This window comes from Aestuariivirga litoralis, assembly GCF_003234965.1.
GTDB lineage: Bacteria > Pseudomonadota > Alphaproteobacteria > Rhizobiales > Aestuariivirgaceae > Aestuariivirga > Aestuariivirga litoralis.
In genome coordinates, this window is record NZ_QKVK01000008.1 from 1 (window position 1) to 216430 (window position 216430).

Genomic DNA, 216430 nt, shown 5'->3' on the forward strand with positions numbered 1-216430 from the left:
GTAAATCGCCCCAGCGCCAATGGTACTTCGTCTTAAGACGCGGAAGAGTAGGTCGCTGCCAGGCCTGCAAAGGACAGAACGGATAACAAACCCTTCATCCACAATCGCAATACTCAAAACCCCGCCAAGCAGAAATGCAAGGCGGGGTTTTGCGTTGCTGGCAACAGACGACCAACACCACCACATCCCATCCCTCCAGACAGCCTGATGCAAAGCGGGAGCCCGGCCTGCGCCGGGATCACCGAAGAAGGGGGAAGGGGCGGGAAGTGGCCATCGCCCGAAGCTGGATCCCGGCCTTCGCCGGGATGACGGGCTGAGGAGGCAGAGGACCGGAGCGGGCCGGAAGTCGACTGGCCAGCTAAAATTTGACCATTTGAACAAATCCTGTCATCCTCCCCCAAAACGAGAACACTCAAGCTTCTTGGAGGGAGCGACCATGGCGGATATGAAGCCCGGGATTTCGGGCGGGCGGCTGTCCCATTCCGATTACGCCGTCAATTTCGGCGACATTCACCCACCTCTCGATGCGCATGAGGCATTGGTCGAGTCGGACCGCTGCTATTTCTGCCATGATGCGCCCTGCCAGGTGGCCTGCCCGACCTCGATCGACATCCCCATGTTCATCCGCCAGATCCAGGCTGGCCATGCCAAGTCGGCGGCCAAGACCATCTTCGACCAGAACATCTTCGGCGGGATGTGCGCCCGTGTCTGCCCCACGGAAACGCTGTGCGAGGAAGCCTGCGTGCGCATGGAGGCGGAGGGAAAGCCGGTGAAGATCGGCCTCCTCCAGCGCCATGCCACCGATGCCTTCATGGCCGATGGCGTGCAGCCCTATGAGCGCGCCAAGCCCAGCGGCAAGGTGGTGGCCGTGGTCGGGGCAGGCCCTGCGGGGCTCGCCTGCGCGCATCGCCTCGCCATGCATGGCCATGAGGTGACGGTGTTCGAGGCCAGGCCGAAGTCCGGCGGCCTCAATGAATATGGCATTGCCGCCTACAAGAGCACGGATGACTTCGCGCAGAAGGAAGTGGACTTCATCCTCGGCATTGGCGGCATCACGGTGGTGCATGGCAAGACGCTGGGCAAGGACCTCGACCTGGCACAGCTGCAGAAAGATCATGATGCCGTGTTCCTCGGCCTTGGCCTGCAGGGCGTGAATGCCCTCGGCGCCGCGAATGATGATGCGGCGGGCGTGGAAGACGCGGTCGACTACATTGCCGCGCTGCGGCAGGCGAGCGATCTCTCGAAGCTGCCGGTCGGCCGCCGCGTCGTCGTCATCGGCGGCGGCATGACGGCAGTCGATGCGGCCGTGCAGTCGAAGCTTTTGGGGGCGGAGGATGTGACCATCGTCTATCGCCGCGGGCCAGCCCAGATGAAGGCCAGCGCCTATGAGCAGGAGCTCGCCCAGACGCGCGGCGTGAGGATCAAGCACTGGGCCATGCCGAAAGCCGTGATCGTGAAGGACGGCAAGGCCGTGGGCCTCACCTGCGAATACACCACGGAAGCCAATGGCAGGCTCACCGGCACGGGCGAGACCTTCGAGCTTCCCGCCGACATGATCTTCCGCGCCATCGGCCAGACCTATGTGGACGCCGCCGGCAGCCAACTGGCGCTCGAGGGCGGGCGCATCAAGGTCGATGCCGAGAAGCGCACCAGCGTCAAGGGCATCTGGGCCGGCGGCGACTGCGTGGCGGGCGGGCAGGACCTGACGGTCGCCTCCGTCGATGACGGCCGCCGCGCGGCGGAATCGATCAACAACTTCCTCAAGGCGTAAAGGACGAAGCCATGGCTGACCTTCGCTCGAACTTCATCGGCATCAAGTCTCCCAATCCCTTCTGGCTCGCGTCCGCTCCGCCGACCGACAAGGAATACAACGTGGTGCGCGCCTTCAAGGCGGGCTGGGGTGGTGTGGTGTGGAAGACGCTGGGCGAGGAAGGCCCGCCGATCGTCAACGTCAATGGCCCGCGCTATGGCGCGATCCATGGCGCCGACCGCAGGCTCCTCGGCCTCAACAACATCGAGCTCATCACCGACCGGCCGCTGGAGGTGAACCTCCAGGAGATCAAGAAGGTGAAGCGCGAATGGCCGGACCGCGCGATGATCGTGTCGATCATGGTGCCCTGCAACGAGGACTCGTGGAAGGCCATCCTGCCGCGCGTCGAGGAGACGGGCTGCGACGGCATCGAGCTGAACTTCGGCTGCCCGCATGGCATGAGCGAGCGCGGCATGGGGGCCGCCGTCGGCCAGGTGCCGGAATACATCGAGATGGTCACCCGCTGGTGCAAGCAGTATTCGCGCATGCCGGTGATCGTGAAGCTGACGCCCAACATCACCGACATCCGCTACCCCGCGCGTGCGGCCAAGAAGGGCGGGGCGGACGCGGTGTCGCTCATCAACACCATCTCTTCCATCGTCTCCGTCGACCTCGACAATTTCGCGCCCATGCCGACGATCGACGGCAAGGGCAGCCATGGCGGCTATTGCGGCCCGGCGGTGAAGCCCATCGCGCTCAACATGGTGGCCGAGATCGCGCGCGACCCCGAGACGCGCGGACTGCCGATTTCCGCCATCGGCGGGGTGACCACCTGGCGCGATGCGGCGGAGTTCATCGCCATGTCGGCCGGCACGGTGCAGGTGTGCACGGCGGCCATGACCTATGGCTTCCGCATCGTCGAGGAAATGAAGACGGGTCTTGCCCGCTGGATGGATGAGAAGGGCTTCTCGACCATCGAGGACTTCCGCGGCCGCGCGGTGCCAAATGTCACCGACTGGCAGTACCTCAACCTGAACTATGTGACCAAGGCCCATATCGACCAGGACCTCTGCATCAAGTGCGGCCGCTGCTATGCCGCCTGCGAGGACACCTCGCACCAGGCCATCTTCAAGGAAAAGGACGGCAAGCGGCACTTCGAGGTGAATGACGCCGAATGCGTGGCCTGCAATCTCTGCGTGGAAGTCTGCCCGGTGGACAACTGCATCACCATGGTGCGGCAGACCGAGGGCGTGGATCCGCGCACCGGGCGCAAGATCAACCCCGACTATGCGAACTGGACGACGCATCCCAACAACCCGATGGCGCTGAAGGCCGCCGAATAGCCATGAGCGGCGGGCATCGTTGCATGCGCCAGGCGGACAACCCCCGCAGGGCGCTTGCCGATCCCTCAATGTCAGGTTAGATTTACAGGATGCACGGGACCCCGCCCAGCATCATTCCGGACGTGTTGCAGCGCTGCGACCACTGCGCCGTGCGTCATCAGGCCGTCTGCGGTGCCATGGACGATGTGCAGGTCAAGAAGCTCGCCCAGATCGCGCACCGCAAGAAGGTGCCTGCGGGCCAGACCATCATCTCGGACGAGGAGCCGGTCGATTTCTTCGCCAATGTCATCTCGGGCGCCATCAAGCTGACCAAGACCCTGCCCGACGGCCGGCAGCAGATCGTCGGCCTGCTCTTCGCGCCGGACTTCCTCGGCCGCGCCTATTCCAAGCACAATCCCTACACGGCGGAAGCGGCGACAGACGTCGAGATCTGCACCTTCCCCAATGCCGCCTTCGAGCGCCTCGTCGGCGAATATCCCGGGCTGCAGCAGCGCCTGTTCCAGCACACGCTGGACGAACTCGACGCGGCGCGCGACTGGATGCTTCTCCTCGGCCGCAAGACGGCGGAGGAGAAGGTTGCAAGCTTCCTCCACATGCTCGCCCGCCGCAGCCTGCTGACCGGCTGCGTGCACAAGGCAAGCCCGGGTTCGGCGGCCTTCGAGCTTCCGCTCACCCGCTCCGACATGGCGGACTACCTGGGCCTCACCATCGAGACGGTGAGCCGCCAGCTCACCCGCCTCAAGACTTCCAATGTCGTCAGGCTCAGCACCAACCGCCTGATCATGGTGCCCGATCTCGACCGTCTTGCGCAGGCTGCCGGACAGGACAATCATCGTCATTGATCCGGGTCAAGGACCCCTCGGCCTGCCCTGCCCATAACTCATGACGGAACCCCGGAGGAGGAAGCGATGAGTTACAAGACGATCCTGGTCTCCCTCAACGAAGTGGGCCGCCTCTCGGAGCTGGTGGCCGCCGCCGTGAGCATCGCGCGGGCGACGGGCGGGCATGTCTCGGGCCTCTACGTGGTGCCGGCGGTGCAGGTCTATCCCTCTGTCGGATTCGAGGCCGCACCCCAGGTGTTCGAGGGCAACCGCAGCTTTTTCAAGGACAATGCCCAGCGCGTGAAGCAGGCCTTCGAGGCAGCGATGCAGGCCGAGGGGCTGTCGCATGATTTCCACCAGGTCGATGCGAGGACACCGGTGATTGCCGACGAGGTGGTGGCGGCGGGCCGCGTCGCCGACCTCGTCATCGTGTCCGCCACCAACCCGGAAGAGATCACCGGGGTGGAGCGTGACTTCGTCGAGCAGACGGTGATGGCGCTTGGCCGCCCGGTCATCGTGCTGCCGGCCAAGGCGCGCTCGGCGATCTCGCTCGACGAGGTGGTGATCGGCTGGGATGGCGGCCGCGAAGCGGCCCGCGCCAGCTTCGATGCGCTGCCGCTGCTGAAGAAGGCGGGCAAGGTGCGCGTCGTCCGAATCGACCCGCAGAAGGACCCGAGCCTGCGCGGCAGTGTTGCCGGCGCCGACCTGGCCGAAGCCCTGGCGCGCCATGGCGTGAAGGCCGAGGCGCAGGGCTATCCCACCGACGGCCAGGACGAGGGCCAGGCGCTGATGCGCTGCGCCGAGGATGCCGGTGCCGGCTTGATCGTGATGGGCGCCTATGGACACAGCCGGCTGGCCGAGTTCATTTTCGGCGGCGCCACGCGCTTCGTGCTGAACCGCCTCGTCTGCCCCGTGCTGATGTCTCACTGAGGAGAATTGAATGCTGACCAAGATCCGTCTCGAACTGGCCCGCGACCATGACCACCCCGAGGGCTCCCATGCCATCGGCTATGAGTTCGCGGCGCCGCTCGACGGCAATGGCAAGATCGACCCCGACGAATGGCACAAGCGGCGCGACAACTGCCGTGTCGTGCGCTTCCGGCCGGGCGAGGCGGACGACATCGGCCACCTGATCCGCAAGGGCGGGGGCAGCTGGGCCTTCCACTATGACATCGACTCCGACGAGGAGGACGACGAGGCCGGCTACCGCTTCGGCGACCATGCCTTCAAGGTCGGCGAATATGTCTCGATCCGCGAGGACGAGGGCCTGAGGACCTTCCGCGTGGTGCGGGTGCAGCCGGTGGCGTGAGGGTTTCACCCTTCCCACAAGGGGAAGGGGAGCATTGCAGGGCAGTCATCCTCACGGCGGACTTGCCACCACCTTCCTAAGCCGCTACCCATCGCCCCGATTTCTCACAATCGGGGCGTTTTTCATGGCGAGCTACAATCTGTTCCTGCTTCCGGGCGACGGCATCGGTCCGGAGGTGATGAAGGAAGTCGAGGCGATCATCGCCTGGTTCAATGCTGAAGGAATTGCCAGGTTCGAGGTCGACCGCGGCCTCGTCGGCGGCTCCGCCTATGATGCCCATGGCCAGGCCATCTCGGAAGCCGACATGGCCAAGGCCATGGCCTCCGACGCCGTACTCTTCGGCGCGGTTGGCGGTCCGAAGTGGGACAAGGTGCCCTATGACGTGCGCCCCGAGGCGGGCCTGCTGCGGCTGCGCAAGGATCTCGGCCTCTTCGCCAACCTGCGCCCGGCGATCTGCTATCCCGCCCTTGCCGATGCGTCCTCGCTGAAGCGCGAGGTGGTCGAGGGCCTCGACATCCTGATCGTGCGCGAGCTGACGGGTGGCGTCTATTTCGGCGAGCCCAAGACCATCACCGACCTCGGCAACGGCCAGAAGCGCGGCATCGACACGCAGGTCTACGAGACCTACGAGATCGAGCGCATCGCGCGCGTCGCCTTCGACCTCGCCAAGACGCGGCGCAACAAGGTGTCCTCCGCCGAGAAGCGCAACGTGATGAAGACGGGCGTCCTCTGGAACGAGATCGTCACGCGCATCCACGCCGCGGAATATCCGGGCGTGCAGCTCGAGCACGTGCTGGCCGACAACTGCGCCATGCAGCTCGTGCGCTGGCCGAAGCAGTATGACGTGATCGTCACCGACAATCTCTTCGGCGACGTGCTGTCCGACGTGGCGGCGATGCTGACGGGTTCGCTCGGCATGCTGCCCTCGGCCTCGCTCGGTGCACCCGATGCGAAGACGGGCCGCCGCAAGTCGCTCTACGAGCCGGTGCATGGCTCTGCCCCTGACATCGCCGGCACAGGTGCGGCCAACCCGATTGCCATGATCGCCAGCTTCGGCATGGCGCTGCGCTATTCGCTGGGGCTCGGCGACTGGGCCGACAAGCTGGACCAGGCCATCGCCGCGGTGCTGGCGCAGGGCATCCGCACCAAGGACATCGCCGGCAGCCAGCCCGCCAATGCGACGACCACGCAGATGGGTGCGGCGATCTTGGGTGAGTTGAAGAAGCTGGCCTGAGGCTTTCACGTCCCAACAGTCCATCATGGCCGGGCTCGTCCCGGCCATCTTTTTTGGTGGTGCCGAGAAGGATCGCCGGGACAAGCCCGGCGATGATGAACGTAGGGGGTGGTGTGACGGCACGGAGTGAGGTTACTCTCCCCAAAAACAGCGAGGGGCCCCATGATCGATCTGCTGGTGAAAAACGCGGTGCTGCCGGATGGGCGCAAGGTGGATATTGCTTGCGTGGGTGGCAAAATCGCCGAGGTGTCTCCCTCGCTTGATGCCGCGGCGCGCGAGACGATCGATGCGAAGGGCTATCTCGTCTCGCCGCCCTTCATCGACGCGCATTTCCACATGGATGCGACGCTGTCACTCGGCATGCCGCGCTATAACCAGTCAGGGACCTTGCTCGAGGGCATAAGGCTGTGGGGCGAGTTGAAGCCGCTCTTGACGCATGAGGCGGTGATCGAGCGGGCGATGCGCTATTGCGACCTTGCGGTGTCCCAGGGCCTGCTTGCCATCCGCACCCATGTGGACGTGTGCGATGACCGGCTCCTGTGCGTCGAGGCGCTGCTGGAGGTGAAGAAGCGCATCAAGCCCTATATCGACCTGCAGCTCGTCGCCTTTCCGCAGGATGGCTTCTACCGCGACCCCCATGCGAAGAAGAACCTGCTGCGCGCCCTCGACCTCGGCGTCGACGTCGTCGGCGGCATCCCGCATGGCGAGCGGACGATGGCCGATGGCGCGCGGAGCATGACGGAGCTGTGCGAGATCGCGGCGGAACGCGGGCTGCTCGTCGACATCCATTGCGACGAGAGCGATGATCCCTGGTCGCGCCATGTCGAAGCGCTCGTTTATGAAACCCAGCGGCTGGGGCTTCAGGGCCGCGTGGTGGGCTCGCACCTCACTTCGATGCATTCGATGGACAACTACTATGCCTCGAAGCTGATCGGGCTGATGGTGGAGGCCGATCTGCACGCAACGCCCAACCCGCTCATCAACATCACGCTGCAGGGCCGGCACGACAGCTACCCCAAGCGCCGCGGCATGACGCGCGTGCCGGAGCTGCGCGCGGCGGGGATCAACGTGTCCTTCGGCCATGATTGCGTGATGGACCCGTGGTATCCGCTGGGTCAGGGCGACATGCTGGAGGCGGCCTCGATGGGTATTCATGTGGGTCTGATGACGAGCCCCGAACAGATGCGCTGGGCCTTCGATGCGGTGACGGTGAACCCGGCCAGGGCGCTGCACCTCGAAGGCTATGGACTGGAGAAGGGCTGCAATGCTGATTTCGTGGTGCTGCAGGCAAAGAACCCGGTGGAGGCGCTGCGGCTGAAGGCCAACCGGCTGAAGGTGGTGAAGCGCGGCAAGGTGATCGCCGAGACGCCGGAACGCGTGGCGGCGCTGCATCTGGAAGGACGGCCGCAGACGGTGAACGGGGCGGATTACGCGCCCTCACGTTAACCGTCACCCCGGCGAAAGCCGGGGCCCAGCTTTCCACTTTGTTTTCGCCCAAAGCGGGGTCCCGGCTTTCGCCGGGATGACGGTCATTGGGAGCGCGGCTTCAGCCCTTCGACGAAGAGCCGCGTCAGCGTTTCCTCGGCCTTCGTCATCACCTCCGGGCCGCCGCCGACCACGGCCTGCACCTGGGGTTCGAAATCGGCATAGTGCTGGGTGGTGGCCCAGATGGCGAAAATCAAATGGTGGGGGTCGACCGCGTTGAGCCTGCCTTCCGCGATCCAGCCCCGGATGATGGCGGCCTTCTCGTCCACCAGGTCCTTCAGCGGGCCCTTGAGATAGGTGCCGATGGCGGTGGCGCCGTGCAGGATCTCGTTGGCGAAGAGGCGCGACGCCTTGGGGTTGTCGCGCGACAGGCGGATCTTGGTGCGGATGTAGCGGGTGATTTCCTCGATCGGCTCGCCGGCGGGGTCGAGGCTGCGCAGGGGCTCCAGCCAGTCGTGCAGGGTGTGCTCCAGCACCGCGACGTAGATGTCTTCCTTGCGGCGGAAATAATAGAGCAGGTTGGGCTTGGACAACCCGCAGTTCGTGGCGATCTGGTCCACCGTGGCGCCGCGGAAGCCATAGGCGGAGAACACCTCCAGGGCGGCCTTGAGGATCAGCTCCTCGTTCTGGGCCTGGATGCGGGTTTTCCGGGGGATTGCGGTGGTTTCGCCCATGCCGTCACCTTGTTAATTCTTGATCGCTTGGTCAAGAGCGGATAGCCTTCGCACAAGCAACAAGAGCAACAGGGGAGGAGCCGAGTTGGCGGGCCCGGTCATTTCGGCACGCGAGCTGAGCCTCGTATTCCAGACGGCGGACGCGCCCGTCTATGCGCTGTCCAAGGTCAACCTGGAGGTCGAGGACGGCGATTTCGTTTCCTTCATCGGGCCCTCGGGCTGCGGCAAGACCACGCTGCTGCGCGTCATCGCCGACCTGGAGCAGGCGACCTCCGGCGCCATCACCGTCAATGGCATGACCCCGCAGGAGGCCCGCCTCAAGCGCGCCTATGGCTATGTGTTCCAGGCGCCCGCGCTTTACCCGTGGCGCACCGTCGAACGCAATGTCGGGCTGCCGCTGGAAATCATGGGCCTCGACCATGCGCCGGAACGGATTGAGCGCAACCTCGAACTCGTCAACCTCAAGGGCTTCGAGAAGAAATATCCCTGGCAGCTGTCGGGCGGCATGCAGCAGCGCGTGTCGATTGCCCGCGCGCTGGCCTTCGACCCCAAGCTGCTGCTGATGGACGAGCCCTTCGGCGCGCTGGACGAAATCGTGCGCGACAAGCTGAACCAGCAGTTGCTGGAATTGTGGGACCGCACGAAAAAGACCGTTGTCTTCGTCACGCACTCGATTCCGGAAGCCGTGTTCCTGTCCACCAAGATCGTGGTGATGAGCCCCAGGCCAGGCCGCATCATCGACGTGATCGAGACCAACCTGCCGAAGAACCGCACGCTGGACATTCGCGAGACGCCGGAATTCCTGGCGATTGCGCACCGCGTGCGCGAAGGCCTGAAGGCCGGGCACAGCTATGAGGACTGAGTGAGCGCCGCACCCGCCATCGCCGCGAAGCCTGCCGCCCGTGAGCCGGGCAATGCCTTCCCCGTGGCTGTCGTGTGTCTTGCCATCCTGCTCGTCTGGTATGTCGCCGCCATCCCGATGAACTGGGTGGTGACGGGGCCAAAGATCGAAGGGGCCGGCGGCGGGCTTTCCAACACGCTTGCCTTCTCGTGGAACGAGGCGCGCCCCGTGCTGCCGGCGCCGCACCAGATTGCGCAGGAACTGTGGAAAAGCGTGTTCACGGTGGCGCCGTGGAGCGTGAAGTCGCTGCTCTACCACGGCTGGGTGACGCTCTCCTCCACGCTCGTCGGCTTCATCCTGGGTTCATTGCTGGGCATCGCGCTGGCCATTGCCATCGTGCATGTGAAATTCCTGGCGAAGAGCCTGATGCCGTGGATCATCGCCTCGCAGACCATTCCCATCCTCGCCATCGCGCCCATGGTGATCGTGGTGCTGGGCTCATTGGGCTTCACCGGGCTGGTACCGAAGTCGCTGATCTCGATGTATCTCTGCTTCTTCCCCGTCACCATCGGCATGGTGAAGGGCCTGACCTCGCCCGAGGTGATGCAGCTCGACCTGATGCGCACCTATAATGCCTCGACCTCTCAGGTGCTGTGGAAGCTGCGTTTTCCCGCGTCCGTGCCGTTCCTGTTCACGTCGCTCAAGGTGGCGGTGGCGATCGCGCTCACCGGTGCCATCGTCGGCGAGTTGCCGACGGGGGCCATCGCCGGCATCGGGGCGCGATTGCTGCAGGGCTCCTACTACGGCCAGACGGTGCAGATCTGGGCGGCGCTGTTCATGGGGAGTTTCCTCGCCGCCGCCCTCGTCTGGCTGGTCGGTGTCGCCGAGCGCTTCACGCTGCGCCGCATGGGGGTGAAGCCGTGAGCGGTTCGCGCCTTACCGACATTCTCTACCCAGCCGTCTTCGGCATCGGCGTGCTGATCCTGTGGGAACTGATCGTCAAGAGTTTCGGCGTGCCCGCCGTGCTGCTGCCGGCGCCCTCGGCGATCTGGGCCAAGCTCATCGCCTCGCTGCCCACGCTTGGCGTCGATTTCGTGCAGACCGTGCTGCGCGCGGTGATCCCCGGCTGGATCATCGGCTCGCTGTCGGGATTCCTGGCGGCCCTGCTGTGCGACCGCATCCCCTTCCTGCGGCGCGGGCTGCTGCCGCTCGGCAACCTGGTGGCGGCACTCCCCATCGTCGGCGTCGCCCCCATCCTCGTCATGTGGTTCGGCTTCGACTGGCCGTCCAAGGCGGCGATGGTCGTCGTCATGACCTTCTTCCCCATGCTGGTGAATGCCGTGGCGGGGCTGCAGGCGTCAGGACACCTCGAGCGCGACCTGATGCGGAGCTATGGCGCCTCCTGGTGGCAGACGCTGGTGAAGCTCAGGCTTCCGGCCGCCATGCCCTTCATCTTCAATGCGCTGAAAATCAACTCCACCCTTGCCATGATCGGCGCCATCGTTGCCGAATTCTTCGGCACGCCCATTGTCGGCATGGGCTTCCGCATCTCGACGGAAGTTGGCAGACTGGGGCTGGACATGGTCTGGGCCGAGATCGCGGTGGCTGCCATCACGGGTTCGGCTTTCTACGGTCTCCTGGTGTTCCTCGAACGCCGGGTGACCTTCTGGCATCCGTCCTACAGAAAGTAGGCGGCAACTCAAAACTGGAGGAGACAGGGACAATGAAGAAATTTCTGATGGCCGCAGCCGCCGCGGGCGCGCTGCTGGTGAGCGGCTCGGCCGCCATGGCGGAAGCCGTGAAGCTGCAGCTGAAGTGGGTGACGCAGGCGCAGTTCGCCGGTTACTACGCCGCAGCTGCCAAGGGCTTCTACAAGGACGCCGGCCTCGACGTGACGATCCTCCCCGGCGGCCCCGACATCAACCCGCAGCAGGTGCTGGCCGGCGGCGGCGCCGACGTGGTGGTCGACTGGATGCCGTCTGCGCTGGCCACGCGCGAGAAGGGCTCGCCCGTCGTCAACATCGCGCAGCCCTTCGCCAAGTCGGGCATGATGCTCACCTGCCGCGTCGACACCGGCATCAAGACCCCGGCCGACTTCAAGGGCAAGACGCTGGGCGTGTGGTTCTTCGGCAACGAGTATCCCTTCCTGTCGTGGATGAGCCAGCTGGGCCTGCCCACCACCGGCGGCCCGGATGGCGTGACCGTCATCAAGCAGGGCTTCAACGTCGACCCGCTCCTGCAGAAGCAGGCCGACTGCATCTCGACCATGACCTACAACGAGTACTGGCAGCTGATCGAGGCCGGCATGAAGCCGGAGGAACTCATCACCTTCAAGTATGAGGACCAGGGTGTCGCGACGCTGGAAGACGGCCTCTACGTGCTCGAGGACAAGCTGAAGGATCCGGCCTTCGTCGAGACCATGGCGAAGTTCGTCAAGGCCTCGCAGAAGGGCTGGGACTATGCCCGCGCCAATGGCGATGAAGTGGCCCAGATCGTCATCGACAATGACGCCTCGGGTGCCCAGACGCTGGATCACCAGAAGCGCATGATGTCGGAAGTGAACAAGCTCACCGAAGGCTCCGACGGCACGCTGGACGTGGCCGCCGCCGAGCGCACGGTCGAGACCCTGATGAAGGGCGGCTCCGACCCGGTCATCACCAAGAAGCCGGAAGGTGCCTGGACCTCGGTCGTGACCGACAAGGCCAAGACCCTGCAGTAATGAGCGGGGCCTCCTCCATCATGGAGGAGGCCCTTTTTCTTTGCGTTCGTTGAAGGAGAGAGCAGCCATGAGCACACTCATTCGCGGCGGCACCGTCGTGAACCATGACCTTTCGCAGCGCGCCGACGTGCTGATCGACGGCGGCCGGATCGTCGCCGTGGGCGAGAAGCTCGAGGCGCCGGCCGGCGCCGAGATCGTCGATGCGGGCGGCTGCTATGTCATGCCGGGCGGCATCGACCCGCACACCCACATGGAACTGATGTTCATGGGCAAGGTCTCGGCGGACGATTTCGAGTGGGGCACCAAGGCGGGGCTTTCCGGCGGCACGACGATGATCGTCGACTTCTGCATTCCCGCCCCGGGCGAATCGATGCTCGCCGCCTACCAGGCCTGGCGCCACAAGGCCGAGAAGGCCTGTGCGGATTACTCCTTCCACATGGCGGTGACACAGTGGTCGCCGCAGATCCACGACGAGATGGAAACCGTCGTGAAGACCTATGGCATCAACACCTTCAAGCACTTCATGGCCTACAAGGGGGCCTTGATGGTGAATGACGATGAGCTCTACAATTCCTTCCGCCGCTGCGCGCAGCTGGGTGCGCTTCCGCTGGTGCATGCCGAGAATGGCGATGTCGTCGCGCGCATGCAGGCCGATCTCCTGGCGCGCGGCGTCACCGGGCCCGAGGGCCACAGCTATTCACGCCCGCCGGAAGTCGAGGGCGAAGCGGCGAACCGCGCCATCATGATCGCCGACATGGCAGGCTGCCCGCTCTACATCGTGCATGTCTCCTGCGAGCAGACGCATGATGCGATCAGGCGCGCCAAGCAGGCCGGCCAGCGCGTCTTCGGCGAGCCGCTGGTGCAGTATCTCGTGCTCGATGACTCGGAATACCAGAACAAGGACTGGGACTATGCTGCGGGCCGCGTGATGAGCCCGCCCTTCCGCAACAAGAAGCACCAGGATTCGCTGTGGGCCGGCCTCCAGTCCGGCACCCTCTCGGTCGTGGCCACCGACCATTGCTCCTTTACCATCGAACAGAAGCGCAATGGCGTGGGCGACTTCACCAAGATCCCCAACGGCACGGGCGGCCTCGAGGATCGCCTGCCGGTCCTGTGGAATGCGGGCGTCAACACGGGCCGCCTCACCAAGGAGGAGTTCGTCGCCGCCACCTCCACCAACATCGCGCGCATCCTCAACATGTATCCGAAGAAAGGTGCGGTGCGGGTGGGGTCCGATGCCGACCTCGTGATCTGGGACCCGAAGGCCACCAAGACGATCACCGCCAAGAAACAGGTCTCGCGCATCGAATACAATGTCTTCGAGGGCTATACCTGCACCGGCGTGCCGCGCACGGTGTTCTCGCGCGGGCGCATCGCCTGGCACGAGGGCGACATGCGGGCGAAGCCCGGCGACGGCGAATTCGTGCGCCGCGAGCCCAATGCGCCGGTGAACGTCGCCAACGCCATCTGGAAGGGTCTGACGCAACCCAAGCCCGTGGCCCGCCCCGATATCGTGCCGTGACAGCCTGAGGCTGTGATGGCACTGTTCCTGACCGAATCGAACCGGGGAGCCTGACATGCGGCGGATCGTGCTTTGTCTTTTCCTGATGCTGGGCCTGGCAGCACCTGCCTTGGCCGCCTCCTGCGGCAAGACGGGGGCGGGCTTCGATGCGTGGAAAAAGGCCTATGCGGCGGAGGCTCAGGCCCAGGGCATCGGCCCCAGGGGACTCGCGGCACTGGCGGGCACGCGCTATGCCACCGCCACCATCAAGGCCGACCGCAGCATGCATTCCTTCAAGCTCGGGCTCGACGCCTTCATGGAGAAGCGCGGGGCCGCCACCATCATCGCGCAGGGCAAGAAGAAGAAGGCGCAGAACGCCGCGCTGTTCAAGAAGATCGAGAAGAAGTACGGCGTGCCGGCAGGCCCGCTCATCGCCATCTGGGGCATGGAGACGGCGTTCGGAAGCTTCATGGGCCACCAGAACACCATCTCGGCCGTGGCGACGCTGGCCTATGACTGCCGGAGGCCGGATTACTTCCGCGAGCAGCTGATCGCGGCGCTGCAGCTCATCGACAATGGCACATTGTCGGCGACCTCCACCGGCGCCATGCATGGCGAGGTGGGGCAGACGCAGTTCCTGCCCAAGAACGTGCTGCTCTACGGTGCCTCGATCAATGGCGGCGGCATCGACCTCAACGAGAAGGCCGATGCGCTGGCCTCCACCGCCAACTTCCTCAAGGGCCATGGCTGGCGCCCGGGCCTCGGCTATCGCCCGGGCGAGCCAAACTATGCAGCGCTGCAGGGCTGGAACGCGGCCAGCGTCTATCAGCAGGCCCTCGCCATCATGGGCAACGAGATCGACGGCAACTGATGTTCAAGAACGAGCAGAAGCACCCGTTCTACAAGCCGCTGTGGGTGCGCGTGGCGCTGGTGGTGTCGATTGCCCTGTGGCTCGGCTTCGAGATCTGGCAGGCCAGTGCCGGCGGCGGCTCCGGCCTGTGGCTGGCGCTCGCCGCAGGCATGCTCGGATATGCGGTCTACACCTTCTTCCTCACATGGCCCAAGGATGGTCCGGGGGATGACGGAGCCCCACGCGCCTGATAGCGTGCCGGGCCTCCAGACGAGGGTTCAGACATGGAATACCGCCAGCTCGGCCGCTCCGGCCTCAAGGTTTCGCTGCATGCGCTCGGCACGATGAATTTCGCCGGCACCGGCATGTTCGAGAAGGTGGGGAGCCTCGACAATGCTGAGGCCAGCCGCCTCGTCGACGTGGCGCTGGAGCATGGCGTCAACCTCATCGACACGTCGAACGTCTATTCCACCGGCCGCTCCGAAACGGCCGTGGGCGAGATCCTGAAGGGCCGTTCCAGCCAGATCCTCGTCGGCACCAAGGTGCGCTTCACCATGGGGCCGGGGCCGAACGAAGTGGGCCTCTCTCGCTTCCACATCATCGAGCAATGCGAGGCGAGCCTCAGGCGCCTGCAGCGCGACCGCATCGACATCTACTACCTCCACCAGTGGGATGGCTCGACCCCCGTCGAGGAGACGATGGAGGCGCTGGACACGCTGGTGAAGCAGGGCAAGGTCCGCTACGTCGCCTGCTCCAACTTCTCCGCCTGGCACATCATGAAATGCCTGATGGCATCCGAGCGCCACAACCTGCAGCGCTTCGTCTGCCAGCAGATCCACTACACGGTCGAGGCGCGCGAGGCGGAATACGAACTGATCCCGCTGGCGCTCGACCAGGGCGTGGCGGTGCAGGTGTGGAGCCCGATCGCGGGAGGACTGCTCTCCGGAAAGTTCCGCCGCAACGCGCCGCCGCCGGACATGTCGCGCCACCTCAACGCCTGGAACGAGCCGCCGATCCGCGACGAGAACCGTCTCTACGACATCATCGACGCCCTGGTGACGATCGGCGAGGCGCGCGGCGTCTCCGCGGCGCAGGTGGCGCTCGCCTGGCTCGCCGGCCGCGCGGGTGTCGCCAACATCATCGTCGGGGCGCGGACCGAGGCGCAGCTGAAGGACAATCTCACCGCCGCCGCGCTGAAGCTGACGGCGGAGGAACGCGCACGGATCGACGCGGTCAGCCTGCTGCCGCTCATCTATCCCTACTGGCACCAGAACAGCACGGCGGCCTCGCGTCTGGGCGCGGCGGACCTGTCGCTGCACGCACCGCACCTTGCCCGCGCCAAGCCGCGCATGTGATTTCACGGAGTTCACCATGACATCGAAGACCAACCTCACCATCAACCCGCAGCGCCTGTGGGACAGTCTGATGGAGACCGCGCGGTTCGGCGGCACGCCCAAGGGCGGCATCAAGCGATTGACTGTCTCGGATGAGGATAAAAAAGTCCGCGACTGGTTCAAGGCCGAATGCGAGAAGCTGGGCTGCACGGTGGAGGTGGACGAGGTTGGCAACATGTTCGCCACGCGCCCCGGCAGGCGCAAGGACGTGGCCCCCATCGCCATGGGCTCGCACCTGGACACGCAGCCGACGGGCGGCAAGTTCGATGGCGTGCTGGGCGTGCTGGGGGCACTGGAGGCCATGCGCACGCTGGTCGACATGGGCTACGAGACCAATGCGCCCATCATGATCGTCAACTGGACCAACGAGGAAGGTTCGCGCTTCGCGCCCGCCATGCTGTGCTCCGGCGTCTATGCCGGTGTCTTCACCACCGACTTTGCCTACTCGCGCGAGGACCGGCAGGGCATCAGGCTGGGCGATGAGCTGGAGCGCATCGGCTACAAGGGCAAGCACAAGGCGGGGGACATCAAGTTCCAGGCCATGTTCGAACTCCACATCGAGCAGGGGCCGATCCTCGAGGCCGAGAACAAGATGATCGGCGTCGTCACCGGCGTGCAGGGCATGCGCTGGTACGAGGTGACGGTGCGCGGCCAGGAATCGCACACCGGCGCCACGCCCATGGGCCTGCGCAAGAATGCGCTGCTGGGTGCCGCCCGCATGATCGAGGCGATCCACCAGGTGGGCATGAACAACCTGCCGGGTGTGGCCTCCGTCGGCTTGATCGAGAACCGCCCCAACAGCCGCAACGTGGTGCCGGGCGAGGTGTTCTTCACCGTCGACCTGCGCCACCCGGACGAGAAGGTGCTGGACAGGATGGAAGCCGAATACCAGGCGGCCCTGCCGAGGATCGCCGCCGAAACCGGCGTCGAGGTGGAGGAGAAGCGCATCTGGATCTCGCCCGCGGTGAAGTTCGCAGCCCCCCTGATCGACTGCGTGCGCGAGGGCGCGAGCCAAGCCGGCTACACGATGCGCGAAATGGCGTCTGGTGCCGGCCATGACGCCGCCTATATCGCGCGCGTCACCCCCACCACCATGATCTTCGTGCCCTGTCTTGGCGGCATTTCGCACAACGAGGCGGAATCGACGACGCTGGAGGAATGCGGGGCCGGCAGCCAGGTGCTGCTCAACTCGGTTCTCGCCTATGACCGGACGCTGGCGTGAGGAACGACATTTCGGCGCGGGCGCGCGAGATCGCGCTCACGCTCACCTCCTGGCCTTCCGTCACGGGCTCCGCTGACGAGGCGGCCATTGCCCCGAAGCTGGCGCGTTACCTGTCGCACTTCGACACGGTGTGGACCTCGCCCATCCCCAAGGACGCGCGCAGCAATGTCTTCGCGCTGAAGCGCGGGCGCAGCAGGCGCACCATCGTGCTCACCGGCCATTTCGACGTGGTGCCGGTCGATGACTATGGCGCGCTGGAACCCCTGGCCTTCAATGCCGAACGCCTGCTGCCGGAGATCGTGGCGCGATTGCGCAAGACGGGCGAGAATGCGCTGGCACTGGCCGATTTCGAGTCGGGCGAATTCCTGCCGGGGCGCGGGTTGCTCGACATGAAGGCGGGGCTTGCCGCGGGCATCGCCGCGATGGAAGCCTATACGGGCGATGCGAGCCTGCTGTTCCTTGGTGTGTCCGACGAGGAGGAACGTTCGGCGGGGGCGCGCGCCGCAGCACCCATGCTGTCGCAGATCGCTTCGGAACATGACCTCGACATCGCACTGGTCATCAACCTCGATGCGATCTCGGACCAGGGCGATGGCGCACTGGGCCGCACGGTGGCGCTGGGCTCCGTCGGCAAGCAGCTGGTCACGGCCCTCGTCACCGGCAAGGAGGCGCATGCCTGCTATCCGCAGGATGGCGCGAATGCCGCCTATCTCGCGGCGGAGCTCCTGACCGAATTCGAACTCGCGCCGGAACTGGCGGAGACCAGTGGAGCGGAGATCGCGGCACCGCCCACCGCCCTCCACGCCAAGGACCTGAAGTCCGGCTACAACGTCACCACGCCCGCGCAGAGCTGGCTCTACTGGAATACGCTGCAGCACCGCCGCTCGGCCGAGGAGGTGTTCGACATCTCGCTGATGCTCGCCCGCCGCGCCATGGCGCGCGCGGCGCGGAAACTGGCGCGCGACATTCCGGTGATGAGTTATGCGGAACTCGCCGCCCGTGTGCCGCACCATGATGTGCAGCGCATCGCGGAAGAGGTGGCGGCCATCGAGGGCCTCGACCTGCCGGAGCGCGCCAAGCGGGTGACGGCGGCGGTGTGGAAGGCCTCGGGGCTGACGGGTCCCGCGGTGGTGATGGGCTTCGGCTCCATTCCCTATCCGGCGGTGTCGCTGTCGGATGCGGCACTGGAGGATGCGATCGCCATGGCCTGTGCTGCGCATGGGGTGGGAAGCCTGCGCTACTTCCCCGGCATTTCGGACATGAGCTTCTTGGGCGAGGCTTCGGGCGACCTGTCGGCCTGTGCCGCCAATACGCCGATCTGGGGGAGCAGTTTCACCATGCCCGACTCCGCCGGCTATCCCTGCATCAACATCGGCCCCTGGGGGCGGGATTACCATCACTGGCTCGAGCGGCTGCATGCCCCCTATGCCTTCGACACGCTTCCCCGCGTGCTGCTGGCCGTGATTGAAGCGGTGGCCAAAGGTCGCTAAACACCACCCGTTCCAAAGGAGAATGAGACTATGGCACTGAAGCGTATCGAACCCGGCAAGCGCATGAGCTCCGCCGTTATCCATGGCAACAAGGTCTATCTCGCCGGCTTCACGCCCGACAAGGCGCTGGGCAAGTCGGTGGCAGAGCAGACCAAGGACGTGCTCACCCAGATCGACGCGACGCTGAAGGAAGCGGGCACCGACAAGACCAAGATCATCAAGGCCAATATCTGGCTCACCAACATTTCGACCTTCGCCGAGATGAACTCGGTGTGGGATGCCTGGGTCGTCCCCGGCCAGACGCCTGCCCGTGCCACGGTCGAAGCCAAGCTCGCCGCCCCCGGCATCGACGTCGAGATCATGGTCGAGGCGGCTCTCGACTAACTACCGAGAATCTTCCCAGCCGTACCAGACATAGGCCCCCTTCAAGTAGAGGGGCCGGAAGGCGGGCAGGGGGAAGCGCGACAGGCGGCGCGTGAGCACGGGCGAAAGCTCCTCGCGCGCCGTCTTCTTTGTGAGAAGGCGTGCCACCGCGCGGCCACTCCATGAGCCCATGGCGACGCCATTGCCGTGATAGGCGATGGCGGTCCACACCGTCTTCCTCTCGTCCAGCGGGCCGACATAGGGCACGAGGTCATTGCTCAGGCAGACGAAGCCGCGCCAGTAATGCGTGATCTCCACATTGCGCCAGGCTGGAAAGAGTTCGTTGAAGGCTTTCGTCAGCATCGGGCGATAGGCGGCATCGCCATGGTCGGACGCATCGGTGCCGCCGCGGCCGCCGAACAGGAAGCGGCCATTGGGCAGCAGGCGGAAATAATGCAGCAGCTTGCGCGAGTCATAGGATGGGACGTCCGACGTCCAGCCCTGGGCGCGGCGCTCCTCCTCGGTCAGCGGGCGCGTGACGATGATGCTGGAGAGTGCCGGCATGATGCGGCCCGCATGGCGCGTCGACACGTCCTCCGGCGTATAGCCATTGGTGGCGACGATGACCTGCCTCGCCTTCAGCACGCCGTCTCGCGTGTGCAGGCGATGGCCGTCGGATAGCTCCTCCCAGCGGATGAGCTGCGAGCGGCCATGGATCTTCGCACCCGCTTTTGCCGCGGCGCGGGCGAGGCCGCGCACGTAGTTCAGCGGATGCACGCCGAAGCCCACCTTGCCCTTGAGACCTGCGTGGAAGCCCGGCCCGTCAAGGCCCTGTTCCTTGAGGTCTCCCTTCGACAGGAACTCCGTCTCGTCGCCAAAGGTCTGCTTCAGGTAGGCCTGTTCGTCGCGCAGCTCCTGGACGCGGCTCGGCAGGTGGGCGAGTGTCACCTCGCCATCCGCCGTGGCCCAGGCATCGATGCCGTAATGCTGGATGTTGTCGCGCACCAGCGCCACGGACTGGCGCATGGTCTCGTAGAATCGCTGGCTGGCCGCGAGCCCGTAGCGGCGGATCATGGTGGGATAGGAAAGCTTGTGCGAGCCCATGCAGGCGAAGCCGCCATTGCGGCCCGAGGCGCCCCAGCCGACATGGCCGGCCTCCAGCACGCGCACGTCAACGCCCTGCCCGGCCAGTTCCAGCGCGGCGGACAGCCCGGTGAAGCCTGCACCGATGACCGCGACCTCGCAGCTTTCCTCGCCCTTCAGCGGTGGAGTCTCGATGCCCAGCGGATCGGCCGAGGCCTCCCAGTAACTGTCAACGGCGCGCTCGAAATGGAAGGCATGCGGATGGGTTGTGGAAGCCATGGTGAAGCCTTGCTAGCATTGCCCAAACAGAAGATCAAAAGGGTGGGAACATGAAGGCGCTGGTGCTGGGGGCGGGGATCGTGGGCATCACCACGGCCTATGAGCTGAACCGCGATGGCCACGAGGTGACGGTGATCGACCGGGAGCCGGAGCCCGCCAATTTCACCTCCTTCTCCAATGCCGGGCTCTTTGCGCCGGGCCATGCTTACGCGTGGTCATCACCCGCCGCGCCGAAGATCCTGCTGCGCTCGCTCTGGCGGGGCGACCAGGCGCTGCGCTTCAAGTTCTCGACCGACCCGCGCTTCTGGAAGTGGATGTGGCGCTTCTGGGGGGAATGCACGGCCGAGCGCGCGGCGCTCAACACCACGCGCAAGGTGAAGCTCTGCAATTACTCGCTCGATGTCTTCCACGACACGGTGACGCGGACGGGCGTGGACTATGACGGGCGTACCGGCGGGCTCATCTATCTCTACCGCTCGGAAGCGGCCTTGAAGGCGGCCTCCGCCAAGTCCTGCATCCTTTCCGACAATGGCTGCCGCATCGAGACGCTGGACCGCGACGGCGTTGCGGCGCGTGACCCGGCCCTTGCCCCGGTGAAGGACAAGTTCGCAGGCGCGCTTTATGCACCCGACGACGAGAGCGGCGACTGCCGCAAGTTTTCCCAGAACATGGCGGCCTGGCTGAAGGGGCAGGGCGTCACCTTCAAGTACAACACCACCATCACCGGCTTCGAGAAGCAGGGCGACCGCATCTCGGCCGTCATGACCGACAGGGGGCAGGAGACGGCGGACGTGATCGTGCTCTGCCTCGGCGTCTATTCACCCCACCTGGCGCGCGAGCTGGGGCATGACCTCGCCGTCTATCCGGTGAAGGGCTATGCCATCACCGCCCCCATGGCCGGGCGCAACAACCCGCCCACCATCGGCGGCGTGGATGAAGAGACGCTCGTCGCCTATGCGCCGCTGGGCGACCGGGTGCGGGTGACGGCGACGGCGGAATTCTCGGGCTATGGGCGGTCCCACAGGCCGCAGGACTTCGAGACCATGCTGGCGACCATGAAGACCCTGTTCCCCGACGGCGCGGACTGGAGCAAGGCCAGCTTCTGGGCGGGGCTCAGGCCCATGACGCCGGAGGGCACCCCCATCCTCGGCCCCTCGCGCATGAAGAACCTGTGGTTCAACACCGGCCAGGGCCACATGGGCTGGACCATGAGCCATGGTGCCGCCCGCATCACCGCCGACCTTGTGGCGGGCAAGCGCCCGGCAATCGCGCTGGATGGCATGCTTGCCGTAACGTAAACCACTGACACATTCTCGCCCTGATTCGGCCTATGGTGCCCCGCCAACGTAACAATCAAGGCGTGCAGGGGAATGAAGCAGATGCGTTTGGCCGCAATCGCGGCATTTGCCATCCTCTGCGGGACCATCTCCCAGGCCGACGCCGCCGCCCAGACCGGCAAGGCCTCCTACTACAAGCATGGCAAGCGCACGGCCAGCGGTGAACGCTTCAACGCCGCCGACTATACAGCGGCCCACCGCACCCTGCCCTTCGGCACGCGGGTTCTGGTGACGAATCTCAAGACCGGCAAGTCGGTCATCGTCCGGGTCAATGACCGGGGCCCCTTCATCAAGAGCCGCATCATCGACGTGAGCTATGGCGCGGCCAAGGTTCTCGGCATCACGGCAACCGGTGTTGCCACGGTGAAGATCGTGCCGCTGCAGAAGGCAGCTGCCGCCGCGCCTGCCGCCGCTCCAGTGCCGGCCGCTCCGGTCGAAGCCGTGGCCGAAAATGCCGGCGAGGTCTTCTCGCTGCGCTAGGGTGTCGCTGGATTGCGATTTCCGATCCTCCAACCTGCGATAATCTATTTCCCGGTTGGGTAAGGCGCTGGCATTGTCCGGCGCTGGTTTGCAGTGGAGGTGCCCCTGATGGACAATGGCTCGAACCCGGTTGGCGGCGCGAGGCTGCGCGACCCGCGCTACGACATCCTGTTCGAGCCGGTGAAGATCGGGCCCGTCACCGCCAGGAACCGCTTCTACCAGGTGCCGCATTGCAATGGCGGCGGCTACCGCGACCCCTCCGCCGCCGCCGAGATGCGGCGCATCAAGTCGGAGGGTGGCTGGGGTGTCATCTTCACCGAGCAGGTGGAAATCCACCATACGTCCGAAATCACGCCCTTCATCGAGCTCCGCATCTGGGACGAGGACGACATGCCGGGGCTGGCGAAGATGGCCGATGCCATCCACTCGAACGGCGCGCTGGCGGGGATCGAGCTCGCCTATTCCGGCGCCAATGGCCCCAACCTCTATACGCGCGAGGTGCCGCTGGCGCCGTCCCACACGCCGATCCTGACCTTCACCTCGGACCCCGTGCAGGCCCGCGCCATGGACAAGGAGGATATCAGGAACCTTCGCCACTGGCACAAGCTGGCCTACCGGCGGGCGAAGCGTGCGGGCTATGACATTCTCTGCCTCTATGGCGCGCATGGCTTCGGCGTCATCCAGCATTTCCTGTCGCCGCGCACCAATCAGCGAACCGATGAATATGGCGGCTCGCTGGAGAACCGCTCGCGGCTCCTCAAGGAACTCATTTCGGACGCGCGCGACGAGGTGGGCGACACCTGCGCCATCGCGGTGCGGCTGTCGCTCGACGAGCTCGCCGGCGAGCAGGGCTTCTCCAATGCGCAGCTCAGGGACATGGTGGCGATGCATGCCGAGCTCCCCGACCTGTGGGACTTCGCCCATGGCACCTGGGAGGCCTGTTCCGGCACCTCGCGCTTCAAGCCCGAGGGCGCGCAGGAAGACCTGATCCGCGGCTTGAAGCAGCTCACCCCCAGGCCCGTCGTCGGCGTCGGCCGCTTCACCTCGGCCGACATGATGGTGCGGCAGGTGCGCCAGGGCCTCATGGACTTCATCGGCGCGGCCCGGCCCTCGATCGCGGACCCGTTCCTGCCGAAGAAGATCGACGAAGGCCGCATCGAGGACATCCGCGAATGCATCGGCTGCAACATCTGCGTCACGGGTGACATGACCATGTCGCTCTCCCGCTGCACGCAGAACTCCTCCTTCATGGAGGAGTGGCGCAAGGGCTGGCACCCGGAGACGATCAGGCCGAAGCAGTCGGACGCCAAGGTTCTGGTGGTGGGTGCGGGGCCTGCGGGCCTTTCCGCCGCGCACAAGGTGGGCCTGCGCGGCTATGAGGTGGCGCTGGCGGAAGCTACCGCCGAACTCGGCGGCCGCGTGACGCGTGAAAGCAGGCTCCCCGGCCTCAGCGCCTGGGCCCGCGTGCGCGACTATCGCCATGGCCAGATCGCCAAGATGACCAATGTGAATGTCTATCGCGACTCCGCGCTGACGGCGGATGACGTTCTGGGCTTCGGTTTCGAGAACATCGCCATCGCCACCGGCGCGCGCTGGCGGCGCGACGGCATCGCCCGCTACAACCTGCTGCCGATCCCGCTGGCGGGGTCCATGCCGGTCTTCACGCCGGATGACCTGATGGCGGGATCGCTGCCCACGGGCCATGTCGTGGTCTATGATGACGATCATTATTACATGGGCAGCGTGCTGGCCGAGCTTCTGGTGCAGAAGGGTTGCAAGGTCACCTTCGTCACGCCAGCAACCAAGGTTGCCGAGTGGAGCTTCAACACGCTGGAGCAGGGCACCATCCAGGCGCGACTGCTCGAGACCGGCGTGGACGTGCGGGTGACGCGCGGCCTGTCCTCGGTCGAAGCCGATGGCGTGACGGTGGCCTGCACCTATACCGGCCGAACTGAGCGCATCGGCTGCGATGCGGTGGTGATGGTGACGGCGCGCCTGCCGGAGGACGGCCTGTTCCTGGCGCTCAAGGCGCGCGAGGCGGAATGGGCCGACAATGGCATTGCCTCGGTGAAGCTCATCGGCGATGCCAATGCGCCCGCCGCCATTGCCTGGGCCACCTATGCCGGCCACCGCTATGCGGAGGAACTGGAAGCGCCGCCGATTGGCGATGCGCTGCCGTTCCGCCGCGAAGTCGCAAGGTTGAAGGATTGACCATGACGAAGCTGACTGCCGCCATCACCCAGATGGCCTCCGAGAATGACTGGGAGAAGAACTGCGACAAGGCCGAGCGCCTGGTGCGCGATGCTGCTGCCAAGGGCGCGCAGCTCGTCCTGCTGCAGGAGCTCTTCGACGGCGATTATTTCTGCATCGAGCAGCATGCCAGGTTCCTGAAACAGGCGCATGAGATCGACCGGCACCCGACGGTGAAGCGTTTTGCAGCACTGGCGAAGGAGCTGGGCGTCGTCCTGCCCGTCAGCGTCTTCGAGCGCGCGGGCAATGCGCACTACAACACGACGGTGATCGTCGACGCCGATGGCCGCGAGCTCGGCATCTATCGCAAGAGCCATATCCCCGATGGCCGCGGCTACCAGGAGAAATTCTATTTTTCACCCGGCGACACGGGCTTCAAGGTGTGGGACACCGCGGCGGGCCGCATCGGGCTCGGCATCTGCTGGGACCAGTGGTTCCCCGAATGCGCGCGTGCGATGGCGCTGATGGGGGCGGAGGTGCTGCTCTATCCCACCGCCATCGGCTCCGAGCCGCCGAACCCGCAGTATGACTCTTCCACGCACTGGCAGAACTGCATGCGCGGCCACGCGGCGGCCAACATCATGCCGCTGCTGGCCTCGAACCGCGTGGGGCAGGAGACAGCGCCCGATGGCCGCTCCGACCTGTTCTACGGCCGCTCCTTCATCGCCGATTACCAGGGCGAGAAGATCGCGGAGATGGACCGGACGGAGGAAGGCGTGCGCGTGGCGAGCTTCGATCTCGAGGCGATCGGTGAATTGCGCCGCAGCTGGGGCGTGTTCCGCGACCGGCGGCCCGAACTCTATGGCGCGCTGATGACGCTGGACGGGAAGACGAAGAGCGCGGCGGTGTGACGTTCGCGCGCCCGCAGATTTCTCCTTAAGCCCGTCATCCCGGCCTCGCCGGGGTGACGGACGTTAGGGTTGAGCGGACACTCAATCCGCCACCACCGCTTCCGCCGCGTGGCGGGCGGCGGAGCGCAGGGGCTTCTCCCGCATCCACAGGATGAAGACGAAGGCGATGACGAAGCCCACGGCGGTCGCCGCGAAGATCGGCGTGAAGCCGCCGGCGGGAACGCTCGCCACCGAATGCAGTGCCGCCTCGCTGATGCCGGAGGCATTGAGCAGGGCCCCGAAGATCGCCACCGTGACCGCGCTGGCGAGCTGCCGGAAGAAGTTCATGGTGCCGGTGGCGGTGCCCAGCTGGTGCAGCTCCACCGCATTCTGGATCGCCACCGTGGTGGTGGGCAGCACGGTGCCAAGCCCGATGCTGATCATCGCCAGCACCGCCGCGAAGAGGGCCACCGGCATGGCATCGGCCCACAGGGCGAGCGCCGTCGCCCCCAGGGCCGCGAAGAACAGCCCGATCACCGGCACGCGCTTGTAATGCACGATGCGGCCCATCAGCTGGCCGGCGATGGTGGCACCGACCACGGTGCCCACCATCAGCGGAATGAGGCCGAGGCCCGATTCGGTGGTGCTCATGCCGCGCACCGACTGGAAGTAGACCGGCAGGTAGATCGACAGCCCGATATAGGCACCCATGCCGCAGGAGGCCGCCACCGTGCCGCGCGCCACCACGTCATTGGCCAGCACCGAGAGCGGGATCAGCGGTTCCTCGGCCGTGCGGATGCGCCACACGAAGGCCAGCCACAGTGCCAGCGAGCCGCCGATGAGGCCGAGGATGCGGGCCGATGTCCAGGCATAGTTGATGCCGCCGTCATGCAGCGCCAGCATCAGCGTCACCGTGGCGGCGACGAGCAGGATCGCCCCCAGCACGTCAAGCTCATGCGGGCGGTCATGCCGCGGCAGGCGTTTGAGCGCGCTGTTGCTCATGAAGAAGGCGAGTGCGCCCAGCGGCAGGTTGATCCAGAAGATCAGCGTCCAGTGCAGGTGCTGGGTGAAGACGCCGCCGAGCGTTGGCCCCAGCAGGCTCGCCAGCAGGAAGACGGAGGCGAAATAGATCTGGTAGCGGCCGCGCTCCTTCGGCGCCACGATGTCGGCGACGATGGTCTGCGCCAGCGAGATCAGCCCGCCGCCGCCCAGGCCCTGCAGCGCACGCGCCGCGATCAGCCAGCCCATGGAGGGCGCCAGCGCGCAGGCGATGGAACCCGCGACGAAGGTGACGACACCCAGCGTCAGCGCCGCGCGCCGGCCCCTGATGTCGCTGAACTTGCCATAGAGGGGCGTCACCGCGGTGGCGGTGAGGAGATAGATGCTGGCCACCCAGGAGATGGCATCGAAGCCGCCGAGGTCGCTGGCGATCGCGGGAAGGGCGGCCGCGATGATGGTCTGGTCCAGCGCGCCGAGGAACATGGCCACGCCCACCCCGATCACGATCGTGCGGATGTCGGCATGCGACAGCGAGGCGCGGGGCGTGGGGCGGGTCATCAGGCTCCGGAACGGATGGCGGGCGGATCGGTTCGGCAGGTCTAATCCATGCGCCGCCGCATGGCAGGCCATAAATCCGCAAGGCAGCTTCCCGCGTGGTGCAGTGATCCGGCATGCGATGCTTCCTCCAGGTCTCATCATCGCCGGGCTTGTCCCGGCGAACCTTTCTGCCGCCCGAAAGGATGCCCGGGACGAGCCCGGGCATGAGGCGTGGAGGGAGGTGTTCCCCAGAGATGTGGAGGAAGGTGTTCCGGAGTGTTCCTACCCCAGCCCCGGCCCGTCCAGCACCGCCACCGTGCTCCGCCAGGCCGCGTCCAGATGGGCCTTCATGGCGGCGGCCGCCTTGGCGGGGTCGCGGCTGTTCAGGCCACGGATGATCTCGCGGTGCTGCTCAAGTGTGGCTTCCGCCTGGCCGGCGCGCGGCAGCATCATGTGGCGGCAGCGGTCGAGCTGGGCCTTGGAGATGTCGATGGTGCTCCACAGCCGGGGCAGGTCGCTGATCTCGGTGATGGCGTGGTGGAACTCATCATCGCGCGCGATGGCCTCGACGAACTGGCGCTTTTCGACCGCGCGCTCATGGCGGGCGAGGATGTCGTGCAGGCGGTCGGCGTGTTCCTGGGCCATGTGCTGGGCCGCCTGGGCTGCACTTTCCATCTCCAGCGCGCGGCGGATGAGGAAGCTCTCCTCGATGGCCTTGCGGTCCATCTTCGACGCCTTGGTGCCGGACTGGGCGACGACGTCCACCAGACGCTCGTCGGACAACCGTTTCACCGCTTCGCGCACCGGCGTGCGGGAGACATCGAGCTGTGCGGCAATCGCCTTCTCGTCGATCACTTCGCCCGGGCGGATGATGCCGGTCAGGATCAGCCCGCGCACCAGCGGGTAAATCTGGTCACGCAAGGGTCGCGAGCGGTCGAGGCGGAGGGTGGAAAGGTCCACGGGCATGGCTGGGATACTAATATAACAGTTGTGGACAGCAAGCCGGATTCGAGTCTAGCATCAGAAAAAAGAAGCCAACCGCGTGGGAGGAAACATGGCGGGCAAGAACAATTTCCCCAAGCTTCACAATGCGATGTGGCCTGGGCTCGTGGGCAAGGGGCCGGATTCGGAACCACCCATCGACCTCGATACCATGATCGCGCTGACCGCCGCGGCGCAAGTCAATGGCGTGACGTTCGACGGCATCGACATTTTCCATGCCGCTCCCCACACCGACATCGACTTCACCGCGGACGAGGCCAAGGCGCTGGCGGAGAAGGCGGCGAAGCACAATCTCGCCATCGGCTCCATCGTGGCGCCGGTCTGGCCGCCGGTGGGCGGTGGCTCGGCCATGGGCTCGGCCGAGGACCGCCGGAAATTCGTGGCGAATGTCCGCAAGTCGTGCGAGCTCGGCAAGGCGCTGCGCGACCTCGGCGTGCGCAAATATGGCGTCATCCGCATCGACTCCGCCTCGAGCCCGGCCGACTGGGCCAAGGATCCCGCCGGCAATACGAAGCTCATCGCCCAGACCTGGCGCGAGGCCTGCGACGTGGCCAAGGATTTCGGCGAGCGGCTTGCGGCGGAAGGCGAGATCTGCTGGGGCGGCATGCACAGCTGGAAGGCGATGGTCGACACGCTGGAACAGACCGACCGCCCCGGCATCATCGGCTTCCAGGCCGACATGGCGCACACGCTGCTCTACACCATGGGCTACAACGCGCCCGAGGCGGCCCTGCTGCCGGAAGGCTTCGACTGGAAGGACCAGGCCCAGCTCGATGCGGCGCTGGTCAAGATGACCGACCTGCTGCGCCCCTGGACCATCGACTTCCATGTCGCGCAGAACGACGGCACGGTGAAGGGCATGGGCTACCATGACAAGACCGGCCGCCACTGCATGGTGACCGACCCCAATGGCCGCCTCGACATCGTGAAGCATGCAGGGATGTGGCTGCGCAACAAGGATGGCTCGCTCACCAGGGCCATGAAGCACATCTGCTGGGATGGCTGCATGTTCCCCAACGAGGTGATGATGAAGCAGCAGACCTGGAATGACATCCTCGGGGTGATGATCAAGGTCCGCGACGCGCATGGCTGGGAGGGCTGATCCGATGGCGAAGAAATCCCTCAACATCGGCATGGTCGGCTATGGCTTCATGGGCCGCACCCACTCCAACGCCTTCGCCCAGGCGCCGCACTTCTTCGACCTCGGCTACAAGCCGGTGCTCAAGACGATCTGCGCGAGAAACGCTGATAAGGCGAAGGATTTCGCCGATCAGTGGGGCTATGAATCGAGTGTCACCGACTGGCGCAAGCTGGTCGACGACAAGTCGATCGACCTCATCGACATCGCCAGCCCCAACGACACGCACATGGAGATCGCCATCGCCGCGGCGCAGGCGGGCAAGATGGTGATGTGCGAGAAGCCGCTCGGCCGCAACGCCGCGGAATCGCGCAAGATGGTCGAGGCAGTGGAGCGCGCGGGCGTGGCCAACATGGTGTGGTACAATTACCGCCGCGTGCCCGCCGTGACGCTGGCGAAGCAGCTGATCGACGAGGGACGCCTCGGCAAGATCTTCCACTACCGTGCCAAGTTCCTGCAGGACTGGACCATCTCCAAGGACCTGCCGCAGGGAGGCCAGGGGCTGTGGCGCCTCGACGTGGGTGTCGCCGGTTCGGGTGTGACTGGTGACCTGCTGGCGCACTGCATCGATACCGCCATGTGGCTCAATGGCGGGATCAGTTCCGTCACCGGCCTCACCGAGACCTTCATCAAGGAACGCCACCACAACCTCACGGGCAAGACCGAGAAGGTGGGCATCGACGACGCCAGCCTCTTCCTGTCGCGCTTCGACAATGGCTCGCTCGGCAGCTTCGAGGCGACGCGCTATGCCCGCGGCCACAAGGCGCTCTACACGCTCGAAATCAACGGCGAACACGCCTCGATCTTCTGGGACCTGCATGACCTGCACAGGTTGCAGTACTTCGACCACCGCGACGAGGGGCGCACCCGCGGCTGGCGTTCCGTGCACATCACCGATGGCGATCACCCCTACATGAACAAGTGGTGGGTGCCGGGCCTGCAGATTGGCTACGAGCACACCTTCATCCACCAGGCCGCCGATTTCATCGAGGGGTTGACCACGGGCAAGCCCGCGGCACCGACCTTCCGCGATGCGCTGGCAACCGATCTGGTGACGGATGCGGTGTTGAAGTCGGCGCAAACCGGGCAATGGGAAAGCGCCAAGGGCTGATCACGCGCGCGTGCATGAAGTTTAGGCAGATGCGCTCTGTCCCACACGTGTTGCAAACATTGAAAGGCGTCTTGCAAATCGTTCGGGACAGGATAGTCTCTCTCGCCAACGAGAGCCTCGAGGGCCGCTGAGACAGGGAATGGGAATGGCAGCAAGCAAGGTTCCAGCACTGCGTTTGTCGGGGATTTCGAAATCCTACGGCAAGGTGCGCGCGCTCGACAATCTGTCCTTCGATGTGCCGGAGGGCCGCTTCTTCGTGCTGTTCGGGCCAAGCTCGGTGGGCAAGACGACGACGCTGCGGACCATTGCGGGGCTCGTCGCAACCGATTCAGGCCGCCTCGAGATCAACGGCCATGACGTGACCACTGCGCCGATTGCCGGGCGTGGCGTCTCCATGGTGTTCCAGTCCTTCGCGCTTTATCCGCATCTCACCGTCTACGAGAACTTCGCCTATCCGCTGAAGGAAGAGGGTGTCGGTCGCGAGGAGATCGACACCCGCGTCAAGGAAACCGCGGCGATGCTCAAGCTCTCGCATCGCCTCGAGCGCAAGCCCAACACCCTGTCGGGTGGCGAGCAGCAGCGCGTGGCGCTGGGCCGCTCGCTCATCCGCCGGCCGAAGATCCTGCTGCTCGACGAGCCGCTCACCAACCTCGACGCCAAGCTGCGCCACGACATGCGGGCCGAGCTGAAGCGCCTGCACCGCCAGTTCGGCATGACCATCGTCTATGCAACACCCGACGAGCTGGAAGCCCTGTCGATGGGCGAGGAGATCGCGGTGATGCGCGATGGCGCCGTCGTGCAGCGCGGCACGCCGGACGAGCTCTACGAGCAGCCCATCGATACCTATGTGGCGGGCAAGATCGGCTCGCCGCACATGAACATGGTGAAGGCAACGCTCGCCGCAGATCTCGCAAGCCTCGACACGCCGCTGGGCAAGCTGCTGTCGGGCCGCAGGCTGCATTCGGCCACCGCCGGAGAGGCCGCCCTCGTCGGCATCCGCCCCAGCGATCTCCGTCCGGCCGCGCCCGGCGAGACCGCCGTTCCATCCCGCGTCCACCTGATCGAGCCCCTGGGCGACGTGACCGTCGTCTCGGTCGAGGCCGGTGGCGAGACGCTGCGCATGGTGCTTCCCGAACAGAGCGCCGCGGCCCTGAAGCCCGGCGACGATGTTCCGGTCGCCATCGACTTGAGCAAGATCCACATCTTCCGTGCCGCCAGCGGACAGGTAATGACCTGACGCCGACGGCCTGAAGCCATACGGTTAACCATGGGAGGAAACCTGACATGACCGTAGTGACTAAGGTGAAAGGGTTCGCGGCCGCCGCAGGCTTCGCCGCCACCCTGATGACCGGAGGGGCCACCTACGCCCTTGCGGATGAAGTGACACTGACCATGGCGGTGCCGGACTGGCCTCCGACCCGCATCATGAAGAAGTTCTTCGACGAGCAGTACAAGCCGAAGTCCGGCAACACCGTGAAGCTCGACGTCGACTTCATCCCGTGGCCCGACTTCTACACGCGCGTCAACGCGTCGCTGACGTCCGGCGAGCAGAAGTACAACTTCATCGTCTCCGACTCGCAGTGGCTGGGCGCCTTCGTGGAAGGCGGCTACTACCGCAAGATCAACGATCTTCTGGATGCCGACCCGGAGTTCAAGAAGACGCTGATGAGCGTGCACCCCGCACCGCTCGCGGCCTATTCGACCTACCCCTACAAGTCGGAAAACTACTACGGCTTCCCGCAGTTCCCGGACGTCCTCGTGACCTATGGCCGCAAGGACATCCTGTGCCACGAGGAAGAGCAGAAGAACTTCCAGGCCAAGTACGGCAAGAAGCTGCCCTGCACCGGCGAAGAAATCGACGCCATGACCTGGGACGACTTCAAGAACGTGGGCGAGTTCTTCCGCCGCAAGAAGGGCGAGATGCTGGCCGGCGCACCTGCCGAGGACGATTTCTACGGAATCGCCTTCCAGGCCGGCAAGGGCTACGACTTCTCGTCGATGCAGATCAACGGCTTCATCTGGCAGATGGGCGGCAACATCTGGGATGAAACCCAGGCGCCGACCGGCCAGGCCGAAGGCGTGGTCAACTCGCCGCAGGCCGTCGCCGCGCTCGAGAAGTACCTGAGCCTGCTCGAGTACATGCCGCCGGTCGCCAAGACCGGCACCATGGACATCTTCAAGTCCGACGAGCTGTTCCGCGAAGGCAAGGTCGCGATGAACATCGACTGGATCGGCCTTGGCGAAGCCTCGCTCGATCCGAAGTCGTCCAAGGTCTCCGACAAGCTGGTCTTCGGCCAGATGCCGGGCACGATGGTCGACGGCAAGAACGTGAAGTGGTCCAACATCGGCGGCCAGCCCTTCGTGCTGACCACCTGGACGACGCCGGAGCAGACCAAGGAAGCCGTGGACTTCGTGAAGTGGTGGCTGTCTGACGACATCCAGCACCAGTTCGCGGCCTCCGGCGGTCAGTCGGCTGTGAAGTCGGTCTATGAAGACCCCAAGTACGTGACCTATCGTCCGTGGAACCGCGCCTGGGCCCCGCAGCTCGACTGGCAGAAGGACGTGTGGCACGTGCCGCAGTTCTTCGAGCTCCTGACGCAGCAGCAGGACCAGTTCGACCTTGCCATCACCGGCAAGCAGGACGCCAAGACCACGCTGGATAACATCGCCAAGTTCCAGCAGGACCTGCTGAAGAACGCCGGCCTCATCCAGTAACACGCCTCAACCCCGGGTGCGGGGAGATGATCCCCGCACCCCACTTGGGCCTTTTCTTCCGGAATTCATTGCCGATGACCTCCACGACTGCGACAGCTCCGCCGCCGCCACTCATGCGACTGTCTTCCGACAACTGGAAACTCGCCATCCTGGTCGGACTTGTGGTGTCGGTGATCGCCGGCGCGGTCCTGCCGGCCGCAGCCTCATTCTGGGTGATCGGGGCCATGGCGGCGATGGTCGCCGCTGCCTTCGTGGTCAATGCCTATCGCCGCAAGTATTACGGCGGGTTGCTGGTGGCCCCCGCCATCGCCGTCCTGTTCGTCATGAACATCTTCCCGCTGCTGTGGTCGCTGGGGCTTTCGTTCTTCGCCTACCAGTCGAACCAGCAGTCGATCCGCTTCGTCGGGCTTGCCAACTACATCAAGGTGCTCACCAACGACATCGCGGCCCCCGCCAACTGGGCGGCCCTCGTCAATACCGCGATGTTCGTCATCCTCACCGTCACCGCGCAGATGGTGGTGGGCTTCCTTCTCGCCATGCTCTTCGCCAAGCAGTTCCCGCTGCGCAAATACCTCCTCATCCTCGTGCTGACGCCGATGATGCTGTCGGTCGTCGCCTCCGGCGTGTTCTTCACCTATTACTATGACCCGACCTTCGGCATCCTCAGCTATGTGGTCAACGCCATCACCGGCGGCCAGTTCATCCTGATGAGTTCCAAGGTGGGTGCCGTCACGGGCATCGTCTTCGCCGATGCCTGGATGTGGTCGCCCTTCGTCATGCTGCTGGTGCTGGCGGGCCTCGTCTCCGTCCCGAAATATCTCTACGAGGCGGCGGCCATCGACCGCGTGTCGAAGTGGCGCCAGTTCTGGACCATCACCTTCCCCTATATCCGCGGCCTCCTGATGCTGGCGCTGCTGTTCCGCACCATCGAGGCCTTCAAGCTCGCCGACCTCGTCATCCTGCTCACCAAGGGCGGCAACGACACGATGACGATCTCCTACCACCTGATCCGCATCGCCAACGAGCAGAACAAGACTTCCGAGGGTGCGGCCATCTCCTACCTGATGCTGTTCATGGTGATCGTGCTGACCAACCTCTACCTCTACATCGCCAACCGCCGCAGCCAGGGAGCCTGAGCCATGGCCGAACACAACTCCATCTGGGAGGCGCTGGGCTTCCGCAAGGCGAGCGGCGTGGGCGAGGCCGGCTGGGGCCGCACGCTGGTCGTCGCCATCGTGTCCTTCATCTACTTCCTTCCCGTTCTGTTCATCATCTTCACCGCCTTCAAGCCGCAGGACGCGGCGCTCTCGGTGCCGCCCACGCTGTCGCCCACGTCCTTCTTCGGCCTGATCCCGGACAAGTTCGTGTTCACGCCGACGCTGGAAAACTTCGGCTCGGTCTTCATGCGCTCCATGACCACCGGTGGCGCCCCGGAGGCGACGGGCTTCGACCGCTACTTCTTCAACTCCATCGTCATCGCCTCGTCCTCGGTGCTGCTGGCGCTGGTGATCGGCACGCTCGCCGCCTTCGGCTTCTCGCGCTATCCGCTGAAGGGCAATGACACCTACCTCTTCATCATCCTGACGACGCGCATGCTGCCGGCCATCGTCGTCATCATCCCGGTGATCCTGATGTTCCGCGTGGTGGGCCTGTCGGGCTCCTATACCGGCATCATCCTGCTCTACACCGCCTTCAACCTGGCATTCACCATCTGGATGATGAAGAGCTTCTTCGACGAGCTCTCGCTCGACGTCGAGGATGCCGCCCGCATCGACGGATCGTCGGATGTGAAGGTGTTCTTCAAGATCGCGCTCCCCCAGGTGATCGCGGGCCTTGCCGCAACCTTCGTCTTCGGCCTCATCCTCACCTGGAACGAGTTCCTCTTCGCACTGCTGCTGTCGGGCCCCGACACGCGCACCGTGCCCGTTGCGATGAACCAGGCCGTGTCCTCCGGCGGCCGCGGCACCGACTGGACGCTGCTGGCGGCGATCGAAACCCTGTTCCTCATCCCCGTCTTCCTCGTCACCTTCTTCCTGCAGAACCACCTGCTCAGGGGCGTGACCTTCGGAACCGTGAAGCGCTGACATGTCGACGATTGAAATCCGGAAAGTCACCAAGCAGTTCGGCTCCTTCACCGCGGTGAAGGACGCCGACCTGAAAGTCGAGGCGGGCGAGGTGGTCTGCCTCCTCGGCCCCTCGGGTTGTGGCAAGACCACGACGCTGCGCATGATCGCCGGGCTGGAGCGCGCCACCTCCGGCGACGTCATCATCGCCGGCCAGCGCATGAACGAGCTGCCGCCGCAGAAGCGCGACATCGCCATGGTGTTCCAGTTCTATGCGCTCTATCCCGCACTCACCGTGGGCCAGAACATCGCCATGCCGCTTCATTCGGAGGGCCTCTCCAAGGCCGACTCCGATGCCCGCGTCATGAAGGTCGCCAAGATCATGCACCTCACCGAGGTGCTGGACCGCATGCCGAACCAGATCTCGGAGGGCGAGAAACAGCGCCTTGCGGTGGCGCGTGCCATCGTGCGCGATCCCAACTGCTTCCTGTTCGACGAGCCCTTGTCGCGGCTTGACGTGGAACTGCGCCATTCGATGCGCGGCCAGATCAAGGAGGTGCTGACCGGCCTCTCCAAGGCGACCGTCATCGTGACCCATGACCAGCTCGAGGCCCTCACCATGGCGAGCCGCATCGCCATCATGAAGGATGGCGTGATCGAGCAGGTGGGGACGCCTCACGAGGTCTTCGCCAAGCCCACCAACGTCTTCGTGGCGAGCTTCATCGGCACGCCGCAGATGAACCTCGTCGAGGCCGATCTCCAGAGCTTCGGCGACGGCAAGGCCGCGGTGGTGATGGCCGGCCAGAGCCTGAGCATCGCGGCAGATCCGGCCGTCTCCCGCCTCAGGCCCTCCAAGGTCACCGTCGGCATCCGCCCGCGTGCCTTCACCACGGTGCAGGACAAGGCGGGCGACACGATTGCCGCCCAGGCCGAGCTGATCGAGCCCATGGGGGCCGAGACCCTGATCCATGCCCGCACCGCATCGGGCGGCGACATCCGTGTCGTCGTGCCGCGCGACAAGCGGGTGAAGGTGGGCGAGGCGCTGCATCTGCGCCCCGATCCGCGGCAGACGCATTTCTTCGGCGAGGACGGCAAGGCGGTGCGCGCATGAGCAACCATGAGCAGGGCATGACCCGGCAAGGCGCGCTGCGCCTCGAGTTCTTCATCATCGGGCTCGGCATCTTCGCGCTGCTGCTGATCTTCCAGCCCTTCAGCCTGCAGCTCTTCGCCATCGGCAGTGTTCTGGTGGTGATCGCCGGCCTCATCAACAACCTCCTCCCCATGGCCCAGCCGGGGGTGAAGGTCAGGAGCGTCATCACCGTCGCCATGGTGGTGGCGATGATCTTCTGCATCGTGCTGCTGGTCTCGATCGCCGCCGCGCATCTCTATGGCGCCTTCTTCCTCAAGCCGCCGGACCCCAACACGCTGGCCGGCAAGGTGCAGCTCGGCACGCCGCCCTTCTGGCGCCAGCCGCTGGTCTGGGGCATCGCTGCCGTGGCCGCGGGCCTTGCCGTCATCATCACCGCCATGACGAAGTATCGGGACTGACATGCCGCATGATGTCTCGGTGATCGGCCTCTACATCCTCGATGTGCTGGGCCGGCCCGTCACCCGCATCCCGGACCGCGGCAACGTCGACTTCATCGAGGAGATCCGCCTCACCGTCGCCGGCACGGCCGGGGGCACGGTGGTGGACACCGCGAAGCTCGGCCTGAAAAGCCTCGCCGTCGGCGCGGTGGGCGACGACGAGAAGGCCGACTGGGTGCTCCTCACGCTGGCGAAGCACGGCATCGACACCTCCGCCATGCAGCGCATCAAGGGTGTGCCCACCTCGGCCACCATCCTCAACGTGCGGCCGAACGGCGACCGCCCGGCGCTGCACGTGCGCGGTGCGTCGGATCATTTCGACGTGCCGCCCGCGGCCTATGCGCAGGTCTTCGATGCGCCCATCATTCACCTGGGCGGCACGGGCCTGCTGAAGAGGCTCGATGGCCCGGCCTCGGTCACGCTGCTGAAGGAAGCGAAGCGCCGCGGCCGCACCGTCACCTTCGACCTCATTGCGGCGAGTGCCGAGACCATCGGAATCGTCGAGCCGCTGCTCCCTTATATCGACTATTTCATGCCATCGATCGAGGAAGCGAAAGACATGTCGGGGCAGGCCACGCCCGAGGACTGCGCGAAATTCTACCTCGACAGGGGGGCCGCCTGCTGCGTCTTCACGCTGGGTGGCGATGGTGCCTATTACGCCCACAGGGACGGCACGCGCCTCAGGTCGCCCGCCTACGAGATTCAGGTTGTCGACACCACGGGCTGCGGCGATGCCTTCGACGCAGGCTTCATTGCGGCGCTCCACCACAGGATGGACGTGGAGACATCGCTGCGCTTCGCGCAGGCCTCCGCCGGGCTCGTGGCCACGGGGCTCGGCTCGGATGCCGGCATCGTGAGCTTCGAAGACACACTCGACAAGATGAAGAACTGGAAGATCAAGCAATGAGATTTCAAGGCAGGCGTGCCGTCGTCACCGGCGGTCTTTCAGGTATCGGCGAAGCGGTGGCGAAGCGCATCGAGGCCGAGGGCGGCAAGGTCGTCGTCTGGGACATGCAGGGCGGCATCAGGACCGACATCTCCAACTGGGACTCGGTGCAGGCCGCAGCGGCCGAGACCGTGCGCCAGCTCGGCGGCATCGACGTGCTGGTGAACAGCGCCGGTGTTGCCGGCCCCACCGCCACCGTGCTCGACGTCAGGATCGAGGACTGGCACCGCACCATCGCCATCAACCTCGATGGCACCTTCTTCACCAACCGCGCCGTGATCCCGCACATGATGGCCAATGACTATGGCCGCATCGTCAACATCGCCTCGATCGCCGGCAAGGAGGGGAACCCCAATGCCTCGGCCTATTCGGCCTCCAAGGCGGCGGTGATCGGCTTCACCAAGTCGCTGGCCAAGGAACTGGCCAAGACCAACATCACGGTCAACAGCGTGACGCCGGCCGCAGTGAGGACGCCGATCTTCGACCAGCTGCCGCAGAGCCACATCGACTTCATGCTCTCCAAGATTCCGAAGGGCCGGCTCGGCAAGGTGGACGAGGTGGCAAGTCTCGTGTGCTGGCTCGCCAGCGAGGAATGTTCCTTTTCGACGGGTGCGGTCTTCGACGTCTCCGGCGGCCGCGCCACCTATTAGCGGAACCCTTTCGCGGGTCACCGAGTTGGGCGGTGAGGGAAGGAGACCCTCATGCCCAAGGATCCGAAACAGGTGAACCCCGACCTCCTGCGCCAGGAAATCGAGAAGGGCCGCATGGGCGACCGCGCGCTTGACAGGAAGCCCGGCGAAACCCCCGACACCGGCTTTTCCGAGGAGGACGAAGCCATCGTCTGGGACGACGACCAGCGCCAGCTGGTCGAGAACCAGGACATGGACGAGATCGAAAAGGCGCGGGAGAAGCGGCCCCTCTGACCGCCCTCAGATCGCGGTATATCCCCCGTCCACCAGCAGGTCGTGCCCGCAGATCATGTCGGAGGCGGAGGAGGCGAGGAACAGGATCGCATCCGCCACCTCCATCGGCCTGCCGAAGCGGCCGCCGGGGATCTTGGCCTTCATCGGGTCGCCCTTTTCCGGCTGGCCCCAGACCTGCTCGCCCATCGGCGTGAGGATCACCGTGGGGCAGACGGTGTTGATCTGGATGTTGTGCTTCGCCCACTCCACCGTCATCACCTTGGTCAGCATGTTGAGGCCGCCCTTGGAGGCGCAATAGGCGGCGTGGCCCTCGAGGCCGACCACGCCCGCCTGTGAGGAGACATTGATGATCTTGCCGCCCTTCCTCTCGATCATGCCGGGCACCAGTTCACGCGCGAGCAGGAAGGGCGCGCGCAGGTTCACCGCCATGGTGGCGTCCCAGTCGGCGACCCTGGCATCCTCCAGCCGGTCAATGAGCGCGATGCCGGCATTGTTGACGAGAATGTCGATCGCCCCGAAATAGGCCAGCGCATCATGCGCCGCCTTCACCGGCCCGTCGGCAGTCGCCATGTCGGCGGAGATCGCGACACAGCGCCGGCCCATGGCCTCGACGGCGGCCTTCACTTCCGCAAGCCCCTCGCGGTCGCGGCCCACGGCGGCGATGTCGGCACCTGCATCGGCCAGCACCTTGGCTGTTTCGAGGCCGATCCCCTTGCTCGCCCCGGTCACCAGTGCATGCTTGCCCTTGAGGCCGAATCTTTTCGTCCAGTCACCCATTGTCTCGCCTCCCGTTTCTGGCAATCTTCGTGTGGAGAGAGGCGCCGGTCAATGGCGGCGGGAGGGAATCGCACATGCAGAGAATGGGACGCGTCATCAAGCTGAAGCCGGAGGTCATTCCGGAATACAAGCGCATCCATGCCGATGTCTGGCCCGAGGTGCTGAAGTCGATCCGCGATTCGAACATCCGCAACTACACCATCTTCCTGAAGGAGCCGGAGAACATCCTCTTCGCCTACTGGGAATATCACGGCGACAATTTCGCGCTCGACATGCTCAAGATGGCCGGTGTCGAACGCATGCAGGAGTGGTGGAAAATCACCGACCCCATGCAGGTGCCCTTCGAGACGCGCAAGGACGGCGAGTGGTGGGCGGACATGGAGAACGTGTTCCACACGGATTGAGTTTTACCGACCCCACACTCTCATCATGCCCGGGCTCGTCCCGGGCATCCTTTTGGGTGACGCAAAAGGATACGCGGGACAAGCCCGCGTATGATGGGGAGGGAGTCTGGTGATGGAGGCTGAGCTACCTCTTCCGCTTCGTCCCGAAGTAGTTCCGCTCCAGTTCCGCGAAGGCGCGCTGGTAGACGTTCTGTTCCGTCCGCGGGATCAGCACCACGTCGTCCTCGGGGCTTGCCACCCAGTCGCCGGTCCAGACGCCGAATGTGGTGTTGTCGGCCGTCACCGGCCAGAGGCGCGGGCCCGAGACATAGTTCATCCAGGGAATGTCGCACTTGGTGATGCGGTAGGAGAAGCTCCGCTCACGGTCGTCGAGGTGAAGGAGTTCCTCGTTCAGGTGCCCCTCGCCGAAATAGAAGTCGCGGATGCCGGAGACCTTGTCGGAGCGCTGCCGCTTCAGCATGTGCATCTTCGTGATCTCGCCATGCCAGCCGCCCATGGAGGCGAAGTCGCGCATGATCTTCCAGACGCCATCGACCGGCGCCTTGATGACGCGCGAGGTCCAGACCTTGTTGGGCTGGAAGCCCTTCCAGCGTTCGGCACCTCCGGGCTTTTCAGGCTTCGTCTTGGCCAGCAGCCGGGCGAGGTTCTTGAAGTTCGCCGCGAAAACGTCGTTGGAGACGATCTTCTCGTATTTCCCCTCATCCCCCGGTGCCTCGTCGAAGGTCGCCTCCCATTCGGCGAAGGTCTGGTCGGTGTGGGTGACGGGATAGAGCCTGAGTGTCGCGAGATAGTTCTTCACCGGGAAGGCGGGGGTCTCGAAGTTATAGCTGAAGCAGCGCCTGGCATCGTCCAGCATCAGCAGGCGCTCGCGCACATGGGCACCATTGTGGAGGTGGAAGGAGCGGATGCATCCGACGACGTCGGAGTCCAGTCCCTTCTCGATCTTGGAGCTCTTCACGCCGGCCGCCCAGTTCGGCAATCCGTTGAAGTCGCGCACGATGGACCAGACGGTCTCGACGGGGGCCTTCAGGATGATCGATGCATAGGCGCGGGCCATTCTACTGTCCTCTGGTGATGTCGCGGAAATGGTGGACGGCGGCCTCGGCAAAGGCCGGGTCGTTGATGTGGGCGTCGATCTCGACGAGCTGGCGGTTGGCTGCAGGCCTCCAGCCTTCGCGGATGGCCGCGAAGAGGGCCGCATCGGCGGCAGGATCATGGAAGGGCTTGCCGGGCGCATCGATGGCGGAAACGCCCCGGAGCGGCAGCAGGAAGCGCGCCGGGCCTTCCATGCGGTTGACGCGCTCGACGATCCAGCGGCCGATGGCGGCATTCTCGCCGGCCGTGGTGCGCATCAGCGTCACCTGTGCGTTGTGCACATAGAGGTTCCGTGCACCGAACTGCGCCGGCACCGTCTCGCGCCCGCCGAAATTCACCATGTCGCAGGCGCCCACCGAGCCGACCCAGGGGATGCGCCTGCGGATCACGGCGCCGAAACGGTCCTCCGTGCACGGAAGAACGCCGCCAAAGAGATGGTCCGCCACCTCGGTCGTGGTGATGTCGAGCGCAGCCGTGATGAGGCCTGAATCGATCAGCTTCTCCAGGCACTGCCCGCCGGTGCCGGTGGCGTGGAAGACGAAACATTCGCAATCACCCTCGATCAGGTGGCGGATCTGGGTGATGCAGGGTGTGGTGACGCCGAACATGGTGAGGCCCACGGCGCGCCGGGCCTCACCGCCGGCGGGAATGGCATTCAGTGCCATGCCGGCTGCGGCATGGGCGGCATTGCCGATCACGGTGCGGGTGATGGCGTTCAGCCCCGCCACATCGGCCACCGCATGCATCATCATGATGTCGGTGGGCCCGACGTAAGGCGCCACATTGCCCGAGGCCATGGTGGAGACCATCAGCTTCGGCACGCCGATCGGCAGCCGCCGCATCGCCTCCGTCACCATCGAGGTGTTGCCGCCACCGCCAAGGCCCAGCACCGCGCCGATGTCATTGCGCGAGAGCAGGAAGCGCCCCAACGCCTCCGCCATGGCTGCAACCGCCTTGCCCCGGTCGGCATGGCCCAGCACCGCGTCCGCGCCGGCGGGGTGGTGCTTCGCCACCGTCTCCGGTGTCACGTCGGCCTGTGCCGTGCTCGGCGTGGTCGAGATGTCGACGAGCAGGGCAGGGGATCCGGCCTTCTGCACCTGCTCGATCGCGTAGCGGAGTTCCGCCTCCTTGGTGTCGCAGGTGCCGATGACGTGGACGGGCTTCACGCCTTTGCCCAGCCCTGCTTCATGTTGCGGAAGCCGAGCTTGTAGACCTCTTCCGGCGAGGGCGCGAAGTCGCGCCAGACGCGCGTTGCCGCGGCCAGTGCGGGCATGGAGCGCCCGAAGGCCTCGATGGTGAGCCAGCCGTCATATCTTGCCTTCTTCAGCGCCTTGTAGGTTTCAGGCCACGGCACATGGCCCTTGCCGGGCGTGCCACGATCATTCTCGGAGATGTGGACATGCACCATGTGCGGGCGGATGGTCTTGATCGCGCCCACCGGATCCTTCTCCTCGATGTTCGCGTGGAAGGTGTCATACATGCCCTGGATGTGGGGGTGGTTCACCTCGTCGAGGTAATCATTCAGCTGCTGCATCGTGTTCAGGAAATAGCATTCGAAGCGGTTCAGGGCCTCGAGCGCGAAGGTGATGCCCTTGCGCCCGGCATAATCGCCCGCCTTCTTGTGGAAGGAGAGTGCGCGCCTGCGTTCGGCCGATGTCGCGGGGTTGCCGGAGAAGTAACCAAGCTCCGAATGCATCGGCCCGCCAAGGATGGGCGCGCCGAGGGCTGCGCAGCAGTCCACCGTCCACCTGGCATAATCGAGTGCGGCGGCTTGGGCAGCCTTGTCGGCGGACAGCGGATTCTTGCCCTGGATGACGCTCACAACCGAACGTTCAAGCCCGATCCTGTCGAGGAGGTCACCGAGCCTTGCATAGTGGTCGGGCGTTCCTTCGAACATCGGGATCTCGACCCCGTCATAGCCCGTCTTCTTCAGCGCGCGCAGGATGGGCTCATGCGCCTCGGTGACATGCGGCGTCCACAGCAGAAGATTGAATCCCAGCTTCATTCGGCGTGCCCTCCCTGCACGGAACACAGGACAAACCGTCTCGCGCCTCTTGTCAATTCCTGATATACGTCTTGCATTCAGGAGGACCCCCCAGATGAACAAGCCGCATGAGCCCGCTTCCGCCACCAATGCCGCCCTGTTGCGCGCCCAGGCCTTCATGACGCCGTCGCCGGTGCCGTCGATCTCGACCGAGCTTCTCGTCTCGGCCGATGGCGAGTTGAACCGCGAGCTTCATCACTTCCTGTTCGACCCGCCGTCAAACCCCGAGCTGCTCAAGGGCAAGAAGATCGCCATCTGCTGCACCAATGGCGTGGAGGAGGTGGAGATCACCGGCGCCATGAAATGGCTCACCGAGCATGGCGCCACGGTGCACGTCGTCGCCCCGCGCATCGGCGAGTTCCACCCGACGCTGGGCCTGCGCTTCCCGCCGCTCACCAAGACGCATGTTCTTGCCATCCGCCTCATGGAGAATGCCGGCTGGCTCGAGATCAACTGCTACATGGACGAGGCGAAGGTGGCGGATTACGACGCCTGCATCTTCCCGGGCGGCTGCTGGAATCCGGATGCGCTGCGCGCCGACAAGCACGCGCAGAAATTCGTGCAGGACATGCTGGCCTCCGGCAAGCCCACCTGCGCCATCTGCCACGGCCAGTGGGTGATGGTGAGTGCAGGTATCCTCAAGGGCAAGAAGGCCACTGCCGTGTGGAACATCCACCCGGACCTCGCCAATGCCGGGGCCACCGTGCTGGACGAGCCCTGCGTGGTCGACGGCAACCTGATCACCGCCCGCTTCCCCTATGACCTGCCGCGCATGGTGGATGCGCTGGTGAAGCAGTTGGTGAAATGAGTAACACCCGGGTCGCTCTCTGACCTTCATCATCGCCGGGCTCGACCCGGCGATCCTTTTTGGCGGCGACCAAAAGGATGCCCGGGTCGAGCCCGGGCATGATGGGCAGGGAGGGGTTCGTTACCCGAACAGCACCGTGCCCGTCTCCACCAGCGTGTGGAGGCCGATGGCGATGGCGAAGAGGCCGGCCAGCGCCTGGAAGCCGCGGGTGGCCCAGGTGAGCGTCATGGCGGTGTAGGACAGCGGAACGGCGATCACCGCCGAGAAGAGCGCCATGCCGGCGATCGAGCCCAGGCCGAACAGCAGTATGAAGGCGACACCGAGCGGAATGCTGGGGGCGGTCGAGGCGGCGAGTGCGACAAGGGCTGCGGAGCCCGCCAGGCCGTGCATCATGCCGACCGCGAGGCTCCGCCGCCAGCCGCCCGCGGGGTGGGCATGGCCATGGCGGCTCAGCGCGTGGTTCTTCACGTCGCCGGCATGGCTGTGGGCGTGGAAGTGCACGTTCTCCGCCCCGTGGCGGTGGGTGTGAAAGTGAACGCGGTCACGCAGCAGCACATAGAGCAGGCGGGCGCCGAGCAGCACCATCATGATGCCCACCGCGAATTCGAGCCCGCTGGCCAGCCGGCCGCTCAAGGTGAGTTCGAGCGCATAGACGGCGCCGCCGAAGGCCCCCAGCACCAGCGCATGGCCCAGGCCCCAGACCGCGCCATGACGGATGATATTGCGAACCCCCTTCTTGTCGGCGGTCAGCGAGGCCACGGCGGCGATGTGGTCGGCCTCCAGCGCGTGCTGGAGCCCGAGGAGGAAACCGAAGAAAACCCAGGTGAGCATGGGAGAGCTATAGACTGGCGCGGGGCTGCAGGCGAGGGTTGTTTGCGGCAGGCCTCCTCTCACTTCCGTCACCCCGGCGAAAGCCGGGGTCCAGCTTTGGGTCAAGGCGCGCGAAGAGAAAGCGGGGTCCCGGCTTTCGCCGGGATGACGGCCTAAGGGGCCAGATGACAGCCCGGCTTGCGGTGGCCTGCCACGTAGTCGTCGATCAGTTGGCGGTAGCGCACGGGGCCGAAGCTGGGGAAGTGGCCGCCGTGGACGATCGACACGGGGAGTGCCCGCAGGCGGTCGAGGGTCTCGACATAGACGGGGATATCGGAGTGGTAGGCGTCATCGATCAGCGGCCCGTCATAGATGATGTCGCCGGAGAGGAAGATGCCGGTCCTGCGCTCGAACAGGCCGATGCCGCCAGGGGAATGGCCCGGCGTGTGCACCACCTCGAAGGCGCGGTCGCCGAGGTCCACGACGTCGCCCTGCTCGAGGATGCGCTCCGCCCTGGCGGGCTTCACGTGGTATTTCGTCTGGTCCCAGCCTTGCGGTGGGCGGATGAACATGTCGTCGGTGGCGTAATGGGCGAGGATCAGGTCGTTCTGCGGGTCGGCGAGGATCGCCGCTTCGGCGGAGTGGACGGCACAGTGGCCGAATTCGTGGTGGCAGCCGATGTGGTCGAAGTGGGTGTGGCTCGCCACACAGGCGATGTCGCGCTCGGAGACGAGCGGCACATGGGCGCGCAGGCTGAAGTGGCCGAGGCCGGAATCGAACAGCAGGTCACGGTCGCGGCCGCGCACGTGCCACATGTTGCAGCGGAAGAAGGGCTTGATCCAGGGCTCGTGGATCAGCGTCACGCCGTCGGCGAAGCGCAGCGTCTCGTACCATTCGGTGGCGCTGATGCGGAGGTCCATGGGCTCAGTCCTTCAGCACGATGACGTGGGCGGGGTCGATGGCGAGGCTCACCGTCTCGCCGGGCGTTACCTTGGTTTCGGCAGGAAGCCTGGCGAGGAGGTCGACGCCGTTCACCCGCGCGGTAACGCGCTTGAAGCTGCCCTGGTAGACGACATCCGTCACCGCGCCCGCGAGTGCGCCGCCCAGCGAGACGTGCTCGGGGCGGATCGCCACTTCCCTTGCATCATGTGGCGCGGGGAAGCGGCCGAGTGCCGTGTCGATCATGCCGTCCAGCACGGTGCCCGGCACGATGGTGCTCTCGCCCATGAAGGTGGCGGTGAAGCGGGTGGCGGGGCGGGCATAGACGCGTTCGGGGTCGCCCTGGTCCTCGATGCGGCCGTGGTTCATGACGACGACGTGGTCGGCGAGCGCCATGGCCTCTTCCTGATCGTGCGTCACGTGGATGAAGGCGGTGCCGACGCGCTTCTGGATCGCCTTCAGCTCGTCCTGCATCTGGCGGCGGAGCTTGAGGTCGAGCGCGCCCAGCGGTTCGTCGAGCAGCAGCACGGCGGGTTCGACGACGAGGGCGCGGGCCAGCGCCACGCGCTGGCGCTGGCCGCCCGAGAGCTGGTGCGGCTTCCTCTCGAAGGCGGCGGCGAGGCCGACCACCTCGAGCATGGCGCGGGCCTTGGCATCACGTTCCGCCTTCGCCACACCCTTCATGCGCAGGCCGAAGCCGACATTGCCGCCGATCGTCATGTGCGGGAACAGCGCATAGTCCTGGAACACCGTGGCGGTGGGGCGCTTGGCGGGGGCCATGGCGGTGCAGTCCGCGCCCTTGATGAGGACGCGCCCCTGTTCGGGGGCAAGAAAGCCGCCGAGGATCGAGAGCAGCGTGGTCTTGCCGGAGCCCGAGGGGCCGAGCAGCACGGTGTAGCTGTCCGGCGGGAGATTGAGCGAGACGTCATCCAGCACCTTCGTCGGGCCGAAGCTGTGGGAGACGTGCTGGATGGAAACGAGGTCCGTCATTGCGGGCGCTTTCGGAAGGCGACGAGTTCGAAGACGATGGCGAGGATGATGGAGACGCCGAAGACGAGGGCGCCCACCGCATTGGTCTTGGGGTTCAGCCCCGCGCGCAGCAGGTTCCAGATCTCGACGGGCAGCGTCGTCTCGAAGCGGGTCAGCAGGAAGGAGATGACGAACTCGTCCCACGAGAAGGTCATGGATAGGAAGAAGGCGGCGAAGAGGGCGGGCCACATCATGGGCGCGGTGACGAGGAGAAGGACCTTCGCCTCGCTGGCACCGAGGTCGCGCGCGGCGCGCTCGATATTGGCCTGGTGCTCGCCCATCTGGCTGTAGATGATGGCGAAGCAGAGCGGCAGGTTGATCACCACATGCCCGATGCCCGCGGCCATCAGGGATTTGGGGAGCCCGATCCAGTTGAAGAAGATCAGGAGGCCCATGCCGATGATGAGGTAACTCACCGTGAGCGGCAGGGTGATCAGCCCACGGAGGAAGGCAGAGGCCGGCAGGTGGAAGCGCGCGAAGCCCCAGGCGGAGAGGAAGCCCAGCAGTGTCGCAATGGCGGAGGTGGTGAGTGCTACCAGCACGGAATTGCCGAGCCCCGCGGTGAGGCGCGCGTCGTTCAGCACCGCGGTGTACCAGCGCAGGCTCGGGCCGTTGAAGGGCGGGATGGGGAAGAGCGTGCCCTGGAAGGAGAACAGCACCAGCACGGCTACCGGCAGGAAGATGAAGCCGTAGAGCAGCAGGGCGTAGGCGATGGCAATGGCGCGGGTCATCACGCCCTCTCGATCTTCAGCCAGCGGGCGCAGGCGAGATAGGCGATGGTGACGACGGCCATGAGGATGAGCGAGAGGGCGGAGGCCGAGGCGAAGTCGCCGCGCCGGCCGATCTGCATCATGATCAGCTGCGGCATCAGGAGTTCGTTGTTGCCGCCCAGAATCTGCGGCGTGATGTAGTCGCCGATCGCCAGCACGAAGGTGAGGAAGGCGCCGACCATGATGCCGGGGAGCGTGAGCGGCAGGATGACGTGGATGAAGGTCTGGATGCCGGAGGCGCCAAGGTCCGTCGCGGCCTTGCGGTAGTTCGGCGAGAGCTGCTTGAGGTTGGCGTAGATCGTCAGTGTGAGGAGCATCACGAAGAAGTGGACGAAGCCGATCACCGTCGCCGCGCGGGTGTTGGCGATCTGCACGGGTTCCGCCAGCAGGCCGAGATCGACCAGCGTGGAATTGACGACGCCCTTTTCAGCGAGGACGAGGAGCCATGAGTAGGAGCGCACGACATAGGAGGTCCAGAAGGGCAGGACGGCCAGCATCAGGGCCAGCCGCTGCCAGCGCTCCGGCACCATGAAGGCGAGGACCCAGGCGAAGGGATAGGCCAGCAGCACCGAGACCGCGGTGACGATGAGCGTGACCTCGAGCGAGTTGACGAGCGCGCGCCAGTAGCTCGGATTGGCAAAGAACTGCGCATAGGCGGCAAGGCTTGCGCCTTCCCCGGCCTTCGGGTGAAGGCTCATCACCGCCATGGCGATGAAAGGCACGACGAAGAAGACCAGCGTCCACAGCAGTGCGGGTGTGACGCTGGCCCATCCGATGCGTTGTCCCGATGCCTGGCTCACTGCGCCTGGATCATTTCAGTCCACAGGTCCTGCATCTTCTTGTCGAGGTCCTCCGAGGGGGCCGGATATTCCTGGGCCCGCTTCAGGAAGTCCGCCTGCTCGGCAAAGCGCAGGATCTTCTTCTGGTCGTCGTTCAGCGCAGCCTTGGCATTGGCCGGCATGCCCCAGTAGCAGGCGGAGGTGGCGAGCCGCGCCTGGCCCTCGGGGCTGAGGATGTACTGGATGAACTTCAGCGCCGCGTCCTTGTTCTTCGAATCCTTGAACATGGCGAGCGACTGCGACCAGAGCACGGCCCCTTCCTTGGGGATCGAGAAGTCGAGGTCCGGGTTCTCCTTGGCGATGCCGGCCGTCACCCATTCGCCGCCGCCGACCAGGATGTCGGCCTCGCCGGTGGCGAGTGCCGTCTGGCTGGCGACCACGTCGGTCACCGCCTTGGCGTTGGCCTTCATCTTGAGGAGGACCTCCTTCAGCGCGGGAAGGTCGGCCTCGGTGAGTTCGGAGGTCTTCTTGCCGATCGACATGGCGGCGAGGCCCATCACGGGCAGGTAATAGTCATAGATGGCGATGCGGCCCTTGTACTTGTCGTTGGTCAGCACGCCGAGGGTTTCCATGTCGGCCACGTCGACCTTCGACTTGTTGAAGCCGATGGTGTTGTAGCCGAACTTCTCGGTGATGCCGTAGCGCTTGCCGTCCACCACGGCATGGCTGTCCATCAGCACCTCGGGGAAAATGTCGGCAGTGGGAAGCTGGTCGGCGGGCAGCGGCTCGAACAGGCCGCGCTCGACACCGCGGCGGACGTCGACCGTGTCGATCACCATCACGTCCCAGTCGCCGGGCTGGGACTGCTCGACGATGGCAAGGCCTGCACCCGTGCCCTCGAACTCCTTGACGTTGACCTTGATGCCGGTGGCGTCCTCGAAGGGCTTCAGCAGGTTCGGGTCGGAGTGGTCGCACCAGACTAGGGCATTGAGATCCTGGGCGGAGGCGGCGGCGTAGGAGCCCATGAGGGCCAGTGCGGCGACGGAAGCGCCGAAGAGACGGCGCGAAAGACGGTTGGTCATGTGGCGTTCTCCCTATATGCGAGAAAACTGAACGAATTACAAAGTTGAGTCAATTCCAATAATCGTGCAGACTGCCCGCATGTCAGGCTTGCGCGAGAGACAGAAGGCCATCCGCCACGACCGCATCGTGGAGGCCGCCACCCGCCTTTTCCGCGAGCAGGGCTACGAGACGGTGAAGATGGAGGCGATCGCCGCCGCCGCCGAAGTCTCGATCGGCACGATCTACAATTACTACCGCAACAAGGGCGACCTGCTGGTCGCCATCGTCTCGCTCGAGGTCGAGGAGGTGCTGCGCCAGGGTGAGGAGGTGATCGCCAACCCGCCCGCCAGTGCCGAGGCTGCGGTCGATGCCCTGGTCGGCGGCTATGTGGAGCATTCGCTGCACTATCTCTCGAAGGAGATGTGGCGGCAGGCCATGGCGATCTCGACGACCCAGCCCGAAAGCCCCTTCGGCGAAACCTATGCCGCGCTCGACGTGGCGCTGGCGCAGCAGACCTGCCAACTGATCGAAAAGCTCCAGCAGCTGGGCCTTCTGGACCGGGCCGCCGACGCCGCCGGCCTCGGCGAGGTCATTTTCAACAATACGAACATGAACTTCATCGTGTTCGTGAAGGACGAGGGGATGACCCTCGCGCAACTCCGCAGCCACCTCCGCCGCCAAAACAGGGCCGTCTTGGCGGGATTCCGGAGCGTGGCTGCGGGGGCCTGACCGTCGCAGTCTTTTCTTGTATTAGGAAAATTATGCTTGACAGCGCGCGCTGGATCGGGTATAGGAGGTCATTCTCGACAATTGGGTTCTCCCCCATCCGTCACCCCGGCGAAAGCCGGGGCCCCGCTTTGTGCGTTGCACCATGTGGATGGAGAGCGGGGTCCCGGCTTTCGCCGGGATGACTGCGTTTCAAGGGTCTGGCCCAAGCAACGGGGAAAGCTGGTGCATTTCCCTGGATGCCCGGTTTCTGCTATCACCAAGCATCGCTCGGAGGAGATTTGACCGATGAACAAGCCCGTGAATCTTGACGGCGCCGCCGCCTGGGAGCCGTCACCCAACAATCTTGAGCCGTTCTGGATGGGCTTCACGCCCAACCGCGCCTTCAAGAAGCGCCCGCGCATGATCGCGCGTGCCAAGGACATGCACTACTACGACATGTCCGGCCGCGCCGTTCTCGACGGGTCTGCCGGCCTGTGGTGCTCCAATGCCGGCCATTGCCGCGGGCCCATCGTCGAAGCCATCCAGAAGTCGGCCGCCGAGCTCGACTTCGCGCCGACCTTCCAGTTCGGCCATCCCAAGGTGTTCGAGCTCGCCTCGCGGCTTGCCACCATGGCGCCGGGCGACCTGAACTATGCCTTCTTCTGCAACTCGGGCTCGGAAGCCGCCGACACCGCGCTGAAGATCGCGCTGGCCTATCACCGCGCCAACGGCGAGGCGAGCCGCACCCGCCTGATCGGCCGCGAGCGTGGCTATCACGGCGTGAACTTCGGCGGCATCTCGGTCGGCGGCATGGTCGCCAACCGCAAGTGGTTCGGCGCCATGCTGGCCGGTGTCGACCACCTGCCGCACACCTATAACCGCAAGGAACAGGCCTTCACCGCGGGCGAGCCGGAGTGGGGTGCTCACCTCGCGGACGACCTCGAGCGTCTGGTGGCGCTGCATGATGCCTCCACCATCGCGGCGGTGATCGTGGAGCCGATGGCCGGTTCGACCGGCGTGCTGCCGCCGCCCAAGGGCTATCTCAAGCGCCTGCGCGAGATCTGCACCAAGCACGGCATCCTGCTGATTTTCGACGAAGTGATCACCGGCTTCGGCCGCCTCGGCCATGCCTTCGCCGCCGAGCGCTTCGGCGTCACCCCCGACATCCTGACCTTCGCCAAGGGCGTCACCTCCGGCACCGTGCCGATGGGCGGCTGCCTGGTGCGCCAGGGCATCTACGACAAGTTCATGGGCGGTGCCGACCACGTGATCGAGCTGTTCCACGGCTATACCTATACCGGCCACCCGATGGCGGCCGCGGCGGGCGTTGCCACCATGGACCTCTATCGCGACGAGAAGCTGTTCGAGAACGCCAAGAAGCTCGAGAAGGTGTGGTCGGACGCGGCCTTCACGCTCAAGGGCCATCCGCTGGTCGAGGACATCCGCACCATCGGCCTCGTGGCCGCCATCGACCTCAAGCCGGTCGAGGGCAAGCCCGGCCTTCGCGCCTACAAGGCCATGGAGAACGGCTTCCACGACGTGGGCATGCTGGTCCGCATCACGGCGGATACGATTGCACTCTCGCCGCCGCTGATCATCAACGAGAATCAGATCGACGAGATCTTCTCCGACAAGATGCCGAAGATCCTGGCCTCGGTGGCCTGATCCATCGGATCACGGACGGTTTCGAAGGCCGGAGGGCACCCCCTCCGGCCTTTTTGCATCCAAGGCGGGAAAACGGGGCTTCCCGGAAAGGGCGATTCATGCGAATTCCTGATGTGTTGCCCGGCGCGGACGTCGAATCGCGCGGGGCCGGGGTAAGTGATGGGGTAAGGGGTCGAGGCAGGATGTCACGACACATGGCGCCGGTGATGCTGGGGCTCACCGCCTTTCCGCTCGCTGCGATCGGCATCGCGGCCTATCTGGTCGTGTCCGCCGGGCCGCAGATGATGGCGGTGGCGGGGGCCATCCTGCTGTTGTCCTGCTGCATCCTGCTGGCCGTTACCGTGGCGCTGGTGAAGCTGCAGCGCCACGACGAGTGGCTGTGGTCGCTGCGGGATTCGCTCCGCGGCCTCGCCGGCAAATCCGATGACCTGCTCGCCCGGCTGGCAAGCGTGGAGCGCCGCCATGACGACGCGGTGACGGCGGCCCAGCTCGGCGCGGTGGCGGGCGACGTGCACAAGCTGCGCCGCGAGCTGCATGACTATGTCGCTGCCCAGCCGCACTGGCGGCAATATGGCCCCGGCGCCGAATCGCTCGTGGCCACCGCGCCGGCGCCGGCGCTGCCGCGGCCGATCAAGGCCACCGGGCGCGAGGAACTGTCATTGCTGCTGGAGCCCGTGGTGGAGCTGGCCAGCGGATCGACCAGCCACTACCGCGCCCTGGTGGCGCTGGCCGATGGCCGCGGCAAGCTGATCGGCCATGACGAGCTGATGCAGAAGGCCGACCAGGGCGGCATGCGCCCCGCCCTCGACCTGCGCATCGTGAAGATGGTGGCCCCGGTGCTGCGCCGCCTGCGCAACCGCAACCCGGGGCTTCGCGTCTTCGTGCCGGTGGGCAAGGCGACGCTCGGCTCGCAGGACGAAGCGGCGAAGCTGATGGCCCTGCTGCAGAAGGACGCCGACGTGGCCCAGGGCATGGTGTTCGAATTCGCCCAGCAGGACCTGGGCGCGCTCGACGCGGCCGGCATCGAGAACCTGGCGAAGCTCGCCCGGCACGGCGCCACGCTGGCGCTGCGCGAGGTCTATCTCGGCGGGCTGGACCTTGCCGCACTGCGGCAGCTTGGCGTGCGCTTCCTGTCCTTCCCGCCGCATGCGGTGGATGCCGGCAACGGCCCCAACGCCGCCTGGGCCGACTTCGCCAAGCAGGCCCGCGCCCTGCAGATGCAGGTGATCGTGGGCGACGTGAAGACGCCGCAGCAGGCCACCGCCGCCAGCCGTTCGGCGCGCTTCGGACATGGCCCCTTCTTCGCGCCGCCGCGCAAGGTGAGGCCGGAGGCCGGCGTGGCCGCCGCCGCAGTGCGCAAAGCCAGCGCCGCCTGATCCTGACGCCGCGCATCATGCAGAGATTTTCCGACGCCTATCCCGTCTGGTTCTGTGACATCTGGGGGGTGGTGCACAATGGCGTGGCGCCCTTCCCGATCACGGTCGAGGCGCTGAAGCGCCATCGCGCCAAGGGCGGCACCGTCATCCTCGTCACCAATTCGCCGCGCAGCAACCTCGGCGTCGAGAAGCAGCTGCTCGAGATCGGCGTCGATCCCGCCAGCCACGACCGTATCGTGACCTCGGGCGATGTCACCCAGGTGCTGATGAAGCTGCATGGGGGCAGGGGTGTCCATCACGTGGGGGCTGCCCGCGACCTGTCGATCTATGAGGGCACGGGTGTTTCGCGCGTCGGGCTCGATGCGGCGGAGGCGGTGCTGTGCACCGGGCTCGTCGATGACCTCAATGACCGGCTGGAGGATTACGAGCCCCTGCTCGACGACATGAAGCGCCGCGGGCTCGCCATGATCTGCGCCAACCCGGACAAGATCGTGAAGAAGGGCGACCGAATCCTCTACTGCGCGGGGAAGCTCGCCGAGATGTATGCCGCGCGCGGCGGCGAGGTGCTGATGGCGGGCAAGCCCTTTGCGCCCATCTACGACCTGGCGCTCGCCGAGGCCCGGCGCATCACCGGGCGCGACATCGACCGGCCCGACATCCTGGCCATCGGCGACGGGCCGGAGACCGACATCCGCGGCGCTGCGGACTATGGCCTTGACGCCCTTCTTGTTGCAGAAGGGGTGACGGATGCGAGCGAGGGGCTGCATGTGGCCGAGGCAGAGGTGCTTCGGGCCGTGCCGAACGCCCGCATCGTGGCAACCGTCCATGACCTGTCATGGATGTGACAAGGAACTGGAATGCAACTGATCACGGGCCTGTCGCCCGTTCCTGAAACCTGCCGGGGCGGCGTCGTGGCCATCGGCAATTTCGATGGCGTGCACCGCGGCCACCAGACGCTGCTGACCTGCGCGGCCGAGGAGGGCGCACGGCTGGGGCTGCCCTGGGGCGTGGTCAGCTTCGAGCCGCATCCGCGCAGCTTCTTCCGGCCGGACGAGCCGGTGTTCCGGCTGACACCGGGGCCGCTGAAGGCCAGGCTGGTGGCGGCGCTGGGTGCCGCCTTCCTGGCGGTGCTGGACTTCGACCGCGCGCTGTCCGAACTCTCGCCGGAGGACTTCGTGCGGCTGCACCTGGTGGAGCGGCTGGCCGTGCGCCATGTGGTGATGGGTTACGATTTCCACTTCGGCAAGGGCCGCAAGGGCAGCCCCGCCACCATGAGCGAACTTGGCGCCAGGTATGGCTTCGGCGTCACCATCGTCGAGCAGGTGACGGATGAGGGCGACCAGCATTCGCCCTTCTCGTCGAGCAACATCCGCCAGGCGCTGCGCCACGGCCACGTGACCGCTGCGGCGCATGACCTCGGCTATCACTGGACGGTGCTGGGCGAGGTGGTGAAGGGCGACCAGCGCGGCCGCACCATCGGCTTTCCCACCTTGAACATCGTTTTGGAAAAGGGGGCCGACCCCTATCGCGGCATCTATGCCGTGCGCGTGCGCGATGCGATGAAGCAGGGTGCCGAGGTGTGGAAAGGTGCGGGCTATTTCGGCGACCGGCCGACCTTCGACACGGGGCGCACCTTCCTCGAGGTCTATCTCATCGGCTTCGAGGGCGACCTCTATGGCCGGCAGCTGTTCGTCGAATTCGTCGACCTGATCCGCGGCGACAAGCGCTTCGCGTCGATCGACGAGCTGGTGACGCAGATGAAGGCGGATTGCGAAGCGGCGGTGGCGCGGCTTGCTGCGCCCGATGAAACGGTGACGGCTTTTCCGCTGGGGCGGCTGCAGGCCGAGGGGAAGATTTAGGGCTGCTTGCCGCTTCCCACCGTCATCTTCGCCGGGCTTGTCCCGGCGATCCTTTCGGTGGCCATGCAAGGGATGCCCGGGACAAGCCTGGGCATGATGTGACGTGGGGTCCCGTCAGTGCGCTGCTTCGACCGCCATCAGCGCCTCTGCCTTCCGCTGCCGGCCATCGAGCCAGATGATGGCGAGCCCCGCCAGCGCCACCAGCAGCATGCCGGCGATGGCCAGCCGGTTGGGGACTTCGCCGAAGATCACGAGGCCCGAGAGCACCGCCCAGATGGTGAGCGTGTACATGAAGGGCGCCACGGTGCGCGCCTCGCCGAGGCGGTAGGTGAGGTAGAGCAGCAGATGGCCGGCGACCGCCATGGTGCCGGAGACGACCATCAGCAGGATCTCACGCGGGCCGGGCATGACGGGGGCCTCGACCGCCAGCATGCCGGCGAGCCCGGTGAGGGTGAGCACGGTGATGACGGTGAGGGCCGCCACCAGCGGCGGCATGCCCTTCGGCACGTTCGGCGTGAGGAGGTCGCGGATCGCCGAGGCGATGGCGGTGATGAAGGCGAGGCTGGCGAGCGGCGACACGGCACCTGAGCCGGGCTGGGCCACCAGCATGGCGCCGGCGATGCCCACCAGGATCAGGAACAGGCGCTGGCCGCCCAGATGCTCGCCGCGGAAGGCCCAGGCGCCGAGCAGCACGAAGAGCGGGCAGGTCTGGACGATGGCGGTGAGGTCGGCAATGGCGATGAAGCCCAGCGCGAAGATGAAGCTGAGGTTGGCGATGGTCTCCAGCACGCCGCGCGCCACCAGCCACTTGTCGAACATGCGGCGGATGCTGCCGGCCTGGCCGAGCGCCAGGATGAGCCCCAGGCAGACGGTGAGCGACACGAGCCCGCGCATCAGCATCAGCTCGAACAGCGGCGCGTGCTCCATGGCCAGCTTCATGCAGCTGTCGGAGGCCACGAAGGAGCCCATGGACACGACCATGGCAAGGATGGCGCGGAGAGTGTTGTGGCTGGTCATCGGTCCGGCCTCTTAGGCGCGAGGGCTGCTGCGCCGCAACGGCCAGAAACGGCGGCGGGCCATGCCCGCCGTGCCGGGCTCAGGGCGCCTGCTGGGTCGAGGGATCGAGGATGCGGTGCAGGTGGACGATGAAATAGCGCGTCTGGGCGCTGTCCAGCGTCTCGCGCGCCTTGACCAGCCAGGCCTGGTAGGCCGAGGCATAATCCGGGAAGAAGCCCACCACGTCCAGCCTGGCGAGGTCCTTGAAGGTCACCTGGTCGACATCGGTGAGTTCGCCCCCGAAGACGAGGTGCAGGAGCTGCTGGTCGGGTTTGGCGGGGGTCTTGGTCATCATGTCCTCAGGGCTAGTCCGTTGAGCGCCGGGCAGCGCTCAATGCTTCGATCAGCGCCGCGTGGCGCTTCGCACCTGCAGCAACGAGGCCTTGCTGCCACGGCTCAGGCCGATTGTAAATGTATCCTTCGCCGGAGGAGCCGGAAACCCGGCCGCCGGCCTCCGCGACCAGCAATTCGCCCGCCGCCAGGTCCCAGTCATTGCGCCTGCCGATGGAGACAGCCCCGTCGAGGCGGCCCGCCGCCACATGGGCCAGGCGCAGCTGGAGGGGCAGCGCGCCCGAGGGGTCGGGGGCGATTCCGAGATCGGCGAGGCTGGCCAGTGCCTTGCGGTTTCCGGCGATATGGGCGCCTGCGAGCGAGGCCGGATCGGCCAGGGCAAGGCGGGTGCCGTTGAGCAGGGCGCCCCCGCCTGCCGTGGCGGTGAAGAATTCATTATGGCGCGGGGTGAAGACGGCGGCGAGCACCGGGCGGCCCTTCACCGCTAATGCGGCCGCCACGCACCATTCCCGGCGCCCCTCGAGGAAGGCGCGGGTGCCGTCGATCGGATCGATGATCCACAGCCGGTCGCGGGCCATGCGGGCTGCGGGCTCGTCGGGGGTTTCCTCCGACAGCCAGCCATCATCGGGGCGTGCCGCGCGCAGGCGCTGCTCGAAGAGGGCGTTGATGGCGAGGTCGCCCTCGGTGACGTGGCTGCCGTCAGGCTTTGTCCAGTGCCTCAGGTCCTTCTTGCGGCCGATGGCAAGGCCCAGTTCGCCCGCCTCGCGCACCACGTCGCAGAGCAGGTCGGCGTCAGACACCGGCAATGGTCAGGCCTTCGACGAGGCAGTTGGGAGCCGATACCGAGGAACGGAACTCGAGGTTCGAGGCGGGCCGGATGGTGCGGAACATGTCCTTCAGGTTTCCGGCGATGGTGATCTCGCTCACCGGGAAGGTCAGCTCGCCATTCTCGATCCAGAAGCCGGAGGCACCGCGGCTGTAGTCGCCCGTCACGTTGTTGATCGAGGAGCCGATGAGTTCGGTGACGTAGAGGCCCTGCTTCAGCGACCTGATCTGGTCCTCCGGCGTTTCCGTGCTCGCGGGCAGGAAGACGTTGGAGGTCGACGGCCCGCCGCGCGAGCCCTGGCCGGTGGGGGCGAGCCCGAGCTGGCGCGCCGCGCGCAGATCGAGGATCCAGCCCGTGAGCACGCCCTGGTCGATGAGGTTGCGCCTGTGGCAGGCCAGGCCTTCGCCGTCGAAGGGGCGCGAGCCGTGGCCGCGCAGCATGTGCGGGTCCTCGACGATGGTGATGTGGGGGCCGAAGATCTGCTGGCCCATCGCATCCTTGAGGAAGGAGGTGCCGCGCGCGATGGCGGCACCATTGATGGCGCCGAGCAGGTGGCCGATGAGGCCGGAGGCGACGCGGCGGTCATAGATCACCGGCACCGACTGCGACTTCACCTTGCGCGGGTTGATGCGCTCCACCGCGCGTTCGCCCGCAGTGCGGCCGATCACCTCGGGCGCGCGCAGGTCGACGAAGTGGACGGCGGAGGAATAGTCATAGTCGCGCTGCATGGCGAGGCCCTCGCCGGCGATGGCCGACATGGAAACACCCACACCCGTGCGCCGGTAGCCTTGCGCGAAGCCGTTGGAGATGACGATGCCCACCGAGGTCTCGGAGCGCGAGGCGCCTGCACCGGACGACTTGCTGACGCCCTTCACGGCCAGACCCGCCGCCTCGGCGCGCTTCGCCAGCTCTTCGAGCTTTGCCGGATCGGGCAGGTCGGTGGCGGCGAGGTCGAGTTCGGGGATCTCGGTGGCCAGCTGGTCCGGATCGGCGATCCCTGCATGGGGGTCGGGCGGGGCGAGCTTCGCCATGCGCAGCGCATTCTCGGCGAGGCGGTGGATCGCCTCCTTCGTCAGCACGCTGCCGGAGATCGAGGCGGAGGACTTGCCGGCGAAGACCTTGAGCGAGATGTCGCGGGCTTCCGACTGCTCCACCTTCTCGATCCTGCCGTCAAGCACGGAGATTTCGGTGGAGCGGCCATCGGCGGCCACGGCATGGACGGCGTCGGCGCCGAGTTTCCGGGCATGAGCCACGGCGAGGCCGGCCAGGTCGAGGAGATCGTCGGTCATATGAGGAGTGAATCCAGGAGGAAGCCGAAACTGATGATGAGGCCAAATATGCGGTTTGACCGGAAAAGTTCAAGGCAGCGCGGGCCATTGTCGGGCGCGAAGCGGGCGAGCTGCCAGGCTGCCTGCAGGGCTGCGGCGGCAACCCCCACATGGGCGATGATCGAACCGCCCGCCAGCCACGCCGCGGCATCGATCAGGGCAATGGCAAGGGCGAAGAAGACGGCCAGCCACCACAGCGACCGGTCGCCGAACTTCAGCGCGGTGGACTTGAGGCCGATCAGCGCATCGTCCTCCTTGTCCTGGTGGGCGTAGATCGTGTCATAGGCCAGCGTCCAGCTGACGCCGCCGGCATAGAGCAGCAGGGGCGCGGGCGACAGCGTGCCGTGGACAGCGCTCCAGCCCACCAGCGCGCCCCAGTTGAAGGCCAGTCCCAGCACCGCCTGCGGCCAGTAGGTGATGCGCTTCATGAAGGGATAGACGGCGACGACGAGAAGCGAGGCCGCACCCGTCACCACGGTGAACCAGTTGAACTGGAGCAGGATGACGAGGCCGAGCAGGCAGAGCAGCACGAGGAAGGCCAGCGCCTGCTTCACGCTCACCTGCCCCGCCGGGATGGGGCGCAGCCTGGTGCGCTCGACGCGGCCGTCGAAATTGCGGTCGGCGATGTCATTGAGCGTGCAGCCCGCGCCGCGCATGATGATGGCGCCGACGAGGAAGAGCAGCGCATACCACGGGCTCGGCAGGCCGCCGCCATTGGCGATCTGGCCCAGCGTGAGGCCCCACCAGCAGGGCAGCAGGAGCAGCCACCAGCCGATCGGCCGTTCGAGCCGCATCAGCCGCGCATAGGGCCGCGCCCAACCCGGCAGCGCACGGTCGGCCCAATGGTCCGGCAGCGCGTCGGCGATGCGGGTTTCGGGGTGGCCGGCCTTGCTCATTCTTGATTTCTGGCTTCGCTCATGGCGGCGGTGTACACCGGGCGCACCATGAAGACCACCCCTCGCCTCCACCTCGACGCGGAGCTCGGCCACCAGCGGGAGATCGCGCTGGAACGCGAGCAGGCGCATTACCTCGCGGGCGTGCTGCGGCTGTCCGCCGGCGACCCCGTCTCGGTGTTCAATGCGCGCGACGGGGAGTGGCTGGCCTATCTGACCGAGGTCACCAGGAAGGGTGTCCGCATCCGCTGCGAGCGGCAGGTCTCGGCCGTGATGCCGCCGCCGGACATCGACTATTGCTTCGCGCCGCTCAAGCATGCGCGGCTCGATTATGTGGTGCAGAAGGCCACCGAACTGGGCGCGCGGCGGCTGAGGCCCGTCATCACCCGGCGCACCATCGCGGAGCGGGTGAACCTCGAGCGCATGACGGCCAATGTCATCGAGGCGGCCGAGCAGTGCAACCTGGTGTTCGTGCCGGAGGTGCATGAGCCGGTGAAGCTGCCAAAGCTGCTGCTGGAGTGGGAGAAGGACCGCGCGCTGGTCTATTGTGACGAGACGGCAACCATCGCCGATCCGCTCGCGGCGCTGAAATCGCTTCGATCGCCCGCGGCGGTGCTGATCGGGCCCGAGGGCGGCTTCACCGATGACGAGAAGGTGCTGCTGAAGTCGCTGCCCTTCGTCACGGCCATTTCACTGGGGCCGCGCATCATGCGGGCGGACACGGCGGCGGTGGCGGCGCTGACGCTGGTGCAGGCCGTGCTGGGCGACTGGCATCACAAGCCCTGATGGGCCCATTCCGAATCTTCGCTTGCCGGATGGAGGCCCGCCGCCTACATCCTCGGACACAATTTTGACAGGATCGACCCCGTGAGCGGACCCGCCCCCGACAGCCCCAAGGCGCGCATGCCCATCGAGACCAAGGCCCAGCTCATCGAGGAACTGGCCTCGGGTTCCAAGCCCAAGGCGGAATGGAAGATCGGCACCGAGCACGAGAAGTTCCCCTTCCTCACCGACACGCTGCAGCCGGTGCCCTACCACGGGCCGCGCTCGATCAAGGCGCTGCTCGACGGCCTCAAGGACCGCTATGGCTGGACCGGCGTCTATGAGGGCGAGAACATCATCGCATTGTCGGACCCCAATGGCCTCGGCAACGTCTCGCTCGAGCCGGGCGGCCAGTTCGAGCTTTCCGGTGCGCCGCTCGATACGGTGCATGACACCTGCGAGGAGGTGCATGAGCACCTGACACAGGTGCGCGAGGTGGGCGACAGGCTGGGGATCGGCTTCCTCGGGCTGGGCGCCTCGCCGCTGTGGAGCCTCGCCGAAACCCCCGTCATGCCCAAGGGCCGCTATGGCATCATGGCGCCCTACATGGACAAGGTGGGTACCAAGGGCCGCGACATGATGTTCCGCACCTGCACGGTGCAGGTGAACCTCGACTTTGCCTCGGAAGCCGACATGGTGAAGAAGCTGCGCGTGTCGCTGGCGCTGCAGCCGGTCGCAACGGCGCTATTTGCCGACTCGCCCTTCCTCGACGGCAAGCCCAATGGCTTCCTGTCCTATCGTTCGGAGGTGTGGCGCGACACCGACAATGCCCGCGCCGGCATGCTGCCCTTCGCCTTCGAGGATGGCTTCGGCTTCGAGCGCTATGTCGATTATGCGCTCGACGTGCCGATGTATTTCGTGATGCGGGATGGCAAGTACATCAACACGTCGGGTGAAAGCTTCCGCGCCTTCCTCGATGGCCGGTTGCCGCAGCTGCCGGGCGAGAAGCCGGTGATGAAGGACTGGGCCGACCACCTCACCACCATTTTCCCCGAGGTGCGGCTCAAGAAATACCTCGAGCAGCGCGGTGCCGATTCCGGCCCGTGGCGCCGCCTCTGCGCGTTGCCCGCCCTGTGGGTGGGGCTGCTCTACGAACAGTCCTCGCTCGATGCCGCCTGGGACCTGGTGAAGGACTGGACGGCGGAGGAGCGCCAGAAGCTGCGCGACGACGTGCCCCGGCAGGCGCTGCACGCGACGATCCGTGGACGGAAGGTCCAGGACATCGCCAGGGAAGTGCTGGCGATCGCCCGCGCCGGACTCGAGGCGCGCGGCAGGCACGGCTGCAAGGGCAAGACGGAGGCCGCCTTCCTCGACCCGCTGGACGAGATCGCGCAGAGCGGCAAGACGGCGGCCGAGAACCTGCTCGCCCTCTACAATGGCGACTGGCACCAGGACGTGACACGGGTGTTCCGCGACTTCGCCTATTGACGAAGCTGACAACTGGAAAGCCGGTCGCTATAAATCCTTCAGGCACCACCGCGGCATCCAGCCGTCCGGGCAGGAGGGGTTCCAGACGTGCAGGACGATCGCGAGCTGCTCCGCGAATATCGCGAGACGCGCCAGGCCCTGTCCGAGCTGGCGGCCATCTACAATGACGCGCCCGTGGGCCTTGCCGTCGTCGGCGCCGACTTCCGCTTCCAGCGCATCAACAACCGGCTTGCCGAACTGAACGGCGTTGCCGTCGAGGACCATATCGGACGAACCATCCGCGAAGTGGTGCCGAAACTCGCCGACATCGGCGAAAGCCTGGTGCGCAAGGTGGTGGAAACGGGTGAGTCGATCCTGAATCTGGAGATCGAGGGCGAAACGGCCGCACAGCCGGGCGTGCGCCGGAGCTTCCTCGAGCACTGGTCGCCGATCCGCGACGAGGAGGGCCGCGTTATCGCCGTCAACATCGTGGCCGAGGAAACCACCGCGCAGAAGCGCGCCGTCCGCGCGCTGCAGGCCAGCGAGGCCACGGTGCGCAACGTGCTGAACTCGATGGGCGACGCCTTCCTCGTCCTCGACAGGGAGTTCCGTGTCACGCTGGTCAACAGCGAGGCAGCGCGCATCAGCGGCAAGACACCCGAGGAGATGGTGAAACGCCCGTTCTGGGAGCTGTGGCCCGACGTCGTCGGCTCGCCCTTCGAGGCGATGCTGCGCGACGTCATGAGGGACAAGCTGCCGGGCCTGCTGGAATATCACTGCGCGACCGCGACGCGTGCACTGTGGCTCGACATTTCCGCCTATCCCACCTCGGATGGCGTGGCCATGTTCTACCGCGACATCAGCACGAGGAAGGAGGCGGAGGACCAGCTGCGGCGCAGCGAAAGCCGCCTCGAGACGGCGCTGCGGGCCGGCAAGCTCGGCGTCTTCGAAGTCACCTACCGGCCGCAGATGCACTACTACTGGGACAGCACGGTGCGGCAGATCTGGGGCCTCGGGCCCGAGGACGAGGTCACCGACGCCGTCTACTGGGACTCGCTTCACCCGGAGGACAAGCCCCGCATCATCGCCGTGGGCGAAGAGATCATGGCCAGGGCGGCGCCCCGGCGCATCGATTCGCAATACCGCATCATCCGCTGGTCGGACGGCGCGGTGCGCTGGGTGAATGTGGCGCTCGACATCATCTGCGATGCGCAGGGTCCCTACAAGATGATCGGCACCATCCAGGACATCACCGAGCGCAAGGCGGCGGAGGAACATGCGCAGCTGCTGATGCGCGAGATCAACCACCGCTCCAAGAACCTTCTCGCCGTGGTGCAGGCCATCGCCCAGCAAATGGCAAAGACCAGCGACATCGAAACCTTTCCGCAGCGCTTCGCCGAAAGGCTGGCGGGGCTCGCCTCGTCACAGGACCTGCTGGTCAGGAACTACTGGAAGGGCGTGCCGCTGCGCGAACTCGTCGCCTCGCAGCTGTCCCACTACCAGCACCTGATCGGCGGCCGCATCCTGCTGCAGGGGCCGGAGGTGCGCATCGCGCCCGGCGCGGCGCAGAACCTCGGCATGGCGCTGCATGAGCTTGGCACCAATGCCGCCAAGTACGGCGCCCTCTCGGGCGACAGGGGCGAGGTGGTGATCGCCTGGCAGCTGGCGCCCGGCGCGGAGGGGGAAAAGGACTTCGTTCTGAGTTGGACGGAGCGCAACGGGCCGCCGGTCACGCCGCCGACGCACAAGGGCCTTGGCTCCTTCATCGTGATGCGGCTGTTCAAGCATGCGCTCAGCGGCGAGGTGACCCAGGACTTCGCGCCCGACGGCGTCTGCTGGTCGATCCGCGCCTCCGCCGGCTCGATCCTCGAGGGCGACTGAGGCTATTCCGCCGCGATCATGCCGGGGCTGAGGTTGCCGAGGCTTTCCGCCACGTGGCGGGCCAGCGCATCGACCGCCGAACTCGCCCGGCCGGGCTTGCGCATCAGGCCGATCTGGAACTCGCCCAGCGACGGGAACCCGTCCTTCTCGGTCAGCACGCGCATGCCGGGGCGCACGCACATTTCAGGGACGGCGCCGACCGCCAGGCCCGACTGAACGGCGGCATTGACCGCGTTGGAATTGGGGCTCGAATAGGCGACGCGATACTTGCGGCCGGTCTTGTCCAGCGCGGCAAGCACGGTCGAGCGCCACTCGCAGCCGGCATGCGAGATGGCGAGCGGCATGACCTCGAGCAGATGCGTCGAATGGCGCGCCGAGGTGACCCAGACGAGCGGCTCGCGGCGCACCGGCTCATCGGTCTTGACGTTGCAGCCGAAGGTGACGAGTGCGAGGTCCATCTCGCCGCGCTTGGTGCGCTCGAAGAGAACGGAGGTGTTGAGGCAGTCGACGTCCACCGTCACCAGCGGATGGGTGCGCGCGAAGCGGGCGAGGATTTCCGGCAGGTAGCGGTCGGCATAATCGTCCGGCGTGCCGAAGCGCACCGTGCCGGTGAGTTCCGGGCGCTTGAAGGTGGCCACCGCCTCGTCGTTCAGCGCCACCAGGCGGCGGGCATATTCGACCAGCCTTTCGCCATCGGGCGTGAAGCGGCTGGCCCGGCCGTCGCGCGCGAAGAGCGGGCGGCCCAGGAGTTCCTCCAGCCGCTTCATCTGCATCGAGACGGCGGACTGGGTCTTGTTCACCTCCTCGGCGGCGCGGGTGAAGCTGCCGGTGTCGGAAATGGCGAGGAAGGTCTTGAGGAGGTCGATGTCGAGATTGGGGATCATGGCAGCGCATCCATCACTGATCGTGATCGTTACTATAAAATACATTCGTTGGATAAATCAATGGGCCTCGTGCATTCTGCAACCATCGCAAGACGGAAACGGCAGACACGGCGGGTGAGGAATGGTCCTTCCCGTCCACGAGGAGGATTTTGCCATGAGAGACTATGCCCTGCACCGCGCCGAAGCCTCGGAAGCCACCGGCAGCCTGGCGCTGCTGTGGACCGTCATCCGCAACTGGCGGGCCCGGCGCGCCGTGGCGCGACTGGACGCGCTGGATGACTTCCTGCTGCACGACATCGGCGTCACCCGCACGGAGGTGCGCTGGGCCGCCGGCCTTCCGCTCACCGTCAATGCCGCGCTGGAACTGGAGGAGCAGGCCACCCGCCGGCGGCGGCGCGGACAGTGACGAGTTCACTTGCCGAGGTTGCCCAGAATCTCCTTGAACACGTCCTCGACCGAGGCGCTGGCCGTGCGGCGGCGGGCGGGGGTCCGGCTGCGGCCTGAGGTCGTCCGCCGCTGGGTACGGCTGCGGGAATAGGTGGTGCGCCGCCGCCGCGTAGAGGCGGTGAGCTTCTTCGTCAGAGCCGAGACGATGCCGGCAATGATGGCCGCGATCAACGCGCTGAAGAAGCCCTGGCCGCTGGCGGCCCCCGCTGCGGGCAGCGGCCCCGCTGCAAGCGCGAGTGGCCTGTTGGCCTGTGCCAGCGCGGCCACCACGGCGGTGGCGGAAAGGGGTGCGAGCTTCGCCAGTTCGCGCTCGGGGAGGCTCGCATCCGCCGCACGCAATGCCGCCATGGCCGCACTGCGCGAGCCGAAGACGTCATCGAGGATGGCATTGCCGTCGGAGACGGCCTCGGCACCGGTCAGTGCCTCGGCATCCTCCAGCGGATTGCTCGCGCCATTGTCTGCGATGAGATCGAGGAGGGACTGGAACAGCTCCTCGTCCCTGGCGGCCCTCGCGTGCAGCCGTTCGGCGATGGCGGGGCAGAGCCTGCCCATCGCCTTCTGCGTCTGGCCCGCATCGAGGTCTACGCTGCGCGCCACGAGCGCGTAAAGCCGGCCGCCCTGGGCCTGGTCCAGCATGCTCATGAGGCTCATCGTGCGGCTCCCGTTTCGCTGCGCCGCACGATGTTATAGGCGGTGATCACCGATGCAATGCCGAAGATGACGGAGCCCGCCGCCGTTCCCGCCAGCAGTCCTTCCGGCCCGCCCAGCCTTGCGCCGATGATGGCGAAGGGAATGGTGCCGAGCGTCGCCTTGCCCCAGTTGAACCAGCTCGACAGCGCCGCGCGGCCGAGATTGTTGAAGGCCGCATTGGCCACGAACTGCCCGCCCGCGAAGGCCCAGCTGATGCCGATGAAGGTGCAGAAGAAGACCACGAGATCGCGCGAGCGGCCGGCCGCATTGAAGGCCTCGGCGATCTGGTGGCGGAACAGGAAGAGCAGGAACGAGGTGGCGAGCGTGTAGAGGCCCGCGAAGATCAGCCCGTCCGTCAGCGTGCGGCGTACCCGGTCATGGCGCTTGGCGCCGTAGTTCTGGCCGATGATCGGCCCCACCGAGCCCGCCAGCGAGAAGATGATGCCGAAGGCCACCGGAACGAGCCTGCCGACGATGGCGAAGCCCGCCACCGATTGATCGCCGAAGGGCGCGATCTCGTAGGTGATGTAGGCATTGGCGAAGGGCTGGGCGAGCTGCGTGAGGATGGCCGGGAAGGCGATGGCCCAGAGCGGCGGGAAATCCCGCCTGAGGCCCGAAAGCCGGAAGGGGTTGATGTAGCGGTGCACGCGGACGACGCCGTGGAGCCCGATGCCGAAGGACACGACATAGCCCAGCACGGTGGCCGCCGCCGCCCCCTGGATGCCCCAGCCCAGCCCGAAGATGAAGACGGGGTCGGCACAGGCGGTGACGAGTGCCGTGGAAAGCGTGATGTACATGGCGCGCCGCGCATCGCCGAGGCCGCGCAGGATGAAGGAGCAGCAGATGGCGCCGGCGATCAGCACATAGCCGGGCGACAGCGTCCAGATGAAGAGCTGGGCGAGCCGTTTCGCCTCGCCCGCCGCACCGAGCAGCGAGAGGAGTGCGCCGCTCCCCAGGTCGATCGCCAGCGTGATGGTGGCCGAGGTGATGAGCGAGAACAGCAGGGCGCTCGTCGCGAATTCCTTCGCCCGCGCCTGGTCGCCCGCGCCGACGTTGCGCGCCACCAGGGCGGCGGCGGCAATGCCGCAGCCGATCGACACCGAGAGGTTGGAGAACACGATGGTGCCGGCATAGCCGATGGCGGCGGTCACTTCCGTGTTGTCGAGCAGCGAGAGAAAGAACAGGTCGACGAGGTCGACCATGAACAGCGCCATGAGGCCCACGGCACCGGTGAGCGTCATCACCACAACGTGGCGCATGATGGAGCCGGTGACGAAGGGGGCCGGACGCCGTCCTCCGCCCGCGTGGCTCATGCGGCGAGACCCATGGCGCGCAGTTCGGGCAGCAGCTGCTCATGACTGACGAAGTGGTGGCCCCTGAGGCCCGCCATGCGCGCGCCCGTCACGTTCGATTTCTTGTCGTCGATGAACCAGCAGCGCGCAGGGTCGGTGCCCATGCGCTCCATCAGTTTCGTGAAGCTCTTGGGATCCGGCTTCTTCAATCCGAACTCGAAGGAATGGTAGTGCTCCGCAAAGATTTCAGCACAGGCGGGGAACAGGTCATCGAGTGCGGCCTTGGTGAGCGGGCCGTTGTTGGAATAGATGGCGATGCGGGTCTGGCCGCCGATCGATTTCGCCAGCGCCAGCATGTCGGGCCAGGGCTGCATGGCCTCGCGCCGCGCCGCCACCCACTGCGCGCGGGTAAGCGGGAAGCCGAGGCGGCTCGCGAATTCCCGGAGATAGTCATCGGGATCGGGGTAGCCGCCTGAATCCGCCGCATCCTCGAAGCCCGAATCCCAGATGGCGGCGCGGATGTCGCGCGGTGTCTGGCCGGTGATGCGGGCAAGCGCCCTCAGCCTGCGGCCGAGGTCGTAGCGGCACAGCACGTCGTCCATGTCGAAGATGACGGCCTCGGGCTTCATGTGCCTCAGGCAGCCGTGCCGCCGACGGTGAGCCGGTCGATGCGGAGCGACGGCTGGCCGACACCCACCGGAACCCCCTGGCCCTGCTTGCCGCAGGTGCCGATGCCTGAATCGAGCGCCATGTCGTTGCCCACCATGGAAATGCGGGTGAGCGCATCGGCCCCCGCGCCGATCAGGGTCGCACCCTTCACCGGCATGGTGATCCTGCCGTCCTCGATCAAATAGGCCTCGGTGCAGGAGAAGACGAACTTGCCGGAGGTGATGTCCACCTGGCCCCCGCCGAAGGACTTGGCGAAGAGCCCGCGCTTGATCGAGCGCTGGATCTCCTCCGGGTGCCGGTCGCCCGAGAGCATGTAGGTGTTGGTCATGCGCGGCATGGGCGCATGGGCATGCGACTGGCGGCGGCCATTGCCGGTGGGGGCGACGCCCATGAGGCGGGCATTCATGCGGTCCTGCATCAGGCCGACGAGAATGCCGTCCTCGATCAGCGTGGTACAGTTGGACGGCGTGCCCTCGTCGTCGATGGTGATGGATCCGCGGCGGTCCGGGAGCGTGCCGTCATCGACGATGGTGACACCCTTGGAGGCCACGCGGCTCCCCAGCATGCCGGTGAAGACGGAGGTCTTCTTGCGGTGGAAATCGCCCTCGAGGCCGTGGCCCACGGCCTCGTGCAGCAGGATGCCGGGCCAGCCGGGTCCGAGCAGCACATCCATCTCGCCGGCCGGTGCGGGCCGCGCCTCGAGCGACACGAGGCTCTGGCGCAGCGCCTCCTGCGTGGCGGCCATCCAGATGTCATCGGTGAAATAGGACAGGGGCTCGCCGCGGCCGCCGAGCCCATGATGGCCCTGGCCCTGTTCCTTGCCATCGGAAGACACCACCGCCACGTTGAAGCGCGCCAGTGGCCGCACGTCCCGGTAGCGGGAGCCATCGCCGCGCAGGATCTCGACGGCCTGCCAGTCGGCCGACATCGAAACCGAGACCTGCTTCACGCGCGGGTCGAGGCTCCGCGCATAGGCGTCGACCTTCTGCAGCAGCGCGATCTTCTCGGAAAAGCCCATGGCCGCGGAGGGGTTGGCGTCGGAATAGAGCTTGCGGTTGGTGCGCTCCGGCGCCACGGCATGGCTGACCGCGCCGCCCGTCGCCACGGTGCGGCAGACCTCGGCGGCGCGGCGCAGCGCGGCGATCGAGAGGTCGGTGGCATGGGCATAGGCGGCAGTCTCGCCCCTCACGGCGCGCAGGCCGAATCCCTGGCTCTCGTCGAAGCTCGCCGATTTCAGTTTGCCATCGTCCCAGACGAGGCTCTCGGTCTGGCGCTTCTCGACGAAGAGTTCGCCGTCCTCCGCCCCCTTCAGCGTGTCGGCAACGATGGTTTCGGCCTGGCTGCGGCTGAAATCGTCGGACTCAAAAAGCGAAACGGGGGCTGTTGCGGGCACGGTGTCACCTGTCAGTCAGAGGCTGTCTGGGCCAAGATAGGTGAGCGGCGCACATTCTGCCAGAAATGAAAAGGGCCGTTCCGGCGGAACGGCCCTCGACCTTCGGGACAGAAGCGTCGGGTTACTTGGGCGCGCTGGCCTTGTCGAGCGCCGCGAGCGAGGCCGAGAAGCCCTCGAGCGACAGCTTCATCGGCAGGCCGATGCCCGGCGCCTCGTAGATGATGAAATTGGCCGCCTTGCCCTTCTTCATCTTGCCCAGCGTGTCGGCGCTGGCTTCGGCGAAGGCCATGCAGATCTGCGGCATGCAGCGGGTGAAGGGCACGCGGCCGACGGCATTGCCATCGATCTCGAGGGCGACGCCGGTCGGCAGGAACACGCCGATGGGGGCGATGACGCGCATGTTGTAGAGCGCCTTGCCGTTCTGCTTGGTGCTGACGATGACCAGGGTGAGCGAGGCCTTCGGGTTCTTCTCGCTGCGGGTCACCTGGATCATGCCGCACTGGCGGCCGGCGGGCTGGCCCTCGACGGCCGGCACGTCCTCGCACTGCACCTTCCACTGGCCGTTCTCGGCAATGAGGTCGATCTTCGGGGCCGGCTGCTGCTGGCCGGGCTGGGCCTGCTGCTGGTTGCCCTTCTTGGCGCGCGGGCCGAACTGCGGCTGGCCCTGCTGGTCGCCCGCGGCGGGAGCCTGCTGCTGCGTGTCGTCCTGGGCGGCGGCGATGCCGGGCAGGCCGAGGCTGAGCGCCAGGCCAAGGGAGGTGAGGGCGAGCAGGTGGCTCAGCTTCATGTTAATTCGCACGGAGTTCTACCTTCTGGTTCCCGATTCGGCGGGTTTAGCGCCGCGGGGTGGCTTGCACAACCGCCATTCGCGGCAATTTCTGCCGTTGCGCTGCATGCTTGCCGGGTTGACGGCGGGCGGTTTCGGGGGGAATTGGGGCGGAATTCCGGTTGCGGCCGGGGCGGACCACGGCACGACGTTTTGCCGCGCCTGCCCAAAGTTGCGGCGGACGGTCGAATGTGGTTCACAATCGATGTTTGGAGTGGGGGCTCCAAGGGACAGCTATGGCCCCCGCAACCTTGCGCGAAAGCCGCAAGGCGTTGATGAGAGAGGGTGACGATGAAGTTTCGCAACACGTTGACGGCAGGACTTGCCCTTGCGGCAGGAATCGCGGGCGCCCCGGCGGCCTGGGCGATTGATGGCTATGCGCATCCCTGGCAGATGGGGCTGCAGCCCGCCAACTCGCCCTCGATGGACGGCATCCACACCTTCCACAACGGCCTGCTGCTGCCGATCATCACGGTGGTCGTGCTGGTGGTGCTGGCCCTGCTGCTCTACGTGATGGCCAAGTTCAACGCCAAGGCCAACCCGGTGCCCTCGCGCACCACGCACAACACCATGATCGAGGTGGTCTGGACGGTGGTCCCCATCCTCATCCTCGTGGTCATCGCGGTCCCCTCGTTCCGCCTGCTCTATCTGCAGCGCGACATTCCCGCCGCCGACATGACCATCAAGGTCATCGGCAACCCCGGCTGGAACTGGACCTATGAATATCCCGATCTCGGCCTCAACGACGATGGTTCGGCCAAGGTGTCCTTCACCGCCTCGCTCGACGACAAGGCGCGCGACATGAAGACGGCGGAGGAGGCCAACATCCCCTACTTGCTCAAGACCGACTATCCGGTCGTCGTGCCGGTGAACAAGACGGTGAAGCTGATCGTCACCTCGGACCCGGATGGCATCATCCACTCCTGGACGATCCCGCAGTTCGGCATGAAGATCGACGCCATCCCCGGCCGCCTGAACCAGGACTGGTTCCATGCCGAGCGCGAGGGCGTGTTCTACGGCCAGTGCTCGGAGCTCTGCGGCAAGGACCACGCCTACATGCCGATCGAAGTGCATGTCGTCCCGCAGGCCGAATATGACACCTGGGCCAAGACCGCCCAGACCGCCGGCCTCGACGAGGCCTACAAGTATCTCGCCAGCGCAGAAGCCGCCGACGGCCAGCTGGCTCAGAAGTAATCGGGAACGAGGCAAAAAGAATGGCACACGCAATCGCTGCGCACGAAGACCACCCGACGGGCTGGAAGCGCTACGTCTATTCGACCAACCACAAGGACATCGGCACGATGTACCTGTGGTTCGCGATCTTCGCCGGCATCATCGGCGGCATCTTGTCGATCGTCATGCGCATGGAACTCGCCGAGCCCGGCATCCAGTATTTCCAGGGCCTCGCCACCATGGTCTACGGCACGCCGGCGGATGCCGCGATCGATGCCGGCAAGCACATGTACAACGTGTTCGTGACGGCGCACGGCCTGCTGATGATCTTCTTCATGGTCATGCCCGCCATGATCGGCGGCTTCGGCAACTGGTTCGTGCCGCTGATGATCGGTGCGCCCGACATGGCCTTCCCGCGCATGAACAACATTTCCTTCTGGCTGCTTCCGCCCGCGCTCGGCCTGCTCATCATCTCGATGTTCGTCGAGGGCCCGGCCGGCGGCTTCGGCGTCGGCGGCGGCTGGACCATCTATCCGCCGCTGTCCACCACCGGCCAGCCCGGCCCCGCCATGGACTACGCGATCCTGGCGCTGCACATCGCCGGCGCCTCGTCGATCCTCGGCGCCATCAACTTCATCACCACCATCTTCAACATGCGCGCCCCCGGCATGACGCTGCACAAGATGCCGCTGTTCGTGTGGTCGGTGCTGGTCACGGTGTTCCTGCTGCTGCTGTCGCTGCCGGTTCTCGCCGGCGGCATCACCATGCTGCTGACCGACCGCAACTTCGGCACCTCGTTCTTCGTGCCGTCGGCGGGTGGTGACCCGGTGCTGTTCCAGCACCTGTTCTGGTTCTTCGGCCATCCGGAAGTCTACATCCTCATCCTTCCGGGCTTCGGCATCATCTCGCAGATCGTGGCGACCTTCTCGAAGAAGCCGGTCTTCGGCTATCTCGGCATGGCCTATGCCATGGTGGCGATCGGCGTCGTCGGCTTCATCGTGTGGGCGCACCACATGTATACCGTCGGCCTGGATGCCGACACGCAGGCCTACTTCGTCGCCGCCACGATGATCATCGCGGTGCCGACGGGCGTGAAAATCTTCTCGTGGATCGCCACCATGTGGGGCGGCTCGATCGAGTTCCGCGCCCCCATGGTGTGGGCGCTGGGCTTCATCTTCCTGTTCACCGTGGGTGGTGTGACGGGCGTGGTGCTGGCCAATGCCGGTGCTGACCGCGTGCTGCACGACACCTACTATGTCGTCGCCCACTTCCACTACGTGCTGTCGCTGGGCGCGGTCTTCGCCATCTTCGCAGGCTGGTATTACTGGTTCCCGAAGATGACCGGCTACCTGTACAACGAGACCATCGCCAAGGCGCATTTCTGGATCATGTTCATCGGCGTGAACATGGTATTCTTCCCGCAGCACTTCCTGGGCCTCTCGGGCATGCCGCGCCGCTACATCGACTATCCGACGGTGTTCGCGGGCTGGAACCAGATCTCGTCCTATGGTTCCTACCTCTCGGCCATCGGCGTCCTCGTGTTCCTCTACGGCGTGTTCGATGCCTATTCGAGGAAGCGCCAGGCCGGCGACAATCCGTGGGGCGTGGGTGCGACGACGCTGGAGTGGACGCTCTCCTCTCCCCCGCCGTTCCACCAGTTCTCCACCCTGCCGGTGATCAAGTAACCGGACGGACAACAGGATGAGCGACATCAACGCCCAGATCGCCGAAGCCCCGGCCGCCGTCGCAGGCGGCCAGGGGACGGTGAAGGACTATTTCGCGCTGCTGAAGCCGCGGGTGATGTCGCTCGTCATCTTCACCGCCTTCGTGGGCATCATCGCCGCCCCCGGCACGCTGCACCCCTGGCTCGCCTTCGTGGCGCTGCTGGCGATCGCGGTGGGCGCGGGCGCGGCCGGTGCCCTCAACATGTGGTATGACGCCGACATTGACGCGGTGATGAAGCGCACCGCGAAGCGCCCCGTCCCCGCCGGTGCCGTCACCCCGTCGGAAGCGCTGGGTTTCGGCATGGTGCTGGCGGTTGGTTCCGTGCTGGTGCTGGGCCTGCTGGTCAACGTGCTCGCCGGCGCCCTTCTGGCCTTCACCATCTTCTTCTACATCGCCATCTACACCATGTGGCTGAAGCGCCTCACGCCGCAGAACATCGTGATCGGCGGTGCGGCCGGTGCCTTCCCGCCCATGGTCGGCTGGGTCTCGGTCACGGGCTCGATCGACCTCGGCTCCATCGCGCTGTTCCTCATCATCTTCACCTGGACGCCGCCGCATTTCTGGGCGCTGGCGCTGTGGAAGAAGATCAACGCGGACTATTCCAATGCCGGCGTGCCGATGCTGCCGGTGGTGGCCGGCACGGATGAGACGCGCCGCCAGATCCTGCTCTATTCGCTGCTCCTGTTCCCGGTGACGCTGTTCCCCGCGCTCACCGGCACGGTGGGCTGGCTTTACCTCGTTGCCAACATTGCACTGGGTGTGGTCTTCATCTGGCATGCGTGGCGGGTCTACCGCATCCGCGAGGGCCAGGAAGCGGAGATCGCCTGCAAGAAGCTCTTCGGCTTTTCCACCATGTGGCTGTTCATCGTCTTCGCGCTGATCCTGGTGGAGCGCGCCATCGGCCTTCCCAGCTTCGCGCCGGTCTTCGGATGAAGGATGCCATGACCAACCAGCCCTTCGGCCCCGAGGACATGGCACGCCGCAAGAAGCGGGCGCTGGCCATGGCGCTGATCCTCGTGGCACTCGCCGTGCTGTTCTTCGTCACCACCATCGTGCGCCTCGGCGGCTCGGTGGCGATGCGGAGCATGTGATGGCCAAGACCCACCGCAACACCCGCGTCGTGCTGATGTCCACCGCCACCGTGGTGGCGATGGTGGGGCTCACCTTTGCCTCGGTTCCGCTCTACCGGCTGTTCTGCCAGGTGACGGGCTTCGGCGGCACCACGCAGCGCGCGGACGCCGCGCCCCGGCAGGTGCTCGACAAGATGGTATCGGTGCGTTTCGACGCCAACACCTCCGGCAAGCTCGAATGGGCCTTCCACCCGGTGAAGCCCGCGGTGAAGGTCAGGTTCGGCGAGCAGGAGATGGCCTATTACGAGGCCGTGAACCGCTCCGACAAGACGCTCACCGGAACCGCCGTGTTCAACGTCACGCCACCGCAGGCGGGCGCGTACTTCAACAAGATCCAGTGCTTCTGCTTCACCGAGCAGACGCTGAAGCCCGGCGAAAAGATCGAGATGCCCGTGACGTTCTTCGTCGATCCGGACATGCTGAAGGATCCGGACGCGGCGGGCGTCGATGAAATCACCTTGTCCTATACCTTCTATCCGGTGGACAAGCCCAAGGCTGTGACGGAGGCCAAGACAGCGGCCCCCGCCAGCGTCGCGAATTAAGGAGTAGGGGATATGGCTGACGCTCACGCTAAGAATCACGATTACCACCTGGTCGACCCGAGCCCGTGGCCGTTCGTCGGCTCGGTTTCCGCCTTCGTGCTCGCGGTCGGCGCCGTCACCTGGATGCACGGGTCCAACCCGGCGATCATGATCATCGGCCTGCTCGGCGTGCTCTACACCATGTTCATGTGGTGGCGTGACGTCATCATCGAGGGCAACCAGAACCACCACACGCCGGTGGTGGCGCTGCACATGCGCTATGGCATGCTGATGTTCATCGCCTCCGAAGTGATGTTCTTCGTCGCCTGGTTCTGGGCCTTCTTCGACGCCAGCCTGTTCCCCGGCGAGGCCATCCAGGCCTCGCGCGCGGCGGCCACCGGGGGCGTCTGGCCGCCCGAGGGCGTGGTGATCTTCGATCCCTGGCACCTGCCGCTGGTCAACACGCTGATCCTGCTCACCTCGGGCACCACGGTCACCTGGGCCCACCATGCGCTGCTCAACAACGACCGCAAGGGCCTACAGATGGGCCTGCTCGCCACGGTGCTGCTGGGCCTGCTGTTCACCGCCATCCAGGCCTATGAATATGCCCATGCCGCCTTCGCCTTCAGCCGCGACCATGGCGGCAACATCTATGGCTCGACCTTCTTCATGGCCACGGGCTTCCACGGCTTCCACGTCATCATCGGCACCATCTTCCTGCTCGTGTGCCTGATCCGCGCCTCGCGCGGGGCCTTCACGCCGAAGGCGCATTTCGGCTTCGAGGCGGCGGCCTGGTACTGGCACTTCGTCGACGTGGTGTGGCTGTTCCTGTTCGCCACCGTCTATATCTGGAGTTCGGCGGGCGTGATCATTCCGGAGCATTGATCCGCCGTCCCTGCTAGAATGGGGCCGCAGCGGTTCACCCGCTGCGGCCCCTGTGCTTTTCGAGGCTGCCATGAGCGAGAATTATTACCCCGACCTGTCGCCCCTCAAGACCGGCATCGCCGGCACGTGCCCGCGCTGCGGCCGGGGAAAGCTGTTCGACGGCTATCTCACCCTCGCCGAGAAGTGCCGGAGCTGCGGCCTGTCCTATGAATTCGCCGATGGCGGCGATGGCGCGGCATGGTTCGTCATGCTCTTCGTCTGCGTTGCCGGGGTGGGGTCGATCCTCGGCGTCGAGGCCGCCTACAGCCCGCCCTACTGGGTGCATGCGCTGATCGCCGTTCCGGTGCTCATCGTGCTGCCGCTGCTGCTGCTCCGCCCGGTCAAGGGCGTGCTCATCAACCAGCAGTGGAAGGCCGATGCGCGCGAGGGGCGGCTCGGCAAATGATCCGCCCGCATCAGCGCCCGCCGCGCATCTGGCCGGTGGTCATCGCCACCCTCGCCGGCTTCGCCATCCTCATGGCGCTGGGCGCCTGGCAGGTGAAGCGGCTGGCCTGGAAGGAAGCGCTGCTCGCGCAGCTCGCGGCCAATGCCGCCGCCCCGCCGGTCGATCTTCCCACCGCCTTCAACATGTCGCGGGCCGGCAGCAACGTGGAGTTCGTGCGCGTCACCTTTACCGGCACCTACAAGACCGATGCCTGGATGAAGATGCTGTCGAGCTACCAGGGCGGCCAGGGCTGGACCATCCTCGAACCGGCCGCCAGCAGCGACGGCTGGGCGGTAATCGTCGACCGCGGCAAGCTGCCCGGCCAGCGGCTGGAGCATTTCGACCAGCCCGCTGGCCCGCAGCAGATCGAGGGCGTCATCCGCACCCATCCTTACGGCCAGGGCTTCTTCGACCCCGCCAATGACCCCAAGGGCAACATGTGGTACTGGTGGGACGTCAAGGCCATGCTGGCAGCCAGCGGCCTGCCGGCCGAGCTCCGGCCCTTCCCCTTCATCGTGCAGCTGCTGCCCTCCGCCACCACGGCGGAATTCCCCCGGCCCGAGGAGCCCAAGGCCGACCTCGCCAACAACCACCTGGGCTATGCCATCACCTGGTTCGGGCTTGCCGCCACGCTGCTGGGGGTGGCGGGCTTCTACATCTACGACCTGAGGCGGCGGCGCCGGAACTGGGACGCCGGACGGTGAGGGAAACCATCGCTTGATGGGCCGGTAGGGCAGGGCTAAAGCTGCCCCGAATTGCTTGAGGGGTCACGGCCTTGCGTTATGTGTCGACCCGGGGCGAGGCCCCGGAACTCGGTTTCGAAGACGTTCTGCTCACCGGTCTCGCCCGTGACGGCGGTCTCTATGTGCCCGCCGTCTGGCCGGAACTTTCCAGCCGCGCCATCACCCAGCTCCAGGGCAGGAGCTATGAGGATGTGGCCTTCGCGGTGATGCACCCCTTCATCGGCGGCGCCATCCCCGATGACGAGCTGAAGCGCATGATCGGCCAGGCCTATGCCAGCTTCGGCCACCCCGCCGTGGCGCCGCTCAAGCAGCTCGACGACAACCAGTTTCTGCTTGAGCTCTTCCATGGCCCCACGCTGGCCTTCAAGGACGTGGCGATGCAGCTGCTCGCGCGGCTGATGGACTGGGCGCTGGCGCGGCGCCGCACCAGGGCCACCATCGTCGGCGCCACCAGCGGCGACACCGGCGGTGCGGCGATCGAGGCCTTCAAGTCCTCGCACCATGCCGCCGTCTTCATGATGCATCCGCATGGCCGTGTCTCGGAGGTGCAGCGCCGCCAGATGACGACTGTCGAGTCCCCCTCGGTCCACAACATCGCCATCGAGGGCAATTTCGACGATTGCCAGGCCATCGTGAAGGCGCTGTTCAACGACCACGCCTTCCGCGACCGTGTGGGGCTTGCGGGCGTCAACTCCATCAACTGGGCGCGCATCATGGCGCAAACGGTCTATTACGTGACCGCCGCGCTGTCGCTCGGTGCCCCGGGCCGCGCCGTGAGCTTCTGCGTGCCGACAGGCAATTTCGGCGACATCTTCGCTGGCTTCGTCGCCAAGCGCATGGGATTGCCCGTCGACCGCCTGGTGATCGCCACCAACGTCAACGACATCCTCGACCGCACGCTGAAGACCGGCCGCTACGAGCAGCGCGGCGTGAAGGCCTCCACCAGCCCGTCGATGGACATCCAGATCTCGAGCAACTTCGAGCGCCTGCTGTTCCTGGCCTATGGGCGCGATCCCAATGCGGTGCGTCACCTGATGGCGGGACTTGCCCAGTCCGGCAGCTTCACGATCGGTGACCGCGAGCTTGCGCAGATCCGCCACGAGTTCGGCTCCGGCGCGACCGATGAGGCAGAGACGGCGCTGACCATCCGCCAGACGTTGGCGGAGACGGGCGAGCTGCTCGATCCGCACACGGCGGTGGGTTATGCCGTCGCGCGCAAGGCGGAGGCCTCGGCCAGCCCGATGGTGACGCTCGCCACCGCGCACCCCGCCAAGTTCCCCGACGCCGTCGAGAAGGCTTGCGGCATCCGCCCCGGACTGCCGCCGCGGCTTTCCGGCCTGCTGACGGCGAAGGAACGGTTCACGGTATTGCCCAATGACGTGGGCCGCGTGCGCGACTTCATCCTGTCGCAGCAGCAGGCGTGAGAGCAGCAGCATGAGCGTCGAGATCACCCGCCTCAACAACGGCATCCATGTCATCACCCACCACATGCCGCATCTCGAGACGGCGGCACTGGGCATCTGGGTGAAGGCCGGCGCGCGCGACGAGCGGGCGGAGGAAAACGGCATCGCGCATTTCCTCGAGCACATGGCCTTCAAGGGCACGCCGAAGCGCTCGGCGCGTGCCATCGCGGAGGAAATCGAATCGGCGGGCGGCGAGATCAATGCCGCCACCGGCATGGAAACCACCACCTATTACGCCCGCGTGCTGAAGCAGGACTGGGCGCTGGCGCTCGACATCCTGGCCGACATCTTCACCGCGCCGGAACTCGACGAGGAGGAGCTCGAACGCGAGCGCGACGTGATCCTGCAGGAAATCGCCGCGGCGCATGACCAGCCCGACGACCTGGTCTTCGACCTCGCCCAGGCGGCAAGCTTCGGCGGCCACCCGCTGGCGCGCTCCATCCTCGGCACGCAGGAACTGGTGGGCGGTGTCACGCGCCAGCAGATCCTCGACTGGCGCAACCGCAATTACTGGGGCGCACGCATCGTCGTGGCCGCCGCGGGCCACATCGACCACAAGGCCTTCGCGGCGGAGGCCGAAAGGCTGCTCGGCCACATCGAGCAGGGGGTCGACCCGCAGCGCGAGACGCCGAGCTTCCTGCCCACCTGCTGCACGGCGGAAAAGCCGCTCGACCAGGCCCACATCGTGCTGAGCTTCGAGGCGCCGAGCTACCGCGACCCCGACATCTATGTGCTGCAGGTTCTTTCCAACATCCTCGGCGGCGGCATGTCGTCCCGCCTGTTCCAGGAGGTGCGCGAGAAGCGCGGCCTCTGCTACAGCGTCTTCTCCTTCGGCTCGGCCTATGAGGATGCCGGGCAGGTGGGGGTCTATGCCGCGACCAGCCCCGAGCATGCCAACGAATTGCTCGACCTCACCTCGGAGGTGATGCTGTCGGTGGCGCAGGAGGTGACGGAGGCCGAGGTGGCGCGCGCCAAGGCACAGCTCAAGGCCAGCCTGGTCATGAACCTCGAAAGCGCCTCGGCGCGGGCCGACCAGATTGCCCGGCAGTTCCTGGCCTTCGGCGAGGTGCCGGCGATCGCCACCCTGACCGCCAAGATCGAGGCGGTGACGCCGGAACAGGTGCGGGCGCTGGCAGAGCGGCTGTTCCGCCACCACAAGCCGGCTTTCAGTGCTGTCGGCCACATTGGCGACATGGCGGGATATGATACGATTGCCCGGCATTTTGCGTAACAGGTGACATGGCTTTCCTGCGCTCACCCTTTGCCGGCGATCCACCGCCCTCCCTGAGGGATGGCCGCGCGCTGATCCGGGTGCCGGACATGGGGGATTATGACCAGTGGTCCACGCTGCGCGCCGAGAGCCGCCACTTCCTCACCCCGTGGGAGCCGGTCTGGCCCGCCAATGACCTCACCCGCACCGCCTTCCGGAGCCGCATCCGCCAATACTGGCGCGACATCGACGAGGACCTCGCCTACCCCTATTTCATCTTCACCGAGGATGGCGAAACGCTGGTGGGGGCGCTCACCCTCTCCAACGTCCGGCGCGGCGTGGCGCAGACGGGAACCCTGGGCTACTGGATCGGCGAACCCCACGCCCGCAAGGGCTACATGACGTCCGCCGTGCGGCTGATGTGCGACTTTGCCTTCCGCCATCTGGGGCTCCACCGTGTGGAGGCCGCCTGCCTGCCGCAGAACACGCCCTCCATAGGCCTCCTGCGCAAGACGGGCTTCGCCCAGGAGGGGCTGGCGCGGGGCTATCTCAAGATCGCCGGGGAATGGCGCGATCATCTTCTTTTTGCACGGCTTTCAGACTGACGCTCGGTAACCCTATGGTGTAACGTCCCTTGTCATGAGGGCGCGGGCCAGCTTAGGTGACCGGATGAGGTGGGGTGGACACAGGGCGGGAAGCTTCCCGGCCAGCAATCTGCTGTTCGTCGTCCTGCTGCTGGCTGCCGCACTGGGGCTGGCGCGGCCCGGCCATGCCGTGGACATCGTCGAGGTGTCGCGGCCGATCGCGCAACAGGACCTCGCCAGCTTCCTTGCCGGACTGCAGACGCCCGAGCGCGAGATCACCATCCAGCGGCCGGATGGCGGCCTTGGCCCCGATGGCCAGATGACGCTGACGGCCAAGGGACCGGGGCCGCTCTACAACTGGGTGGCTGCCGCCTTCGCCAACCGTTCCGACCAACCCGTCTCGGTCATACTCGCCGTGCCGCACCAGGGCTTCACCGGGTCGGGCTTCTATCCGCCGCGGCTGGTGGGGCCGCGGGTTTATGGCACGGCGCTTGCGGGCAGCGGCCAGCTCAGCAGCCTGCCGCCGGTGCCGGGGGAGAATGCCTATCTCCTGACGCTGCCGCCCGGCGGCACGGCGTCGGTGGCCTTCGAGGTGACGGGTGGCCCACTTCCCGTCACCCTGTGGCAGCGCGCGGCCTATGACGCGCACAAGGACTTCACCTCCTTCTTCCGTGGCGCGCTGCTGGGCATCTCGGTGCTGATCGCGCTGGCCATGCTGCTGCTCTATGGCTTCCGGGCGCGGGCCCTGTTTCCGGTGGCAGGCGGCTTCGCGCTTGCATCGATCGGCTTCATGCTGCTGGAGGCGGGCCACCTCACGGTGCTGACGGCGCAGTCCGGCATGACGGGCTTCACGCTGCAGGTGCTGCGCGCCGTGGTCGAGGGGTTGATGGCGGGCTTCCTGCTGCTGCTTCTCGCCATGCTGGCGGATCTCGGCCGCATGTCGCGCATGGCGGCCAACCTGCTGCTCATCGCCGCCTGTCTCGCCTTCGCCATTCCCATCTATGGGGTGGCCGAGCCGCTGCTCGCCACCGCGCTGGCGCGCCTCGTCTTTGCGGCCACCGCATTGGGCGGCTTCGGCCTCATCATCTATCTCTGGTACCGTGGCGAGGTGAAGGCGGAAACGGCGGTGCTGAGCTGGACCGCGGTGCTGTTGTGGACCATGCTCGCGGCACTTGCGGCGCTGTTCAGCGAGCCCGGCTCGTCGATCGCCAACGTGGTGGTGATCGGGCTCGCCATGCTTCTCGTGCTGCTGGGCTTCGTGCTGGCGCATCATGCCTTTGCCCAGGGCTACCTGTCGCGCCACTTCTTCCGCGAGGCGGGCCGCCATGCGCTGGCGCTGGCCGGCGCACGCGCCTTCGTGTGGGACTGGCAGCCGGAAGAGGGCGAGCTTTTCCTCAGCCCGGAAATCGCGCGGGCGCTGGCCCAGCCGCCCAACGCCTTCGAGGACGCGGCGGGCGAGGCCTTCCTCGAGCTCATGCACCCGGCAGACCGTTCCGCCTATCTCGCCACCATCGCCGAGGCCGAAGCCGACGGCAGAAGCCCGATCGAGCGCAAGTTCCGCCTCCGCCATGGCGATGGCAGTTACCGCTGGTTCGAATTGCGCGCCCGGTCCATCACTGGCGGCAACGGCTATCGCGCGGCGCGCTGCATCGGCACCATCACCGATGTCACCAGCGCCAAGATCGCGGAGGAGCGCCTGCTGAAGGACGCCGTCTACGACATGGTGACGGGCCTTCCCAACCGCGCGCTGTTCACCGACCGCCTGCAGCGGGCGATCGACGGGCTTGAGCCCGGCGCGGCGACGGCGCTGTTCGTGCTGCTCGTCGACCTCGACCGCTTCAAGATCGTCAATGATGCGATGGGCCACGAGGCGGGCGATGCGCTGCTCTCGATCATCGGCCGCCGCCTCAAGGCCGAGGCGGAGGCGGTGGACACGGTGGCCCGCCTGCCGGGCGACCAGTTCGCCATCCTTTATCACGAGGTGCCGGGCGGGCGCGGCGTCGACGCCTTCGCCCAGGCGCTGCTCGGCACCGTGGGGCGGCCCGTCAAGTTCGAGGACCAGGAATATTTCCTCTCGGCCTCGATCGGCGTGGCGCAGTACCGTCCCGAGGTGCAGGATGCCGACAAGCTGCTGAAGGATGCCGCCGTGGCGCTCTACGAGGCGCGCCGCAAGGGCACGGGCGCGGTGGAGCTGTTCAACCCCTCGATGGTCGATGACCGGGCCGAACTGGTGGTGCTCGAAGCCGAGATGCGCCGTGCCATCGAGCGCAACGAGATCGAGGTGCATTACCAGCCCATCGCGCGGCTCGCCGACATGCACCTCGCCGGCTTCGAGGCGCTGGTGCGCTGGCGCCATCCCTCGATGGGCCTTCTCGCCCCCGAAAGCTTCCTCGGGCTTGCCGAGGAGACGGGCATGATCCGCGACATCGGCCGCGTGGTGCTGAACGAGGCGGGCCGCCAGCTCGGCATCTGGCAGCGCGCCTACCGCTCGGCGGAGCCGGCCTTTGTCGCCGTCAACATTTCGTCGGCCCAGCTGATCGAGCCGAGCCTGCTCGACGACGTGAAGCAGATCATCAGCCGCGAGGGCCTGCTGCGCGGCAGCTTCAAGATCGAGGTGACGGAATCGCTCGTCATGGAATATCCGGAGCGCGCCGCACAAATCCTCGAGCGCTTCCGCGAACTCGGTGTGGGCCTGTCCTGCGACGATTTCGGCACCGGCTATTCCTCGCTGTCGAGCCTGCGCAAGCTGCCCTTCGACACGCTGAAGGTGGACCGCAGCTTCATTTCCTCCGAGGCGCAGGACCATCGCGCCGTGGTGATCCTGCAGTCGATCATCGCCATGGGCCATGAGCTGGGCCTCGCCATCGTGGCGGAAGGCATCGAGAACCAGGACCAGGTGGACAGGCTCGGCGAACTCGGCTGCGACTATGGCCAGGGCTATTTCATCGGCAAGCCGATGTCATCGAAGCAGGTCAACGATGCGCTGGCGGGCCTGCCCTATGCCCACACCTCGGGGCGCACCGCCATCACCTGGCTGTGGGAGCGTGCCATCAAGGACCCGCCGCCCGAGCCTGCATTGCGGCGCGTGACAGCGAAGGACGTGCAGCGCCCCGAGCCCGAAAAGCGGCCGGCCCGCCCCTATCCGCGCCGCCGCATGGAACCCGACCCGGTGCCAAGGCCGGATGCAGCGCCGCCGACTTTGCCCGAAACCCTGCCACCACCCGGGGACGCCCGGCCGATGGTCGATTTCGATGCGCCTCCCCCCGCCCTCGAGGAGGCTGCCGCAGCGCCCGCTGCCGTGGAGGTTGCCCTGGAGGTCGTGGAGGTCATCGCACCTGCGGAGGATGCCACGCCGGAGGCGCCTGCCGACCGCCCTACGCCGGAGCCTGCCGCCGAACCCGTGCCGGCGGATCCGCCTCCGCCTGCCGCACGGCGGCGGCGCAGGCGGCAGCGCCAGGTTTCCCTGCCCGGCGAAGGCGAAGCCTAGTGCTCAGGCGTGGCCTGAATCGCTCGACAGCATGGCGGGGTCGATCTTCAGCTTGCGCAGGGCCGCAAGGTAGCGCGCGTCGAAATCGAGGCCGAACAGCAGTTCCTCGTCGGCCTGGCAGGTGAGCCAGCCATTGTGCTGGATCTCGTTCTCGAGCTGGCCGGGCGCCCAGCCGGCATAGCCGAGCGCCAGCACGGCGCGTTCCGGCCCTTCGCCCCTTGCCATGGCGCGCAGGATGTCCACGGTTGCGGTGAGCGCGATGTTCTCCGACACCGGCAGGCTCGAATCCTCGGTGAAATAGTCGCTGGTGTGCAGCACGAAGCCGCGCCCCTGTTCCACCGGCCCGCCGAACAGCACCGGCATCTGCATCAGCTGGTCCGGCGGCGACAGGGCATCCTCCTCCGCCAGGTCGAGCTGCGACAGCAGCTCGCCGAAGGACATCATGGGCGTGGTCTTGTTGATGATGATGCCCATGGCGCCCTGTTCGGAGTGGGCGCACATGTAGATGACGCTGCGGTCGAAGCGTGGATCGCTCATGCCCGGCATGGCGATCAGCAATTGCCCGTCGAGATAGGGACCCTTGGTCATGCCGTTTCCCTCGCTGTCCTTCAAGACTAGCGCAGCGGCTTCCCGAGGGGAACCACTTGCAGGGCACACAAGCGCCATGCCGCAGGCCGGGTTCCGCCCTGGCCGGTCTGACGCGAAGGTGATTGGCCGCGGCCGGATTTTCTTTCATATAGGCGCTCATGTGGAACCGCCTCCTCGCCGGCTTGCTGTGCCTCGTCCTTGCCGCCTTCGCCGCGCGCGCAGACGAGAAGCCCTACCGCGTCTCGCTGATCGGCGATGGCTTCGACGGCACGTCCTGGCACACCGGGGTCCTGGTCGAACTCGCCCCCGGCTGGAAGACCTACTGGCGCATGCCCGGCGATTCGGGCGTGCCGCCGGATTTCACCTGGACCCCCTCGCAACCCGCCCGGATCGAGGTCGGCTATCCCACCCCCGCCCGCCATGCCGACAAGAGCGGCGAAGCGGTGGGCTATGACCGGGAGGTGCTGTTCCCCGTCACCGTGACGCCGGACAAGCCGGGCGATATCGACCTCAAGCTCGATCTGTTCTTCGGCGTGTGCAAGGACATCTGCATCCCGGCCCAGGCCTCGGCCAGCGTGAGCCTCGGCACCAGTGCGCGTGATCCTCTGGGCAGCCTGCGCGTAGACACGGCGAGGGCAGCCCTTCCCACCCCGGGCGATGCCGTCACCGCGGCGGAGGTCGTCACGCGTGATGGCAAGCCCGCGCTGCAACTGACACTGAAGGAAAGGCCGGAGGACATTTTCGTCGAAAGCACCACCTCCGCCTATTTCCGTGCGCCCGTGTTTTCCGATGACGGGCGGCAGGCGCTGCTGCCCATCGGCAGCCTGGGCGACGCCTCGAAGCTGAAGGGCCAGGCGCTCACCATCACCTATCTCACCGGCGGCAAGGGTCATGAGCAGACCCTCATGCTGCCCTGAACCACACCCCCAACAAGGACACTGCAGATGACCATCCAGCCTGGCGACAAGCTGCCCAACGTCGAGTTCACCGTGACCACCGCCGAAGGCCCGCAGAAGATGTTGACAGACGTCCTGTTCAGCGGCCGCAAGGTGGTGCTGTTCGGCCTGCCCGGTGCCTTCACGCCGACCTGCAGCATGAACCACCTCCCGGGCTTCCTGCTCGCCCATGACGACATCAAGGCACAGGGGGTCGACACCATCGCCTGCACTGCGGTGAACGACATCCACGTGATGAAGGCCTGGAGCAAGGACACCGGCTCCGAGGGCAAGATCATGATGCTGGCCGATGGCAATGCAGAATTCGCCAAGGCGGCGGGCCTCGATCTCGACCTCGCGGTGGCCGGCATGGGGCTCCGCTCCAGGCGCTATTCGATGATCGTGGAAAACGGCGTGGTGAAGACGCTCAACATCGAGACCGAGAGGGGCGTCAACGTCTCGGGCGCCGAGACCATCATGCAGCAGCTCAAGGGCTGATCAGCCGAAGACCACCACCTCGATGGCCGTCGGATCGAAGTTGTTGCAGGGGTTCAGCACCTGCGGGCAGTTCGAGATGACGGCCAGCACATCCATCTCGGCGCGGATGTCGACATGATCGCCCGGCTTCGATGAGCCCAATGCGATGGCCGCGTCACCCGCTGCGCCCACCGGCACGGTCATGAACCAGTTGACGTTGGGCACGATGTCGCGCCAGCCCAGCCCATGCGGCTTCAGTGCCGCGAGGAAGTTCTCGCGGCAGCCCGTGTTGGGAACGCCATAGAGCATGCGGTTCGAGGGTTCCGAGCAGCAGCCGCCGATCGTGTCATGCCCGCCGAAGGTGTCGGCGGTAATGGTGAAGAGCGGATTGGCGCGGTCGGAATAGAGCACGTCGCCGACGCTCAGCAGGATATGCCCGGCCTTCTTGATGGTGTTGGGCTCATGGTAGCGCTCGTCGAAGTCATGGGCGTTGTAGCACAGGAAGTCGACGGCCTGCTGGCCATGGGTGTCGATGATGCGCAGCGTCTCGCCCTTGTTGATGACGCGGCTCCACGGCGCGCGGGCCGGGATCATCTCGCGGTGCAATTCCTGCATCACGCGATCTGCGCCTCGAACAGCCTGCCCCATTGCGGCATCACGTCGTCGACGCCCGCAAGCCGCAGCGCATGCCAAGCCATGGCATGGTTCGATGAGGTGATGGGAACCCCCGTCTCGGCCTCGATCCCGCGCGCAGCTTCGGCCAGCCGCACCGAGGTGCAGGAGACGAAGACCGCGTCGACCGCTGCATGCGACAGGATCGTCTCTACGCCGCGCTTGATCGAGGCCGGCGTGATGCGTGCAACGATGCCGTCATCCTGCTCGTTGAAGGAGCCGAAGACCGGCACCTCGAAGCCGCGGGCAGCGATGTATTCGGCCACGATGCGGTTGACGTCGGCGCGATAGGGCGTGAGCACGCCGATGCGCCGGGCCTTCAGCGCGCGGAAGGCGGCGAAGGCGGCGGTGATGGGGGTGGTGCACCTGGCATGAGGGCGCACCTCGCGGATGCGGGCGAAGACCTGTTCCTCGCCGATCGCCATCGAGGCCGAGGTGCAGCCATAGGCGACGACGTCGAGCGGGCTTCCGGGCAGGATCACGTCGGTGGCGGCCGCAATCCTCGGCTCCATGGCGCGCAGCGTTTCCGGCGTGATCTGGGCATCGTTGAGGATGCGGCTCTCATAGAGGGCAACCCCGTCGAGGCCCGCCATGATTGCGCGCCATTCATGCTCGATGGTGAAGTCGGTGGCGAGAACCATCAGCCCGATGCGGGCCCGGCTGGCGATGCCCTCATCGGTGTCGAAGGGCAGGTGCTCGATGAGCGTCATGCCGCCGGTGGCGGCAGGTGTCCTGTCGTTCATGGGCGTTCTCCCGAAACGTGACGATTCCTATCAGAGAAGCGAGCCCACTCCTATAGTTCCTGCCGCATGATTCGATTGTTCCAACGCATGGCCAGCCTGCCTCCGGCGGCGCGTGGCGCGCTGTCGGTGCTGGCCGGCGCCATCATCGCCATCGGCCTGCCGCCGCTCGGCTGGTGGCCGCTGGCCTTCCTGGGCTTCCCGCTGTTCCTGATGCTGCTCGCCAGCGGGCCGCGCAAGGGCTGGCGCGATGGCTTCGGGCTCGGCTGGGCCTTCGGGCTCGGCTACTTCGCGGTGGCCTTCCACTGGATCGGCTTTGCCTTCCTCGTGCAGGCGGACACCTATCTGTGGATGATGCCCTTCATGCTGGGCATTCTCGCCGGCGGCATGGCCATCTACTGGGGCCTTGCCGCGCTGCTGGCGCGGCGCTTCGGCGGCAACGGCCTGCAGCTCGCTCTCACCTTCTCGGCCGTGCTGGCCGGCGCGGAATGGCTGCGCGGGCACCTGTTGACGGGATTTCCCTGGGCCGCGCCCGGCCTGCTGGTCGACGGCATGGGCGGCGTGGCGCAGGCGGCAGCGGTGATCGGCATGACGGGGCTGTCGCTGCTCGTCATCCTCTGGGCCTCGCTGCCGCTGGTCTTCCTGCAAGGCGGCAGCAGGGCGTCGCGGGTGGCCGCGGCGGTGATCCTGCTCTCCCTGCCGGCGGTGTGGATATGGGGCGATGCGCGGCTCCGCACGGCGCGTGACGACATGGTGCCGGGCGTTGCCATCCGCATCGTGCAGCCCAACCTGCCGCAGGACGAGACATGGCGGGAGGACAATGCCCGCCAGATCCTCGACGATCTGGAGCAGCTTTCTGCCCTGCCGACGGCGGAGCGGCCGGAGGGCATCGGCGGCATCAGCCATGTGGTCTGGCCCGAATCGGCGGTGCCCTTCCTGATCGATGAAAGTCCGGTCGCCCGAGCGGAGCTGGCGCCGCTGCTCGGCGGGCGCACGGTGCTCCTCACCGGCGCGGTGCGGCTGGACCGCAAGGGCGAGGGCGAGGACCCCGATGCCCACAACAGCATCATTGTCTTCGATGGCCGGGCCGAGCCGGTGGCCCGCTACGACAAGTGGCGCCTGGTACCGGGCGGCGAGTTCCTGCCCCTGGCGTGGCTGCTGGAGCCGCTGGGCTTCCGCAAGGTTGTGCAGACGCCGGGAAGCTTCGTGCCCGGCCCCGGGCCCCGCACGATCACCCTTCCCGGCGGGCTGCGGGCCGCCCTCACCATCTGCTACGAGGCGATTTTCCCGCAGCGGCTGGTGGATGATGCCGAGCGGCCGCAGGTGATCGTGAACGTCACCAATGACGGCTGGTTCGGCCGCTCGACAGGCCCCTGGCAGCACCTCGCCCAGGCGCGGCTGCGGACGATCGAGCAGGGGCTGCCGATGATCCGCGCCGCCAACACCGGGATATCGGCGGTGATCGACCCCTACGGCCGCACGCTCAGGATGTTGCCCCTCATGGAGAAGGGGGTGGTCGATTCTCCCCTTCCGGTGGCGCTTTCGCCCACTCCTTATGGCCGGTGGGGCGACTTTTGGTTGGTTCTGCTCGCCACAGCCGTCCTTGGGTGTGCGTATCTGGCGGGAAAATCTACCTCAAGGGGATAAACTGGCGCCAAAGGACAAAAATTGCATCGCGCGGCACGGTTTTGGGGGAAAACCAATTGCGCGTTGAGATTATGTATATTAAGCGGGAAAGGGCTTAGGAAATTGCAGGCAAAGTCATGACGGACAACTTTGTAGCAGTGCCGGGCATCAGACCGGGGGGCATCAGGTCTGAGGATAAAATGACACGACGTGATCCGAACTTTGTAGACGTACATGTGGGCAGCCGCATCCGCATGCGCCGCCAGCTCATCGGCATGAGCCAGGAGAAGCTGGGCGAGTTGCTCGGCATCACCTTCCAGCAGGTCCAGAAGTACGAGAAGGGCGCCAACCGCATCAGCGCGAGCCGCCTGTACTTCACCGCCAAGATCCTTGGCGTTCCGGTCCAGTTCTTCTTCGAGGAACTGCCGGGCGTGGAGGAACACGGCGGAATGGGCGAAGCCCGCGAGGAGGATGCAGTGCTCTCCGCCCTGATGAATGTCGAGGGCGTGACGCTGGCCAAGGCTTTCCGCGACGCCGACAGCGTCAACAAGCGGAAGCTGATCTCCACCATCGCCCGCGTGATCGCCGAAACCAAAGAGTGACATTGACGGTCACCCCTTAGCCCGGGTCGCCTTGACCAGCGTTCACAACGCTGTCAAAAAGCCCGCGGCTTGAGGCAAGGGGGTCCTGAGAATCACATGTCACGCAAGAATTACGTGTTCACCAGCGAGTCGGTCTCCGAAGGCCACCCGGACAAGGTTTGCGACCGGATTTCTGACGAGATCGTCGACCTGTTCTACCGCGAATCGCTGGAGCAGGGTTTCGATCCGTGGGCAGTGCGTGTGGCTTGCGAAACGCTGGCGACGACCAACTACGTGGTGATCGCGGGTGAAACCCGCGGTCCCGCGTCCGTCACCAAGGCCAAGATCGAGGCCGCGGCGAGGAAGGCCATCAAGGACATCGGCTACGAGCAGTCCGGCTTCCATCACCAGGATGCCAAGGTCGTCATCCTCCTCCACAGCCAGTCGGCTGACATCGCGCAGGGTGTCGATGCCGCCGGCGAGAAGAAGGAAGAGGGTGCGGGCGACCAGGGCATCATGTTCGGCTATGCCTGCGACGAAACACCGGAACTCATGCCGGCGCCGCTCTACTACTCCCACAAGATCCTGAAGCTCCTCGCCGATGCCCGCCATTCCGGCAAGGAAAAGCATTTGGGCCCGGACGCCAAGAGCCAGGTCTCGGTCGTCTACAAGAACGGCAAGCCCGTCGCGGCCTCGCAGATCGTGGTGTCTCATCAGCATACGGACGAAAGCCTGACCTCCGCGCAGGTCCTGAAGATCGTGAAGCCCTATGTGCAGAAGGCCCTGCCCAAGGGCTGGATCACCAAGGACACCGTCTGGCACGTCAACCCCACCGGCAAGTTCTTCATCGGTGGTCCCGACGGTGATTCAGGCCTCACCGGCCGCAAGATCATCGTCGACACCTACGGTGGTGCTGCCCCGCATGGCGGCGGCGCCTTCTCCGGCAAGGACCCGACCAAGGTCGACCGCTCGGCAGCCTATGCGGCGCGCTACCTCGCCAAGAACGTGGTGGCGGCGGGCCTTGCCAAGCGCTGCACCATCCAGCTGTCCTATGCCATCGGCGTGGCGCAGCCCCTCTCGGTCTATGTCGACACCCATGGCACCGGCAAGGTGCCGGAGGCCAAGATCGAAAAGGCGCTCACCAAGGTCATGGACCTTTCGCCCCGCGGCATCCGCACGCATTTGAATCTCAACCGCCCGATCTACGCGCGCACGGCGGCCTATGGCCATTTCGGCCGCGCGCCCGAGAAGGACGGCGGCTTCTCCTGGGAGAAGACCGACCTCGTGAAGGCGCTCAAAGCCGCGGTGAAGTGAGCGAGCCCAGCGAAAAGCGGTTCCAGTTCTACGGGCGGCGCAAGGGGAAATCCTTGCGCCGTCATCATTCCGAGCTGATGGACCAGTTGCTGCCGCACCTCCGGGTGGGGCTCGCGGATCCCTTGTCCGGCATGGGCGGGCAGCGCTGGCTGGAGATCGGCTTCGGCGGTGGCGAGCATCTGGCGCACCAGGCGGAGCTTCATCCCGATGTGTCATTCATCGGCGCCGAGCCCTTCGTCAACGGGGTGGCCAAGATGCTGGCGCTGGTGGAGGAGAAGAACCTCGCCAATGTGCGGATCCACGACGCCGATGCGCGCCCGCTGCTCGAGGCGCTGCCCGCAGCGAGCTTCGAGCGCATCTACCTGCTTTATCCCGACCCCTGGCCCAAGGCGCGGCACAACAAGCGCCGCTTCGTGAGCCCGGAGAACCTCGCCCATTTCCACCGCATCCTGAAGCCCGGGGGCCTGTTCCTCTTCGCCAGCGACATCGAGGACTATGTGGCCTGGACGCGGGAGCACGTGGCCGAACACGGCGGCTTCGCGGAGGAGGGCGATCCGTCAGAGCCTTACGAGAACTGGATCGAGACACGCTACGAGGCCAAGGCCCGGCGCGAAGGGCGGGGATCGGCTTATCTGAGGTTCCGGAAGGACTAGGCTCTGGGACGGCCTTGGATGGCCGTCTGTATAAGCGTGTAGGGGGATAGTGGGGAGCTCACAGAAGCCAAAAAGCAATCGTTACGAAGTCGATTAAAGCTGCACACCGCATGACCCCTGCCCCTACCCTCCCACAGGGTAGGGGGGAGGGACACAGGCACGGACACTCCAGCACGAGTCCCCCTCCCCCTCGTGGGGAGGGGCAGGGGTGGGGGGCGCTGGCGGGGGCAAGGGGGAAACCGCAACCACTTGCGGACGGGCCCGGAAAAGACTATATCCGCCCCAACTTAGGTTCACTCACATAGCCACGAAAGTGGAGATCGAGAGTGGGTCCCGGTCCCGGGGCCCGCTTTTTTTATTGCCTGAAAGGGCTTTCGATGACGACCGAAACGGAAACCAGACTGGCCCGCGAGACGGGCCCCGCGCAGCGGGTGGCGGCCCTGGCCGAGCCCGTGCTCGCCGACATGGGCTTCAGGCTCGTGCGGGTGAAGATGAGCGGCCCCACGCTGCAGATCATGGCGGAGCGGCCTGACGGCACCTTCACCATCGACGACTGCGAGGCGGTGAGCCGGGCGATGTCGCCCATCCTCGACGTCGAGGACGTGGTGTCGTCGCGCTACCATCTCGAGGTGTCTTCGCCCGGCATCGACCGGCCGCTGGTGCGCCCGTCGGATTTCGAGTCCTGGGCAGGCCATGAGGTGAAGGTCGACATGGCGGTGCCGGTCGCCGGCCGCAAGCGCTTCAAGGGAACCCTCGAGGGCTTCCACGAGGGCGAGGTGCGCCTGTTCATCGAGAACCCGGAAGGTGCCACGAAGGAGCCCGTCCTCATCGGTGTGCCCTTCGCCGACATTTCCGATGCCAAGCTAGTTCTGACCGACGCGCTGATCGAGGCCGCCAAGGCGCGCCTGCCAAAGGGCTATGGCGACGGCGCCGAGATCGACGAAGACCAGATTTCGCAGAAAGGGAGCGAAGACGACAATGGCTGATTATGGCGTGAGCGCTAACCGCCTTGAGCTGCTGCAGATCGCGGACGCCGTGGCGCGCGAGAAGTCGATCGACAAGTCGGTCGTGCTGCATGCAATGGAAGAGGCGATCACCAAGGCCGCCAAGGCGCGCTATGGTGCGGAGAACGAGATCGTCGCCGAGATCGACCCGCGCAGCGGCGAGACCCGGCTGCAGCGTCTGCTCCTCGTCGTCGAGGAGGTCGAGAACGAGGCCACCCAGATCAGCCTCGCCGATGCCCAGCGGAGGAACCCGGCCGCCAACATCGGCGACCAGATCGCCGAGAGCCTGCCGCCCATCGAGTTCGGCCGCATCGCGGCGCAGAACGCCAAGCAGGTGATCGTGCAGAAGGTGCGCGATGCCGAGCGCGACCGGATGTATGCCGAATACAAGGACCGGATCGGCGAGATCGTCCATGGCGCCGTGAAGCGCGTGGAATATGGCAATGTCATCGTCGACCTCGGCCGTGGCGAGGGCATCATCCGCCGCGACGAGTCGCTGCCGCGCGAAACCTTCCGCCCCGGCGACCGCGTGCGCGCCTATGTCTACGACGTGCGCCGCGAGCAGCGTGGGCCCCAGATCTTCCTGTCGCGCACGCACCCTGAATTCATGGCCCGCCTGTTCGGCCAGGAAGTGCCGGAAATCTATGACGGCGTGGTCGAGGTCGTTTCGGTGGCCCGTGACCCGGGCAGCCGCGCCAAGATCGCGGTGCGTTCCAAGGATGGTTCGATCGACCCGGTCGGCGCCTGCGTCGGCATGCGCGGCAGCCGCGTCCAGGCCGTCGTCAACGAGCTCCAGGGCGAGAAGATCGACATCATCCAGTGGACGCAGGACGTCGCTTCCTTCGTGGTGAACGCGCTGGCGCCTGCCGAAGTCTCCAAGGTCGTGCTCGATGAGGAATCCGAGCGCATCGAGGTGGTGGTGCCGGACGAGCAGCTGTCGCTCGCCATCGGCCGCCGCGGCCAGAACGTCAGGCTCGCCTCGCAGCTCACCGGCTGGGACATCGACATCATGACGGAAGCCGAGGAGTCCGAGCGCCGCCAGAAGGAATTCGCCGCCAGGACCGAGCTCTTCGTCTCGGCCCTCGACGTCGACGAGACGCTGGCCCAGCTGCTCGCCTCCGAAGGCTTCGCCACCGTCGAGGAAGTGGCCTATGTGGATGCCCGCGAGGTGGCCTCCATCGAGGGCCTCGACGACTCGACTGCCGAGGAGCTGCAGAACCGCGCCCGCGAGTTCCTGGACCGCCAGGCCGCCGAGCTCGACGCCCGCCGCGTCGAACTGGGTGTGCTGGACGAGCTGAAGGAGATCGACGGCCTGACCCCTGCCATGCTGGTTGCCCTGGGCGAGGCCGGCCTCAAGTCGGTCGAGGACCTCGCCGGCTGCGACACCGACGAGCTGATCGGCTGGACCGAGCGCAAGGCCGGCGGTGCGGTGAAGCACAAGGGTGCCTTCACCGACCTCGAGGTGAGTGCCGAAGAGGCCAATGACCTGATCATGAAGGCGCGCATCCATGCGGGCTGGATCGAGGCCCCGGTCGAGCCCGAGGCCACCGAGGAAGAGGGCGAGGTGGAAGCCTGAGCGCAGCCCAACTGAGCGAGGAGGCGGACCTGCCCTTGGCGGACCGCATGTGCATCGTCACCCGCGAGGTCAAGGACGAGGCGGAGCTGGTCCGCTTCGTCCGCAGCCCGGACGGCGTGGTGGTGCCCGACCTTGCCCGCAAGCTGCCGGGCCGCGGCGTCTGGGTGAGCCTGGACCGCAAGCTGCTGGACCAGGCCATTGCCAGGAAGCTGTTCGCCAGGGGCTTTCAGGCGGAGACCACAATCCCGCCCGATCTGCCCGCTATCGTCTCGAAACTCCTCCGCCAGCAGGCCTTGTCGCTGCTCTCGCTCGCCAAGAAGGCGGGTGAGGCCGTGTCGGGCTTCATGAAGGTTGAGGAGATGCTGGGGCGGGGCCGGGCGCGGCTGCTGTTTCATGGAACCGATGCCAAGCCGGACGGTTGCCGCAAGCTGGACAAGCTCGCCCAGCCGGGGGTCGTCGAAAAGATCGTTCTTTTCGAAATCGATGAATTGGATTTGGCTTTTGGCCGTCCAAATGTGGTACATGCTGCCGTGGCGAAGGGAGGGCTTGCCGAAAAGCTCTCCGCTGCCGTGCGCCGGATCGAGATGTTTGAGGGCCTTGTGAGCGGCCCAGCCGAGGACCTGAAGAGAAAAGATGACTGATAACAACGACAAAGACCGCAAGCCCGAGGTCAACCGCCCGGCTGGGGGAACGCTGACCCTCAAGCGGCCTTCGATCGAGCAGAGCAAGGTCAAGCAGAGCTTCGGCGCAGGCCGCTCCAAGACCGTGGTGGTCGAAACCAAGCGCAAGCGCTTCGGCGACGACAAGCCCGCGACCCCGCTGGAGCCCAAGGCAGCCCCGCGCGTCACCCCCGTGACGCCCTCGCCGCCGTCCAACACCCAGACCCCCGCGGCCCCCAAGCCGCAGCCCACCCAGCGCTCCGGCGTCGTGCTGCGCACGCTCACCGCCGAGGAGAAGGAGGCGCGCGACCGGGCGCTTGCCGGCGCCCGCGTGCGCGAGGCGGAAGACCGCAAGCGCCAGGAAGAAGACGCCAAGCGCCGCGCCGAACAGGAAGCCCGTGACGCCATCGAGCGCGAGGCCGCCGCCCGGCGCAAGGCCGAGGACGACGCCCGTCACCGCGCCGAGGAAGAGGCCCGCCGCAAGGCCGACGAGGCCGCCAAGAAGCTGGCGCCGAAGTCGGCGCAGAACAATATCGTGACGCCCGCGACGGCGCCGACGAAGCCCGTGACCGGCAAGGCGATGCCCGCCCCCGTCAAGCGCACGCATGACGAGGAGGAGGCCCCGCGCCGCACCTTCGGCGGCCCGATCAAGCGCGAGATCAAGGCACCGGTTCCGGCGCGCCCGACCAAGGTGGGCGAGGCCGACAAGCGCCGCGGCCGCCTCTCGGTCGGCAACGCGCTGAACGAGGACGACGAGCGCAACCGCTCGGTCGCGGCCTTCCGCCGCCGCACCGAACGCCTGAAGAAGCAGACCCAGGGCTTCCAGATGCCCACCGAGAAGGTGAGCCGCGAGGTCACCATCCCGGAGGCGATCACCATCCAGGAGCTCGCCAACCGCATGGCCGAGCGCGCGGTGGACATCATCAAGTTCCTGATGAAGCAGGGCGAGATGCATACGATCAACGACGTGATCGATGCCGACACCGCCCAGCTCGTCGCCGAGGAAATGGGCCACAAGGTCAAGCGCGTGTCCGAGTCGGACGTCGTCGAAGGCCTGTCGGGCGACACCGATGCGCCGGAGCAGCTCAAGGCCCGCCCGCCGGTGGTCACCATCATGGGCCACGTCGACCACGGCAAGACCTCGCTGCTCGATGCGCTGCGCAAGACCAATGTGGTCTCGGGCGAAGCGGGCGGCATCACCCAGCATATCGGCGCCTACCAGGTCGAGACGCCCAATGGCATCGTCACCTTCATCGACACGCCGGGCCACGAGGCCTTCACCTCGATGCGTGCCCGCGGTGCGAAGGCGACGGACATCGTCGTGCTCGTGGTTGCCGCCGATGACGGCGTCATGCCGCAGACGGTCGAGGCCATCAACCACGCCCGTGCGGCCGATGTGCCGATCATCGTGGCGATCAACAAGATCGACAAGCCCGCCGCCAACCCGGTGCGCGTCAGGAACGAGCTCCTCAAATACGAGATCGTGGTCGAAAGCATGGGCGGCGACACCCTCGAAGTCGAGGTGTCGGCGCTCAAGGGCACCAACCTCGACAAGCTGCTCGACGTGATCCTGCTGCAGTCGGAAGTGCTCGACCTCAAGGCCAACCCGGACCGCGAGGCCGGCGGCATGGTGGTCGAAGCGCAGCTCGACAAGGGCCGTGGCCCGGTTGCCACCGTGCTCGTGCAGCGCGGCACGCTGAAGCTCGGTGACATCTTCGTCGCCGGCTCCGCCTGGGGCCGCGTGCGCGCCCTCGTCAACGACAAGGGTGTTCAGGTCAAGGAAGCCTCGCCCTCGACCCCGGTCGAGGTGCTGGGCCTCAACTCGGCTCCGGAAGCGGGCGACCAGTTCGACGTCGTGCCGAACGAGGCGCGTGCGCGCGAGGTCACCGAATACCGTGAGCGCAAGCGCCGCGAGACCCGCGGTGCGGCGTCGGCGCGTTCTTCGCTCGAGCAGATGATGTCGGCCATCAAGGAGGGCGCCACCGAGTTCCCGATCCTCGTCAAGGCCGACGTGCAGGGCTCTGCCGAGGCAATCGTCCAGGCGCTCGAGAAGATCGGCAACGCCGAGATCAAGGCGCGCGTCATCCACTACGCCGTGGGCGGCATCAACGAGTCCGACATCGGGCTTGCCGAAGCCTCCAAGGCGGTGGTGCTGGGCTTCAACGTCCGTGCGTCTTCGCAGGCGCGCGATGCGGCCGAGCGGGCGGGGATCGAGATCCGCTACTACAACATCATTTACGACCTGGTGGACGACATCAAGCAGGCCATGGCCGGCAAGCTGGCGCCCGAACTGCGCGAAACCTTCCTCGGCAATGCCAAGATCCTCGAGGTCTTCAACATCACCAAGGTCGGCAAGGTCGCCGGTTGCCAGGTCACCGAAGGCAATGTCCAGCGCGGCGCCAAGGTGCGCCTCATCCGCGACAACGTGGTCATCCACGAAGGCACGCTCTCGACCCTCAAGCGCTTCAAGGACGAGGTCAAGGAAGTGCCGGTCGGCCAGGAATGCGGCATGGCCTTCGAGAACTACCAGGACATCCGCGCCGGCGACGTCATCGAATGCTTCCGCGTGGAAAAGGTCCAGCGCACGCTGGATTGAGGTCTGAGAGATGAGCAAGGGCAGCGCCCCCTCCCAACGCCAGCTGCGCGCCGGCGAGCTGATCCGCCACGCGCTGGCGGACATCTTCCTGCGCGGAGAATCGGGTGACCCCGATCTCGAGCGGCTGAACCCGACCGTCGTCGAGGTGCAGATCTCGCCCGACCTCAAGATCGCCACCGCCTTCGTGCGCACCCTGGTGCCCGGCAAGGAGAAGGCGCTGCTCGAGGCGCTGAACCGCAACCGGCGCTACATCCGCGGCCTCGTGGCGCCGAAGCTCGAGATGAAGTTCACGCCGGAGATCCGCTACCGGGTCGACACGGCGCTGGATTACGCCAACCACATCGACGAGATCCTCCGCAGCCCGGAAGTGCAGCGGGATCTGGAGAAGAAGTAGCACTCCCTCAGCCCGTCACCCCGGCGAAAGCCGGGGCCCAGCTTTGGCGGCCCCAAGGAAGCTGGGTCCCGGCTTTCGCCGGGATGACGGCATTGAGGGCGGAGAAATCATGGCCAAGACCAAGCGCACCCCGGTCCACGGCTGGGTCATCCTCGACAAGCCTTACGGCATGACCTCCACCCAGGCGGTGGGCAAGATCCGCTGGCTGTTCAATGCCGAGAAGGCGGGCCATGGCGGCACGCTGGACCCGCTGGCCTCGGGCCTTCTCCCCATCGCGCTGGGCGAGGCGACCAAGACCGTCTCCCACGCCATGGATGGCCGCAAGGTCTATCGCTTCACCGTCGCTTTCGGCGAGGAGCGGACGACGGACGACCTCGAGGGTGAGGTGACCGGCACCTCGGATCGTCGGCCATCACAATCAGAAATAGAATCCATCCTGCCCCGTTTCACCGGCGAGATCATGCAGGCGCCCCCGGCCTTCTCCGCCATCAAGGTCGATGGCGAGCGGGCCTATGACCTTGCCCGGGCCGGCGAAGCCGTGGAACTGGCCGAACGGCCGGTCCTGATCGAGGCCCTGACCCTGGTGGATATCCCTGACCCTGACCACGCCACCTTCGAGGTGACCTGCGGGAAGGGCACCTATATCCGCTCGCTGGCCCGTGACATGGGCCGGGCGCTGGGCACTGCCGCGCACGTCTCGATGCTGCGGCGGGTGGCGGTCGGCCCGTTCACCGAAGCCCACATGATTTCGCTGGAAAACCTAGCGGAACTCGGCCATAAGGCCCCCGGCGGAGACGCCAACAAAGGGGTTCTGCTCCCCATCGAGACCGTGCTGGACGGCATCCCGGCACTGGCCATCGACGAAGAGCAGGCCCGACGCCTGAAGCTCGGACAATCCGTCCTGCTCAGAGGCGCGAATGCTCCCATCGCGGAAGATTCGGTTCTGGTGATGAGCGGCGGCAAGCCGGTCGGACTTGGAACCATCGAGCAGGGATCGCTCAAGCCGAAGCGTTTGTTCAACCTGTAACCATCCAATGTATTGGAGATGACCGATGACCATGACTGCAGAGCGCAAGGTTGCGCTCGTGAAGGAATTCGCCACGAAGCCGGGTGACACCGGTTCGCCCGAAGTCCAGGTTGCGATCCTCACGGAACGCATCAACTACCTCACCGACCACTTCAAGACCCACAAGAAGGACAATCACTCCCGCCGTGGTCTCCTGACGATGGTCAGCAAGCGCCGTTCGCTTCTCGATTACCTGAAGCGCATCGACGATGCGCGTTACCAGACGCTGATCAAGCGTCTCGAGATCCGCCGCTAAGCGGACCTCGCAATACGATCGAGCGGGCGGATCACCGAGTAGCCGCCCGCGTCCCCATCTCAAGAGTCCGGCAATGGGGCCGGGCTCTCGGCCCAAAGGGGATGCCGTCCACAGTGGTGGTGCACGTCTTTCAAGCGGCGGCGAAGGGCACAAAGGAAGATCCACATGTTCAATATCGACGTCGAAGAAATCCAGTGGGGCGGGCAGACGCTCCGCCTCGAAACCGGCCGCGTGGCCCGTCAGGCCGATGGCGCCGTTGTCGCCTCCCTCGGTGAGACCACCGTTCTCGCCACCGCCGTTGCCGAGCGTTCGGCGAAGCCGGGGATCGACTTCTTCCCGCTCACCGTCAACTACCAGGAAAAGACCTATGCCGCCGGCAAGATCCCGGGCGGTTATTTCAAGCGCGAAGGTCGTCCGACAGAGCGCGAGACTCTCATCTCCCGCCTGATCGACCGCCCGATCCGCCCGCTCTTCGTTCCGGGCTTCAGGAACGAGACGCAGGTCATTGCCACCGTTCTCTCCTATGACCTCGAGAACGACACCGACATTCTCGCCATGGTCGCCTCCTCGGCCGCCCTCACGCTGTCCGGCATTCCCTTCATGGGCCCGATCGGTGCGGCGCGCGTCGGCTACATCAACGGCGAATATGTGCTGAACCCGACGATCGAGCAGCAGAAGCTGTCCTCCCTCGACCTCGTGGTCGCGGGCACGCAGGACGCGGTGCTGATGGTCGAGTCGGAAGCCAAGGAACTCTCGGAAGAGATCATGCTCGGCGCCGTCACCTTCGGCCACCGCGGCTTCCAGCCGGTGATCGAGGCGATCATCCGCCTCGCCGAACGTTCTTCGCGCGAACCGCGCGACTTCACGCCGCCGGATGAAGAGGCGCTCTACAACCGCGTCAAGGAGATCGCCGAGGCCGACGTGCGTGCGGCCTATTCGATCGCCAAGAAGGAAGACCGCCAGGAAGCCGTCGCCAAGGCCAAGGACAAGGTCATGGCCGCGCTGACCGGTGACGACCTCCCCGATGCGCCGCCCGCCAACAAGATCGGCGAGGCCTTCAAGCACCTCGAGAAGGACGTTGTCCGCAACAACATCCTCGACACCGGCCACCGCATCGACGGCCGCGACACGAAGACGGTCCGCCAGATCGTCGCGGAAGCGAGCGTGCTGCCGCGCACCCATGGCTCGGCGCTGTTCACCCGCGGTGAGACGCAGGCCCTCGTGGTCACGACGCTGGGCACCGGCGAGGACGAGCAGTACATCGACTCGCTCGACGGTACCTCCAAGGGCACCTTCATGCTGCACTACAACTTCCCGCCCTTCTCGGTTGGTGAAACGGGCCGCATGGGCGCCACGGGCCGCCGCGAGATCGGCCACGGCAAGCTGGCCTGGCGCGCCATCCACCCGCTGCTGCCGCCCACCGACCAGTTCCCCTACACGATCCGCGTCGTCTCGGAGATCACCGAGTCGAACGGCTCCTCCTCCATGGCCTCGGTCTGCGGCGCCTCGCTGTCGCTGATGGACGCCGGCGTGCCGCTGAAGGCGCCCTGCGCCGGCATCGCCATGGGCCTCATCAAGGAAGGCGAGCGCTATGCGGTGCTCTCCGACATCCTCGGTGACGAGGACCACTTGGGCGACATGGACTTCAAGGTCGCGGGCACTGCCGAAGGCATCACGTCCCTCCAGATGGACATCAAGATCACCGGCATCACCGAGGAGATCATGAAGGTCGCGCTGTGGCAGGCCAAGGACGGCCGCATGCACATCCTGGGCAAGATGGCGGAGGCCCTCACCGGCGCCCGCGCCTCGCTGGGCGAGCATGCCCCGCGCATCGAGACGCTGAAGATCCCCACCGACAAGATCCGCGAAGTGATCGGCACCGGCGGCAAGGTCATCCGCGAGATCGTGGAGAAGACCGGCGCCAAGATCGACATCCAGGACGACGGCACCGTCAAGGTCGCGTCGTCCTCGGGCACGGCGATCGACGCCGCCGTCAAGTGGATCAAGGGCATCGTCATGGAGCCGGAAGTGGGCGAGATCTATGACGGCAAGGTCGTCAAGGTCGTCGACTTCGGCGCCTTCGTGAACTTCTTCGGTTCGCGCGATGGCCTCGTTCACGTCTCCGAGCTCGCCTCGAAGCGCGTCAACAAGGTGTCCGACGTCGTCAACGAGGGCGACACCGTGAAGGTGAAGCTCCTCGGCTTCGACAACCGCGGCAAGGTGCGCCTGTCGATGAAGCAGGTCGACCAGGTGACCGGCGAGGACATCTCCAAGAAGCAGGCCGCCGAGGGTGGCGAAGAGGCCCCGCAGGGCGAGTAATCGGCCTCATCGGTTTGAGTTCGAGGGCGCGGACCGCAGGGTCCGCGCCCTTCGCGTTTCAGGGCTCGTTTTCCGTTGACCAATGTGCGCGCGAAGGTGTCAGAATGACTGGCGCGGGGAAGGTCTGTGACGTTCATCACAGATTTGCGCGGCTAGAGCGGCGAGACAGGCCGCCTCAAAACAGTGGGAGAACGACATGAAGACGTGGACTCTGGCCGCGGCCGCCCTGGGCGCCGTGGTCCTTTCGGGCAGTGCGGCGCTTGCAGGGGAAGTCTCGGTGGCGCGCGGGGCGCAGGTGGCCATCACCTCCGGCTGCCATGACTGTCATACAAACGGTTACGCCGAGACGGGCGGCAAGATCGATCCGGCGGCGGCGCTGAAGGGCACGTCGCTCGGCTGGCAGGGCCCCTGGGGCACGACCTATCCGGCGAACCTGCGCCGCGTCGTGAAGGAGAAGGGCAGCGAGGACGCCTTCCTGCAATATGCCAAGACCTTCCAGGCGAGGCCGCCCATGCCGGCCTTCAACGTCCATGCCATGGACGAGAGCGATATCCGCTCTCTCTACCAGTACATCGTCTCGCTCGGCGATGCGGGCGATGCGGTGCCGGACTATGTACCGCCAGGCCAGGAGCCGAAGACGCCCTATATCGTGATCGCCCCGCCGATCATGCCGAAGGGCTGATGAGTTGGCCCTCTCCCCGCGCCGGGGAGAGGGCCGCAGTCACTTACTTGCTGGGGATGAGCACGGTGTCGATCACGTGGATCACGCCGTTGTCCGTCACGATGTCGGCCTTGATCACCTTGGCATTGTCCACCGTCACGCCGTCGGCGTTCTTGGTGATGGCAAGCGTGCGGTCCGGCTTGGCCTTCAGCGTGCGCACGTGAAAGGGGCCTGCAAGCATCTGCTTGGACTCAAGCTCGCGCGGCAGCACGTGATAGGTGAGGATAGCGACCAGCTGATCCTTGTTCTCGGGCTTCAGCAGCGACTCCACCGTGCCGGCCGGCAGCTTGGCGAAGGCCTCGTCGGTGGGTGCGAAGACGGTGATGTTCTTGGTGGTGGCCAGCGCATCGGCGAGGCCCGCTGCCTGCGCGGCGGCAATCAGGGTCTTGAAGCTTCCCGCCTGCTGGGCGGTTTCGACGACGTTGGCGGCCGAGGCCGAAGCCGCGCCGAGGCAAAGTGCAGCCGTGGCCGCAAGAATGATCTTGTGCATGTAAGACTCCGGGAAATGATAAATCATCAGGAACGTGCGTGGCCGTGGCGCTGATGTGGCGATGTTGCCTGCACCGTGCGTTCAAACGAAGCCGCGCGTGAAACGGATTTCCGCAGGCCTGTGTCTTCACTCACGTGTTCGTGAGACATAAGTTACCGCTGAGCCTCAAAAGCAAAACGCCGGGCGCGAGGCCCGGCGTTGCCCATTCGGATGTCGATGGCTCAGTTGCCGAGGATGGCGCTCTCGAGAATGTCGAGGCCTTCCTTCAGCACCATTTCGGAGGCCGTCAGCGGGGTGAGCATGCGCACCGTGTCGGCATAGACGCCGCAGGTGAGGATGAGGAGGCCGCGCTCCAGGCACTTGGCGGCGAGCGCCTTGGCCGCACCCGCATCCGGCTCATTGCCGCCATGCTGGGTGACGAGCTCGAAGGCGCACATGGCGCCAAGCCCGCGCACGTCGCCGATCGGCATGCCCTTGCCCTTGGCCTTGATCGCGGTCATGCGCTCCATGATGAGCTTGCCCTGCTTCTCGGCCTTCTCGAGCAGGCCTTCCTGCTCGAAGGCGTCGAACACGCCAAGCGCCGCGGCGCAGGCCACCGGATTGCCGGCATAGGTGCCGCCGATGCCGCCCGGCTCAGGCGCGTCCATGATCTTGGCGCGGCCGACGACGGCGGCGAGCGGGAAGCCGCCCGCCAGCGATTTGGCCGAGGTGATGAGATCGGGCTCCACGCCATAATGCTCCATGGCGAAGAACTTGCCGGTGCGGCCGAAGCCGGACTGGATCTCGTCGGCGATGAGCAGGATGCCGTGCTCGTCGCACAGCTTCCGGAGCTTCACCATCAGTTCCTTCGGCGCGATGTAGAAACCGCCTTCGCCCTGCACAGGCTCGATGATGATGGCCGCGACGCGCTGCGGCTCGACATCCGCCTTGAACAGCCACTCGATGGCATGCATCGTCTCGTCGATGGTCACACCCTTGTGGGCGACGGGGAAGGGCACATGCCACACGCCCGGCGCCATGGGGCCGAACTTGGCCTTGTAGGGAACCACCTTGCCGGTGAGCGACATGCCGAGCAGCGTGCGGCCATGGAAGCCGCCGTTGAAGGCGATGATGTCGGAGCGGCCGGTATAGGCGCGGGCGAACTTCACCGCGTTCTCGACGGCTTCGGCACCGGTCGTCACCAGCGCCGTCTTCTTTTCGCCGGAGATGGGGGCGACCGCGTTCAGCTTCTCGCACACCTCGATGAAGGGCGCGTAGGGCATCACCATGGCGCAGGTGTGGGTGAAGGCCTCGAGCTGCTCGTAGACGCGCTTCATCACAAGGGGGTGACGGTGGCCGGTGTTGACCACCGCGATGCCGCCGCCGAAGTCGATGTAGCGGTTGCCCTCGACGTCCCAGATCTCGGAATTCTCGGCCTTCGCCGCAATGACCGGGGCGCCGGCGCTGATGCCGCGGGAGACGGCCTTGGCGCGGCGCTCCACCCACTGCTTGTTCATGCCTGGGGCTGCGACCGGTGCGTTCATGATGCTCTCCTTGGGGATGCTTCTGTGTGAATGGCTGGGCGGCTTTTACGCCCGTTGACGGGGGGCGGGCAAACGGATTTCACTCTCTCCCGTCGAGGGGGATTTGCATGACTGACCTGATCCGGATGACCGCCACCGAGGTGGTCCAGCGCCTGAAAACAGGCGACATCACATCTCTCGACTGTCTGGATGCGCTGGAACGCCGGGTGGCGGCCGTGGATGGCGCCGTCAATGCCCTGCCGACCCGGTGTTTCGACCGGGCGCGCCGCCATGCCCGGACATTGATGGAAAGGCCCCTGGGCGAGCGGGGTCTGCTGGCCGGCCTGCCGGTGCCGATCAAGGACCTGACCGACGTGGGCGGGGTGCGGTCCACCCAGGGCTCCCCCATCTACAGGGACAGGATTGCCGAAAATTCCGACCTGCTGGTCACCCATCTCGAGGGCAATGGCGGAGTGATCTACGCCATGTCCAACACGCCGGAATTCGGGGCGGGCGCCCACACCTTCAACGAGGTCTTCGGCATCACCCGCAACCCGTGGAACACGGCCCTTTCTGCGTCGGGCTCGTCGGGCGGGGCCGCCGTGGCGCTGGCCACCGGCATGGCCTGGGTGGCGCATGGCTCCGACCTCGGCGGGTCGCTGCGCAATCCGGCGAGCTTCTGCGGTGTGGTCGGCATGCGGCCCTCGCCCGGCCGGGTGGCGGCCACCGTCTTCTCCAAGATCGACTCGACGCTCGGCGTCGAAGGCCCCATGGCGCGCAACGTCGAGGATCTGGCACTTCTCTTCGATGCCATGGTGGGCGAGGAGCCGGCCGATCCGCTTTCGCTTCCCTCCGACGGCACATCATATCTCAAGGCCGCCCGCTCCGGCTGGAAGCCGAAACGCGTCGCCGTCTCGCGCGATCTCGGCCTGCCGCCCGTCGACAGGCGCGTCGCCGACCTCGTCATGGCCGCGGCGCGCAAGCTGGAGGCCGAAGGCGTCATCGTCGAGGAGGCCCACCCCGACCTGCGCGAGACGCGCGAATGCGCCCAGACGCTGCGCGCCCTCTCCTATGCCAACATGGCACCGCTGCTGGAGAAGCACCGCGACCTCCTCAAGCCCGAGGTGGTGTGGAACATCGAGAAAGGCCTCAAGGTCACCGGTGCCGAAATCGCCCGGGCCGAGGCCCAGCGCGGCGAGATGTTCCGCCGCATGCGGGCCTTCTTCGAGACTTATGACCTGCTGCTCTGCCCCACCACCATCGTGCCGCCCTTCCCGGTGGAACAGCGCTACGTTGCGGAATGTGACGGCGTGACGCTCGAGACCTATGTCGACTGGCTGATGATCGTCCACGCCATCACGCTCACCGCGAGCCCCGCCATTTCCATTCCCTGCGGCTTCACGGCGGAGCACCTGCCGGTCGGGCTGCAGATCGTGGCGCCGGGGCGCGGCGAGGCGAAGCTGCTGGCCGGTGCGCGCTTCATCGAGCAGGTGCTGGGGCTGGGCGTCCTCACGCCGATCGATCCCAGAACTTGACCTAACAGCAGCGGAAGGTCATCTGGCGGGGGCACCTCATTCCCGTTACAGTTGGATCGGGGAGAACACGCCATGCTCGGCCTGATGCAGGAGTTTCCGCTGCTCGTTCACCGCGTGCTGGACCACGCGGCACGCTGGCATGGCACGAGGCCGATCCTGTCGCGCTCCGTCGAGGGCCCGCTGCACCGCACCGATTATGCCACCGTCAGCCGCCGCGCCAGGGCGCTGGCCTCTGCCTGCGAGCGCCAGCTGGGCCTGTCGCTCGGCTCCGTCATCGCCACCATGGCGTGGAACACCTGGCGGCACCTCGAGATCTGGTATGGCGTGATGGGCATGGGCGGCATCGTCCACACGCTCAACCCGCGCCTCTTCACCGACCAGCTCGGCTACATCGTCAACCATGCCGAGGACCAGTGGATCTTCACCGACCTCACCTTCGTGCCACTGCTCGAGAAGCTGCAGGACCAGTGCCCGAAGGTGAAGGGCTTCGTCATCCTCTCCGACGAAGCGCACATGCCCGAGACCACGCTGCGCAATGTCGTCTGCTACGAGACGCTGATCGCTGAGGGCGACGCGGATTACGCCTGGCCGGAGTTCGACGAGAACACGGCCTGCGGCATGTGCTACACCAGCGGGACGACAGGCCACCCAAAGGGCGTGCTCTATTCGCACCGCTCCAACGTGCTGCATGGGTTGATGTGCGCGCTGGGGGATGCGATGGCGATCAAGAGCGTCGACGTCGCCATGCCGGTGGTGCCGATGTTCCATGCCAATGCCTGGTCGCTCGCCTTCTCCGCCCCCATCGGCGGTGCCGCGCTCGTGCTGCCGGGGCCGAAGCTCGATGGCGCCTCGATCTATGAAATGCTCACCGAGGGCAAGGTGACCATCACCGCCGCGGTGCCCACCGTGTGGCTGATGCTGCTCGCCTATCTCGAGCAGAATCCCGAACTCCGCCTGCCGCATCTCGACCGCGTGGTGATCGGTGGTTCGGCCTGCCCGGAATCGATCATGAAGGCCTTCGTCGAGACCTATGGCAGCGATGTGATCCATGCCTGGGGCATGACGGAGATGAGCCCCATCGGCTCGCTCGCCGTCGCCACGGGCGAGACCCGCGCGCTGCCCTCCAATGACTGGTGGACGGTGAAGCTGAAGCAGGGCCGCCCGCCCTTCATGGTCGACATGAAGATCACCGACGATGAAGGGAATCCCCTGCCGCATGACGGCAAGACCTTCGGCCGCCTCAAGGTGAAGGGCCCTGCCGTGGCACGCTGCTACTACAAGGGCGAGGGCAGTAGCGCCTTCGATGCGGAGGGCTGGTTCGACACGGGCGACGTTGCCACCATCGATGCCTATGGCTTCATGCAGATCACCGACCGCGCCAAGGACGTGATCAAGTCCGGCGGCGAATGGATTTCCTCGATCGACCTCGAGAACATCGCTCTGGGCTGCCCCGGCGTTCATGAGGCTGCGGCCATCGGCCTGCCTCACCCGCGCTGGGACGAGCGCCCGCTGCTCGTCGTCGTGAAGAAGCAGGAGGTCGAGGTGACGGCCGCCCAGGTGCTGGCGCATCTCGACGGCAAGGTGGCCAAGTGGTGGATGCCGGATGACGTCGCCTTCGTCGACGAGATCCCGCACACGGCGACGGGCAAGATCTCCAAGCTCGAACTCCGCGCACGGTTCAAGGGCTATCGGTTTCCAGGCGTGTAGAACGCCGGGTTGTCAACTGGCTGCACTTGTATTCCCCTCCCCCTTGTGGGGAGGGGCAGGGGTGGGGGTGATGTCTGACTTAGATTTCATGCATCCGCTACCCGGCGCCACCCCCACCCTTAATCCCTCCCCACAAGGGGGAGGGAAATCACTCTAGGCCGCCTCATAAACTCCCTCCACCTTGCGCAGCTTGCCCTGCGCCACGAGGTGATCGAGATGCGCGGTGGTGGAGAGTGCGGCCGCGCCATGGAGCTTGGGGTCCACATCGGCATAGATCGCCGCGACGATCTCGCTGACGCTGCGCGCACCTTGCTCCACGCGTGCCCTGATCGCCTCCTCGCGCATGCGGCGATGCGCGAGATAGCCGCGCACCAGCGGCAGCGGATCGCGCCTCGAGGGGCCATGACCGGGGTGATAGACCTGCTCGTCACGGTCGAGGAGCTTCCTCAGCGAGGCGAAATACTGGCCCATGTCACCATCGGGCGGGGCAATCACGCTGGTTGCCCAGGCCATCACATGGTCGCCCGCGAAGAGCGCCCGCTCCTCCTTCAGCGCGAAGCACATGTGGTTTGACATGTGGCCCGGCGTGAACAGGGCCTCCAGCGTCCAGCCGGGCCCCGACACCACGTCGCCATCGGCAAGCCGCGCATCGGGCACGAAATCGTGGTCGATGGAGGCGTCGAGCCGGAGGCCGGAGGAGGGTGGCGCCTCGACCGCGCCATAGGCGAGCGTCGCAGCCCCGGTCGCCTGCTTCAGGCGCCTGGCCAGCGGCGAGTGGTCAGCGTGGGAGTGGGTGACGAGGATGTGGGTGACGGTCTCGCCCTTCACGGCGTCGAGCAGGGCGGCAAGCTGTGCGTCGTCATCGGGGCCGGGGTCGATGACGGCCACCCGACCCGTCCCGACGATGAAGCTGTTGGTGCCCTTGAAGGTGTAGGGGCTTGCATTGTTCACCAGCACCCGGCGCACGAGAGGGCTGAGGCGCTGGGGCTGGCCTGGGGTCACGTCGAAGTTGCGGTCGAAAGTCAGGTCGGTCATGCGGTGTGTTGCGGCGCGGAGTGGCCAACTCTATAAGCGTTGCACGCAGTTTTCCTGAACAGGGTAGGGGTGAACCACCATGAATGCCAGCCTTCTTTCCGACCGCCTGTGGCCCGAGACCGGCCTTGCCCGCAATGCCGCACTCGCCATTGTCGGCTCGCTCATCGTTGCCGCCGCGGCACAGGTCAACGTTCCGATGATCCCGGTGCCGATGACGCTGCAGAGCCTCGCCGTGCTGGTGATCGGCGCCGCCTATGGCTCGCGCCTCGGCGCTGCCACGCTGGCGCTCTATGCGCTGGAAGGGGCGATCGGCCTTCCGGTCTTTGCCGAATTCAAGTCGGGCGTCATGCTGGCGAGCTTCGGTTATGTGCTGGGCTTCATCGCCGCGGCCTATGTGGTGGGCTATCTGGCCGAGCGCGGCTGGGACCGTTCCGTGCCGAAGATGTTTGCGGCCATGCTGCTGGGTGCGGCCGTCCTCTACGTGCCGGGCCTCATCTGGCTCTCGGCCTGGATCGGCTTCGAGAAGGCCATCCAGTTCGGCCTCACGCCCTTCCTGGTCGGTGACCTTGTGAAGGCCGCCGTGGCCGCTCTCGGCTTTCCCGCTGCCTGGACGCTGCTCGGCCGCCGCTGAGCCTCGGGCCCCAAGAAACAACGGCGCGGAACCTGCCGGTTCCGCGCCGTTTTCATTGGTCGGAGTGAGAGGATTCGAACCTCCGACCCCCTGCTCCCGAAGCAGGTGCGCTACCAGACTGCGCTACACTCCGTCCTAGGCTCGGGGCGGCTTATAGACATGCTTTTCGGGCTAGGCAAGCACTGTTCCGCTGGCTATACGGGCCCCATCTGCTGGGGCGTCGCCAAGCGGTAAGGCAGCGGATTTTGATTCCGCCATTCGGAGGTTCGATCCCTCCCGCCCCAGCCAATATTATTTTCCTAGTCTGTGCTTTTTTGTGTTTTAACCGATGCGTGCGGAATGTCTCCGACATGTCCGGGGCTTGCGCGAGGAGCAGCGGTGACGCCGTATCCAGAGACCGCTTTAGAGGGGCTCGGAGGCGGTGATGTGTGCGGAAAGTCTCTGAGAGCCTGAAATCCGGTTATGACGCGAGCCGGACGACCATCGTCAGGTGACCTGTGTAGGATTAAATGACAGTAAAGGCGATGCTAACAATCGCTCTTTCGATCCACATCAAAGGCAGCCAATATTATTTTCCTAGTCTGTGCTTTTTTATGTTTTTGCCGATGCATGCGGAATGTCTCCGACATGTCCGGGGCTTGCGCGATGAGCAGCGGTGATGCCGTATCCAGAGACCGCTTTAGAGGGGCTCGGAGGCGGTGATGTGTGCGGAAAGTCTCTGAGAGCCTGAAATCCGGTTATGACGCGAGCCGGACGACCATCGTCAGCTGATCTATATAGGAGTAAATATCAGAAAAGGTGACGCTAACAATCGCACTTTCGATCCACTTCAAAGGCAGCCATTAATTCCTACTAAAACTTATCTTCCTGAGCCGTAGAAAATGTCCCCGACATGTCGGGGGCTTGCGCTGACAGAACCGTCCATGTCGTATCCAGAGACCGCTGAATTGGGGTGTGGCGGCGGTGATACCTGTGAAAAGTCTCTGTGTGCCGGAAATCCGGTTATGGCGCCACGCGAGCGCCGTTGACCCTGTTAAATGTCTTGGAACCCAGCGGTTGAACATCTGGTTCGGAACCGGCGCCCAATCAACAGGAGCGACCTCTAGCACTCAGAACTTCCTACGGGTGACTGTTGCAACCCCGATAGCTCGGTATACCAGGAGAGTAGCAGCCCCGGAGATGTGAGAGCAGCTTTCAAGGGCGTCAAAATGAGTTGTGTTTGACCGCGAGTGCACTACCTCGCAGGCATCACAATATGTCCAGGACTCTGCCAGATGGATCTATCGCCCTCACTCTCGAGCTGGGATACATTGACTTCGCACTGCGCATGCCGTTTGCAATGTTGTGGGGATCGTTCATGACCAGCTGAACAGTTGTCCAGTTGCCGTTCGCGTTTTGATATTGAATGCTGATCTCAGACAAGGTGCGTGTGCTCCGTTCTCCAGAAGAATTCGATCAGATTGGACGAACAGCGACCACCTCGTCACTTCGAATTTCACTGATGCAAGCCTGCAGGACCATTCTCTTTCGGAGGCGCCAAAATGGCTGCTCCCCTGCCTCTGGAGCAAACCGGAAGATGCGGGCCCATGTTGATCGGCACTCCTCAGTCCATGCCGCGTTGTCCGTGCGCTCGAGTTGTTCTAATCGGCAATTCTCTCCCTCACTGATCGTCACGGGGCCTCCATTGAGGCAATTGTGCCACTGATCGTAATCCGAGATCAGCAGTCGCTTTCGCGGAACAATGGCCGTGATGAGAAACTGCCCTCGATGTCGACGACGCTCCTTCCCAGTCAGCGAAGGCCTCTTGATCCAGGCCCATACAGGATATGCTCCACCTGAGAGTCCTGGTTGAGCGTGCATCTGTTCAACCATCCAGTCGTAGGCGTTCCACTTTCTTGGATCTGCGCCAGAGGTTCCTAGCAATTCCGAGTGCTCCTTCAGAATTTCCCTAATGCAGCTGAGAACGCCATTCCTTTGAAGTGCATCTAGTGCGGCGGCAGTTTGAAAGGTGTAGATTCGCAGCATGATGTCGGGATGTGCGTCGGCTATCCGGCGACACGCGCTGCTGGGCGTGAGCTTTGTCACGGCAGGAATCGCCTCCGGAACAAGGACTTGTTCAAAGACTGATTGGCCCGCCGTGCGGCTCTGTCTGGTATGGCGCTCATGCTGATCATGCACTAGTATTGATCGCCTAGTGGGGCCGATCAACAGCAGGTTATTGATGGTAGACCAATCGTCACTTCGAGCGGAAAGAGACCTGGTGCTCGCCCTTCCAACCGCCGCAGAGGTGACGGAACTTCGTGCCAAAGTGAAGCGTGCCAAGGCACCCAAGCTCATGGTTGGAGTAGAATGGAGCAACTCGATTGTCGGGCGCTTTTCAACAACGTCTGGAGACGACGGGACAATAGTCGAATGGCAGATGGTCGGAGGCCTGAAGCATTCTCGGCCATTTGCCGCATTGAGTGAAGACCCTGAGCTGGAAACTGAACGCCTCGAGCTCGGCTGGATGATTGCAAACATGGCTCGTCTCGAGGGTGCACAAATGCTTCGGACGATACCGGGTCCAAGGGAGGCCATGGCAGAGGCCAGCCGATTTTACCGAGAGGAGGAGCGCTGGAGATGTTGGGCACTTTGGGGCCCCAATCCCCCTCCCAAGAGGGTGCGAACAAAGTGAAATTTGTTCCGAAAATGCGAGCGCTAGCAACTCAGGATCAAGTGAGTGGTGACGTATTGTAAGTCACGGATCACTTCGTCTGCTCGGCACGCGCTTCGTCGATTGTTCTCTCTAGATCGTCTGAGGACCGAGCTTCTGCTCGATCGTAGATTTCCTTTGTCATCCTGGCGAACTCCCTCTCATCTTCGAGGGCCTCGTTAAGTGTGGCACGGGGGCGTGGTCCGCCGCTTTCTTGGCCGGTTGCTGCCTCCGCTTTGGAGACAGAACCTATCTCTGAAGCGTTGCTTGATCTTGCGGACAGACGTTGGGCAACATAGTCCATAAAGCTAAAGGCTCCTTTGGCTTCTGCATCGACTTCGCTGGACACGAATTAGTTGTACCCGAGTAGCGACAACTGCTCTTGGGCCTCGGCAATAAGCTTAGCGGAGTCTGCCTCATTGGCTTCGGAAGCCTGAATGTAACCAAGAATCTGATCGTCTATCTTGAGTTTGCAATAGGCTACTGCATCATGGAGCCATCGAAAGCTTGCGTTCAGGTGGAAATCGTCATCCTCACCATGCATGTGGAAGCAGTCGTAAGAGTAGACTCGATATGGCAGATCAGGAGTCGAAGCCTCTTCTTGTGACATTCGGTATCTCCACTCCCTAGAGCAGCGCCTCTTCAAGAAGCTTCCTATGGACAAAAGCGATCAGTCAACCAGGAACATTCTTTGAATGAGCGGCCTTTGATGGCCATGTGATCAAGATATCGTCGACGAAACGATCTCAACAATCGTGATATCGATCAGGCCCCAGGACCTATTGCTGCCTCTCCCGCCAGATCTTCCAGCGGCTCTCAAGAGCTTGATTTGATGGCTTCCTAATTCCAACCAGCAATGTCCTGCCGTGAATATCTTGATACCCGGACCGTTGGATACCTTTATCAAGGTGAATGGTGAGGTCGCCGGGATCGATTGCAATCAGGTTGAGATCAAACAAGGTGTGGATGTCTGCCCTGAGCAACAGGCCATTTCCCGGGTGATTGTCACCATCGCCACGATAAGGCCAGATGTGCGCGGCCTCCAGCAAGTCCGTGATGTCACAACCTGTGATCTGGCAGCGGGCCCCATAGCGGCGAATGAGTCCCTTTCGAAATCTCTGCTGACCACGGCGAGCGCGTACCTCTCTTAGCACCTTGTTCCGTTGATCAGCCGCAGACTGAACATAAGCTGTCTCTTCAGTCTCATCGGAGCTCTCGTCTGGCCCAATGACACCACTCATGATGGCGGAGGACAGCTCGTCCAAGGCGCGGTTGGACAGTGGGACAAGTAGCTTCTCGAGCTGAACCGGATCCAGTTCTTCTATCGATATCTGGTCACTTGGACGAAGAGCTATGCCCTTCAACTGGCTCTTCGAAATACCGCTCGGCAGATCAACGTATGTGCCGCCGAAATCCGCAGTGTAGTGTTCCACGGGTTCTTCGGTGATCGCAGGCTCACCGAACTCGTGTCCCGCAGAACATCGCCATCGAGGCGTAACAGTACGGCGTTCCTTGATATTCGTTTTGCCACATTGGGGACATCTCTGGATGGCCTTCAGGCCGCTTGACTTCTGGATGCCGACAACTCTTGCCACGCCAATGGCCGCTTCGCTGTTTCGTATAACAACCAAATCCCCCTGGGCTATCTGAAGGTGATTTACTACGTTGCTATCGTAGCGGTAGAGCCGTCGAGGCTCATCGTCATAGCCGCGATTTCCGCCATATTGGCGGTCGGCCCCTAAGGTAATGATGCTCCAGGCTCGCCCCATTTCAGCCTACCTAGCTATAACTCACTCCAGCTATGAAGCTTCCTATAGATCCCCGCGATCGGTCAACCGGTGAGCCCTCCTTGAACGACTGACGTCTGGTGACCGAGTTATCGGACTTGGGGCCTAGCAGATCCCCACAATCGCAAATTCGATCAACATCAAAGTCAGCCAATATTTTTTTCCTAGGATGTGCTTTTTTATGTTGTTGCCGATGCGTGCGGAATGTCTCCGACATGTCCGGGGCTTGCGCGAGGAGCAGCGCTGACGCCGTATCCAGAGACCGCTTGAGAGGGGCTCGGAGGCGGTGATGTGTGCGGAAAGTCTCTGTGTGCCTGAATTCCGGTTATGGCATGAAGCCCGGGGCCATCCAAACTCGCGGCCGCAACACGCAATCTTGCCGGACGTGCGGGAGTCAAACGCGCGATGATGTTGTCTCGTGATGACTCAAAGAGTCTACTGTCGGGCTGTCGAGGCTATGGTGTCAGCAAGCCTGAGAGCCAGGGCTGCGATCGTCAGCGTTGGATTGGCCGTGGCCGAGGTCGGGAACACCGCCGAACCGGACACGAACAGATTGGGGTGGTCGTGGCTCCGCAACTCGCCATCGATCACTGAACTTCCGGCGTTGGTCCCCATGCGCAGCGTTCCGATGATGTGACCCGCCCCCTGCACCAGCGGGCTATGCTGCTTTTCGCTCACACCCAGCCGCTCGAATATCTCGTCGTGCGCCACCCGGGCAGCCGCCAGCCCCGCTTGGACATAAGTGTCGATGCTGTAGGAAAGGCGAGGGAGCGGCACGCCATAGACGTCGCGCTTCTCCGGGTCGAGTGTCACCCTGTTGCCTGTATCGGGAAGTTGCTCGACCAGAGAGGCAAGGCGAACGTGCCGCGAGGTCTGCTGGCGCAGTGCGGTGTCGAGATCCTTGCCACGCAGGCCCTGATTGGCAAGTTCCGCCGCGGTCGTGATCGGCGCACCGGTCGGCCAAGACCATCCGTCATTGCCGATCTCGATGCGGAAGGCGCCCCGGGTGCGGCGGAAGTCGCCATCTCTCAGGTTCTCGATTCCAGAGGTGGAAAGCGGTCCTCGATAGGGATAGACCGGCTTCTCGGCCAGCGCCCATGAAAGCTGCGTCGGGTGGTCCATCAGGTTGCGGCCGACCTGGTCCGAACTGTTTGCCACGCCCTTCGGCAAGCGTTCAGTTGCCGAATTGAGAAGCAGCCGGGGGCTTTCGATCGCATGTGCGGCCAGCACGAAATAGCGAGCCTGTAGCGAACCGGCACTGCCGTTCCAGCGGATGAACCGGGCGGCCGTGATCCTGTTGTCGTCGCTGGCATCCAGAGACACGACATTGGTCTTGCTGAGAAGAACGGCGCCGGCCTTCACGGCCCGGGCGACATGCACGGTGGCATCGTATTTTGCCTGCACTGGACAGACGGGGATGCAGCTTGCATTGCCGCAGCAGGCGGGTCGGTCGGACTGATCCTTCGAGTTCCGTGCCTGAGGCGTGGATCTCACATCGTAAGCAGATCCCTGAAGGGCTGCTGCGAAGGCCTTGTCCAGGTAGGTCTGCGGAATGGCCGGCATGGGGTAGCCGGCTGATCGGGGAGAGCCGAGATCCGACGTCCCGTCTCCTGATACGCCGAGTTCATCCTCTGCCCTGTTGTAATAGGGAGAGAGCGCTGCATAGTTGATCGGCCAGTCCTCGCCCTGCCCGAATCGCGTCCTCAGCTCAAAATCCGCAGGAACGAATCTCAATGCGGTGCCGAGCCAATGCCAAGTGGTTCCGCCGACTGTCTTGATGTAGGTGCTCGCGAATTTGTCTGGTCCCGTTTGCTGGTACCAGAAATCGAGATTGTCCGAGACCGGGTGCATGGCCTGCGGCACGGGAGGGTAGGGACACTCCGGCACCTTGATGGCAGCCGACCAATAGCGATCGACCGCTGCCGACCGGTCGACCTCCTCTCCCGCCTCCAATATCGTGACCTTGAAACCGCGCTCGGCCAAGTGTGCAGCGACCAGTGCGCCGGCGACACCTGAGCCGATGATGGCGACGTCGGTTATCATGCTGTCGCTCATGGAGTCAGGGCTCCTCACCCGCAGGCAGCTCACTCCAGTATCCCATCTCTCCCCCACAGTTTCCCCATGGCTTGGTGTAGGACATGGCATTCCAGACTAGCGCTTCGTTGAACCCCGTCACCTCGCGGGCACCAGGCACGGGGGACAGTCCACTGTACCAAGCTGCGACGACCGCATCGGCAATCTTCGACTGGCTGCGCTCAGGAGCCGGGTCCGAGATCAGTGTCGCCAAGTTCTCGGCTTGTCCTGCTGAAACAAACGCATCGAGGATGTTCCTGCACATGTCCATGTCGAGCGCTGACTGCCCTGTCAGCTTTCGGGAAACATCGGAAAACTGATCTAGGCTGGAGGGTGTTGCAGCGTGTCCGGGAGCAGTGAACTGCATGCCAACGACGAGTATGGAAGCTGCCGATGTGCCGCTTCTCAGCAAGTCCCGACGCGAAAGATTTCCGATCATGGTCATCCTGCAACCTACTGACTTCGAGGCTAGCACTCGAAACTCTGTCGTGCCAACGGTGTCTCGCAGTCCTTTGGGCTTGGCCGCTCAAGAATTGCAAGCAGCATCCGCGACAATTTCAAAGAAAGGGCGATACCAAGCTCTCCCGACGATCGTGAATTCGATCCACATCAAAGTCAGCCAATCCACCCTTGTCGAACCATGAGAATGACAGCTGTCGGAGAACTCTCCGACATATCCGAGGCTTGGACCGCACAACGGGCGGCAGGCATGCCGGAGAGACGGATTTGGCGCTCTGGCTGGTGGATTTCACTCGGAAAGTCTCTGCTGCTCCGAATTCCGGTTATGGCGCGCCGTGCCGTGTATCATAATAGTTGCGGAACGGCTTCCCACGGATCTGTCCCGGCAAAGACAGACTGTCAGTGTGGAGTTCAGGCCAGCAGGAGGGCGCGCTGCTCTTCCCAGGAGGCGGGTAGCGGGCAGGCCTTCTTGAGCCGTTCCGGGGTAAGGGACATCGGCTGCATGCCGTCGACGATGGTCTCAACGATGTCTGGTGCGAGGAAGGCGAGACTTATCTTGAGGCTGATGTAGGAAGCCGAGACGCCCTCGGCCCTAGCAAGGGCGGCGATGGTCGGGACCTCCCCGGATGAGAGCGCATCAAACCACCGACGGGCTCTCAGGATTTCGGCGACGAGGCGGGGGTGGGGATCGGAATATGGCTGGTCCCCGGTTTCGTCAACCACCAGTCTTACCTGCTTCCCACACCGGAGGAGGTGGCCGGTGATGTCGATCACGAGGGGCAGACTATCCAGCGGCGACTGTGCGTCCTCGGGGAGTCGGCCGGTGAGGAGGGCGACAAGCTGATCCCTGTTGACCCTGAGATGTATGTTTCTCTTATCCATGGTGATACGGGTAACGAGGTCGCCGATCATTCCGGTGTTCATGATCGGCTGCCTCTCGATATCGACCGCAATGCCCTGTGCTTTTTCAAGTGCGGGCGGAAGGTCTCCGGGACCGGGTACGAGCGCAGCAACCCATTGCCTTTTTCTCAGGTGGCCTGCCAATGAACGGATGACGATCATCTCGAGGTCAGGAGCGGGAACCCGAAACCCGCTCGTCGCCTGCTGCCTCCCCTCCTTCAGCAGCGATTTCGAAGTGTAGTACCGGTACTTCTTCCTCCCCTTGCTGCAATGGGTTGGCTGCAGCCGCTCGCCTTGAGCATCGAACACCAGCCCCTTGAGCAGGGCAGGGGAGGACAGCTTGCGGCGCGCCTTGTCCCCGGGCCCCTGCTGTTCTAGGACTCGCTGGACATCCGAAAACAGCTTCTCCTCCACGATTGGCTCGTGCTCCCCGGGAAAACACTCACCCTTGTGTTGGATCAGGCCCCGGTAAATCGGGTTCTTCAGGATCGTATACAGGGCGCCCCGGGAGAAGCTAACACCACCCACCACCGAGCCATCCTGGAGGACCTTACGTTTCGATCGCCTCCCGGAGCTGGCCAGTTCCCTTCGCAGGAGCTGCACGGATCGAAGCTCCAGGTAGCGGTCGAAGAGGTGACGGACGGTCTCGGCCTCCTCCGGAACGACGACCAGCTTTCTCGCCTTCACCTCATAGCCATGCGGTGGATGCCCTCCCATCCAAATGCCCCGCCGCTTGGAGGCGGCGATCTTGTCCCGGATACGCTCGCTGGCAACTTCCCGCTCGAACTGGGCAAAGGAGAGCAACACGTTGAGCGTCAGTCGACCCATTGAGGTCGACGTATTGAACTGCTGGGTGACCGCCACGAAGGACACGTTGTGCCGGTCCAGGACGTCCGTGAGCTTGGCGAAGTCTGCCAGGGACCTGGTGAGCCGGTCGATCTTGTAGACCACGATGATGTCGATCTCGCCCCTGGCGATGTCCTGCATCAGGCCCTCGAGCGCTGGCCGCTGGAGGTTGCCGCCTGAGAAGCCGCCATCGTCGTAGGCTTTTGGGACCAAGGTCCAGCCCTCATGCTTCTGGCTGGCGATGTAGGCCGTACAGGCATCCCGTTGGGCCGCAAGGGAGTTGTAGGCCTGATCCAACCCTTCCTCTGAGGACTTGCGGGTATAGATTGCGCAGCGGCGGATTGTGGGACAATCAGCCATTGGAAGTAGTCCTCTTCCGGTCCCTGGTGCCGAAGAAGCGGGGTCCGGACCAGCGCACTCCTGTGATCTCACGGGCAATCTCGCTCAGGGACCTCCACACCTTACCCCCGTAGGCAAACCGTCCGTCCTCCAGAGCTAGAACTTCATGAGCCTTGCCCTGCCACTCGCGCAGCAGCATAACCCCCGGCTTCAGAGGCAAGGTCTCACCACTTAGTTGTAAGCTTCCCCTGCCGCCACTGCGCAGTGCCCTCAGCCGGATGGAGGTCCGGCGGCTGAAGCCGCCGAACTCCTGTTCCTGTCTCCTGTAGGCGATGGCGAGCCGGAGCAGTTCCTTGCTCATCGCAGGCGGAGCATCATCGTCAGAAAGACGCTTCCACTCGACCCGCAGGCTCTTCAGATCCATCCCGGCTAGTTCTGCCAAGAGCTCTTCCGTCCTACTCACGAGTTGGCAGCTTCGGTGAGCCGATAGCGGCGGCCACCCTGGCCTTTGGATGAATCTAGTGTGAGACCCAGCTTTTTCTTCAATGTCCCCGAGAGGTATCCGCGCACGCTATGAGCCTGCCAGCCGGTAGCCCCTGAGAGTTCCGAGATAGTCGCTCCCTGCGGACGAGCTAGAAAGGCCTGAATGGTCTCGGACTTGCTCATTGGTGCGGGCGACAGCTTCTTGGCGGGCTGCTTCGAACGAGTACCGGGCGCTGAATTCTTGGTCTGCCTGGAGGTTAAGCCGGATTTCTTGATGGTCATGGTGGTTCTCCTGTTCCGGAGGCTTAAGCAGCCTCCCACCACCGCAAGCCCGCTCAGGGCGGGCTGTCGACGCCGTCAGTCAATCAGCTAGGCGTCGTGGCACAACAAATGCTTCCTTTCGGTAGGAAGTCGAGTGGAAATCTGTAAGGAAGAGAAGCCGTAACATCGGTTCGATTCCCTCTCGGTGCGCCATTTAGCCCTTCGGCAAAGCTCTCTCGCCGAAATTCCAGCGTTGAAAATCCCTCAGTAATTGCGGGCTTCTTTGCAAAAAGCTCCTGACTGCCGGAGTGGCCGTGAGGCCGAATTTCTTCTCTCCCTGCTATTCTCCAAAGCTCCTGACTGCTCGGAAAGAGCACGACGGCGGTAAGTAATTGAAAGACAGAAGTTTTCTTTTGGGCTCACCGCCGTACTTTGCATCTTCCATCCAGAGCGCGAGAGGCTCTCTCATCCAACCTTCGCGTAGTCTCTGGCATTCGGGCCGCCTGACCAAACCACGCCTTTGAGGTAATCGTCTTTCGCCAAAAATAATGTCGGCTGCGCATTAACACCTGCCGACGCGAAAGTCGGCAATGTGTCGATAATGGCCCAGGCGACGAAACCGCGAAGCTGACATATCGTAACTATGGGCGTGGCAATCGTGTCGCCATCGCTCAGACTGCGGCTAGGCCAAGGTAATCCATGCGGCGTTCCAGAACCGGCAAAGTGTTCTGATCGCCAGATGGCAGCATGTTAGTCGAGCTCCACAATCATGGCTGCTCGTTTGGCGCGAGTGAGAGAGACATACATCAATCTACGCTGATTGATGGTCTTGTCTGGAGGCCCAAGATAATCCACTGGGGTCACGATTGCCACAGCATCGAACTCCAATCCCTTGGCACGGTGCATTGTCGCAAGGTGAATTACGTTCTGGGCATCGGAGTGGTTAGATTGTGCATCAATGGTGATGCAGCGAAGCCCAGAGCGCTGTAACTCTGCTGCCAAAGCGTCTCGGATCTTTTCGCTGGGAGCGATCGTGCAGAAAGAGGCCCTCTGTCCATCGGCAGTAAACTCTGCGTGGAATTTCTTAATTTGCTCGGCTGCTTCCCGGACATCGCCGGCCTTTGCCACTGACGGAGCTGGGCCGTGTGATAAGGACTTATAGCGCCGATTTTCGTCGTGACCATCGTCCAGATCATCAATCTCACAACCCTCAAGCAATGCTACAGCGTGGCGGCGGATTTCGTCTGTCGTTCTGTAGTTGAGATATAGCTTTCGTGCTCTTCCGCGGATGTCTATTCCGCATTTTCCCATCGAGGCCCGGTTGCGACTATATATTCGTTGATGGCCGTCACCGACGAAGAACAAATCATTACTTCCAGCCGCGATCATTGCCCGGAGAAGCTTGAGTGCTTGGGGGCCAAAGTCCTGTGTTTCGTCTATCACGATTGCGCAGAGCGGCGGCCGCGAAATTGGATCCGATGTCAGCATTTCGGCGATTTCGCGGTAGGCGTCATCTACCTCCTTGAGGTGCCGAGAGGCGAGCTGCCCTCGGTACTCTTCGAACACTGGCCAAATAGCGTCGCGACTTGCCCGATTCAGTGTTCCGGATCTGCCGACCCGGCGAGCCATGCGGTATTCGTCCAGGCTGGTGATGCCTTGCGCGAGGATCACTTGCTCTAGCTCACGCTCATAGAAGTCATCTGGAAGATCCAATGTCGTATTTCGTGAGGCAAGGGCGGACTCCCACGCCTGCTTTGCTGCATCTTGCTGACGGTTGTAGACGATACGATGCTCGATTTTTCGTGCCCGCATAAATCCGTGGACCCATGCATCAAGGTTTTTCACCTCGATACGCGCCATGACCTGCGAATCACACAAACTCTTCAAATTGCTCTCGATGTCTGCAGCAAGATTTCGGGTGAACGTTGTGAATAGGACCCGCTGACCGTCTGCACAGCGATTCTCGGCGAGCCATTTTGCCCGATGCATGGCTAGAACGGTCTTTCCCGTTCCTGCACCCCCAAGAATACGCACCGGTCCACTGCGATCCCCCGAGGCAAACTTGATCTGGGTTGGATGAAGAAAGATCCGCCACTGCGCTAGAGGTGCATTGAGAATGGCAGCCATGGCCTCGTCAGTATTGACCACGACAAACCGCGACTTCGATTCTGGTGTTTCGAGTGCCTTGGCAAAATCGAGAACATCCACCTCGCGGTCGACACGTGTCTCGCGGGCACTGAGAATCTGGCTGACAGTGTCGCCAGCGGCTAGCAAGAACAAACTCTCATACGCCTCAACCGGTAGATCCTTTTGGATGTTGTCCAAGTCATCTTCTGACGAGATGGTCCTAACGACCCCGATCAATTCCTCAGGCAGTCCCAAGCTGATTAGTTCACGGTCTGTTACTGCAGAGAATAGAGGAGCCGAAGCGTTCCAACTGGCGTCAAGATCCGCTGAAGGTGGCTGCACTGCGTGCGTGCTTAACTCAATGTTTATTAGCTGCATTGCACCCGTTACAGGGTTGACCGTCAGCTTCCGGTTCTCTGCCCAGCGATATGCCGCATCATGATGATCGACATATAGCAGAACATAAAGGTCGCCATTATCTGGCTTGAACACAATCCCACGCCAGTCCTGGTCGATCCTTACAGACTTAAGCGATCGGTCTCTGGCTCCCTTTATGCTTTCGTAGTTGATACCAGGATTCCTTGGGTCTGCCTGGAATTTGACAGCCCACTTAAGGACCTTGCCCTGGATAGATAGAGGCAGGTCACCAAGCTGTAGAATGAATTCCTGCGAAAGAGCGACCTTGGGCTTCAACATGTTGCATCCTTCTGGCCAGCGCCTGAAACGCCTAGGGCTTTTGCGAGTGCTAATTCAATGGGGGTACCGTCCACGGTCTGATTTTCGTCTTGCATCTGAACGACCATCCAACCCTCGTCGGACCAAATCTTGGCCATATCATCCTGGTCAGACCTCAGCAGTACCAGCTTCTTCTCCGGCCATGCCGCTTCGCACTCTGCGACGATCGTACCGTCCGGCCCCGCCAACTCCATGCCAACCTCCGGCGGTCGCACAGCGTGCTTCTCAAGTTTTAATAATGCCGGCTTGAGAAAGGGTGCACAGGATTGTACTGCATCGCGCCACAACCCGGGCGGAACCATCTCACTTTGCTGATGTGATGCAAGTTCGGCGGCACCTTCAAACAGGCCGTAGTCACCCTCAACGAGACCCCGCTTGGTGGCCATCAGCATCCCGGGGAGGAACTGGAAGATATTGCAGGCTTGAAGCCATTGGCGCCACCTGAGGTGAAGTCCCTGCTCGCCATCGCCTGAGGATTCATCAAGTATAACGAATCCAGGAACCGGAGTTGCAGCAGATGGACCGGAGAGTAACGTGTGCGCCCACCACCCAACTACCGTAACAGGTGCTTCTGCAACAGATAAGAATGCCGTGTGATGTTTGCCCGAATGTTTGAGCCACTCGGGGATCAAGGCCTTCCATGCGTTCATCTGCGCTTTTGCTGCCTCTTGATCCTCCGGTGTCGTCGGGAGCAGCCGCGTGACGAGCGATGCTGCATTGCGCCGAAGCGAGCCTTCAGCCACGACGTCATTCTCAGGCGAGGCGAGATGATGGAGGAGCTGCGCAACTGCATTTTGGCTCAGCGGGTAGACCTCACTTGGCTTGAACCAGGTGGCAGCTTTTAGCGAATCATGACGATTAAGCGTTGTTGCGGTAGAAGGCAGGTCGGTCTCAAAGCCTCCACCGATCGAGGTTGTGATGTCTTCGTGAGTGATAGACCATACGACGTATCTGGAACTTGCTAGTAATGCGCTGCGCTTGCGGGCGTCTTCCTGCAGAGTTGACTTATGGTAAGTCCATCCGTCGCAAAAAACCGCGACGGGTTTTCGGGTCGAGCTCTCGCTCCACGGCCAGATAATGAAGTCGGGCTTGCTCGGCACCGTGATGCCATCACTACTGGCGAGATTTCTTTGAGGCTCTACACGATAACGGTTAGGCCCCACTTGAAGAATAAAACCGGATTTTCCGAAAACGATGTCCTGCAGCAAAGTGATTGGTGGCAGCTTGCCAATCCCGCTGAGTTTGCGAAGACACTCAATAAAGCGCGCTTCCAAAACAGAGTCGAAGTTGGGATTGATGTAGATTTGCGAGATGGTCTTTACACGCACTTTTGCATGCAGAGCTCCAGTGAGCTCTCGCAAAACGTCTTGGGCAATGCTGCGCGAGACTTCATCGAGGCTGCGGCCAATGCGATACTGGTATAGGCAGCGATAACATCCGTCCTTTTCCGGATCCTTGTTACAACTGCATGCATCTAGTGCCGCCAGTGACTCCTTGAAAACGCGGTCGAGCGCATCCGCCTCATGGGCAAGCAACTCATTCAGATAGCCTGTGCCGCCAGGGACTGAATCATACAGCAACACGAACTGTCGGCGAGGGCCATTGTCCTGCCCCGGTTCATCCTGAAGGGTCATGCGCAGGTGGTCCACCTTTCCACCGAAGCAGCGCTTCAGCCCCAACTGGATGGCCGCCATAAAAGACTGAATGACCTTTTCGTCCACGCCGTACTTGGTGAAGGGCACGAGAATGCGCAACGCTTCTGAGGTGAATTCCCTGTACAGGTACAAGCATTCGATCAGGGCGTCAGGATTGTCTCTGCTTCGGTGTGGGCAGTCTAGGCTATGCTGCTCTTCAGCATGATATGACGACTGCACCTTGCCGCAATCGCGGCAGAGCTTAAAGCCCGGGCGAGGAGCTTCACGGTCCGCCACCTTGAACGTGTCGCCAGGATTGGATATCTCGCCAAAGTTGATGTCGCGGAATGTTACTCGAGCAAGAAACTCGAAGCCAAATGGCGGCATACCATCTGGAAGCTGCCACGCCTCCCGCACTGTGGACGGCTCGAAATTCGCAAGCAGTTGCCTTGTATAGAAGGCAGGCTCACGTTCCTCGGCTGCATCATCGATCCGTACTTGAGAATCGTCGCTGTTCGCTATCGCTTGGCGAAAGCGTAGAAGGGTGCGCTTCTGGGATACGTTACCCCAGAGGGCATCGCTACATCGAGGGCAGGTGCCGTACTCATCGACAGAGATGCTGAGGTTTTGTACGTGCTGGCAGGCCGGACAGAACCTCCATTCTTCTGTGCTGGTCAGAGACATGTTGATCTGGTCGATCTCCACTTTTCTCTGATTTGCGTAGAAGCGGTTTTCCGGTGCGAATTCAGACAAGGCGGAATTGGCCGGTCGCTCATACTTCAGCGTCTCAAGCGTCACGTATTTTCCCGGGCCCGTGTCATCGTCACCCTTTCGCCTCCACAGCACTGATTTGAGTTCGATACCGGCTTCGGGGAATGCATAATTCGGAATGAGACCCGCATCTGTCAGTGTGTTGAGCAGGTCGCGGGTGTTTATCTCCTTGACCAGCTCAAGGATCTTATTCTTCTCGCTAATCAGCTCTGCGATGGTGTTCTGGGTGGCTTGGTCTTGCGGACCTTGCTCTGCCTTGATGCGTTGCCGATCAACCTCTTCTTTACGCTCACGCCAGACCTTTCGTTCCCTGACCAGGTCCTGCAGTGTTTTCATCAGGCGGATTTTCAATCCGTCATCCTCGCCTTGGCCTTCGATGAAGTCTCGAAGGCGGTCGATTACGACCTTGTCCGCATCCGACCCAAGGAGGCTGACAAATCCGTCGAATAACCGAACCTGATTTGTGACTACGTGATCGAGAAAGACGTAAGGGAAGCGATCTATCTTTACCTGTTCAACTGCGTCCAGCGCGGGCGAGGTCTTGTCCGGCAGGACTGCCAGGTTCTTCAGACCGGCAACCCAGTCATCCATGCAGAACGCAAAGAGCTGACGACGGAGCACTTCCACAGCCTTGAGAAAGACGCCTAGTGCTTCGACCGGACCTGCGATCATCTCTTCGGTTTCGGCGAAAAAATAGAGGTCATGAGGGCTATTGCCATCCGCCAGTGTTGTCGTCATTGCATTTCCGTCGCGGCGGCCAGCTCGGCCGATACGCTGCAGAAAGCTGGCCTGGTTTGGCGGGACGGAACACAGAAGGACGGATGACAGATCACCGATGTCCACGCCCATCTCGAGAGTAGGGGTGGCCGAGAGGAGGTTCTCGTACCACGGCTGTGGCTTCTTTGCCTTGAAGCGCGCTTCGAGTGCCTCACGTTCGGGCCGTGGCAGGAGGCCTGTGTGCTCGGCTGCGATAACGCGCTTCAGATCTCCGCGACTGAACCTGTCCGACCACCAGCCGGCCGCGTCCGGGATCGTCTCGACATAGGGCGATCTCAGATCCTCCAGGCTCGGCATCCCCAAGAGAGGCTCCGCCTCGTTTCGCGGCACCGCCAGCCGTCGTGTATTGCCGCGTGTGGTGACAAAGGCCAGATCGGTGCGGAGTACCAGCGCTTCGCCGGATAGGCCAAGGTTGGTTCCAGATAGTTCAAGGACGCCATCTTCCTGCAGCGCCTTCAGGGCGATGCTGTACATATCCGCAAGCAGGCTGTTGTTGAGGAGCACTTTGGACTCAAAACACGCGAAGCCCCATTTCTCGTACCAACTCCTGGCGGCGCCGGTTCCACGGAGCTTGTCGAAACGGCCTTGGTTCGTTGCGCTTAGAAAGACAGGGCGAGGGCCACCCTTGGCCATCCGGGGCATCCATTCGCCCCGCCCACCGAGACTTATCAATTTGAAGTGGTTCTCGTCCTGGGCGTACTCGATCAACATTGGATGCATGACGCCGCCGCGTTGCCGCATGTGGGTGAGCATACCCCAGAGCCACTGGGAGATCTGCTTGCCGGACAACTCCCGTATACCGAGGCGCTCGCCGAACACCGGCAGAAGGTTCGCGGTCACGCGTTCGACGCGCTCCCAGGGAACGGTCAGCACGGCCTTGCCGATACGTTCTAGGGAGCGGCCGCGCTGGCTCTGATAGGTGAGGTCGGAGAACAGCTGCCAGAGCAGGCGTTTCTTGACCTTGTCGGGCAGACGCGAGCCGGCTGGCAGCGCCTCGTTTGTGCGGAGCTCGCTCCAGCCGCGCTGCCAGGTCATGTCGGGTGCCAGGAACTCGGCGACGAGTGTTTCCTTCGGCATGCACAGGACGGAACCGGCCGAGGTGAACTGCGCTTCGGCCAGTTCCAGCACCTTGCTCCAGTTCTTTCCCGAAGCGCCCATCATATCGAGGCTTTGAACCCATGCGGTACGGACGTTGTTCTGCCAGGTGCGCGCGCCGAAGAAGCCAGCCCGGTGAGCGGCGTCCTGAACGGAATCGGAGAACGCGATGAGCTTCTTGTCGTCATTGAAAAGGCTTGCCCAGGAGGCATCGATGACCTGCGCGCCGAGCGTGGCGTTGCGTGCGCCGAGCAGGATCAGTGCCCCATGCGCACCACAGCTGGGACAAGTGTCGTCATGGCGGGTGATGTTGGCGCCTTGGCGTTGAATTTGCCTTGAGCCAGTGGCGAGGAACACACCCAACAGCTCGCGCTGGCCGCATCCGCCGCAGATGTCGGCCCCGTTTTGCAACGTCCCGCAGGACGTGCAGAGCTGCTTGCGGATGCCGTCAGCGTGGTCCCCAGTCTCGCTTTCGAGGGCATAGATGCGCACGGCTTCCGGATCCTGGCGGAACCAGGCTTCGTAGATCTTGTCGAGTTCGGAAGAAAGTTTCGGATGTGCCGGGGGTCGGCGCGAGAGCCAACCCGTCGTGCGGCACTGGTTGCATTGAAGGAGCGGAAGATAGACGCCGCCTCTGTCGGCCGGAAGATCGCGCTCGGGTACCAGCCGCAGCTCGGCAGAGTTCCTGACGACCTTGCTGACCATGCGCCTCAGCTCGCGGACCCATAGCTGCATGCGCAAGGTGACGAGCGGCAGATTGTTCTCGCGGAGTGCCCATGCGACGAGGACGAGCAGGGCGTCGAGCACCTTCTCCACCTCCTGCGGCGTGGCCGTGGGCATACTGCGGGCGAAGGACTGCTTGAGGTCGGAATAGGGCACTACTCCGCTACGCAAGAGCTTCAGCAGGTTGACGAAAAGTTGGTGCTGCTTCAGCCGCTCGCCGAGGCTGCGTCGCCACGCCCGGTCCTTCACGTCCGCTGGCGCGGCCTCGCCATTGAAGAAAAGGGGATACCATGCCTGCACTGCTGCCTCGGGGCTGGCATAGGCATCGGGCGACAGGACTGGCACTAGGGCAGGCTGGAAGAGGAACATGTATTCGACGGTCGCTTCGTCGAGGAAGGAGGCGACCGACCGTCGGTTCTCCATGATAACCGAATCCGTGTCGAAAGCAGTGCTGAAGATCTGGCGGGCGTAGTCACGCAGTGCGGTGGTATCGTTACCGTGACCGAGCGTAGCCGAGGTGCCGGCGCAGATCAGATGGTCCTCAGGAATCTTTAGACGGGCGCGGAGGCGCCTCAAGAGAAGTGCGAGATCGGTTCCCTGGGCACCGTCAAAGGTGTGGAGCTCATCGACCACAACGTAGCGCAGTGTCTCGGGGCCGTTAGACTCCCACAGCTGCCGGTCTTTCGGGCGCAGCATGAGGTAGTCGAGCATCTTGTAGTTGGTGAGCAGGATGTCCGGCGGGTTCTTGCGCAGTGTGTCCCGGTCGGTGATCACGTGGGTGGGCGCCATGAGCATGCCCTCGCCGGGGTTGGCAACGGATCCGCCCACATACAGGCCCACGCGCAGCTGCTTGAAGGCAGGGATGCTGTCGACCAGCTCGGCGATACGGCGCGCCTGGTCGGTTGCAAGGGCGTTCATGGGATAGATGATGAGGGCCTTGATGCCCTTCTCGCCGCCTGCCCGGGCGCGTGCCGCATGGTCGAGCACGGGATAGAGAAAGCATTCCGTCTTGCCGCTGCCCGTGCCGGTGGCGATGAGCGTGCTGAGTGCCCTGTGGCGGGAGGAAAGCCGCTCCCACGCCTTTTCCTGATGATCATGGGCGGGGTGCTGGGTCTGGAAGTCCGCAAAGAACGTGCGCCCGGCCTTGCCCGGCACGAAGGGCAGGCCCACCTGCACATAGGGTCCCTTGAGCCATTGGGTCTCATCCTCGGCAAAACGCGTCATCAGCCCCTGGAAGAAGCGGTCGCCCGGCTCATAGGCGGCCATCAGGAACTGCTTCAGGCTGGTGCGGATGTCACGCGCGAGGAGGGAGGGCAGCATGTGGTCACGTTCCCATGGGATCAGGCGGCGATTTCGGAGGAGGCACGTGACTCGAAATGCGCCCAGGCGAGGCGATAATCGGCTTCGCGGTTAGCGAGCACGAAAGGCGCCACATAGCGCCGTTCCACCACGCGGGGGCCGCCGGGCTGCGTATCATCGCTGACCCACTGCGTGACGACGGTGCCATCGGGCACGAGGAACTTGCCCTCCTTGTACAGGTCTTCCCAGCCGAAATTGCCCTCGCGGGACTTGCCGTCAGGCGTCTGGATGCGCGTCTTCGGGGTCTTCTTTCCACCCTTGCGGGGAAGGCCCACGCCCACAAGGCCCTTGCTGATGGTGAAGACGATCCGGCCCCTCATGTCATACCAGGTGTCGCGCTCATATTGCTGCATCACTGGGAACTGGACGCGGTAGATCAACAACAGCTCATCGAGCGTGAGGCCCAGCGCTTGCGCCACCAAAACATCGATCTCCAACAGCGCCATTCGTCGGGCATAGTCGCTGCGCAGCGCGCAATCGCGTGTCCATGTGCTTGTGAGGTTCTGCCAGAAGTCCCCCGATAGACGCGGATTGTCAGGCTGGCTCCAAGTCTGGTCGGTGAATGTGAGGTCGAAGACTTCTTCCCACAGAGGGGCATAGTGGGTGGTGAGGCAGTTGAGAACGAGGGCGCGTGCAGCAAGTTGCGTAACTTCGACAATAGGTAGTCGCTCGAGCGTCGATTCAGCTAAATCCGAATACCCAGTAGCCTTTATCATAAAATCCGAAATAATCGAAGCCATGGACCCAGCAATCGCCGCAATGACCCCAGGCTCTTCGATGCCAAGACTTAATACCGTGTCTATGTGCACGACGTATTGGGGTAGAATTGCTGCGGTGAGCGTTCTCTCTCCTGATATCGAAAGTCTTCGCCTAAAGCATATCCTGAAAAACTGATCCATCCGGGAACCCGTCCCCCATGGCGCGGACGGAATCTTTGCATCAAAAGCGGGGTTGACGCGATTCGCTCTGAACTTCGACCGCGGCAGATAGCTCTCGGTACTTTCGCTCAGATCAACCGGCAGAAACGCTCTATGTGTCTTGCAAACGCGCATTGGAGTTTGCGAAAAAGCGTTTGCAACATTTACTTGTGGCCCACAGAGAACTAGATGATCCGCCTTTGATGGAAATTCGGTTAATCCCCCGGCTTGCCTTTCTATCAATCGGGCATCTTCAGAAGCTGTTTCACCAAACATCTGCGTGCTCAGGTAGGGAATTTGAAGTGTCTTTAGCTTGTTTTTGTAGAGCTCGATTTTTGTGAGTGTATTGACGATATTTGAGCTGAACACAGGTAATATCCGTGTATCGAGCGGATCAGCTTCCGGATCATATACATCGCGGAAGAGAGTTAAAATGTTTCGATCTACCTTGATAACTCGACTGCTGTGTCCTGACAGGTTCCATGATCCATTCTGATCTTTAAGGCCTCCAGTGGGGTCACCAACAGTTGTCACGTAACAATCGTCAATGGTCTTCGGATGAAACAGATTGGCAATAAAATCAAAACAAGGTGTTTGTCGCTTGGAGAGGATATTGATGCAATAGCGACGAGTATTTCCGATAGGAAAAAGTTTCATCTCGTTCTGAAATAGAAAAGCAGATCGGAGACGATGGTATAGCTCTCGCCGAAGCATAGTTCCGTTAGTATCTTCAAATGGGCCGAAGGGACACAATATGGCAACTACACCATTGGTTTGGGCAAGCCCCCAGCTCTTTGGCAAAAAGCATTTATAGAGATTCGCTGCCGAACCGTCCATGATTGAGTAGTTTTGGATTGATCCAAGAAACGACTGCGTGCCCTGCGCCTCCTCTAACTCTTCCGTCCATGCTTGCTTCAGCCCAGGAAACAGACTGAATGCTGCCGACCGGCGCTTTGTGAGTTCAGTGGCGCTGAATTTGCGGATGGCGAAGAGTGGATTGTATTCGCCAAGTATTCCAGCCTCCTTCCACTCCACCCTCAGCCAGGGTGGATTTCCGAGAATGAGGTCGAAGCCGCCGCGCTGGCGGAGGATGTCGGTAAAGAATAAGGGCCAGTGCATGAAGCGGCGACTGGCGGCGATTTCCTCGACGAGGACTATGCGCGGGAACACATCACGCAGCTTGCTGATGCGCAGCTGGCCCAGCCGGTCATGCAGCTTCGACGCTTCTTCTGTGATGGTCAGGCCGGGTTGCGGGTCAAACCCGTCGAAGCTCGGCTGCGCCTTCGGCGCGAACTCCTGCTTGCGGGGTGGGGCAGGCTGGGGCGCATCGAACACGAAGCCGGGTTCCGGCGAGATGTCCATCACATTGCCTTCGAGGATGGCACCCAGTTCCATCAACCACATCTCACGGCTGGGCAACTCGCTGCTGCGCGTGATGGGCCAGAACCACAGCGCACACCAGTAGTCCATCACCAGCTTCAGCCGCCGGAAGGGCGTGGCGAGATCGCCATCCTCGTTGAAGAGGCCCTTCTTCCGGATTGCATCCTTCTCCGCACGTGGGGTGATGGTGCCTGCGGGCTTCGTGGTGTGCGGCCACACATCCACCGGGTCTTCCGTGCGCTCCCGGTCTCGCGCCACGGCCCTGGTGTGCTCGTCCCACAGTTCCTCTACCTTGGCGCTGAGCTGCAACAGCCGATCTGTCTCATGCGGCTCGAGCGGTGCACAGAAGGTCTTGCGCCACTCCTTCAGCCGCACGAAATCCTGCGGGTAGAGCGCCTTGGCATTCTTGTCCGTATAGTCAGACATGCCGGGATCGGGCAGCAGGAAGTGCCAGATTTCATCGGCCCTGCGCGGCGCGTCACGAGTGACGTCGCGCGGTGCCGTCTCGTGCCACTTTGGTTCGGCGCGCTTGCCCAGGCTGCCGATGGCATAGGCCTGTTCCCGCGCGCCGATGAGGCTGTTGCCGGGAAAGAGCTGATAGCCGAACCACGGGACGCGGGCGGGAAGGGGGCGGCCCTTCTCATCCGTCTCGCCATAGATGGCGTTGAGCCAGAGCGAGACTTCCGCCAGTTCCACCGCCACGGGGTTGAGGTCGACGCCGAACACATTGCGGTCGGCCAGCACCATGCGGACCTTCTGCAGCTCCTGCGCATAGTCATCGTGTGGAATGCGGCGGCCGAGCTCCTCCTGCTTCCGGATGAGATAGGCCTCCGCCAGCTGGTTGACGGCCTCGTTGAGGAACGCGGCACTTCCCATTGCCGGTTCGCAGACGGTGAGGCTGAGAATGTCATCGGCGCAGGTCACCCGCTCGCTGGCGAGAAGCTCCTTCAGCGCATATTTCACCAGGCACTGGGTGAGTACCTGCGGGGTGTAATAGCTGGCACTCTTTTCGCGGTCCCGCCCGGCCAGGCGGTAGATGAAGCTGTCCTTGGGGTGGCTGCGCAGTTTCTTGTAGCCGTTCTCGTCGTAATCGTGGACGCGCTCATCCTCGGTGTATTCGGGGAGGCGGCTGGCAGTCACGAACCATGCGTTTGCAAGCTTGTCGCCGTCCTCCTGTCCTGCATGCCCTTTTTTGCTGTGGAAGGAATCGCCCTCGCCTTCTTCGGCCTCGTCATCGGAACCGGACTCCTCACCTTCCTCCTCATCGCCCACTGCGGCGGTTGCCTTAGCGCTTTCCTTCGAGGGCTTGACCTCATACAGGGTCTCGGCAGCAAAGAATCCACGGTAGCTTAGAAGCGCTTCATAGACGGCCCCAAGCTGGTTGATCGAAAGAAGCTGATAGCTCACCCTCCCGCTGCGCCCTCCCTTGCCCTTACCCCGTGTGAGCGACAGCAGCCGAATGACGCGCTGCCAGACATGGTTGGGGAACACGACCTTGCGGAGTAGCGGCAGTGCGGAGTCGTCGAACAGGCGGCTGTCGAGCGGTGCCAGCGCGAAGGTCTCACGAGCACTTGAATGCTTGCCAAGCTCATGCTGCACGGGCTCACCCAGCCCACAGCCCTGCGCCACGAGCCGGAACAGCTGGCGCAACGTGGCATCGAAATAGGAGCCATTGCGTGCCTGCTGGGTGAGGAGCGGCTGCATCTCCAGCTCGCGCAGGCTCTGCAGGCTGTAGCCCTTCAGATAGATCTCGCTCTTGCCGATCGGCACGTAGCCGAGCTCCGGCCGTGCCTCGATATAGAACATGAAGAGCAGGCGGTAGACGAGGCGTAGGCACTCGAGGCTCAGATCTGATGCTTCCAGCTGGTCCTTGCCGCTGTAGAAGCCCTTCTTGGCCGCTGCCGCCCGATCGCGCAGCTGCAAGGCCGCTTCGTTGCCCAGAATTTCGATGGCTTCGCGGAGCGCGTATTTCAGGTCTTCGCTGACGCCATAGGCATGCTTGTGGGCGTTCTCGTCGAGGCTTTCGAGAAGGCTTGCGCCTTTTGCAGGCGCCAGGCTCTCGCGGTGCAGCAGCGCCGCGCATGCCTTCAAAGTATCGGGATCCTTGCGATCGAGGATTTCCTTCCAGTCGAACCGCAGTGCGCGGCTGCTCGGCCATTTGTAGCGGTCTATCAGCAGCCACTCGTCAAGCCCTGCCAGCAGCACATAGCGCGGCGGCGCTTCGCTGCCGAATACGGCATCCGTCAGAAGATCGGCCCAGCTCTGGTCCCTGAGGTTCTTCGGCACTCCGCTCTCGCCATAAAGCAGGGGATGAAGCTTCTGGTCGAGCAGCGCGTCTTCCTTCACCCCAGGCTCAAAGGCCGGAAAGACGGCAAGGCCCGGCAGCTGCGCGTGCCAGACCGGCAGCGGCATGCCGGCCGCTATCTCTATGAGCCGAGGCAGGCCGGTCGGGGCCTCATAGCCCAGCGCACCGAGCAGGTCGACCTGGAGCCGGGTGAAGCCATCCCACAGCGACCGGGCATCCTGATCGCCGCTGGCCAACCGCTCGCGCATCCTGAACCAGCCTTGTGCAAGTCCCCGCAGGCGGTTGTGTGGCGCGCGGTGGGCCGCATCGCCGGGGTGGGCCTTCTCTTCCTCTTCCCATAGATCCAGACGGGCGCGGATGTCCCCCTTGAACACTTCTGTCAGATAATGGTGGCTGTAGAACTCGTTGACATTCTCGATGCCGGGGAAGGTCTGCACGGCGTCAATCATGATGAAGCTCCGGCACGGACGATCTGATCGGGATGGCAGACTGCAAGCATGACCTGAATCCAGGGCTTAGGCTCCGCAGTCAGGGTGTCCTCCACCCAGCCGCGGTAATCGTCGAAGACCTTGTTGATCTCGCGGCTACGGCGGCTTCGGCGGCTGGCGCGCACCGTTTCCAGCTGCTTTTCGAGATCGAGTTCGAGCTGGTGGATCTGCCGTTCCTGCATCGCCTTCAGCTCCGCCAGAGTGTTGGCGAGGCGGGCACTCAGATCGGCGGAGAAGCTCCGGCATAGGTCAGCCATGTGCTGGTCCATCAGGCGGATGGCTCCGGACAGCGCCTGCTGCAGGCTGGTGATGACAGGTCCAGTCCCGCCCGGCCCGCGATTCGGAAGTGCGCCAGCCCTCAGCCCCGCCCGGCGGATGAACTCCGCAAAGGGCTCGAGCGCAAAGACCCCCGCGCCACGCCGGGTGGCTGCCTGCCAGTCCACGAGCAAGGGTTGCCCCTTGCGGTTGGGAATGAGGCTCATCAGTACGAATGCCTGCTCATCCGGTGCGATGTTCGGGCTTTGGATGAGGGGCGCACGGTGCCGGCCGAAATGCGTCAATACCCGGTCGCCCAGCCACTCCATGATGGGGTGTTGGGGCCACAAGTATTGCAATGCCGGCCAACTTTCCTCTTCGGACTTAGCCTGTCTTGCCTCTTCGATGGCGCGCGCCACCGCATCCTTGTCCGCGCTGAGGTGATACTGCCCGTCGTGAACCTGCGCTTCCCGCGGCAGCTGCTTGAGACGTTCTTCGAGATCCGGTGGCGGGGTCAGCGAGATCACCTGGCCGCCCGAGTGAGACCAGAACCGGTGCTTCTGTCCCTGGCTGAGTTGCTCCAGGGCAGCCTTGGCATAGGCAAAATCGCTTTCAAAAAGGCTGGGGGGCGCTTCGATCTGCTGCATGCTGCGTTCGCCCGCTGAACGTCCGGCGTCTTCAGTCTCGGGTTCAGCAGCAAAGAGGCGCAGCAGAAACTCGCCTTCGTCGTCTTCCTTGGCCTGGGCCGTCTTGTCGAGAATCGTTTCGAATTCCTCTGCCGATTTGCCAGCGGCCATGATGTCGCTGACCTTTTCGCTCTCCTTTTCCGCAGAGTGGACACCGAGGAAAATGGAAGGATCGCCGAGGTTCTTTACGGCCTGCTCGTCTTTCTTCTCGAGGATCTCGAGGATGCGCAGGTCGCCGCGTATCTTCTCACTGGCCGCTTCGGTGAAAAGATAGATGATCTGTGGCTGATGCTTCTGTCCGTAGCGGTCTACACGTCCATTGCGCTGCTGGAACACCATGAGTGACCACGGCAAGTCGAAATGGACCAGTCGGTGGCAGAAATAGTGGAGGTTCAACCCTTCGCTGGCGACATCAGAGCATAGCAGGATGCGGATCGTGTCATCGCTTCTGCCAAAGCGTTCAACCAGATCCTGCTGCTCGGTATCGCTCATGGCCCCATGCAGCACGGCGATCTGGTTTGAGTGGAGGCCCAGGTCCTGGCGGAGGTGCTCCAGGAGCCAGTTCAGCGTTTCGATCCGCTCGGAAAAGATCACCAGGCGATCCGCGGTGTTTCCTGCCGACCAGCCAAAGGCCGGATCGCGGAGCTGGCCCAGGAGACGCTGGTACTTGCTGAAGCTTGCCGCATCTGGCTCGGCAAGCAGGGCGTCGAGACACGCCTGGAAGTCCTCCAGGCCGCGAATCTCCTCCCGCTCCGCATCACTTGTCTGTTCCTTGCTGGCGAGCAATTTGATGCGGTTCTCGGTGGATTTGCGAGCGGCTGCCGGGCTGGAAAACAAGCCCTTCTGCAAGCCGACACGCTGCAGCTCCTGATTCTTTCCCGCCTGATAGCGGCCGGACTGGGTGAAGCGGATGTTCAACAAGGCCTCGTAGGCGCGTTCTTCCGAGGCGCTCGCCTGCTGGCGCAGGCGCAGAACCGACCGCTCCTGGAAATCATCGGCAACCTGGTCCTTGATGTCCTTCTTGAACCGTCGGATCACGAGCCCTTTTCCGCTGTAGTCATCCCGAGTGTAGTCATCCGGGTCCGAGATCGACGTAGGATCGAGCAAGGTCATGAGCGAGGCAAAGCTGCGCGCCGACCCATCATGCGGGGTCGCTGAAAGCAGGATCAGAGTATCAGATCGAGTAGAGAGCTGGCGGGCTAGCCGGGCGCGTCTTGCCAGGCCCTCTTCGCCGGCGCGTGCGGCCACGTTGTGGCATTCATCAATTACGATGATGTCCCACCAGGCGTTCTCAAGATAATTCCGGTATTCGAGATTGCTCTTCAGGGTATCGACAGAGATGATCGTGCGATCAAAATAGTTGAAAGGATTGTGGTTTGCTGGAATGCGGTTTCTGACTCTCGCGATTCCCTGGGAATCCAGCCTGACAAGCGGGATTGAAAACCGGCACCACCATTCTTTCTGGAACTGGGTCAGCATGGCTTTCTGTGTGACTACCAGAATGCGTTTGCCCCGACCACGCTGAATGAGTTCAGTTGTGAGGATTGCTGCTTCAAGGGTTTTGCCAAGGCCCACCGCATCGGCGATCAGAAGCCGTGTGCGCGGTTGACGCAGTCCCTGAATGGCAGGATCGAGCTGATAGGGAACAAGGTTCATCACCGCGAGATGGCCGAGCCTCAGCTTGTCGTCATTCGGCAGGCAGCGCCGCAATGTGCTTTCGAGGAAGAGCATTGCGGCATCGAAGGAATTGCTCTCGTCCGCCACCAACTCGGTCCGGGCGGGGTCGAGAATCGCAATGTTGTCTTCGAGCTTGGTGAGAAAAAGGGCAGATCTTCCCTGCACAAGATCTGAAACACCCTCACAGCTCAAAACAAAGCCGCCGTCAGCCGATGTATCAACGCGCTTTACGAGCCATTCCTCGTTTCGAACTTCAACGCGCGACCCGGGTGCTATAGACGAAAGCATCTTCAGCCCAACCTCTAACGCTGCGGCGACTGCCAAGGGGCTGATCTCAGCAGCAGTTTTGACCAAATCATCGTCTTTTGAGCGAATACGGTCAACAGTATATTATCCTGAATGACGCCAGTGGCGTCTGGAGAATCACTAAGATTTTGGTACGGTTAGAGCCGTCGCAGATGTAGTCGTCACCCGACTCGGCAGGCGTCGTCGCAGCAGCTGAGAGGCCATATCACGGCTTGCCTCGCTTCTTATCTGGGTCCACTGATCAGGTCTTGGCTCGCACGTCCTGTACGTGCTTGCAATTCCCCCGGTAGAGGAAACCCTCGCACGTACACTCTAGGTGTCCGGCGCGGCCGTAGGTAACCCGGTATGACTTCGACGGGTCCCTGGAGGACTTGAATTCCCACATCCCGGGATTGTCCGCCTCCTCCTGTTCTCGATGGGTCTTCGGGATCAGGGTGGTGAGTTCCGCCAGCCGGTCCTTCGGATCGCTCTTGGCCAATTTCGCCTCCTGCATGAGGGCAGGGGCGATGGCGCGAAGCCGAGCCTCCAGTTCGGCAAGGAAGGAGGCTTCGGGGGCGACTTCGGCCTCGACCGATCCGATCAGAGCCATTTTCAGCGAGAGGAGTTCCGAAATGTATTCGTCCAGCGAGCCTGCAGCGTAGAAGTATTCGACCGTCACCCGGTTCTTCTGCCCAAGTCGATAGCAGCGGTCCTCTGCCTGGGCGTGGTTCGCCGGCACCCAGTCGAGGTCCTGAAAGATCACGTGGGTTCCGGCTGTGAGCGTGATGCCGACGCCGCCGGCAATCAAATTGCAGACTGCGACCTTCACGTCCGGATCGTCCTGGAAGCGCTCGACGGTCGCCTGCCGCTGCTCCGCCGTGTCCGACCCGGAAATGGTCACACAAGCCTCTCCCAACGTCTTCGCGTGGCGCTTCAGCCCCTCGGTGAAGGATGTGAACACCACGACCTTCTGACCAGTGGCGAGAACGTCCTCGATGCGCTCCTCAACCGCCTTGTGCTTGGCCTTGTGGAGTGCGGTCCGGACCTTCATCAGTTTGGCGAGGAACTGCTTGTCGTTGGGGTTCGCCGGATCGGTGGCGGCGTACCAGCGCATGAACGCGAGCGAACTCTCGACCGCCGAGGGGCTGGACGCGACATCGACTGGGACCCAGCTACGGACCTTCGGCGGCAGGTCCAGGACCTCCTCCTTCTTCCGGCGGATCGACACCTCCTTGAGCAGTAGGTTCAACTCCTCGAGGTTCGAGGCTCCGGTCGTCACCCAGCCGAAGTCATTCTGATAGGCATCGCAATAGCGCTTGGCAAAGGACAGGAAGGACCGCGCCGCCGGGTGGCCGACGCAGCGGAGCAGGTTGAACAGGTCCCGCGGGCGGTTGGTCATGGGCGTTCCCGTAAGCAGGAACACATACTGGGGTCCGATCACCGGCGCCCGGGCCTCCTTCTGGACGCCCAGGAGCTTCAGGCAGTGGCCGGTGCGCTGGCTGGCGTTCTTGATGAAATGCGCCTCGTCTAGGATCACCCCGGCCCATGGAATATCGTGCAACCGGGCGGCGTACTTCGTCAGCAGATCGTAATTGACGACAACCCAGCGTGGCGTGGCTTCGGGTGCTCCGTCCTTCGCGCCAATGACCTCCACCACGGCATCCGGATCCACCATCCGGATCTCGCGTCGCCAGTTGAGCTTGAGCGATGCGGGGCAGACGACGAGGATCGCCCCTTCGGGCGCGCCGACGTTCATGGCTACTATGGCCTGCCGGGTCTTTCCGAGACCCATGTCGTCCGCGAGCACCACGCGCTTCTTCGACAGCAGGAAGGCGACGCCGTCCGACTGATGCGGATAGAGCATCCCGGGAGGGATTTTAGAGAGTTCCGGCAGGTGAGGGATTTGTATGCCGTCCATTCCGTTCTCCTGTTCTCAGGAATTGGGGTTCCAGTCGATGGTGATCTTCATGGCTTCCATGGTGATTTCATCGCGCAGTGCCTCAACAAGGGAAATCCGCTCCACCCAGGCCTTCCGTGCCATGTCACCGTTGGTTCCGGATGGAGGTTCGTAGTCACAATCCTCGGGCAAAGCCGCCCCCAGTGATCTCAGCAAGTCGTCGCAAGCCTCCATCACGACGAGGCGCTGCTCGGCAAGCACGGTCTTCGATCTTCCGGCAGCGTTAGGCTTCGGTGTCAGCAAGGGAGACAACGTCAGACCAGGATGCATGGTGAATATCTCCATCGATGGCGGCGCGGTGGGATGGCCGAACATGCTGCGGAAGGTTTCAGATATCAGTGAACAAGATCGTCTGGGCCCAGAGCGAAATCCTTCGATTGGCCGTTCGTCGCCGTTTGAATGCCAGGAAGCATCTCGTCGCAGGCATCCCAGCCTTCCTCGCCACTTTCATGCTGGCTGCGGACTCCGGGAGTGACCTTGATGGTGAGCCGCAAGCCTTGTTCAAGCTTCCAGGCCATGCTGCCTCCTCGGGATGATCCTCTTATAGATAGTGCCTTCGCCGGGCTCTGGTGTTGCCAGACCTACGCCAAGCTGCTGATGGTCGACGGCTATGTCCCTCGCCAGAGCCACGAGCCTGTCCAGGTCCGAGGTTGCCATATGGATCACCAGCGTTTCTTCGGGTCGTCCGCGGAAGTATCCCATGGCCTCGATGCAGGTGAAGGATGGAAACGCTTCGCCGCAAAGATCGAGTATGCGCTGTCGCTCTGCAGGCGACAGCGTTCCTGTTGGACCTGATCCAACGTAGAGCGAATGAAGGGGGCCGACGCGCTCGACTATGTGCCCGAATTCCGCGTTCAATGGACTGCCTCCCAGGGAAGGGGGAGGTCCGTGCGGCCGAAGTGGCCGTAGGCCGCGGTGGGATAATAGATGGGTCGCTTGAGATCCAGGATCTCGATGATCGCCTGAGGGCGAAGATCGAACTCCTGCGACAGCTGGGCGGCGATGTCGCGGGAAGTGCTCTTCTCCGTCCCGAATGTCTCGACGGCAAAGCTGACCGGCTCCGCGACGCCGATGGCGTAGGAAAGCTGAACGAGGGCGCGCGTGGCCCATCCTCGAGCGACCGCCTGTTTCGCGAGGAATCGAGCCATGTAGGAGGCTGATCGGTCGACTTTCGACGGGTCCTTGCCGGAAAACGCACCGCCGCCGTGGGGTACCGAGCCGCCGTATGTGTCGACGATGATCTTGCGCCCCGTGACCCCGGTGTCACCCTTCGGGCCGCCGGTGACGAACCGGCCGGTTGGGTTGATCAGGGTGCGAAAGCCCCTGGAACGAAGGTCCGTGGGTATGACAGCATCGATGATGTGCGACTGTACGGCGGAACGGACTTCATCGAGCCCGGTTTCAGCGTCGTGCTGGGTCGACAGCACGACCGCTTCGATCTCCAAGGGGTGCCCGTCTTCATAACGAAAGGTGACCTGTGACTTCGCGTCCGGCCTGAGCCACGGCAGGCCGCCGTTTCGCCGGATCTCTGCCTGCCGCCTCACCAGGTGGTGGGCATATATGATCGGCGCGGGCATCAGTTCCGGTGTTTCATCGCAGGCGTAACCGAACATGAGCCCCTGGTCGCCGGCGCCAAGGACTCCGTCCTCACGGTCGACCCCCTGGTTGATGTCCTGGGACTGTCTATTGAAGCGGACCTGCACCTCGCAGCGGTCTGGATCGATCCCGGTGGCAGCATCGCTATACCCCGCCTCCTGCAGGACCTCGCGCACCAGTCGAACGGCATCCTCGCGGACAGACCGGAAGTCGTCGATGCGCCGGGTCCTGAACTCTCCGGCAACGACAACGCACTGGTCGGCGAGCAGGGTCTCGCAGGCAACCCGTGCGTCGGGATCAAGCTTCAGGAAGGCGTCGAGGATTCGGTCGGAAATCCTGTCAGCCAACTTGTCGGGATGCCCCTCGGACACGGACTCCGACGTGAACAGACCATTGCGGATGGACATGTATCTTCTCCTTTTAGCCGCACTTGACGAAATGTCGGGGGCGGCAATCCGGATCAAATCCCCCCGGCCAGTCAGGTTGGCCAGACCAGGTTTTCAGCGAAGCAGCAGCAATTGCGGGACGGCATCCTTTCCAATCCAGACCACAGCGTCCTGCTCGAAAAGGCGTCCCAGTTCCCGGGCCACATCGGCATCGATCCCCAATGCGAGATAGCTCCTTTCCGCGGGCCATTTCCCGGCAGCATCGGCGCCCTCACCTTCGATGAGATGGTACGTGACCGCCCGGAGCCCTTCCTCGAGCCGCGCGTGAGCGGCCTCGTTGGCGGCATCATCCCGCTTCTGCCCAAGGGGATTGAAGGCCGTGATGAAAAGGGCGCAATTCGACCCGGTGTTTTGGTAGAGTGACAACAGTTCGGGCGAATGCTGGCCGATCCGCATGACCAATGCATCAGGTCCGCCTCCCGCACGATAGTCGGTGGCCAAGTATGCACTGATCTTGTCCGGTGGGATTTCCGTCTGCGTCATCTGCGTTCCCTCGTCACATGGAGGGTCGACGCACCCCGCATAGTTGCTCTTTCAAGCCACATCTCCTTTCGGATACCACCTTGCCCGGGAAGGCAGGTTGGTCTGGGCGTCGACCCAATCTAGATGCTGTGTTCTTTATAACGAACAAGCGCTATCGTGTCAATCAAAACCGCCGATTTGACAGCAGGCGTCTCCGGTCATGCTTCCCCGAAGCCGAAATGCTGCAGACGACAATTCCAGACGATCAGTGAAGAGTTTTCAGATGGATTCGGGCGCCAAGGAAATGCAATCTGGCTGTCCCTGCGGAGATAGCCAAGTGGGAAAATGGCTTGGTGTGGAATGTGGGACTTCTGCCACGTACTGCGCCACCAGAAGTCGGAATGCTTTCGAATAGGGCGTGCACATGAACAGAATCCCGAAACTGAATGTGTGGAAGCAGATCGCCGCAGATCTTTCAAAGCGCCCACACGTCACCTCCCCACCTCCTGTCCCCTCGTCGACCCACACCAGGTGGGAGCGTGAGAGAGCCTGGTCAGCGACAATCAAGTGGATGAACGAGAATGATGCCCTGGGCGCCATCAGCGCCCTGAAGGATGAAGACTATTCTTCAGAAGGGACTTTCCGCCCCTCCGGAATATCAACAGAGGACTTCACCGGTGAGATAGGTAGGCTACTGAAAGCTGTTCTTGAGGAGGCGACTTGGACAAGGCGAAAACGTCAGCTTGTTGCTGAACTGAAGCAGTGTCTCGAAGGAAGTGGTTACAACAAGGTCAATGGCCATGGTGTTCGTTACGTTGTCTCTCAAGTCGGGGAATCATTCATTTATCAGGTGCCCGCCAGCCAGCATGGACACCTGAGGCCATATCGGGGGAAGAAGGTCCGCGTGGTTTGTATAGGGTCGGGATCACGCTCATATCGCACCTACATGGTTGGACAGTTCCCTGATTCCACTTCGGGAATGGCCATCGGCGAACTTTAGAGTTCGAAAGCGACCATAAGAGTTCTGCAGGCGGTCTAGACATCAGGCTGGACCCTAGGCATTTTGTTTAAAATGCTACCTAATAGGGATGTCGCGGTGTTCGAGCTCCTCCTTTTCGACCTGGATGATACGCTGCTGCGGACTGCGGATCTCAAAGAGGTTCGCGAGCTTGGGAGAAACTCTGATACGGAGGAGTATAGGATCAGGGTCAGGACTGCTTACTCCATGAATAGCAAGAGATTGATCTACAGCGTAGATCTCCTCAGGGTTATCCGGAGTGACTTTCCAAGCCTGAAAATAGGTGTCTTTACAAGAGCGCCGCGTTCCTATGCTGAAACCGTTCTCGCCTGTGCCTATCCGGGCTTCGAATGGGACGTGATGGTGGCATTCGAGGACGTAAAGAGGACGAAGCCTTTTGGCATGGGAATTCACCAGGCGATGGACGCCTTTGGGTTGGAGCGTCTGGACCACGTCCTGATGGTTGGTGACCAAGATACCGATGTCCGTGCGGCGTATAATGCTGGCGTTGCCGTTGTCCTAAATACCAGCTCTTGGGCTATCGATCGAACATATGATAACTGGAACTCTCTCGCGCATATACCAGATGCCATAATTGACGACCCAGAGGACCTGCTGGGCGTACTGCAGGCATTGCCAAAGTATCAGCCCGACCTCGAAAGATTACTCGCAGGCATAAAGGAATCTATCAGGCCGAGACGATACGACCGCGTCGGAAAGTTCATTCCAAAGGCCGTTGCCATAGACAAGACACCATATCCCGTTTTCGTCTGTGGACGATCGTTCGCTGGCTATCGGTCAATATCGGAGCGCGAAAAGTGGCATCTCTTGTCGAAGAGTGTCCAGGAAAACAAAGACTCGACCGTATTTCCCGAGGAGTGGGTCAACAGTATTCATGGGTTCATCAGGAAGAAATATCCTGAATTGGCATTCTCCGGAAACCTTGTTGTATCGGTAGTTCCGCATAGACCAGGGCGGACACCTCGGTTAGAGAATTTCCTGAGACAGATCGAGGCATGCGTGAGGGAAAATACATTCACGGGTTCAGATCGCATTACCTTTGAACCGGAGCTTCTTGCCTATCGTGATGGGGTACTGTCGAATCATAAGTTTCACCTGAATGCCGCTGAGAGATTCGGGAACGTCCGTGATCATTTATATGTGAAGAAGCCTGATGCGGTAATGCCAAGAAAGATGGTTCTTGTGATAGATGACGTATGCACGACTGGTGCTAGTCTGATTTATGCCGGCAAATTCCTGGAGGCGGCTGGATCGGGCGAGGTTACTCGGCTCGCAATTTCCATGAACATTGGCAACGTACTCTATGATTGAGATTTCTGCGAAGACCAGAGTTCTTCTTGCGCTGTCGATGCTCAGAGGCGTCGGTCCCGCTGCTCTGCGTAAGGTTGCTGCAGTAAGCGAATTTGAAGTATTGTCGAGGAAGGATTTGGCTTGCCATCTGCCTCGCAGCGCTGCAGCGGGCATTGGTGAGGGCGCTTGGGTTCAGGCAGAGCGCGAAGCGGACAAGCAAGTCAATCTAGCTGTCGCCGCGGGTGCTCGTATCATATCGTCAGCAGATCTCGGCTATCCTCAGTTGCTCATGTCAACCCGGGACGATCCGCAGATTCTATTTGTCAAAGGGTGCTTGGCAAATGTGCCTGAGAAATCGGTAGCCATCATCGGAACGCGTGAACCAACGGATCATGGAATGCTTATCGCGCAGCGCCTCGCGGCGTTTTTTGCGGGTGAGGGATGGAGTGTGGTCAGCGGTCTGGCCATTGGTTGCGATGCCGCCGCGCACGAAGCAGCTATCGACGTGGGTGGACACACTGTGGCGGTAATGGCTCATGGTCTGCAGACGGTAGCCCCAAGCCGGCATAGGGCGCTCGCTCAGCGTATATTGGATTGTGGTGGAGCGCTTATTGCCGAGTATCCCTTTGGACAAGAACCTTTGCCGGCCAATTTCGTGAAGCGAGATCGTATTCAAGCGGGTCTGGCTCAAGGCGTTGTCATGGTTCAGTCTGATTTGACCGGTGGCAGCTTGCATGCTTCTCGTGCCGCAATCAGTTATGGTCGCTGGCTCGCTGTTCCCTATCCGACGGAGCAGGACATTCAGCGCAGTGAGATCAAGATACAGGGCAATCTCCTGTTGGCTGATGGCTCTCCAACTGAGAAGGTCGCTCTCCTTAGATGCGATGAGCGGGATCTGCGTCGGCTTATCATCTTGCGAAGCCGCAATGACTACACGCTCCTGGTCGAATCCACTGATGTCAAAGAACCGCCGCGGATGCCTCCCGTTCAAGGGCAGCTTCTTTAAGCTCTTTACCGTGAATTCGTCCCAATTTCGATCTGATTGACGTCTGTCCTCAGCCAGTCTGCCAGGATTGCTGCAGTCTCTGCGATTTTAGCGGGCTCTTTAAGCGTGCATTCCCAGACAACAGCGATGCGCCAGCCAAGATCAAGAAGCGCCGCTCGGTTTCTGATGTCGCGCTCAGTGTTGCCCTCGAATTTACCTTTCCAGAAGTCGGGTCGTGATGCCGGCACTGTTGCAAATCGGCACCCCCGGTGACGGTGCCAGAAGCATCCATGGACAAAAACTGCGGCTCCGTATCTGGGAAGCAGGATATCGGGCCGACCAGCTAGGCCCTTTGCATGAAGCCGGAAGCGGAAACCGAGCCGGTGAAGCGCCCTCCTAAGTGCCAGCTCGGGTCTGGTATCCTTTCCCCTTATGCCGGCCATCATACGCGACCGGGTCTGTCTATCCACCGTATCCGTGACTTGCCTCCTGGAAAAGTCTCTCCAAGCTAGTATACACTGCGGCAGGGATCCAGCCGGGAGCATGACTTGTCAGAAGTGTTCAACATCGTCGATCTCTTTGCAGGCCCCGGGGGTCTGGGGGAGGGATTTGCATCACTTGAGGTCAAGGGTCGGAGACCCTTCAGGATTGGGATCTCGGTCGAAAAGGAACTGTCTGCGCATCGGACTCTTACCCTTCGCTCCTTTATTCGTGAATACCGAGCTCGGCACGGAAAGCTACCCAAGCCCTATCTGGAGTTTCACGCGGGCGAGATTGCGGAGCCGGACTGGTCAACCGTAGATGGCTCCGCATGGAAAGTTGCGGTTCAAGAGGCTCTCTGCCTCGAGCTTGGCAGGGATCCCGCGACTGAAATCATGAATTCCTCAATCAGGCGGGCGAGGAAAGTGCAAGGGGATACCGTCTTGATCGGAGGGCCACCATGCCAGGCGTACTCGCTGGTTGGCCGCGCGCGCTCGAGGGGAAAGGTCGATTACGTTCCAAAGGACGATGAACGGCATTTTCTGTTCCGTGAATACATCCGAGTTCTCGACAGGCTCCGGCCCGCAGCGTTTGTCATGGAAAATGTGAAGGGAATGCTCTCGTCTACAGTCGAGAGCCGTCTTGTCTTCGAAATGCTCATGGAGGATCTGTCCTCGGTGGGCTCGCGGCGTGGGCATCTATATGAGTTGCGCGCAATACGTGTCGAGGACGGTCAGGCCATGCTCAGGGCGCCAGAGCAACCCTCCGATTTTGTGGTGAGAGCTGAGGAGTTTGGCGTGCCGCAGCGTCGGCACAGAGTGATCATCGTTGGTTTGAGGAAGGATGTCGCTCGCGGGGCTGATACCGCTAGTATCACCGTACCTCGTGACCAGGTTACCGTGACAGACGCAATTGGAAACCTCCCCCGGCTCCGGAGTGGGTTAAGTTCGAAAGATGACCCCATGGCGTGGCAGGGTGCAGTTGCCGAAGCTGCAAAACGGCTCTCTGCACTCGACGCTGCAGGAAAGAGCCGACATCTCCAAGAAGCATTCGCACGTCTTGCAGGCGAGTATATGAGGGGTTCGCCACTACCGCGAAGTGCTACCGAGCTTCCCCACCGATATGGAAAGTCCAAGTCGCTCCTGCTGCAATGGCTTGAAAAATCAGAACTTAAGGCTATCGCTCAACACGAAAGCCGGGGGCATATGCGATCGGATCTCGATCGATATCTCTTCGCTTCGGTGTTTGCCCAGCTGAGTGCTTACAGTCCGAAGGCTTCCGAGTTTCCTGTCCAGTTGGCCCCTGATCACCGGAACTGGCACAGCGGAATCTTTGCAGATCGCTTCAGGGTTCAACTTGCAACCGAACCCTCGACTACAGTTACCAGTCACATTTCGAAAGATGGACACTACTTTATCCATCCTGATCCAATGCAGGTACGCAGCCTCACCGTTCGAGAGGCTGCGCGGCTGCAGACATTTCCAGATGACTATCTCTTTCTAGGCAATCGAACACAACAGTATGTCCAGGTCGGAAACGCGGTGCCTCCATTGCTAGCCCGACAACTGGCCGCACTTGTAGTTCAGGCCATTGGCATATGACCGGCGCCAAGTGACCACAAGAACGGCTCCGCCCCGAAGGTCTCTGAGGTGTTGTCCTGGTGCTTGACGTCAGACCGCATCTTCGGATGTACCTAGTGCAAAACCAACAGCCCGCAACTTGTCCAGCGCCGCCAGAGCGATGATGCATTGCTTATCGCTCGGCATTCGCCTTGGTGAATTTTCGGCACAGACATCTAGAATTCCTAACTCACGTGGCGTCAGAGTACCCTTGGTCTTGGCCCACTTCCGCGCCTCATTCCAGAAGGCTGCTCCTAGCCGGTGCACTTCCAGTTGGGCGTCGACCGCGTTATTCACAGCTCGATCGGATCGAACTTCCCTCACGCGCTCGTCCGCCAGTTCCTGTGAGATAACCACCCGTTCTAGTTCATCTGGGTAGTCCAGCTTGTAATCCGCAAGCCACTTCCAGCAAGCCTGCTTCTTGGCCCACTCACTGAAGTTACGGACGCCTGTAGGCGGATGCGTAATTATCTCTTGTGCTGCTCTTGCCGTGAACAGCACAACATTTCCAAGCTCCTTGGAAACACTTTGCTGGCGCCAGACCACATCAAGATCAACAACCATGTCGCGCTCCTTCGCATCATGCACGAGCTTGGCGATTGCGTAAGTGACGATGTTGGCCCTATAGCCGCCTTCATACCAGTCGGCCCCGGAGACAAGCGTCTCTGTCGACCTGAAGATAATGGCTTTCGCTATCGTGCGCTTGAACCACAGCTCATCAAATGTGGCACCATCGTCTCCCCATCGCTTGCCGATATGCTTGGCGAACTCTCCAAAATTCTTCTGCGCACCAAGGCTTACAACATGCGGCTGACATGCCCATGTGTTTTCGAACTTGGCGAGATCGGTTTTCGTCAGGAACTGTGAACGCGGATATTCCGCGTCGAATTTCTTTCGTTCTGTGACCGAGCGTCGCCCTCTTTCGTCGGCGTACTGACCTCTCGCTCGCTCATAGAACCACTTGGTATCCCGATAACCACCCTCTCCGCGGGCCAGTACTTTTCTTGACAACTCCTCGGCCCGCAAGTGGAAGGGGTGGTTGGCAAAGAAGTCCGCAGCGCTGACCTTGTTCTGGCTATTTGCGTACTCCGAAATCCGTGGAACAACGACTTCTGAATCTGTCCGCGGTACGATGGTCAGCTTCATTTGTACGTAAACGCTCTTCAACTGCTCTGCAAACGTCTTCCGGGCCGCGTGCAGAGACGCCGTTGTCTGACCGCCGTTCACAATCTGCAAGTTGTCTGCGCAAATCAGCAATAAACCTTTGTCTTCCTGCCTAACCTCTATTGCGTCTGCCGTCGCACTCAGTCCGTTGTTGTAGGAGAAGAACATGTGAGGCTCATCGCGAATGGTATCACGGATCCCCTTGTTTACCTTGCCGCGAGCCTGGAGAAAGCTTCTGACATTGGCCTCAAGCAGACGAGGCCCCCACTTGTCGTAGATTGTGGCTAACTGCGCACCTGGAACAACGGCCAGATAGCTCTCCAAAGCGGAATCTCCTTCTGACTTCGCTCCGCCTGATGCCGCAAGCAGCGGTATTCCGCCTCCGAAGTCTTTCTCGAAATCGATCAGGAGATTGGCCCGTGCCTGTCCCTGTTCCATGTATTGCTTGAGCCGCTTCAGATCCCAGACACTCAGCGTTACAGATTTGCCTTCGATGTCCGCTACCTTCGCGGCGTCTGCCTGCGTCCTTGCGTCAGCATTCGAGATGATGACAAGCTTTATCTTCTGAACGTCCTTCCATGTGGTGGAGATCAGATCAGCAAGACCGAAGCCAGCACTGGTTTCCTCAAGTTGCTCTCTGAAATCCCGCTTCAGGCTTGCTTTCAGGAACCGGTGAACGGTGTTCAGAAGTACCTGAAGCTTGTCCTTGTGTATGAGCCGGACTTTCTCCGTTATCTGGAAGTCACAGAGAATGAGACTCAGAACACCATCACCGTCACGGGGATCCCCACCGTATCCATCTACACGAACGGGATTTCCTGATACGCTACCCTCGTAATATGCTCGACTTGCTTCGTCCAATTCACCAGCTTCCGTGAGCAATTCTCCGGCCCTGTCGAAGAACGCCTCATCGGTGACGAGACCCCCGTCTGCATCGCCCTGAACATGGGCAATCAGTTGATGATGGAATTCCTCAAGGTCACTCATCCCGAAGTCCCTTTCTGATTACGTCCATCAATTCGCCCCGAAACTTGAATGGCTCGCATGCATCCAGGGCTATCGAATATCGAACACTTCCTACGCCCGTAGCGAGCGGCAATGAAATGCGCGGAAATCCATCGACTACTTCGTAGCTCGTCGAGGACCCCACGAGCCATCGTCTGCTGTCGTAGTCGTCCTCAGGAACATATCCGGCCGAGTAGATGGCCTCTTCCCATGCCTCGAACACCCCGGCGTCTTCCTCGAAGTGTGTAGCAGTAACGCGCACATGATCATGCAGACTCTGACCATCGGGCAGGATGGCCGAAGCAACATTGACAACACGGAGGAACACCCGACATCCATCGACATCGGCCAACTGATCTTCGGAGGAGATTGCAATGAAGGGTTTGGCGGCGGATCGATGTGCCTTTACCTCTATGCAGGTTCCAATGAGTTCGAAGTCCTTTGCGGACCCGGTTGGGCCGGTCCACGATTCAATTGCAGTTGCGGGGCCAAAGGCTGAAGCCAACTCGCGAAGGAAGGTCAGCTCTCCCACGAGACCTCGTTGCTCCTCGGCGGTGAGGCTCTTTGGCCCTCCTCCGCGCAGGAGGTGATGCCAGCGTCGGGTGCGCTGCAGTACTCTCGAAAGGGCTTCATCGAGGTTCTGACTGTCCTCCCCGGCTTCGACAACGTCGTGGCACAGTGTCACAAATATATCGAGTTGGCTCCGTTCCTTGAGACCCAGAACGAATGCAGATCCGCCTGATACAGGGCGGAATGATATGATGAGGTTCTTGAGCTTGGGCAGGCGTGGGGTAGGTTGCGGCACGGTAGGCAGCCGCAACATCAAACCTGGCATTTCCCCCTCGAGGACGACCCAGAAAAAATCAAAGCGTCCGTCTAAATCGACCCGCCGTGCATCAAATACATTCAACTTGTCCCAAGGATCATTCACTCTCAAGGGCGGCCTCCTGACCTTCATCCTCCTCTTCGTCTCCGAATAGTTCCCTGTAGCGAACGGTGTTCACAACATACTCCACGCGTTCGGAGGGGCGTGAAGATACGGGAAGGCTGATGCCCCATGCCACTGCTGGCGCCTCGGGAAGCAATGCCACGTTCTTTGAACCTTCCTCGCCTTTGGGAGCTTTGGCTCTCACGTAGTGCAAGATGAGTAGACCACGATCCCTCACACGCCGGTATATTGAATCCGGATAGTTTACCTGGTCATCGTCGGACTTGCCTATTTCCTCCCGGTAGGCCCGCTCTGCGTCGGCAGCTTTCTGAGTATCTACTCCGGCCTTCTCGATCCCTCTCGAGGCCACCCTCATCCTCTTTCCACTGAACGACATGAAGTCATGATGCAGGTCGTCAAGATCGACGTATCGTCTTGCCGGTATGATGGGGATCCCGAGTGCGGTGTCTTCGTCACCTTTCACGAGGCTAGGAACGAGGACGTCCCAGAATTTCAGCTCGTCATCCTTCCTCGATCGCATATAACTGCGAACAGGTCCGGTATCGGTGGTCACGCTTTGCTCCGCGTTCCGCCATCCAGCAAGGAACTCATCAATCAGTTCGATCGAGACATCTCTTGCTAGATATCCCCAGGGCGGAGCGGGCTGGAATTTATCGAGCAATTTTGACACAAGCAACTTGGCCGCTTCAGCGTTGGCAGCCAGATCCTTGGAACGGATGCTGACCCTAGATGTCTCGACGAATTTGTTGGAGAGACCGACCAACGTTGTGATCTTCTGCCCTGAACCCATCTTGTTCCGGGCGGTCACTAGTAGCGATGCAGGGTGACTTCGAACGGCCAGTCCGAACATCCGCGGTGTCGCCTTCGCTCTCTCCATGACGCGCAATTCTTCGTGCAGTTCATCAGTCGCGTTGGCGATGAATGCATACCAGTCTATGGCTTCGGCCGGCATCCATATGCGACACAAGTCCTCATATCCGCTACGATAGCCGAACCAACGTCCCATCTGCATCAGAGTGTCGTACATCAAAGAGTTTCGAAGGAACCAGGTAATGGTGAGTCCCTCGAGCGTCAGACCGCGCGACAGGGAGAACCCGCCAACCGCCACGACTGTCTGGCCGCGCTCCCCGGATCTAGAATAATCGAGCTCATTCAGACGATTGTTGACCTCTACGATCTTTGCTGATGCTATTGCATCAAGAAGATCTGACTGAATTGCCGGCCAGTCCGGCTCGGCTTCAACATACTCCTTCCGCCAAACCTGATGAAGTGCGGATATCTCCGGATCGCTGAGGGCGGCAGTGCCTCGGCTCGCATTGATTCTGACGGCATTCTGAATTCTTTCCAACGCTTCATGTAGCCGATTGCGCAAGCGACCTTGAACGCCGGTGAATCGGCTCGCGTTGACCAGCATTGAACAGTGCGATGACTTCTGGCCGCGTTGATTTCTTATGGTTCTGGCGAGCAGGAAAGCTCGCAAGGCCTCCAATAGGGAGGCGGGCAAGGCGTCGAGTTGATGGTCAATTCTGTGCTTGATTGGGAGAATGTCTTCGTTATCGTCGATGTATCTCAACCACGTCGGGTCGCCGTCATCTGGCAGGCCATCTACGAAAATCTTCTTTGCTCCGAAGTAGTTGCTCGGAGCATCCAGTCCGATGATGAAGTCCCTTGGGAAGAGATCTTCGTTGTACATCTCATCGTCTTGATCGGGGTCGATGAAGATATTTGCAAACGGAGTTGCGGTGTAGCCAACATAGCAACTACGATGAAACATGTTCAGCAAATCTCTGATTTGCCCATTTATCTTTGTTACAAGCTTTTGCCCATATTTTGTATTGATCGAGGCGTTGTCGGCCTCATCGTCGATCAGCAGCATTGGCTGATCTATCATTTCCTGGTCGCCGCGGGCACTGTTATCCTTCAACCAATCGAGAAGGTTTGCAAGCGTTCGATGATTCTTCTTGATGACCAGAATTACGGGGACTTTGTAAGAGTCAATTTCGCTGGTGTTAGTGGATGCGGTGGTTTTGTTGAAGTCGCGGAGAGTATTGGTGAGGCTGACGGGAGTATTGCTTGGATCAAAGTGACCCACACCAATTATGTGCTTCGCACCTCCGTTCCTCGTCTCAAGTGACTTTCCCGTATCTCGTCCAATGAATCCTTCATCAATCCGGGCTTGTGTCTGATTGCGGAGATTGTTGTGTATTCCCGCGATGACTATGATTAGTCGATAACCGGCATCCGCCGCCCGGCAGATAAGACCCGTATAGTTTGCGGTCTTGCCGCTCTGAACGTGACCAACCACCATGCCTCTTCTGTCCCAACTCGAGTGCTTGTTGGGATTGCCAAGGCGGCTCAGGATCTTGTCGGTTACCTTGTCCGTTGAGATGACGACGTCTTTCGGAAGCCCATTCTTCAGAAGTAACTTCCTATAGCGGTCCCAGTAATAAGGTGTGATGGACGACTTTGCGTCGTCCAGCCATGGTTCGAAGTCTTCGCCATCAACGATAGCTCCCAAGCCAGCCTTTATGCCTTGCTTGAATTCAATCTCTCGGGCAATTTGTTCGATGTCCGGGTCTGTCAAGTCCGGCGCGACCGCTGCAGCAACGCCTCTTATCATCGTGCGTAGTTCAGTTTCTGTCTTGCGGGATTGGTTGAACAGGCCCATCTCGACCATGTTCCGCACCGTGTCCATTGATCCACTCATGTCAATCGGCCTTCAGAAGGTCATTGAGGATTGGTTCTGCTGATTCCCACCTAGCCTTCAGGAAGGGGTTGGACTTCAGCACGTCGGGTAGCTCGCTTTTCGGCACGCCGTTGTCTGTAAGGGTCAATGCAAGAGTATGAATGAATTCTCGCAAGTCTCGTTCATTGACCTTGTCCGCAGCTATTTCCTCTGCGTTGCCGGCGATTTCAGCGTGCAATGCTTCGATTGGAAGACCTGCGCCGACAAGGCGAATACAACGCTCGAAACCCTCGCGGAGTGCATCTGACAGCTGCTCAGTGTACGCCGTTAACAGTGGATGCTCCATGTTTGGACGGAAGACAATTTTGCCGTCAATCTGAAGGCGGGACCACAGTGGGAATCTTGTTTCATCAACAAGCCGTTGGCCCTTGGCTCGATAGGTACGTTTCGAGGTGCCAACAAATCGCTCTATTACGGTCTTGAGGCGCTCCCTCACCAAGGGTGGCAGTTGGGCTGATGCCTTTTTGACGTCAATCTTCCATTCCGAATCCATGGTGTTCGGAATGTCGACGGCAATCCGGCAGAGTTTGGTCAGTTCCGTCTGCCGTGTTAGTCCAAGCCAACCACCTGCAATGATGAGTCGATCCTCACGATACACATAGAGGCCTTGGGTCTTGAGGTGTCCTTCGGGTCCGCCGACTTCATCCCACTGGTCAGAGGTCATCCGATTATGATGAGGTAGGGTGTAACATCTAACCCTGACGTCTCCGTGCTTCAATTTTAGGAAGTCATCTGGATCCTTCTGGGTGGCGGGATGAGTTGATGCCATTGGATCTATGGGCTTCAGCTCCCTACCGTTCAGCGACAACCTCACGCGAGGCTTCGTTCCCTCGAGGAAGCGATGAAACACAAGTCGTAGATGGCGCTCGGCTCGGGTAAGCTCTCCGTTCATGTATTCGGCCCGTTTTACGCGATCGTTCGCGTATCCGCCGTTCATTCTATCAAGTACTTCCCAGACAACTACAGTGCCTTGGGAGCCTAAGAGATCGTATGAAGGCAGTGTTTGAGGGTTGTCGATGAGTTCAAGGCTCCAATCGTTGCAATGTGCTATTCGATCCAGATCCCAGCGCGCGCAGGAGATCTTCTCATTGCGTTTAGTCAGCACAGTCAGCTTTCTGCATTGCGAAAAGCTTGCGCTTTTTAGTCCTAGTCCAAATCGTCCCAGATCGTGTCTGTTTCGCTTATCGAGAGGGTTCTTCGATCCCAGTCGCATGGCCTCCACCAACTCGGATTCTTCCATTCCGCAGCCATCGTCCGCCAAAGCGATCCAAGGTTCTTCCGCAACCGTGTCCGCCATCAGTTTGATGCTCTTGCTGCCAGCGGTAATGGCGTTGTCAATGATGTCGGCGAGGGCGGTATCCAAGCTGTAGCCGAAATCTCGATGGCCTTCGACCAATGACGCCGCGTACGGAGTGGCATCGACCGTTCTGATGGATAGCTCGCGATCTAGGGCATCGTTCATGAACTAAGTTTATCAATCCTTTGACTAGCAAGGCTGATTGACGTCTCGGTATTAGGCGTGCATCTCAGCGTCGGCGTTAGTCGTTGCCCTGGGATGGTGAAATGAGCCTTGGGAGCTCTCCCGATTGGTTCGCGAACAACACATAAAGCTCCCAACAGATGCTCATTCGACATTTAGATCAGGCGATTGCGGTTTACGTCAAGTCGCTTTCTAGTTTTCGCGGTAAACCGAGGTGATCGGCAGATTTTCATTGACATCATAAAATGTAAACGCCAATATGTAACGGCAATGAAAAATGACACCGAAGATCTCCGGTCTTGGACCGGCAACATTGATGAGCTGGCGCGCAAGGTCGCCGCGCTGCTCGGTGCCAGCGGTGCCGAGGATGCGGACCCACCTTCGGTTCGCCTGGTGCGTGACTATCTGCAGCGCGGCCTGCTGGGACAGGCTGCGCGGTCGGGCAAGGAGCTGTCCTTTGGCTATGAGAACCTGCTCCGCTTTGTCGCTACCCGTGTTCTCCTGCGGGACGGATGGAACCTCGGAAAGATCTCCGAACATCTCGATCAGTTTTCCATGGAGGAACTCGAAGCATTCCTTCCGAAGACCGAAAACCGGGCGCTTGCCGCACTTGGGCGGATTAGACGGATGAGTTTTGCATCAATGGATGCTCCCCCCCCCGCCGCAACGTTCATGCGGAGGGCAGTCGCGTTGACGCCGCTTCAGAATGAAATGAAGACCGCCCTCCAGCGGCTTGGGCTTCCGGAAGATGGGCCTGCGACGGAGGCGGTAATTCTCATGGCCATCACGCCATGGTTCCAGGCACTGGTTCAATCAGACAGGATCTCTCGAATAACACCGGAGGAAGCCGACGAAATAGGACGTGCAGTCACCGCCAGCCTCATCAAGCTCTCCCGCAGAAAGGAATTCCGCAAATGATCAATCTCACGCTGAAGCCGCTTCGCGATGGTATGCCCGCGGGCGAGGCTTTTACCACCGAGGTTCTACTGCGGATCACTCCGGAAGCCATGGTGGAGGATGGAAGACGGGCCAATCTCAATCTCGCATTGGTAATCGACCGGTCCGGCTCAATGGCCGGGCGTCCGCTGCATGAGGCAAAGCGCTGCGCCGCAATGGTGATCGACCGTCTGACCGCCCGGGACCGGCTGGCGATCGTGGCGTATGATGATCAGGTGGAGGTGATGCTTCCGTCATCGCCCGTGGATGACCGTGAGCGTTTCAAGCGAGCGGTTTCTGCCATCCTCGACGGAGGGACCACCAATCTCCATGGCGGATGGCATGCCGGCGCGACTGCAGTTGCGCGCGCCATGCAGCTCGTGCCGAACGGCCTGTCGAGGGTGCTCCTCCTGTCCGATGGACAGGCAAACCAGGGCGAGACGAACACGGCTGTCATTGCCAGCCATTGTGCCGAACTTGCTGCTGCCGATGTCAGCACCTCGACCTACGGTCTTGGAGAGAGCTTCAATGAAGACCTGATGACCCAGATGGCGAGGGCCGGGCAGGGTCAGTCCCACTACGGCCGCAGCGCGGAGGATCTCATCGATCCCTTCCAGCAGGAATTTGACCTCCTGCAGGCGCTGGTAGCGCGCAGGCTGCGTCTCGAAGTGTTGCCGGAACGCGGGGTCAAGGTAGATGTGCTCAATCTCTTCACGCCGGATCCCGAGACGGGGGCACTCATTCTTCCGGATCTGGCAGCCGGTGGAGAGCTCTGGGCCGTTCTCAGGCTGAAGGTCGAGGCGGGAGTTTCGCTCGGTTCTGCACCCGCGAGGCTTCTCACAGCACGCCTGAGGTACGTGGACCGTGATGATCACCGCCACGCCACCGATCCGGTTGCTCTCCATCTCGGCCCACTTTCGCCTGCGGCCTATGCAGCGCTTCCTGCCGAGGCGCTGGTTCGTGATCGCACAGGGGAACTCGAAGTGGCACACCTTGCCGACCTCGCTCGCGAGGCGGCGCGGCACGGTGACTGGCAGCGAGTGGAAACGCTTACGGCCGAGATGCTTGAAAGAGCTGCCGGCAATGAGTGGGTGGCCGAATCGGTTCGGAGCCTTCGCGAGCTCGCGCAGTCGCGGAACAGGGAGGGCTTCTCGAAGGAGGCGCTCTACAAGTCCACCCGCATGAGATCCAGAATGGCATCTCTCGATGAGTCCACGACCTCCTATGGCTTCGCCGAGGAGTCGGCGAAGCCGTCATTCCTGAGGAGGAAGCGGGAGGAAGGACGCCGGTTCGACGCGGACGACGACGGTCCTGTTCGCCCGTCCACCCCCTGAGACAGCTTGACCTACAGTGGAACCCAGGACGTTCTCTGGTAAACTGCATTCATTGGAAGCCCGGGATGGCTGGCATGAGTGACGGAGACGACCTGGGTTTCGGAGCCCTGAAGGACAAGCAGCGATCACTGAGGTCGGGGTTTCCCGAACCCCTGGGACTTCGTGTACACCGGGCGCTCAGCTGGTACGGTCGATCAACGCAGTCGATGGACGACAACGACATCCGTTTCATCCTGCTCTGGGTCGCGTTCAATGCAGCATACGCGCAGGATATGGGAGGGCCGGACGCAGGCGGAGAACGCTCGGCCTTCCGCACGTTCTTTGAGGCGCTTGTGTCACTCGATCGCTCCAACCGGATCTACAACGTTGTCTGGAAGCGGTTTCCCAACGAGATCAGGGTCCTGCTCAACAACAGGTTTGTGTTCGCTCCCTTCTGGAGCCATCAAAATGGAGCCACCGGCTCCGTGGACTGGGCTGCCGCACTGGCTGCCAGCCAGAAGATAATTGCCTCTGCAATGGCGCAGCAGGATACCGGCAGATTGCTTTCCATCGTCTTCGACCGCCTCTATGTCCTCCGGAACCAGATTGTCCATGGCGGAGCGACCTGGAACAGCAGCATCAACCGAAGCCAGGTGAGGGACGGTGCAGCGGTGCTGGCCAGTCTGCTGCCGGTCTTCATCGACATCATGATGGACAATCCGGAATATGACTGGGGCAGGCCCTTCTACCCGGTCGTGGAAAATGTCGTCGAGGCATCGAATGGTTGAGCTGGAGGAAGTGGATACCATTGGTCTCCTGAGGGATGCCACGAGCAGGTTCACTCTCGACAGGGACAGCATACATGGACCCGCCCACTGGCGAGCAGTTCTTGCAAATGCGATGGCTCTGGCAGATGCCCTTGAGTGTGACCGGTCGCTTGTGGCGGTGTTTTCTCTCCTCCATGACTGCCGGCGGGAAAACGAATGGCGCGATCCCCGCCATGGAGAGCGGGCGGCCACGGTTGCTCGTGAACTGAATGGACAGTTCTTTGATTTCTCGGAGGCCCGCCTCTCGAAGCTTCTCGAGGCCATTCACTGGCACGATGCGGGACGGACTTCGGAAGATCTGGATGTTTCCTGCTGCTGGGCCGCGGACCGCATCGAGCTGCGTCGGGTGGGTATCGAACCTGCCAGGTGGGGCTTCTGTTCGCGGACCTGGCCGACGGTCCAGGAACTCCTCTCCCGTAGATCCAAAGTCCCTCACAAAGTTAAACAAGGATCCTGAATGCTGTCAGTCATTCCCGACCTGCATGCCGACCCTCAGCGACTGTTGGATACGCTGGCTCGGATTGGTCGTTATAACCGGATTGCGCTTCTCGGGGACCTTATCGACGCCGGGAAGAATGTCAGACATCCTTCTGATCGCGCCGTACTCTCAATGGCCCGGGAGCTTGTTGACAACGGCAGGGCCGTCGCAATCATGGGAAACCATGAGCTCAATGCAATCCTTTTCCATCGCTTGGGCCCCGGGGGGCCTCTGAGGGAGCGCAGTACCAAGAACCTCAAGCAGCACTGGAGTTTCGTTGCTGACTTTGGAATCGGCACGACTGCTGCACTTGAGTGGACGAATTGGTTTCTCGATACCCTGCCGCTCTGGCGCGAAATCGATGGCCTGCGCCTCGTGCACGCATATTGGAGCGAGCGGCTGATCGCGATCGTTGCGGCACGGAGACCGGATGGATATCTCCGTGAGGAAGATCTCCCGGAAATCGCCGAAGGTCGGAGTGAGTTCGCCACCGCAGTCAAATTGCTTGTGTCGGGACCTGAGTTTCCTCTGCCCGGCAACGGAAGGATTACCGACAATTCCGGGCACAGGCGATCGGAGATAAGGCTGGCGTGGTGGAAGTCAGCACCGGCCACCTGGAAGGATGCGGCTCTTTCGGTTGCCAGGCCTGAGGAGATCCCGGACGGATGGGTCCCCCCCGAATATCTCCAGGGTCTGGAAACAGGCTCACTCCCGATTGTATTCGGGCACTACAAGATCGCGGGCGAGCCATGCCTGCTGGATGCCACGGCCGCTTGCCTCGACTTCCCTGCTCGCCCCTGTTTCCTGACGTGGCGCGGAGGGGAGAAAATTGAGGCGGAAGACGTGATTACGGTTTAGCCTGACCGGCAAATGCCTAGAATCATTCGTGTAATCGATTACGAAACGACCGGCCTGCCCGAGAATACGGGATCCGAGATCATCGAGCTTGGTAGGATCGATGTAGACATCCTGTCGAAGGCCATCCGGAACCCTTGGAGATCCTTTGCGCTGCCGAAAGGACCGATTCCTCCGGAGGTGAAGGCCGTTCATCACATCCTGGAGGAGGAACTCGCCGGAGCTCCGCCCATTTCTGACCTTTGGACGACGTTCTGGGAGGGCTGCGCAGGGGATGATATCCTGGCCGCCCACAATGCTTCCTTCGAAATGCACTTTCATGCGGGTGACGGCCGTCAGTGGATCGATACCTACAAGTGCGCCCTGACGGTCTGGCCGGACGCTCCTGCCCACAACAACCAGACGCTCCGATACTGGCTTGGAATTGATCAATCCGCAGGGTTTGACCGGGAGTTTGCAATGCCCCCGCATCGGGCCTTGCCGGACGCCTACGTCACGGCACACATTCTGGTCCAGCTGTTGTCAAAGTGCAGCGTCTCGGAACTCGTCACGATTTCGGGAAAACCCGCACTTCTGAACAGGCTTAATTTCGGAAAATATAGGGGAATGAAGTTTTCCGCGGCGCCGGCGGATTACCTGCAATGGATCCGCGACAAGAGCGAATTGAATGAGGACGTCAAGTTCTCCGCAGCCTATTGGCTGCAAAGGCGCTGACCGGTCTGGATCCGGTTGGTGGTTCGCCGCCCCCTTTAGAATGAGTTCTCCCCAAGCCTGTCGAAGACCTATTCAATACCGGAAAAATGTCAGATAGTTTGATACAGACGGGCGGGGTATCCGAGGATCGGGACATTTCAGAATGTCCTGTGGAGTTGAGATACAGAGGGAGATGTTTCCGAGCTTCAGAGGACGCTTTCCGGGGTGGGCCGAAGCAATATTGAGGATCCGCTGACTGCGGCATGTTCGAAATGTTTTGGCGCGACGGGCAGCCACATCCAGCTCTTGAAAATGATGGCTCTTTCGAATTTCAGTGAGCTGAGGGAGGACGTCTTGGCCGATGTCGAATCTTTTGCAGGTGTCTGCTCTGGACCGGGCACCACTCGCTTAGACCGGTCAGGCTCACACTTCGATGCTTGTCGACGCAATCGGGAAGCCACGCTACATTGTAATAGAAGAGCAAAAACTATGATAGTTGCATAGACAATGACTAATAACGATTCATCCAGCCAACAACAGCCTGAAGCAGGTGATCAACAAGCGTGGGCGGCGCGTCTTCGAGAGTTGATAAGAACTCGTACTTTGAAAAAGGACAGGTTGGACGAGCCTGAAATACGTATTGCAATTGAAGGCTTGGCTGCCACGGTTGAGAATGGAGCTGCTCCCGACCTTCGGCTTGAGGCGGCTGCAGTCCTCGGAAAGGCTGCTGAGGTATCTGTGCCGATCAGGGCTGTTGTCCAGCCGCTACTGGAGCACAGCCTGAGACAGGGGCTCCCGCCCGTCCATGCTTGGGGGAACGCTGAAGACCGGTTCTATCTGTCAAAGGCGCTATCAGCATCACCTGCTGCTTGGGTACGGGATTATGCTGCTGCTGAGCTCGCTCGAGCTGATGTGGACGAAAAGCTATCGCGCCAGATGTGGGCCGAACTAGCGATAAGCAGAGCCGACAGCCTTTCCATTGCCCTTGAGAAGGTTGCGCGATCGTTGTCTGACCATTTGGGGTCCACGCCTAGCGCCGGCGACACCGCCAACCGAAAATTGATCAGAATTGCGGAGGCGCTTACGCAAACCCTCCTTACGGCGGACGTGCCCACAGGAAGCGGCTTTGGCCGGGCGTTAAGCATGTTAATGCTTCAAGGAGGAGGCAGCAAAGGAGCGGAAGCTCTGCGGGTACGTGAGGATGCCGCAATTGCGTGTCTCGAACTGCTGGTTCAGATTGTGAGGCTGCGCTTCGAGGCTCTCCTGGACTCCGATGTTTACAGAGCTGCTGGTACAATTAGGGGCTGGTGGCGACCGGGGCGTCCACCTGACGCCGTCGAACGAAAGGCAGATAGACTTCTCAATCTTGGAGTTGATGGCCTGTTGGTTCTCTGTCGACAGGGCATCATGGACAAGGATCTCAGGCAGGCAATGGTTTCTGCGTTCGGTGCTGATCGTGTTAACAGCGCGGGCAGTCAGAAGGCCAGTAGTGATCCTGCGCTGAATGCCGATTGTTCTCACTGGCTTGCCACAGGAAGCAATCGTTCTGCGGCGCGTTCAAATGAAGTCGTGCGAGAAATGGGAGATCATGCCCTGCACGAACTGATTGGCCAGTTGCTCATTGTTTCTGATAGTCATGATGGTGGTCCACAAACCCTCAGAGGCATCGCTGACTCTCTCGAGGTTTTTGAACCATCCCAAGCTTCCACACTTAGGTCGGCTGCGGACAGATCTGCACTGATCAACCAATGGGTAGCAGCATTGGCCGCAAAGCGGCGGATATCTCTCAGTGGAAGAAAAGGAGAAGTGGTAAGCTATGATCCACTCTTGCATGAATGCAGTGAGGTTGTGCAACGTTCCGCCAACGTCAGAATGGTAGTGCCCGCGGTCATGTTGTCCTTGGAAGGGCGATCACCTGAAGTGGTCATCAAAGCAATCGTCGAAAAGGCTTAGAATTGGGGGAATGACTTGGAGAATGGCTTTGCGAGATATCTGCTCAGGAACCTTCTGGAGCGAGCAATGTCGCCGGGAGAGCGGACATTTCTGACATCCATGGAGATAGAGGCACTTCAGGAAGTCCTTGGACAGGTTTCTGAACAGATACCTCCTGCTGCTTCCGCTGAGCCCTCAGGGACCTCGGGGGCATCCGAACCGGTAAGGAATCCGGATAGGCCGCAGCTGGCTCTGGCGAAAGTTCAGGATAACGATATTCCAAAGAACCTGATGCTCTGCGTGGATTTCGGAACTTCGTTTTCCAAGGCCTTTGCTACTATTGACAATGGTGATGACCGACCTGAGCTCATTGATCTGCCTATCGGTGAAGGTAGCGGTTCAGCCAGACTTGTGACCCCGTCCGAGCTGATAATCGATGCCGGGCAGATTTTCTTTGGCGGTCGCGCTCGACAGAGATTGGACGAAACTCAGCAGGCAGCTGATCGACTGATTGACTCGATCAAGCAGTATGTAACCCTCAATCAAGATGTCTCTGTGCTGGGAACCGCGCGTCTTGATCAGATACAAGATCCCACTCAGGCGTTGTCGCAACGGGACATCTTGGTACTCTATCTTGGCTACCTGATGTATGTAGCTGAGCGTGCCTTGGTGACAGCCGGACAGACAATCAATGCGCAGAGACGATTCGCGCATCCGGCATGGCCTGAGAATACGAGGCAGCGCAACGAAGACGAGATGCGAAGAATGATGGCCGAAGCTGTTGTTCTGGCTCGATCGGTGAAAGATGGCTTTGAGGGTGGACTTTCCGTGATCGATGCGCGGGAGCTCCTCGACAAGTTGAAATCGCTTGCCGCAGATTCTCTACCTTTGAATCTCATTCGGGAGCCAGTCCGGGAGGCAACTGCGGCTGGAGCAGGCGCTCTTCTGAGTACAGCCGAGGGCCATCGCGAGAAGTATCTGATTGTGGATATCGGCGCTGGCACAACGGATGTCGCAGGGTTTCACTGCGTGAATAACCCGAACTGGGACAGGTCGCGTGTTTGGGAGATTTCCGGAGCCGCCAAAGCGAGGAACATGGCCGGCAACGTTCTCGACAACGCTTTTCAGAAGTTTGTTCTTGGCAAGAGTTCCCTCACGGAGGGATCTGAGGAGTACAGGCAGGCTGGTTTGGCAGTCAGGCGGAGCAGGCGTCTCTTGAAAGAGCAGCTGTTCAGGGAAGGAAGTGTCATTGTCTTGCTGCCCACTGACGAGACGGTGCCGGTGGATTTGGATGAGTTCCTGGAGTATGGGCCTGTTGTGTCGTTCACGAATGCCATAGTGGCGATGGTTGCGGAAGCTGCTGATCTAGTTCAAGGAAATGATGTCAGTAGCATACGGCTTGTCGCGACAGGCGGTGGTGCAACTCTTCCGGTGATCACCAAGATTGCAGAACATGGTGTAGACGTTGGTGGGCGACATATTGGATTTGAGCTCAGCGATGCGATCGCCGAAGGCGTTAGGGAGACAAATCCTGATCTAGTCGAGGCCTATTCGCAGATTGCTGTTGCTCTGGGTGGAGCTCTCCCCAATTTGCCGGAACAGCGAGCCAACGTGCGTGGAGCAATCAATGCTCCTCCTCCCCGTGTCATTCAAACGACATACCGGTGAAAACGCAGAATTAATGGCTTTTGGCCGGGCTCTTATCTTCAATGATGCTTCAAATCCTGGGAGAACTGATCGCGCATTCTAAGAAGCGCTGATGCCGGACATATCTTCTGCGTCTACAGCCTTCAAGAAATGTGGCCAGATTCAGATATCCTCGTACCTAACAACTACTTTACCGCGTTTTGTAATGGTGACTGGGCGACCGGTGCGAGTTCTTGCCTTTCCGGCAGGCAATCGTATCCAGCCCTCTGATTCGCAATACTCCTCGACATCAAAATATTCCTTTTCATCAAGAAAGACGTGAATCCCCCGTTCAAGTTTGGCTGCATCATAGAATCTGCTGGATGGATCAGCGCTTAGCCTGTCTGGCGGTGTCAGTACGGTCATCTTGCGCCTCTGAAGAAATTCAGTTGATTTGAATTCCTCGGGGAGAAGAGAACCCTTTGCGCCGTTGCATGCCTCGCACGCTGCAACGGTGTTTTCTTTAGTGTCCTCTCCCGCACGAGATCTCGGTATAACATGATCAATAGTCGGTCTGCAGCCGATTAGTTTCCCCTCTGTCGCCTGTCGCATGTCTACGCCACAGTAGTAGCACTCGTTGTTCTGAGTCACGAGGTGATCAGAAAGCCAACGGCGCCTGTCATCTGGTTTTGAAATATCTCGCATCTTCCACGCTGCATCCAATTCTAGGGAGCGGCGCCTTTCTGGCCTGTTCATTAAGAGGCGATCGAGAACGGTGAGAGGACGAGCACCCGGCAGATCAGGTCCGGTCGGAGTGTTGTTCTTCTTTATGAATCTGCAATCCCGGGGTAGGGCTACGTGATCCGAGGTGGCGTGATACCCTGTGCCCTCCACGAGGCTGAGTAGCGCTGCATACCGGCTTGCGTAATCTTCCAATGATCGCCAGTGACTACGATGAGTGGCATGTCTTCCGGTGCCTCATGCCGTGACTTGCTCACTCTACCGCTCTTGAGCTTGTTCACGTTGCTCTTTCCCAGCATCATGAGAAGTTCGGCAACGGTTCCACTGCCATTCCGCAGGGCATATGCGTAATCCGCGAAGTTGAGTGGGTTGCCTGCGGTTACCTGGTAGACTCCGTCAACAACTTGGCGAGGATTCCAGTTGCGAACCACTTTCCTGTCCTCTGACATCTTCGACCTCGAGGTTATTGATCTCACTGAGAAGATGGAAACTATATATAAAGAGCTTGAATTCGGGAATACTGTTCAATGAAGAAAGGTGATCTTTCCCTCGGTCAACCTTTTGCCCCGGCCAGGGATCAGCGAGCGTCGTGTAGCCTGGCAGAGCAGGTTGATGCTCCACTGCTTCTCTTTTGACGGACCGGAGCCAAGTCGCTGCACCATATCGTTCACAAGGTCTGACGTTTCGGAGTATGCGATCTCAGTGGAGTCAGTCCAGAGCGCGGCCAAGCTGGGAGCTATGCGAATCGCGAAAACCTCGAGGTTCTCAAGTGTTTGCTTGCTTCCATTCAACGGGGCGAAAACTGCGCTGATGGATGCGAGCGAGACGAGGAAACTCATTGGGACTCACTTGCCAACAGTGCTTAGGATCTCGCCTGGCCTACGGCGCATGCCCTTGAACGCTACGCTCTCGAAGCGACCCTCGTGGCCAGCCTTGGACTGGGTATGCCCATTCGAGAAGCCCAGAACCAGAACGCGGGGGTGGGAGGAGCCCCATGCTCCAAGATTGTTCACGACCTTCCAGGTTCCGATCTGCGTCTCGTCGGATCCCGGTGGGAAGCACTTCCTGCATTCGATCCAGCCGTGGTGAGGCAGCAGCGCAGGGGGATTGTCCATTTCCGTCCTCTCTGGTTTCAGGATACTGCGTGCTGATTGGGAATAGGGTAGTCACCCAGCAATCATCTTCCGGATTTCTGCTGCATCCCGCCGTTGCCATGATACGCCGGCCACGATCCCCCAGTTGCCATTCCCATTCGGCCGCCGCCAGCAGGGTGTGGCAGCCCTCGACAGCAGGGTGACTGCTTCGAAGTAGTCGCTTACCGGCTGTTCTGCACCCTTTGGACCAATGGTGTATCCGCGGCTGTTGCGGCATGATACGGGGTCAAAGATGGTGCCGTCCTTTGCGACTGGCACGAAGACAGCTTCCTCGATTGTTCTCGGCTCGGTGAAGCGGGGTGGTTCTGCACATCCCTCGGCCTCCATCCAGATCGACGGCCTGAACCCATCCCGCTTGCCAAGCCACCGGAGTGCGTCCGCCGCGGAAACCATGCCTGCGGAATTGGAACGAAGATCCGTATCGCCGCTGCTGGGGGTCAGAAGGTTGCGAATACTCTTGCTCGTCATCCGCGCAATCGCTGCAAGCTGCTCCACCGACAGATCCCGGCCGAAGTCGAGATTGAACCTTGCCTCCGCAGCTAGAAGGGTCCTCTCCATTTCGTCGAGTGAAGCCCAACCCCGAGGGATGCTTTCGATGAGTGTGCGGCCCTTTGCGATGTGGAGTTCATAGAGGCGCTCGCGATCAGCGTTGCTCGCATCCAGGCCGGCAGCAAGCGCAAGGCCATAATACCCATAGCCATTCAGTTCCACGAAGTACTCGGAAGTCTTCGTGATCCCCACATCCATTCCGGCGCCTTCCCAGTAGAACCGCCAGGGCTCGTCGCCGGTCGTCGTGTAGTTCGACGTCTTCTCGTAGAGAGCCTTCATCGCATGATCCACCGCATCGGCTTCTCCCGTGAGTTGCTCCAGGAATGCGCCGGTCGCGATGACCAGTTTCACAAGTTCGGAGGTCTCGAAGTCCTGGTAATCTTCCCCGAACTCCTTGACCCGCTGGCTGTAGTCATTGGGCAGATTGGTCATTTGAGCTCCAAAATTCGGAGGAATGAGGATAATCCCTGATCCTTAACACTCTCTAGATCATCTGCATTACCGAAGTAAAGAGGAAAAAGGATTATCCGGCATCCTGTCGAAGATCCTATCTCTTTTGGATAATATTTCACTATTAAGTTGCTGCCTTCGTGCTTGGCAACGCCAATTCCGGGCGCGCTCGATATCCGGCAGGCCTAGGCACAACAAGCATGTCCGGTTGGAAGCCGCGTCTGACACAAAATGTCCGCCGCTCTCGGAAGGAGGGGAAATCTGTCCGCCCCGCTTCAATCAAGGGGGATCCAGTGCCGAGCAGAAGGCATTCCTCCGCGTACCACAATTCCGCCCACATCGAAGAACATACGGGAAACGTGTGATGCAACCTGGCGCTACTGTGGAGCGCAGGACTGCCACCATTGCCGCTACATCCCTGTCGAGCTGCTTCACGATTGATTTTCCAGCCTGCGCTGGAAGGCCTTGTGTTCCGCTCGTCCTTGATTTGCCTTTCCTCAAATCGGCATCGCGGAGAAAGCATGACCAATACACGGAGTTTGACGGAACTGCCCTGGAGCCAGGGCGGCAGAAGCGGAGTGATGCGGGTCATCACGAAACCGGATGATTTCGTCGAGCTGGAGCTCGGCGAACTCGGCAAGTGCAGCTTGCCCAATTCGGTGCTGAGAACCCTTATGATAACGCTGCTGAACACGGTAAGGAAAAACCAGCCTCCATTCCATTGGACGGAAGCCGATCGCCACTACACCGAGTGGGACTCCCACGCAGAAAACCAGCAGCGGCGATTGATGTCCGACTTCCGGAATTTCATGGAGGTCTTCATCTACCTCGCCTCACTGGAATTCAACCGAACCGAGAATTCGGTCCGCTGGAAACTCAACGGGCTTGATCTCCGGAAGCATCTCCCATGAGCGGGCCGAGGAAGAAGTTGCTCAGGTCCTATGAAGTGAAGGCTCATCACTTTGAGCGGGTCGAAACCTCGATGATCCTCGAGGCGGCTTCGGCCGAGAAAGCGAGGGAGCTGGCCCTCGACCATCTCAGTCGGATATCTGACGACTGCACTCTCGAAAGCGTGGTGGAGATAGCGCCACAGGAGAGAGAGGAACTGGAGACGCACTACCAGCGGCGACTGCACTGAGCCTGTTGGCGATGGGAGGGTTGGTTCGACGCCAACCCTCTCGTCGGCGACGCACATGCATTGAATTCCCCTGGCGATTGCCCGAGTATCCTCAGGCCCCACAGGAGGATGAGTCCATGACAGCCCAGGCGCGGGAGTCACTGAAGTACCAGGACGAAACGCTCTCTCTCTGCGGACTGCCACTGGACAGCTATTTCGAGCTTCTGGGGGAGGATCCTCCATTCATGGCACGCGACACGGCATTGTGGCGGGGTTACATAGGGAGCTGGGAAATCCTTGACGGGCGCCTCTATCTCGTGGGTCTCGGCGGTTATGGACAGACCGGCAAGGACATCGACCTTTCCGATCTCTTTCCCGAGTACCCGGAGCGTGTCTTCGCACATTGGGTCAATGGCATCTTTCGCGCAGAGCGAGGAAAGCTGCTCAAGTACGAACATGCCGGCTTCGCGAGCCTTTACGAGCAGGACCTCTTCTTCGGATTTGAACACGGACTTCTGCAGTCGGTCGAGGTGAAGTCAAATGCCGTTCCCGCCAGCGAGGACTGATGCGAGGCGCTGGCGAACACAGGGCAGTTTCGGAATCGGGAGTGTGAAGACTTGAAGTGGATCGTGGCCTATCTCGGCATCGGCATTCTGGTCCTTCTCGGCTTCCTGATCGACGCTCGTCTGCGGGAGCCACGCAGGAAACAGGACGGCTGGAACGAAATGCGGGCACTGCTCCTCAAGGGCAGGCAGTCCTGGGCGTCACGTGTCGTCGACAGCTATCTGATCCCCGGGCTGACCGCGCTCCTTGTTCTGGCCTTCTGGCCTGCGGCCCTTGTTCTTGCGCTTTACATGAACCGTGACCAGAGGAAGGGATCGGCGCAGGCTGAAGGTGAGCTCCCTGCGCAATTCATTGTCACCCGGGAGCATCTGCGCGAAGCGCTGAGCCCGGAGCGGATCGAGATGCAGGAGATGGTCGTCGACCCCCTCGATGCCGCCCCGAAGGTCCCGTTCGGTTTCCTGAACGGGGGCTGGCAGAGGCTACGAAGGGAGGCGCAGGAGGGTGACCAGTTCTGGTCATTCGATGCTCCATGGGGACGTTATGGCACTGCTACTTCCAGACGCGTTGGCTATGCCCTCGTTCGCGACGGGAAAGTGGTGACATGGTTCGTCGGGTCGATCGTGCCTCTGGACAACGGCTATCTCTAGCTCCCCAGTTCTCCTCCCCGGCGAACCGTCATCCTTGCTGCGCAGACGATGGATGTCCTTTCTGTGGGCGTGCCGACCAGGAGACAGGCGACCGCTGCGGATAGCTGTCCTGCCAGTGGCGGCGCCAGGCGCCGTCTCGTGAATGTGGCTTTCGATCAAGGGATCCGCTGCACCATTACGGATCACCTAGCAGATCCTGTGGAACCGTGACCTGCCGGATCCGGGATCCGTGGTTTCACCGTGCGGGAGGTCGACGTTCATGTCCTTCACGAGGCACTTTGCTCACCGACGCCGGAAGCGACCTGTCTGCCTCGCCGCCGTGATGAGCTGTCCGTCATCACCGATCACAATATAGACATTGAGCCAGTTGCTGATTGGCTTCAGCCCGCGCTCTCCACCCAGATGGGCCCTGAGCCTCCTGCAGGCAGCCTTGTCGAAGAACAGCCGATCTGCTCCGCCGGATCGCATCGAGCTCCCGAAGCGCTCGAGGAACTCGACGATGATCGGCGGGATCGACCTCTGCTGCATTCTCTCGGCGGCATGATGTGTATTGCTCATCGTATCTCTCCACGACGATGTGTTGTTGTGATCTGCACGAAAAGGTCGAATTCGCGGTGATGCCTCTTCTCCCCGATCCGGCCCGGATCGGAAGACAGCGCGTCACTCAATGCGCAGCACAGTTCCGTGGCTGCAGAACATGATCACGTGGCAGGACGATGCATTCTGCCTAACGATCGATGCTGACTGCGTCGCAATCTCCTTCGAGATTGCAGAGTGTCGAAACTGTCCTGAATGAAGTGAAACGCACACCAGTTCGCGGCGTCTCAGTAACTTGAATCTAGAACGAAACAAAGTTGAAGTCAATATGGGTGGGTCATGCTCGTTCAAGGCGCGCAACAGGCAACCAGGGAGAATGTCGATTGGAATGATCACCACGCACGAGGTGCAGTGTTGATCACGTCAGCATCATTTCCGTTCCGCGGGAGGAACGTGGGCCAGATGAGGAGAGCCGTTCTGTGAGGGTCGTGTCACAAGGACGGTGTCAGCCTTGGCCGATCGATCCGAGGTGTTCTGTGTACGGCGAGCATTCCAGAGCCAATGCTCCATTGATTGAAGCGAGACCGGGAACTTCGTTGGGACAGGCCTGTCCCAATTCCAGGATCGTCCTTGAGTCACAGGTGACCCAATGAGCTCGGACGGAGCGGTTCGCCGCTCCGGCGGGGTCACGGCGCTCGGGTGGATGGGAGAATATGTCAGCCTGACATATGTTCCGCGTCTCCAGGTTCATCTGGCGGACGAAGGGGCCGCAAGCACCATCTGCCATTCTGGTAACCATTACAATTTACAAGGGAATAGCCGCTCCTCGGATCTGCCGGGCTGGCAGCCTCCACTCGCGCGAAACAGCCACCCCGTGGCCTCGCGGTCGAAGGCACCAATCTCCCGTGACAGCCTGTCACGGAACCCCCACCCGCATGCCGGATCCGGGCCTGTAGGTCGTTCGCATAACGGGTATTATGGACCGGAGCAGAAGGAAGATGTTTCGCAAGTTCTTGATACATCGCGGTAGGGTCTAATGCATCGTAGCGCGCTGCCAACTGCCGCCCAGCCTCCCCCTCATATCCCTTTACAGACCGCAAAATATATCCCCCAGCAGGAAACTAGTCCAAGACTGGGACTTCTCCAGAATGGCTTAGTGTCGGCTAGTGGAGATGAGCTAACCCCCAGGAGGCTAACATCCATAGAATTAGGCTCGCGGACCCTCTTGGATCCGTGAGATCAATCCTACTTGTGCCCTAAGCGCGCGATATCTTCAGATGTCCCAGCGAGCTCCAGCAAAACATTTGCCCTGCTAGTAGCAACATAAATGAGATCTGGGTCAGTCAGCCCCTCAAGCCCGATCAGGAAGACGCAAGGGCGCGATAGACCCTTGAAGCGTCGCACCGTGTCGAAAACAATGTGATCCGGCCGAATGTCATCAGAGCGGCATGTTGGTCGTCCAGCTATCTTGTCCGGCATTTCCGACGAGGAGCGCCCGGTTCCAAGGAGCACTGCAATTTGCCCTGGTGAGACCTGACCAGAGCTAAGGAGTTGGGAAATACGTTCACTCACTCGTGAAAACGCTGCTTCTCCATTGCTGCAGACCAGGCTACCCACAGGCTCACCCTCTGGTCCAGTAGGGGTGCTCCGACGTCCTTCATACCACTTTGCCATCAAAGCGTGAATTCGTCGTGTATTGCGGAGATTTCTCGTCAATGCGATCGACGAGACTGGGAGTGCATCTATGAATCCTCTCTCTGGAGAAAACAGGCGCTGGTTGTCGTCATAGAATACATAGAAGTGACCCGCTTCCGGATCCTTGATTGTGAGACGCAGGGCATGCAGCCAAGAGTCAAGAAAATCCTGCCCCTCATCGACGATGATTGTTTCGAAGCACAGGCTTGGATCTCTGCTGACAGCCTCAACAAGTGCCTCAGGAAGTGCGCGATCAAACAATGTCTGATCTACTTCGGACGGCATATTGACACCGGTCTTCTTCGCGAAAGTGCGGCACAGAGAGTGGAAGCTGGCCGCAACAAGGCCATCGTGACCTTCGCATAGTGTACGTAGATAAGCAGCCAGCGGAGCATTGAAGCAAGTCAGCAGCGTACGCCTACCTTCAGCAGCTGATCTAACGGCCTTCTCGACAGCAAGCACTGTCTTGCCACTTCCGGCTCCCCCTGAAATCGCCATTTCCTTGTTGTCGGCAAGAGAATCGAGGATCCAGGCTTGCTCGGCTGTCAGTCGCTCGATGATTCGCGCATCGTCGGCAAGGCTCATGCCGATATGCGCCTTTAACTCAAAATGGCTAGCCAGAAGTTCTTCCAACGCCCTCAAACCATCCACGCCGAGGGGGCTTTCACGCGTTTCGCTGCCTTCGGTCATTCGACGGCGAATCCATCGATCAAGAGTGTCCATTTCATCCCCGAACGCAATAATGTCGAGTGGCGCGTCAGGTGCCAGCGCTCGCGAGGGACGGACGCTGCCAGGAAGTATCGCGCCGTGTCTTGCTCGTATGAAACGACCCTCGAGCGCTCTGCTTGCTCCTAGGCGCTTCAGGAAATGATACTTGCTGCTCCGTGCCTGAGCCAACGGGTTCTTGATCCTGAATCTGAACCCGTCGCGGTCCTCACTGATCCACTGACCATCGTTCTCTCTGCAACTCACTCTCCCGCCTTTAACCTCGAGAAACAGGAGACCGTACTCAGGGTGTGCGACGATGAAATCAGCCTCTCCGTCAAACTGGTTGCCATCTCGATCCGCTTCATACCATGACCGAGAATAGTAGCAGTTGTAGTCCCCTGGGAGTTTGTCTCTTATACGCTCGTAGACACGAACTTCAGATGACAATTTCGTATTGCTCAGGATGTGTTCGGGCAATTCCCTAGGATACATTCGCGCCATGTTCAGTGCTGTCCGTCAAGGAGTTTGCGGAAGAAGCCGAGTGCGGGATTATCGGGCGTGCCGACCAGCAAGCCTCGATCAAGGTGACGGTTGAAGTGCTCGCATGATGTTTCCGGGAGGAACGTGCAGCAGTGACAGGCTGCTGACCCAGATCCTTCGGAAAGCGAGAGAATTCCACTGCTGCATAGTGGATCGGATGAACACCACTCCAGATTCCGGAGTGCGGCGAGTAGGATAGGGCCAATCTCGCTGGTTCGGCCCTTTCGCGACAGTCCCCCCAGAGTTCCGTCGGAGTCCGGCGCTGCAGTGTAAAGAAGAAAGCCGCACATTCCGTCAGACCCAGGTGAACAGTACAACCTCTCACGTATGGAGGCAGTGGAATAGCCGCTGTCGAGTGACAGGCGCTCCGACAGCGCATGGGCTGTGGTATGTACAAGGAGTAGTCTTGCTGAAATGGTTATTGGCAATGGGCGATCGTTACCATTGTGGTCTTGCCACGCACGTTCGGCAGCTCGATGTGCCGCAGCAGCCCGTTCGGCAACCTCGGGACGACTCTCCCAAGAGAATACGGCGGCTTCGTCGAAGTTGATGAAGATACCTTCTCCCCTGACTTCGATTGCCGGTAACCAGTTAAGCTTCTTTTGGGACAAGGGTGCGACGAATGCGCTGTTGTCGGCTGCTTCCGCTGGGCTAAGCCGAGTGAATGCCTTCAGTGCTCGCACTTCGCGCAGTCTTTCAACTGAGACGACACGGCCCAGGATCCCTGCCAACTCGCTTGGAATATGCTGAGGCGATATCTGAAACTCTGGGAACTCCTCTCCCTCTGCGCCACCGGAACAGAGCATTAGGTGTTCGTTGGGACGCAAGTCGCCGGTCTTGTCATCCAGAACAGACAGGAGGGTGAGTATTCTCGCAGTCAACTCTTGATGTTTCATGTCCGGTTCTGGCCATCTAGGATGGATTCGCTTCCGCACAAAATCAGGAAGCTGTGACCGATCGTCCAAAGCAACGATATCCGGCCAGAAATCCTCTAGCATAGCCCGGAAGGAGCCGCCAAATGGTGGGACATCGAGTGCTGATGAAATAACGGGAAAATAGGCGTTCGAAGCTCCGCGCTGAATGGCAACTGGTGGGTTGTTGCATGCCACCGGTTGAGCCTTGAGCCAGGGTGATTTACCATCGCAAGGCAGTTTATTAAGGGCGCCCGGTGACAGTGCACCGTCAAGATCGCGTTCTGCCTTGCACTCCGTGCAATGGACCTTTAGCCCCTTCAGTCCTGCTCCATCTCCAATAAGCCTCAGGGGTTTTTTCCGGGAGCAGGATTCGGAATGTTTCGGCCACGACACCCACGGAAAGTCCTGAAGATGTCCAGCTGCGCACGTTACAATGAAGCGGACAGGTACCGCATAGACTTTTCGTATGCGCTGACCTCGCCCAGAGCTACAAGAGGGGCACCACAGTTCAGGTTTTCCGATCTCGGAACTCCAAGACCTGCTGCGTTGGAGCAGATTACATTTTGGACATACGTGCCAATCAGGAAAACGATATGCCGGCAGCAAGCGGGGACGCTTGTCTCGGCCTACTTTCTCGTCTCCGACCGGAGGAAGCCTGAATCCATTTACTTGAAGTCTTGCTTGGAGTGGTTCGTGGTGAATGCGCTGATCATTGAGGAGGCCCGGTTTGATGGCCAATTGATCCCAAGCCTCAAGGCCAGCCGCAACTACTGAGACCGGAGCACCATTTTCTCCTCTGAAATCGATAATGGCACCTGGACCATTACCCGTCAGGGCTTGGCTGCGTCGAATCCTGCCAATCGGTTTCACTGCGCTGCTCCCCTGTCCGATCCACCTTCCAACAGAACGTAGGACACTGACGCTTCAACGGAACGTAGTGAGTTGGGTGTCGGTGTCTGCCCGCTAAAGCGAGCCCTGTTTCCTCGCTCGGCGGCTGATTCCGCTGAAGCCAGGAGAGCGTCATCGTAATCATTCCAGTAGTTAGTTAAACCCTGTCGATCGAACCATGCGTCAAGAAATGCATTGAGTTGAGCGCGCGCAGCCGTCGCTTCTGCGGAATCAATCCGCTCGATCCGGGCAATGATTACTTCCAAAAGTGCTTCAACTTCCTGTTGATGCTGCGCTATCGCGCCAGGATCCTGCATGCCTCTCACCAGATGGCGGACCATGGCAACATATGGCGCGTGCAGCGCGCGATCACGCGCGCGGGGTGCGAAAGGAGTTACGCTTGTGGCCTCTACATCCCGATAGAGACTGCGATGCCAACTGGCAAATGTCTCATACCGGCTGCGGTCGCGGGACTTGGCCGCGTTGAACAGCGTGACAACAAGACCGGGAGCCTTCTGGCTCCTCCCGACCCGACTTGTGGCCTGAATGTACTCGGCAATCGTCTTTGGTTGACCGTTGACAACCATCAAACCCAGTCGAGAAACATCCATTCCAACGGATATCATGTTACTAGCCAGAACGATGTCGACGTGGTTCGGCTCGTTCCAGGTTCGCTCAAGGTCTTTCAGGTACCTTGGAATATCACTGGATCGCACACGGCTTGTCAGTTCGATCTGCATGCCGGCATCGCGCTCGGATTCACCGGGCCTGCGCGCTGCATATTCACGCACGCTGCGGGCAACGTCGTCGCGCATCAGAACGAGTGCGCCACCTAGCTCCCTCAGTGAATTGAAGTAATTGACGAGAGTCCAGTATCCATCGCGCTTATCCGGAGCCAACGTCTGATCGGTAGCCGCCTGCAGCAGAGAAGCCGCGACTGCTTGTTGAGTGAACTTGGCCGAGCGGCCGACAGTAGAGATACCTATGTAGCGACGTCCAGCCACACTACGGTCCTCGATGGCGAAACCTGAATTGGTGTGATCTAGTCCAGGCGGGGGGAATTGAAAGGAGCGTCGATCGAACAGAGCCTTGATCTGATCGTCCGCCCTTCGGATTGTTGCCGTTGATCCAATGACCTTCGCTCGGGCGCCGGATGCCGATCGGCAAAGTTCATCAATTGCCGTTTCATATAGACCAGCAAGGCTTCCTAGCGGGCCTGAGATCAAGTGGAGTTCGTCCTGGATCACCAGTTCAGGCGGCTCTGTAGGCGTCCCGATTCCGAACAGATAGCCAGTCTTCTGATTTCGAGTGATTTGAGCGTACTTGTCGACCGTTCCGATCACAAGAGTTGGCTGTTCGCGATAGACATCCTCATCGACCGTCCAGATCGGAAGGAGCTTAAGCACTTGCCCAACATAGCAAGAACTAGTCAGGCAGCGCACTTCTACACGGCTCTTGTCTACCGAGATCCTCCAGTCGAGTGCCTCGTGACAGCAAGGGCAGCTCTGCAACTGAGCAGGAGAGCTCTCTGCATCTGTACCCAGTACCTTTTCTGCCTGCTCGACAGTGTTGGGTGTGGCTCCCTCGCCAACCCAGAGCCCAAGGGAGATGGGGACATCTGATGCAAAGTGCGAGGGCAGAGGTGCCTCTATCAGAGTTGACTTGCCGAGCCTCACCATCTCACAGGCGCAGATGAGGGCCGCTGCACGCTCGAACTGCTGTATTGTGAGCAGTCGAAGTGTATATCGCATAAACGTCGTCACGCCCGCGCCCCCGGGATTTCCCTTGGCGCGGATACGACGGAGGAAGATCGTGAAGGCCGTCAGCAGCAGATAGGCTTCCGTTTTTCCACCGCCCGTTGGAAACCACAGTAGATCCATCGTCTCACGATCAGGGGAATCGGATGTGGCGATCGACTCAAGGCAAAGGAGCGCAAAGCCGAGTTGAAAAGGCCGCCACGACAGTTCGGGAGGCTGAGGATTGACACGCCATGAATACTGAAGCGCAAGTGCAGCGTTCGCTAGCCGGAATGCAGTCATCACATCAGATGATGATCTGAGCAGTTCGATGCCCGCTCGCATCCGCTGTTCAGCGGCTTGACAGCGATGTAGGTGTTGCTGGGCTTGCTCTGAGAATTCATGAGGTATCCCGATTGCTTCGCCTGCCATCCTCGAAATCCAGCGAGAGTAGGCGTCGACAAATGATCCCAGTCCATTCAAAAGAGTGGCACCGCTCTCTGATGCAAGCCAGGATGCTCCGAGTGGCATCCTCGCACTTGTGCTCCGGAACTCGATGTCGCCCTCTGCGCTAACAACATGTACGGTGGCCTCGGGGAACCAGCTTGTCGTGATCCGATGAACAATGCCGTCAATGGGCTCGTCCCACATGGCTGAACAAGTGTGGCCAACCCCGAATTGCTGAACGTGGCGATAGAGTAGGGCTGATGTGCGTACATCGTCATCTCCCGACGCCGGTCCGGCTTTGTCTGGCTTGGGAACAAAACTGCATTCACTCTCACACTCAACATCCATCGAGAATTGAAAAATTGCAGCCTCTTCGTTCGCGGAACGGCTTCTTGCCTCAGTCACTCGTGCGTCGTTGGTCGCAGCCAGCGTGATCAGCAGAATTTCACCCCAAGAAACAATTCTGCAGTGCAGCGACACCCCTGCAAAACCGATGCCTGCGAGGCTGATTACCGGAGCCGCTTGCTTCCGCAATTCCGCCACCTCTAGGGCGACTTCGGCGGAGTGCGGCTCACGCCTCCATTTCTGTGCGCGTCTTCTGGGGGAATCGATTGCTTCTTCAGCGCCGACTTCTGGTCTGTAGCGAGCTCCCTTAACTCTAACGCGCAACCTCGGTGCCGAACCACTCGGCTGGATCGCGAAGGAGAGGCCAGCAGAGCTTGGCCGAAAGGCCGAGATCGCCTTCACCCCATCGAGGGCAGTACCTACAGAATCGGAATCGTCAGCATCGCTCGCCTCATCATCATCCTCAGGCTGAGTGGTCGTACGTGGAGGGAAGAGTATCCCTGTCATATATCGATCGGTGGGCCGATCCGAAATCAATTCATCTGGTGCCTCAGGACCAATGAGATCGACCTTCATTCTATCCAGTAAAGTGTCGCGCGCGTCAGTCATTCCAACTCTCCAGGCAACGTGATCCCTGCTTAGCGGGGGATGGTGGCAAAGCCACCCAAAAGAGGCATGATCGCAATGCTTGGTGCTTCCCCGGGACGCGCTGGTACGACAACCGTAGTTGCGCCAACGATGGATATCGCACCAATTACATCCGGAAGTGGGGCCCCGGGTTCGACTTGCCGCAATGACTGCACTATCTCGATAAACTGTTCAGATAGAACTCCAATCGCAGTCCCCTCACGATCTCCCATTCTCACGATAAGTCTGCCGTTGGAGTCAGGGTATGCAGCTACTTGGGGGCCATCTAGCGATGCTTGCCATATCGCTGAGATAGTCTCCGCCTCACTGGTCATATGTCCGGAACGCATAAATTCGGTCCAGTCTGCAAGGTCCCCCTCCAGACCGACTTCGATGAGGCGGCTATCACGACGAGCGGCCCAGTAGCGCTCAGGAGTCCCAATGGTGTAGAATTGTCTTGGGTTGATCCACCCTGTTCGGAGTTCCGAGCTCGCCCGCGTTGCCCCAACATAAAGGGTGCGTGCCTCCTCCGCCCAGTCCACCGTGTCGCCGTGGGGGGCTCGAGTGAGCAATAGCATCACCTTTTCGGCCTCCCTCCCCTTGATGGCGTGGATCGTAGAGAGTAGCGGCCCCGACCTTCCTTCATAGTCAGTTACAAGGTCTAGTGGAGGATCGGCAAGAGCTTCGGCAACGTGGCCGACTGATATGTCACCGCGTCCGGACGCATCTAGATCAAGCAGTATGTTCCAGCAGTCTGCGGCATCGCGCTGCGGTGCAGGTCTAATCTCAGAATAAAGGAACTGAAAGCCATCTTGCGATACTCTGGACGTAGCCGGTAAACCACCAAGCAAGGAACCAATCCACGGTTCGATCCTCTGAGGGCGATCAGATAGTCTGACGCGGTAGCTCCGACCCGCCGCACGCAACTCCTCAGCTGCTGTGTAGAGACCGCGACGACTTCTAGTTAAAATGAGACCACTTGCCGTAGATGCATGGCTCGCAAAGCTTGTCACGTCCCTCTCTATGGTCGCTGTTCCAATCTGCTCTCTAACAAGAAGATAATTGTCCCTCGAGCCAACAACATCGGCTTTCAGCGTCTTGCGAATTGAGCCGAACATGCTCTTCAAGGCCGCAGTTCGAGTGCGATAATCGTGTTCAAGTTGATCACTGGTAAAATCGGAACGCTTCGCAACAGTTGTTAGAAATGTGGCACCCGTCTTGTCTCTGTATTGGTATCCATAAATCGATTGGGCAAAATCTCCGAAGACAGTTATGCCGCATGTTGGGGCCAATAAGTCTAGGAGCGCCCCACACATGTGCTCGCGATCCCCCACCAGATCCTGGGCTTCATCAATGATCACATGTTCGAGTTGGCCCATCGCGTCTACCACGACTGGGTTATTCGAGCGCAATAGCTTCGTAGCAGCCTGAATGGTTGCGTCATGGCCGCCGGAATTGCCAAGGCCAACTGCTGCAAGTAGGCGTGCAGCAAATGAGTCGAAAGTTCTGACCTGCAAGGATGCCACGTTCGGAGTGTTATCGAGGCGTCTTTGAATTCTGTTTCGAAGTTCAGCAACCGCAATACGCGTAAAGCTTAGAATCAGGATACGCGCTGGAGCAAGATCGTCGTTCTGTACCAAGGAAATGACACGTTCGCAGGCCACATGAGTCTTCCCGCTACCAGGCCCGGCCTCAATAACCAATCTGGAGTCCGAAGTTGCTTGCACCACACGCAGTTGGCTTTTGTCCAAAATCTGTGCGTCATATGAGGGGGAGTCCACTGGTGCGCAGTCGAACCACTCATTGAGGAACTCTGTGTTGGCCTCACTCATCGACCACCTTTGCTCCGCAGGATCGAACGATCCACAGAGGAGGATAGCTCTACGCAGAGAGCGAGGCATCGGAGTATCGCTCGTCCAGCTTCCTGCCGGTTCGAGCCTACCTCGGCTCCCTAACATCCTTGGCTCGTCTGACGCTGCAAGGACTTCGACGAGGGTCTCTGTTGCTTGACCTGTGGTCTCTGGAAAAAATCTGTCGGATCCAGCCGAAGGCGGGACCCCGTGATCCCCGAGCGCGACGACCTTTCCGTCCGGAAGAGCGACGCGACGCTCTGGCAGAGCCACCAGAACACGGTCGCCCCGCACCGTTCCGAAGCCTATGTCCTGCATCTCGCACAGAAGATCGATCACTCCTTCCACCTGTGACATTGCCTGATGCCTGTCGGCGTCACCAATAAACTGCGAAACCCAGTCAGCGACCGCAGCTCGGCCGACTCCACGACGTGCATGTACAATGTGCCGGACCAAATCCGCGATAACTCTCAAAGTCGAGGGCCCATACAGATTGGGAACGTGGGGTCCGGTGGAAATCATATTCTCTGAAATCAAAAAATACCTCTCGAGAAATCGTCCAAATATGATTGACCTTTGGTAAGACATTAGTCAACCTCGCCATGGGAGGATTTGGTCTCTTGTCGGCATATGGCGGTGGCAGTCCCGCGGGTATGGAGGACTGATGCAGGGTATAGATCTGCTGTCAGATCGACATGAGCAACTTGCGGAAAGATTTGCAAGCTTGGCTCGTGCTCGTGGGGAGAGGCCCGTCTTCGCCATCGAGCATGGGCTCGACGATTTGGCGCTTGTCGAATTGAGAACTTCTGTCTCGCGACTGCTTGAGGAAGATCCACAACTCACTCGGGCATCGTGGTCGTTGAAATTTCTTCCTATGGTCGTTATCGCGAGCGAGGTGGGCTACCGATACCGCGGCACTGGAACCGATTTCTGGCCTTTGCTCTCGCAAGAACTCGGTGTCGAAGCAGGTACTGCATTCCGAATCGGTCTTTCGGAGCTGTTCGAACTCGGACATCGCAGGCTACGGCTGTTCCGACCCGGGGACAGCCCCTGGGAACGTCACTTTCCGCATATATCGTGGCCGATTGGCAACGCCGTGGTACCCCTTGAGATACAACCTCAGCTCACGGACGCACTCCGACGTGCCGTCAGGGCGGGGATATCAGCTGAGGACACGGAAGGGCTGCTTGATTACATCCGTGCACTTGCGGCGGGGCACGCAAGTCGTCGCTTCGAGAATTGGTTGCTCCAAAGAGATGTTGCCCTAGAGGTCATGCGTCGCCTCCTTGCTCCTGAGTCTGAGGGTTGGCTTGCAGACAGCATACTCATTCGAATAGATCGCGATATTCGAAGGGATTGGGGTGCGTTTCGTGCGATTACGGAAGCGCGGCGGACGATTGCAAGGCGATCGGCGCGCCTCTCGCAGATTGTGTCATCTCGGTATGTTCTCGCGCTGGACAATGGCGTGCCACGGCAATTGGCCATTCGTGGGCCAGTATTGTCGGCGCAGTTGCGCGACGAGGTGGTTGCTGCGTTGCGTATACATGGAGACCGCATACGAGCAGTTGATGGAATGCACGCAATTTCTCTCAGTTCATTCCTTGCTGGTGGTGAAATTGCGCTAAGGAACATCTGCCCGTTCCCGGTGACACCCTTGCGCCGGGACCACGCCGTCGATCTGGATGAGGGGGCTGCAAGTTCATTGATGAGATCATTGCAGCCTCTTGAGCCCGAGTTCTTCCTTGTTGAACCTGATGGACTTACGGCTCAGGCGATTTTTCCCAGTGAAAAGATTCGGCCTGACGTGAGAATCATTCGGTGTCTTGGTCTGAGTGATGAAGGGAGCCTCGAGACCCGTATTTTGAGCACGTCGGCTCCTTCTGATGCCGAACTCCTCCGACGCCGCGGGTTTGCGATTGCAAACCAGGTCCCCACGCTGCAACTCCTCGGACTGCCCGCTCCCGGATTCTCAAACAGGTTCCTCAGCACCTTCCCAGTGCTCGTAACTCGGCGTGTTCCCACCAGTTCTGAACTCCTTATCGATGGCTCCCGTGCATCGGGTGAGATTCTGAACATATGTGGTGTTCAGTGGAAAGCCCTGCGACCCGAAGTTGGTCGGCATCTGATCGAACTTTCCGAGGGCCGAGAGCTTGACAGACTGGAGTTCGAAGTCATTGAGCCCCCAGATGTTGAACCTGCTGCGATCAAGGTCATTCCAGAAAACGCAAATGTTTCCGACCTGGAGAGCGGTGAACTCGAGATAAGGGTTACTGCGCCACTGGCACTTGAGTCAGTTCCAATCCGTATTCGCGTAGTCTCCCCAAGCGGGCCTACGTTTGTTTCCGAAGGTGTGATCGAGCGATTGCCCGCCAGGATAACTGGCCGTTCTCCCGTCCTGTACGCAATACAGTCAAAGCTGCCTGGTCTGCAGGCAAGCGAATCCGGTCTCCGTTTGTCTGTGGATGTAGGTGGACTCTTTGAGAAGGTATTTTCCCTTCCACCGGTTCGCAGGGAGCTTCGCTATGACTGGGAAAGACGTATCTGGACAAGGATTGGCCAGGACACATTGGTGCTGCCTTCGGTCAGCGCGACCATTGAGGAACCGCTCCTCAATAAGGAGGAGCGTGACTGGTTGGTAACCCGACTGATTGTTCCAGACGCCGGAGATCACGAGTCGTTGGCGGCGGGCCTTATTCTGCCAGGACAGGAGTCCAGTCGATTTGAACTTGGTGATCGTTGTACAGTAACACTCCCTGAATTACTTCGAGAGCCGACGTCAAGTGGAAACGGCGTGGGACTCATCGAACTCGCCCGTGCCAATGTTGCGTGGCAGCTCGCTGAGGCGCATGAACTGCTGAGTAACTGGCGGCGCTGGAATCTCGTCGAAGAGCTTGAAGCCGCTTTGGTCGAGCAGCTTTGTGGGAAGGGTTGGCGCGGGTTGGAAGCTGGAATAGACCTGTCTATTCTTTCACCGCATGAGGCTCTCCTTCGATGTGCAGACGGTCTAGACCTCATTTCCGGCAAGGACTTGCCAGATGTTGAGCGGACTTCCGATAAGGAATTCTTGCGAGATCGGCTGATCGCACGTTTGTCCGCAGCTGTACCAGATGTGTCGGAAGCGCTTCTGAAGTTCAGTGACGATCTTGCAGGAAAACTCGATCTCGCCGTGATCGAAGCATACGAGGATTTGCGGCACCAGCAGGAAGCAGACGGCATCAAAACATTCGAAGAAGTGGACATGTCCCGTCCAGCAGAGTTGTGGCGCAAAGCATTGGAAGACTCTCGTGAAGTCCCCCTTCTGCCGATGTTCCGACCGTTCATTTTACCAGAAGCGCGTTGGTTGGCGTTGATAACGCCCATCTACAGTGAGCTCACCGAAGACGATCTGATTGACTTGCTCGACTCCACCCACGTCGATGCATCCCGGCGATCCGGGTTCCGCTGGCTCGGCCGCGCGGAACTCCGAACTATGTTGCAACTCTGGCTCTCCCCCAAGACGATGGTCGAAACAGAAGGATGGCGGGACCTTCTGGCGAGGGGGCTTTCGGATGTACGGACAAGCAGAGCAGTTCGATATGTTGCGCTTCGGCGGAAACTCGCGCTGAGAGACCTCCCGGACGCGGGCGCCTTTTGATGGACTCATACCTTCGGTTCATTAATGGCGTTCAGGCACTGCGGCGGAAGATCTCCGCCCTGGAAATCAGCTTGGGTGGCGCGCTTGGGGTCGCCGCCGATCCATTGCCGCATCAGATCGCAACGGTGCGCCGGATTCTTTCCGACACACATGTCCGTCATTTGATTTCAGACGAAGTTGGGCTTGGAAAGACCGTACAGGCTTTGATGATTGTCAATGCGTTGCGTTACCAAGATCCCAAGCACAGAACACTTGTGATTACGCCAGACAATCTGTTGTCGCAGTGGCAGGAAGAGTGCTGGATCAGAGGTCATGTGATGCCAGCCATCGCAGGTGCCGTGGGAGAAGGCACTCAAGACGATCTGCCATCTGTAACGCTGGCGCGTCCGCGCGATCTGATGGCTCGTCCTGGTCAAGGAGCGCGAACCATCAATGCAGATTCCAGCGTCTTCGATCTCCTAATTGTTGACGAGCCCCAAACAATGCCGCGTGAGGTGATCCAGGCCATATCCCAGGCGTCGGATGACTTTCGGCAGGTTCTTGTTCTGTCTGCCACACCGCGACTGGGCGACCCCGTGTGGCGGGAGCCGATCTTGCGGATGATTGAACCAGAAGCTGCTTCGCTTGCGCGGTTGGAAGGCCGTAGTGTGGTCGACGTTCTTCAGAGCCGCGAGCAGGCTGCAATGACTGCCCTGAGCCGATCGGACGATCCCGATAGCTTGACGAGGGGATTTCTTCAGTCCGGAGCCTCCCGGCGTATCATCAGGAATGGTCGGTCAGACTGGGCCGCATATCTTCCGCAGCGCCGAAATCACGAAGTTCGATTGAAGCCTCTCGCTTGCGAGAAGATGCGACATGACCTCGCTGCCATGGTGCTGGAGAGCACAGACCCCCGTCAAGGTCTTCAGGGCCCGGCTTGGACGGCGGCCCGCGCGCTGCAGCGCAGTGCGCGTGCAGCGAGGAATGTTCTGACCGAACTGTCCGCGCGCGGAGGGGCTATTGGTCAACTCGCAGAGGCCGCTCGCCTCAAGTCGCTTGAGGATCCTGGTGACAGTCGATTGGAGGCTTTGCTGGACATACTGTCGGAGCAGTGGTCGGAGAACGAGAAGCGCACCTTCATCATAGTCTGTGGAGACAATCCGACGATCGACATGCTGCGTTCAGCGCTTCCACCCTACTTTCCGTTCTTAGCTGATGCGATTTCTGTATTGCGACGCCCTGCCGCCGCGGAAGTGGAAGGCGTAACATCTCTTCAGGAAAGCCAAGAAACGCTTGCGCCACTTCTATCGGGTGAGAGTCGTCTTCTGCTCGTTGGCGACTGGGTACAGGCTGGGCTCAACCTCCACCACGTCGCACAGGGAATAATCTTCTTTTCACTGCCTTGGGAAATTGACGGTATCGATCAGCTGATAGGACGCGTCGACCGAATCGGTGCAGCTAGCGACCGCAAGGGATCAAGAAGTGTCATAGATATCTGGAGAATCCTGATCGATGGATCGCAGGAAGCCGCAATTGCAGATACCGTTGCTGCTTTCGGCATATTTGACGCCCCGCTTCCACCTCTTTCATCAGTTGAGCTGACGGAACTTCAGACGACGCTCGGGCACTCTGCCATCCGGCGTAAGGCAATTCCTTCGGTCGCCAAACTCACTGGTAATGGTGGTGGTTTGCCGTCCTGCTTCAAGCAGGCCGATCCCTTTACCAGACAGAAGGCAATTGCGGACTTTGAGCTTTGGCGTGAGAAGCCCTGTCCAGCACCAGTCGTGATGTATGAAAGTGCTCGCCCCAAAGATACACCAATACGCCGTGAAGAGCGTGCAATCGGAGCGTGGTTGAAAGTCATTACCGCTTCAACCGACTTTGATATTGGTTTCCGACGCGACAGATCCGATGACTATGGGTTCCACACGCTGTGGTATCATGGAATCGGTGGTCGGGGGCCTGCTGGTGAGAGTCCGTTCGTCCTGCCTGGTGTGCGTCGAGAGAACTGGATGACAAATCACATCCCGTTCATCTATCGCCGATCAGATATATCTGCTCCGCCGCGAAAGAGTGTATTTACAGATGACGGAGAGCTTGGGGCGGACAGCGAGAGAATGGCGCGCCCGCTACGCTTTCTGGATCATGGCGAATTGATGCACGATGTTCTGGTTGCTGGCTACGAAGCTGCGACCCTCAGTGCGTTCGGCGCAGTAAGTCCGGTCGTGCAAACCAGCGTTAGACTGCCTCAAGGCCATCCTGCAGGAACGATTGGCGCGATCGTAATCATTTCGGTCGCTCACGCTGACCCATTTCCGGACAATCTCATCCCGCCGCTATGGACGCAAGAGGCGAGTGCGATTCTAAAGGCCGCGCCAACCGACGTGCAGAAGAGAGCTCTCACCGCTGACCGACGCATGCTACGAAGCCTCTTTCGTGCGCTACAGCGCAGGATACGGAATGTCGCGCCAACAAGACTTGTTCGAGTTGGGTCAAGCAAAGCAAGAGGAGAGTGGCTGCCACTGACTGAAGAGACGCTGGATCTCTGCCTGCAGCCAATGACCTCCTCAACCAACAATGCAGTGGCGAAGGGGAGACCACCACTAATAGCTCTTGAAAGGCGCGATGTTGCAAATGGAGTCCGGTCTCGGCAATTATCCGCGATCACTGCGCAGGTGGGGAATCTAAGGTCTTCCGCTCTGAATCTCGTTCAAAATGAGCTTGTCGGCTTCGCCTATCAGGTCAGTGCCCACTTTCAGGCCGAGATCGCAAATCGGGAGCTGGCCTTGGAGCGTCGTAGGCAGTTGCCACCAGAAGCCGGTCCAGTCGAGCTAAGGCAGGGTCAAGTGGCAGCTTTGGAGAGATATCTGGAGATGTCTCGGCTGAATTTTTCGGAAGCGACCAACTTCATCAAGAGCCTCTCTGAGGGGAGTGTCCTGTATGGCAACATTCAAGCGCGCACAATTCTCATGTCACTTGTCGTACAGGATTGAGATAGAGACCAACATGCACGTGGCAAGGGGATTAACAGCGAGATGTATTTGATTTCACCGAATGTTGGATCAGGAATTTGAAAGGGCCTGCTCCATGTGAATAGTGGCACAGAGGTCTGAGTTCTTGGATGAGCCTAACAAGACGGCTCTGCCGACTCGGACGGGGCAGGAGGACATTCGCAAGGCGCGTTATGGCATTTGGCCGGCATAAGCCTGTCCGCGGCCGTCGGTCAGACTTTCGCCCGCACGTCCTGTACATGCTTGCAGTTCCCACGGTAGAGGAATCCCTCGCACGTACATTCCAGGTGCCCGGCGCGACCGTAGGTGACCCGGTATGACTTCGAAAGGTCCCGGGAGGACTTGAACTCCCACAGGCCAGGATTGTCGGCCTCTTCCTGCTGCCGCTGGGCCTTTGGGAGTAGGGCAGTGAGCTCTGTCAACCGGTCCTTTGGGTCGCTCTTGGCCAGTTTCGCCTCCTGCATGAGGGCAGGGGCAATGGCGCGGAGCCTGGATTCGAGTTCGGCCAGGAAGGAGGCATCAGGGGCAACCTCCGCCTCCACCGACCCTATCAAGGCCATCTTGAGGGAGAGCAGCTCCGAGATGTACTCGTCGAGCGAGCCCTCGGCGAAGAAGTACTCCACCGTCACCCGGTTCTTCTGGCCGAGGCGGTAGCAGCGATCCTCTGCTTGAGCGTGGTTCGCCGGTACCCAGTCAAGGTCTTGGAAGATCACATGTGTTCCGGCCGTTAGGGTAATGCCGACGCCGCCTGCAATTAGGTTACAGACGGCGACCCGGACCTCCTGATCGTCCTGGAAGCGCTCCACGGCGGCCTGCCGCTGCTCGGCCGTGTCCGACCCGGAAATGGTCACGCAAGCCTCGCCCAGTGTTTTTGCGTGGCGCTTCAGCCCCTCGGTGAAAGAGGTGAACACGACGACCTTCTGACCAGTCTCCAGAACGTCCTGAATGCGCTCCTCCACCGCCTTGTGCTTGGCCTTGTGGAGGGCGGTCCTGACCTTCATGAGCTTGGCGAGAAACTGCTTGTCGTTCGGGTTAGCTGGGTCTGTGGAGGCATACCAGCGGATGAAGGCCAGCGAGCTCTCGATCGCAAAGGCGCTGGAGGCAACATCGACCGGCACCCAGCTCCTTACCTTCGGCGGCAGGTCGAGAACTTCCTCCTTCTTCCGGCGTATCGAGACCTCCTTGAGAAGGAGGTTCAGCTCCTCCAAGTTCGAGGCGCCAGTCGTCACCCAGCCGAAGTCGTTCTGGTAAGCGTCGCAATAGCGTTTGGCGAAGGACAAGAAGGAGCGCGCTGCCGGGTGTCCGACGCAGCGGAGCAGGTTGAACAGGTCCCGCGGGCGATTGGTCATTGGCGTGCCGGTCAGCAGGAACACGTACTGCGGACCGATCACCGGTGCCCGTGTCTCCTTCTGGACGCCCAGCAGCTTTAAACAGTAGCTGGTCCGCTGGCTGGCGTTCTTGATGAAATGCGCCTCATCGAGGATCACCCCTGCCCACGGAACGTCGTGCAGCCGGGCGGCGTTTTTCGTCAGTAGATCGTAATTGACGATGACCCAGCGCGGCGTGCCTTCGGGAGCTCCGTCCTTCGCGCCAATGATCTCCACCGCGGCACCCGGATCGACCATCCGGATCTCACGCCGCCAGTTGAGCTTCAGGGATGCGGGGCAAACGACAAGGATTGCTCCCTCTGGCGCGCCGACATTCATCGCGACAATGGCTTGCCGGGTCTTTCCCAGGCCCATGTCGTCCGCGAGCACCACACGCTTCTTCGACAGGAGGAAAGCCACGCCATCTGATTGATGCGGGTAAAGGAGACCCCGGGGAATTCTTGAGAGTTCAGCCAGGTGGGGAACAACGAAGTCGTTCATTCCTTTTCCCTCTTCTCCTCGACCGGAGACCATTCGATTGTGATCTTCATGGCCTCCATTGCAATTTCGTCTCGCAATGCCTCTATAATTGCACTGCGCTCGCGCCAGGCCCTGCGGGCTTCATCGCCGACCTTGGGCGTTGGCGGTTCGTACTCACAATCTTCCGGTAAGGTGGCCTTGATTGCCTTGAGAAGTGAGTCACAAGCAGCCATCACTTCTAGCCGTCGTTCCACCAATTCTGCCTTGGATCTTCCGGCAGTGTGTGGCGTGGGTGTGAGCAGTGGGGATAGCTTCAGGCTTGGATACATTTAAAATCGCTCCGTCCATGGCTCCGCGTGAGGTGGGCAGGCGAGTTCCAAGTGAATAGCCAGAGGCAAAACCTCGTGGGAAGTGGCTCTGCTGAGCTGATTTCGTCACTGGAATATTCCGAAGGCGCCAATCCCAATTCCCCGTCAAAAAGGAGGGTCGACGCACCCCGCATAATTGCTCTCTCGAGCCACATCTCCTCTCGGATACCACCTTGCCCGGGTAGGCAGGTTGGTTTGGGCGTCGACCCAATCTAGATGCTGCGTTCTATATAACGAACAGATCTGCAAGAGTCAACGAGTGTTGTCGAGCTATGCTTGCACGAGTGAGATATTTTGAGCGATACTGTCAGTTCTCATGACGGATAAATGTCGTTCTGCAGCGACATGATATAAAGCCAGTTACAGCATGCTCAATTTGAATGACGTCGACACAGTAGAGTTGTTGAGAGAGGCGGAATCACGCTTTACTCTCGGCAAGAGAAGTGTCCACGGCCCACTGCATTGGCGAGCCGTGTTCTCAAATGGCATTTTGCTGGCAGATGAACTCCAGGCCGACAAGGCACTCATTGCCGTCTTCGCGCTTCTCCACGACTGCCGGCGAGAGAATGAACGGGACGATCCCCGCCACGGTGCGCGTGCCGCGGTTGTCGCCAGGGAGCTCAATGGCCGCTTCTTCGAATTCGAGGAAGAAAGGCTTGAACGCCTGGCTGAGGCGCTACATTGGCATGATGCAGGCAAGGTGCATGAGGACCTCGACATTTCCTGTTGCTGGGCGGCTGATCGGATCGAACTGAGGCGGGTCGGTATCGAGCCTGCAAAATGGGGTTTCTGCGATCGCACTTGGCCGGTCGCCCGGCAGATCCTTGCTGCCAGGAGAGGAGCGAATGCCGCAACTGCCTGAAATACCTGTGGAGCACCTGCCGATCTGCAACGCACTTGTTCTGCACGCGCTCGGAAAGGGCCCGGAGCCCGGGGAGACTTCAGAGCTGGAGGCTTTTCGATCCTGGATTCTCTATGAGAGCGGCGCAATGGGGGCAGACGACTACGAGTGTGTGGTCGTACTGAACCAGCTTGAATTTGAGGATGATCGAGTCAGGTTCGTTCTCGGTCTGGATGATGACGCGCCAATCTCCGATGCGCAGCGCCTGGCTCACGCGAGGGAGTTCATTGACGCGTATGGAGACGATGGCAACAATGATCCTCACTACGCCGAGTGCTTTCAGTTGCCAGCGCCATCTGGCTCCAAGGTTTTCTACTGCTGTGTGGCCGAGTTGGCCGGGCAGAGCGGGATATTTGCCGATTGGTATGGCTGCTACCTGGATCGGGGTGAGTTCTTCGACAGGCTGCGCCACGATGGGTATTGGGTTCTCAGTGATCCAGCGTCGAGAATTCCCAACGACACCATTTTCGCCCGTTGGTATCATCCGGAACGTCGAATCTGACACCCGAGCGAGCTTGTGCTAGCAGTTGATCGAAATTTCGGGGCGGCGAGACGACAATGTCATTCGTGTTCTATGACACCGAAACAACCGGCAGCAACACATTCTACGATCAGATCCTGCAGTTTGCTGCGATCCGGACTGACGACGCGCTCAAGGAAATAGACCGATTCGAGATCCGCTGCCGCATACAGCCTCATGTTTTACCTGCTCCCGGTGCACTCTTGGTCACGGGTGTCACGCTGTGTCAGCTGTCTGATCCAGGCCTCCCATCCCACTTCGAAATGGCTGCTGCCATTCACGCCAAGCTCACCGAGTGGTCGCCCGCCGTATTCGCTGGTTACAACAGTCTTGAGTTCGATGAGGGTCTTCTTCGGCAGGCATTCTACCAGTCGCTGCTGCCAGTGTACCTTACCAACACCGGTGGCAGCAGTCGCCTCGACATCCTGCAGTTGGCGCTCGCGACCAACGAGTTCGCCCCCGGTCTTTTAAAGATTCCCGAACGGGACGATGGCGTACCAACCTTCAGGCTAGACCGTCTCGCCCCTGCCAACGGTTTTCTCCATCCAAACGCTCACGATGCCATGGCTGACGTGGAAGCGACGGTTTTCCTGGCAAAAACGGTGAAGGAAGGAGCGCCGTGGATCTGGGATCACCTCTTGAGGATGGGGCAGAAGGCCGAGGCCTTGCGGGAGGCCAAAGCGTCGTCGGTCCGACTTTACACGGAGTTTCGCTTCAACAAGCCCAACCACTGGCTCGTTTCCGCAATTGACGCCGATCCGTCCAACAAGGGGAACGTGATTGCCTTCAATCTCGCCCATGACCCAGCTGAATTGCTGTCGGTCGGGGATGACTCACTCAGGAAATGGGTTCTCAGCAAGCCCAAACCGCTGCGGACAATCAAGGCGAACAGTAGTCCTATTCTTCTGAATATCGACATGGCCCAGGGTCGTGCCGATATCATGAAGATCGGTGAGGGCGAGATCATGCGGCGCGCCAAAGCGCTTCAGGAATCTTATGAGCTTCGACACCGGTTGCTGAAGGCTTATGTGGAAACCCGGGAGGTTTACGAGGACTCACCTCATATTGAGGAGCAGATCTACGGAGGTTTTCCGGGATCTGGAGACACGGCACTGATGCGGGAGTTCCATCGTTCTTCGTGGCCGGCGAGGATCGAGATCGCCAGCCGATTCGAAGATGACAGATTACGCAGGATTGCCAGACGAATAGTGTTCAATCACCGCCCCGATCTTTTCAGTGAGGATATGAGGCAGGCATTCTCCAAAGCTATCGCACAGAGGTGGTTGGCGAAAGAGAAGGTCAAGTGGCTGACGATCGAAGGCGCCCTTGGCGAAATCGAGGAACGTCGAGAGGGGTGTTCCTATGAGCAGGCGCTTTCGCTTGAAGCGATGGAGGCATACTTCGTCGACAAGCGGGCATGGGCGGAAGGGCAGTTGGCAGGCTAGCACATGGGCCATAACGCTCCACGCGCCGTCCTTTGTTCGCGGCGCGACCCGGCCGCAATTGCGATTCTAACGTCTGAACCGACGATGGCGCGTGCCAAGGGTTGGCCCAAGTGCTCTTCGGTTAGCTCAACTAAGGCAGTCCGATTCGGGAGGAATAGAATTCATGGCTGAAGTGGTTTTCACTGAGAAGATCGAGGACCTTTATGGAAACGACAAGTTTCTTGATATCTGTATTGGTGATATTCTGCATCCCGATGAAAAACCGGCTGATTACCTTGTGTTATCGTCATTTCCGAATGATTACACACCCACACCCAAGTCGTTGATTGGTCGGCTGTCGACGCTCGGCATCAATGTAGCTGATCTTGCTAGCGAGAAGGAAAGGGACTGGCGCAAGCGGTGGGGATGCTGGGTGGCCGGAGAGGTGAACCTCAGGAAGAAGCCCCTTCGGATCGTGTGCTTTGAGCATGGTTCGGACACCCATCCTAAAAACATCGTTGGCAATGTTTATAGGACTATTCGCGAGTTCCTGATGGAAGATCAGGATCGTCGCGCCCGCTGCGTGAGGGTTCCGCTCCTTTCAACCGGCGATCAAGGTTTCGATCGTCTGGAGATGATGTCAGAAATCCTCCGTCAGGCCTATCTGCATCTTGTTCTGGTGGCACCCATCGAGCGTATCCAAGTGTTTCTTGGGCAGGGATCGGATGACCTGCACAGGCTCTTGTTGCAAGCTGGCGTGGTAATCCAAGCATATCGCACTGAACGTCATGTGACACAGAGCGGGCACCAATTCGATTACTTCATCAGTTACCGACAAGTCGACGCGTCCCGCAAGGAGGTACTCGTGGAGTTTCTTCAGTCAAGAGAACCAGCGGCAAACATCTACGTCGATGTGGATCAGCTTCAGCCTGGTTCCTACTGGAAGATGAGCCTGGTCAATGCGATGGCTGCTTCGCGCAAGGTAGTCTGTCTTGGAACGGATAGCTATTTCGAATCATCCGAATGCATAGACGAGTTTCACATGGCCATGAACTTCAGTTTGGCGAAACGTGGGTTTCTCATCCCTCTTCTGTGTTCTCGGGATATGACCTTCTCCAAACTCCCTGTATCCATGGCTCGCGTGCAGTGGGTGGATGTTGGTGATCCCCCAAAATTCGAAAAGGCACTTTGAAAAAAGCCAAAGTCCTTTTTTAGATCATGTCGATCAGTCGACCCATAGCGTCTACTGCGCGGATGCGGTTGTCTGGATACATTGATTTCACGCTTTTCAGGGCGTTGCTGATGTTGTGCGGATCATTCAGCACTTGCTGCACCGTCGTCCAGTTGCCGGTGGATGTTTGGTACTGGATCGCGACGTAAGACATTGTTGCATCCTCGCAGTCGGAGTGGTCGGTTGACGTTTGAGCCGTAAGTGGATCGCTGCTGGCGTTACGCCCTCTCGTACAGCATGGCGGGCCTTCGACTGCCGCGCTCCATTGCTCCCGTCTCACGAATCCACCCTTTTGCCAGTATCGCTCGGCGGAAATTCCTCTTGTCGAGTGGCTGCCCTTCGACAGCCTCGTAGACTTTCTGGATCTGCGTGAGGGTGAAGCGTGCCGGCAGCAGAGCGAGGACGAGTGGCTCCCGATCGAGCTTGCCCGCCAGCGCCCCGCGGGCAGCAGTGATGATGTCCGCATGGTCGAATGCCAGCTTCGGAAGGCTTTGCATTCTGTGCCACTGTGCGTCATCGGCATCTGAGCCGGATTGCAGCGCGTGGTCAGTTGCCGGCACCAGCGCAAAATAGGCTGCCGTCACGACACGGTAGCGGGGATCGCGCTTCGGTTCGCTGAAGGTGGCGAAGGCCTCGAGATGGGTGCCCGCGACGCCCGTCTCTTCCTGCAGCTCCCGGGCCGCACACTGGTCCAGCGTCTCGTTTTCCTGCAGGAAGCCGCCAGGCAGCGCCCAAGCCCCTTTGAACGGCTCCAGTCCCCGGCGAACGAGCAGGATGCGCAGGTCATCGTCCACCACGGTGAAGAGGCAGATGTCGGTGGTCACGGCGGGGCGGGGGTAATCGTAGCAATATTGGGTCATGGTATAAGTGTGTTGACAACACTATCCCTGTGAATGTATAAGTGTAGACATAACACCTAATGACCTCCCCGCAACAGAATTCCGGAGTCTTTGGTTCCGGACAGGAGAATTGATGACCCTGACTGACGACAAGGCCCTGCGTGACCGCGCCCGGGGCGCGTTCCTAGGGCTGGCCGTGGGCGATGCGCTGGGCACCACCCTCGAGTTCAAGCCGAAGGACAGCTACCAGCCGCTCACGACCGTTGTCGGGGGAGGGCCGTTCCGGCTGAAGGCAGGCGCGTGGACGGACGACACCTCCATGGCCCTGGCGCTGGCGACCTCGCTCGTGGAGCGGCGCGGGCTCGACGAGCGCGACCTGATGGAGCGCTTCTGTGCCTGGGCGGAAAAGGGCGTGTATTCCCACAACGGCCGCTGCTTCGACATCGGCATCACGGTGCGTGGAGCGCTCGGCCGCTTCCGGAAGTCCGGCAACCCGGTGGAGGGCAGCACCGACCCGCAGTCGGCCGGGAACGGCTCACTGATGCGGTTGGCACCCGTGCCAATTCTCTATGCCTTCGATCCGGAAACCCGGCTCGATGTGGCGCGCCGGCAGAGTGCCGTAACCCATGGCGCCGAGGAGGCAGTGGAAGCCTGTGCGGCATATGCCGACCTCGTCGCCGAGGCGATCCAGGGGTGGTCAAAGGCCCGGGTGTTCACGCCGCGCAGCGGCTGGGCGCCGGAGAGGGTCGCCCGCGCCATGCGGATGGAGACGGTTGGCTGGGACCGGAAGCAGGTCAGGGGATCGGGCTACGTGATCCACAGCCTCGAAGCGGCCCTCTGGGCGGTGGGCAATTCACGAGACTACCGCGAGGCCGTGCTGCTGGCTGCCAACCTCGGCGAGGATGCCGACACGACGGCGGCCATTGCCGGCCAGCTCGCAGGAGCCTTGTGGGGGGCCTCGGGCATCCCGAAAGAGTGGCTCGACCTCCTCGCCTGGCGCGACCGCATCACGACCCTTGCCGACCGCCTCCATGACATCTCCCTCGAAAGGACTGCCGCCTGATGAACCCGCGTACCAGCATCACCCATCCCCTGCAGATTGCCGAGTTTACTTCTCCCACCGCAAAGGGTGCCATCGGCGTCACCTTCTGTCCCGGCAAGAAGCAACCCGGCGCGCTGACGGGTGCTTGGGACCGTGACCTTTGTATCGACCTCGATGCAATCAAGGCCTGGGGCGCTTCCACTGTCATTACCCTGATAGAATTCCACGAGATGGAGTCGCTCGAGGTCAGTGACATCGAACAGCAGACAGTGGCCCGCGGCATGGAGTGGCTGCACATGCCGATCACCGATTTCTCCCCGCCTGACCAGCGATTTGCTCAGGCGTGGCGCAAGCATGGATCGCGGCTGCTGGAAGAGGTGCGATCCGGGTCGCGCATTCTTGTTCATTGCAAGGGCGGCCTTGGTCGTGCGGGGACGGTCTCCGCCCTCATGCTCGTGGAACTGGGGATGAACCCCGAGGATGCAATGAAGGCGGTCAGGAGTGCTCGGAAGGGTGCGATCGAAACGCGCGAGCAGGAGGACTACGTTCGGTCAAGCAGGGGATTGCGATCTGCAGCTGAAGGTCAGTGAAACAGTTGCCGAACCTGTTGATGATGAGCATCGCCGAGGCGTCTGAGTTCAGAGAGGAGCTCCTGCGGGTCCGTCTCCGGAAAGAACTTTTCCATGTAGGCCAAAACTTCGGGATGAGTGGTTTCGTCCACGCCTCCAGAGGACTGAGGTTTGCCGCCCGATGTCTGCCGCCTTCTCACTTCGACCGCTCCTCGATATCTCTACGTTTAGAATAGCAACCTGAAGTATTATATCAAGGTGAGGTATTATTGGGGTTGAGTGGCCGGTGCCAGTGGAGGCTGACCAACTCCTTGATGCCCTTCATTTGTGGCACGTGATCGGCCAAGTAATTGATTTCGCTGCTGTTCCCAGGGCAGTGGCAACGGACAGGCTCGCCTCAACGAGGAGATCGTCAACGAGGATGGCTGCGTCCCCGTCAGGATCGCCTCGACAATATCCGGGGCGAGGAAGGCCAGACGGACCCTGTTCGAGATGAGGGCAGGACAGCAATTCTCGGCCTCCGCCAATTCCATGATCGTGGCGTACCTGCCTGTCGCCAGTTCATTGAACCACCTGATGGCCCTGAGGATCTCGCGCACCATCCGGTGGTCAGGTTCGGGCAGTGCGTCCTTGGGCTCGAACACTACCCTCACCTCGTTTCCCGTCCGGAGTTTGTGGCCGTTGAAGACCACCTCGATCGCGGAGGCGGCAAAGGGTGGGGCCTTCCGGGGAAGTCGGACGTCCAGGCGTTCATAGAGCCACGTACGGTCGATCGATATCCGGATGGTGATCTTGTCCAACTCGATCCTGCGCACCATGTCTCGGATGAGGTTCGTGTTCCTCCTCAGCTGTCCGTGCAGTTCGTCGGCCAGGGCAGCGGCATTCCTCAATGTCACGTGCAGGCGGCTTGCGGTCGGGACATTGCTGGTAACCCAGTCCCTGTCGCGAAAGTGTCGAGCCAGGAGATTCACAACGAACTTGTCGAGTTCTGGCGCAGAAAACCGCATCTTGTGCTTGTGGTTCGTGAGTTTTCGGCGCGTGACCCTCGTGATCAGCGAGCCGGTCACGTAGTACTGATACTTCCTGGTACGACGGTTGGTATGAACCGGACAGAGACGTCCGCCGTCGGTGTCGAAGATGATACCCCTGAGAAGTGACGGATACGCCCGCTCGCGCTTCTCCTTCTCCCGGTCGGCAACTTTCTGGACCAGGTCCTGTACCTTCGCGAACTGAGCCGGATCGATGATCGCCTCGTGTCGTCCGGGATAGAGCTGTTCCTTGTGCCTGATCATGCCGGCATAGACAGGGTTTGTGAGGATTGTGCGGAGAGGATGCCAGGAGAACTTGTTGCCCCCGGTCTCCACCCCCTCCCTGAACACCCGATGCTTCGAGACGATGCCGCATCTCTCAAGGTCCTTCCGGAGTTCACCCATCGACTGAAGCTCCACGAAGCGCTGGAAGATGTGCCTGACAATCTCCGCCTCCCCGGGGTTTACGACGAGCTTCTTCTGAGGTGCGTCATAGCCAAGGGCAGGCCGTCCACCCATCCAGATGCCCTGCCTGGCCGAGGCGGCCATCTTGTCCCTGATCCGGTCCCCCGTCACTTCCCGCTCGAACTGCGCAAAGGTCAAGAGGATGTTCAAGGTCAGCCGGCCCATCGAGGAAGCGGTGTTGAACTGCTGGGTCACGGCCACGAAGGAGGCGCCCTGCCGGTCGAGAAGTTCCGACAGCCTTGCAAAGTCCCGAAGGGACCGAGTCAGCCGATCGATCTTGTAAACGACGATGATGTCAAGCTGGCCCGCCGCCATGTCTGCCAGAAGCTGCCTGAGCGCCGGCCTGTCGAGGCTACCTCCCGAATAGCCGCCATCTTCATAGATATTCGTCGTCCTGACCCAACCTTCGCTCTTCTGGCTCAGGATGAAGGCCGCGCAGGCGTCCCGCTGGGCGGCAAGCGAGTTATAGTCTTGGCCGAGGTTCTCGTCCGATGACGTCCGCGTGTAGATGGCGCATCGCACGACCCGAGGATCAGCCATCCCTGTCCCGCCGTGACTTGCCGTTCAGCCCAAAGAACGACGTTCCAGACCGGCGCTTGCCCACAATCCGGGTGGCGACTTCACTGAGAGAACTGAAGATCTGGCCCTCGTGGACGAACAGGCCGTTCTTCACGGCCAAAACCTCGTGGACCTTTCCCTTGTACTCCCGGAGCAGTCGTGTCCTTGGCTTCATCTGCTGGGCGCAGCCGTGGCCACTTGCTTCCCTCACCCTGGACTGGCCTTGGGCAATGCGAAGGATCGCGTCGCATCGGCCCACCGCGTCGTGCTCAAGCTCCTGGACCCGGTACGCAATCGCGAGGCGCAGGAGCTTTGCGCTCAGCTTGTTCCCAGCCTCGCTGTTGAAGTGAAGGTACCACTGCTCGCGCAGCTGGACGATATCCAGCAGTTCAAGGCGCGGAAGGAGGTGATCAGCACGTTCCATGGACATGCCTCACGACTGGGAGCGGCAGCAAACAATGCGACCTCAATCCGGTCAGAACGCTGCTAACTGAGCAGAGTTCCAGCTAATTGGTCACATCGCAATTGTGGTCAGTCAAGGCGGATACTAGGCTTTCAGAAGTGAGTACCGGAGAACATCCTCCGGGGACCTGACCATTCGGAGCAAGTGCCTCTCTTGAGTAAATTTTGGTCAGGCCGATCAGGCGAACAGCCGTATCCTTCTACCAGAAGTGCAGTCCAAGTGCCTGGCAACACACAGTCATGGAGAGCTTGCATGTTTGTTCACCGCTATTCCGAAGCTGAACTGGCAGATCGACAGTTCCGAAAGACAATTCCCCCCAAGTGGGAACCCTATTACATCATCCTCTCCTGGGGGAGGGCGATTGGCTACCGACGCACCCCGAAGTGTGCCGGTCGTTGGGTCGCCAGAATAAGAGTTGCCGCACCGACTGGGTGTCCTTACCGGGAGGCCAGCATGGGCGTCGCGGATGACGGACGCGCTGCAACCGGAAAGAAGATTCTCTCCTTTGAGCAAGCAAAGGCAAAGGCCCTGCAGTGGTTCGACTCGCCAGAGCTCATCCCGATCCGCGTGCCGGCGCGACCGTTCGGCTGGCAATCTGAACTCTCCGTGTGCCCCGTTGGCGACCGCTACACGGTGGCTCACGCCATGCGGGACTTCTGTGAGTGGAAGAAGGAGTTCCGGGCCCGGCAGAACTTCCACGCCTCGGTCTCACGGGCAAATGTCTACACCATACCCCTGCTGGGCGGCATACCCTGTGACGAGCTGACGCCGCAGCAGTGCCGGTCTCTCCTTCTCTATATCGAGTCGTCGGTTCTCCATCGTGCGGGTGGGACGAGGTTGACCCAGGTAGACCCCCGGACGCTCGATCCTGAGGTGCGGAGGAAACGCAGGGTCACCGCCAACCAGACCTTCACCGACCTGCGTGCGGCGCTGAACTTCGCATTTGGCGAGGGCAAGATAGCGAGCAACATGGCCTGGCGACATGTGAAACTGTTCAGGTCCGTCAACCGCATCAGAACTGACATTCTGACGTGGGAGCAGGCCCGGAAAATGGTACAACTTGCCAACCCGGAGCTGCAGCGTCTCATCCTCGGCGCCCTTTATACCGGCTGCCGTATCACGGAGTTGTTCCAGATGAGGGTCGGCGACATCAACGGCAGCCGGGCGGCGATCTACATTACTCCAGTCAAATGCTATCGAGGTCGAACGATTGCCCTTCCCGACGAGGGTTACGAGTTCTTCAAGGCCCTGGCTTACGGGCATGATAACGACAGTCCACTCATCCGGCGTAACAAGGGGTGGCCGTGGACGGTCGGCTACGTCCGGTCCCACTTCCACAAGCTCTGTGCGCAGATGGGTCTGCCAAGAACATTCGTGTTTCACTCGCTGCGTCACACCTACGCGTCACTCTTGCTCAAGGCTGGTACACCACCAATCGTCGTGGCGCGGCAGTTGGGCCACCTCAACATGGCCACGACGTTGCGCACCTACGCCCATGTTACGGACGACTTCATGGATGTCGAGTTCAGGAGCAGGTTCAAACCGGGGTTCCTGACGGCACCAGACCTGTTTGCCGACGCCGTCCAGGAGTAATCATCACAAGAGCCAGGGATCCTCCTTCTCCAGTGACCAGATCTCCGGAAGAAGGGTGGGGCGGCGGTGCCTCTCCTCGGCCCAGTTCAGGAACTGGCTGGTGCTGTCGACCTGGTCGTCGTGGCGGGTGCCCGGAAAGCCGGTGAGCTCGGCGAGATAGGCAACCCGCCAGGTAGCTGTCTCCGGCAGGTAGACGCGGCCGGCCTCAATGATGGGTGTTGCCGCATGAAGTCTTGCCTCCTTGTCGTGTCTTGGTCGTATGAGCTCGGCGGTAAAGCCCCGTTCGCGCTGGAGCTCCTGGTACAGCGCAGTACCGTTCGCCGCGTCTTCGACCAGGACATGGGTGGGCGGTTGAAGTCGTATCAGCTCCCGGGCGAGCCGCAACAGGTCGGGGAAGGCGAGGCGGACGCGCCGGCAGTCGAGAAGATAATAGTCGCCCCTGTGTGTCATGCCCCACACCGTGCAGACGGTGTAGTCGCCAGCCAGCGACGGCCTGGTCGCCACGTCGTAGCTGTGGACGACGTAGCGGAGGTCGCTCCGCTGGGGAGCCGTGGCGTAGGACTGGAACCACTCGGTCTTGACGATGTTGCCACCCTCAGGGACGGGCCGCTGCAGGTACTGGGCCGAAAAGGCCGCCTCTCCCATGCTGGCGAGAAGGTCGAGCTGGATGGTCGCCGGCAGGCGGGTCGGCATCAGGTCGGCACCGGCTGGCCACAGGTGGGTGCCCCCGGTGAGCAACGGGAACCTGCGGTCCCCATCGATATTGCGGGCGGGCAGCGACAATTCCCGCCAGCCGCCTTTCTCGAGAAGGTGCCCAGTGAGGTCACCCTCGTGCAGGCGCTGCATGACGACAATGACCGCTCCTGTCCCGCGGTTGTCGAGACGACTGAGGAGGGCGGTGTCGAACCAGTGATTGACCTTCTCGCGCTCGGACGCCGAGTAGGCGTTGACCGCGTTGAGTGGGTCATCAACCACGATAACGTCGGCGCCGCGCCCCGTCAGCGTGCCGCCGACAGTGGTCGCGAGCCTGTACCCCCCAGCCTTGGTGCGGACCTCGGTTTCGGTGTTCTTTGCCGGGTCGAGCCTGAAGTCCGGGAAGATCTCGTTGAAGAGCGGATGGCTGACCAGCCGCCGGAAATCGCCCGCCAGCGCCCGCGCCAGCCCGTCATTGTAGCTCGCGCAGATGATGCGGGCGCTCGGATTGTGGCCAAGCCACCAGGCGAGGAAGGCAACCGAGACGATCGTCGACTTCATCGAGCGGGGTGGCATGTTGACGATGAGCCGCAGGGTCTCGGCTTCCGTGACACGCCGCAGCTCCGCACCCAGTGCGTCGATCACCCAGTTGACCTCCAGTTCTGCGCCCTGGCGGAGGATTGGGACGGCATAGGCGAGGAACACCAGGAAGTCGTCGCGGAGGGCAGCGAGGAGCAGGGCACGGCTAGACGTCATCGCCGGCCTCCGAGGGCTTGTTCTTCAGGTAAGCCAGGTGCGCTTCGAGGATCTTGCGCTCGTCGGGCGAGAGATCGGTGCGCCCCATGTGCTTCTCGACATCAGCCTGGAGACCCTCATCCAGCGCCAGGATTTCCCGGAAGGCCTTGGAGTCGCCTTTCCGTGCCTTGTTGATCTGGGCCAGCACAATGATCTCGCGGTTACTGAGGCTGCGCATCTTGCCGTCGGCCGTGACGCGCTGCTTGCGGTCCAGCTCCTCGCGCGCAAAATCTTTCAGATTGCGGCTCCCCTTGCGCCGGCCCTTCGGATTGCCGGACGTCCCGGGCTGGAATTGGTTGGCCTTGGGTGGCTTGCCGTAGCCGACCTCGTAGTTGCACTTGTCAGAATCGTCAGCCATGGGAGTTTCTCCTGTTCTAGCGTTTGGAGCGGCCCGGGCTGGCTGCCCCCGGGCTGTGTTTGTGGTGACCGGAATCTGCGATCAGTCGGTCCCAGGTGCCTCGGTGTTGTGGGACAGACGCTCATTCGCCACCTCCGCGAAGGTCTGGCCGGTCGCTTCTAGGATCGCGTCGTCCTTGGCGAAAGCCTCCCAGCGGCGGATGCAGCGGTCGCAGTAAATGGGATCGAGCTCCAACAGGTAGCCCCGACGGCCCGTCTTGTGGGCCGCGATCAGGGTTGAGCCAGAGCCGCCGAACACGTCGAGGACGATCGACCCGCGGGTCGAGACGTCCTTCACGGCATCGGCCAGGAGCGCCACCGGCTTTACCGTAGGGTGAAGACCAATCTCCTCGTTCCGCTTGCCTCCGAAGCTGTTCATGCCCTTGTAGGTCCAGACATTCGTCCGATAGCGGCCATGCTGGCCCAGCTCGAAGCTGTTCACATGTGGGGCGGTGCCGTTCTTGAAGGCGAAGATGAGCTCATGACGAGAGCGGTAGAAGGAGCCCATGCCGCCGTTGTCCTTGACCCACACGATGAGATTCTTGAGCTCGGAATAGACAGCGGCGCCGGCCTCCTGGACCTCGGACATGTGGCGCCAGTCCATGAACACCATGTGGATCGAACCGTCCGCGCTGTTGGCGGCGAGGTTCCGGAAGGCGGCCTCGAGGAATACCCTGAACTCGTCGGCCGTCATCTCGCCCGAGGCGGCTGCAAACTCGCGGTGGCGGACCTTGCCCAACCCCGACACGTGATCGGCAATGGGCACGTTGTAGGGTGGGTCTGTAATCACGAATTGGGCCTTTTCCCCGTTCATCAGGTTGCCGCAGTCCTCGGGCGAGAGGGCGCTGCCACAGAGAAGGCGGTGCGGTCCCATGCGCCACAGGTCACCCGGACGGGTTACCGCCAGGTGAGCGATTTCAGGCAATCGGTCGTCCTTCGGATTCCCAGCTTCTTCGACCGTGATGCCGTCAATGAGCGAATCAATCTCGGCGACCGAGAAGCCGGTGACGCCAATCTCGAAATCCTTGTCGAGGTCAATCAGGTCCTTCAGCTCGAGCGCAAGAATATCCTCGTCCCAGCCCGCATTCTGGCAGAGCTTGTTGTCGGCGAGAATGAAGGCCTTCTTCTGCGCCTTGCTCATGTGCGAAAGGCGCATACAGGGAACGGTGTCGAGCCCCATCGTCTTCGCGGCGGCGAGCCGGGCGTGGCCAGCGAGCACCGTGTTCTCCTCATCCACCAGGATCGGCACGTTGAACCCGAAAGTTCGGATCGACGCCGCGACCTGGCCGATCTGCTTCTTCGAGTGCGTGCGGGCATTCTTGGAGTAGGGCTTCAATGCGGCGAGCGGAAGGTAGCACACATCCAGCCCCGCATTGTTCGTCGTCTGCGTCATTCTCTCTCCTCGTCACTCCCCCCGCGACTTTGAGAGGCAGTGATCACCTTGGATCTGTCAGGCCGGGCAAGCCGCCCCCACTTCCGGAAATGACCCTCGTCACTCCCGGATTGAGGCAATGCGACTTCCTGATGCCTTGCGTTCATTGTGAGGGAAGAACTGCGATATTCAAGAGTGGCAAACCCACCAGCTGATTTTCGGGTAACCGGACAGAATCTTGAGATGCCGCATGCCACTCATTGCGACAACCAGACCAATTCTGTTGGAAGACAGTGGGAATGCCACTCGTCATCTCCCGGAGGAACCCCTATAGGCAGTTCACCAAAGAGCCATTCTTGATCGCTCCTCGACGCAGGAGTCGTGTCCTCAGGTTCAGCGCAAGTTCGGAGGACTCGGGGCTGCCTCACACCCGATTTCTTGACCGAGATGCCACACATGAGCCTCTTGTCTCACGACTGAATTGCTACGAGATGTCAGTCTGGTTAGCATCCACCCCTGAGATAACAATGGCATTGCTTGCTCTGGCCAAGTCTTTCAAAACTGCGGGAATGGAAGAATCGGTCAATGTGAAGAGCCGCCTGGTCAAATTTGTAGAACTCGTTCGCATCCTCGGGGTCGCACTGGGATTCTATCTGTCCTACGCTGCTCGGGACGTTCCAACCTCACCGGCATCGATCAGACTGCTGGCCCTTACTATCGCAATCGCGATGTGTGGGACTTTGTCGCTGGAAGGGATCTTCCTTGCCAAGGCCGCGGCACGGGAAAAGGGGTACGATCAGGTCAACGATCTGATGGTGGATCCATACCAGCTTCAAAACACTATGTGGTTTGTTGCTGCCTCTGTCACAGGCATCGCCTGGACTGCATGGTTTCCCGATGCCACTGAGGCGTTTCTGCTGTATGTAGTGTTGATCTGCTGTTTCTTCGTGCTCTCCGCCATGAATCACGCATGGCAAGCGATTGGGCATGGAAACAAGACCTGGCAGAACCTCAGCCGACCCTTTCTGTCGCTTGCGATGGTGGTTGGAAGCGTGCCGCTTGTCATACCTTACCTCTAGGTCTTTGTGGTAACCGGTCTGAACTGACAGACATTATTTACCATATTGAGACTTGCGGTTTTGAACACGGTTCGCCCTTTGGACTCCCGGTCCCTCTGATCGGGTGAGCGTAAAGCGTGATCATAATGTCCGGCATTGGTCCCTTCTATCACGGCGCCCGCCTCCAGGATCGACCTGACCGAACTCATCAGATGCACAGTTGAGAATCATCTTCCTCGTGAGGACGCACCAAGTCACGACGAAGGCCCACACAAATGGGGCGACTCTGCATTTCGGGATTCTTGAAAGGCGTTCCTGTCTATCTGATCTGCCATTCAGCCTGCGTCCTAAGTCGAAGTTGGCGGGAGTTGGTCAGAGATGAGAAAATGCGGCCTCAGGGCTCAACAACGATCTTTTGCAGCGCGCGAAGCTCGGAATGCGATGGCCTCCAGAACAAGCTTAGAAGTTCAACATCGAAGTCCCTCTTCTTGGGTCGTCGAGTCCCTGCTACGCCATAGTTAATTCCCTGCTCCCGCATGCAGGGAAGTGCTGCTCCAAATCACTGAAATCGTGGAGTGATTTGTCAGATTTTTTGCTCCCTGCTAATCTGATCTCGCCCAAATTCCCTGTAAATGAGGCGAAGACGTTCTCGACCAGGACTGCCTCCACAGCCAATCCACCCACGTCGAACCCTGAAAACAACAGCTACCCGAGAACCCTCCGCCATTTCCGGGGCTTGGACGGCGGGGCGGGGACGGCAGGGCGGGCGGCAGGCGTGCTGGAGGCAGGCATGCTGGAGGAAGGACCCGGACACCATCAATGGAACGAAGCCAACCAGCCTCGGCTGACAAGGCGTGCCAGTGGCGCCAGGGTGATCATGGTCCTCGGCCGCGCTGACCTATGCGTCATCATCCAAAGAGGGATTTCCAAGAAACAGGCTGAGCTTCTCATGCGTCGAGGTGTGATCCTGAATGGTGAAGCCTGCACACAGGGCCGAAGCAAGCGACGCCACGTTCTCCCGGGAGATATTTGTCGATATCCCCCGTATTCCGCTGCTGAAATAGCTCTTTGAGGAATGGGTCCTCAGTGATTTCGAGATGCCGCGGTTGCGGAAATCGGGATGAACGCCGATGAATGCTTCATGAATGATACCGGAGGCACTCTCGTCCTTCCTGAAATAGAACATCTCAAACGCAATGATGCCCGCTGTCGCATTTTCCGCAACCAGGATCAGTTTCCGTCCGGCGACACAAAACAGCAACAGGCGCCAGACGTTCAGCTTTGCACCGCTCCGCAGCAGACCGTGAAGCTTGGACAAGCGTCGCAAGTCGGCAGGCCTGAGGCCTCGCAACTCAAGGCCGTCGCGCTCCATTCGCGGTAACGTCTTCAGGAAATGCGAACTTACCAAGTTCCGGATCAAGAACCCCGCGCCTTCTATCTCCCATCTCACCCGTTCAAGAAGTGTCTTGGTCCGCAAGTGTGTGATCTCAATCCAAGGTGACGCGCATGACCGACATCCGGCGGATGACCGACGTCTCGATGCGGACGATGCGGCGCTGGTGGTCATTTGGCAAGGTCCCGCCCCACCGCGCCCGCCAGACACCCTTGCGCAGGGCCCAGATCAGTGCAGGCCCAGTGAATCATTCCACACCCGCAGCAGCCGCTGGCGCTTCTGGCGGTCGCTGACGGCGAGCAGGTCAGGGCCTATGGGGATGGGCCTGGTGATGCCGGTCTGGCTCTCGGCACGGGCGGCGTCGATGCCATCGGGAAGCGGTGCCCCCTGGGCGAAGAAGAACGACTGGCGCAGCACCACCTGCTGGCCCCGCAACGACAGCAGGTAGTCCAGGAAGGCCTCTCCTGCCGCGCGGTTGGGCGCTGCCGCGGGCACGAAGGCGGCACGGCTCAGCACCAGGGTGTAGTCGCGCGGCAGCACGATGCCGATGGGTGCACCAGCCTTCATCCGTGCATAGGCATAGGACCCCAGCAGATTGTAGCCGATGAGGATGCGGCCCTGCTCGATCTCCTCCAGCAGCTCGCCGGTGCAGCAGAAGAGTTTCACGCGGGCGCGGCCGAAAGCCTCGATGAGGCGGCCGAAGCTGCTTGACTCCTGGGCGTCGAAGAAGGCGAAGAGATAACCGATGCCGGATTGCGCGATGTCATAGGTGCCGACCTTGCCGTCGAGCCTGGCGCTGTCGCGGCGCAGCAGGTCGGCCAGTTCGTCACGCGTGTGCGGCACATCCTCCGGCGGCAGGAGGTTCCTGTTGTAGACGATGACGGCGGGCTCGAAGGTGAAGCCGAACACCTCGTCGCGCCAGCGCGCGTGGGCCGGCAGGCGCTGTGTTTCGCGCGAGTCGTGGGCCCCAGCGCAGCCGTCATTCGCCAGCTTGACCATGTGGTCGACGGAGGATGAGAAGACGAGGTCGGGCAGGTCCTTGCCGGTGTCGCAGGCGGCGGTGAGGCGGGCGAAGAGATCGTTGGTCAGCGTATCGACATAGGTGATGGCGACCTGCGGATTGAGCGACTGGAAATCGCGGATCAGCGGCCCCATCGCCTCGATGTCGCCGGAACCCTCGATGCGCAGCCGCGCGGGATTGTCGAGGATCGAGGGAAATTCGAAGGTCTCGGCCAGCGCCGCGGGGGCCCCGGCCAGCATGAAGAGGAGTGCGACAAGCCATCTCATGCGGCGTCCTTCCCGAACACCATGCGCACGGCGAAGTCGCCACTGGTGAGCCTCGCGAATTCGAGGCGCGCCCCATGCGCCCTCGCCACGTCCGCCGCGATGGCAAGCCCGAGGCCGAAGCCCTCGCCGTCGCCCGCGGCGCGCCAGAAGCGGCGGGTCACCATCGGCCAGTGCTGCTCCGCGATGCCGGGCCCGTCATCGGCCACCTCCGCCACGATGGTGCCGGCCTCGCGCCGCACCGACAGGCGAAGCCGGCTCCGGGCGCCATGCTGGATGGCATTGTCGATGATATTGCGCAGGGCCTCGCGCAGCGTCACCGGGTCGCCGTCGATCCATACGGGGTCTTCCGGCAGGTCGAAGTTCACCGCAATGTCGCGGTCGAGGGCGGCAGGCACGGCATCGGCCGCGGCCTGGCGCAGCACGTCGCGCAGGTCGAGGCGCTCCGGCGTGGCGCTGCGGGCGCGGTGGCTCACCAGGGTCTGGCTCAGAAGCTGGTTCGCGAGCCGCCCGATCTGCGCTGTGCGCGCCGCGATGCGCTCGATCTGGTGCTGGCGCCGCTCCGGCGAGGTTTCCACCTGCAGCAGGTCCACCTGGGCGGAGAGCGCGGTGACGGGCGTGCGAATCTGGTGTGCGGCATCATCGATGATGTGGCGGAGGTCTTCCATGCGGTCCGACAGCCTGGCGATGAAGCGGTTGATGGCCTGCACCAACCCGGAGATCTCCGGTGGCGCCTCGACGTCGAGCGGGGTCAGGTCATTGGGCTGGCGCGCCGCGAGGGCGGCGGAAATGCGGTGCAGCGGCGACAGCGCGAAGCGGGCCGCCGCCGCCACACCGGCCAGCGCGATCACCGACATGATGCCAAGCAGCAACAGGGCACGGAGCGTGAGGTCGCCGACGAGTGCCGCGCGGCTTGCCGTGGTGTGGGCCACCACCACCGTCGCCCAGCCGGGCTGCGGTGCACCGGCCATGAACTGGCGCAGCGTGGCGATGCGCACGGCGGTGTCGCGGTAGGTGGCATCCCACAGGTCGTCGCCCGGTGTCCCGGCGCGCGCCGCGGGCAGGTCGTCATAGCCCGTCAACGTCTCGCCGCCGGGCCCCACCACGCGATAGAAAATGCGCTCCTGGCGCGACAGCGACAGCGCGACGAAGGCCGATACGGGAATGTCGGTGGTGATAGCACCGTCCTCGATGCGCAACGTCTCGCGGATCTGCTCCGCCGCACCCACCAGCAGGCGGTCATAGGCATTCTCGGCGGCGCGCTGGGCATAGTTCGACGCGGCATAGGCCAGCAGGGCCGCGCCGGCGAGCAGCACCGCCGAGATCGCCGCCATGAGGCGGAGGAAGAGCGAGGAGCTGCTAGCCCTCATGCTCTACCGCCTGGTAGCCCATGCCGCGCAGCGTTCTGATTTCAAGCCGCGCCGGGCCAAGCTTCCTGCGCAGCCGTCCGACATAGAGCTCGATGGCATTTTCGCCTGGCTCCTGGTCGAAGCCGAAGAGCTGCTCCATCAGCTCTGCCTTGGTGAAGAGCTTCCGCGGGCGCAGCATGAAGACTTCGAGCAGCGCCAGCTCGCGCCGCGTCAGCTCGCAGGGGCGGCCGGCCACCGTCACGCTGCGTGCCGCCTGGTCGAATTCCACGTCGCCGAGCCTCAGGAGGCTCACTGCTGCACCGCCGCCGCGCCGCAGCAGCGCCCGCACACGCGCCTCGAATTCGCGGAAGTCGAAGGGCTTGGTCAGGTAGTCGTCGGCGCCATAGTCGAGCGCGCTCACCCGGTCATCGATGCGCGAGCGAGCGGTCAGCATCAGCACCGGGGTCGTGGCGCCCCGGGCCCGCAGCCCGCCCAGCACGGCAATGCCATCCTTGCCCGGCAGCATCACGTCCAGCACGACGAGGTCGTAAGCCTGCACCTCGAGGGCAGCCTCGGCATCCGGTCCGGTCCTCTGCCAGTCGACGGCGTGGCCCATGCGCTGCAGCCGCGCGGCCACCGCCTCGCCCACGTCGACAGTGTCTTCCACCAGCAGGATGCGCATGCCGGCAAGTCTGACAGTTACATGACAGTTTGCAAGCCTAAGGAGGGAAGTGACGGATCATCGATCACGCACGCCGGGCAAGAACCCGGCGGCACAACGCACGTCACATGGGAGAAACACAATGATCAGACGGACCTTCTCGCACGCCCTCTTCGCCCTGTCGCTGATGGCGGGCGCCTCCTTCCTCACCGGTGCCGCGCAGGCGATGGACAACCTGCGCATCATCGCCCCCGCCAAGCCCGGCGGCGGCTGGGACCAGACGGCACGTGCCCTGGCCGAAGTCATGGCCGCCGGCGGCGCCAAGGGCATCACGGTCGAGAATGTGCCGGGCGCCGGCGGCACCGTGGGCCTCGCCCAGCTCATCGACCAGGAAAAGGGCAAGCCCGACGTGCTGATGGTGAACGGCCTCGTGATGCTGGGCGCCATCCTCACCAACCAGTCGCCCGTCAACCTCGGCATGACCACGCCCATCGCGCGGCTCACCGGCGAATATGAGGTGATCGTGGTTCCCGCCGCCTCGGAGGTAAAGACGCTGGCCGACCTCGCGGCAAAGATGAAGGCCGATGCGGGCTCCGTCGCCATCGGTGGCGGCTCGGCCGGCGGTACCGACCACATCCTGGCGGGGCTCGTCGTCAAGGCGGCCGGCGGCGACGTGACCAAGCTCAACTATGTGCCCTTCTCCGGCGGCGGCGAGGCGCTGGCGGCCATCCTCGGCGGCCATGTGGTGGCGGGCATCAGCGGCCTCAGCGAATGGAGCGGCCAGATCGCCTCGGGCGAGCTGCGCGTGCTCGGCATCTCTGCCCCCGAGCGCCAGGCCGGCATCGACATCCCGACGCTGAAGGAACAGGGCATCGACGTCGAACTCGCCAACTGGCGCGCCATCGTCGCCGCGCCCGGCATTGACGATGCCCAGAAGAAGGCTCTTCTCGACGCCGTCGACCAGGCGGTGAAGAGCGATGCCTGGAAGAAGGTGCTGGCCGACAAGAAGTGGACCGACCTCTATCTGCCTGGTGACCAGTTCGCCCAGCTGATCGAGAAGGAAAACGCCCTTACCACCGAGGTGCTGAAGAGCGTCGGACTCGTCCAGTAGGCCCGGACGCCCGTGAACGGTTCCCGCAGCAGGTCCTTGGCCGGTCTTCTGATCGGCCTCGGACTGATCGCCATCGCGGCAGTGATCGCGGTGGATGCGATGCACATGCGCGTGCCCCCGGTTCACGCCCGGGTGGGGCCGCGGGTATTCCCGTTGCTCGTCTCCTGTGGCCTTGCCCTGTCGGGTGCGGCCATCGCCTGGCAGGCATGGACCCGCACCTTCCTGGTCGAGGCGCAGGACACGGACTGGGGCGCGGTAGCCATCATCGCGGCGGGCCTCGTGCTGCAGATCAACCTGCTGAAGCCGCTGGGCTTCATTCCCGCCGCCATCATCCTGTTCATGGCGGTGTCCTTCGCCTTCGGCAGCCGGCGCTTCCTGCGTGACGGCGTGGTGGCCGTGGTGCTGGCGAGCGTCACCTATCTCGCCTTCACCCGGCTGCTCGGGCTGCAGCTGCCGCCCGGCGTTCTGAAGGGACTGCTGTGATGGAATCCTTCAGTGCACTGATGGATGGCTTCGCCACCGCGCTCACCCCCATCAACCTGATGTGGTCGCTGGTCGGCGTCACGCTCGGCACGCTGATCGGCATCCTGCCGGGCATCGGCCCGGCGCTCACCATCGCGCTGCTGCTGCCCGTCACCCGCACGCTGGACCCGACAGGGGCCTTCATCATGTTCGCCGGGCTCTATTACGGCGCCATGTATGGCAGCTCCACCACCTCCATCCTGCTCAATACGCCGGGCGAATCAGGCTCGATCATCACCGCGCTGGAAGGAAACCAGATGGCGCGGCGCGGGCGGGGCGCGGCAGCCCTTGCCACGGCCGCCATCGGCTCCTTCGTGGCGGGCACGGTGGGCACGCTGCTGCTCAGCTTCCTGGCCCCGGTCTTCGTCAAGCTGGCCATCATGTTCGGCCCGGCGGAGTATTTCGCCCTCATGGTGCTGGCCTTCGCCACGGTGTCGACGCTGCTCGGCGCCTCCATGGTGCGCGGCATCACCAGCCTGATGATCGGGCTCGCCTTCGGCCTTGCAGGCACCGACATCCTCACCGGCCAGCCGCGCCTGGTCTTCGGCATTCCCAGCATGCTGCGCGGCATCGACACGGTGGTGGTGGCGGTGGGCCTCTTCGCGGTGGGCGAGGCGCTCTACATGGCCTCGCGCCGCGACCTGCGCGAGGCGGTGATCCTGCCCATCCAGGGCTCGCTGTTCATGACGCGGGAAGAGTGGCGCCGCTCCTGGAAGCCCTGGCTGCGCGGCACGCTCATTGGCTTTCCCTTCGGCGCGCTGCCGGCCGGTGGCACCGAGATCCCCACCTTCCTGTCCTACTATGTCGAGAAGAAGCTGGCGAAGAACCCGCGCGAGTTCGGCCAGGGCGCCATCGAGGGTGTGGCGGGCCCCGAGGCCGCCAACAATGCCGCCGTGGCCGGCGTTCTCGTACCCCTGCTGGCACTCGGTCTTCCCACCTCGGCGACTGCCGCCATCCTGCTCGCGGCCTTCGAGCAGTATAATCTCCAGCCGGGACCGCAGCTTTTCACGGCCTCGGGCTCGCTCGTCTGGGGGCTGATCGCCAGCCTCTACATCGGCAACGTCATGCTGCTGGTGCTGAACCTGCCGCTCGCCGGGCTGTGGGTGCGGCTGCTCTCCATCCCGCAGCCGCTGCTCTATGGCGGCATCCTGGTGTTCTCGACGCTGGGCGTCTACAGCCTCAGCAATTCGGTGTTCGACCTCGTCCTGCTGTTCGCGGTGGGCGTGATCGGCTTCCTCATGCGGCGTTATGACTTTCCGGTGGCACCCGCCATCATCGGCCTCATCCTGGGGCCCATGGCGGAGGCGCAGTTCCGCCGCGCCCTCACCATCAGCCAGGGTGACCCGTCGGTGTTCGTCACCCATCCGCTGTCACTCGCCCTGCTGGTCATCGCCCTGCTGGTCCTGCTGGTGCCGGCGGTGATCAGCCTGGTACGGGCGCGCAATGCCGCCGCACCGCTCGCCTGAGCGCCGTCAGCCCCCGCTGAAGGGAGATCGGTCCTCGCGGCAGGCAGTGCCGGTGGGCGGCAGGGCGAGGTCGACCAGGTAGCGCGACACGACGTCCTGGGCGCAGCGGTTGGGGTTCAGCAGCACCGTGTGCCCGAAGCCGAGCACCGGCAGCAGGCGCGCATCCGCCAGTTCCTGGGCCAGCCGCACCGAGCTGCCGAAGGCGGTGGCAGGGTCGAAGCTGTTGGCAATCACCAGCACGGGCTTGTCCAGCGGCACGTTCCACGGCCCGGCATAGGGGGCGCTGGCCCGCGCCGTCCAGCCCCGGCAGGCGGCGCCGAAGGGCCAGGGCGAAAGGCCGGCCCGGCGGAAGCTCGCCTCCACCTGCGCGACATTGGCCGCGAGGCTTTCCGGATTCGGGCTTTCGCCGCAGATCACGGCCAGCTGCCGCCCGCCGCTGGTGACGTAGGTCTCGGCCGCCGCAGCCGCACTGGGCGCCGGCTGGGTGCCTGGCTCGGCATCCGGGGCGGGTGCCGCCTTGGCATCGCTCGTCCACAGGGCCTGCAGCAATTCGGCCACGGCCCGGTAGCCGGGAAAGCGGTCGAAGCCCGGCAGCGGGTCGACGAGATAGACCGAGCTCATCACATAGCTGACGATCGCGCCGTCGCTGGCAGCCTCGCCCTCGTGCACGATGCCGCCGGTCCTGGCACGCTCCAGCAGTGCGGCCCATTTCTGGCGCGTCGCCGCGGGCGATCCGGCAGAGAAGGCGCAGTCCTTTGCCGATGCCTCGCCGCAGGCCCGCATGAAGGCATCGACGGTGGCCACCGCGCCGAAGTCGGACCCCAGCCGCACGAAGGTGGACAGGGCCGGGTCCTCGCCCGCATTGCCCATCCAGGCCGAGGGCGCCACGCCGCCATCGAGCACCGTGGCGCGCACGTGGCTGGGGAACATGTTGATGTAGGTGGCCCCGAGGAAAGTGCCGTAGGACGTGCCGTAATAGCTGATGCGCTCCTCGCCCAGCGCGCGGCGCAGCAGGTCGAGGTCGCGGGCATTGTCGGCGGTGGAGACGTGCTTCAGCAGCTCGCCGCCCCTTGCGATGCAGGCTGCGTTGAAGGCGGCCCGCACCTCGAACTCATGGGCAAGCGCCTCGGGCGTCGTCGCAATGCCGCTGCCGAAGTGGGTCTCCGCGAAGGCCGCCTCCGCCGCGGCCGAGTCGAAGCACTGGATGACGGGCCGGCTGCGGCCGCCCATGCCGCGCGGGTCCCAGCTGATGATGTCGAAGCGGTCCCGCACCTCCTCGGGGAAACCGTGGATCGACGCCGGAAGATACTCGGTGCCCGCATCACTCGGCCCACCGGGGTTCCAGAACAGCGTGCCGATCCGCTCGGCTGGCCGCCGCGCGGGGTGCTTGATGACCGCCAGCGTGAAGCGTCCGGCCTCGGGTGTCGCATAATCCATCGGCACCTCGGCTTCCGCGCACTCGAAGGCCGCCGTGCTGGCCGCGCCAGCCGCTGCAGGCGGGCAGGCGCCCCATGTGAGAAGGGGCACCGCCTCGTCTGCCTTTGCCGGCGCCATGCCGGCAATCATCGTGAGCATGAGGCCCAGCCCCATGCCCACGCATCGGTTTGCGCGTCCGGACGGCACGGCCGGCGTCAGGTCAGCCTGATGCGCAGCCCGCTCAGGTCGATCGAGGCCATGAAGCCCACCTGCTTGCCGGAGACTTCGAGCTCCACCCCGCGCGAATTGCGCAGGCGCGCGACGGATCCGCCGCCCGCCGCCGCCAGCCCGGCGCCCACCGCCGAATAGGTGCCGGCGATGTCGCTCGCGCGGCGCAGGTGGCGCACCCGGCCCACGAAATCGGCCGATGCAATGCCGATGGTGGCGCCGAAGCTGATGCCGCCGATGCTGAGCGGATATTTCTTGCCGTTGAAGGTCAGCGTGCCGGTGCCGCCGCCCATGCCGAGGATGAAGCCCGCCCGCGTGATGCGGAAGGCGATGCGGCCGGAACTGCCGGCTGCCGCCGAGGCTTCCGCGGCACCCACCGCGAGGGGGGCGAGCAGCAGCGTGGCGACGCCGCCCAGCACCTGCCGGCGCGACAGGCCGGTCTCGTCGTTGTCATCGGGAAGATCGGTCATGGTCATGGAGTGTCCCTCCGCTGTTGCTAAAGACAACTCCCTGTTTGCCCGAAGTTGGGGCGCGCGGCAATCGCCTCAGTGGCGGAACAGGTCATAGGCGGTCGGGTCGTCCGGCAGCACCCATGCGAAGCCCTCGAGGAAAACGATCATCACGGCGTTGATCGCCACCACTGCGAGGAAGGCGAGGCCCGCGGCAGTGGCGAGCCGGGCGGCGGGACTTTCCTGCTTCGGGGCCTGCGGCAGCGCAGCCGGGGCGAGAATGCCCAGAATTGCGCAATAGATGATCACCACCGCGAAGGTGATGAAGGCCCAGCTGTACATGTGGAGCCCGAGTACCGGCGCGCCATAGCCCGTGTCACCGGGCAGGATGTGCAGCATCACCTGCCGCCCGCCAAAGACGGCACCCGCAAAGGCGCCCAGCGTGCCGAGGCCGAGGCCCTGCATGTAGCCGACGGTTGTCAGCGTGCCCGCCTCAGCCTGCCGCACGATCCACCATGCGCCCAGCGTGCTCAGGATCATGGCGTAGCGCTGCAGCATGCAGAGCGGGCAGGGCAGTTCGCTGTAGGCGAACTGGATGAAGAGCGCGAGGCCGAGGATCACCGTATAGCCGAGGATCCACAGGTTGAGGCTCCAGTAGACGAGGCGTGAGAGCAGGTTCATCAGAAGCTCAGCCCCAGCGACGAGGTCACGTGATAGCGGAACAGCCCGATCATCAGCACCAGGGCGACCAGCCACAGGCCGAGCACCAGCCCACGGTGCGCCTCGCGCCAGATGGCGAATGCCGTGACGAGAAGAACGAAGAGAATGATGATGTCCATGCCGCCCCCACTTGGCATTCCACGGGTCACCACCCTCTCGGCCGTCACCCCAGCGAAAGCTGGGGCCCAGCTTCCATCATCCTGCGTGATGAAGGAAGCGGGATTCCGGCCTGCGCCGGAATGACGGCATGGAGGGAAGTGCTGTGAAGAATGCTCCCGAGCCCAGAAACAATCTATCCCGATTCTGCCCGAGAGGACAGAACCGGGATAGCGAAACGTCAGAGCTGAAACCGATTATTCGGCGGCTTCGATCACCGTGCCGCGCTTCTGGCCGGCAAGCGGGATGCCGAAGGCCCTGGAGCTCGCAAGCGTGATGGCGCGCAGGTCTTCGGGCTCGATGTTGCGGACATCCGTCTTGCCGGTGCAGCGCGCCATGATGGAGGCTTCCGCCGACATGGCGTTGATGATCGAGGCCGCACCATCGGCGCGCTCGGCGTCCGTGCGGTCGCCGAAGAAGGCGATGCCGCCCGGCACCATCTCGCCGCCCAGCGCCATGCCCAGCGTCAGGCCGATGGCGCCGGCCTTGGCGCCAAGCCCGATGCATTTTGCGACATCGGTGCCGGAGCGCACGCCGCCGAAATAGACGAAGTCGATGTCTTCCTCACGGTTCATCTTGCGCACGATGCGCATGGCATCACGCAGCACGCCGAAATCGGGGTAGCCCTTCAGCTCCGGCCACTCGCCCGCGATCCCTGACGAACCATCGAGCACCATCATCTCGAGATCGTGCTCGAGCGCGAAGGGAATGGCCTTGTCGAGGTCATGCGAGTTGGCAACGAGGCCGGTGATCATGCCCGGCTGCTTCGCGATCTTGAAGGGCCTGAAGCCCTGCGGCATGACGTAGACTTGGCCCACGGCACCGGGGTTCGGCGTGTCGCCGGGCTCGAGCAGTTGCAGCCACGGCGCCTTGGAATGCGGCAGCGGTTCGCGGGTGAGATAGGCGGAACCCACGGTGCTGAGCGCCTGGCCGAGGCCGTTCTTGGCCTCGGCGGGGAGCGCGTCCAGCCCTGCGGCGATCACCGGGATCTCGAGCTTCACCTTGCCCGCAATGTCGGTCGCCGTGTTGCAGGCATCGCGATAGGGGTCGATGACGAGGCGCGACAGGTTCGCCGGCAGCAGCACCAGGTCGTCGAAGGACGCGTGGTGGTTCTCGGGGAAGGGATTGGCCTTGGGCTTCAGCCGCTTCTCGAGGATCGCCGCCTGCGTCTTGATGTCGGTCACCGGTGTCCTGGCCATCACGAAGATGTCCTCGCGCGTCTTCACCGAGTAATCCGACGAGCCGGTCTCGGCATCGCAGCGATAGCAGCGCGCGGCCTCTTCCTTCGCGGTGACGTCGTTGTAGGTCGTCTCGATCTCGGGGAAGGAGGAGGGGTTCTCGCCCAGGCCGTTGAATTTCTGTTCGCGGCGCGGGAAGACTTCCCAGTTGATGTCCTGTGCCGCCGGAACGCGGCGCGTCCTGTAGGGCGTGCGATAGGGCAGCGGCTCGGCGATGCCGTCGAGGAACGACTTCACGTAATGCGCGGCGCGATGACCGTGCATCATCGCCATGACGATGGTGGAGCCGCCGAAGGCGCCGTCACCCGCGGCGAAGACCTTCGGGTCCTCGGTGCGCATGGAGTTCCAGTCGGTCTTCACGCGGTCGCCCGCCATCAGGCCCTTGGCGTCCAGTTCGGCGCTCTCGGCCTTCTGGCCCACGGCCATGATCACCATGCCGCAGTCGATGTCGCGCTCGGAGCCCGGAACCGTCTCGGGCTTCCTGCGGCCATCGGGGCCGGGCTGGCCCATGCGGGTCTCCACACAGCGCAGCGCGATCGCGCCGCCCTTGTCGACGACCTCCACGGGCTGGGTGTTGTAGATCACCTCGATGTTCTCGAGGATGGCCTGGTGCAGCTCTTCCTTGCGGGCCGGGATTTCCTTGGGGCCGCGGCGATAGACGACCTTCACTTCCTTCACGCCGGGCATGCGGAGTGCCGCGCGGCAGGCGTCCATGGCGACGTCGCCGCCGCCGACCACGATGACCTTCTCCGGCAGCGTCGGGCGCTCGCCCGCATTGATGCGGCGCAGGAAGCCCACGCCGTCGATCACGTTCTTGTGGGTCTCGCCGGGGATGACCATGGGCTTGCCCCACCACGAGCCGATGGTCATCAGCACCGCGGCATGGCGCTGCTTCAGCTCATCTAGCGTCACGTCCTTGCCCAGCGTCACGCCGCAATGCAGGTGAATGCCCGGGCAGTGCTTGAACAGGCGCTTCATGTCCTCGGCGATGATGCCGGGCGGCAGGCGGAAGCCGGGAATGCCCCACACCATCATGCCTCCGGGCTTGTCCATCATCTCGTAGACATGGACTTCGAAGCCCGCTTCGGCCAGGTCCTGCGCGGCGGTGAGGCCGGCGGGGCCGGCGCCGACGATGCCCACCGTCTCCTTGCGCGTCACGTGCACGGGCGGGAGATGATGATCATTGCCGAGCTTGTCCATCACGTAGCGCTTGAGGTTGCGGATGGCGATGGGGCCATCCGAGTCCGCGCGGCGGCAGGCCGGCTCGCAGGGCGCGTCGCAGACGCGGCCGCAGATCGAGGAGAAGGGGTTGGTCGCGGTGATGGCCTCGAAGGCCTCCGCATATTTCTCTTCCCAGATGAAGCCGATGTAGGAGGGCGCATCGGTGCCCACCGGGCAGGCCACCTGGCAGGGGGCCGGAACGAAGTGCGGGTCTTGCACATCATCGCGTGCCGGCGCCTTGGGCGGGCGCACACGGTTGATGTCGTACACGGTGATGACGTTCGTGCTCATCGTCTTGGTCCTGGTATGGAGGATCAGGAGGCCCTGCGGAGGTCCTGGTCGCGCTCGCGATATTCGGGGTGATAGGGAAGCCTGGTGATCGCGGCCGCCTCGGGCGTCAGCGCCACGAGGTCGTCGCGGCTCACCTGGTGCGGGTCGCTGTAGCCCAGCGCGTGGGTGATGGCGGCAATCTGCCAGCGCACGCTTTCGAGGTAGTGGTGGATGTTCTGGGCTTCCACGGGGATGTTGTAGCGCTTCTCGTGCTCGGGGTCCTGCGTGGCGATGCCGGTGACGCAGGTGCCGGCATGGCACTGGAGGCAGGCAATGCAGCCGCCGGCGATGATCGCCGAGGTGCCCACCGCCACGGCATGGGCGCCAAGCGCCAGCGCCTTGATGGTGTCGATGCCGTCCTTGATGCCGCCCATCAGCACGATGGGCATGTCGAGCCCGCCCACCTCGGTCAGCGCATCGCGCGCTTCCTGGATGGCGGAGAGCGTCGGGATGCCGACGAATTCGAGCACCTCGTTGCCCGCCGCACCGGTCGAGCCCTGCATGCCGTCGAGTTCCACGAAGTCGAAGCCGTCCTTCCACGCGATCTTGATGTCGTCGCGCACGCGCCCCGCGCCCAGCTTCACCGAGACCGGCACGCGATAGCCGGTGGCCTCGCGGAATTCCTCGACCTTGATGACGAGGTCGTCGGCGCCCAGCACGTCCGGGTGGCGCGAGGGCGAGCGCAGGTCGATGCCCGCCGGGATGCCGCGGATGCGGGCGATTTCCGGCGTCACCTTCTTGGCCATCAGCTGGCCGCCGAGGCCCGGCTTGGCACCCTGGCTGATGTAGATCTCGAGGCCATTGGCCTTCTGCATGTCGTGGATGTTCCAGCCAAGCCGACCGGCGAGGCACTGGTAGATCAGCTGCGAGGCCTCCTCGCGCTGCTCCTTCGACATGCCGCCTTCGCCCGTGTTCTCCGAGATTCCGGAGAGGCGCGAGGCGATGGCGAGTGCCAGCTTCGCCGACTTCGACAGCGCGCCATAAGACATGGGCGCAATCATCACCGGCATGGAGAGCTTCAGCGGGTTGGCGCCCGAACGGCCGCCCACCTCGGTTTTCATATGCACCTTGGAGAGCACGTCCGGATCGGTCATGGCGCCGATTCGGATGTCCTTCTTGAAGGCGATGTCGGAAATGTGCGGCATGGGCCGCGCGGCGCCATAGCCGCGGATGCGGTAGCGGCCGATCTGCGACTTGATGTGGATGTCCTCCTGGACCTTGGCGTTCCAGTAGGAATTGTCCGCAAAGCTCTCGAAGAAGGGAATGGCGCGGCGGCGCGGCTCGGTCTTGGGGTAGCGCAGCTTCTTGCCGGCGTTCACGATCTTCTGGAAGGTGCCGGTGAAGGGGATCTTGTACTTGTCGAGGAAGGCGAGGATCTCATCGCGCTCCTTGGCGGGAAGATCGGTGAGCATCGCGTCGGTGCCCATCTCACCGATCTTGCCGGCGACATAGATGTCGCCGCCGGTCATGTCCTGGCCGACCTTCTCGCCGGAATTGCCGAGGATGATCAGGCGGCCGCCATACATCATGTAGCCCGCCATGAAGCTGGCGTTGCCGCAGGCCAAGAGCGTGCCGGCCTTCATCACCTGGCCCGCGCGCGAGCCGATGTTGCCCTTGACCACGATCTCGGCACCGCGGATCGCGACGCCCGGAATGGCGGACGCATTGCCATTCACCACGATCGAGCCGTTGAGCATGTTGTCGCCCACGCCCCAGCCGACATTGTTGTCGACGAGGAAGCGCGGTCCGTCCGTCAACCCGCCGCAGAAATAGCCGGCGGAACCGCGGATATGCACGTTGATAGGGGACGTCAGCCCGACGCCGATATGGTGCCGCGCGTCGGGGTTCAGCACCTCGACGTCGATGCCGTCTGCGCCATATTTGCGTAAGCGCTCGTTGGCTTCGCGGACGGGCGTTACGCTGAGATCGATCGTTGCCATGTGTCGTAGGTTCCGGGAGCAGGTTCAGAGGTGTTGAGGGCGCGGCCGGGGAAGAGGCGGTTGAGCGACACTTCTTCAGACGCGATGGCGATGATCTTGTCGTCCTCGTACTTGACCATCGGCTTGGCCGCGAGCTTGTCCTTGGCATAGCCGATCTCGTCCTTGGTCGAGACGAGGAAGGAGAAGGTGCCGTCGAGGTCGTCGATCGAGGTCTTGAGCGCGTCCTTCAGCGTGAAGCCGTGCTTCAGCTTGTCGGCGAGGTAGACGGCGATCAGTTCCGAGTCATTGTCGGTGTTGAAGAAGTAGCCCTGCTTTTCCAGCCTGCGGCGCATCTTGTAGTAGTTGGTGATCTGGCCGTTGTGGACGATCGAGATGTCGGAGAAGCCGGTGGCCCAGAAGGGGTGTGTGGCTTCGGGTGCCACGTCCGACTCGGTCGCAAGCCGCACGTGGCCGATGCCATGGGTGCCCTTGAAGCCGTCGATCTTGTAGACATTGTCGACGTCGAAGGCGCCGCCCAGGTCCTTGATGATGTCGAGGCTCTCGCCGATGGAGGAGAGCTTGGCGGCATGCTCCATCTCGAAGGCGAACTTCTGCAGGTCGCCGTCGAACTTGACGAGCACCGCGAAGGACGAGCCCTTGTGCTCCTCCTCCACGATCTTGGCCTGGAACTCGGTGAGCTTCTGCTTGACGCGCTCAATCGCCGCCTTGGCCTCGTCCCCGTCGCCCACGATGAAGCGCAGGCGCAGGTGGCCCGGCACCGGGTCACGGTAGAGCGAGAAGCCCGTGGAGTCGGGTCCGCGGTGCTGGCAGGCATCCAGCATGTCGATCAGCGCCTTGCCGACCCGGGCATCGGCAGCAGCGCTGCCCTTGTAGAGAATTCCAGCGATTCCGCACATGGGGGGAGCCTCCGTCCTCGATGAAGAACACAGTTGAGCGCGCACCCTAGGGCAACCGGCCGCGACTCCGCAATAGCAGAGGCAACTTTATTTCCCCGGATGAATCAGTTTTCCGTTCACATTTGCGGCAGCGACCGCCCGCCGCCCCAAGAGGGCTACTTCTCCGGGAACAGGAAGGTGAGGCCGGCGCGCGCGCCCCAGCCGGTGGGACCTTCGCCCTCGGGCGTGTGCGCCC

At 62.4% G+C, this 216430-nt stretch carries 185 protein-coding genes, 2 tRNA genes, 1 pseudogene and 2 riboswitches; of the genes and pseudogenes, 105 read left to right on the forward strand and 83 right to left on the reverse strand.

The annotated features are described in order from the left end of the window. Positions 1-436: 436 nt before the first annotated feature. The 7 genes from DK847_RS15935 (at position 437) to DK847_RS15965 (ending at position 7903) form a co-directional block, all read left to right on the forward strand. On the forward strand, positions 437-1771 hold the full coding sequence (locus tag DK847_RS15935; protein ID WP_111199529.1) for an NAD(P)-dependent oxidoreductase: 1335 nt from the start codon (positions 437-439) through the stop codon (positions 1769-1771). Between the two features lie 11 nt (positions 1772-1782). Then, positions 1783-3093: an NAD-dependent dihydropyrimidine dehydrogenase subunit PreA gene (gene preA, locus DK847_RS15940; protein WP_111199530.1), complete on the forward strand. Its 1311-nt coding sequence runs from the start codon at positions 1783-1785 to the stop codon at positions 3091-3093. An 89-nt stretch (positions 3094-3182) separates the two neighbouring features. Beyond that, positions 3183-3935: a Crp/Fnr family transcriptional regulator gene (locus DK847_RS15945; protein WP_111199531.1), complete on the forward strand. Its 753-nt coding sequence runs from the start codon at positions 3183-3185 to the stop codon at positions 3933-3935. A gap of 66 nt (positions 3936-4001) precedes the next feature. Next, the gene (locus DK847_RS15950) at positions 4002-4844 is read left to right on the forward strand and encodes a universal stress protein (protein ID WP_146256156.1); all 843 of its coding nucleotides are present in this window, start codon (positions 4002-4004) and stop codon (positions 4842-4844) included. Between the two features lie 10 nt (positions 4845-4854). After that, the gene (locus tag DK847_RS15955) at positions 4855-5223 is read left to right on the forward strand and encodes a hypothetical protein (protein ID WP_111199533.1); all 369 of its coding nucleotides are present in this window, start codon (positions 4855-4857) and stop codon (positions 5221-5223) included. A gap of 124 nt (positions 5224-5347) precedes the next feature. Beyond that, positions 5348-6457: a 3-isopropylmalate dehydrogenase gene (leuB, locus tag DK847_RS15960; RefSeq protein WP_111199534.1), complete on the forward strand. Its 1110-nt coding sequence runs from the start codon at positions 5348-5350 to the stop codon at positions 6455-6457. A gap of 162 nt (positions 6458-6619) precedes the next feature. Then, complete coding sequence (locus tag DK847_RS15965) at positions 6620-7903, forward strand: amidohydrolase family protein (RefSeq protein ID WP_111199535.1); 1284 nt, start codon at positions 6620-6622, stop codon at positions 7901-7903. Between the two features lie 83 nt (positions 7904-7986). Here the strand turns inward: DK847_RS15965 and DK847_RS15970 are convergent, their stop codons facing one another. After that, positions 7987-8616 carry a TetR family transcriptional regulator C-terminal domain-containing protein gene (locus DK847_RS15970; protein WP_111199536.1) on the reverse strand — a complete coding sequence of 210 codons (630 nt, stop codon included), beginning with the start codon at positions 8614-8616 and terminating at the stop codon, positions 7987-7989. Positions 8617-8701: 85 nt separating this feature from the next. Here DK847_RS15970 and DK847_RS15975 point away from each other — a divergent pair, with 85 nt between their 5' ends. From DK847_RS15975 to DK847_RS16020, 11 genes are all read left to right on the forward strand, one after another. Next, positions 8702-9478 (forward strand): ABC transporter ATP-binding protein, encoded by a 777-nt coding sequence (locus tag DK847_RS15975; protein WP_111199537.1) that lies wholly within the window; start codon positions 8702-8704, stop codon positions 9476-9478. Continuing rightward, entirely contained in the window at positions 9479-10381 is a 903-nt protein-coding gene (locus tag DK847_RS20950) for an ABC transporter permease (RefSeq protein WP_245414639.1), read from the forward strand. Then, positions 10324-11148, forward strand: coding sequence for an ABC transporter permease (locus tag DK847_RS15980; RefSeq protein WP_425358698.1), 825 nt, complete (start codon positions 10324-10326; stop codon positions 11146-11148). Before DK847_RS20950 ends, DK847_RS15980 begins: the two co-directional genes overlap by 58 nt. Before the next feature lie 32 nt (positions 11149-11180). Then, the gene (locus DK847_RS15985; protein ID WP_111199539.1) at positions 11181-12176 is read left to right on the forward strand and encodes an ABC transporter substrate-binding protein; all 996 of its coding nucleotides are present in this window, start codon (positions 11181-11183) and stop codon (positions 12174-12176) included. A gap of 67 nt (positions 12177-12243) precedes the next feature. Further along, positions 12244-13698, forward strand: a complete 1455-nt coding sequence (gene hydA / locus DK847_RS15990) for a dihydropyrimidinase (protein WP_111199540.1) — start codon at positions 12244-12246, stop codon at positions 13696-13698. 55 nt (positions 13699-13753) lie between these two features. Next, complete coding sequence (locus DK847_RS15995; RefSeq protein ID WP_111199541.1) at positions 13754-14548, forward strand: lytic murein transglycosylase; 795 nt, start codon at positions 13754-13756, stop codon at positions 14546-14548. After that, on the forward strand, positions 14548-14778 hold the full coding sequence (locus tag DK847_RS16000; RefSeq protein ID WP_111199542.1) for a DUF3329 domain-containing protein: 231 nt from the start codon (positions 14548-14550) through the stop codon (positions 14776-14778). The genes DK847_RS15995 and DK847_RS16000 overlap by 1 nt, the downstream gene beginning before the upstream one ends. Positions 14779-14811: 33 nt before the next feature. After that, a complete protein-coding gene (locus tag DK847_RS16005) occupies positions 14812-15882 on the forward strand; it encodes an aldo/keto reductase (protein ID WP_111199543.1) in 1071 nt (356 codons plus the stop codon). 16 nt (positions 15883-15898) lie between these two features. Continuing rightward, complete coding sequence (locus DK847_RS16010) at positions 15899-17143, forward strand: M20 family metallo-hydrolase (RefSeq protein ID WP_111199544.1); 1245 nt, start codon at positions 15899-15901, stop codon at positions 17141-17143. Next, positions 17140-18633: a M20/M25/M40 family metallo-hydrolase gene (locus tag DK847_RS16015; RefSeq protein WP_111199545.1), complete on the forward strand. Its 1494-nt coding sequence runs from the start codon at positions 17140-17142 to the stop codon at positions 18631-18633. Before DK847_RS16010 ends, DK847_RS16015 begins: the two co-directional genes overlap by 4 nt. Positions 18634-18663: 30 nt before the next feature. Beyond that, entirely contained in the window at positions 18664-19017 is a 354-nt protein-coding gene (locus DK847_RS16020) for a RidA family protein (protein ID WP_111199546.1), read from the forward strand. On the opposite strand, the gene DK847_RS16025 is transcribed toward DK847_RS16020, so the two are convergent. After that, complete coding sequence (locus DK847_RS16025; RefSeq protein WP_111199547.1) at positions 19018-20358, reverse strand: NAD(P)/FAD-dependent oxidoreductase; 1341 nt, start codon at positions 20356-20358, stop codon at positions 19018-19020. It abuts the gene before it with no gap. 50 nt (positions 20359-20408) lie between these two features. Here DK847_RS16025 and DK847_RS16030 point away from each other — a divergent pair, with 50 nt between their 5' ends. The 4 genes from DK847_RS16030 (at position 20409) to aguB (ending at position 25276) form a co-directional block, all read left to right on the forward strand. After that, positions 20409-21656: a D-amino acid dehydrogenase gene (locus DK847_RS16030; protein WP_111199548.1), complete on the forward strand. Its 1248-nt coding sequence runs from the start codon at positions 20409-20411 to the stop codon at positions 21654-21656. Positions 21657-21737: 81 nt separating this feature from the next. Next, a complete protein-coding gene (locus DK847_RS16035) occupies positions 21738-22175 on the forward strand; it encodes a septal ring lytic transglycosylase RlpA family protein (RefSeq protein ID WP_245414641.1) in 438 nt (145 codons plus the stop codon). Positions 22176-22283: 108 nt separating this feature from the next. Further along, positions 22284-24386, forward strand: a complete 2103-nt coding sequence (locus tag DK847_RS16040; RefSeq protein WP_245414642.1) for an oxidoreductase — start codon at positions 22284-22286, stop codon at positions 24384-24386. Positions 24387-24388: 2 nt separating this feature from the next. Then, a complete protein-coding gene (gene aguB / locus DK847_RS16045; RefSeq protein WP_111199550.1) occupies positions 24389-25276 on the forward strand; it encodes an N-carbamoylputrescine amidase in 888 nt (295 codons plus the stop codon). A gap of 81 nt (positions 25277-25357) precedes the next feature. Here the strand turns inward: aguB and DK847_RS16050 are convergent, their stop codons facing one another. Next, positions 25358-26812, reverse strand: a complete 1455-nt coding sequence (locus DK847_RS16050; protein WP_111199551.1) for an MDR family MFS transporter — start codon at positions 26810-26812, stop codon at positions 25358-25360. Between the two features lie 261 nt (positions 26813-27073). Next, complete coding sequence (locus tag DK847_RS16055; RefSeq protein WP_111199552.1) at positions 27074-27757, reverse strand: GntR family transcriptional regulator; 684 nt, start codon at positions 27755-27757, stop codon at positions 27074-27076. A gap of 88 nt (positions 27758-27845) precedes the next feature. Between DK847_RS16055 and DK847_RS16060 the strand changes: the two genes are divergently transcribed. From DK847_RS16060 to DK847_RS16110, 11 genes are all read left to right on the forward strand, one after another. Further along, the gene (locus DK847_RS16060) at positions 27846-28895 is read left to right on the forward strand and encodes a sugar phosphate isomerase/epimerase family protein (protein WP_111199553.1); all 1050 of its coding nucleotides are present in this window, start codon (positions 27846-27848) and stop codon (positions 28893-28895) included. Positions 28896-28899: 4 nt separating this feature from the next. Then, positions 28900-30042: a Gfo/Idh/MocA family protein gene (locus DK847_RS16065; RefSeq protein WP_111199554.1), complete on the forward strand. Its 1143-nt coding sequence runs from the start codon at positions 28900-28902 to the stop codon at positions 30040-30042. A gap of 145 nt (positions 30043-30187) precedes the next feature. Then, entirely contained in the window at positions 30188-31279 is a 1092-nt protein-coding gene (locus DK847_RS16070) for an ABC transporter ATP-binding protein (RefSeq protein WP_245414643.1), read from the forward strand. Between the two features lie 47 nt (positions 31280-31326). Then, positions 31327-32757 (forward strand): extracellular solute-binding protein, encoded by a 1431-nt coding sequence (locus DK847_RS16075; protein WP_111199556.1) that lies wholly within the window; start codon positions 31327-31329, stop codon positions 32755-32757. A 74-nt stretch (positions 32758-32831) separates the two neighbouring features. After that, a complete protein-coding gene (locus DK847_RS16080) occupies positions 32832-33893 on the forward strand; it encodes a carbohydrate ABC transporter permease (protein ID WP_111199557.1) in 1062 nt (353 codons plus the stop codon). Positions 33894-33896: 3 nt separating this feature from the next. Continuing rightward, entirely contained in the window at positions 33897-34841 is a 945-nt protein-coding gene (locus DK847_RS16085; protein ID WP_111199558.1) for a carbohydrate ABC transporter permease, read from the forward strand. Position 34842: 1 nt separating this feature from the next. Next, positions 34843-35931 (forward strand): ABC transporter ATP-binding protein, encoded by a 1089-nt coding sequence (locus tag DK847_RS16090; RefSeq protein ID WP_111199559.1) that lies wholly within the window; start codon positions 34843-34845, stop codon positions 35929-35931. Beyond that, positions 35928-36368 (forward strand): hypothetical protein, encoded by a 441-nt coding sequence (locus tag DK847_RS16095; RefSeq protein ID WP_111199560.1) that lies wholly within the window; start codon positions 35928-35930, stop codon positions 36366-36368. The genes DK847_RS16090 and DK847_RS16095 overlap by 4 nt, the downstream gene beginning before the upstream one ends. A gap of 1 nt (position 36369) precedes the next feature. Next, positions 36370-37314, forward strand: a complete 945-nt coding sequence (locus tag DK847_RS16100) for a carbohydrate kinase family protein (RefSeq protein ID WP_111199561.1) — start codon at positions 36370-36372, stop codon at positions 37312-37314. After that, complete coding sequence (locus DK847_RS16105; RefSeq protein ID WP_111199562.1) at positions 37311-38003, forward strand: SDR family NAD(P)-dependent oxidoreductase; 693 nt, start codon at positions 37311-37313, stop codon at positions 38001-38003. The genes DK847_RS16100 and DK847_RS16105 overlap by 4 nt, the downstream gene beginning before the upstream one ends. A 51-nt stretch (positions 38004-38054) precedes the next feature. Then, the gene (locus tag DK847_RS16110) at positions 38055-38276 is read left to right on the forward strand and encodes a hypothetical protein (protein ID WP_111199563.1); all 222 of its coding nucleotides are present in this window, start codon (positions 38055-38057) and stop codon (positions 38274-38276) included. Between the two features lie 6 nt (positions 38277-38282). Here the strand turns inward: DK847_RS16110 and DK847_RS16115 are convergent, their stop codons facing one another. After that, entirely contained in the window at positions 38283-39053 is a 771-nt protein-coding gene (locus DK847_RS16115; protein WP_111199564.1) for an SDR family NAD(P)-dependent oxidoreductase, read from the reverse strand. 74 nt (positions 39054-39127) lie between these two features. Between DK847_RS16115 and DK847_RS16120 the strand changes: the two genes are divergently transcribed. Next, positions 39128-39457, forward strand: coding sequence for an L-rhamnose mutarotase (locus DK847_RS16120; protein ID WP_111199565.1), 330 nt, complete (start codon positions 39128-39130; stop codon positions 39455-39457). 124 nt (positions 39458-39581) lie between these two features. Here DK847_RS16120 and DK847_RS16125 read toward each other — a convergent pair whose 3' ends face one another. From DK847_RS16125 to DK847_RS16135, 3 genes are read right to left on the reverse strand one after another with little or no spacing between them, the layout of a single operon-like run. Further along, positions 39582-40514 carry an SRPBCC family protein gene (locus tag DK847_RS16125; RefSeq protein WP_111199566.1) on the reverse strand — a complete coding sequence of 311 codons (933 nt, stop codon included), beginning with the start codon at positions 40512-40514 and terminating at the stop codon, positions 39582-39584. 1 nt (position 40515) lies between these two features. Continuing rightward, complete coding sequence (locus DK847_RS16130) at positions 40516-41718, reverse strand: Tm-1-like ATP-binding domain-containing protein (protein ID WP_111199567.1); 1203 nt, start codon at positions 41716-41718, stop codon at positions 40516-40518. Then, entirely contained in the window at positions 41715-42557 is an 843-nt protein-coding gene (locus DK847_RS16135) for a sugar phosphate isomerase/epimerase family protein (protein ID WP_111199568.1), read from the reverse strand. Before DK847_RS16135 ends, DK847_RS16130 begins: the two co-directional genes overlap by 4 nt. A 94-nt stretch (positions 42558-42651) precedes the next feature. Here DK847_RS16135 and DK847_RS16140 point away from each other — a divergent pair, with 94 nt between their 5' ends. Further along, the gene (locus DK847_RS16140; protein WP_161957323.1) at positions 42652-43404 is read left to right on the forward strand and encodes a DJ-1/PfpI family protein; all 753 of its coding nucleotides are present in this window, start codon (positions 42652-42654) and stop codon (positions 43402-43404) included. Positions 43405-43524: 120 nt separating this feature from the next. Here DK847_RS16140 and DK847_RS16145 read toward each other — a convergent pair whose 3' ends face one another. The 6 genes from DK847_RS16145 to DK847_RS16170 form a co-directional block, all read right to left on the reverse strand. Next, positions 43525-44235, reverse strand: coding sequence for an urease accessory protein (locus DK847_RS16145; protein ID WP_111199569.1), 711 nt, complete (start codon positions 44233-44235; stop codon positions 43525-43527). A gap of 152 nt (positions 44236-44387) precedes the next feature. Next, positions 44388-45134, reverse strand: coding sequence for an MBL fold metallo-hydrolase (locus DK847_RS16150; protein WP_111199570.1), 747 nt, complete (start codon positions 45132-45134; stop codon positions 44388-44390). 4 nt (positions 45135-45138) lie between these two features. After that, positions 45139-46143: an ABC transporter ATP-binding protein gene (locus DK847_RS16155; protein ID WP_111199571.1), complete on the reverse strand. Its 1005-nt coding sequence runs from the start codon at positions 46141-46143 to the stop codon at positions 45139-45141. Further along, positions 46140-46913 (reverse strand): ABC transporter permease, encoded by a 774-nt coding sequence (locus DK847_RS16160; protein WP_111199697.1) that lies wholly within the window; start codon positions 46911-46913, stop codon positions 46140-46142. Before DK847_RS16160 ends, DK847_RS16155 begins: the two co-directional genes overlap by 4 nt. Next, complete coding sequence (locus DK847_RS16165) at positions 46913-47752, reverse strand: ABC transporter permease (protein WP_245414644.1); 840 nt, start codon at positions 47750-47752, stop codon at positions 46913-46915. Before DK847_RS16165 ends, DK847_RS16160 begins: the two co-directional genes overlap by 1 nt. Beyond that, a complete protein-coding gene (locus tag DK847_RS16170) occupies positions 47749-48813 on the reverse strand; it encodes an ABC transporter substrate-binding protein (RefSeq protein WP_111199572.1) in 1065 nt (354 codons plus the stop codon). Before DK847_RS16170 ends, DK847_RS16165 begins: the two co-directional genes overlap by 4 nt. Positions 48814-48892: 79 nt before the next feature. Between DK847_RS16170 and DK847_RS16175 the strand changes: the two genes are divergently transcribed. The 5 genes from DK847_RS16175 (at position 48893) to DK847_RS16195 (ending at position 54401) form a co-directional block, all read left to right on the forward strand. Beyond that, positions 48893-49522, forward strand: coding sequence for a TetR/AcrR family transcriptional regulator (locus tag DK847_RS16175; protein WP_111199573.1), 630 nt, complete (start codon positions 48893-48895; stop codon positions 49520-49522). A 285-nt stretch (positions 49523-49807) separates the two neighbouring features. Continuing rightward, a complete protein-coding gene (gene aptA / locus DK847_RS16180) occupies positions 49808-51166 on the forward strand; it encodes an omega-aminotransferase AptA (RefSeq protein ID WP_111199574.1) in 1359 nt (452 codons plus the stop codon). 194 nt (positions 51167-51360) lie between these two features. Next, a complete protein-coding gene (locus tag DK847_RS16185) occupies positions 51361-52542 on the forward strand; it encodes an EAL domain-containing protein (protein ID WP_161957324.1) in 1182 nt (393 codons plus the stop codon). A 17-nt stretch (positions 52543-52559) separates the two neighbouring features. After that, a complete protein-coding gene (locus tag DK847_RS16190; RefSeq protein WP_111199576.1) occupies positions 52560-53387 on the forward strand; it encodes a TIGR01459 family HAD-type hydrolase in 828 nt (275 codons plus the stop codon). Between the two features lie 12 nt (positions 53388-53399). Next, a complete protein-coding gene (locus DK847_RS16195) occupies positions 53400-54401 on the forward strand; it encodes a bifunctional riboflavin kinase/FAD synthetase (protein ID WP_111199577.1) in 1002 nt (333 codons plus the stop codon). Positions 54402-54515: 114 nt separating this feature from the next. On the opposite strand, the gene DK847_RS16200 is transcribed toward DK847_RS16195, so the two are convergent. The 5 genes from DK847_RS16200 to ubiA form a co-directional block, all read right to left on the reverse strand. Next, positions 54516-55418, reverse strand: coding sequence for a DMT family transporter (locus DK847_RS16200; RefSeq protein WP_111199578.1), 903 nt, complete (start codon positions 55416-55418; stop codon positions 54516-54518). Positions 55419-55497: 79 nt separating this feature from the next. After that, complete coding sequence (locus DK847_RS16205; RefSeq protein ID WP_111199698.1) at positions 55498-55749, reverse strand: DUF4170 domain-containing protein; 252 nt, start codon at positions 55747-55749, stop codon at positions 55498-55500. 13 nt (positions 55750-55762) lie between these two features. Beyond that, positions 55763-56548, reverse strand: a complete 786-nt coding sequence (locus DK847_RS16210) for a 3'(2'),5'-bisphosphate nucleotidase CysQ (RefSeq protein ID WP_245414645.1) — start codon at positions 56546-56548, stop codon at positions 55763-55765. Beyond that, positions 56541-57863 carry a TldD/PmbA family protein gene (locus DK847_RS16215; protein WP_111199580.1) on the reverse strand — a complete coding sequence of 441 codons (1323 nt, stop codon included), beginning with the start codon at positions 57861-57863 and terminating at the stop codon, positions 56541-56543. The genes DK847_RS16210 and DK847_RS16215 overlap by 8 nt, the downstream gene beginning before the upstream one ends. After that, positions 57860-58798 (reverse strand): 4-hydroxybenzoate octaprenyltransferase, encoded by a 939-nt coding sequence (gene ubiA / locus DK847_RS16220; protein WP_111199581.1) that lies wholly within the window; start codon positions 58796-58798, stop codon positions 57860-57862. Before ubiA ends, DK847_RS16215 begins: the two co-directional genes overlap by 4 nt. Before the next feature lie 48 nt (positions 58799-58846). Between ubiA and DK847_RS16225 the strand changes: the two genes are divergently transcribed. The 3 genes from DK847_RS16225 to DK847_RS16235 all read left to right on the forward strand — a co-directional run bounded on the left by DK847_RS16225 (position 58847) and on the right by DK847_RS16235 (position 62905). Next, positions 58847-59581, forward strand: coding sequence for a 16S rRNA (uracil(1498)-N(3))-methyltransferase (locus DK847_RS16225; RefSeq protein ID WP_111199699.1), 735 nt, complete (start codon positions 58847-58849; stop codon positions 59579-59581). A gap of 117 nt (positions 59582-59698) precedes the next feature. Then, on the forward strand, positions 59699-61045 hold the full coding sequence (locus DK847_RS16230; protein WP_111199700.1) for a glutamate--cysteine ligase: 1347 nt from the start codon (positions 59699-59701) through the stop codon (positions 61043-61045). Positions 61046-61132: 87 nt separating this feature from the next. Further along, a complete protein-coding gene (locus tag DK847_RS16235) occupies positions 61133-62905 on the forward strand; it encodes a PAS domain-containing protein (protein ID WP_111199582.1) in 1773 nt (590 codons plus the stop codon). Between the two features lie 2 nt (positions 62906-62907). On the opposite strand, the gene DK847_RS16240 is transcribed toward DK847_RS16235, so the two are convergent. Then, entirely contained in the window at positions 62908-63789 is an 882-nt protein-coding gene (locus tag DK847_RS16240) for a LysR substrate-binding domain-containing protein (protein WP_111199583.1), read from the reverse strand. Positions 63790-63943: 154 nt separating this feature from the next. Here DK847_RS16240 and DK847_RS16245 point away from each other — a divergent pair, with 154 nt between their 5' ends. Further along, positions 63944-64195 carry a YjiS-like domain-containing protein gene (locus DK847_RS16245; protein WP_111199701.1) on the forward strand — a complete coding sequence of 84 codons (252 nt, stop codon included), beginning with the start codon at positions 63944-63946 and terminating at the stop codon, positions 64193-64195. 5 nt (positions 64196-64200) lie between these two features. Here the strand turns inward: DK847_RS16245 and DK847_RS16250 are convergent, their stop codons facing one another. The 5 genes from DK847_RS16250 to DK847_RS16270 all read right to left on the reverse strand — a co-directional run bounded on the left by DK847_RS16250 (position 64201) and on the right by DK847_RS16270 (position 69067). Then, on the reverse strand, positions 64201-64887 hold the full coding sequence (locus DK847_RS16250) for a DUF937 domain-containing protein (protein ID WP_111199584.1): 687 nt from the start codon (positions 64885-64887) through the stop codon (positions 64201-64203). Continuing rightward, positions 64884-66239: an MATE family efflux transporter gene (locus tag DK847_RS16255; RefSeq protein ID WP_111199585.1), complete on the reverse strand. Its 1356-nt coding sequence runs from the start codon at positions 66237-66239 to the stop codon at positions 64884-64886. The genes DK847_RS16250 and DK847_RS16255 overlap by 4 nt, the downstream gene beginning before the upstream one ends. Beyond that, complete coding sequence (locus DK847_RS16260) at positions 66236-66847, reverse strand: HAD family hydrolase (RefSeq protein WP_111199586.1); 612 nt, start codon at positions 66845-66847, stop codon at positions 66236-66238. Before DK847_RS16260 ends, DK847_RS16255 begins: the two co-directional genes overlap by 4 nt. A 5-nt stretch (positions 66848-66852) precedes the next feature. Then, complete coding sequence (tldD, locus tag DK847_RS16265; protein ID WP_111199587.1) at positions 66853-68280, reverse strand: metalloprotease TldD; 1428 nt, start codon at positions 68278-68280, stop codon at positions 66853-66855. 121 nt (positions 68281-68401) lie between these two features. Further along, complete coding sequence (locus tag DK847_RS16270) at positions 68402-69067, reverse strand: invasion associated locus B family protein (RefSeq protein ID WP_111199588.1); 666 nt, start codon at positions 69065-69067, stop codon at positions 68402-68404. A 330-nt stretch (positions 69068-69397) separates the two neighbouring features. Between DK847_RS16270 and coxB the strand changes: the two genes are divergently transcribed. The 12 genes from coxB to DK847_RS16325 all read left to right on the forward strand — a co-directional run bounded on the left by coxB (position 69398) and on the right by DK847_RS16325 (position 82511). Continuing rightward, positions 69398-70300: a cytochrome c oxidase subunit II gene (gene coxB, locus DK847_RS16275; protein WP_111199589.1), complete on the forward strand. Its 903-nt coding sequence runs from the start codon at positions 69398-69400 to the stop codon at positions 70298-70300. A 20-nt stretch (positions 70301-70320) separates the two neighbouring features. Further along, the gene (gene ctaD, locus DK847_RS16280) at positions 70321-71964 is read left to right on the forward strand and encodes a cytochrome c oxidase subunit I (RefSeq protein ID WP_111199590.1); all 1644 of its coding nucleotides are present in this window, start codon (positions 70321-70323) and stop codon (positions 71962-71964) included. A 16-nt stretch (positions 71965-71980) separates the two neighbouring features. Further along, positions 71981-72937, forward strand: a complete 957-nt coding sequence (locus DK847_RS16285) for a heme o synthase (protein ID WP_111199591.1) — start codon at positions 71981-71983, stop codon at positions 72935-72937. An 8-nt stretch (positions 72938-72945) separates the two neighbouring features. Beyond that, the gene (locus DK847_RS20805) at positions 72946-73095 is read left to right on the forward strand and encodes a hypothetical protein (RefSeq protein ID WP_193548208.1); all 150 of its coding nucleotides are present in this window, start codon (positions 72946-72948) and stop codon (positions 73093-73095) included. Beyond that, positions 73095-73676, forward strand: coding sequence for a cytochrome c oxidase assembly protein (locus DK847_RS16290; protein ID WP_111199592.1), 582 nt, complete (start codon positions 73095-73097; stop codon positions 73674-73676). Before DK847_RS20805 ends, DK847_RS16290 begins: the two co-directional genes overlap by 1 nt. A gap of 12 nt (positions 73677-73688) precedes the next feature. Then, positions 73689-74540 carry a cytochrome c oxidase subunit 3 gene (locus DK847_RS16295; protein ID WP_111199593.1) on the forward strand — a complete coding sequence of 284 codons (852 nt, stop codon included), beginning with the start codon at positions 73689-73691 and terminating at the stop codon, positions 74538-74540. A 70-nt stretch (positions 74541-74610) separates the two neighbouring features. Then, on the forward strand, positions 74611-74985 hold the full coding sequence (locus DK847_RS16300) for a DUF983 domain-containing protein (protein WP_111199702.1): 375 nt from the start codon (positions 74611-74613) through the stop codon (positions 74983-74985). Beyond that, positions 74982-75728: an SURF1 family protein gene (locus tag DK847_RS16305; RefSeq protein ID WP_111199594.1), complete on the forward strand. Its 747-nt coding sequence runs from the start codon at positions 74982-74984 to the stop codon at positions 75726-75728. Before DK847_RS16300 ends, DK847_RS16305 begins: the two co-directional genes overlap by 4 nt. A 71-nt stretch (positions 75729-75799) precedes the next feature. Beyond that, on the forward strand, positions 75800-77191 hold the full coding sequence (gene thrC, locus DK847_RS16310) for a threonine synthase (protein WP_111199595.1): 1392 nt from the start codon (positions 75800-75802) through the stop codon (positions 77189-77191). 10 nt (positions 77192-77201) lie between these two features. After that, positions 77202-78461 carry a M16 family metallopeptidase gene (locus DK847_RS16315; protein WP_111199596.1) on the forward strand — a complete coding sequence of 420 codons (1260 nt, stop codon included), beginning with the start codon at positions 77202-77204 and terminating at the stop codon, positions 78459-78461. Between the two features lie 8 nt (positions 78462-78469). Then, a complete protein-coding gene (locus DK847_RS16320) occupies positions 78470-79045 on the forward strand; it encodes a GNAT family N-acetyltransferase (protein WP_111199597.1) in 576 nt (191 codons plus the stop codon). Between the two features lie 64 nt (positions 79046-79109). Continuing rightward, the gene (locus tag DK847_RS16325; protein ID WP_161957325.1) at positions 79110-82511 is read left to right on the forward strand and encodes a putative bifunctional diguanylate cyclase/phosphodiesterase; all 3402 of its coding nucleotides are present in this window, start codon (positions 79110-79112) and stop codon (positions 82509-82511) included. A gap of 3 nt (positions 82512-82514) precedes the next feature. Here the strand turns inward: DK847_RS16325 and DK847_RS16330 are convergent, their stop codons facing one another. Further along, entirely contained in the window at positions 82515-83177 is a 663-nt protein-coding gene (locus DK847_RS16330) for a YqgE/AlgH family protein (protein WP_111199599.1), read from the reverse strand. An 80-nt stretch (positions 83178-83257) separates the two neighbouring features. Between DK847_RS16330 and DK847_RS16335 the strand changes: the two genes are divergently transcribed. After that, positions 83258-84016: a protein-disulfide reductase DsbD domain-containing protein gene (locus DK847_RS16335; protein ID WP_111199600.1), complete on the forward strand. Its 759-nt coding sequence runs from the start codon at positions 83258-83260 to the stop codon at positions 84014-84016. A 27-nt stretch (positions 84017-84043) separates the two neighbouring features. Beyond that, positions 84044-84532: a peroxiredoxin gene (locus DK847_RS16340; protein ID WP_111199601.1), complete on the forward strand. Its 489-nt coding sequence runs from the start codon at positions 84044-84046 to the stop codon at positions 84530-84532. On the opposite strand, the gene DK847_RS16345 is transcribed toward DK847_RS16340, so the two are convergent. Both DK847_RS16345 and DK847_RS16350 read right to left on the reverse strand, forming a co-directional pair. After that, the gene (locus DK847_RS16345) at positions 84533-85126 is read right to left on the reverse strand and encodes a DUF1989 domain-containing protein (RefSeq protein WP_204508360.1); all 594 of its coding nucleotides are present in this window, start codon (positions 85124-85126) and stop codon (positions 84533-84535) included. After that, a complete protein-coding gene (locus DK847_RS16350; protein WP_204508362.1) occupies positions 85126-85926 on the reverse strand; it encodes a maleate cis-trans isomerase family protein in 801 nt (266 codons plus the stop codon). Before DK847_RS16350 ends, DK847_RS16345 begins: the two co-directional genes overlap by 1 nt. 87 nt (positions 85927-86013) lie before the next feature. Between DK847_RS16350 and lnt the strand changes: the two genes are divergently transcribed. The 13 genes from lnt (at position 86014) to DK847_RS16415 (ending at position 100649) form a co-directional block, all read left to right on the forward strand. Next, a complete protein-coding gene (gene lnt / locus DK847_RS16355) occupies positions 86014-87570 on the forward strand; it encodes an apolipoprotein N-acyltransferase (protein ID WP_161957326.1) in 1557 nt (518 codons plus the stop codon). Positions 87571-87749: 179 nt separating this feature from the next. Beyond that, positions 87750-88151, forward strand: a complete 402-nt coding sequence (locus DK847_RS16360) for a helix-turn-helix domain-containing protein (RefSeq protein WP_111199604.1) — start codon at positions 87750-87752, stop codon at positions 88149-88151. A gap of 96 nt (positions 88152-88247) precedes the next feature. Then, positions 88248-89444, forward strand: coding sequence for a methionine adenosyltransferase (metK, locus tag DK847_RS16365; RefSeq protein WP_111199605.1), 1197 nt, complete (start codon positions 88248-88250; stop codon positions 89442-89444). Then, positions 89441-90097 (forward strand): tRNA (guanosine(46)-N7)-methyltransferase TrmB, encoded by a 657-nt coding sequence (gene trmB / locus DK847_RS16370; RefSeq protein ID WP_111199606.1) that lies wholly within the window; start codon positions 89441-89443, stop codon positions 90095-90097. The genes metK (DK847_RS16365) and trmB overlap by 4 nt, the downstream gene beginning before the upstream one ends. A gap of 377 nt (positions 90098-90474) precedes the next feature. Continuing rightward, positions 90475-91083 carry a ribosome maturation factor RimP gene (rimP, locus tag DK847_RS16375; protein WP_111199607.1) on the forward strand — a complete coding sequence of 203 codons (609 nt, stop codon included), beginning with the start codon at positions 90475-90477 and terminating at the stop codon, positions 91081-91083. Continuing rightward, positions 91076-92677 carry a transcription termination factor NusA gene (gene nusA / locus DK847_RS16380; protein WP_111199608.1) on the forward strand — a complete coding sequence of 534 codons (1602 nt, stop codon included), beginning with the start codon at positions 91076-91078 and terminating at the stop codon, positions 92675-92677. The genes rimP and nusA overlap by 8 nt, the downstream gene beginning before the upstream one ends. Before the next feature lie 47 nt (positions 92678-92724). Beyond that, positions 92725-93318: an RNA-binding protein gene (locus DK847_RS16385; protein ID WP_111199609.1), complete on the forward strand. Its 594-nt coding sequence runs from the start codon at positions 92725-92727 to the stop codon at positions 93316-93318. Continuing rightward, positions 93311-95932, forward strand: a complete 2622-nt coding sequence (gene infB / locus DK847_RS16390) for a translation initiation factor IF-2 (protein WP_111199610.1) — start codon at positions 93311-93313, stop codon at positions 95930-95932. The genes DK847_RS16385 and infB overlap by 8 nt, the downstream gene beginning before the upstream one ends. A gap of 10 nt (positions 95933-95942) precedes the next feature. Beyond that, a complete protein-coding gene (gene rbfA / locus DK847_RS16395; protein ID WP_111199611.1) occupies positions 95943-96326 on the forward strand; it encodes a 30S ribosome-binding factor RbfA in 384 nt (127 codons plus the stop codon). Positions 96327-96435: 109 nt separating this feature from the next. Next, positions 96436-97353 (forward strand): tRNA pseudouridine(55) synthase TruB, encoded by a 918-nt coding sequence (gene truB / locus DK847_RS16400; protein ID WP_111199612.1) that lies wholly within the window; start codon positions 96436-96438, stop codon positions 97351-97353. A 25-nt stretch (positions 97354-97378) separates the two neighbouring features. Further along, positions 97379-97648: a 30S ribosomal protein S15 gene (gene rpsO / locus DK847_RS16405; RefSeq protein ID WP_111199613.1), complete on the forward strand. Its 270-nt coding sequence runs from the start codon at positions 97379-97381 to the stop codon at positions 97646-97648. A 165-nt stretch (positions 97649-97813) separates the two neighbouring features. After that, positions 97814-99967 (forward strand): polyribonucleotide nucleotidyltransferase, encoded by a 2154-nt coding sequence (pnp, locus tag DK847_RS16410; protein ID WP_111199614.1) that lies wholly within the window; start codon positions 97814-97816, stop codon positions 99965-99967. Between the two features lie 196 nt (positions 99968-100163). Beyond that, positions 100164-100649, forward strand: a complete 486-nt coding sequence (locus DK847_RS16415; protein ID WP_111199615.1) for a c-type cytochrome — start codon at positions 100164-100166, stop codon at positions 100647-100649. Between the two features lie 43 nt (positions 100650-100692). On the opposite strand, the gene DK847_RS16420 is transcribed toward DK847_RS16415, so the two are convergent. Both DK847_RS16420 and gabT read right to left on the reverse strand, forming a co-directional pair. Continuing rightward, positions 100693-101178 carry a fasciclin domain-containing protein gene (locus DK847_RS16420; RefSeq protein WP_111199616.1) on the reverse strand — a complete coding sequence of 162 codons (486 nt, stop codon included), beginning with the start codon at positions 101176-101178 and terminating at the stop codon, positions 100693-100695. A gap of 221 nt (positions 101179-101399) precedes the next feature. Continuing rightward, positions 101400-102701 (reverse strand): 4-aminobutyrate--2-oxoglutarate transaminase, encoded by a 1302-nt coding sequence (gene gabT / locus DK847_RS16425; protein ID WP_245414647.1) that lies wholly within the window; start codon positions 102699-102701, stop codon positions 101400-101402. Positions 102702-102808: 107 nt separating this feature from the next. On the opposite strand from gabT, the gene DK847_RS16430 reads away from it, so the two are divergent. Continuing rightward, positions 102809-104215, forward strand: a complete 1407-nt coding sequence (locus tag DK847_RS16430) for an amidase (RefSeq protein WP_111199618.1) — start codon at positions 102809-102811, stop codon at positions 104213-104215. 72 nt (positions 104216-104287) lie between these two features. Then, positions 104288-105922, forward strand: coding sequence for a long-chain-fatty-acid--CoA ligase (locus tag DK847_RS16435; protein WP_111199619.1), 1635 nt, complete (start codon positions 104288-104290; stop codon positions 105920-105922). 153 nt (positions 105923-106075) lie between these two features. Here the strand turns inward: DK847_RS16435 and DK847_RS16440 are convergent, their stop codons facing one another. Next, complete coding sequence (locus tag DK847_RS16440) at positions 106076-106957, reverse strand: MBL fold metallo-hydrolase (protein WP_111199620.1); 882 nt, start codon at positions 106955-106957, stop codon at positions 106076-106078. 79 nt (positions 106958-107036) lie between these two features. Between DK847_RS16440 and DK847_RS16445 the strand changes: the two genes are divergently transcribed. Continuing rightward, positions 107037-107588, forward strand: coding sequence for a biotin transporter BioY (locus tag DK847_RS16445; protein ID WP_111199621.1), 552 nt, complete (start codon positions 107037-107039; stop codon positions 107586-107588). 56 nt (positions 107589-107644) lie between these two features. Here the strand turns inward: DK847_RS16445 and DK847_RS16450 are convergent. Next, positions 107645-107721, reverse strand: a tRNA-Pro gene (locus tag DK847_RS16450). Positions 107722-107801: 80 nt separating this feature from the next. Between DK847_RS16450 and DK847_RS16455 the strand changes: the two genes are divergently transcribed. After that, positions 107802-107876: transfer RNA gene (locus tag DK847_RS16455), tRNA-Gln, on the forward strand. A gap of 1167 nt (positions 107877-109043) precedes the next feature. Here the strand turns inward: DK847_RS16455 and DK847_RS21155 are convergent. The 17 genes from DK847_RS21155 to DK847_RS16545 all read right to left on the reverse strand — a co-directional run bounded on the left by DK847_RS21155 (position 109044) and on the right by DK847_RS16545 (position 139124). Then, positions 109044-110165 carry a DUF3841 domain-containing protein gene (locus DK847_RS21155; RefSeq protein WP_111199622.1) on the reverse strand — a complete coding sequence of 374 codons (1122 nt, stop codon included), beginning with the start codon at positions 110163-110165 and terminating at the stop codon, positions 109044-109046. 894 nt (positions 110166-111059) lie between these two features. Next, on the reverse strand, positions 111060-112049 hold the full coding sequence (locus DK847_RS20955; RefSeq protein ID WP_111199624.1) for an HNH endonuclease: 990 nt from the start codon (positions 112047-112049) through the stop codon (positions 111060-111062). Positions 112050-112502: 453 nt separating this feature from the next. Next, positions 112503-114122, reverse strand: coding sequence for a GMC family oxidoreductase (locus DK847_RS16475; protein ID WP_111199704.1), 1620 nt, complete (start codon positions 114120-114122; stop codon positions 112503-112505). Positions 114123-114126: 4 nt separating this feature from the next. After that, positions 114127-114585, reverse strand: coding sequence for a sugar dehydrogenase complex small subunit (locus tag DK847_RS16480; RefSeq protein WP_111199625.1), 459 nt, complete (start codon positions 114583-114585; stop codon positions 114127-114129). Between the two features lie 425 nt (positions 114586-115010). Then, the gene (locus DK847_RS16485) at positions 115011-116705 is read right to left on the reverse strand and encodes a recombinase family protein (RefSeq protein ID WP_111199626.1); all 1695 of its coding nucleotides are present in this window, start codon (positions 116703-116705) and stop codon (positions 115011-115013) included. Next, positions 116698-117147, reverse strand: a complete 450-nt coding sequence (locus DK847_RS16490) for a DUF2924 domain-containing protein (protein ID WP_111199627.1) — start codon at positions 117145-117147, stop codon at positions 116698-116700. The genes DK847_RS16485 and DK847_RS16490 overlap by 8 nt, the downstream gene beginning before the upstream one ends. After that, complete coding sequence (locus DK847_RS16495; protein ID WP_111199628.1) at positions 117144-117449, reverse strand: DUF3489 domain-containing protein; 306 nt, start codon at positions 117447-117449, stop codon at positions 117144-117146. Before DK847_RS16495 ends, DK847_RS16490 begins: the two co-directional genes overlap by 4 nt. Before the next feature lie 729 nt (positions 117450-118178). Continuing rightward, a complete protein-coding gene (locus DK847_RS16500; protein WP_111199629.1) occupies positions 118179-120251 on the reverse strand; it encodes a UvrD-helicase domain-containing protein in 2073 nt (690 codons plus the stop codon). Then, complete coding sequence (locus tag DK847_RS16505; RefSeq protein WP_111199630.1) at positions 120245-126610, reverse strand: DEAD/DEAH box helicase; 6366 nt, start codon at positions 126608-126610, stop codon at positions 120245-120247. Before DK847_RS16505 ends, DK847_RS16500 begins: the two co-directional genes overlap by 7 nt. Before the next feature lie 20 nt (positions 126611-126630). Continuing rightward, positions 126631-131700, reverse strand: a complete 5070-nt coding sequence (locus tag DK847_RS16510; protein WP_111199631.1) for an Eco57I restriction-modification methylase domain-containing protein — start codon at positions 131698-131700, stop codon at positions 126631-126633. Further along, positions 131697-134681: a DEAD/DEAH box helicase gene (locus DK847_RS16515; protein WP_204508363.1), complete on the reverse strand. Its 2985-nt coding sequence runs from the start codon at positions 134679-134681 to the stop codon at positions 131697-131699. The genes DK847_RS16510 and DK847_RS16515 overlap by 4 nt, the downstream gene beginning before the upstream one ends. 223 nt (positions 134682-134904) lie before the next feature. Further along, positions 134905-136560 (reverse strand): DEAD/DEAH box helicase, encoded by a 1656-nt coding sequence (locus DK847_RS16520; RefSeq protein ID WP_111199632.1) that lies wholly within the window; start codon positions 136558-136560, stop codon positions 134905-134907. A 15-nt stretch (positions 136561-136575) separates the two neighbouring features. After that, positions 136576-136914, reverse strand: a complete 339-nt coding sequence (locus DK847_RS16525; protein WP_146256158.1) for a hypothetical protein — start codon at positions 136912-136914, stop codon at positions 136576-136578. Positions 136915-136934: 20 nt separating this feature from the next. Continuing rightward, positions 136935-137117, reverse strand: a complete 183-nt coding sequence (locus tag DK847_RS16530) for a hypothetical protein (RefSeq protein WP_111199634.1) — start codon at positions 137115-137117, stop codon at positions 136935-136937. Further along, on the reverse strand, positions 137101-137457 hold the full coding sequence (locus tag DK847_RS20430) for a hypothetical protein (protein WP_146256159.1): 357 nt from the start codon (positions 137455-137457) through the stop codon (positions 137101-137103). The genes DK847_RS16530 and DK847_RS20430 overlap by 17 nt, the downstream gene beginning before the upstream one ends. Further along, entirely contained in the window at positions 137454-138602 is a 1149-nt protein-coding gene (metK, locus tag DK847_RS16540; protein ID WP_111199636.1) for a methionine adenosyltransferase, read from the reverse strand. The genes DK847_RS20430 and metK (DK847_RS16540) overlap by 4 nt, the downstream gene beginning before the upstream one ends. A gap of 93 nt (positions 138603-138695) precedes the next feature. Continuing rightward, the gene (locus DK847_RS16545; protein WP_111199637.1) at positions 138696-139124 is read right to left on the reverse strand and encodes a DUF3293 domain-containing protein; all 429 of its coding nucleotides are present in this window, start codon (positions 139122-139124) and stop codon (positions 138696-138698) included. Positions 139125-139153: 29 nt separating this feature from the next. Next, positions 139154-139256: riboswitch (SAM-I-IV-variant riboswitch) on the reverse strand. 418 nt (positions 139257-139674) lie between these two features. Between DK847_RS16545 and DK847_RS20435 the strand changes: the two genes are divergently transcribed. From DK847_RS20435 to DK847_RS16555, 3 genes are all read left to right on the forward strand, one after another. Beyond that, entirely contained in the window at positions 139675-140103 is a 429-nt protein-coding gene (locus tag DK847_RS20435) for a hypothetical protein (protein ID WP_146256160.1), read from the forward strand. A gap of 96 nt (positions 140104-140199) precedes the next feature. After that, complete coding sequence (locus DK847_RS16550) at positions 140200-141453, forward strand: HAD hydrolase-like protein (RefSeq protein ID WP_161957328.1); 1254 nt, start codon at positions 140200-140202, stop codon at positions 141451-141453. After that, positions 141446-142438, forward strand: coding sequence for a DNA-processing protein DprA (locus DK847_RS16555; protein ID WP_111199639.1), 993 nt, complete (start codon positions 141446-141448; stop codon positions 142436-142438). The genes DK847_RS16550 and DK847_RS16555 overlap by 8 nt, the downstream gene beginning before the upstream one ends. A 5-nt stretch (positions 142439-142443) precedes the next feature. Here DK847_RS16555 and DK847_RS16560 read toward each other — a convergent pair whose 3' ends face one another. Continuing rightward, complete coding sequence (locus tag DK847_RS16560) at positions 142444-142962, reverse strand: very short patch repair endonuclease (protein WP_111199640.1); 519 nt, start codon at positions 142960-142962, stop codon at positions 142444-142446. A gap of 3 nt (positions 142963-142965) precedes the next feature. Here DK847_RS16560 and DK847_RS16565 point away from each other — a divergent pair, with 3 nt between their 5' ends. Further along, entirely contained in the window at positions 142966-144498 is a 1533-nt protein-coding gene (locus tag DK847_RS16565; protein ID WP_111199641.1) for a DNA cytosine methyltransferase, read from the forward strand. A gap of 69 nt (positions 144499-144567) precedes the next feature. On the opposite strand, the gene DK847_RS16570 is transcribed toward DK847_RS16565, so the two are convergent. The 4 genes from DK847_RS16570 to DK847_RS16585 are packed head-to-tail and all read right to left on the reverse strand — an operon-like array spanning position 144568 to position 151842. After that, on the reverse strand, positions 144568-146667 hold the full coding sequence (locus tag DK847_RS16570) for an AIPR family protein (protein ID WP_111199642.1): 2100 nt from the start codon (positions 146665-146667) through the stop codon (positions 144568-144570). Continuing rightward, positions 146660-147616, reverse strand: a complete 957-nt coding sequence (locus DK847_RS16575; protein WP_245414655.1) for a PD-(D/E)XK motif protein — start codon at positions 147614-147616, stop codon at positions 146660-146662. The genes DK847_RS16570 and DK847_RS16575 overlap by 8 nt, the downstream gene beginning before the upstream one ends. Then, the gene (locus DK847_RS16580; RefSeq protein WP_245414649.1) at positions 147609-150329 is read right to left on the reverse strand and encodes a Z1 domain-containing protein; all 2721 of its coding nucleotides are present in this window, start codon (positions 150327-150329) and stop codon (positions 147609-147611) included. Before DK847_RS16580 ends, DK847_RS16575 begins: the two co-directional genes overlap by 8 nt. A 13-nt stretch (positions 150330-150342) precedes the next feature. Further along, complete coding sequence (locus DK847_RS16585; protein WP_111199645.1) at positions 150343-151842, reverse strand: ATP-binding protein; 1500 nt, start codon at positions 151840-151842, stop codon at positions 150343-150345. 288 nt (positions 151843-152130) lie between these two features. On the opposite strand from DK847_RS16585, the gene DK847_RS20680 reads away from it, so the two are divergent. From DK847_RS20680 to DK847_RS16625, 8 genes are all read left to right on the forward strand, one after another. Next, positions 152131-152778, forward strand: coding sequence for a hypothetical protein (locus tag DK847_RS20680; RefSeq protein WP_161957330.1), 648 nt, complete (start codon positions 152131-152133; stop codon positions 152776-152778). Then, the gene (locus tag DK847_RS16595) at positions 152775-154130 is read left to right on the forward strand and encodes a vWA domain-containing protein (protein WP_161957331.1); all 1356 of its coding nucleotides are present in this window, start codon (positions 152775-152777) and stop codon (positions 154128-154130) included. Before DK847_RS20680 ends, DK847_RS16595 begins: the two co-directional genes overlap by 4 nt. 74 nt (positions 154131-154204) lie before the next feature. Next, the gene (locus tag DK847_RS16600) at positions 154205-154897 is read left to right on the forward strand and encodes a HEPN domain-containing protein (protein ID WP_111199706.1); all 693 of its coding nucleotides are present in this window, start codon (positions 154205-154207) and stop codon (positions 154895-154897) included. Continuing rightward, positions 154890-155393, forward strand: a complete 504-nt coding sequence (locus DK847_RS16605) for an HD domain-containing protein (RefSeq protein WP_111199648.1) — start codon at positions 154890-154892, stop codon at positions 155391-155393. The genes DK847_RS16600 and DK847_RS16605 overlap by 8 nt, the downstream gene beginning before the upstream one ends. Further along, complete coding sequence (locus DK847_RS16610) at positions 155394-156272, forward strand: metallophosphoesterase (RefSeq protein ID WP_111199649.1); 879 nt, start codon at positions 155394-155396, stop codon at positions 156270-156272. It begins immediately after the preceding gene. Positions 156273-156284: 12 nt separating this feature from the next. After that, the gene (locus tag DK847_RS16615) at positions 156285-156983 is read left to right on the forward strand and encodes an exonuclease domain-containing protein (protein WP_111199650.1); all 699 of its coding nucleotides are present in this window, start codon (positions 156285-156287) and stop codon (positions 156981-156983) included. Positions 156984-157469: 486 nt separating this feature from the next. Then, positions 157470-158915 carry a hypothetical protein gene (locus DK847_RS20440; protein ID WP_146256161.1) on the forward strand — a complete coding sequence of 482 codons (1446 nt, stop codon included), beginning with the start codon at positions 157470-157472 and terminating at the stop codon, positions 158913-158915. Positions 158916-158981: 66 nt separating this feature from the next. Beyond that, positions 158982-160562, forward strand: coding sequence for an acetate and sugar kinases/Hsc70/actin family protein (locus tag DK847_RS16625; RefSeq protein ID WP_146256162.1), 1581 nt, complete (start codon positions 158982-158984; stop codon positions 160560-160562). Positions 160563-160703: 141 nt separating this feature from the next. Here DK847_RS16625 and DK847_RS21090 read toward each other — a convergent pair whose 3' ends face one another. The 3 genes from DK847_RS21090 to DK847_RS20870 all read right to left on the reverse strand — a co-directional run bounded on the left by DK847_RS21090 (position 160704) and on the right by DK847_RS20870 (position 163396). Further along, positions 160704-161456, reverse strand: a complete 753-nt coding sequence (locus tag DK847_RS21090; protein ID WP_146256163.1) for a DUF3297 family protein — start codon at positions 161454-161456, stop codon at positions 160704-160706. A 329-nt stretch (positions 161457-161785) separates the two neighbouring features. After that, on the reverse strand, positions 161786-162100 hold the full coding sequence (locus DK847_RS16635; RefSeq protein WP_111199654.1) for a hypothetical protein: 315 nt from the start codon (positions 162098-162100) through the stop codon (positions 161786-161788). A 327-nt stretch (positions 162101-162427) separates the two neighbouring features. Beyond that, positions 162428-163396 carry a hypothetical protein gene (locus DK847_RS20870; protein ID WP_204508365.1) on the reverse strand — a complete coding sequence of 323 codons (969 nt, stop codon included), beginning with the start codon at positions 163394-163396 and terminating at the stop codon, positions 162428-162430. Between the two features lie 539 nt (positions 163397-163935). Between DK847_RS20870 and DK847_RS16650 the strand changes: the two genes are divergently transcribed. The 4 genes from DK847_RS16650 (at position 163936) to DK847_RS16665 (ending at position 165742) form a co-directional block, all read left to right on the forward strand. Continuing rightward, the gene (locus DK847_RS16650) at positions 163936-164325 is read left to right on the forward strand and encodes a hypothetical protein (protein WP_111199656.1); all 390 of its coding nucleotides are present in this window, start codon (positions 163936-163938) and stop codon (positions 164323-164325) included. After that, entirely contained in the window at positions 164322-164552 is a 231-nt protein-coding gene (locus DK847_RS16655) for a hypothetical protein (protein WP_111199657.1), read from the forward strand. Before DK847_RS16650 ends, DK847_RS16655 begins: the two co-directional genes overlap by 4 nt. A 116-nt stretch (positions 164553-164668) precedes the next feature. Next, positions 164669-165097, forward strand: a complete 429-nt coding sequence (locus DK847_RS16660; protein ID WP_146256164.1) for a hypothetical protein — start codon at positions 164669-164671, stop codon at positions 165095-165097. A gap of 51 nt (positions 165098-165148) precedes the next feature. Further along, entirely contained in the window at positions 165149-165742 is a 594-nt protein-coding gene (locus DK847_RS16665) for a hypothetical protein (RefSeq protein WP_111199659.1), read from the forward strand. Positions 165743-166024: 282 nt separating this feature from the next. Here DK847_RS16665 and DK847_RS16670 read toward each other — a convergent pair whose 3' ends face one another. The 6 genes and pseudogenes from DK847_RS16670 to DK847_RS16690 form a co-directional block, all read right to left on the reverse strand. Beyond that, complete coding sequence (locus tag DK847_RS16670) at positions 166025-166300, reverse strand: hypothetical protein (protein WP_111199660.1); 276 nt, start codon at positions 166298-166300, stop codon at positions 166025-166027. A gap of 1224 nt (positions 166301-167524) precedes the next feature. Continuing rightward, the gene (locus tag DK847_RS16675) at positions 167525-168664 is read right to left on the reverse strand and encodes an AAA family ATPase (protein ID WP_161957333.1); all 1140 of its coding nucleotides are present in this window, start codon (positions 168662-168664) and stop codon (positions 167525-167527) included. Between the two features lie 165 nt (positions 168665-168829). After that, positions 168830-169183, reverse strand: a pseudogene (locus tag DK847_RS21160) (nuclease-related domain-containing protein); the annotation flags it as partial. A 2-nt stretch (positions 169184-169185) separates the two neighbouring features. Next, positions 169186-171006: a DUF1998 domain-containing protein gene (gene drmB / locus DK847_RS16680; protein WP_111199662.1), complete on the reverse strand. Its 1821-nt coding sequence runs from the start codon at positions 171004-171006 to the stop codon at positions 169186-169188. Continuing rightward, positions 171003-174161 (reverse strand): helicase-related protein, encoded by a 3159-nt coding sequence (locus DK847_RS16685; protein ID WP_111199663.1) that lies wholly within the window; start codon positions 174159-174161, stop codon positions 171003-171005. The genes drmB and DK847_RS16685 overlap by 4 nt, the downstream gene beginning before the upstream one ends. Before the next feature lie 29 nt (positions 174162-174190). Beyond that, positions 174191-176011 carry a UvrD-helicase domain-containing protein gene (locus DK847_RS16690; RefSeq protein ID WP_245414650.1) on the reverse strand — a complete coding sequence of 607 codons (1821 nt, stop codon included), beginning with the start codon at positions 176009-176011 and terminating at the stop codon, positions 174191-174193. A 228-nt stretch (positions 176012-176239) separates the two neighbouring features. On the opposite strand from DK847_RS16690, the gene DK847_RS20965 reads away from it, so the two are divergent. The 3 genes from DK847_RS20965 to DK847_RS16700 all read left to right on the forward strand — a co-directional run bounded on the left by DK847_RS20965 (position 176240) and on the right by DK847_RS16700 (position 182635). Continuing rightward, the gene (locus tag DK847_RS20965) at positions 176240-176383 is read left to right on the forward strand and encodes a hypothetical protein (RefSeq protein WP_245414651.1); all 144 of its coding nucleotides are present in this window, start codon (positions 176240-176242) and stop codon (positions 176381-176383) included. Positions 176384-176693: 310 nt separating this feature from the next. Beyond that, entirely contained in the window at positions 176694-179663 is a 2970-nt protein-coding gene (locus DK847_RS20445; protein ID WP_146256165.1) for a hypothetical protein, read from the forward strand. Next, positions 179663-182635 (forward strand): SNF2-related protein, encoded by a 2973-nt coding sequence (locus tag DK847_RS16700; RefSeq protein ID WP_161957334.1) that lies wholly within the window; start codon positions 179663-179665, stop codon positions 182633-182635. The genes DK847_RS20445 and DK847_RS16700 overlap by 1 nt, the downstream gene beginning before the upstream one ends. 230 nt (positions 182636-182865) lie before the next feature. On the opposite strand, the gene DK847_RS16705 is transcribed toward DK847_RS16700, so the two are convergent. Further along, positions 182866-184521, reverse strand: coding sequence for a DEAD/DEAH box helicase (locus DK847_RS16705; RefSeq protein ID WP_161957335.1), 1656 nt, complete (start codon positions 184519-184521; stop codon positions 182866-182868). Continuing rightward, positions 184518-184829, reverse strand: a complete 312-nt coding sequence (locus DK847_RS20450) for a hypothetical protein (protein WP_146256166.1) — start codon at positions 184827-184829, stop codon at positions 184518-184520. Before DK847_RS20450 ends, DK847_RS16705 begins: the two co-directional genes overlap by 4 nt. Before the next feature lie 161 nt (positions 184830-184990). Beyond that, positions 184991-185093, reverse strand: a riboswitch (SAM-I-IV-variant riboswitch). Between the two features lie 151 nt (positions 185094-185244). On the opposite strand from DK847_RS20450, the gene DK847_RS16710 reads away from it, so the two are divergent. The 4 genes from DK847_RS16710 (at position 185245) to DK847_RS16725 (ending at position 188905) form a co-directional block, all read left to right on the forward strand. Further along, positions 185245-185730 (forward strand): hypothetical protein, encoded by a 486-nt coding sequence (locus tag DK847_RS16710; protein ID WP_146256167.1) that lies wholly within the window; start codon positions 185245-185247, stop codon positions 185728-185730. Then, the gene (locus DK847_RS16715; protein WP_111199669.1) at positions 185714-186271 is read left to right on the forward strand and encodes a hypothetical protein; all 558 of its coding nucleotides are present in this window, start codon (positions 185714-185716) and stop codon (positions 186269-186271) included. The genes DK847_RS16710 and DK847_RS16715 overlap by 17 nt, the downstream gene beginning before the upstream one ends. Before the next feature lie 56 nt (positions 186272-186327). Beyond that, complete coding sequence (locus tag DK847_RS16720; RefSeq protein WP_111199670.1) at positions 186328-187734, forward strand: exonuclease domain-containing protein; 1407 nt, start codon at positions 186328-186330, stop codon at positions 187732-187734. A gap of 163 nt (positions 187735-187897) precedes the next feature. After that, positions 187898-188905: a toll/interleukin-1 receptor domain-containing protein gene (locus tag DK847_RS16725; protein ID WP_111199671.1), complete on the forward strand. Its 1008-nt coding sequence runs from the start codon at positions 187898-187900 to the stop codon at positions 188903-188905. Positions 188906-188924: 19 nt separating this feature from the next. Here DK847_RS16725 and DK847_RS20685 read toward each other — a convergent pair whose 3' ends face one another. Together DK847_RS20685 and DK847_RS16730 are read right to left on the reverse strand one after the other, a co-directional pair. Beyond that, positions 188925-189098, reverse strand: coding sequence for a hypothetical protein (locus DK847_RS20685; protein WP_161957336.1), 174 nt, complete (start codon positions 189096-189098; stop codon positions 188925-188927). 64 nt (positions 189099-189162) lie between these two features. Then, positions 189163-189768: an NUDIX hydrolase gene (locus tag DK847_RS16730; RefSeq protein ID WP_204508366.1), complete on the reverse strand. Its 606-nt coding sequence runs from the start codon at positions 189766-189768 to the stop codon at positions 189163-189165. 148 nt (positions 189769-189916) lie between these two features. Here DK847_RS16730 and DK847_RS16735 point away from each other — a divergent pair, with 148 nt between their 5' ends. Both DK847_RS16735 and DK847_RS16740 read left to right on the forward strand, forming a co-directional pair. Beyond that, on the forward strand, positions 189917-190846 hold the full coding sequence (locus DK847_RS16735; protein WP_111199673.1) for an ADP-ribosylglycohydrolase family protein: 930 nt from the start codon (positions 189917-189919) through the stop codon (positions 190844-190846). Continuing rightward, the gene (locus DK847_RS16740) at positions 190846-191415 is read left to right on the forward strand and encodes a cyclin-dependent kinase inhibitor 3 family protein (RefSeq protein WP_204508368.1); all 570 of its coding nucleotides are present in this window, start codon (positions 190846-190848) and stop codon (positions 191413-191415) included. Before DK847_RS16735 ends, DK847_RS16740 begins: the two co-directional genes overlap by 1 nt. A 245-nt stretch (positions 191416-191660) precedes the next feature. Here the strand turns inward: DK847_RS16740 and DK847_RS16745 are convergent, their stop codons facing one another. Further along, positions 191661-193427 carry a recombinase family protein gene (locus DK847_RS16745; RefSeq protein ID WP_111199675.1) on the reverse strand — a complete coding sequence of 589 codons (1767 nt, stop codon included), beginning with the start codon at positions 193425-193427 and terminating at the stop codon, positions 191661-191663. Then, positions 193420-193869, reverse strand: coding sequence for a DUF2924 domain-containing protein (locus DK847_RS16750; RefSeq protein ID WP_161957337.1), 450 nt, complete (start codon positions 193867-193869; stop codon positions 193420-193422). Before DK847_RS16750 ends, DK847_RS16745 begins: the two co-directional genes overlap by 8 nt. A 492-nt stretch (positions 193870-194361) precedes the next feature. Between DK847_RS16750 and DK847_RS16755 the strand changes: the two genes are divergently transcribed. Beyond that, a complete protein-coding gene (locus DK847_RS16755; RefSeq protein WP_161957338.1) occupies positions 194362-195501 on the forward strand; it encodes a tyrosine-type recombinase/integrase in 1140 nt (379 codons plus the stop codon). 3 nt (positions 195502-195504) lie between these two features. Here the strand turns inward: DK847_RS16755 and terL are convergent, their stop codons facing one another. The 3 genes from terL to DK847_RS16770 form a co-directional block, all read right to left on the reverse strand. Continuing rightward, positions 195505-196950 (reverse strand): phage terminase large subunit, encoded by a 1446-nt coding sequence (gene terL / locus DK847_RS16760; RefSeq protein WP_111199678.1) that lies wholly within the window; start codon positions 196948-196950, stop codon positions 195505-195507. Then, complete coding sequence (locus DK847_RS16765) at positions 196940-197347, reverse strand: DUF5681 domain-containing protein (RefSeq protein ID WP_111199679.1); 408 nt, start codon at positions 197345-197347, stop codon at positions 196940-196942. The genes terL and DK847_RS16765 overlap by 11 nt, the downstream gene beginning before the upstream one ends. A gap of 81 nt (positions 197348-197428) precedes the next feature. Next, the gene (locus tag DK847_RS16770) at positions 197429-198778 is read right to left on the reverse strand and encodes a site-specific DNA-methyltransferase (RefSeq protein ID WP_111199680.1); all 1350 of its coding nucleotides are present in this window, start codon (positions 198776-198778) and stop codon (positions 197429-197431) included. A 506-nt stretch (positions 198779-199284) separates the two neighbouring features. On the opposite strand from DK847_RS16770, the gene DK847_RS16775 reads away from it, so the two are divergent. After that, the gene (locus DK847_RS16775) at positions 199285-199836 is read left to right on the forward strand and encodes a hypothetical protein (protein WP_146256168.1); all 552 of its coding nucleotides are present in this window, start codon (positions 199285-199287) and stop codon (positions 199834-199836) included. Positions 199837-200713: 877 nt separating this feature from the next. Here the strand turns inward: DK847_RS16775 and DK847_RS16780 are convergent. The 4 genes from DK847_RS16780 to DK847_RS16795 form a co-directional block, all read right to left on the reverse strand. Next, entirely contained in the window at positions 200714-201187 is a 474-nt protein-coding gene (locus tag DK847_RS16780; protein WP_111199682.1) for a GNAT family N-acetyltransferase, read from the reverse strand. Between the two features lie 249 nt (positions 201188-201436). After that, entirely contained in the window at positions 201437-202495 is a 1059-nt protein-coding gene (locus DK847_RS16785; RefSeq protein ID WP_111199683.1) for an ABC transporter substrate-binding protein, read from the reverse strand. Continuing rightward, positions 202492-203862, reverse strand: coding sequence for a sensor histidine kinase (locus DK847_RS16790; RefSeq protein ID WP_111199684.1), 1371 nt, complete (start codon positions 203860-203862; stop codon positions 202492-202494). Before DK847_RS16790 ends, DK847_RS16785 begins: the two co-directional genes overlap by 4 nt. Beyond that, positions 203852-204523: a response regulator transcription factor gene (locus DK847_RS16795; RefSeq protein ID WP_111199685.1), complete on the reverse strand. Its 672-nt coding sequence runs from the start codon at positions 204521-204523 to the stop codon at positions 203852-203854. The genes DK847_RS16790 and DK847_RS16795 overlap by 11 nt, the downstream gene beginning before the upstream one ends. A 121-nt stretch (positions 204524-204644) precedes the next feature. Between DK847_RS16795 and DK847_RS16800 the strand changes: the two genes are divergently transcribed. From DK847_RS16800 to DK847_RS16810, 3 genes are read left to right on the forward strand one after another with little or no spacing between them, the layout of a single operon-like run. Then, the gene (locus DK847_RS16800) at positions 204645-205613 is read left to right on the forward strand and encodes a tripartite tricarboxylate transporter substrate binding protein (RefSeq protein ID WP_111199686.1); all 969 of its coding nucleotides are present in this window, start codon (positions 204645-204647) and stop codon (positions 205611-205613) included. 36 nt (positions 205614-205649) lie between these two features. Further along, positions 205650-206096: a tripartite tricarboxylate transporter TctB family protein gene (locus DK847_RS16805; RefSeq protein ID WP_161957339.1), complete on the forward strand. Its 447-nt coding sequence runs from the start codon at positions 205650-205652 to the stop codon at positions 206094-206096. Further along, positions 206096-207601, forward strand: a complete 1506-nt coding sequence (locus DK847_RS16810; RefSeq protein ID WP_111199688.1) for a tripartite tricarboxylate transporter permease — start codon at positions 206096-206098, stop codon at positions 207599-207601. Before DK847_RS16805 ends, DK847_RS16810 begins: the two co-directional genes overlap by 1 nt. 6 nt (positions 207602-207607) lie before the next feature. Here DK847_RS16810 and DK847_RS16815 read toward each other — a convergent pair whose 3' ends face one another. From DK847_RS16815 to DK847_RS16840, 7 genes are all read right to left on the reverse strand, one after another. Further along, positions 207608-209176 carry an alpha/beta fold hydrolase gene (locus DK847_RS16815; RefSeq protein WP_161957340.1) on the reverse strand — a complete coding sequence of 523 codons (1569 nt, stop codon included), beginning with the start codon at positions 209174-209176 and terminating at the stop codon, positions 207608-207610. A 56-nt stretch (positions 209177-209232) separates the two neighbouring features. Beyond that, positions 209233-209721 (reverse strand): hypothetical protein, encoded by a 489-nt coding sequence (locus DK847_RS16820; protein ID WP_245414652.1) that lies wholly within the window; start codon positions 209719-209721, stop codon positions 209233-209235. 69 nt (positions 209722-209790) lie between these two features. After that, positions 209791-210375: a disulfide bond formation protein B gene (locus DK847_RS16825; protein WP_111199690.1), complete on the reverse strand. Its 585-nt coding sequence runs from the start codon at positions 210373-210375 to the stop codon at positions 209791-209793. Then, entirely contained in the window at positions 210375-210533 is a 159-nt protein-coding gene (locus DK847_RS20810; RefSeq protein WP_193548209.1) for a DUF5993 family protein, read from the reverse strand. Before DK847_RS20810 ends, DK847_RS16825 begins: the two co-directional genes overlap by 1 nt. Before the next feature lie 234 nt (positions 210534-210767). Then, positions 210768-213320 (reverse strand): FAD-dependent oxidoreductase, encoded by a 2553-nt coding sequence (locus DK847_RS16830; RefSeq protein ID WP_111199691.1) that lies wholly within the window; start codon positions 213318-213320, stop codon positions 210768-210770. 23 nt (positions 213321-213343) lie between these two features. Further along, positions 213344-215299, reverse strand: coding sequence for a glutamate synthase-related protein (locus DK847_RS16835; protein WP_111199692.1), 1956 nt, complete (start codon positions 215297-215299; stop codon positions 213344-213346). Next, the gene (locus DK847_RS16840; protein ID WP_111199693.1) at positions 215275-216195 is read right to left on the reverse strand and encodes a class II glutamine amidotransferase; all 921 of its coding nucleotides are present in this window, start codon (positions 216193-216195) and stop codon (positions 215275-215277) included. Before DK847_RS16840 ends, DK847_RS16835 begins: the two co-directional genes overlap by 25 nt. Positions 216196-216430: the final 235 nt, after the last annotated feature.

Excerpts from the sequence above, each read along its gene's own strand:
- DK847_RS15935 (WP_111199529.1), top strand. The coding sequence starts at position 437 with ATGGCGGATATGAAGCCCGGGATTTCGGGCGGGCGGCTGTCCCATTCC.
- preA (WP_111199530.1), top strand. The coding sequence starts at position 1,783 with ATGGCTGACCTTCGCTCGAACTTCATCGGCATCAAGTCTCCCAATCCC.
- DK847_RS15945 (WP_111199531.1), top strand. The coding sequence starts at position 3,183 with ATGCACGGGACCCCGCCCAGCATCATTCCGGACGTGTTGCAGCGCTGC.
- DK847_RS15950 (WP_146256156.1), top strand. The coding sequence starts at position 4,002 with ATGAGTTACAAGACGATCCTGGTCTCCCTCAACGAAGTGGGCCGCCTC.
- DK847_RS15955 (WP_111199533.1), top strand. The coding sequence starts at position 4,855 with ATGCTGACCAAGATCCGTCTCGAACTGGCCCGCGACCATGACCACCCC.
- leuB (WP_111199534.1), top strand. The coding sequence starts at position 5,348 with ATGGCGAGCTACAATCTGTTCCTGCTTCCGGGCGACGGCATCGGTCCG.
- DK847_RS15965 (WP_111199535.1), top strand. The coding sequence starts at position 6,620 with ATGATCGATCTGCTGGTGAAAAACGCGGTGCTGCCGGATGGGCGCAAG.
- DK847_RS15970 (WP_111199536.1), bottom strand. The coding sequence starts at position 8,616 with ATGGGCGAAACCACCGCAATCCCCCGGAAAACCCGCATCCAGGCCCAG.
- DK847_RS15985 (WP_111199539.1), top strand. The coding sequence starts at position 11,181 with ATGAAGAAATTTCTGATGGCCGCAGCCGCCGCGGGCGCGCTGCTGGTG.
- hydA (WP_111199540.1), top strand. The coding sequence starts at position 12,244 with ATGAGCACACTCATTCGCGGCGGCACCGTCGTGAACCATGACCTTTCG.
- DK847_RS15995 (WP_111199541.1), top strand. The coding sequence starts at position 13,754 with ATGCGGCGGATCGTGCTTTGTCTTTTCCTGATGCTGGGCCTGGCAGCA.
- DK847_RS16000 (WP_111199542.1), top strand. The coding sequence starts at position 14,548 with ATGTTCAAGAACGAGCAGAAGCACCCGTTCTACAAGCCGCTGTGGGTG.
- DK847_RS16005 (WP_111199543.1), top strand. The coding sequence starts at position 14,812 with ATGGAATACCGCCAGCTCGGCCGCTCCGGCCTCAAGGTTTCGCTGCAT.
- DK847_RS16010 (WP_111199544.1), top strand. The coding sequence starts at position 15,899 with ATGACATCGAAGACCAACCTCACCATCAACCCGCAGCGCCTGTGGGAC.
- DK847_RS16020 (WP_111199546.1), top strand. The coding sequence starts at position 18,664 with ATGGCACTGAAGCGTATCGAACCCGGCAAGCGCATGAGCTCCGCCGTT.
- DK847_RS16025 (WP_111199547.1), bottom strand. The coding sequence starts at position 20,358 with ATGGCTTCCACAACCCATCCGCATGCCTTCCATTTCGAGCGCGCCGTT.
- DK847_RS16030 (WP_111199548.1), top strand. The coding sequence starts at position 20,409 with ATGAAGGCGCTGGTGCTGGGGGCGGGGATCGTGGGCATCACCACGGCC.
- DK847_RS16035 (WP_245414641.1), top strand. The coding sequence starts at position 21,738 with ATGCGTTTGGCCGCAATCGCGGCATTTGCCATCCTCTGCGGGACCATC.
- DK847_RS16040 (WP_245414642.1), top strand. The coding sequence starts at position 22,284 with ATGGACAATGGCTCGAACCCGGTTGGCGGCGCGAGGCTGCGCGACCCG.
- aguB (WP_111199550.1), top strand. The coding sequence starts at position 24,389 with ATGACGAAGCTGACTGCCGCCATCACCCAGATGGCCTCCGAGAATGAC.
- DK847_RS16050 (WP_111199551.1), bottom strand. The coding sequence starts at position 26,812 with ATGACCCGCCCCACGCCCCGCGCCTCGCTGTCGCATGCCGACATCCGC.
- DK847_RS16055 (WP_111199552.1), bottom strand. The coding sequence starts at position 27,757 with ATGCCCGTGGACCTTTCCACCCTCCGCCTCGACCGCTCGCGACCCTTG.
- DK847_RS16060 (WP_111199553.1), top strand. The coding sequence starts at position 27,846 with ATGGCGGGCAAGAACAATTTCCCCAAGCTTCACAATGCGATGTGGCCT.
- DK847_RS16065 (WP_111199554.1), top strand. The coding sequence starts at position 28,900 with ATGGCGAAGAAATCCCTCAACATCGGCATGGTCGGCTATGGCTTCATG.
- DK847_RS16070 (WP_245414643.1), top strand. The coding sequence starts at position 30,188 with ATGGCAGCAAGCAAGGTTCCAGCACTGCGTTTGTCGGGGATTTCGAAA.
- DK847_RS16075 (WP_111199556.1), top strand. The coding sequence starts at position 31,327 with ATGACCGTAGTGACTAAGGTGAAAGGGTTCGCGGCCGCCGCAGGCTTC.
- DK847_RS16080 (WP_111199557.1), top strand. The coding sequence starts at position 32,832 with ATGACCTCCACGACTGCGACAGCTCCGCCGCCGCCACTCATGCGACTG.
- DK847_RS16085 (WP_111199558.1), top strand. The coding sequence starts at position 33,897 with ATGGCCGAACACAACTCCATCTGGGAGGCGCTGGGCTTCCGCAAGGCG.
- DK847_RS16090 (WP_111199559.1), top strand. The coding sequence starts at position 34,843 with ATGTCGACGATTGAAATCCGGAAAGTCACCAAGCAGTTCGGCTCCTTC.
- DK847_RS16095 (WP_111199560.1), top strand. The coding sequence starts at position 35,928 with ATGAGCAACCATGAGCAGGGCATGACCCGGCAAGGCGCGCTGCGCCTC.
- DK847_RS16100 (WP_111199561.1), top strand. The coding sequence starts at position 36,370 with ATGCCGCATGATGTCTCGGTGATCGGCCTCTACATCCTCGATGTGCTG.
- DK847_RS16105 (WP_111199562.1), top strand. The coding sequence starts at position 37,311 with ATGAGATTTCAAGGCAGGCGTGCCGTCGTCACCGGCGGTCTTTCAGGT.
- DK847_RS16110 (WP_111199563.1), top strand. The coding sequence starts at position 38,055 with ATGCCCAAGGATCCGAAACAGGTGAACCCCGACCTCCTGCGCCAGGAA.
- DK847_RS16115 (WP_111199564.1), bottom strand. The coding sequence starts at position 39,053 with ATGGGTGACTGGACGAAAAGATTCGGCCTCAAGGGCAAGCATGCACTG.
- DK847_RS16120 (WP_111199565.1), top strand. The coding sequence starts at position 39,128 with ATGCAGAGAATGGGACGCGTCATCAAGCTGAAGCCGGAGGTCATTCCG.
- DK847_RS16125 (WP_111199566.1), bottom strand. The coding sequence starts at position 40,514 with ATGGCCCGCGCCTATGCATCGATCATCCTGAAGGCCCCCGTCGAGACC.
- DK847_RS16135 (WP_111199568.1), bottom strand. The coding sequence starts at position 42,557 with ATGAAGCTGGGATTCAATCTTCTGCTGTGGACGCCGCATGTCACCGAG.
- DK847_RS16140 (WP_161957323.1), top strand. The coding sequence starts at position 42,652 with ATGAACAAGCCGCATGAGCCCGCTTCCGCCACCAATGCCGCCCTGTTG.
- DK847_RS16145 (WP_111199569.1), bottom strand. The coding sequence starts at position 44,235 with ATGCTCACCTGGGTTTTCTTCGGTTTCCTCCTCGGGCTCCAGCACGCG.
- DK847_RS16150 (WP_111199570.1), bottom strand. The coding sequence starts at position 45,134 with ATGGACCTCCGCATCAGCGCCACCGAATGGTACGAGACGCTGCGCTTC.
- DK847_RS16155 (WP_111199571.1), bottom strand. The coding sequence starts at position 46,143 with ATGACGGACCTCGTTTCCATCCAGCACGTCTCCCACAGCTTCGGCCCG.
- DK847_RS16160 (WP_111199697.1), bottom strand. The coding sequence starts at position 46,913 with ATGACCCGCGCCATTGCCATCGCCTACGCCCTGCTGCTCTACGGCTTC.
- DK847_RS16170 (WP_111199572.1), bottom strand. The coding sequence starts at position 48,813 with ATGACCAACCGTCTTTCGCGCCGTCTCTTCGGCGCTTCCGTCGCCGCA.
- DK847_RS16175 (WP_111199573.1), top strand. The coding sequence starts at position 48,893 with ATGTCAGGCTTGCGCGAGAGACAGAAGGCCATCCGCCACGACCGCATC.
- aptA (WP_111199574.1), top strand. The coding sequence starts at position 49,808 with ATGAACAAGCCCGTGAATCTTGACGGCGCCGCCGCCTGGGAGCCGTCA.
- DK847_RS16185 (WP_161957324.1), top strand. The coding sequence starts at position 51,361 with ATGGCGCCGGTGATGCTGGGGCTCACCGCCTTTCCGCTCGCTGCGATC.
- DK847_RS16190 (WP_111199576.1), top strand. The coding sequence starts at position 52,560 with ATGCAGAGATTTTCCGACGCCTATCCCGTCTGGTTCTGTGACATCTGG.
- DK847_RS16195 (WP_111199577.1), top strand. The coding sequence starts at position 53,400 with ATGCAACTGATCACGGGCCTGTCGCCCGTTCCTGAAACCTGCCGGGGC.
- DK847_RS16200 (WP_111199578.1), bottom strand. The coding sequence starts at position 55,418 with ATGACCAGCCACAACACTCTCCGCGCCATCCTTGCCATGGTCGTGTCC.
- DK847_RS16205 (WP_111199698.1), bottom strand. The coding sequence starts at position 55,749 with ATGACCAAGACCCCCGCCAAACCCGACCAGCAGCTCCTGCACCTCGTC.
- DK847_RS16215 (WP_111199580.1), bottom strand. The coding sequence starts at position 57,863 with ATGACCGACGATCTCCTCGACCTGGCCGGCCTCGCCGTGGCTCATGCC.
- ubiA (WP_111199581.1), bottom strand. The coding sequence starts at position 58,798 with ATGAGCAAGGCCGGCCACCCCGAAACCCGCATCGCCGACGCGCTGCCG.
- DK847_RS16225 (WP_111199699.1), top strand. The coding sequence starts at position 58,847 with ATGAAGACCACCCCTCGCCTCCACCTCGACGCGGAGCTCGGCCACCAG.
- DK847_RS16230 (WP_111199700.1), top strand. The coding sequence starts at position 59,699 with ATGCCCATCGAGACCAAGGCCCAGCTCATCGAGGAACTGGCCTCGGGT.
- DK847_RS16240 (WP_111199583.1), bottom strand. The coding sequence starts at position 63,789 with ATGATCCCCAATCTCGACATCGACCTCCTCAAGACCTTCCTCGCCATT.
- DK847_RS16245 (WP_111199701.1), top strand. The coding sequence starts at position 63,944 with ATGAGAGACTATGCCCTGCACCGCGCCGAAGCCTCGGAAGCCACCGGC.
- DK847_RS16250 (WP_111199584.1), bottom strand. The coding sequence starts at position 64,887 with ATGAGCCTCATGAGCATGCTGGACCAGGCCCAGGGCGGCCGGCTTTAC.
- DK847_RS16255 (WP_111199585.1), bottom strand. The coding sequence starts at position 66,239 with ATGAGCCACGCGGGCGGAGGACGGCGTCCGGCCCCCTTCGTCACCGGC.
- DK847_RS16260 (WP_111199586.1), bottom strand. The coding sequence starts at position 66,847 with ATGAAGCCCGAGGCCGTCATCTTCGACATGGACGACGTGCTGTGCCGC.
- DK847_RS16270 (WP_111199588.1), bottom strand. The coding sequence starts at position 69,067 with ATGAAGCTGAGCCACCTGCTCGCCCTCACCTCCCTTGGCCTGGCGCTC.
- coxB (WP_111199589.1), top strand. The coding sequence starts at position 69,398 with ATGAAGTTTCGCAACACGTTGACGGCAGGACTTGCCCTTGCGGCAGGA.
- ctaD (WP_111199590.1), top strand. The coding sequence starts at position 70,321 with ATGGCACACGCAATCGCTGCGCACGAAGACCACCCGACGGGCTGGAAG.
- DK847_RS16285 (WP_111199591.1), top strand. The coding sequence starts at position 71,981 with ATGAGCGACATCAACGCCCAGATCGCCGAAGCCCCGGCCGCCGTCGCA.
- DK847_RS20805 (WP_193548208.1), top strand. The coding sequence starts at position 72,946 with ATGACCAACCAGCCCTTCGGCCCCGAGGACATGGCACGCCGCAAGAAG.
- DK847_RS16290 (WP_111199592.1), top strand. The coding sequence starts at position 73,095 with ATGGCCAAGACCCACCGCAACACCCGCGTCGTGCTGATGTCCACCGCC.
- DK847_RS16295 (WP_111199593.1), top strand. The coding sequence starts at position 73,689 with ATGGCTGACGCTCACGCTAAGAATCACGATTACCACCTGGTCGACCCG.
- DK847_RS16300 (WP_111199702.1), top strand. The coding sequence starts at position 74,611 with ATGAGCGAGAATTATTACCCCGACCTGTCGCCCCTCAAGACCGGCATC.
- DK847_RS16305 (WP_111199594.1), top strand. The coding sequence starts at position 74,982 with ATGATCCGCCCGCATCAGCGCCCGCCGCGCATCTGGCCGGTGGTCATC.
- DK847_RS16315 (WP_111199596.1), top strand. The coding sequence starts at position 77,202 with ATGAGCGTCGAGATCACCCGCCTCAACAACGGCATCCATGTCATCACC.
- DK847_RS16320 (WP_111199597.1), top strand. The coding sequence starts at position 78,470 with ATGGCTTTCCTGCGCTCACCCTTTGCCGGCGATCCACCGCCCTCCCTG.
- DK847_RS16325 (WP_161957325.1), top strand. The coding sequence starts at position 79,110 with ATGAGGTGGGGTGGACACAGGGCGGGAAGCTTCCCGGCCAGCAATCTG.
- DK847_RS16330 (WP_111199599.1), bottom strand. The coding sequence starts at position 83,177 with ATGGCGCTTGTGTGCCCTGCAAGTGGTTCCCCTCGGGAAGCCGCTGCG.
- DK847_RS16335 (WP_111199600.1), top strand. The coding sequence starts at position 83,258 with ATGTGGAACCGCCTCCTCGCCGGCTTGCTGTGCCTCGTCCTTGCCGCC.
- DK847_RS16340 (WP_111199601.1), top strand. The coding sequence starts at position 84,044 with ATGACCATCCAGCCTGGCGACAAGCTGCCCAACGTCGAGTTCACCGTG.
- DK847_RS16345 (WP_204508360.1), bottom strand. The coding sequence starts at position 85,126 with ATGCAGGAATTGCACCGCGAGATGATCCCGGCCCGCGCGCCGTGGAGC.
- DK847_RS16350 (WP_204508362.1), bottom strand. The coding sequence starts at position 85,926 with ATGAACGACAGGACACCTGCCGCCACCGGCGGCATGACGCTCATCGAG.
- lnt (WP_161957326.1), top strand. The coding sequence starts at position 86,014 with ATGGCCAGCCTGCCTCCGGCGGCGCGTGGCGCGCTGTCGGTGCTGGCC.
- DK847_RS16360 (WP_111199604.1), top strand. The coding sequence starts at position 87,750 with ATGACACGACGTGATCCGAACTTTGTAGACGTACATGTGGGCAGCCGC.
- metK (WP_111199605.1), top strand. The coding sequence starts at position 88,248 with ATGTCACGCAAGAATTACGTGTTCACCAGCGAGTCGGTCTCCGAAGGC.
- rimP (WP_111199607.1), top strand. The coding sequence starts at position 90,475 with ATGACGACCGAAACGGAAACCAGACTGGCCCGCGAGACGGGCCCCGCG.
- nusA (WP_111199608.1), top strand. The coding sequence starts at position 91,076 with ATGGCTGATTATGGCGTGAGCGCTAACCGCCTTGAGCTGCTGCAGATC.
- DK847_RS16385 (WP_111199609.1), top strand. The coding sequence starts at position 92,725 with ATGTGCATCGTCACCCGCGAGGTCAAGGACGAGGCGGAGCTGGTCCGC.
- infB (WP_111199610.1), top strand. The coding sequence starts at position 93,311 with ATGACTGATAACAACGACAAAGACCGCAAGCCCGAGGTCAACCGCCCG.
- rbfA (WP_111199611.1), top strand. The coding sequence starts at position 95,943 with ATGAGCAAGGGCAGCGCCCCCTCCCAACGCCAGCTGCGCGCCGGCGAG.
- truB (WP_111199612.1), top strand. The coding sequence starts at position 96,436 with ATGGCCAAGACCAAGCGCACCCCGGTCCACGGCTGGGTCATCCTCGAC.
- rpsO (WP_111199613.1), top strand. The coding sequence starts at position 97,379 with ATGACCATGACTGCAGAGCGCAAGGTTGCGCTCGTGAAGGAATTCGCC.
- pnp (WP_111199614.1), top strand. The coding sequence starts at position 97,814 with ATGTTCAATATCGACGTCGAAGAAATCCAGTGGGGCGGGCAGACGCTC.
- DK847_RS16415 (WP_111199615.1), top strand. The coding sequence starts at position 100,164 with ATGAAGACGTGGACTCTGGCCGCGGCCGCCCTGGGCGCCGTGGTCCTT.
- DK847_RS16420 (WP_111199616.1), bottom strand. The coding sequence starts at position 101,178 with ATGCACAAGATCATTCTTGCGGCCACGGCTGCACTTTGCCTCGGCGCG.
- gabT (WP_245414647.1), bottom strand. The coding sequence starts at position 102,701 with ATGAACGCACCGGTCGCAGCCCCAGGCATGAACAAGCAGTGGGTGGAG.
- DK847_RS16430 (WP_111199618.1), top strand. The coding sequence starts at position 102,809 with ATGACTGACCTGATCCGGATGACCGCCACCGAGGTGGTCCAGCGCCTG.
- DK847_RS16435 (WP_111199619.1), top strand. The coding sequence starts at position 104,288 with ATGCTCGGCCTGATGCAGGAGTTTCCGCTGCTCGTTCACCGCGTGCTG.
- DK847_RS16440 (WP_111199620.1), bottom strand. The coding sequence starts at position 106,957 with ATGACCGACCTGACTTTCGACCGCAACTTCGACGTGACCCCAGGCCAG.
- DK847_RS16445 (WP_111199621.1), top strand. The coding sequence starts at position 107,037 with ATGAATGCCAGCCTTCTTTCCGACCGCCTGTGGCCCGAGACCGGCCTT.
- DK847_RS21155 (WP_111199622.1), bottom strand. The coding sequence starts at position 110,165 with ATGGCCTCCCTTGGACCCGGTATCGTCCGAAGCATTTGTGCACCCTCG.
- DK847_RS20955 (WP_111199624.1), bottom strand. The coding sequence starts at position 112,049 with ATGGGGCGAGCCTGGAGCATCATTACCTTAGGGGCCGACCGCCAATAT.
- DK847_RS16475 (WP_111199704.1), bottom strand. The coding sequence starts at position 114,122 with ATGAGCGACAGCATGATAACCGACGTCGCCATCATCGGCTCAGGTGTC.
- DK847_RS16480 (WP_111199625.1), bottom strand. The coding sequence starts at position 114,585 with ATGACCATGATCGGAAATCTTTCGCGTCGGGACTTGCTGAGAAGCGGC.
- DK847_RS16485 (WP_111199626.1), bottom strand. The coding sequence starts at position 116,705 with ATGGCTGATTGTCCCACAATCCGCCGCTGCGCAATCTATACCCGCAAG.
- DK847_RS16495 (WP_111199628.1), bottom strand. The coding sequence starts at position 117,449 with ATGACCATCAAGAAATCCGGCTTAACCTCCAGGCAGACCAAGAATTCA.
- DK847_RS16500 (WP_111199629.1), bottom strand. The coding sequence starts at position 120,251 with ATGTTGAAGCCCAAGGTCGCTCTTTCGCAGGAATTCATTCTACAGCTT.
- DK847_RS16505 (WP_111199630.1), bottom strand. The coding sequence starts at position 126,610 with ATGCTGCCCTCCCTCCTCGCGCGTGACATCCGCACCAGCCTGAAGCAG.
- DK847_RS16510 (WP_111199631.1), bottom strand. The coding sequence starts at position 131,700 with ATGATTGACGCCGTGCAGACCTTCCCCGGCATCGAGAATGTCAACGAG.
- DK847_RS16520 (WP_111199632.1), bottom strand. The coding sequence starts at position 136,560 with ATGGACGGCATACAAATCCCTCACCTGCCGGAACTCTCTAAAATCCCT.
- DK847_RS16525 (WP_146256158.1), bottom strand. The coding sequence starts at position 136,914 with ATGTTCGGCCATCCCACCGCGCCGCCATCGATGGAGATATTCACCATG.
- DK847_RS16530 (WP_111199634.1), bottom strand. The coding sequence starts at position 137,117 with ATGGCCTGGAAGCTTGAACAAGGCTTGCGGCTCACCATCAAGGTCACT.
- metK (WP_111199636.1), bottom strand. The coding sequence starts at position 138,602 with ATGTCCATCCGCAATGGTCTGTTCACGTCGGAGTCCGTGTCCGAGGGG.
- DK847_RS16545 (WP_111199637.1), bottom strand. The coding sequence starts at position 139,124 with ATGACGCAGACGGAAATCCCACCGGACAAGATCAGTGCATACTTGGCC.
- DK847_RS20435 (WP_146256160.1), top strand. The coding sequence starts at position 139,675 with ATGAACGAGAATGATGCCCTGGGCGCCATCAGCGCCCTGAAGGATGAA.
- DK847_RS16555 (WP_111199639.1), top strand. The coding sequence starts at position 141,446 with ATGATTGAGATTTCTGCGAAGACCAGAGTTCTTCTTGCGCTGTCGATG.
- DK847_RS16560 (WP_111199640.1), bottom strand. The coding sequence starts at position 142,962 with ATGCTCCCGGCTGGATCCCTGCCGCAGTGTATACTAGCTTGGAGAGAC.
- DK847_RS16570 (WP_111199642.1), bottom strand. The coding sequence starts at position 146,667 with ATGAGTGACCTTGAGGAATTCCATCATCAACTGATTGCCCATGTTCAG.
- DK847_RS16580 (WP_245414649.1), bottom strand. The coding sequence starts at position 150,329 with ATGGACACGGTGCGGAACATGGTCGAGATGGGCCTGTTCAACCAATCC.
- DK847_RS16585 (WP_111199645.1), bottom strand. The coding sequence starts at position 151,842 with ATGAACGATGCCCTAGATCGCGAGCTATCCATCAGAACGGTCGATGCC.
- DK847_RS20680 (WP_161957330.1), top strand. The coding sequence starts at position 152,131 with ATGAAAAATGACACCGAAGATCTCCGGTCTTGGACCGGCAACATTGAT.
- DK847_RS16595 (WP_161957331.1), top strand. The coding sequence starts at position 152,775 with ATGATCAATCTCACGCTGAAGCCGCTTCGCGATGGTATGCCCGCGGGC.
- DK847_RS16600 (WP_111199706.1), top strand. The coding sequence starts at position 154,205 with ATGAGTGACGGAGACGACCTGGGTTTCGGAGCCCTGAAGGACAAGCAG.
- DK847_RS16605 (WP_111199648.1), top strand. The coding sequence starts at position 154,890 with ATGGTTGAGCTGGAGGAAGTGGATACCATTGGTCTCCTGAGGGATGCC.
- DK847_RS16610 (WP_111199649.1), top strand. The coding sequence starts at position 155,394 with ATGCTGTCAGTCATTCCCGACCTGCATGCCGACCCTCAGCGACTGTTG.
- DK847_RS16615 (WP_111199650.1), top strand. The coding sequence starts at position 156,285 with ATGCCTAGAATCATTCGTGTAATCGATTACGAAACGACCGGCCTGCCC.
- DK847_RS20440 (WP_146256161.1), top strand. The coding sequence starts at position 157,470 with ATGACTAATAACGATTCATCCAGCCAACAACAGCCTGAAGCAGGTGAT.
- DK847_RS16625 (WP_146256162.1), top strand. The coding sequence starts at position 158,982 with ATGTCGCCGGGAGAGCGGACATTTCTGACATCCATGGAGATAGAGGCA.
- DK847_RS16635 (WP_111199654.1), bottom strand. The coding sequence starts at position 162,100 with ATGAGTTTCCTCGTCTCGCTCGCATCCATCAGCGCAGTTTTCGCCCCG.
- DK847_RS20870 (WP_204508365.1), bottom strand. The coding sequence starts at position 163,396 with ATGACCAATCTGCCCAATGACTACAGCCAGCGGGTCAAGGAGTTCGGG.
- DK847_RS16650 (WP_111199656.1), top strand. The coding sequence starts at position 163,936 with ATGACCAATACACGGAGTTTGACGGAACTGCCCTGGAGCCAGGGCGGC.
- DK847_RS16655 (WP_111199657.1), top strand. The coding sequence starts at position 164,322 with ATGAGCGGGCCGAGGAAGAAGTTGCTCAGGTCCTATGAAGTGAAGGCT.
- DK847_RS16660 (WP_146256164.1), top strand. The coding sequence starts at position 164,669 with ATGACAGCCCAGGCGCGGGAGTCACTGAAGTACCAGGACGAAACGCTC.
- DK847_RS16670 (WP_111199660.1), bottom strand. The coding sequence starts at position 166,300 with ATGAGCAATACACATCATGCCGCCGAGAGAATGCAGCAGAGGTCGATC.
- DK847_RS16675 (WP_161957333.1), bottom strand. The coding sequence starts at position 168,664 with ATGACCGAAGGCAGCGAAACGCGTGAAAGCCCCCTCGGCGTGGATGGT.
- DK847_RS16685 (WP_111199663.1), bottom strand. The coding sequence starts at position 174,161 with ATGACTGACGCGCGCGACACTTTACTGGATAGAATGAAGGTCGATCTC.
- DK847_RS16690 (WP_245414650.1), bottom strand. The coding sequence starts at position 176,011 with ATGAGTGAGGCCAACACAGAGTTCCTCAATGAGTGGTTCGACTGCGCA.
- DK847_RS20445 (WP_146256165.1), top strand. The coding sequence starts at position 176,694 with ATGCAGGGTATAGATCTGCTGTCAGATCGACATGAGCAACTTGCGGAA.
- DK847_RS16700 (WP_161957334.1), top strand. The coding sequence starts at position 179,663 with ATGGACTCATACCTTCGGTTCATTAATGGCGTTCAGGCACTGCGGCGG.
- DK847_RS16705 (WP_161957335.1), bottom strand. The coding sequence starts at position 184,521 with ATGAACGACTTCGTTGTTCCCCACCTGGCTGAACTCTCAAGAATTCCC.
- DK847_RS20450 (WP_146256166.1), bottom strand. The coding sequence starts at position 184,829 with ATGTATCCAAGCCTGAAGCTATCCCCACTGCTCACACCCACGCCACAC.
- DK847_RS16715 (WP_111199669.1), top strand. The coding sequence starts at position 185,714 with ATGCCGCAACTGCCTGAAATACCTGTGGAGCACCTGCCGATCTGCAAC.
- DK847_RS16720 (WP_111199670.1), top strand. The coding sequence starts at position 186,328 with ATGTCATTCGTGTTCTATGACACCGAAACAACCGGCAGCAACACATTC.
- DK847_RS16725 (WP_111199671.1), top strand. The coding sequence starts at position 187,898 with ATGGCTGAAGTGGTTTTCACTGAGAAGATCGAGGACCTTTATGGAAAC.
- DK847_RS20685 (WP_161957336.1), bottom strand. The coding sequence starts at position 189,098 with ATGTCTTACGTCGCGATCCAGTACCAAACATCCACCGGCAACTGGACG.
- DK847_RS16735 (WP_111199673.1), top strand. The coding sequence starts at position 189,917 with ATGACCCTGACTGACGACAAGGCCCTGCGTGACCGCGCCCGGGGCGCG.
- DK847_RS16740 (WP_204508368.1), top strand. The coding sequence starts at position 190,846 with ATGAACCCGCGTACCAGCATCACCCATCCCCTGCAGATTGCCGAGTTT.
- DK847_RS16745 (WP_111199675.1), bottom strand. The coding sequence starts at position 193,427 with ATGGCTGATCCTCGGGTCGTGCGATGCGCCATCTACACGCGGACGTCA.
- DK847_RS16750 (WP_161957337.1), bottom strand. The coding sequence starts at position 193,869 with ATGGAACGTGCTGATCACCTCCTTCCGCGCCTTGAACTGCTGGATATC.
- DK847_RS16755 (WP_161957338.1), top strand. The coding sequence starts at position 194,362 with ATGGGCGTCGCGGATGACGGACGCGCTGCAACCGGAAAGAAGATTCTC.
- terL (WP_111199678.1), bottom strand. The coding sequence starts at position 196,950 with ATGACGTCTAGCCGTGCCCTGCTCCTCGCTGCCCTCCGCGACGACTTC.
- DK847_RS16765 (WP_111199679.1), bottom strand. The coding sequence starts at position 197,347 with ATGGCTGACGATTCTGACAAGTGCAACTACGAGGTCGGCTACGGCAAG.
- DK847_RS16770 (WP_111199680.1), bottom strand. The coding sequence starts at position 198,778 with ATGACGCAGACGACGAACAATGCGGGGCTGGATGTGTGCTACCTTCCG.
- DK847_RS16775 (WP_146256168.1), top strand. The coding sequence starts at position 199,285 with ATGGCATTGCTTGCTCTGGCCAAGTCTTTCAAAACTGCGGGAATGGAA.
- DK847_RS16780 (WP_111199682.1), bottom strand. The coding sequence starts at position 201,187 with ATGGAGCGCGACGGCCTTGAGTTGCGAGGCCTCAGGCCTGCCGACTTG.
- DK847_RS16785 (WP_111199683.1), bottom strand. The coding sequence starts at position 202,495 with ATGAGATGGCTTGTCGCACTCCTCTTCATGCTGGCCGGGGCCCCCGCG.
- DK847_RS16790 (WP_111199684.1), bottom strand. The coding sequence starts at position 203,862 with ATGAGGGCTAGCAGCTCCTCGCTCTTCCTCCGCCTCATGGCGGCGATC.
- DK847_RS16795 (WP_111199685.1), bottom strand. The coding sequence starts at position 204,523 with ATGCGCATCCTGCTGGTGGAAGACACTGTCGACGTGGGCGAGGCGGTG.
- DK847_RS16800 (WP_111199686.1), top strand. The coding sequence starts at position 204,645 with ATGATCAGACGGACCTTCTCGCACGCCCTCTTCGCCCTGTCGCTGATG.
- DK847_RS16810 (WP_111199688.1), top strand. The coding sequence starts at position 206,096 with ATGGAATCCTTCAGTGCACTGATGGATGGCTTCGCCACCGCGCTCACC.
- DK847_RS16815 (WP_161957340.1), bottom strand. The coding sequence starts at position 209,176 with ATGCTCACGATGATTGCCGGCATGGCGCCGGCAAAGGCAGACGAGGCG.
- DK847_RS16820 (WP_245414652.1), bottom strand. The coding sequence starts at position 209,721 with ATGACCATGACCGATCTTCCCGATGACAACGACGAGACCGGCCTGTCG.
- DK847_RS16825 (WP_111199690.1), bottom strand. The coding sequence starts at position 210,375 with ATGAACCTGCTCTCACGCCTCGTCTACTGGAGCCTCAACCTGTGGATC.
- DK847_RS20810 (WP_193548209.1), bottom strand. The coding sequence starts at position 210,533 with ATGGACATCATCATTCTCTTCGTTCTTCTCGTCACGGCATTCGCCATC.
- DK847_RS16830 (WP_111199691.1), bottom strand. The coding sequence starts at position 213,320 with ATGAGCACGAACGTCATCACCGTGTACGACATCAACCGTGTGCGCCCG.
- DK847_RS16835 (WP_111199692.1), bottom strand. The coding sequence starts at position 215,299 with ATGGCAACGATCGATCTCAGCGTAACGCCCGTCCGCGAAGCCAACGAG.
- DK847_RS16840 (WP_111199693.1), bottom strand. The coding sequence starts at position 216,195 with ATGTGCGGAATCGCTGGAATTCTCTACAAGGGCAGCGCTGCTGCCGAT.